The organism is Pseudoalteromonas rubra (genome assembly GCF_005886805.2).
Lineage (GTDB): Bacteria > Pseudomonadota > Gammaproteobacteria > Enterobacterales > Alteromonadaceae > Pseudoalteromonas > Pseudoalteromonas rubra_D.
The window spans coordinates 173014-337500 of sequence record NZ_CP045429.1; the positions used below are offsets into that span (position 1 = coordinate 173014).

150 protein-coding genes, 7 tRNA genes and 1 riboswitch (2 of these 158 cut by a window edge) are annotated in these 164487 nt (G+C 48.8%); of the genes, 107 read left to right on the forward strand and 50 right to left on the reverse strand.

All coding sequences use genetic code 11. The features are described from left to right. Positions 1-46, reverse strand: the 5' portion of a protein-coding gene (locus CWC22_RS00690) for a substrate-binding periplasmic protein (RefSeq protein WP_125562999.1). Its footprint begins 692 nt before the window's first position; only the first 46 of its 738 coding nucleotides appear in the window; its start codon is at positions 44-46; the stop codon falls past the left edge of the window. A gap of 111 nt (positions 47-157) precedes the next feature. Here CWC22_RS00690 and CWC22_RS00695 point away from each other — a divergent pair, with 111 nt between their 5' ends. The 10 genes from CWC22_RS00695 (at position 158) to CWC22_RS00740 (ending at position 17477) form a co-directional block, all read left to right on the forward strand. Then, complete coding sequence (locus tag CWC22_RS00695) at positions 158-850, forward strand: DNA-3-methyladenine glycosylase I (protein WP_125563001.1); 693 nt, start codon at positions 158-160, stop codon at positions 848-850. Beyond that, positions 847-2283, forward strand: coding sequence for a protein adenylyltransferase SelO (locus tag CWC22_RS00700; protein WP_138537852.1), 1437 nt, complete (start codon positions 847-849; stop codon positions 2281-2283). Before CWC22_RS00695 ends, CWC22_RS00700 begins: the two co-directional genes overlap by 4 nt. 3 nt (positions 2284-2286) lie before the next feature. Next, positions 2287-4074, forward strand: coding sequence for an ABC transporter ATP-binding protein (locus tag CWC22_RS00705; RefSeq protein ID WP_138537851.1), 1788 nt, complete (start codon positions 2287-2289; stop codon positions 4072-4074). A 111-nt stretch (positions 4075-4185) separates the two neighbouring features. Beyond that, positions 4186-5238, forward strand: coding sequence for an OmpA family protein (locus tag CWC22_RS00710; protein ID WP_138537850.1), 1053 nt, complete (start codon positions 4186-4188; stop codon positions 5236-5238). 264 nt (positions 5239-5502) lie between these two features. After that, entirely contained in the window at positions 5503-8100 is a 2598-nt protein-coding gene (gene acnB, locus CWC22_RS00715; RefSeq protein ID WP_138537849.1) for a bifunctional aconitate hydratase 2/2-methylisocitrate dehydratase, read from the forward strand. Positions 8101-8363: 263 nt separating this feature from the next. Then, a complete protein-coding gene (locus CWC22_RS00720; protein WP_125563009.1) occupies positions 8364-9344 on the forward strand; it encodes an autotransporter outer membrane beta-barrel domain-containing protein in 981 nt (326 codons plus the stop codon). Continuing rightward, on the forward strand, positions 9344-10324 hold the full coding sequence (locus tag CWC22_RS00725) for a hypothetical protein (RefSeq protein WP_138537848.1): 981 nt from the start codon (positions 9344-9346) through the stop codon (positions 10322-10324). The genes CWC22_RS00720 and CWC22_RS00725 overlap by 1 nt, the downstream gene beginning before the upstream one ends. A 644-nt stretch (positions 10325-10968) precedes the next feature. Then, positions 10969-15339: a leucine-rich repeat domain-containing protein gene (locus CWC22_RS00730; RefSeq protein ID WP_138537847.1), complete on the forward strand. Its 4371-nt coding sequence runs from the start codon at positions 10969-10971 to the stop codon at positions 15337-15339. 257 nt (positions 15340-15596) lie between these two features. Further along, a complete protein-coding gene (locus CWC22_RS00735; protein ID WP_138537846.1) occupies positions 15597-16229 on the forward strand; it encodes a 2OG-Fe dioxygenase family protein in 633 nt (210 codons plus the stop codon). A gap of 9 nt (positions 16230-16238) precedes the next feature. Next, positions 16239-17477 carry a cysteine desulfurase-like protein gene (locus CWC22_RS00740; RefSeq protein ID WP_125563013.1) on the forward strand — a complete coding sequence of 413 codons (1239 nt, stop codon included), beginning with the start codon at positions 16239-16241 and terminating at the stop codon, positions 17475-17477. 37 nt (positions 17478-17514) lie between these two features. On the opposite strand, the gene CWC22_RS00745 is transcribed toward CWC22_RS00740, so the two are convergent. The 6 genes from CWC22_RS00745 to glnA all read right to left on the reverse strand — a co-directional run bounded on the left by CWC22_RS00745 (position 17515) and on the right by glnA (position 23120). Beyond that, positions 17515-17973 (reverse strand): cyclic nucleotide-binding domain-containing protein, encoded by a 459-nt coding sequence (locus CWC22_RS00745; protein ID WP_010386139.1) that lies wholly within the window; start codon positions 17971-17973, stop codon positions 17515-17517. Between the two features lie 115 nt (positions 17974-18088). Next, the gene (locus CWC22_RS00750; RefSeq protein ID WP_164517604.1) at positions 18089-18265 is read right to left on the reverse strand and encodes a hypothetical protein; all 177 of its coding nucleotides are present in this window, start codon (positions 18263-18265) and stop codon (positions 18089-18091) included. A gap of 108 nt (positions 18266-18373) precedes the next feature. Further along, positions 18374-19774: a nitrogen regulation protein NR(I) gene (gene ntrC / locus CWC22_RS00755; RefSeq protein WP_138537845.1), complete on the reverse strand. Its 1401-nt coding sequence runs from the start codon at positions 19772-19774 to the stop codon at positions 18374-18376. Positions 19775-19826: 52 nt separating this feature from the next. Next, the gene (gene glnL, locus CWC22_RS00760) at positions 19827-20888 is read right to left on the reverse strand and encodes a nitrogen regulation protein NR(II) (RefSeq protein WP_125563015.1); all 1062 of its coding nucleotides are present in this window, start codon (positions 20886-20888) and stop codon (positions 19827-19829) included. Between the two features lie 57 nt (positions 20889-20945). Then, positions 20946-21482 (reverse strand): DUF4124 domain-containing protein, encoded by a 537-nt coding sequence (locus CWC22_RS00765; RefSeq protein WP_171045038.1) that lies wholly within the window; start codon positions 21480-21482, stop codon positions 20946-20948. Positions 21483-21713: 231 nt separating this feature from the next. Beyond that, entirely contained in the window at positions 21714-23120 is a 1407-nt protein-coding gene (glnA, locus tag CWC22_RS00770) for a glutamate--ammonia ligase (RefSeq protein ID WP_010386144.1), read from the reverse strand. A gap of 775 nt (positions 23121-23895) precedes the next feature. On the opposite strand from glnA, the gene typA reads away from it, so the two are divergent. Then, entirely contained in the window at positions 23896-25716 is a 1821-nt protein-coding gene (gene typA, locus CWC22_RS00775; protein ID WP_049863695.1) for a translational GTPase TypA, read from the forward strand. A 217-nt stretch (positions 25717-25933) separates the two neighbouring features. Here the strand turns inward: typA and CWC22_RS00780 are convergent, their stop codons facing one another. The 5 genes from CWC22_RS00780 to CWC22_RS00800 form a co-directional block, all read right to left on the reverse strand. After that, a complete protein-coding gene (locus tag CWC22_RS00780; protein WP_010386146.1) occupies positions 25934-26782 on the reverse strand; it encodes a chemotaxis protein CheW in 849 nt (282 codons plus the stop codon). A gap of 41 nt (positions 26783-26823) precedes the next feature. Continuing rightward, positions 26824-27915 carry an ABC transporter substrate-binding protein gene (locus CWC22_RS00785; RefSeq protein WP_138537844.1) on the reverse strand — a complete coding sequence of 364 codons (1092 nt, stop codon included), beginning with the start codon at positions 27913-27915 and terminating at the stop codon, positions 26824-26826. Continuing rightward, positions 27860-30040, reverse strand: coding sequence for a GNAT family N-acetyltransferase (locus tag CWC22_RS00790; RefSeq protein WP_138537843.1), 2181 nt, complete (start codon positions 30038-30040; stop codon positions 27860-27862). The genes CWC22_RS00785 and CWC22_RS00790 overlap by 56 nt, the downstream gene beginning before the upstream one ends. Continuing rightward, positions 29943-32108 (reverse strand): DNA helicase II, encoded by a 2166-nt coding sequence (gene uvrD / locus CWC22_RS00795; RefSeq protein ID WP_138537842.1) that lies wholly within the window; start codon positions 32106-32108, stop codon positions 29943-29945. Before uvrD ends, CWC22_RS00790 begins: the two co-directional genes overlap by 98 nt. A 147-nt stretch (positions 32109-32255) precedes the next feature. Beyond that, a complete protein-coding gene (locus CWC22_RS00800) occupies positions 32256-33200 on the reverse strand; it encodes a chemotaxis protein CheV (RefSeq protein ID WP_010386153.1) in 945 nt (314 codons plus the stop codon). 200 nt (positions 33201-33400) lie between these two features. On the opposite strand from CWC22_RS00800, the gene CWC22_RS00805 reads away from it, so the two are divergent. Further along, the gene (locus tag CWC22_RS00805; protein ID WP_125563023.1) at positions 33401-34462 is read left to right on the forward strand and encodes a potassium channel family protein; all 1062 of its coding nucleotides are present in this window, start codon (positions 33401-33403) and stop codon (positions 34460-34462) included. Next, complete coding sequence (locus tag CWC22_RS00810) at positions 34459-34653, forward strand: hypothetical protein (RefSeq protein WP_010386157.1); 195 nt, start codon at positions 34459-34461, stop codon at positions 34651-34653. Before CWC22_RS00805 ends, CWC22_RS00810 begins: the two co-directional genes overlap by 4 nt. A gap of 26 nt (positions 34654-34679) precedes the next feature. Here the strand turns inward: CWC22_RS00810 and CWC22_RS00815 are convergent, their stop codons facing one another. Then, positions 34680-35144 carry an EVE domain-containing protein gene (locus CWC22_RS00815; RefSeq protein ID WP_138537841.1) on the reverse strand — a complete coding sequence of 155 codons (465 nt, stop codon included), beginning with the start codon at positions 35142-35144 and terminating at the stop codon, positions 34680-34682. A gap of 161 nt (positions 35145-35305) precedes the next feature. On the opposite strand from CWC22_RS00815, the gene tesB reads away from it, so the two are divergent. Then, positions 35306-36172 carry an acyl-CoA thioesterase II gene (gene tesB / locus CWC22_RS00820; protein WP_125563027.1) on the forward strand — a complete coding sequence of 289 codons (867 nt, stop codon included), beginning with the start codon at positions 35306-35308 and terminating at the stop codon, positions 36170-36172. Between the two features lie 33 nt (positions 36173-36205). Here the strand turns inward: tesB and plsB are convergent, their stop codons facing one another. Then, positions 36206-38632: a glycerol-3-phosphate 1-O-acyltransferase PlsB gene (gene plsB, locus CWC22_RS00825; protein ID WP_138537840.1), complete on the reverse strand. Its 2427-nt coding sequence runs from the start codon at positions 38630-38632 to the stop codon at positions 36206-36208. Between the two features lie 387 nt (positions 38633-39019). Here plsB and rpsJ point away from each other — a divergent pair, with 387 nt between their 5' ends. From rpsJ to CWC22_RS00885, 12 genes are all read left to right on the forward strand, one after another. Continuing rightward, positions 39020-39331: a 30S ribosomal protein S10 gene (gene rpsJ / locus CWC22_RS00830; RefSeq protein ID WP_005495349.1), complete on the forward strand. Its 312-nt coding sequence runs from the start codon at positions 39020-39022 to the stop codon at positions 39329-39331. Positions 39332-39358: 27 nt separating this feature from the next. Further along, positions 39359-39994 (forward strand): 50S ribosomal protein L3, encoded by a 636-nt coding sequence (rplC, locus tag CWC22_RS00835; RefSeq protein ID WP_049863778.1) that lies wholly within the window; start codon positions 39359-39361, stop codon positions 39992-39994. A gap of 17 nt (positions 39995-40011) precedes the next feature. Beyond that, the gene (gene rplD / locus CWC22_RS00840) at positions 40012-40614 is read left to right on the forward strand and encodes a 50S ribosomal protein L4 (RefSeq protein WP_010386164.1); all 603 of its coding nucleotides are present in this window, start codon (positions 40012-40014) and stop codon (positions 40612-40614) included. Further along, on the forward strand, positions 40611-40913 hold the full coding sequence (gene rplW, locus CWC22_RS00845; RefSeq protein WP_049863779.1) for a 50S ribosomal protein L23: 303 nt from the start codon (positions 40611-40613) through the stop codon (positions 40911-40913). The genes rplD and rplW overlap by 4 nt, the downstream gene beginning before the upstream one ends. A gap of 17 nt (positions 40914-40930) precedes the next feature. Continuing rightward, entirely contained in the window at positions 40931-41755 is an 825-nt protein-coding gene (gene rplB / locus CWC22_RS00850) for a 50S ribosomal protein L2 (RefSeq protein ID WP_046004900.1), read from the forward strand. Positions 41756-41771: 16 nt separating this feature from the next. After that, a complete protein-coding gene (gene rpsS, locus CWC22_RS00855) occupies positions 41772-42050 on the forward strand; it encodes a 30S ribosomal protein S19 (RefSeq protein WP_010367084.1) in 279 nt (92 codons plus the stop codon). Positions 42051-42062: 12 nt separating this feature from the next. Continuing rightward, on the forward strand, positions 42063-42395 hold the full coding sequence (gene rplV, locus CWC22_RS00860; protein WP_010386167.1) for a 50S ribosomal protein L22: 333 nt from the start codon (positions 42063-42065) through the stop codon (positions 42393-42395). A gap of 12 nt (positions 42396-42407) precedes the next feature. Continuing rightward, positions 42408-43109: a 30S ribosomal protein S3 gene (gene rpsC, locus CWC22_RS00865; protein ID WP_010386168.1), complete on the forward strand. Its 702-nt coding sequence runs from the start codon at positions 42408-42410 to the stop codon at positions 43107-43109. A 13-nt stretch (positions 43110-43122) separates the two neighbouring features. Next, positions 43123-43536 (forward strand): 50S ribosomal protein L16, encoded by a 414-nt coding sequence (gene rplP, locus CWC22_RS00870; protein ID WP_049863781.1) that lies wholly within the window; start codon positions 43123-43125, stop codon positions 43534-43536. Then, the gene (gene rpmC / locus CWC22_RS00875) at positions 43537-43728 is read left to right on the forward strand and encodes a 50S ribosomal protein L29 (RefSeq protein WP_010376372.1); all 192 of its coding nucleotides are present in this window, start codon (positions 43537-43539) and stop codon (positions 43726-43728) included. Next, complete coding sequence (gene rpsQ / locus CWC22_RS00880; RefSeq protein WP_049863782.1) at positions 43728-43985, forward strand: 30S ribosomal protein S17; 258 nt, start codon at positions 43728-43730, stop codon at positions 43983-43985. Before rpmC ends, rpsQ begins: the two co-directional genes overlap by 1 nt. 788 nt (positions 43986-44773) lie before the next feature. Then, the gene (locus tag CWC22_RS00885; protein ID WP_138537839.1) at positions 44774-44968 is read left to right on the forward strand and encodes a hypothetical protein; all 195 of its coding nucleotides are present in this window, start codon (positions 44774-44776) and stop codon (positions 44966-44968) included. Between the two features lie 55 nt (positions 44969-45023). Here the strand turns inward: CWC22_RS00885 and hemN are convergent, their stop codons facing one another. The 3 genes from hemN to CWC22_RS00900 form a co-directional block, all read right to left on the reverse strand. Then, positions 45024-46394, reverse strand: coding sequence for an oxygen-independent coproporphyrinogen III oxidase (gene hemN / locus CWC22_RS00890; protein WP_138537838.1), 1371 nt, complete (start codon positions 46392-46394; stop codon positions 45024-45026). A gap of 117 nt (positions 46395-46511) precedes the next feature. Then, positions 46512-48461, reverse strand: coding sequence for a methyl-accepting chemotaxis protein (locus CWC22_RS00895; protein ID WP_138537837.1), 1950 nt, complete (start codon positions 48459-48461; stop codon positions 46512-46514). Between the two features lie 132 nt (positions 48462-48593). Next, entirely contained in the window at positions 48594-50624 is a 2031-nt protein-coding gene (locus CWC22_RS00900; RefSeq protein ID WP_138537836.1) for a methyl-accepting chemotaxis protein, read from the reverse strand. Between the two features lie 261 nt (positions 50625-50885). On the opposite strand from CWC22_RS00900, the gene CWC22_RS00905 reads away from it, so the two are divergent. Beyond that, positions 50886-51647 (forward strand): NADP-binding protein, encoded by a 762-nt coding sequence (locus CWC22_RS00905; protein WP_138537835.1) that lies wholly within the window; start codon positions 50886-50888, stop codon positions 51645-51647. Between the two features lie 6 nt (positions 51648-51653). On the opposite strand, the gene hutC is transcribed toward CWC22_RS00905, so the two are convergent. Continuing rightward, complete coding sequence (hutC, locus tag CWC22_RS00910; RefSeq protein WP_125563042.1) at positions 51654-52364, reverse strand: histidine utilization repressor; 711 nt, start codon at positions 52362-52364, stop codon at positions 51654-51656. 151 nt (positions 52365-52515) lie between these two features. On the opposite strand from hutC, the gene hutI reads away from it, so the two are divergent. Beyond that, positions 52516-53736, forward strand: a complete 1221-nt coding sequence (hutI, locus tag CWC22_RS00915; RefSeq protein WP_171045037.1) for an imidazolonepropionase — start codon at positions 52516-52518, stop codon at positions 53734-53736. A gap of 24 nt (positions 53737-53760) precedes the next feature. Further along, positions 53761-55626, forward strand: a complete 1866-nt coding sequence (locus CWC22_RS00920) for a GGDEF domain-containing phosphodiesterase (RefSeq protein ID WP_138537833.1) — start codon at positions 53761-53763, stop codon at positions 55624-55626. An 8-nt stretch (positions 55627-55634) separates the two neighbouring features. On the opposite strand, the gene CWC22_RS00925 is transcribed toward CWC22_RS00920, so the two are convergent. Continuing rightward, entirely contained in the window at positions 55635-56687 is a 1053-nt protein-coding gene (locus CWC22_RS00925; RefSeq protein WP_125563048.1) for a formimidoylglutamase, read from the reverse strand. Positions 56688-56762: 75 nt separating this feature from the next. Further along, on the reverse strand, positions 56763-57269 hold the full coding sequence (gene rraA, locus CWC22_RS00930) for a ribonuclease E activity regulator RraA (protein WP_138537832.1): 507 nt from the start codon (positions 57267-57269) through the stop codon (positions 56763-56765). A gap of 161 nt (positions 57270-57430) precedes the next feature. Between rraA and CWC22_RS00935 the strand changes: the two genes are divergently transcribed. The 3 genes from CWC22_RS00935 to CWC22_RS00945 all read left to right on the forward strand — a co-directional run bounded on the left by CWC22_RS00935 (position 57431) and on the right by CWC22_RS00945 (position 60991). Continuing rightward, entirely contained in the window at positions 57431-57952 is a 522-nt protein-coding gene (locus tag CWC22_RS00935; protein WP_125563051.1) for a phosphatase PAP2 family protein, read from the forward strand. Next, the gene (locus tag CWC22_RS00940; protein WP_138537831.1) at positions 57949-59001 is read left to right on the forward strand and encodes an MJ1255/VC2487 family glycosyltransferase; all 1053 of its coding nucleotides are present in this window, start codon (positions 57949-57951) and stop codon (positions 58999-59001) included. The genes CWC22_RS00935 and CWC22_RS00940 overlap by 4 nt, the downstream gene beginning before the upstream one ends. Positions 59002-59110: 109 nt before the next feature. Next, positions 59111-60991, forward strand: a complete 1881-nt coding sequence (locus CWC22_RS00945) for a methyl-accepting chemotaxis protein (protein ID WP_138537830.1) — start codon at positions 59111-59113, stop codon at positions 60989-60991. A gap of 74 nt (positions 60992-61065) precedes the next feature. Here CWC22_RS00945 and CWC22_RS00950 read toward each other — a convergent pair whose 3' ends face one another. From CWC22_RS00950 to priA, 5 genes are all read right to left on the reverse strand, one after another. Next, the gene (locus CWC22_RS00950; RefSeq protein WP_125563182.1) at positions 61066-61428 is read right to left on the reverse strand and encodes a gamma-butyrobetaine hydroxylase-like domain-containing protein; all 363 of its coding nucleotides are present in this window, start codon (positions 61426-61428) and stop codon (positions 61066-61068) included. Between the two features lie 40 nt (positions 61429-61468). Further along, on the reverse strand, positions 61469-62797 hold the full coding sequence (hslU, locus tag CWC22_RS00955; RefSeq protein WP_138537829.1) for an HslU--HslV peptidase ATPase subunit: 1329 nt from the start codon (positions 62795-62797) through the stop codon (positions 61469-61471). A gap of 11 nt (positions 62798-62808) precedes the next feature. Next, on the reverse strand, positions 62809-63327 hold the full coding sequence (gene hslV, locus CWC22_RS00960) for an ATP-dependent protease subunit HslV (RefSeq protein ID WP_010386191.1): 519 nt from the start codon (positions 63325-63327) through the stop codon (positions 62809-62811). A gap of 76 nt (positions 63328-63403) precedes the next feature. After that, complete coding sequence (locus CWC22_RS00965; RefSeq protein ID WP_125563059.1) at positions 63404-63937, reverse strand: SPOR domain-containing protein; 534 nt, start codon at positions 63935-63937, stop codon at positions 63404-63406. Between the two features lie 9 nt (positions 63938-63946). Continuing rightward, positions 63947-66118, reverse strand: coding sequence for a primosomal protein N' (gene priA, locus CWC22_RS00970; RefSeq protein ID WP_138537828.1), 2172 nt, complete (start codon positions 66116-66118; stop codon positions 63947-63949). A 309-nt stretch (positions 66119-66427) separates the two neighbouring features. On the opposite strand from priA, the gene rpmE reads away from it, so the two are divergent. Together rpmE and CWC22_RS00980 are read left to right on the forward strand one after the other, a co-directional pair. After that, the gene (gene rpmE, locus CWC22_RS00975; protein WP_010386197.1) at positions 66428-66643 is read left to right on the forward strand and encodes a 50S ribosomal protein L31; all 216 of its coding nucleotides are present in this window, start codon (positions 66428-66430) and stop codon (positions 66641-66643) included. A 628-nt stretch (positions 66644-67271) separates the two neighbouring features. Continuing rightward, a complete protein-coding gene (locus tag CWC22_RS00980) occupies positions 67272-68513 on the forward strand; it encodes a malic enzyme-like NAD(P)-binding protein (RefSeq protein WP_010386198.1) in 1242 nt (413 codons plus the stop codon). Between the two features lie 73 nt (positions 68514-68586). Here CWC22_RS00980 and metJ read toward each other — a convergent pair whose 3' ends face one another. After that, positions 68587-68907, reverse strand: coding sequence for a met regulon transcriptional regulator MetJ (gene metJ, locus CWC22_RS00985; protein WP_010386199.1), 321 nt, complete (start codon positions 68905-68907; stop codon positions 68587-68589). A gap of 300 nt (positions 68908-69207) precedes the next feature. Here metJ and metB point away from each other — a divergent pair, with 300 nt between their 5' ends. Both metB and metL read left to right on the forward strand, forming a co-directional pair. After that, a complete protein-coding gene (gene metB, locus CWC22_RS00990) occupies positions 69208-70431 on the forward strand; it encodes a cystathionine gamma-synthase (RefSeq protein WP_138537827.1) in 1224 nt (407 codons plus the stop codon). Positions 70432-70436: 5 nt separating this feature from the next. Then, a complete protein-coding gene (gene metL, locus CWC22_RS00995) occupies positions 70437-72785 on the forward strand; it encodes a bifunctional aspartate kinase/homoserine dehydrogenase II (RefSeq protein ID WP_138537826.1) in 2349 nt (782 codons plus the stop codon). 45 nt (positions 72786-72830) lie between these two features. Here the strand turns inward: metL and CWC22_RS01000 are convergent, their stop codons facing one another. Continuing rightward, positions 72831-75278 (reverse strand): penicillin-binding protein 1A, encoded by a 2448-nt coding sequence (locus tag CWC22_RS01000; protein WP_138537825.1) that lies wholly within the window; start codon positions 75276-75278, stop codon positions 72831-72833. A gap of 224 nt (positions 75279-75502) precedes the next feature. On the opposite strand from CWC22_RS01000, the gene CWC22_RS01005 reads away from it, so the two are divergent. The 9 genes from CWC22_RS01005 to CWC22_RS01045 all read left to right on the forward strand — a co-directional run bounded on the left by CWC22_RS01005 (position 75503) and on the right by CWC22_RS01045 (position 84481). Next, complete coding sequence (locus tag CWC22_RS01005; protein WP_058796913.1) at positions 75503-76582, forward strand: pilus assembly protein PilM; 1080 nt, start codon at positions 75503-75505, stop codon at positions 76580-76582. After that, positions 76570-77166 (forward strand): PilN domain-containing protein, encoded by a 597-nt coding sequence (locus CWC22_RS01010; RefSeq protein WP_125563071.1) that lies wholly within the window; start codon positions 76570-76572, stop codon positions 77164-77166. The genes CWC22_RS01005 and CWC22_RS01010 overlap by 13 nt, the downstream gene beginning before the upstream one ends. 3 nt (positions 77167-77169) lie before the next feature. Beyond that, on the forward strand, positions 77170-77775 hold the full coding sequence (locus CWC22_RS01015) for a type 4a pilus biogenesis protein PilO (RefSeq protein ID WP_049865187.1): 606 nt from the start codon (positions 77170-77172) through the stop codon (positions 77773-77775). After that, the gene (locus CWC22_RS01020) at positions 77772-78311 is read left to right on the forward strand and encodes a pilus assembly protein PilP (protein ID WP_125563073.1); all 540 of its coding nucleotides are present in this window, start codon (positions 77772-77774) and stop codon (positions 78309-78311) included. Before CWC22_RS01015 ends, CWC22_RS01020 begins: the two co-directional genes overlap by 4 nt. 55 nt (positions 78312-78366) lie before the next feature. After that, positions 78367-80370, forward strand: coding sequence for a type IV pilus secretin PilQ (gene pilQ / locus CWC22_RS01025; RefSeq protein ID WP_416365170.1), 2004 nt, complete (start codon positions 78367-78369; stop codon positions 80368-80370). A gap of 151 nt (positions 80371-80521) precedes the next feature. Continuing rightward, positions 80522-81040, forward strand: coding sequence for a shikimate kinase AroK (gene aroK / locus CWC22_RS01030; protein ID WP_010386209.1), 519 nt, complete (start codon positions 80522-80524; stop codon positions 81038-81040). Positions 81041-81070: 30 nt separating this feature from the next. Next, positions 81071-82141, forward strand: a complete 1071-nt coding sequence (aroB, locus tag CWC22_RS01035; protein WP_138537823.1) for a 3-dehydroquinate synthase — start codon at positions 81071-81073, stop codon at positions 82139-82141. Further along, on the forward strand, positions 82141-83613 hold the full coding sequence (locus tag CWC22_RS01040; protein WP_138537822.1) for an SPOR domain-containing protein: 1473 nt from the start codon (positions 82141-82143) through the stop codon (positions 83611-83613). Before aroB ends, CWC22_RS01040 begins: the two co-directional genes overlap by 1 nt. Before the next feature lie 37 nt (positions 83614-83650). Continuing rightward, positions 83651-84481, forward strand: coding sequence for a Dam family site-specific DNA-(adenine-N6)-methyltransferase (locus tag CWC22_RS01045; RefSeq protein WP_125563081.1), 831 nt, complete (start codon positions 83651-83653; stop codon positions 84479-84481). A gap of 20 nt (positions 84482-84501) precedes the next feature. Here the strand turns inward: CWC22_RS01045 and CWC22_RS01050 are convergent, their stop codons facing one another. Next, positions 84502-84687 carry a DUF2970 domain-containing protein gene (locus CWC22_RS01050; RefSeq protein ID WP_125563083.1) on the reverse strand — a complete coding sequence of 62 codons (186 nt, stop codon included), beginning with the start codon at positions 84685-84687 and terminating at the stop codon, positions 84502-84504. Between the two features lie 110 nt (positions 84688-84797). Further along, positions 84798-85097 carry a hypothetical protein gene (locus tag CWC22_RS01055; RefSeq protein WP_125563085.1) on the reverse strand — a complete coding sequence of 100 codons (300 nt, stop codon included), beginning with the start codon at positions 85095-85097 and terminating at the stop codon, positions 84798-84800. 176 nt (positions 85098-85273) lie between these two features. Between CWC22_RS01055 and rpe the strand changes: the two genes are divergently transcribed. The 3 genes from rpe to trpS are packed head-to-tail and all read left to right on the forward strand — an operon-like array spanning position 85274 to position 87658. Continuing rightward, positions 85274-85963, forward strand: a complete 690-nt coding sequence (gene rpe / locus CWC22_RS01060; RefSeq protein ID WP_058796921.1) for a ribulose-phosphate 3-epimerase — start codon at positions 85274-85276, stop codon at positions 85961-85963. Beyond that, positions 85963-86628: an HAD family hydrolase gene (locus CWC22_RS01065; RefSeq protein ID WP_010386217.1), complete on the forward strand. Its 666-nt coding sequence runs from the start codon at positions 85963-85965 to the stop codon at positions 86626-86628. The genes rpe and CWC22_RS01065 overlap by 1 nt, the downstream gene beginning before the upstream one ends. Positions 86629-86653: 25 nt before the next feature. Next, a complete protein-coding gene (trpS, locus tag CWC22_RS01070; RefSeq protein ID WP_138537821.1) occupies positions 86654-87658 on the forward strand; it encodes a tryptophan--tRNA ligase in 1005 nt (334 codons plus the stop codon). Between the two features lie 60 nt (positions 87659-87718). On the opposite strand, the gene CWC22_RS01075 is transcribed toward trpS, so the two are convergent. Then, positions 87719-88372 (reverse strand): XRE family transcriptional regulator, encoded by a 654-nt coding sequence (locus CWC22_RS01075; RefSeq protein ID WP_125563089.1) that lies wholly within the window; start codon positions 88370-88372, stop codon positions 87719-87721. A 237-nt stretch (positions 88373-88609) separates the two neighbouring features. Here CWC22_RS01075 and CWC22_RS01080 point away from each other — a divergent pair, with 237 nt between their 5' ends. Continuing rightward, positions 88610-89926 (forward strand): InlB B-repeat-containing protein, encoded by a 1317-nt coding sequence (locus CWC22_RS01080; protein WP_138537820.1) that lies wholly within the window; start codon positions 88610-88612, stop codon positions 89924-89926. Here CWC22_RS01080 and CWC22_RS01085 read toward each other — a convergent pair. Continuing rightward, entirely contained in the window at positions 89923-90729 is an 807-nt protein-coding gene (locus CWC22_RS01085) for an AraC family transcriptional regulator (protein WP_125563094.1), read from the reverse strand. The two genes, CWC22_RS01080 and CWC22_RS01085, sit on opposite strands and share 4 nt — an antisense overlap. Positions 90730-90809: 80 nt before the next feature. Here CWC22_RS01085 and CWC22_RS01090 point away from each other — a divergent pair, with 80 nt between their 5' ends. Beyond that, positions 90810-91973 carry an MFS transporter gene (locus CWC22_RS01090; protein WP_125563096.1) on the forward strand — a complete coding sequence of 388 codons (1164 nt, stop codon included), beginning with the start codon at positions 90810-90812 and terminating at the stop codon, positions 91971-91973. A gap of 40 nt (positions 91974-92013) precedes the next feature. Here the strand turns inward: CWC22_RS01090 and CWC22_RS01095 are convergent, their stop codons facing one another. Further along, entirely contained in the window at positions 92014-94071 is a 2058-nt protein-coding gene (locus CWC22_RS01095) for a glycoside hydrolase family 97 protein (protein WP_138537819.1), read from the reverse strand. A gap of 172 nt (positions 94072-94243) precedes the next feature. Here CWC22_RS01095 and CWC22_RS01100 point away from each other — a divergent pair, with 172 nt between their 5' ends. After that, the gene (locus CWC22_RS01100; RefSeq protein ID WP_230090609.1) at positions 94244-94909 is read left to right on the forward strand and encodes a methylamine utilization protein; all 666 of its coding nucleotides are present in this window, start codon (positions 94244-94246) and stop codon (positions 94907-94909) included. Next, the gene (locus tag CWC22_RS01105) at positions 94902-96152 is read left to right on the forward strand and encodes a hypothetical protein (RefSeq protein ID WP_230090610.1); all 1251 of its coding nucleotides are present in this window, start codon (positions 94902-94904) and stop codon (positions 96150-96152) included. The genes CWC22_RS01100 and CWC22_RS01105 overlap by 8 nt, the downstream gene beginning before the upstream one ends. Positions 96153-96177: 25 nt before the next feature. Here CWC22_RS01105 and sthA read toward each other — a convergent pair whose 3' ends face one another. Then, positions 96178-97515 carry a Si-specific NAD(P)(+) transhydrogenase gene (gene sthA / locus CWC22_RS01110; protein WP_230090642.1) on the reverse strand — a complete coding sequence of 446 codons (1338 nt, stop codon included), beginning with the start codon at positions 97513-97515 and terminating at the stop codon, positions 96178-96180. Positions 97516-97654: 139 nt separating this feature from the next. After that, positions 97655-98788: an acyl-CoA desaturase gene (locus CWC22_RS01115; RefSeq protein ID WP_125563104.1), complete on the reverse strand. Its 1134-nt coding sequence runs from the start codon at positions 98786-98788 to the stop codon at positions 97655-97657. Positions 98789-98902: 114 nt separating this feature from the next. On the opposite strand from CWC22_RS01115, the gene fabR reads away from it, so the two are divergent. From fabR to speD, 9 genes are all read left to right on the forward strand, one after another. After that, a complete protein-coding gene (gene fabR, locus CWC22_RS01120; RefSeq protein WP_138537817.1) occupies positions 98903-99547 on the forward strand; it encodes an HTH-type transcriptional repressor FabR in 645 nt (214 codons plus the stop codon). A gap of 73 nt (positions 99548-99620) precedes the next feature. Further along, positions 99621-100202, forward strand: coding sequence for an anthranilate synthase component II (locus CWC22_RS01125; protein ID WP_125563108.1), 582 nt, complete (start codon positions 99621-99623; stop codon positions 100200-100202). 45 nt (positions 100203-100247) lie between these two features. After that, positions 100248-101423 carry an HDOD domain-containing protein gene (locus CWC22_RS01130; RefSeq protein ID WP_010386238.1) on the forward strand — a complete coding sequence of 392 codons (1176 nt, stop codon included), beginning with the start codon at positions 100248-100250 and terminating at the stop codon, positions 101421-101423. 322 nt (positions 101424-101745) lie between these two features. Then, positions 101746-102957 carry an aspartate aminotransferase family protein gene (locus CWC22_RS01135; protein ID WP_138537816.1) on the forward strand — a complete coding sequence of 404 codons (1212 nt, stop codon included), beginning with the start codon at positions 101746-101748 and terminating at the stop codon, positions 102955-102957. Between the two features lie 76 nt (positions 102958-103033). Further along, positions 103034-104062, forward strand: coding sequence for an arginine N-succinyltransferase (gene astA, locus CWC22_RS01140; protein ID WP_125563112.1), 1029 nt, complete (start codon positions 103034-103036; stop codon positions 104060-104062). A 13-nt stretch (positions 104063-104075) separates the two neighbouring features. Next, entirely contained in the window at positions 104076-105548 is a 1473-nt protein-coding gene (gene astD, locus CWC22_RS01145) for a succinylglutamate-semialdehyde dehydrogenase (protein WP_138537815.1), read from the forward strand. A gap of 197 nt (positions 105549-105745) precedes the next feature. Then, positions 105746-106084: a DUF3802 family protein gene (locus CWC22_RS01150; RefSeq protein WP_010386242.1), complete on the forward strand. Its 339-nt coding sequence runs from the start codon at positions 105746-105748 to the stop codon at positions 106082-106084. 82 nt (positions 106085-106166) lie between these two features. After that, complete coding sequence (locus CWC22_RS01155) at positions 106167-106580, forward strand: OsmC family protein (RefSeq protein WP_125563116.1); 414 nt, start codon at positions 106167-106169, stop codon at positions 106578-106580. An 86-nt stretch (positions 106581-106666) separates the two neighbouring features. Next, positions 106667-107470, forward strand: a complete 804-nt coding sequence (gene speD, locus CWC22_RS01160; RefSeq protein ID WP_010386245.1) for an adenosylmethionine decarboxylase — start codon at positions 106667-106669, stop codon at positions 107468-107470. Between the two features lie 52 nt (positions 107471-107522). Here the strand turns inward: speD and CWC22_RS01165 are convergent, their stop codons facing one another. Beyond that, entirely contained in the window at positions 107523-109604 is a 2082-nt protein-coding gene (locus CWC22_RS01165; RefSeq protein WP_138537814.1) for a TonB-dependent receptor, read from the reverse strand. Between the two features lie 105 nt (positions 109605-109709). Between CWC22_RS01165 and CWC22_RS01170 the strand changes: the two genes are divergently transcribed. The 9 genes from CWC22_RS01170 to CWC22_RS01210 all read left to right on the forward strand — a co-directional run bounded on the left by CWC22_RS01170 (position 109710) and on the right by CWC22_RS01210 (position 117499). Further along, entirely contained in the window at positions 109710-110099 is a 390-nt protein-coding gene (locus tag CWC22_RS01170) for an acyl-CoA thioesterase (RefSeq protein WP_125563120.1), read from the forward strand. A 140-nt stretch (positions 110100-110239) separates the two neighbouring features. Beyond that, a complete protein-coding gene (locus tag CWC22_RS01175) occupies positions 110240-110617 on the forward strand; it encodes an META domain-containing protein (RefSeq protein ID WP_171045036.1) in 378 nt (125 codons plus the stop codon). Positions 110618-110645: 28 nt separating this feature from the next. Further along, positions 110646-110747: riboswitch (TPP riboswitch) on the forward strand. A gap of 166 nt (positions 110748-110913) precedes the next feature. Continuing rightward, positions 110914-112866, forward strand: coding sequence for a phosphomethylpyrimidine synthase ThiC (gene thiC / locus CWC22_RS01180; protein ID WP_049864897.1), 1953 nt, complete (start codon positions 110914-110916; stop codon positions 112864-112866). A 40-nt stretch (positions 112867-112906) separates the two neighbouring features. Beyond that, positions 112907-113926, forward strand: a complete 1020-nt coding sequence (locus CWC22_RS01185) for an FAD-dependent oxidoreductase (protein ID WP_138537812.1) — start codon at positions 112907-112909, stop codon at positions 113924-113926. Further along, positions 113923-114120 carry a sulfur carrier protein ThiS gene (gene thiS / locus CWC22_RS01190; RefSeq protein ID WP_138537811.1) on the forward strand — a complete coding sequence of 66 codons (198 nt, stop codon included), beginning with the start codon at positions 113923-113925 and terminating at the stop codon, positions 114118-114120. Before CWC22_RS01185 ends, thiS begins: the two co-directional genes overlap by 4 nt. Positions 114121-114122: 2 nt before the next feature. Further along, a complete protein-coding gene (locus CWC22_RS01195) occupies positions 114123-114914 on the forward strand; it encodes a thiazole synthase (protein ID WP_125563186.1) in 792 nt (263 codons plus the stop codon). Between the two features lie 84 nt (positions 114915-114998). Further along, entirely contained in the window at positions 114999-116519 is a 1521-nt protein-coding gene (gene thiE / locus CWC22_RS01200; RefSeq protein ID WP_138537810.1) for a thiamine phosphate synthase, read from the forward strand. Beyond that, entirely contained in the window at positions 116516-117268 is a 753-nt protein-coding gene (locus CWC22_RS01205) for a HesA/MoeB/ThiF family protein (protein WP_125563129.1), read from the forward strand. Before thiE ends, CWC22_RS01205 begins: the two co-directional genes overlap by 4 nt. A gap of 57 nt (positions 117269-117325) precedes the next feature. Next, a complete protein-coding gene (locus CWC22_RS01210) occupies positions 117326-117499 on the forward strand; it encodes a hypothetical protein (protein ID WP_164517606.1) in 174 nt (57 codons plus the stop codon). Positions 117500-117583: 84 nt separating this feature from the next. Here the strand turns inward: CWC22_RS01210 and asd are convergent, their stop codons facing one another. Both asd and rsgA read right to left on the reverse strand, forming a co-directional pair. Beyond that, positions 117584-118450, reverse strand: a complete 867-nt coding sequence (asd, locus tag CWC22_RS01215) for an archaetidylserine decarboxylase (protein WP_138537809.1) — start codon at positions 118448-118450, stop codon at positions 117584-117586. A gap of 34 nt (positions 118451-118484) precedes the next feature. Continuing rightward, on the reverse strand, positions 118485-119537 hold the full coding sequence (gene rsgA / locus CWC22_RS01220) for a small ribosomal subunit biogenesis GTPase RsgA (RefSeq protein ID WP_138537808.1): 1053 nt from the start codon (positions 119535-119537) through the stop codon (positions 118485-118487). 173 nt (positions 119538-119710) lie between these two features. On the opposite strand from rsgA, the gene orn reads away from it, so the two are divergent. From orn to alr, 20 genes are all read left to right on the forward strand, one after another. Beyond that, positions 119711-120256 (forward strand): oligoribonuclease, encoded by a 546-nt coding sequence (gene orn / locus CWC22_RS01225; protein ID WP_010386260.1) that lies wholly within the window; start codon positions 119711-119713, stop codon positions 120254-120256. Positions 120257-120514: 258 nt separating this feature from the next. Further along, positions 120515-120590: transfer RNA gene (locus tag CWC22_RS01230), tRNA-Gly, on the forward strand. Positions 120591-120639: 49 nt separating this feature from the next. Continuing rightward, a tRNA-Gly gene (locus tag CWC22_RS01235) sits at positions 120640-120715 on the forward strand. 108 nt (positions 120716-120823) lie between these two features. Continuing rightward, positions 120824-120899: transfer RNA gene (locus tag CWC22_RS01240), tRNA-Gly, on the forward strand. A 49-nt stretch (positions 120900-120948) separates the two neighbouring features. Next, a tRNA-Gly gene (locus CWC22_RS01245) sits at positions 120949-121024 on the forward strand. A gap of 198 nt (positions 121025-121222) precedes the next feature. After that, positions 121223-121298: transfer RNA gene (locus CWC22_RS01250), tRNA-Gly, on the forward strand. 222 nt (positions 121299-121520) lie between these two features. Further along, entirely contained in the window at positions 121521-121862 is a 342-nt protein-coding gene (rpsF, locus tag CWC22_RS01255) for a 30S ribosomal protein S6 (RefSeq protein WP_010386261.1), read from the forward strand. A gap of 30 nt (positions 121863-121892) precedes the next feature. After that, the gene (gene priB, locus CWC22_RS01260; RefSeq protein ID WP_125563136.1) at positions 121893-122222 is read left to right on the forward strand and encodes a primosomal replication protein N; all 330 of its coding nucleotides are present in this window, start codon (positions 121893-121895) and stop codon (positions 122220-122222) included. A 12-nt stretch (positions 122223-122234) separates the two neighbouring features. Further along, positions 122235-122462, forward strand: coding sequence for a 30S ribosomal protein S18 (gene rpsR / locus CWC22_RS01265; protein ID WP_010386263.1), 228 nt, complete (start codon positions 122235-122237; stop codon positions 122460-122462). 35 nt (positions 122463-122497) lie between these two features. Continuing rightward, complete coding sequence (gene rplI / locus CWC22_RS01270) at positions 122498-122950, forward strand: 50S ribosomal protein L9 (RefSeq protein WP_010386264.1); 453 nt, start codon at positions 122498-122500, stop codon at positions 122948-122950. A 411-nt stretch (positions 122951-123361) separates the two neighbouring features. Continuing rightward, the gene (locus CWC22_RS01275) at positions 123362-123781 is read left to right on the forward strand and encodes a type IV pilin protein (RefSeq protein WP_125563138.1); all 420 of its coding nucleotides are present in this window, start codon (positions 123362-123364) and stop codon (positions 123779-123781) included. Then, positions 123768-124229 carry a pilus assembly FimT family protein gene (locus CWC22_RS01280; RefSeq protein ID WP_049865203.1) on the forward strand — a complete coding sequence of 154 codons (462 nt, stop codon included), beginning with the start codon at positions 123768-123770 and terminating at the stop codon, positions 124227-124229. The genes CWC22_RS01275 and CWC22_RS01280 overlap by 14 nt, the downstream gene beginning before the upstream one ends. After that, on the forward strand, positions 124220-124615 hold the full coding sequence (locus CWC22_RS01285) for a type IV pilus modification PilV family protein (RefSeq protein WP_125563140.1): 396 nt from the start codon (positions 124220-124222) through the stop codon (positions 124613-124615). The genes CWC22_RS01280 and CWC22_RS01285 overlap by 10 nt, the downstream gene beginning before the upstream one ends. Further along, positions 124612-125136: a PilW family protein gene (locus tag CWC22_RS01290; protein WP_138539479.1), complete on the forward strand. Its 525-nt coding sequence runs from the start codon at positions 124612-124614 to the stop codon at positions 125134-125136. Before CWC22_RS01285 ends, CWC22_RS01290 begins: the two co-directional genes overlap by 4 nt. Positions 125137-125140: 4 nt before the next feature. Continuing rightward, positions 125141-126883 (forward strand): PulJ/GspJ family protein, encoded by a 1743-nt coding sequence (locus tag CWC22_RS01295; RefSeq protein ID WP_138539480.1) that lies wholly within the window; start codon positions 125141-125143, stop codon positions 126881-126883. A gap of 153 nt (positions 126884-127036) precedes the next feature. Then, positions 127037-127588: an RNA polymerase sigma factor gene (locus tag CWC22_RS01300; protein ID WP_125563146.1), complete on the forward strand. Its 552-nt coding sequence runs from the start codon at positions 127037-127039 to the stop codon at positions 127586-127588. Further along, positions 127581-128066 (forward strand): hypothetical protein, encoded by a 486-nt coding sequence (locus CWC22_RS01305; RefSeq protein WP_138539481.1) that lies wholly within the window; start codon positions 127581-127583, stop codon positions 128064-128066. Before CWC22_RS01300 ends, CWC22_RS01305 begins: the two co-directional genes overlap by 8 nt. Before the next feature lie 9 nt (positions 128067-128075). Next, a complete protein-coding gene (locus tag CWC22_RS01310; RefSeq protein ID WP_125563149.1) occupies positions 128076-129017 on the forward strand; it encodes a DUF4097 family beta strand repeat-containing protein in 942 nt (313 codons plus the stop codon). A gap of 118 nt (positions 129018-129135) precedes the next feature. Then, entirely contained in the window at positions 129136-130515 is a 1380-nt protein-coding gene (dnaB, locus tag CWC22_RS01315; RefSeq protein WP_046004973.1) for a replicative DNA helicase, read from the forward strand. Between the two features lie 48 nt (positions 130516-130563). Next, positions 130564-131661, forward strand: coding sequence for an alanine racemase (gene alr / locus CWC22_RS01320; protein ID WP_138539482.1), 1098 nt, complete (start codon positions 130564-130566; stop codon positions 131659-131661). On the opposite strand, the gene CWC22_RS01325 is transcribed toward alr, so the two are convergent. From CWC22_RS01325 to CWC22_RS01340, 4 genes are all read right to left on the reverse strand, one after another. Next, on the reverse strand, positions 131662-132093 hold the full coding sequence (locus CWC22_RS01325; RefSeq protein WP_138539483.1) for a secondary thiamine-phosphate synthase enzyme YjbQ: 432 nt from the start codon (positions 132091-132093) through the stop codon (positions 131662-131664). Then, positions 132090-132557 (reverse strand): chemotaxis protein CheX, encoded by a 468-nt coding sequence (locus CWC22_RS01330; RefSeq protein WP_010386278.1) that lies wholly within the window; start codon positions 132555-132557, stop codon positions 132090-132092. The genes CWC22_RS01325 and CWC22_RS01330 overlap by 4 nt, the downstream gene beginning before the upstream one ends. Positions 132558-132629: 72 nt before the next feature. Further along, on the reverse strand, positions 132630-133064 hold the full coding sequence (locus tag CWC22_RS01335; RefSeq protein WP_010386279.1) for a transcriptional repressor: 435 nt from the start codon (positions 133062-133064) through the stop codon (positions 132630-132632). A gap of 43 nt (positions 133065-133107) precedes the next feature. After that, positions 133108-135606 (reverse strand): putative bifunctional diguanylate cyclase/phosphodiesterase, encoded by a 2499-nt coding sequence (locus CWC22_RS01340; RefSeq protein WP_125563155.1) that lies wholly within the window; start codon positions 135604-135606, stop codon positions 133108-133110. Positions 135607-135887: 281 nt separating this feature from the next. Between CWC22_RS01340 and CWC22_RS01345 the strand changes: the two genes are divergently transcribed. Further along, positions 135888-136382, forward strand: coding sequence for a YbaK/EbsC family protein (locus CWC22_RS01345; RefSeq protein WP_125563157.1), 495 nt, complete (start codon positions 135888-135890; stop codon positions 136380-136382). A gap of 13 nt (positions 136383-136395) precedes the next feature. Here the strand turns inward: CWC22_RS01345 and CWC22_RS01350 are convergent, their stop codons facing one another. The 9 genes from CWC22_RS01350 to cysG form a co-directional block, all read right to left on the reverse strand. Beyond that, entirely contained in the window at positions 136396-136971 is a 576-nt protein-coding gene (locus tag CWC22_RS01350) for a hypothetical protein (protein WP_049865212.1), read from the reverse strand. 152 nt (positions 136972-137123) lie between these two features. Beyond that, positions 137124-137200: transfer RNA gene (locus tag CWC22_RS01355), tRNA-Ile, on the reverse strand. Between the two features lie 331 nt (positions 137201-137531). After that, positions 137532-137897 carry a cupin domain-containing protein gene (locus CWC22_RS01360; RefSeq protein ID WP_125563163.1) on the reverse strand — a complete coding sequence of 122 codons (366 nt, stop codon included), beginning with the start codon at positions 137895-137897 and terminating at the stop codon, positions 137532-137534. Between the two features lie 63 nt (positions 137898-137960). Beyond that, positions 137961-138728: a 3'(2'),5'-bisphosphate nucleotidase CysQ gene (gene cysQ, locus CWC22_RS01365; RefSeq protein ID WP_138539484.1), complete on the reverse strand. Its 768-nt coding sequence runs from the start codon at positions 138726-138728 to the stop codon at positions 137961-137963. A 15-nt stretch (positions 138729-138743) separates the two neighbouring features. After that, positions 138744-139343 carry an adenylyl-sulfate kinase gene (gene cysC / locus CWC22_RS01370; RefSeq protein ID WP_138539485.1) on the reverse strand — a complete coding sequence of 200 codons (600 nt, stop codon included), beginning with the start codon at positions 139341-139343 and terminating at the stop codon, positions 138744-138746. A 12-nt stretch (positions 139344-139355) separates the two neighbouring features. Beyond that, positions 139356-141080 carry an SLC13 family permease gene (locus CWC22_RS01375; protein ID WP_081694378.1) on the reverse strand — a complete coding sequence of 575 codons (1725 nt, stop codon included), beginning with the start codon at positions 141078-141080 and terminating at the stop codon, positions 139356-139358. Between the two features lie 33 nt (positions 141081-141113). Continuing rightward, positions 141114-142529: a sulfate adenylyltransferase subunit CysN gene (gene cysN, locus CWC22_RS01380; protein WP_125563169.1), complete on the reverse strand. Its 1416-nt coding sequence runs from the start codon at positions 142527-142529 to the stop codon at positions 141114-141116. Beyond that, a complete protein-coding gene (gene cysD / locus CWC22_RS01385; RefSeq protein WP_010387327.1) occupies positions 142529-143428 on the reverse strand; it encodes a sulfate adenylyltransferase subunit CysD in 900 nt (299 codons plus the stop codon). The genes cysN and cysD overlap by 1 nt, the downstream gene beginning before the upstream one ends. Positions 143429-143472: 44 nt before the next feature. Further along, on the reverse strand, positions 143473-144894 hold the full coding sequence (cysG, locus tag CWC22_RS01390) for a siroheme synthase CysG (RefSeq protein ID WP_138539486.1): 1422 nt from the start codon (positions 144892-144894) through the stop codon (positions 143473-143475). Between the two features lie 453 nt (positions 144895-145347). Here cysG and deoC point away from each other — a divergent pair, with 453 nt between their 5' ends. From deoC to CWC22_RS01470, 16 genes are all read left to right on the forward strand, one after another. Further along, positions 145348-146094: a deoxyribose-phosphate aldolase gene (deoC, locus tag CWC22_RS01395; RefSeq protein WP_138539487.1), complete on the forward strand. Its 747-nt coding sequence runs from the start codon at positions 145348-145350 to the stop codon at positions 146092-146094. Positions 146095-146183: 89 nt separating this feature from the next. Beyond that, positions 146184-146624 carry a hypothetical protein gene (locus CWC22_RS01400; RefSeq protein ID WP_125563188.1) on the forward strand — a complete coding sequence of 147 codons (441 nt, stop codon included), beginning with the start codon at positions 146184-146186 and terminating at the stop codon, positions 146622-146624. A 128-nt stretch (positions 146625-146752) separates the two neighbouring features. Further along, positions 146753-146829: transfer RNA gene (locus tag CWC22_RS01405), tRNA-Trp, on the forward strand. A 130-nt stretch (positions 146830-146959) separates the two neighbouring features. Next, positions 146960-147337 (forward strand): preprotein translocase subunit SecE, encoded by a 378-nt coding sequence (secE, locus tag CWC22_RS01410; protein WP_010387322.1) that lies wholly within the window; start codon positions 146960-146962, stop codon positions 147335-147337. Between the two features lie 37 nt (positions 147338-147374). Further along, on the forward strand, positions 147375-147932 hold the full coding sequence (nusG, locus tag CWC22_RS01415; RefSeq protein ID WP_010387321.1) for a transcription termination/antitermination protein NusG: 558 nt from the start codon (positions 147375-147377) through the stop codon (positions 147930-147932). Between the two features lie 176 nt (positions 147933-148108). Further along, a complete protein-coding gene (gene rplK / locus CWC22_RS01420) occupies positions 148109-148537 on the forward strand; it encodes a 50S ribosomal protein L11 (RefSeq protein ID WP_010387320.1) in 429 nt (142 codons plus the stop codon). Between the two features lie 6 nt (positions 148538-148543). Next, positions 148544-149248, forward strand: a complete 705-nt coding sequence (gene rplA, locus CWC22_RS01425) for a 50S ribosomal protein L1 (RefSeq protein WP_010387319.1) — start codon at positions 148544-148546, stop codon at positions 149246-149248. A gap of 332 nt (positions 149249-149580) precedes the next feature. After that, entirely contained in the window at positions 149581-150075 is a 495-nt protein-coding gene (rplJ, locus tag CWC22_RS01430) for a 50S ribosomal protein L10 (protein ID WP_010387318.1), read from the forward strand. Positions 150076-150145: 70 nt separating this feature from the next. Then, positions 150146-150508, forward strand: coding sequence for a 50S ribosomal protein L7/L12 (gene rplL, locus CWC22_RS01435; RefSeq protein WP_023400585.1), 363 nt, complete (start codon positions 150146-150148; stop codon positions 150506-150508). A gap of 264 nt (positions 150509-150772) precedes the next feature. Then, positions 150773-154798, forward strand: coding sequence for a DNA-directed RNA polymerase subunit beta (gene rpoB / locus CWC22_RS01440; RefSeq protein ID WP_125563174.1), 4026 nt, complete (start codon positions 150773-150775; stop codon positions 154796-154798). A 95-nt stretch (positions 154799-154893) separates the two neighbouring features. Then, complete coding sequence (gene rpoC, locus CWC22_RS01445; RefSeq protein WP_138539488.1) at positions 154894-159075, forward strand: DNA-directed RNA polymerase subunit beta'; 4182 nt, start codon at positions 154894-154896, stop codon at positions 159073-159075. Between the two features lie 191 nt (positions 159076-159266). After that, positions 159267-159641, forward strand: coding sequence for a 30S ribosomal protein S12 (rpsL, locus tag CWC22_RS01450; RefSeq protein ID WP_010387308.1), 375 nt, complete (start codon positions 159267-159269; stop codon positions 159639-159641). Between the two features lie 102 nt (positions 159642-159743). Further along, complete coding sequence (gene rpsG, locus CWC22_RS01455; protein WP_010387307.1) at positions 159744-160214, forward strand: 30S ribosomal protein S7; 471 nt, start codon at positions 159744-159746, stop codon at positions 160212-160214. Positions 160215-160241: 27 nt separating this feature from the next. Further along, entirely contained in the window at positions 160242-162356 is a 2115-nt protein-coding gene (fusA, locus tag CWC22_RS01460) for an elongation factor G (protein WP_138539489.1), read from the forward strand. Between the two features lie 57 nt (positions 162357-162413). Beyond that, on the forward strand, positions 162414-163598 hold the full coding sequence (gene tuf, locus CWC22_RS01465) for an elongation factor Tu (protein ID WP_010387468.1): 1185 nt from the start codon (positions 162414-162416) through the stop codon (positions 163596-163598). A gap of 476 nt (positions 163599-164074) precedes the next feature. Beyond that, positions 164075-164487: the 5' portion of a hypothetical protein gene (locus CWC22_RS01470; RefSeq protein WP_138539854.1), read on the forward strand. Its footprint extends 373 nt past the window's final position; 413 of the gene's 786 nt are visible here — the first part of the coding sequence; its start codon is at positions 164075-164077; its stop codon lies off the right edge, out of view.

The window sequence follows — 164487 nt, forward strand, 5'->3', positions numbered from 1 at the left end:
CACTTAACGTAAAACTATAAAATAAAGCAAAAATAAAGTATTTCACTGACAAGGCTCTGAAAATCGGGCTAAACAAAACTATAGCGCTTATTGTTGAATAAAACGAATCGGCTAACAAAAGCGTCTATCCCATTGATCAAAAATAAAAGGCTAAGCTGTGGAGAGTTTTTTAGATATTTATGAACGAGCATGCGAGCGTAAAGGTTCGAAAGACATATTGGAATCATTACTCAGCGAACCCGTATCAAATACGCAACTTGCAATGCTTCCTGATGATGTTTGGCTGGAAGAGTTCACTCGAAAAATATTTCAAAGTGGTTTTTATTGGTCGGTGATTAACGCCAAGTGGTCAGGTTTTCGTGACGTGTTCTGGGACTTTTCGATTGAGAAGTTGCTTTACATGTCGCCTGAAATGTTTGAACAGCGCGCTCAGGATGAACGTATTGTACGTAACTATAAAAAAGTACAGAGCATTGCACATAACTGCCTTATGCTCCATGAGTTGGCATTAGAGCACGGCACTTTTAGTAAGCTTGTTGCAAATTGGCCTGAGGATAACATTATTGAGCTATGGTTGTTACTTAAAAAGCAAGGGAGTCGATTAGGGGGCAATACAGGTCCTTATGCACTGAGGGCTGTCGGCAAAGATACGTTTATTCTAAGCCGGGATGTAGAAGCCTATTTGCGCGCGCATGAGGTGATCTCAGGCGGTTTGCATAGCCAGAAATCACTTCGCTCTGCGCAAGCCTTCTTCAATGAGTTACGTAGACAAAGTGGTTATTCATTGCAAAAATTAAGTCAGCTTGTCGCTTATAGTGTGGGTGACAATGAGGTAGGAGTAACATCATGAGCCAGTTTTTTACCCGCTACACCGAGTTGGGAGAGACTTACCTGGTCCCACAACAGCCTTATCAGTTTGAGCAGGCTCAATTACTACTTACTAATCAGGCATTGTTATCTGAATTAGGTATTGAGATCGATCAGCAAACGCTGCGTGACTACCTTGCGGGGGTGTCTCAGGTCGAGCACATTCAGCCGGTTGCAATGGCGTATTGCGGCCATCAGTTTGGTCATTTTAATCCGCAACTTGGTGATGGACGAGCACACCTCATTGCGTCAATCACCGCAGCGGATGGTCTCAGCTATGACATGCACCTCAAAGGCTCTGGTGCGACAGTCTTCTCGCGTGGGGGGGATGGCTTGTGTGCACTGGGTCCGGCTATCCGGGAATACATCATGAGCCATGCAATGCAAGCACTGGGTGTACCAACGACACACTGTCTGGCAGTCTTGACCACTGGTCAACAGGTGATGCGCCAGACGCCAGAGCCCGGCGCTGTTGTATGTCGCATTGCCCGAAGCCATATTCGGGTTGGCACCTTTCAGTTGATGGCAATGAACAAAGATGTGGCGGCGATGAGCAAGCTTGTCGAGTTATGTATCCGTGAATACTTCAGCGACATTACGTCCAGTGGTGAGGCACGTATCTTTGATTTCTTTACGCGGGTATGTCAGCGCCAGTGTGCACTTATTTTAAAGTGGATGCAGGTAGGCTTCATTCATGGGGTTATGAATACAGATAATACCCTGATAAATGGTGAGACGATTGACTATGGCCCTTGTGCGATGATGGAGTCTTTCTCGTTCGATACTGTGTTTAGCTCCATTGATCGTCAAGGACGCTATGCTTTTGGTCAGCAACCTAACATTGCCAGCTGGAATTGTGGCCGTCTGGCAGAGTCTTTGATGGTGTTGATTGAGGATAAAGACGCGGCGCTTGAGCGTTTTTCAGAGATTTTAAGTCAGTTTGCAGAGAGCTTTAATGAGGGCTACCAAGTAATGTGGTCTAAAAAGCTTGGGATAGGTACCTGGGAGGAATCAGATCAGGCATTATTGAGTGAACTGTTATCGCTGATGCAGCAAAATAAACTGGATTACACCAACACGTTTGCTGCTTTGACAAACGCACTCCACGCCAGTCCGCTACCAACCTACCCTTTACCTGAAGTGTTAGCTGACTGGGTCAGTAAGTGGCGAAAGCGGATTAGCGGACACAGTGCAGCTGAGGCTCTGGCGCTGATGCAATCTGTAAATCCGGCTATTATTCCGCGTAATGATCTGGTGGAGCGATTTATTGCCCAGTTTAATGAAGGCACTCAGAGTGATGAGTTTACTGACTGGCTAACTGCTTTGAAGAGCCCCTATACCTATCAAGCCTATCCTGCTCAATGGACGGAGACTATGGCACATGAACAGGCCTACCAGACGTTTTGTGGAACGTAAGCTATGAGTGAGCAGAGTAACCAGGCATTGACCTGGCAGGAAATCAAGCGACAGATCCTGACGCATAAAACTCCCTTGATTTACGCACATCTGATTGCTTTTTGTGCCGCTCTGGTGAGCGTGCCCATTCCACTCATGATGCCTTTATTAGTGGATGAAGTGTTATTGGCACGCCCAGGTACTGCAGTGGAAACCCTTAATCATGTATTACCTGCTCAGTGGCACGGAGCGACGGGCTACATTATCTCTATCCTGATAGCTGTGGTGTGTATGCGCTTGGGGGCATTGGTGTTGGGTGTTGCGCAGTCACGTCAGTTCACTATCATAGGCAAGGATATTTCTTATCGGATCCGGGAAAGACTGCTTGGCCATCTGGCAAAGGTGCAGCTCAAGGAGTACGAAACCCAGGGCGCTGCGGCGATCAGTTCACGGTGTATCACAGATATTGAGACGCTGGATGGTTTTATCAGCCAAACCTTGTCTCGTTTCTTGATAGGCATTTTGACGATTGTAGGGACGGCCGTAGTACTGCTCTGGATCGACTGGCTGTTGGGTTTGATTATTTTGACACTTAATCCTGCTGTGATTTATTTTTCCCGGCAATTCGGTAAGCGCGTGAAGGACTTAAAGAAGCGTCAGAATAACGCGTTCGAAGCATTTCAGAGTGCGCTGGTAGATACGTTAGATGCCATCGCTCAGCTCAAGGCAATGCGACGAGAGCAAAGTTATTTCGATACGGTTGTAGGGGCGGCTAAATCGCTTCGTCACCACTCTGTACAGTCACAGTGGAAAACAGATGCAGTCAATCGTCTTAGCTTCACCGTTTTCTTGTTGGGATTTGAAGTCTTTCGTGCCATCGCTATGCTGATGGTGGTTTTCTCTGACTTAACCGTAGGTCAGATATTCGCCGTATTTGGCTACTTGTGGTTTATGATGGGACCTGTGCAGGAGATACTGAGTATTCAGTATGCTTATTATGGCGCGACCGCTGCACTTCAGCGTCTGAATCAAGTGCTGGCATTCAGTACTGAGCCTCATCAGCCTGCTAACAGCGAGGTATTCAAACAACCCACGATCCGCATCGATTTTCGTCACGTTAGTTTTGCCTATCAAGATGGCATGCCGGTACTCAATGATGTGTCTTTGAGCTTGCCCAGCGGTAAGAAAACAGCGTTAGTTGCGGTATCGGGCGGTGGTAAGTCGACCCTTGTGCAATTACTGCTGGGGTTATATCAGAAGCAGTCAGGAGATATTTTAGTTAATGACATGCCTGCCGAAGAGGTTGGTTTCCATGCCATTCGGGAGCATGTCGTGACTGTGCTACAGCAACCCATTCTATTTAATGCCAGTATTCGGGAGAATCTGGCCATGGGTAAAACCTGTGATGATGAGCTGCTATGGCATGCGTTAAAGGTGGCTGAACTGGCTGACACTGTTACAGACATGCCCCAACAGCTCGATACTGTGGTGGGTCGCAATGGGGTGCGACTGTCGGGCGGGCAAAAGCAACGTCTGGCCATTGCCCGTATGGTTGCCGCGGATCCTAAAGTGGTGGTTCTGGATGAAGCAACGTCTGCGCTGGATGTGGAAACTGAGGCCAAAATACATCGCAATTTGAATACTTTTCTGTCAGGCAGGACGACCCTGATCATTGCCCATCGACTGAGTGCAATCCGTCAGGCAGACCAAATATATGTTCTGGATGATGGCGTCGTGAGTCAGGCTGGAGATCATCATAGTCTGGTTGCGGAGCAGGGATTGTACCGGGTGTTATTTGGTCATCAGAGCTGAATGTAAAATTAACAAAAAATTCCTAATTTGTGTTAAGTAAATATTAAGACATCATCTACTATTATTACTGCAAATATCAGATTGCATTATTATTTTAGAGAGGGAAGGATGATGAAACTACGAATGCTAAGCGTTGTTGTAACAGCTTTGATGGCAACCAGTGCGTATGCGGATGACCACCAAGAAGGCGTTTATTTGGGCGTCTTTGGTGACTACTATAATGCTGAGTGGGAAAATAGTCGGGATGCAGCTGGCGTCACCGTTGATGATTCAATGGGGTGGGGTGCCGAGCTGGGCTATCGCTTTAGCAAATACTGGAGTGCTCGTCTTGAGTATGCTGATATGGATTTTGATTTGTCAGGATTACGCAGTGACTCTGTAGACGGTGATAGAATTGGTATTGACGGCCTTTATCACTTTAATGGTGGCCCTTTCTATGCACTATTTGGTCTGAAATCAATCGATGTGTTTGACAATAACACCTTTGCCAATGTGGGCGCGGGTTATCGTCATCACTTCAGCGACAACTTTGCTGCTAACTTTGAAACGGCTATTTATCAGGGCATTGATCGGGGTTACACCGATGTGGGCGCAAAGCTCGGTATTAACTACTTCTTTGGCGGCGCGAGCAGCAGTAAACCTGTTGAACCTGCACCAGCTCCGCAGCCAGAGCCAGAGCCTGTTGTCGCAGCGCCTGTCGATACGGACAAAGATGGCATTTATGACATGGATGACCAGTGTGCCAATACACCAATGAGTGATGCAGTTGATGCGCAAGGGTGTACTTTGTATGAAGACAAAGAGGTAACTGTCAGCTTGCTGGTGCGTTTCCCGAACAATAACTCAAGCGTGTCACAACAGTATCTTAATGATATTCAAGCTGTTGTAAGCTTCCTGAATGAGCACCCAGAAACCACAGTGGTACTTGAAGGGCACACTTCCGCTGTGGGTAAAGCGGATTACAACAAATGGTTGTCTAAGAAGCGTGCTGATGCTGTTGCGAAGCAGCTAATAGAGAAAGGCATTGATGAAATGCGTATCACAACGGTGGGTTACGGTGAAGAACGTCTGAAAAATACCGATGATTCCGCACAAGCCCATGCTGAAAACCGCCGTGTTGAAGCAAAAGTGAAATCTGTAGAGCGTGTCAAAGTTAAGCGCTAACCCTTGTTTATTCTACTCTGGCCCGGCATTGTCCGGGCCTTTTTGTCTCTTTTTCTTACTTCAAGCCATTCATATAAACATTGTTTTTAACTCAGTGTATTCACAGGGTTTATAGTCAATATAAGATGGCAAAGTGGCCGTTTGATTTTCATCTATACTCTAAGACCTTATAATAAATCATCATATTTTACATATAAGCAAATTTATTAGGGTTTTTAACCCTAAAAATTAATTACCTGTTCACGTCACCAAGAGGGCATAACTGTGCTTCAAGAATATCGTAACCATGTTGAGGAGCGCGCAGCGCAAGGGATTGTTCCCAAACCGCTGGATGCGCAGCAAACCGCAGAACTGATCGAGTTATTGAAAACGCCACCAGCAGGTGAAGAAGAGTTTATCGTTGATCTGTTTATCAATCGTGTACCACCCGGTGTGGATGACGCAGCCTACGTCAAAGCGGGCTTTTTAGCGGCTGTAACAAAAGGCGAAGCGACTTCTCCCCTCATCTCTAAAGCTTATGCGGCAGAGTTACTGGGCACTATGTTGGGTGGGTACAACATTGCGCCGATGATCGAATTGTTGGATGACGCAGCATTAGCGCCGATAGCGGTGAAAGGCTTATCACACACCCTGCTCATGTTTGATGCCTTCTATGATGTTGAGGAAAAAGCCAAAGCAGGTAATGTATTTGCTAAACAAGTGATTGAATCCTGGGCAAATGCTGAGTGGTTCCTGGATAAGCCCGCAGTCGCAGATAAAATCTCAGTAACGGTCTTTAAGGTGACGGGCGAAACCAATACGGATGATCTGTCTCCGGCACCGGATGCCTGGTCACGACCCGATATTCCGCTGCATGCGCTGGCTATGTTAAAAAATGAGCGGGATGGCATTACGCCGGACAGAGCGGGCGAAATTGGTCCGGTTACCCAATTAGAAGCGCTGAAGCAAAAAGGGTTGCCCTTAGCGTATGTCGGTGATGTTGTAGGTACCGGCTCTTCACGTAAGTCAGCAACTAACTCTGTTCTATGGTTTATGGGTGACGATATTCCGTTTGTGCCAAATAAGCGAGTGGGTGGTGTGTGCCTCGGTGGCAAGATTGCGCCTATTTTCTTCAATACAATGGAAGATTCGGGTGCTTTACCCATTGAGCTACCGGTTGATGACCTGAATATGGGTGACCAGATTGATATCTACCCATACGAAGGGGTCGTTAAGCGCCATGGTAGCGATGAAGTGGTCACCACATTTAGTTTGAAGTCAGATGTTATCCTGGATGAAGTACGAGCCGGCGGTCGTATTCCTTTGATCATTGGCCGGGGGCTGACTGATAAAGCACGGCATGCGCTGGGGTTGGAGCAGGAAGATATTTTCTGCAAACCTAAACTGATAGAGGACTCAGGTAAAGGGTTCACATTGGCACAGAAAATGGTTGGTCGTGCCTGTAATATGCCAGGGGTTCGCCCGGGTCAGTACTGTGAGCCAACGATGACCACAGTGGGCTCGCAGGATACCACAGGCCCAATGACTCGGGATGAATTAAAAGATCTGGCATGTTTGGGCTTTTCAGCTGATCTAACGATGCAGTCATTCTGTCATACATCGGCTTACCCTAAGCCGATTGATGTAAATACCCACCACACTTTGCCGGATTTCATCATGAATCGCGGTGGCGTATCATTGCGTCCTGGCGATGGCGTGATCCACTCCTGGCTGAACCGCATGTTGCTGCCAGATACCGTGGGGACAGGTGGTGACTCTCATACCCGCTTCCCATTGGGGATTTCATTCCCGGCCGGGTCGGGTGCTGTGGCATTTGCAGCAGCAACCGGTGTGATGCCACTGGATATGCCAGAATCCGTACTGGTGCGGTTTAAAGGTGAGATGCAACCCGGGATCACGCTACGCGATCTGGTTCATGCGATCCCCTACTATGCGATTAAGCAAGGCTTACTCACGGTTGAAAAGAAAGGTAAGATCAATGAGTTCTCTGGCCGTATTCTTGAAATTGAAGGGGTTGAGCATCTGACTGTTGAGCAGGCATTTGAATTGTCCGACGCATCGGCTGAGCGCTCAGCTGCGGGCTGTACCGTTAAATTGTCCCAGGAATCGATTGAAGAGTACTTAAATTCAAATATCGTCATGCTGAAGTGGATGATTGCTGAGGGTTATGGCGATGTTCGCACTATCGAGCGTCGTATCACCAAGATGGAAGAGTGGTTGGCGACCCCTGAACTGATGACTGCGGATCCCGACGCAGAATATGCTCACACGATTGAAATTGATCTCGCTGAAATTAAGGAGCCTATTCTATGTGCGCCAAACGATCCGGATGATGCGCGTCTGTTGTCCGAGGTAACTGGTGAAACAATTGATGAGGTGTTTATTGGCTCTTGTATGACTAACATAGGTCATTTCAGGGCTGCGGGCAAACTGCTCGATAACTTTGGTGCTCGGCTACCAACACAGTTATGGGTTGCGCCGCCGACTAAGATGGACAGAGATCAATTAACAGATGAAGGGTATTACGGTATTTACGGCCGTGTTGGTGCGCGCATTGAAACGCCTGGCTGTTCGTTGTGTATGGGTAACCAGGCCCGGGTCGCGGACAAGGCAACTGTGGTGTCAACTTCTACACGTAATTTCCCCAACCGTCTGGGAACTGGTGCCAATGTCTACCTGGCCTCGGCAGAGCTTGCTGCTGTTGCAGCTATCCTGGGTAAGCTGCCAACGCCGGCGGAGTATCAACAATATGCAGAGCGGATCAATGCCACCGCTGCAGATACCTATCGTTATCTGAATTTCCACAAAATGCCTCAGTACACTAAAAAAGCGGATGATGTGATTATTCAGCAAGCTGTTTAAGTCACTAAGTTCGTATTCAGCCAGAGCCAGCTTCAAGCTGGCTCAGTCATACTTAATGTATATCAAAAGTCAGCTAAGTGTTTGTTTATATTTTATTTCAAATGCTGCCTCATTGGCTTTCGTGGTCCCTAAGGCGAGGTGAGTTTCTTGACTATCTGACGGCTTGACTTATTATTATTCAATAATGTAAGAATCTGTAACCAGGGAGTGGTGCGTTGGTCCTTGTGTTACTTTCCAGTCTACTCTGCGCAAGGTCTAACGTTATGAATAAATCGCTTATTATGGCGTGTTGTCTGGTCACAGGCACCGCTGCGGCTGCACCTAACCCTTCTTATAGTGAAATTCGCCTCGGTTTTGAATCCATTGAATACAGTGAAGCGCTTAATGATTTAAGCGGATTGGGCCGTTTGACTCAGGACGCAAAAGTGCGTAATCCCACAATCAGACAGCTGTCTTATTCTGGCATTAACGACGACTGGGGTGTGTATATTGGCACTGCGGCAACCATTTATCCGGGCCTGGATACAGAAACCTGGTATGTCAATGATTTTCAGGACCCTAACGACAGCTCTGTGACCCACCAGTTTGGCGCAGTGCAATATAACGATTTCAAAGCAAAGTCTAACGAAATAGCAATGAGTGCCGCCTATAACCTAACACGTGCATTGCAAGTCACTATGGGTGGGCGGATTTTTACAACCAGCTTTACCCGGTCGGACTTTCGATTCGCTCAGCCTGGGGCTGGCCAGTTTGATCAGGTCTTACAGTCCGCACCGCGTGGTGATGGCGATCCCGTAGCACGTTTTAATTTACCCGGGCAAAATAACACAGGTACAGGGGATCTGGAGGGCTTACCTGGTAATCTACAGCCCGTCGTTTCTACCACAGAAGATCAATTGAGCATTATTGCTGCGGCCGGGTTAAGATATGACAGCAAACTACAAGATACGTCTAATAAATTTAGCTGGTATGCAGATGCCGAAGTGACACTCCCTGTTTATACCCGAGTACAGAATACCCGGACCATTGAGAGAACACTCAGTGAAACCTTTAATGGTTGGGGCATACAGGGGCGTGCGGGTGTCCGTTATCAGGTTTTTGAGAGCATCGCTGTGATGGCGGGGCTGGATGTATCTTACAAAGAACGTGATGCAATCTCTGAGTCAGATGGCAATCGTCGTACTGTCCCAGACATAGAGTATACCAATATATCCCTGTCAGCCGGGATCCAATGGAGTTATTAATGTACAAACAAAGCAGTATCGCCTTATTACTGGCAGTAACATTATTAGGCGGGTGTAAAACGCTGGATTCAGTGAGCAATATTGTTAGCAGTGATAAGGCAACCCCAGAGCAGATCCAGGCTGCCTATCATAAAGCTGAGGCAGCCTATCAGGAGGCACAACAAGCGATTGGTTTGTCCGCAGAGGCAGAACTGAGTGAGTACGACAGCGAACGGACCTCAAAGGCCAGTAAACTTTGGCAATCATTGCAAGATGACTTCGCTGAGCTCAGTGCAAACCCGGCGGAATCACTCGAAAGCGCCTCTTTGTTTTCCTCGGACACCAAAGCCGATGAGGTGATGGCAGTTAGTCAGGAAATTGTCAGCTTGATTGCGGCAGCACAAAGCGCAAAGCAAGCTATTGTTAGTGTACTGGAACCGGTTCGCGCTCATTTTGTGGTACTCGATAAACTGGAAGCTGGGCAGCAGTTTGCGCGTCGTTATGCTCGGCTTGCGGCGCGCCACGATGACTTCAAAGAGATGCTGGTTGCTGGTAAACGCATTGAGGTTGAGGGAGCGTTGCCTGAACTACAGTCTCAGCTACATGTGCTGGAGCAGGACGCAGCGGAGCACTTTTTTCTGGGTAAAGTGCTGAGTGAGGTACGAACGCTGGCAACCTCAGATAAGGCTGACATTTTGCCGACCGTATATCAGGATGTCAAAGTCACGGCAGAGTCTGCGCAAAGCTATATTCGCCAAAATGTGCGCGCTTATGAAGACATCAAGCACAAGGTGAAACTGGCTGAGTTACAGATAAAAAGAATGGAGCAGCTTTTTTCTGAGCATATGCGCAGGCAGGCTGCCATTGACGATAAGCGCGCAGAAGCCCCGTTACTGGCGCTGGAAGCACAGCTCTTAGAAATGACAAACAAGGCTGGTTTGGGGGATCTGCGTCACCTGAGTTTCAGCGAACAGCTGGCGGCGATTAACAACAAGCTGTAGTGGTGCACTCAGCGACTGTGACACATGGGCAGTCATGTAAATGCTTACTATAAACAAGTTCTTGGATAGAAAAGTTTATGGGGGGCTGTGAATGTCTGGTGGTCGCTTATTGCAATCAACACTTGCTAGTTGGCCAGTTGCAGAGGTGGTTACGACAAATTAATCCCATTTCTGAATTTCCACTCAAAGTACCCATTAAAAGGCAGGGCTTTGTACGTAAAGCCTTGCTTTTTGCATCAACTCCTTTCCATCGCCACAGTATTATACCAATGTCACTTAATACCTAGCCTATTTGAAGGAGCAAATAGGGCGCTAACAGCGTTAAAAATTTCTCAGTTAGAACAACCAAAGAGTAAAACTTGTTCCTCGTCTATATGAATGTAGGTGTCTCAGCGATAGCAGGACGCGGGTGCGGTGTGATCGACCCCATTTTCTCGCCTCCAAATAGAATATTGAATTAAGCAAGCTAGTATTATCAATAAGTTACATTGTTAATGACCCGCAATAAAAAATAATTGTATTTTATGCACCTGTTGAAGAAATAGAAACAATGTTAGAATAGGCGTTTAAAACTGCGCTACAAAAGCGATTAGACACAACACAATACTACGAGGATGGATAACCTTGATGCAGGAAGTACAATAATGACTAAAATTAAGGGGTTAATTGTTTCAGGTCAGAGTAAGTGGCCACTTACCGCTGCCTTGGCGTTCGCATTGAGCGGATGTGGAGGGGGAAGTGACAGCACGGGAGCTGACTCTGGTCAGGGCGCTGTTACACCTAAACAGAATCAGGCGCCGGTGGTGAGCATAGCAGCCTTGCCTGAGCAACAGGAGCGCCTCGCATTTACACTGACAGCCAGTGCTAGCGATTCTGATGGCAAAGTGACCAGTTACGCCTGGTCTCACAGTTCGTCGCTTTCTTTGACGGAAGCAGATACGGATACGGCAATGCCGACCTATACGGTACCGGATATCCAAGAAGATACGACTATTACCTTTACGGTGATGGTAACCGACGATCAGGGAGCGATTCAGCAATCCAGCCAAAGTGTGCTGATCAAACGCAATACAGTTTCAGTTACCCTGAATGGACGCGTGACAGATGAGCCTATTGCCAATGCGGATGTTGTATTGTCTGCGGGCGGATCTGAGGTGCAGGTCAAGGCAAACGGAGAAGGCTTGTATTCTGCGACATTGGTTGTAGATGAAAGTGAGGCAGACTACCCGGTCATGATTTCAGCAACCGGCGTGGATGCACAGAGTCAGGTTGAATTTGTTTCTGTGCTGAATTCCATGGCACAGTTGGTACAACAAGCCGGTGAAGATGGTCAGCTCGATAAGACTGAAAACTTTGGCGTTAATGTTACGAACGTTTCGACTGCGGAATATGCGTTGATGACACGCGCAGGCGCTATGCTAACCAGTAATGCTGAATTAAACCAGGCGTTATTAAATGTTGATGCCGACGAAAAAATGTCGCTGGCTTCGTTGATTAAGATTGTTGTTGATAATAGTGATTATAGCCTCCCTGAAGGCGTGAAGACGACATTGGATTTAGTCGACGATGCGCACACTGCTCAACAATTTGAGAATGACATCAATGCTGCAGATCCCGCGTTGATTGAGTCGACGAAGGCTGCAATAAAGCAAGATGTTGACTTGATTGACGATACTACAGCCCCTGTTGAGGGCGAGTTCATTCTGCAAGCGGTGAAACACTTCAATGCTGCTGCATATCATGTCAGCTTGAGTGGTTCTGGAAAAGGTACTATTTCCGCAATCAATACTGTGGAGATCAAAAGCTGGAAACAAGACAACAACACAGTCCAGATCACCCTGGCGGAGCCGTTACACATCTCAACCCGGGAGAGTGATCCAGAGCGCTCTGTCTACATTGATTCATTGGAAATGACGATCCTGGCGGAAAATGCCGTGTTCAGAACAGTCGACATTGTTGAACAGGGCATTGCTGTGTTCGGCGGGAATGACCCCGAGACAGAACCATATGAAAAAGCTTATACCAGTAATTTGCTGGATAAAGGGATGACCCTGGCCCTGCCGGGTGACGAAGAGATGCAGGGGTTGTGGCATATTGAGGTGCGCGAAAGCGATGGTCAAACTGGTCGTGGTTTCCCGGATCAGTATCAGCTGGAGCAGAACGGAGAAATCTCTACCCCCATTGTGGATCCCAAGCGAGAGGTACTGGCCTGGCGGGTAAATGGCAATACGCTTGAAGTTGACTATCGAGCGGGCGAGCACACTGTGACTGAGGTGTTCTGGATAACCAAAAAACTCGGCGCTGCTTATCAATATGTGAGCCTAGCCAAAGGTGAGGCTGGTATGGCCGATACGCGCTATGGGATCCTGGTTAAACAGCAGCCGGAGGCGGTATTCACCGACAGCAACGTGGTTGGCCGTTGGCAGGGTTTCATTGGCATGAACCAAGCTGCTTTCGATATGGATCTATTTAGCAGTGGTGAGCTGTATATTGATACTTTTGATTGGCAATATGCCTGGCATGTCGACAAGGGTGAGTTAATACGAGAACGCTACAGATATGACGAAAATTACGGCATAAGCACCTCAGAGTGTAAGCCAAATATGCCAGACTGCACTTTGCAGGCTAAAGTTACACACCAGTTAGTAGCACAATCTGATGATTACTATTATGTAAGTCGTCAGTTTGAGCGGTTTGATAGTGAGGGTAACACAACCTCTTTGTATCATAGTCTGCTGATCTATCACTATACTCCTGAAATAGTACAAACAGAGTTTTTGCCAAGTAACCTCGATGATATTCACGATATGTGGGCAAAAGACGAGGATTTGGGTTGGTACAAAGTCATGTTTGGACCTATGTTTTGGAGCATAGAACATCCAGACAGTGTTAAAAACCAGTTGATTATCAATGGCGTTGTGCATCAGTACGAATTAGAAGATGGTAAGTTAGCGTTCATGCTCGACGAGCAACCGCATTATGTGGAGCTCCTGAATTATGATGTTAGGGGTATGCAGATCTGTCTTTATGCTGCCAGCCAGGGGTGTCAGGAGTCTGATAAGCAACAGTGGTATTACGATTTTGATGGTTACGAGATCACGACTCAGACAATAGGGCAGGGCAATTTTTATCCCGCCTATCAGGAAATCCCTAAAGGACACTCTGCGCATGTCTATGTTGAGTCCGAGGCAGGTTATATGCTGCAGAGCATCACTGGCTGTGGTGGTGAGCTATCCGAGCCGAATTATTACATTCCAGCACGTGATACGGATTGTGAAATTACCGCCACTTTTGTTGAAAAGGCCAATCTGGCAGAGCTGGCCGGTATCACGGATCCCCGCCTTGCTGAGTGCGTAAACCAGATGCCGGTGCAGTCTCCTCAGGCAATTACCTCACTTTCTTGCACACCGAGTGAATCAATCCAGTCACTGAACGGATTGAATAATTTGACTGGGTTACAAGAGCTGACACTTGGTCCTGTGGCCGTCAGCGAATTCGATTTGTCTGGTTTGAGTCAACTGACATCCCTCAGCATTGAGGGGAGCGAACACGGTATTTCTGCCTTGACTGTGTCTGATCCTGAACAGCTACTGGCGCTGAAATTGCAAGGTCTCGGACTCAATGATGAGACGCTGGCATCGTTAGGTTTGGCACGTTTCACCGCACTGCATCAACTGGATTTATCCGGCAATGCGCTAAGCACGTTCGACGCACAAAGCTGGCCCAATTTGACAACCCTGATATTGTCAGACAACCGGCTCGAAGGACTTAACCTTGAGCACAACCTTCAGTTACATTACCTGAATGTCAGCATGAATTCGCTGAGTGCGCTGAGTATTGAGAACAATCTGCAGCTGCGTTATTTGGACGCCAGTTGGAACGCATTAGCGCAGTTGGACATGACTGAGAATACCGCACTGTACGGTGTGGAGCTTTCTGGAAATCACTTAACACAAGTGTTGACAGGTGAGCACCCTATGCTGACCAGGTTCATTGCCGGACAGAATAGACTTACAGCAGTGCAGCTGGATGGAATGCCAGGATTAAATGAGCTAGAGCTACATTATAATAATCTGACACAGCTGGATGTTGCTCATAATCCTAACTTGGAGATGCTCTACATTAGCGCCACACAACTCGACCAGTTGGACCTGTCCGCTAACCGTAAGTTGCTATTACTTTACGTTGACAGCATGCCGTTTCTGGCCGAGTTGGATTTGAGTCAGAATTCGCAGCTGACAAACCTGGACATTAGCAACAATGGTCACTTACAGTCTCTTACACTGGCTGATGGATTGCAGCTTGAATATCTGAATGTGGGTTATAGCCCACTGCTGGTGAGTCAGTTGGGGCAGTTCAATGGCAGCCAGCTATCTAATTTGGATATCAGTGGAGTTGATGCTCGTTGGGTGGACCTGGCGCAGTATCCGAATCTGATATCATTAGTCTGGCAGCGGGCCGCACTGGAGCAGATTGATTTGTCCAGCCTGACCAGACTCCAAAATCTGGCCGTCGGTCATAATCCGCTAACGCAAATTGATTTGAGCCATAACATTGAATTGGATAGCCTGTCTTTTTCCTACACGTCCATTACCGAATTAGATTTGCAGTATAACCCGCGCCTGCAATATGTCTATACACAGGCCAACGCACTGCATTCAGTAACCGGGATTGAGGCGATAGAGAATAAAGATGTACAGCTGGATCTTGGCTTAAACCCGCTCAGTAATGATACCGTTTCTTACCTGTTACAGTTGGAAAACGATGGGTACTATAACCTGACTTACAGTCAATCTTCTCTGGCTGAGATTACTATCACAGGGCAGGGCAGTGTCAGTGAGTCTGCTGTAGAGCTTGAAAACAATCAGTCTCTGGAACTTATCTTACAGCCAGATGCCGGTCATCAGGTTGGTCGTGTCACAGGTTGTCCGGGCGAGTTACTGGGCACGGTATACCGACTCGGTCCACTGCAAGGCTACTGTGTGTTGCAGGTGGAGTTCGTGCCGCTACCATAACTCTGTACTCACCCAGCGTTTTGCAATGTAACCAAGATTGCCACAACGCTGACGCTAAAACAGGACTTTGCATGCAAAGTCCTGTTTTTGTATGCAGTAAACACTGAACTTGCAACTTGTGTATTTTTGATTTAAAAAATTGCAAAAAACAGGCTAATTATTCTTTTAAACCGACTAAATAAACAGATTCAAAATCACAATTCCCCTTTAAATGGATTAAGATCTCCGCCAAATTGTCATCCCTAGGCGAGAGCAAAATGACCGCAGTAAACAACCAGAATTTGCTACAACTTCGTTTTATTCAACAAACGCACATCGATGCGGTTAAACCTTCGTTTAACCGTCTGCCAGATAACCCTTATGCGGATGGTGCATTCCGTAAACGTCGTTATTCCGTATTGAAATTTGCCAATGGCGAAGTGGCTCTGCAGCCGACTAAAGCCTTTGTGCAGGACGACTCAATCAACACCTTTCAGGGCAACATTGAGCGTGTTTATGAAAATCTGGAAGCAGACCTGATCCACAGCGAAGGTTTCAAGCACCTGCTGAATGAATTTAAAGTAATGACAGGTATCAGCGATGAGCGTGACATCGAAGTCCATCAGTTCCGCATGCTGGCCATTGAGAGTGATACACCGCCAGCACCAGAAGGCGTGCATCAGGATGGTTTTGATCATGTGTGCGTATGTGGTGTGTCGCATGAGAACATCGCGGGTGGTGAGCTGCTGGTATACGAGCACAAAGACGCTGAGCCATGCTTTAAGATGGAGATCAAAGATGGTCTGTTTGCTCTGGTCAATGACCGTGAGGTTTGGCACAACGCGACGCCAATGAACAAGCTAGATGCCACGCAAACGGGGTATCTGGACTGTTTTGTATTTACCGCGTAAGAGGCCATTATGAATCTGAATCAAGTGCGTCGTCAGTTTCCTGCCCTGATGCAACAAGTGGCAGGCCGTTCCCCTATTTTCCTGGATGGCCCGGGTGGCTCGCAAGTGCCGCAGTCTGTGCTCAGTGCTATGTCTGCGTATCTGGGTTACTTTAACTCCAACCTGGGTGGAGCCTTTTTCTCCAGTGATAAAACCGTCGAGCTAATGGACAATGCGCGTCAGGCGGTGGCGGACTTGCTCAATGCGCCAGCCAAAGAGCAGATTGTTTTTGGTGCCAACATGACCAGCCTGACGTTCAGCTTTAGTCGCGCGATTTCACGCGACTGGCAGGCTGGTGATGAGATCATTGTAACCAATGCAGATCATTACTCCAATGTCTCGTCATGGCGTCAGGCTGCTGAGGATAAAGGGGCGAGTGTACATGCAGTGAAGGTGAATGAAGCCGATTGCACGCTGGATATGGACCATTTCCGTAGCCTGCTCAATAGTAAGACTAAGCTGGTGGCCGTGACTTATGCGTCTAATACCACCGGCTCTATCAATGACATCAAACAGATAGTCGAACTGGCGCACCAGGTTGGTGCACTGGTATACGTTGATGCCGTGCACTATGCACCCCATGAGCTGATCGATGTTCAGGCGCTGGACTGTGATTTCCTGGCCTGCTCTGTCTATAAGTTCTTTGGTCCACACGTTGGTGTGGTATACGGTAAAATGGCCCATCTGGCTGGCTTTACGCCGTATAAAGTCGAACCTGCAAAAGACGTGGTGCCGGGCCGTTGGGAAACGGGCACCCAAAGTTTTGAAGGGCTGGCTGGGGTTGTGGCAGCCATTGACTATATTGCCTCGCTGAGTGGATTACCTGAAGATACCCCGCGACGGGAACGTCTGGGTGTGGCTTTTGCCAATACCAAAGCTCATGAAATGGCGTTAAGTGAATACTTCTTGTCACGCCTGCAGGCATTTCCGCAAATCCGTTTGTATGGAATCAAAGACACGGCGCGCCTTGGCGAGCGCACCCCCACGTTTGCATTAACCTTTGATGGCATTGCTCCACGCACCGTGTCTGAATACCTGGGTAAACAGCATATTTGTGTGTGGGATGGTAACTTCTATGCACAGGGCCTATGTGAACAGCTGGGTGTAATGCAAAGCGGTGGAGTTGTGCGTATCGGTTGTATGCACTACAACACAATTGAAGAGCTGGACACCTTGTTCGGACACTTCGAAGCATTACTGGCACAGTAATACTAAAAAGGCGCCTGAGGGCGCCTTTTTTGAGTGTTCATAAATGGTCTTCAATATAATGGTTGAGTTGACTGATCCGTGCACTCATCCCTTCAATGATCTTATCTTTGATTTTCTCTCTGATCACATTAGGTAAACGTGTCAATGCATCGGGCGTAATAGCCAGCAGGATGGTGTCTTTGCATGCCAGTGCGCTGGTGCTGCGTTCCCGGTGAGAAATAAAAGCGCCTTCGCCGAGAAATTCACCTGGGCCGACCCGGCCAATGGCATGATGTTGATCCTGGTTGTAGATAGACAGCTCACCACTGAGCACAATGTACAGTCGATTGTCTTTATCAAAACGCCGAAATGCGTGCCTGTCTTTGCTGACCAGGTACAGATGGCTAAAGGACTCAAGCAGCACCTGACGTTCGGACAGCGTAAACTCTTTGAAAAAGGTGAGTCTGTTGAGAATTTCCAACTGTTTGATCAGTGGGATATGCTCCAGTAGTTTCATGATATAAAGCAAGTTCGGATCAATATGACAGCATAGTGCTTGCTTTTTACAATGGGGTCAAGGCAGAAGCCAGTTCGAAAACTGCCGGGCTTTCACTCGGCAGTCAGGTGTATATTTAGCAGCCTGGATCATACGGAGAGGTTGGGCAAGTTAGTCCTTGATAGGTCATACATCCCTTGTTATAGGGTGAGCTGGCATACATACCACCTGCAGCTTGTGGTGTTAGCTCCTGAGCTAATGGCGTTTTGTTGTTCAAGCGTTTGAGCGATTTTTTCTGTAAGCTGATTTTCATAGTCGTTCCTTAAATGTTGTAGTTTTAGTGTGCAAAGTGCACTTATTAAAAGTACGAGTTCAAGCTTTTAGGAACAAGTGATGTTTTTTCATACAGGCAACGCTTTTCTCAGGTAAAGTTTCGTTCCTTCAATTTGCGGGTCAGGGTATTACGGCCCCAGCCAATTTTCAGCGCCGCTTCCTGCTTGTGACCATGGCATACGGCCAGCGCAGTTTTGATCAGGCGGGTCTCCAGCTGGGCCTGTACCTGAGGCCAGATGTCTTCTTTGCCCTGATGGAGCTCTTGTTCCAGCCAGTTTTGAAAGGCATCCAGCCAGTCACCTTCAATGGCATCCACAGCGGTAGCTTTGATTGGCTGGTTCAGCTCTTCTGGCAGGTCAGCGACATTGATGACATCACCAGGTGCCATCACCGTTAACCAGCGACAGCTGTTTTCAAGCTGACGCACGTTACCTGGCCAGTGAAATGCCTGCATAACCTTGAGCGCTTCGGTTGTTAGTATCTTGCAAGGGACTTTTAACTCTTTGGCACTGCGTACGAGAAAGTTCTCACTTAGTTTGGCAATGTCTTCTCGGCGCTCACGCAGCGGCGGCAGCTTAAGCCGAACGACATTCAGGCGGTGGAATAAGTCTTCGCGAAACTCCCCCTGTTCTACCAGGCGCTCCAGGTCCTGATGGGTGGCCGCAATGATCCGCACGTCGACCTTAACGCTGTGATGGCCGCCTACCCGGTAAAACTCGCCATCTGCCAGCACTCTGAGCAGGCGGGTTTGCACGTCCAGTGGCATGTCGCCGATTTCATCCAGAAACAGCGTACCACCATTAGCCTGCTCAAATCGTCCCCGACGTATGCTGTCTGCACCGGTAAAGGCGCCTTTTTCGTGGCCAAAGAGTTCAGATTCAACGAGGTCTTTGGGAATGGCTGCCATATTCAGTGCGATAAACGGCTGTTCCCGGCGCGGACTGTGGTTGTGCAAAGCGCCAGCCACCAGTTCTTTACCTGTGCCTGACTCTCCGTTGATCAATACGCTCATGCTGGAGACCGAGAGTTTACCGATGGCCCGGAAAACCTCCTGCATGGCCGGCGCTTCACCAATGATATCGGGCTGTTTGGCATTGTTGCTGGGGCGCTTCGCTTTGTTATTTTGTGAGCTGGCCTGATAAGCGCGCTCCACCAGAGAGACGGCTTCGTCCAGATCAAACGGCTTGGCGAGATATTCAAACGCCCCCTTTTGAAAGGCATTGACCGCCGAATCCAGATCGGAATGGGCAGTCATGATGATGACTGGCAGGTTGGGGTGTTGCTCTGCGATTTCTTCCAGCAAGGCCATACCATCTATGCCGGGCATTCTGACATCTGAGATCAATACTGCGGGTTGATCATAGGTCAGCGCGGTGAGTACATCCTGGCCATTAGAGAAACTCTCAGTTTGAAAGCCTGCACGCGCCAGCGCTTTTTCCAGAACAAAGCGAATAGATGCATCATCATCGACAAGCCAAACATTTTTCATGGTGTGATCCCACTTCTCAAAATAGGTTATGAACGCACGTCACAAGACGCGTTTATGCTTCAAAGGGCAGGTAGATGGCAAACTCAGTATGGCCAGGCCAGCTGTCGCAATCGATGAAACCATGGTGTTGCTCGACCAGTGTTTGGGCAATAGACAAGCCTAATCCAGAACCACCTTCCTTGTTGGTTACCATAGGGTAAAACAAGGTGGCCTGCATTTCCTGGGCAATGCCGGGGCCGTTATCTGTGACCCTGATCTGCAACGCTTTTTTCATCAGTTGCTTACCGCGTCTGATACGATGACGGATCCGGGTTGACACTTTTATCTCGCCTTGCTCACCCAGCGCCTGTTGTGCGTTGCGGATAATGTTTAACACCACCTGCTGGATTTTGGCTTCATCCATAACCACATCCGGAATGCTCGGGTCATAGTCTTTGACCAGGCGGATCCCAGCGGCCCCATCGAGTTCACTGAGCCGGATCACCGACTCCAACATACGATGGACATTACAAGGCTCTTTGCGAGGCAATTCGTTAGGGCCCAGTAGCCGGTCTACCAACTCGGTCAGGCGATCCGCTTGCTCAATAATTAACTCTGCGCATTCGTCCCGCTCTTCCTGCTGCACTTCATACTGCAATAATTGCGCCGCTCCTCGGATCCCACCCAACGGATTTTTGATTTCGTGTGCCAGGCCGCGGATCAAGTTGCGGGCAGCCTGATATTGGTGGGCCTGATTAAAGGCCTGATCGAATCGTAGTTCTTCATCGATACGGCGACATTCTAGTTGGATAAATGCCCGGTTTTGGAACATAAAACGACGTGCAAACAGGTTTAGTGTGCTGGCGCGATTATCGATGAAGACCACGTCAACCTTGTGTTGCTGGCAATCGACACCGTCTTCCAGTACGTAACGCTGAAGCCGCTTCATGTCGATCATATGGTGATGAAAAATCGCTTCGAATGGCTGATTTAGTAAGCGTTTACTGCCCAGGCCAAGGAGTTCGCTGGCGCTGTTGTTGGCAAAATAGATGGTGAGGTCTTCGGTCAGTAAGATCACTGCAGTGGATAGATTTTGCCATAATTCATGTATTAATTCTGAGGAGGGTTGTGCCATATTGGATCGCCTTGCACCAAGTTGGTGCACAGCAGATTAGCACACCTATTATTATAATCAACGGTTGAGCACGCTGGCGCGGTGCAGAAAAAAGGTGGTTACTGCACTTTGGGCAACCAGCTTGCCTTTGTCATTAAATACTTTCATTTGCAATTTGTGTTCCCCTCTGGGCACATCGCGTAACGCAAAAGATGCTGTGGTTTGTTTGGGCCCGGTCGCTTTGCCATCAAGAAACAGCTGAACCTGAAAACCATTTGCAAAGCGCGGTGTCACTAGGCCATTCACATACACGCTACCGCTGTTTTCACGTAGCGTTTGCTGATCGCTTGGGGCTGTAATTTTTGCCTGATAAGAAACGGTGGGCGTGGACTGTGTGGGTGTTAAAATACTGGTGTCAGTCGCTGGCATGGTGAGCATATTGGTGCTCAATTTGACCTTCTCAGAGCCTTTTTTTGGCACATCCGAATAGACCCAGTTACCATTTTCGTCTTTCCAGCGGTAGACTTTTTGATCTGACACAGCACTTGCGCTGTACACCAAACAGAGAATCACCCAATAAAGCCGCAACACGATTTCACCTTGCTTAAAAGACACACATTACCAGCTATAACTTTAGTGCTTTTAGCGCAAGTTTACCATTGCACCGGCATGAAAAAAGCCCGCATTGCGGGCTTGAGAACACATATGATTTAAGAGCGCAGAGTCAGCCTGTTCTTTCACGACCAGCGGACTGATCAGTGAGTGAATGCAGCTGAAATAAGCATTCCGGATCGCGCAGTGTGTCAGCTGTAACAGCTCACACACACCAGAACACTGAAAACCAGCTTATACGCTGTAGTACATTTCGAACTCAACCGGGTGAGTTGTCATGTTCAGCTTTTCAACTTCCTGAGATTTCAATGCGATGTACGCGTCGATCAGGTCGTTAGTGAATACGCCACCTTGGATTAGGAATTCACGGTCTGCGTCCAGAGAGTCCAGTGCTTCTTGCAGTGAAGAGGCAACGGTAGGGATCTCTGCAGCTTCTTCAGCTGGCAGGTCGTATAGGTCTTTGTCCATTGCATCGCCAGGGTGGATCTTGTTTTTGATACCATCAAGGCCTGCCATCAGCATGGCAGAGAATGCCAGGTAAGGGTTGGCAGTTGGATCCGGGAAGCGGACTTCAATACGACGTGCTTTTTCAGAAGGGACAACCGGAATACGGATTGACGCAGAACGGTTACGTGCAGAGTACGCCAGCATAACAGGTGCTTCAAAGCCAGGTACCAAACGCTTGTAAGAGTTAGTTGAAGCATTGGCAAACGCGTTGATGGCTTTAGCGTGCTTGATGATACCACCGATGTAGTAAAGCGCGTCTTCAGACAGGCCGCCGTACTTGTCGCCAGCAAAGATGTTTTTACCATCTTTACCTAATGACTGGTGACAGTGCATACCTGAACCGTTGTCGCCAACCACAGGCTTAGGCATGAAGGTTGCCGTTTTGCCATACAGGTGTGCCATGTTGTGGATAACGTACTTCATTTCCTGAATTTCGTCAGCCTTGATAACCATTGTATTGAAGCGCGTTGCGATCTCGTTCTGACCTGCTGTTGCTACTTCATGGTGGTGTGCTTCTACAACCTGGCCCATTTCTTCCAGAACAAGACAGGTCGCACTACGCCAGTCACCTGATGAATCAACGGGTGCAACCGGGAAGTAACCGCCTTTTACGCCAGGACGGTGGCCCATGTTGCCTTCTTCGTAGCTTTTATCTGAGTTCCAGCTCGCTTCTTGCGCATCAATCTTGTACATAGAGCCAGACATATCTGTTTTGAACTTGACGTCGTCAAACAGGAAGAATTCAGGCTCAGGACCGAACAATACTGTGTCAGCAATGCCGGTAGAACGCATGTAGTCTTCAGCACGTTTTGCAACAGAACGCGGGTCACGCTCGTACCCTTGCATAGTTGAAGGCTCAAGCACGTCACAACGTACAATCAGAGTGGTCTCTTCTGAGAAAGGGTCTAGCTTAGCAGTCGTTGCATCTGGCATCAGTACCATGTCTGATTCGTTGATGCCTTTCCAACCTGCGATAGATGAGCCGTCGAACATTTTGCCATCTTCAAAGAAGTCTTCATCGGCCTGGTGATGAGGAATAGAAACGTGTTGCTCTTTACCTTTAGTATCCGTGAAACGTAAATCAACGAATTTAACGTCATGTTCTTTAATAAGATCTAAAACCGATTGTGACATGTGTCCTCCGACTCGTAGGGTTATATTTTGTTGCAGTGCTCTGCATTTGCGCACTACTAAGCGTTATTCGTGCCAATTTTTTAACTACATGTTTATAAAGGGTTTAGTTTATATCCAAACAAATAAAAAACAGTTTTGCACTAATTTGGTGCGTTAAGAATACTGTTGATGCACCATGTGGGTGCGTTATGCACGGTTTTAATCTAGCACAGTTGAAACCGTATCCGGCGGGTCAGAGCGTATTTTATTTCTCGTTGCGGTGGCAAGCTAGATGGACAGGATAAAGGTGCCTGCACGCAAGTGCACAGACCCGATGAGTCGTATCTTGTAAGTGCATAGTGCTGGAGCTTGCTGTGATATGTCAGAGTGCGACCAGTATGAGCAAAGGCGGTGAGCAAGGTTTCAGAGTAGCTTGGCCTGAGCGGCGTTGTCGTCTCAATAGTCACCTTATTTCAGGATGACGCGAGCCGTCATACTGACTTCACGCTTGTCTGTCAGGATTAAAAGTTGTGGCCGGATAAGGGGGCTGGTGCTCTGGTGCAAACTTGTTGCCTTAATGACAGTCCTTACTGTTTGTTCTCTTCTGAGTCGGTTCATTGGGCGCAGACAATTGCGTGTTTAGGCATACTGAGCAGAAAAAAACGCTGGATAAACTTTCATCTGTCACATTATTAGGGGATAATACGCGACCTTTAATTGTGGATCGGCATCTTAGGTGCGCATTTTTGCGCGATTCGACTAGGATCACTGAGGGCCAACTTCTCTGAGTAAAAATATGAGCATTGAAAAGTTAAGAAATATCGCGATCATCGCGCACGTTGACCATGGTAAAACTACCCTAGTCGATAAGCTGCTGGAACAATCTGGCACATTAGAGACACGCGGTGGCAACGAAGAGCGTGTCATGGACTCGAATGATATTGAAAAAGAGCGTGGCATCACCATCCTGGCGAAAAACACCGCCATCGAGTGGAATGACTACCACATCAATATCGTAGACACCCCGGGACACGCCGACTTTGGTGGTGAGGTAGAACGTGTACTTTCAATGGTTGACTCAGTATTGCTACTGGTTGATGCCCAAGAAGGTCCAATGCCACAAACGCGTTTCGTAACGCAAAAAGCATTCGCGCTGGGTCTGAAACCTATCGTTGTTATCAACAAGATCGACAAGCCAGGCGCACGTCCTGATTGGGTTATGGATCAGGTATTTGACCTGTTCGATAACTTAGGCGCGACTGACGAGCAGCTGGACTTCCAGGTTATCTACGCATCAGCGATTAACGGTTGGGCGACATTAGACCTGGACGAACCGTCTGACAACATGCAGCCTATGTTCGAAGCTATCGTAGAGCAAGTTGGCCAGCCGGATGCAGATCCAGAGGGTGACTTCCAGATGCAGATCTCTCAGCTGGACTATAACTCATACATCGGTGTAATCGGTGTGGGTCGTATCAAGCGTGGTACCGTTAAAGTCAACCAGCAGGTGACCATCGTTGGTGCTGATGGCACGACACGTAACGGTAAAGTCGGTCAGGTTCTGACTTATTTGGGTCTTGATCGCCACGAAGCACAAGAAGCACAGGCGGGTGACATCATCGCTATCACAGGTCTGGGTGAGCTGAAAATCTCTGACACTGTGTGTGATGTAAATGCAGTAGAAGCGCTACCTGCGCTATCTGTTGACGAGCCGACAGTAACCATGACCTTCTCTGTAAACACGTCACCGTTCTCGGGTCAGGAAGGTAAATTCGTTACTTCACGTAACATTCTTGAGCGTCTTCAGGCGGAACTGGTACACAACGTTGCATTACGCGTTGAAGAAACAGACAACCCGGATAGCTTCCGCGTATCTGGCCGTGGTGAATTGCACTTAGGTATCCTGATTGAAAACATGCGTCGTGAAGGTTACGAGCTGGCAGTATCTCGTCCAGAGGTAATCCTGCGTGAAGTAGACGGCCAACTGGAAGAACCGTATGAAACTGTAACTGTTGACGTTCAGGAAGAGCACCAGGGTTCAATTATGGAGCAACTGGGTCTGCGTAAAGCAGAAATGACGGACATGGCACCAGATGGTAAAGGCCGTATCCGTATGGACTTCGTGATGCCTTCTCGTGGCCTGATCGGTTTCCAGACTGACTTCATGACGCTGACTTCAGGTTCTGGTCTGATGTACCACACGTTTGATCACTATGGTCCACACAAAGGTGGCAACATCGGTCAACGTAAGAACGGTGTACTGATTGCAAACGCGGCTGGTAAAGCGCTGACTAACGCCCTGTTCAACCTGCAAGACCGTGGTAAGTTGTTCATTGGTCACGGTGTAGAAGTGTACGAAGGGATGATCATCGGTATTCACGCACGTGATAACGACCTGACTGTTAATGCCCTGAAAGGTAAGCAGCTAACCAACGTACGTGCATCCGGTACTGATGAAGCGCAGAACCTGGTTCCGCCAATCATCATGACGCTTGAGCAGGCACTTGAATTCATCGATGACGATGAGCTGGTAGAAGTAACACCAGAAAGCATCCGTATTCGTAAGAAGCTACTGACAGAGAGCGAGCGTAAGCGCGCGAGCCGTCAGGCCAAGTAAGCAATTACTTGTCGAATACTAGAAAACGCCGCATTCGCGGCGTTTTTTTGTTGCTGCTCTCGGTAAGAGGGCTTTTATTTCTTCCGGTTCATCGTCATTGCAAATGACCTAAGTAGAAAATAGCGCTGGGATGCAGCACCAGGCTCAGGTGTATTTCTTGTTTTATCTGCCCTTTATTCACCGTGCGGATTAATCTCTGTTGCTGCAGTTGGCAAGATCAGAATAACCCATAGGCTTCTGTTTCTTCCGGTTCATAGTCTTGTAAGTGATCCGGACGGAAGATGGCGCTGGGGTCCAGCACCAGGCTGTGATGCTCTCCTTGTTTAATCAGCCCTTTCATCATCTTGCGCGTTTGAGGGTCAATTTCAAATCCCATACTGGTCATTTCGTGCAGAGATTTGATGTCTGATTCATCGCAGTGAATATTGTCTTCTACCTGATCAACCAACAAACCAATATGTGGGCGCTGACCATCTTGCGTGGTGAAGACAATGATGGGCTTATGGTCGAGAATGATTTGGTCGCGAGCCGATTCAAACAGCCGGATCAGCTTCATAAAGGTGGTGGATTTTTCTTTTTCCAGTAATCTCAGAGCCTCGGTTTTATCGCCCTTGGCATTGATGGTGAGCAGTTTGTCAGCCAGTGCATGGAGCTTATTATGTGGCTCTTCAAAGCGCGCCAATAGCGTGCGTAGGTCATCGTTGTCGGTTTTAAAACTGTAGTACCACTTACCAAAAGCGGATTGCTTTGGGTCCTTGGCCTGGGTAAAAGGCTGATCGTTGTATATGCAGCGCTCCAGCTCTGCCAGCCAGGCTTTTTGATCTTGCTCTCGCTCCTGCAACATAGTGACCAGAGACTTGTTAATGTCGTAGGAAGACTGGTTATTTAAGATTAAACCTAAGTCAAAGATGGGAGTAGGTGTGCCCATGTAGTCTTTGACGCCCATAAAGCTGGGATTATCATTGGGCAGAGAGGTGAGGTTTCCTTCGTAGCGCTCGGTCAGCAGGATATCCAATATTTTTAATGAAATGGTTTTTTTTCCTACCCGAAAATTGATTAAGTCCATGTCTGCCTCTGTACGTTAACTTGATGTCCTAAGCATAGACATTATTGAAAGTAAGATCGATACACGCGGGGTTTATTCTCAGTGTCAGAGAGGCCAAAAATCGTGCGTATCGCCGGGTCTTTTTCCAATACCTGCTGCATTGCGTTGGCCAGGCACGCGCGCGTGACCGGCCTGGGGCAGTAGTCGAGCGCTGAAATAAAAATGGCGGCGTTGAGAAACCCTTCAAAAATCTGCGGACTGGTTGCTAAGTGTTGTTTGTGAATCAAAGAGCGAAATAACGCACATAATTGCGCCTGGCACTTGCTTGGGTCGGGTACCACTTCGCTGATCATCAGCGCTGGTTTGCTGGTCAGCTGGGCAAACAGCGCGGTGGAAGAAGTGAAAGAGACACCGGTAAAGGTGCCTTTAAACCCCCGGTGCATCGCTTTATCAATAAAAAGCGAGAGGGGCTGATAAGTGCCTATCATCGCCACGGCTGTGACTTCATTGCGCATGATCACCTTGAGGGCTTTGTTGATATCGGCACTGTTGCGCCGAAAGCGGGCCGTTACTTTGGGTTTGAGGCCCCTGGCGGTCAGTGCCTGACGAAAGCTTTTTTCCAGCGTCAGGCCAAACTCGTCGGCCTGGATCAACAGGGCAATGGCTTTATGTCCTTGTTCATCCACCAGGTAGCGAACCTGCTCATTGGCTTCATCCAGATAGCTGGCTCGCCAGTTAAACACCGGGTAGGGGGTGTTGAAGCGCAGAAAGTCTGCTCCGGTAAAGGGCACCAGGAAAGGGAGCTGATGATGCGTCAGGATTGCCTGAATAGCGTGTGCCGTAGGTGTGCCCATGTTGCCAAAGAGCGCCATGACTTTATGCTGATCAATCAGGTAACGGGTATTTACGACGGTGCGGGCGGGCTCATAGCCATCATCCAGTACCATCAGTGACACTTTGGGGTGGGACCTGTCTGGCAGGCCATTGGCATACTCAAAATACAGCTGGGCGCCTTGTTTGAGTTGCTGGCCAATGTCTTTGGCCGGTCCGCTCAGGGCAACCGACATGCCAAGCTTGAGCACCTCGTCAGCGATAAGCTTAGGGCTGCTCAGCAGAGCGATGCAACAACTCAGGATTGAGATTAATTTCAGCATGTACTTCCGTCACTATTGACCGCAAAGCGGCTTGTCGTTGTTTTTTTGTAGCCAGGTCCAAAGCATCATCTAATACTTTTGGTGGGTGACGTTGTAATAATAGCCGAATCGTTGTGACTTGGGAACTGGCTGATAATCGGTCCAAAAGCACAGGATGATTGCGACACAGTGTGCTGATCAGGGCCGCGATTTGTTGCTCTCCTGCTGTGGTGTGTGCAAAGTAGTTTAGCTGTTGCACCAGCACAGGGTCGGGCTCGTTTTGTGGCAGGGTTTTACATAGCTCGATAACCAAAGCACAGGAAAAGTCACGATATAACTCACTGAGTTGATTGAACAGCAGATGCTTAAACCACTGTTGTAGCGGCTCAAGCGCAACGTTCTCAGTACAGGGTTTGATCACCAGGACAGCAAACTCACCGCTGGCTTTATCTTGTTTAAAGCCCAGTTTGACGGGCCGGTACTGGTGGTGCTGCCAGAATCGGAGTAATTGCGTGTTACAGCCAAAACTGCTGCCGAAATAGTCAACCTGGCCACTCAGTTGCTGCTCGGCAAAGCGCAATAACTGGCTGCCAATCTGTTGTCCTTGTTGGTGTGGTGACACGGCGATCCGTACCACCCGCGCCCCGCGTTTTTGTGCCAGTTGTGCATTACCGGTTAGTTGCGCAAGTTGCTGTGCCATTAAATGCCCGGCAGGACGCCGCGTTGCTGCCGCAATATCCACACTGAGTGCGGCATCAAAGTCACCTTCCAGTTTTAGCAGACACACCGCCACCACTGTCCCTTGCTGCCGGGCAAGGTATAAACGGTTATGCGGGCTGTCGAGCAGCTGGCGCAGATCGTTCACAGATGTTTGATAATGTGCCAGGACCAATAAGGCAAACACCTGAGACAGAGTATCCTCATCCTCTGCTAACTGTGCGCCCGAACAAGCGCTGAATGCTAAGGGAGCTGTTGCTGTGTACGAACGTTGATAGTCACAATCCAATGCAAATAGCTGACGTAACAGGGCTTCGAGCGGATCCCGTTCGGCATAGCGGATCGGCTGACTGAGGGATAAGCTCAGGTGCTGTGGGTGGGTGTGTGTAAGCTGCCTGGCAAAGCGCAGCGTATAGCCCCGGCCATTGCCTTCATAGCCAATCAGAGTACTGGAAAACACCACTTTGGGGTAGGCTTTAAGTAATGCCATGAGTACCGGTACCGGGATTGCGGCGGCCTCGTCAACCAGCAGCACATCACAGCTAGGGCGTTGTGCAAGCAGTTGATCAGGAGGCATAAAACGCAGGTTAGCAAGCTGATTAAGTTTGTCGGTAACCGATTTATCCAGCGCGGCACCGAGATGGACAAAGCTGTTGTGAACGGCGCGGCGTTGCTGCGCGCATAACACAAAACTCAGCTCGGGCAAGCCAGCTGCCAGTCTGCCAAGCAGCGAGGACTTTCCACGGCCACGATCGGCACTCAGTAATACGGGCCCGGGAGTCGGTTGCTGTAAGTGAGTCGTCAGCTGCGTGAGGGCACGGTGTTGCTCACTGAAATCCAAAGTGGCGTGCGGTGCTTCATAGTGTGGTGGCAGTAAGTCACCCTGTGATTGACTGATCTGCCATACAGAAGTTCTGTTTAGCAGTGTTTGCCAACGTTGCAGGTAGGGGCTGGACTGCGCGGTTTCGTTATAGGACAGCCAGCGCTCAAGTGCCGGATCGCACCAGCTTTGCCACTTTGATAACTCCGGGGAGAGCACAATCAGCAAGCCACCGGCTTGTACTGTGCCTGCGGCGGCGGCGAGAGTATTCGGTACTAGCCCGCTGAACAGGTCATAGATGACAAAAGGGTATTCCTGGCCCAGTACCTGATGCAAATGCTCAGGCCAGCAAGCTCCGGGCAGCCTTGAGTGCTGGCTCAGCACTAATGCCGTATTTTGCATAGCAGGGAACAGGCGCTGTACTTCAGTGTAGCTCCAGTCTTGCTCGCCGCTGATCAGCATTAGTTGGCGATGTCGGGCCTGCTCAAGCTGTGAGAGCAGGCTCGTTAGTTTAGAGTGCTTGCAATCTGGCATAGGCAGTGACCAGCCACTTGCTGCCAACATCGTCAAAATTGACCTGAATTCGTGACTGTGCGCCGTTGCCTTCATAGTTGAGTACCGTGCCGGCACCAAATTTAGCATGTAATACGCGCTGACCGAGGCTGAAACCGCTGTCTTCAAATGCTGCATGGCTCACCGAGCCGCTGAAACGACCACTAGGCGCTGGGCGTGAAACTTGCGTCTTGATGCGAATTTCTTCCAGGCAGTCTTCGGGGATTTCACGCAAAAAACGTGACGGGCTGTGGTATTTTTCCTGACCATACAGGCGGCGGCTTTCCGCATGACTGATGTAAAGTTTTTCCATGGCCCGGGTCATGCCTACATAACACAAGCGGCGTTCCTCTTCGAGACGGCCAGATTCTTCGTGGCTTTGCTGCGAAGGGAACATGCCTTCTTCTACGCCCACCATAAAAACCAGCGGGAACTCGAGGCCCTTGGCCGAGTGCAGTGTCATCATTTGCACGGCATCTTCGTGTTCATCGGCCTGACCTTCGCCAGATTCCAGTGAGGTATAGGCTAAGAAACCTTGTAGTGGCGAGGTGAACTCTTCTTCCACGGGTAAATCAAACTGACCACAGGCGTTGATCAATTCCTCGAGGTTTTCTACCCGGGCACGGCCTTTTTCACCTTTCTCAGCCTGATACATGGCCAGAAGACCTGATTGCTCTATGGTGGTTTTGGCTTGATCGGCCAGTTCGAGCTCCATCAGTTTGTCGTCCAGCTGTTCAACCAGTTCAATGAAGCGACGAATGGCGGTGGCGGCGCGGCCAGCCAGGTGGCCTTGCTCCAGCACAGCTTTGGCCGCGTACCACAGGGGGAGCGACTCGGCCCGGGCACAGTCTCGAATATGGCTCAGGGTTTTATCGCCGATACCGCGTGCCGGGGTATTAATTACCCGTTCAAACGCAGCGTCGTCATTGCGATTGCTGATCAAACGCAAATAAGACAGGGCGTCTTTGATCTCCTGACGTTCGAAGAAGCGCATACCGCCGTAAATGCGATACTTCAGGCCTTCCTGTAGCAAGGCTTCTTCCAGCACCCGAGATTGGGCGTTACTACGGTAAAGCACGGCACAGTCGCTCAGCGCGTTACCACCCTGAAGCCAGGATTTGACTTTACCAACCATAAAACGGGCTTCGTCCAGCTCGTTAAATGCGGCATACACAGAGATAGGTTCGCCCTGATTGCCGTCGGTCCAGAGGCTTTTGCCCATACGCTCAGCATTATTCTGGATCAGCGCGTTAGACGCTTTCAATATGGTGCCGGTGGAGCGGTAGTTTTGCTCAAGGCGGATGGTTTGCGCGTCGAAGTCGGTTAAGAAGCGTTTGATGTTCTCAATCCGTGCGCCTCGCCAGCCGTAAATGCTTTGGTCGTCATCGCCCACTATCATGATGTTGCTGTCGCTGCCGGCGAGTAGTTTTAGCCATAAATACTGAATGCTGTTGGTATCCTGAAATTCGTCGACCAGCATATGGCGGAAGCGTTGCTGGTAATGGCGCAGCAGCGTCGGGTTTTGTTGCAGTACTTCGTAGCAGCGCAGCAAAATTTCGGCAAAGTCGACCAGACCGGCACGATCACAGGCATCCTGATAGGCAGTATACACCTGCAACATCAATTGCTCGTTGACGTCATGAGCGGTGATGTCTTTTGGACGCTGGCCTTCGTCTTTGCGCGCGCTGATATACCAACTAAGTTGCTTAGGTGGCCACTTTTTGTCGTCGATGTTCATCGACTTCAGCAGACGTTTGATCATTCTCAGTTGGTCGTCGGAATCCAGGATCTGAAACGATTCTGGCAGCCTGGCTTCGCGGTGATGGGCGCGCAAAATACGATGCGCTAGGCCATGGAATGTGCCGATCCACATGCCACCGACCGGGTTCTGCAAGGTCTCTTCGACCCGGATACGCATCTCTTTGGCGGCTTTGTTGGTAAAGGTCACGGCAAAAATGCTGTACGCGGAGGCCTGCTCAACCTGCATGAGCCAGGCGATGCGATGCACCAGCACCCGGGTTTTGCCCGAGCCTGCGCCCGCTAATACCAGCATATTTTGTAGCGGTGCGGCAACCGCCTCACGTTGTTTGTCGTTTAAGCCATCAAGTAATTCTGATACGTCCATCTTTGCGCCCATCGTCTTTATTCAGCGCAAAGTATACCTAGGGCAGGGCACAAAGCCCAGTTTGGTGCGGGTATTTTGCACATGGTTAAAATTAACCACATGAAAAATATAAGGTTTAATTTTTACTTAACCTGTTTTTATATACAGTTATTGATTCAGTACGTCTTTCAGTCGACGCTGCATTTCATCAACCAGTCGGTCCGGCTGAAATTTAGATAAGAAAACATCACACCCCACCTTCTCTACCATGGCTTTGTTAAAGCTGCCACTGAGCGAGGTATTGAGCACGATATAGAGGTCTTTTAGGCGGCTATCGTTACGTATTTCATAGGTTAGTCGGTAGCCATCCATAACAGGCATTTCAGCATCGGTGATCACTGCCATGAGTTCTTTGTTCACGTCTATGCCCTCATCTGCCCAGTGTTGGAGCAGCTTAAGGGCTTCGTGGCCATCGGTTGCGGGTAGCACTTCGATGCCCAGCTGAGCCAGCGTATCGGAGACCTGACGACGTGCCGTGGGAGAGTCATCCACATGCAAAATCTTGCGGCCCTGAAACTCGTTGATGATAGTTTTGTCGAGGATATTTTCGGGGATCACCACGTCGTACGCAATGATCTCGGCCAGCACCTTCTCGACGTCAATGATCTCTACCAGTAACTCCTGGTCGCCGCGCTTGAGCTTGGTCAGTGCGGTGAGGTAATGGTTACGACCCACTGAGCGCGGGGGCGGCATGATATCAGACCAAGTGGTGTTAACTATCTGGTCGACTTTACCCACCAGAAATGCCTGAATGGTTCGGTTATATTCGGTGATCACCAGATTGCTGTCACTGTCGTATTCACAATGCGGCATGCAGATCGCCTGGCGTAAATCGATCACTGGGATAGACTCACCCCGAATAGTGGTGACACCGGCTATTTTCGGATGGGCATTGGGCATTTTGTTAAGATGCGGCAACTTAACGACTTCTTTGACTTTAAATACATTGAGTGCAAACAGATGTCGGCTGTGCAAATGAAACAACAGTAGCTCGAGGCGGTTTTCTCCCACCAGTTGTGTGCGTTGATCAACGGATGCTAATACTCCGGCCATAAAGCTACCCTAATATATGTACCTTCCCTCAGTATATACTTATTAGTAAATAAATTAATACTTTCTGTGCGCACAAATTGAGCCCAATCAGGCTGAGTCAAACAATGGCGTTCGGCAAGTGCCACACAGAGGGTTATCTCAGTTGCATAATCCTGATTATTCAGTATGGTAAATCAGAGACTTGCAATATAGGAATGACAATGCCTTTGCTATTTAAGCGTTTGTTGTTGGTATTACAGACGCACATTGATCAGGCCAGTTGGCCACTGATTGGACTGGCGACTGTGTTGCATATGTGCGTGACCTGGGCATTGCTCTGGCTGGCACAGGAGCACGCATTATTGCCTGTCAGCACCTATATCTATTATTACGTCGTAACCACATCGACAGTGGGTTATGGTGATTTTAGTGCCACGACCGACCTGGGACGCTGGGTTGTGGCCTTATTTCAAATCCCGTTGGGTCTGGCGTTGTTTGGCATTTTGCTGGGCAAAGTTGGGCAACTAATTACAATTTGGGTAAAAAGAGCAATGAAGGGCGACAAAGACTATTCACATCTGAGCGATCATATCATCATTTTTGGCTGGCATGCGACACGCACTGAGCGCATGATTGAGTATATTCTGGCCGATAATAAACGCATTGAGCGGCGTATTGTGTTGGCTGTGTGTGACGAAATGGAACACCCGTTGCTGCGTTTTTCCGAGGTGGATTTTGTGCGTTTGTTGAGCTTTACCGATGATCAGCAGTTGGTGCGCACTGGGTTAGCCTATGCGGATAAAATCATTGTTGATGGTCAGGACGATGATCAAACCTTTACGACTGCGCTAAAACTCAGTCCGATGGTGAAAACGGCTGCGCACATCAGTGCTCATTTTAATGATGAAACCAAGGCCCAGTTATTACGCCAGCATTGTCGCAATGTGGAGTGTTCGACGGCGATGTCAGCAGAGATTCTGGTGCGTTCGATGCAGGACCCGGGATCAAGTCGTATTCAGGAAGAGCTGCTCTCCACCCTGCATGGCGACACGCAATTTAGTTTGCAGCTGCCGAAGTCATTAACAGCGTTGACGTTTGGTCAGCTCTTTATGTATTTCAAAACGCATCATAATGCGATTTTACTGGGGGTGGCACGTGACCTCAGTGGTCGTGATATGGATCTAAACCCACCGTTGGATTACGCACTGCAGGGGGGCGATGTGTTGCATTATATTGCACCACAACGCGTACTTCACAGTGAAGTGAACTGGGAGCGAGTATGACAGATCAATTGTTGCTATTGATGGGGGCCTTGTGCTTGTATTTGCTGCCGATAGGACTGGTTGCTGGCAGCAAACGCACTCGGGGTCATGAGAAAAATGGCTGGCTGATCGGCACTTTGCTGTTTTCCTGGCTGGCGCTGATCTTGTACTTTTCTATGATCCCCAAAGGAGGAAAGCAGAAAAAGCGTTAATATATCTGTTTCCTCGTCCGGCACTGTTACTCAGTGCCACCGAGCTGGCAGATGTGTGCCCACTCAGCGTCGGTCACAGGCATAATGGAGAGACGACCTGCCTTTTTTAGCGCCAGCTCTGTGATGGCATCATCCGCTTTAATGGCTTTGAGTGTCACTGGTCGCGGCAAATGCTGTTGGTAGCATAAGGTGACGCCTACCCAGCGTGGGTTGTCTGTACTGGACTTGGCATCATAATAGTCACTGCTCAGATCAAATTGATGGGGATCTGTCTCTGCCCCTTTGGTGATAGTGGCGATGCCGACTACAGCGGGGGTTTTGCAGCTTGAGTGGTAAATAAAGACTTGATCGCCCACTTGTACATCATCGCGCAGAAAGTTACGGGCCTGATAATTACGGATTCCTTCCCAAAACGTACTTTGCTGTGGTGCCTGATGTAAATCGTCGATGGAAAATGCGTCGGGTTCGGTTTTAAATAACCAGTATGCCATGTCAGTTACCTTGTCAGAAAAAGCCGATACACAGTGTATCGCACTCTTGTCCGGCCTGCTACGTGCCTGGGTTAAGCACCTGATTTAAAGAGCTATGCCTCTCTTTACTTGCACAATAGTGTATAATTACAGGATTAGCTATGCAGTGTAAGAGGTGTGCAATGAGTCAGGCATTACAGGGGTTGCTGGAGCTACTTCAGCTCGAAGAAATCGAACAAGGGATTTATCGGGGCCAGAGCCAGGATTTGGGCTTTCCGCAGGTGTTTGGCGGCCAGGTAATGGGCCAGGCACTCTCCGCTGCCAAATACACTTTGCCAGAAGGGCGCTACGTGCATTCGCTGCACTCGTACTTTTTACGCCCCGGCGACGCGGCTAAACCGATTGTGTACGATGTTGAGAATATCCGTGATGGCCGTAGTTTTAGTACCCGCAGGGTCAGTGCTATTCAGTACGGTAAACCCATTTTTTACATGACCGCGTCTTTTCAGGGGGATGAACCTGGTTTATCCCACCAGTCAGAGATGCCGGAAGTTCCGGGTCCGGAAGCATTGCGATCATCGCTGGAGTTTTATCAGGATAAAGCAGACTTAATTCCTGAGCCGCTACGCGCCAAATTTACTCAGCCTATGCCCATCGAAATGCGTCCGGTGGAGTTTCATAACCCGTTTCAGCCCGAGGTGATGGAACCCACACGCCATGTCTGGTTTAAGGCCAATGGGGCCATGCCTGACGATCGCCGCATTCACAACTACTTGCTGGCCTATGCGTCGGATTTTGAGTTCCTGCCCACGGCGTTGCAGCCGCATGGGGTGTCCTTTATGCAAAAAAACATGCAGGTCGCGACCATAGATCATGCGATGTGGTTCCATCGTCCATTTAGAATGGATGAGTGGTTGCTTTATAGCGTTGACAGCCCCAGTGCCAGCAACGGTCGTGGACTGGTCAGGGGCCAGTTCTTTAACCGTCAGGGCGAATTAGTGGCATCTACTATTCAGGAAGGAGTGATGCGTCAGCGCGAAGCGCGCTGACGCTATGATGGTACCTTTATAGTGTAACGTCTTCTATAAGGTATCGCGGATAGACTGCCAGATCCTCGCTGGCAGTAAATCATTGAGGTGATCAGACAAAGTACTGAGTGTTGGCATCGCAGTGATGGTCTGTTGTTCAGAAATACTGATAAAACCTTGTGTTTGTAACACGCTGATCAGGTTAGTCTGCACCTTCTTATCAAAGAACTCAGGGCTCTTAATGCCGTGTAAGGTACCAAGCCGCTTAGCCAATACGTCACTTTCATTCTCCAGTGTGGTGCGGGCAATGCCCTGATCACGTAATAACAAGCTGACACTGATGGCATAGCGTTCCAGCGTTAGGTGGATCACTTTACCCAGCATCTCTAACTGTGCCAGCGCCTTGTTGTCTTTTACGACGGTTGCCAGGTGACCATCAAAGTCAATTAGACCCTCCTGAGCGAAGCAGTTTAATACGTCCTCAATATAGTCTTCACGCAGTTCATGCATAAACCATTCTTTGGCAAACAACGGATATAAAGTACCCAGGTGGGCCTGACACTCCGTGACCGTGACGCTGTAGCGGTTAAATAGTATTTGTGCAATAACGCTCGGGACAGCGAACAAATGCAAAATATTGTTGCGGTAATAGTTAAACAGGGTACGCTCTTTTTCCTTAATCGTGATGATCTCACCCAGTTCATCTGCCAGCACATCGAACTTATCCAGCTTAAGCGCGTGATTTAACAGTGCCTCGGCATCTTCATCTGGCGCTGTGACATTGGCATCATAGCGCGCCTGATTTTGCAAGGTGAGATAAAAGCGCATTTGTGTCAGCAGTTTTTGTCGGCTCAGCGCAAACTGCTCATTACACAGCAGCACCATGGCCAGCAGGTTGATGGAGTTCAGTGCCGCACTGGCATTGATATTGGTCATGATCCGATCAGCCACCTGAGCCACCTGACCATTAAGCCACTGAGGTTTGGCGCCCTCACCTTGGCCGATGGCGTCGCGCCAGTCAGCCTGGTGTTCATTGAGGTATTGATTGAGGTGAATGGGGTCACCGAAGTTCAGATAGCCACGTCCATAGTTTTTGAGATTTTTAATGGCCTTAAAGACCCCAGCAACGGATTCATTCTTTTTACTGTTACCGGCCAGCTCTTTGAGGTAGGTGTTGATCTCCATGACATGCTCATAGCCAATGTAGACGGGGACGATGGAGATAGGTCTATCGATCCCGCGCAACATAGATTGCATGGTCATGGCCAACATCCCCGTTTTGGGCGGCAACAAGCGTCCTGTGCGACTGCGGCCACCTTCAGTGTAAAACTTGACTGAATAGCCTTTGATGAACAGCTGAGTCAGATACTCTTTAAAAATTGTCGAGTAGAGTTTGTTACCGGCAAAAGAGCGGCGAATAAAGAATGCGCCACAGCGCCGGAAAATGCCACCGGCCGGGAAGAAGTTCAGGTTCACCCCGGCTGCAATATGTGGTGGTACCAGACCCTGATGATAAATCACGTAGGTCAGTAACAGGTAATCCATGTGGCTGCGATGGCAGGGCACATAGATGATTTCGTGGCCTTTATCGGCCAGGTCATGTACGCGCTCGGCATTTTTTACTTCGATGCCGTTATAGAGTTTATTCCACAGCCAGGTCAGTACGCGATCGCCCACGCGAACCATAGCTTCAGAGTAGTTGGCAGCAACTTCTTCCAGTAACTCCAGCGCTTTCAGGCGTGCTTCGTCATGGCTCAGCCCTTTCGACTTGGCTTCATCGGCGATGGCGCGTTTGACTGTGGGGGCAGCCAGCAGGGAATTGAACAGAGCTTCACGCGACGGTAATCTGGGTCCGGTTGCAGCCAGCTTCTGGCGATGAAAGTGCACCCGAGCCACGCGCAGCAGTTTATGAGGTAACTCGTCTACATCGGCTTTGTCTGTCATAAGCTGATCCAGGGCGATGGGGGCAGAGAAACGCACCAGGTTATCGCGACCAGAAAACAGCACAACCATAGCCTTGCGTAACCAGCTGGGGGTCAGTGAGTGGCTGAATAAGGTGCCTATCCCTGGTTTTTCTTTACCAGGGTTACGGCCCCACAGTACAGTCACCGGGACCACTTGTGCTTTGATGTCCGGGTGAGCACGCAAGGCAGAGAAAATCGCTTTACCTTGATCAATTGCGGGGCTCGGTCCTGCTGTTTTGCTCAGCAGAGGAGTCGGGTTTTTGATGCCGATAAAGCGCGGCAGTGTTTTATTCCCTAAAACCTGATCCTGCATCGGGCTTGGCAATCCCAGTTTCTTACACACCGCGTTGAGTGCAGCCAGATCAGCCCGTGAATTGAGTCGGGCTACATAAAAGGTGGGCAGGCTCGGGTCCAGGTTGAACTGCGACACGGGGTCGGCCGGCAACAGTTTGCTTCTGACCAGTAAACAGTTGGTCCATTGGGCCACTCGGTTGAGCCCCTGAGAAAGTAAGCGCATAGCAGTACCAGATTCGTATTTTTGCTGTATAGAATATCAGGCTTTAACTGGACTGACCATTTGTGTCAGTACAATGACAAGGACGGTGTATGCAATCCTTTGTATAAAGTATAGACGCCTTGTGCCACTTACAGTGAGGACGAGCCATACGACAAATAATTTTGCAATAATTGTTGCATTTATCGCCAGTCTCATTATAATGCTCAAACTTTCTGTGATTCGTCACAAGAAAGTCATACATAGGCCTGGATTTCAGGCACGTAAACAGGAACTCCGATTTGGAGTTCAATGGTAGAAATAGAAGAACAACCGACCTCTTATATTTTGAGATGGCCTCGGGGGTTTTTTTATGCTCTTTTTAAATGCTCTTTTAATTGAGGTTTAAGAATGTCAAATCAACGCATTCGTATTCGCCTAAAAGCTTTTGACCACCGTTTGATTGACCAATCAACGGCGGAAATCGTGGAAACTGCGAAACGCACTGGCGCTCAGGTACGTGGTCCAATCCCACTTCCTACTCGCTTTGAACGTTTCACTGTATTGATCTCTCCGCACGTAAACAAAGACGCGCGTGATCAGTATGAAATCCGCACCCACAAACGTCTGATCGACATCGTAGAACCAACTGACAAGACTGTAGACGCTCTAATGCGCCTAGACCTTGCTGCTGGTGTTGATGTTCAAATCAGCCTGGGTTAATCGAAAGATTAGAGAGGTTTTAGGAAAATGGCATTAGGTCTAGTCGGTCGTAAAGTGGGTATGACACGCATCTTCACTGAAGATGGTGTATCTATCCCTGTGACAGTTATCGAAGCGACTCCTAACCGTGTTACTCAGATCAAATCTGATGCAACAGACGGTTACAACGCGCTTCAAGTTACTGCAGGCGAGAAAAAAGCAAGCCGTGTAAACAAACCAGAAGCGGGTCACTTCGCTAAAGCTGGTGTTGAAGCGGGTCGCGGCCTGTGGGAATTCCGTCTTAACGGCGGTGAAGGTGAGTTTGAAGTAGGTGCTGAGCTTACTGTTGAGCTATTCAACGAAGTAAACAAAGTAGACGTTACTGGTACTTCAAAAGGTAAAGGTTTCCAAGGTGGTGTTAAGCGCTGGAATTTCAGCACACAAGACGCTACTCACGGTAACTCTCTATCTCACCGTGCTCCTGGTTCAATCGGTCAAAACCAATCACCTGGTAAGGTGTTTAAAGGTAAGAAAATGGCTGGTCAAATGGGTAATGTGCAAACAACTACTCAGAACCTAGAGCTAGTACGTGTTGACGCTGAGCGTAATCTGCTTTTAGTTAAAGGTGCAGTACCTGGCGCTATCGGCGGCGACGTTATCGTTAAACCAGCTGTTAAAGCTTAAGTCCTGGAGATTTAGTGATGGAATTAGCAATTAAAGGCGCTGGTGCGCTTGAAGTTTCCGAAGCTACTTTTGGACGTGAGTTTAACGAAGCATTAGTACACCAAGTAGTTGTTGCTTTCGCAGCAGGTGCTCGTCAGGGTACTAAAGCTCAGAAGACACGTTCTGAAGTTGCTGGTGGTGGTAAAAAACCATTCCGCCAAAAAGGTACTGGCCGTGCACGTGCTGGTACAATCCGCAGCCCAATCTGGCGCAGCGGTGGTGTGAGCTTTGCAGCTAAGCCGCAAGATCACAGCCAAAAAGTTAACCGTAAGATGTATCGCGGTGCGATCAAGAGCATTCTTTCTGAGCTTGTTCGTCAAGATCGTCTAGTAGTTGTTGAAGAATTTGGTCTAGAAGCACCAAAGACTAAAGAACTAGTAGCTAAGCTGAAAGAGCTTGAGCTTAAAGACGTATTAATCGTGACTGAAGAAGTAGATGAGAATCTATTCCTTTCTGCACGTAACCTGTACAAGGTTGACACGCGTGATGTAGCTGGCATCGACCCAGTAAGCCTAATCGCTTTCGATAAGGTACTGATTACTGCTGCTGCTGTTAAGCAACTTGAGGAGGCGCTAGCATGATCCGTGAAGAACGTCTTTTAAAAGTAATCCTTGCTCCACACATCTCTGAGAAAAGCACCATCTCTGCTGAAGAGAACAACACGATTGTTTTCAAAGTAGTTAAAGATGCAAACAAAGCAGAAATCAAAGCTGCTGTTGAGAAGCTTTTCGAAGTAGAAGTAACTGGTGTTCGCACGCTAAATGTTAAGGGTAAAACTAAGCGTACAGGCATGCGTTTCGGCCGTCGTTCAGACTGGAAGAAAGCCTACGTTACTCTTAAAGAAGGCAGCGAGCTAGACTTTGTCGGCGGCGCCGAGTAATAAGGGGAGTTAGAATTATGGCACTTCAAAAGTGTAAACCAACTTCTGCGGGTCGTCGTCACGTCGTTAAAGTGGTTAACCCTGATCTGCACAAGGGTAAGCCTTACGCTCCGCTATTAGAGAAGAACTCTAAATCAGGTGGTCGTAACAACAACGGTCGTATCACGGTTCGTCACATCGGTGGTGGTCACAAGCAACACTACCGTTTAATCGACTTTAAACGCACCAAAGATGGCATCCCAGCTAAAGTTGAGCGTCTAGAGTACGATCCTAACCGTAGCGCAAACATCGCTCTTGTATTATATGCAGACGGTGAGCGTCGTTACATCATCGCACCTAAGGGTGTTAAAGCAGGTGATGCAATCCAGTCTGGTGTTGATGCACCAATCAAAGCTGGTAACGCAATGCCTATGCGTAACATCCCAGTAGGTACAACGGTACACAATGTTGAGCTTAAGCCTGGTAAAGGTGCTCAGATTGCCCGTTCTGCTGGTGCATATGTACAGATCCTAGCGCGTGAAGGCCAGTACGTGACTCTACGTCTACGTTCAGGCGAAATGCGTAAAGTTGAAGCGGATTGTCGCGCAACTATCGGTGAAGTAGGTAACGCTGAACACATGCTACGTTCACTAGGTAAAGCTGGTGCAACTCGCTGGCGTGGTGTTCGTCCTACAGTTCGTGGTGTTGCCATGAACCCGGTAGACCACCCACACGGTGGTGGTGAAGGTCGTACATCTGGTGGTCGTCACCCTGTGTCTCCATGGGGTAAGCCGACTAAAGGTGCTAAGACACGTAAGAACAAGCGTACTGATAAATTTATCGTACGTCGTCGTACTAAGTAATAGTTGAGGAATTGCCATGCCACGTTCTCTCAAGAAGGGTCCATTCATTGACCTACACTTGCTGAAGAAGGTAGAGAAGGCGTTGGAAAGCGGTGACAAGAAGCCTATCAAGACTTGGAGCCGTCGTTCAATGATCATCCCTAACATGATCGGATTGACCATCGCTGTCCATAATGGTCGTCAGCACGTACCTGTATTCGTTACAGACGAAATGATCGGTCACAAACTAGGTGAATTTGCACCTACACGTACTTACCGCGGTCACGCTGCGGATAAGAAAGCTAAAAAGCGTTAATCGGAGGGTATGATGGAAGCATTAGCTAAACACAAATTCGCCTCTGGTTCGGCGCAAAAAGCACGTCTAGTTGCAGATCAGATCCGCGGACTTCCGGTTGATCGCGCGCTAGAAATCCTAGCGTACAGCCCAAAGAAAGCGGCTGTATTAGTTAAGAAAGTACTTGAGTCTGCTATCGCTAACGCGGAGCACAACGAAGGTGCTGACATTGATGAGCTTAAAGTGGCTAAAGTATTTGTAGACGAAGGTCCTACAATGAAACGTATTATGCCACGTGCTAAAGGACGCGCAGACCGCATCCTTAAGCGTTCAAGCCACATCACTGTTGTGGTTTCAGATAGCTAGGAGATATAAGTAATGGGACAAAAAGTTCATCCTACTGGTATTCGCCTAGGTATCTCTAAACCTTGGGTTTCTACCTGGTACGCGAATTCAAAAGATTTCTCTGAGCAGCTTTTTGGTGATCACAAAGTGCGTCAATACCTTACTAAGGAATTGAAAAACGCTTCTGTGTCTAAAATCGTTATTGAGCGTCCAGCTAAATCTATCCGTGTAACAATTCACACAGCTCGTCCTGGTGTTGTTATCGGTAAAAAAGGTGAAGATGTTGAAAAGCTTCGCCACGCTGTAACTAAGCTTGCTGGTGTACCTGCGCAAATCAACATCGCAGAAGTACGTAAGCCAGAGCTTGATGCACAACTAGTTGCTGACGGTATCTCTTCACAGCTAGAGCGTCGTGTAATGTTCCGTCGTGCGATGAAGCGCGCGGTACAGAACGCAATGCGTCTGGGTGCAAAGGGTATCAAAGTTGAAGTTAGCGGCCGTCTAGGCGGTGCTGAAATCGCACGTTCTGAGTGGTATCGTGAAGGTCGTGTACCTCTACACACTCTACGTGCTGACATCGACTACGCAACTTCTGAAGCTTTGACCACTTACGGTATCATCGGTGTTAAAGTTTGGATCTTCAAAGGCGAAGTTATCGGTGGTCTTCCACTGAAACAAGAAGCTGAGAAGCCAGCCAAGCGCGCTCCGAAGAAAGCTAAAAAAAGTGCTAAGTAAGAGGTAGCGACTAATGTTACAGCCAAAACGTACAAAATTCCGTAAAGTGCACAAAGGCCGCAACCGTGGTCTTGCAACTAGCGGTAATAAAGTTAGCTTCGGTTCTTTCGGCTTGAAAGCGACTGGCCGTGGCCGTATGACTGCTCGTCAAATCGAAGCAGCTCGTCGTGCTATGACACGTCACATCAAGCGTCAAGGTAAAATCTGGATCCGTGTGTTCCCAGACAAGCCAATTACAGAAAAGCCGCTTGAAGTTCGTATGGGTAAAGGTAAAGGTTCTGTTGAATACTGGGTTGCTGAAATTCAGCCTGGTAAAGTACTTTACGAGATGGAAGGTGTTTCAGAAGAGCTTGCTCGCGAAGCATTCAACCTAGCTGCTCGTAAATTACCTTTCAAAACCACTTTTGTAACTCGGACGGTAATGTAAATGAAAGCTAGCGAACTTAAAGACAAAAGCGTAGAAGAGCTAAATGCTGAACTTCTAGAGCTTCTGCGTGAGCAGTTCAACCTGCGCATGCAAGCGAGCACTGGTCAGCTGGCTCAGACTCACGAGCTGAAAAAAGTACGTCGCAATATTGCGCGTGTTAAAACGGTTATCAACCAGAAGGCAGGTGCATAATGAGCGATAAGATCCGTACTCTTCAAGGTCGTGTAGTTAGCGACAAAATGGACAAGTCAATCGTTGTTGCTATCGAGCGTCAGGTTAAGCACCCGATCTACGGTAAATTCATCAAGCGTACAACTAAGTTGCACGCACACGATGAGAGCAACACTGCGCAAGCAGGTGATACTGTGACTATCCGTGAATGTGCACCGATCTCTAAGAAAAAATCTTGGACTTTGGTAGACGTTCTGGTTCGTCCTAAGAAAGCTTAATTTTTATTAATTAAGTTTGTCTTGAAAGCCCCGGCCTTTTGGTCGGGGCTTTTGCGTTTGGGGCGGTCAGGTTATTTTGGGGGTCGTCTGAATAGAATGACTATCCGTGAATGTGCGTCACCACCAAAACCTCCTAAGAAAACATCCTGGACTTTGGTAGACGTTCTGGTTCGTCCTAAGAAAGCTTAATTTTTATTAATTAAGTTTGTCTTGAAAGCCCCGGCCTTTTGGTCGGGGCTTTTGCGTTTGGGGCGGTCAGGTTATTTTGGGGGTCGTCTGAATAGAATGACTATCCGTGAATGTGCGTCACCACCAAAACCTCCTAAGAAAACATCCTGGACTTTGGTAGACGTTCTGGTTCGTCCTAAGAAAGCTTAATTTTTATTAATTAAGTTTGTCTTGAAAGCCCCGGCCTTTTGGTCGGGGCTTTTGCGTTTGGGGCGGTCAGGTTATTTTGGGGGTCGTCTGAATAGAATGACTATCCGTGAATGTGCGTCACCACCAAAACCTCTTAAGAAAAAATCCTGGACTTTGGTAGACGTTCTGGTTCGTCCTAAGAAAGCTTAATTTTAGCTTTTAACTAAATTGAACTTTTGCGTTTGGGAATGGCTAGTTAGGGTAATGTGCTAGTGCACAGTGACTATCCGTGAATGTGCGCCATTCCTGGGGGTATTCTTACAGAGGTACTGCAGCGATGCGTGTTACGTTGCTAAATCAAGGTATTGAGGTTGGTCGTTTTTTGAACTATGCTCGGTGGTGCAATTCACTTTGTTATTAAGGAAAATCCAATGAAATTGAAACTCAAGAAAAAGCCGATGAAGGCGTTATCGCCAAGCACAACCACAATGCCTGTTGATATGACCCCAAAAGTTGCGGGTGGCTCACTGCTCGCTTGTTTACCAGTTGGCACGCGCGGTTGTCGAACCAATAACTCCTGTGATCACTTCTGTTTTATTTCCGATCCTGAGGTTCATGGTTGTTAATTGAAGCACCACTAAACGGGCTGTACGTATGAGGTGCTTCCCTTTTTGTAAGTCCTTAAATCACCCGTGAAAAGCGGGTGTTTTTGATCTGTTGTTGCAGATAGGCATCAAAGCACATGCAGATGATGCGGATAAACAGGTTCCCCTTAGCTGTGACTTCAATACGTTGCTCGGTGAGCTCCACCAGGCCATCTTCAGCCAGAGGTTTAAGTGCCGTTAGCGCATCGGCAAAGTAGTCGTCAAAGTTGAGGCCATGCTCTGCGGCAAAGGTAGTTTTGTCGAGCTCGAAGTGGCAAATAAGCTGCTTGATCGCGGCGGCTCGAATTTCATCATCTCTGGTGAGCTTAACGCCTTTATGAATAGCGCTACGGCGCTCAGTGACGGCCTGGTAGTAGGGCTTCAGGTCTTTTTCATTTTGTAAAATGGCATTACCGATCTGTGAAATAGACGACACGCCGAGGCCGAGCAAGTCGCAGTTACCATGGGTGGTATAGCCCTGGAAGTTTCGGTGCAGATGATTATGTCGCTGTGCCACAGCCAGCTCGTCATCGGTTTTGGCAAAATGGTCCATACCGATAAACTGGTAACCGGCATCGCTCATCTGTGTCAGTGTTTGCTTAAAGATCGCGAGCTTTTCTTTGGCGTTGGGCATATCGGCCTCTTTCAGCTTGCGCTGGGCGGCGAATCTTTCCGGCAGATGGGCATAGTTAAACACCGAAACCCGATCAGGGCCCAACTCAATGAGCTGCGCTATGGTATCGCGATAGGACTCAACGCTCTGATGAGGCAGGCCGTAAATCATGTCCATATTAATGGATTTAAAGCCCAGCTCGCGGGCTTGTTTTAAGAGCGACAGCACTTCTGCAATCTGTTGCGGGCGATTTACTGCTGCCTGTACCTGATCATTAAAATCCTGCACCCCGAATGACACCCGATTAAAGCCGAGCGTTTTCAGTGCTGGCAGCATGTCTTCGGCCAGTGATCTGGGGTCGATTTCAATGCCGCGCTGGGCAGTTGGTGTGAAGGTGAAGTGCTGCTCCAGCATGGTGACCAGGCGGGTCATTTGCGCTGTGGTCAGAAAGGTGGGGGTGCCGCCTCCGAGGTGCAATTGCTCAACCTGATAAGCTTTAAACAGCGGTGCCTGAGCGGCTATCTCCAATTCCAGATGGTCGAGGTATACGTCGGCCTTGGACTGATGTCGGGTAATAATCTTATTACAGCCACAGTAATAGCAAAGCTGGTGACAGAATGGGATATGAATATACAGCGACAGTGCACGGGTGTCGGAGTGTGCGATGGCATCAACCAGATCGGCCTGAGTATAACCTGATTCAAGTGACAGGGCTGTTGGATAAGAGGTATATCTGGGGCCTGAGATATTGTATTTGTTGATGAGGGAGTCATCCCACTGAGGTAAATTAATCACGATCGCACTCTCTTTGCTATTGAGAAGGCTAGTGTAAGCAAAGTTGTGCTTTGAGGCGTTGATCTAAAGCAAAAGGAAGGGCAGGTGATGACGCTCACTGCCCCATCTTGTAGGGCCCTACAGCCTAAATTGGTCCACCAGGGTGTTCAGTTCACGGGCAATGTGGCTCAATGCTTTGGCGTCCTGGGATACTTGTTGTGCCCCTTGCGCTGTTTCCGCGGCACTCTCACTGACATGGGTGACACTTTCAGATATTTGCATTGAGACCGTATTCTGCTCTTCTGATGCGCTGGCAATTTGTAAATTCATTTCGCGAATGGTGCTGATTGAGCCGCAAATTGCTTGTAACGTTGCGCCGGCGTGTTCGGTTTGCTCCGCGGAGTTTTCCGCATGGTCAACATTGCGCTGCATATGCTCTACTGAGCGTTTGGCCTCGTTTTGTAAGCGCGAGATCATCGCCTGGATCTCTTCGGTACTTTGCTGCGTACGACTGGCCAGGCTGCGTACTTCATCGGCCACTACGGCAAAGCCCCGGCCTTGCTCGCCAGCCCGCGCGGCTTCGATCGCCGCGTTGAGTGCCAGCAGATTGGTTTGGTCTGCAATACTGCGGATCACATCCAAAATGGAGCCGACCGACTCCGTCTCGTTTTCTAACTGGGTAATGGCCTCACTGACTTGTTGAATACTGCCCACCAGTTCACTCATGGCTTCACGAGACGTTTGTACCACCTGGATCCCGGTCTGGGATTGCTGATCAGCTTCGGTAGCCGCGTCGGCAGCCAGTTGCGCGCTCTGCGTGATCTCATGTACGGTCGCACTCATTTGTTGCATCGCTGTGGCACTTTGGGTCAGTTGATCTTGCTGTTGATCGGTTTCACTTTTGGTTTTCTCAGTGATTGAAATCATTGCTCCGGTTGTGTCATTTAATGTGGTGGTAGCAGATTTGATTTTACTCACTATGTCTCGCAGTGTGGTTGTCATTTCGGACATCGCCCGATATATGCCTGTGGTATTCGTGGTCGCAAATTGGTAACTGAGATCGCCTTTGGCGATGGCTTTGGCCAGTGCTTCGATTTCTCTTGGCTCACCGCCAATGGGCTCGCGCAGTAAATTGCTGACATACCAGCTCAAGAACGCGCCCGCGAACACCACCAACACCGATACTGTGGTTACCAGCATCACCGCCTGCTCACTGGTGCTTTGCGCTTGAGGGCCAAGCTCGTCCTGGCGGTTTTTAATATCCAGTTTAATATCTTCCAGTGTGTTAGCTACCTGAGGGCCAATGACATTGAGTTTTTGTGAGATGAGCTGGTTACGCTGCAATATGGTCTGGTTCACGGCTTTGACGGCAGTAATGTAATCGAGTTTGTGCTGTAAGAATTCAACAAGCATGCCCTGAACCGGTTGCCATGCAAATGCTCCGGCCTGTTCGTCCAGCAGGGCAGCCAGTTGGCTAAACTCCTCAATGGCGCGTTGGTAATCCTTGTCTGTGTTTGTCACCAGGAATTTGACCACGTATAAACGGCCGAGCAACAACGTTTCCTGCAACCGGGCCGCTGCGAACAAGGCTTCATTATTGTTTTGTTGATGTGCATTGTTGATCACATCGCTGAGTATGGTGCGCATTTGTACGCCTTTGACATCCAGCTGGTTGGTTACGATGTCATTGCGTTTAGCGTATAACTGGACAATTTGCTCGAATGCCCGCCGATATTCTTCAATGTCGCTCGCACTATTATTGAGTTGGGTCTGGTAACTGGTATCCGAGATACTTGCCTGGGCCTGATCCATGAGTTCCTTGAGCAAATCAAAACGCTCATTAAATTCATTAATGTTGGTTGTGCTCTGCTCTTTCAGGTATTTGAGTGCATTGAGGCGCACCATCAGTAAATTCGCCTGCAGACGGCCGCTTAAATTGGCATTGCGTGCCAATGTACGATATTCGACGAAGTTGTTATAACCGGTATTCAGCCCAAGGTAGGCAGAGATAGAAATCACCGTCATCAGAGCGATGAGGGCGCCAAATGAGTACGCAAGCATCTGCGCCAGTTTGAGGTTTTTAAACATAATTAAGCACTGATCCGCAAAGAGTCACCTTATAAGTGATCGTCTGCAACTGTGCATTAGTCAAGTTTTGGCAAGACAGAAATAGTGAGGAATGTGTTTTCAGGAGGCCCGGGAGCCCGGGCCACTCAGACGTTACAGTTTAAACTGATTTACGGTGTTGTTAAGTGCTTTAGCCAGGCTGTTCAGATCACGGGCTTCATCGGCCAGCAAGTGTGCATGGTTCGCTGTGCTATTGACCAGGTCGTTAATGGCATTGAGGCTATTATTGATATCCTCAGCGACGACCGTTTGTTCTTCCGTTGAGGTCGCAATCTGGTGACTTTGATCTTGTACCGTACTGACCGACTCCGTGATATTACGCAGTGCATCCAGCACTTCCTGCGTTTGTCCCACAGACCCTTCTGCACGCTCCTGACCCTGCTGCATCATCACAGAAGCTTGCTGAGCGATCTGTTGCAGGCGAGAGATCATGTTACGGATATCATCTGTCGACTCCTGGGTACGACTGGCCAGGCTGCGTACTTCATCGGCTACCACGGCAAAACCGCGGCCCTGCTCACCCGCGCGGGCAGCTTCAATGGCAGCGTTGAGTGCCAGCAGGTTGGTTTGCTCTGCAATGCCATTGATTACGTCAATCACGGCACCAATGTTGCTGGTTTCCTGTTCCAGACCGGCAACCACTTTGGCCGCCTCTCCAATGTGACCAGCAAGCTGAGTCATGACTTCCTGTGCCTGACCCGAGCGCGCTGCACCGTCATTGGTCATGCTCTGAACCAGATCAGCTGCCCGATTTGTTTCATGGGCATTGCGGGAAATCTCAGTGACTGTGGCCGCCATCTCTGTGACTGCTGCGCTCACACTGTCAACTTGCTCTTTCTCCTGCTGGATCTCATTGTTGGTGTTAGTTGAGACATCCTGTAATTGTGCTGCAGCACCACTGAGTTGCTGCGCTTGTGCAGCGGTATCGAGCATCATACTGCGCAGCTTGTCGATAAAGGTGTTCATGTGATGAGCCAGCTGACCGACTTCATCCTGACTGTTGATATCGATGCGACGAGTCAGGTCGCCTTCACCTGAGGCAATATCTCGCATGGTATTGGTTAGCGTAGTGATGGGCGCAGCAATCATTTGTGTGGCCCACAGAATCATGGCAACAATAATGGCTAGAATAATGATCACAGCGGTCACTGTGCTCATAACGGCATCATTGACAGGTTCTTCAATCAGGCTGACGGGGATCAACAAACCCAGATGCCAATCCAGGATTGGTTTGTCGAGTTTGACGTTGTTGAATACCACATAGTAGTCAACGCCTTTGAGGGTAACCATCGCGGCACCCGCGCCTTCTGAACGCATTGCGCGATTGAGCTCAGCAAACCCTTCGGTATCTGCAAATTGTCTTTCCAGCGCTTCCAGGCCTTCTTTGCCGTTCGCGCCCTCATCAGTAATAGAGAGTTTATGCCCGGTTCGTTTGGACAGATGGACCACTTTATAATCGTGGTCGAGTAAGAAGCCATAACCCTGACCATCAAACTGGATCTGCTCAACCAGTTCACTGATCTTGTTAATTTGCAGGTCAACGCCACCTACCGCAACCAGTTCGCGTTGGGCATTGTAGACAGGTTGCTGAACAACGGCAGAGACGGCACCCGTGTTGATATCTACAGATACCGCACCGACATACAGACCTCCATGACTCAGCGCATCCTGCCACCATGGGCGCTTGTACGAGTAGTAAGGGCGACCATCAGAGTAGTTTGAGGTACGCTCATTTTCTTTGAAGTATTCACCTGTGCGTGCCGATGCCATAAAAGCGGAAAGAATATTCTCATCGCTGGCTGAGATGCGGATAAAGTCCTGATTGACTTCCTGATAGCCAAGGTCGGCGCTGAGCGGCTTTTCTCGCTGGGTGTAGTCGTCAAACCAATTCACATTATGCGGATTGGTGACGAAGGTTTCTACAATGGCACCATAACGCGTAAAGAAGGATTCCATGGAGAGCTTTTCGGCATATAAATGACTTTCTGCTTCTCTCTCTATGCCTTCTCGGGAAAGTTGGGCAATGTGGTTAACGAAATACCCTGATGCAGCAACCAATAAAATAGAAATGGTACCGCCAATCAAAAAGAGGATTTTTTTTCTAAGGGATAAATTTTCAAGCATGCGTTTTTCTTTTTCTTGGGACCAGGCAAGCCTCAATCAAACCATATCTCATGCAAGAAGGCTACAAATTAAGGCGGTTGATTGATAACACTTGGCGAATAATCTTTACATCCCTAATCGGCAATAGGGACAGATACTTTAACTTTTAGCAATAAATCAGTCGTTTTTATTACTTTCTATGTCATCGCAGATTTTTGCCAGCGCACCGTGCTCTGTTGCATGATGTGTAGCGCTGATCACATCACATTACAGGACAATGATATGCACGATAAACTCGTTGTTGCCGGCGCGGGCTGGTTGGGAATGCCTACAGCTGAGGCTGCGGCGGAGAAGGGGTGGCAGGTACAGGCAACCCGACGGCAGCCACACAGCAATGCACTGACGCGTCAACTCGCTCATGATGGGACAAGACTGGTGCATGACGTATCGTTACAGCACGCTTTTTGGCTCTGTGCTATGCCGCCGGGTGCGCGTCGTGAAGACAGTAACTATCTGGTGACGCTAGAAGCGACGCTGGCGTTGGCAACAGAGCTGCAAATGCAGGGCTTTTTATTGTGCTCAAGCACTGGGGTTTATGCGCAAGCTGATGGGGTTTATAGCGAGCAGGGAACATTGGCTGCAACCGATTCGCAGCGTCAACGCGTTTTACAACAGGCAGAGCAGCTGGTGCTGTCGCATGGTGGCAAGGTGCTGAGGCTGGCAGGCTTAGTAGGGCCTGAACGGGAACCAGGACAATTTATCGCTGGCAAGACCTTACGCAGTAGCAGCCAAGAGCGGGTTAATATGGTACACCGGGATGATGTGGTTGCGGCCATTATGTCAGTCCTGACTCACTGGCCGCAGGCGAGGTCAGTTTACAACGTGTGTTCTCCTGCACATCCGCTTAAGCAGGATTACTATCAGGCGCATTGTACGCAAGCAGGCACACAGGCCCCGAGCTTTGCCAGTGATGACAGCAAAGCACGTATCATTGACGGCGCGGCTATCTGTGAACTGGGGTTTAGTTATCAGCACGCCATCTGAGTGGGTTCACTTTTTAAAGGTCAGGTGACCGCCCAGGCGATATTTACTGCCCGGTGAGATTAACCGGGCAAAGCTGACAATGCCTCCTTCAGACCAGGTTCTGCGGATCAGTTGTAAGCAAGGCTCTTCATGAAACATATTTAGCCACTGGCAAATATCCGGGCCGGGCATGATGGCCTCAACGGTATGGCGTGCCTCTGTCAGGGGCGCAATCTGGACCAGGTACTCATGGGGGGTGATTTGTGTGAAGTCCTGTTGCAGATAGTCAGGTGCCAATTGGGGGTTAACGAAGCGCTCTTCCACTTGCAGAGGTTGTTCGTTGTCATGATGTACCAGCACACTGCGATACACCTGAGTATCCATTTCAACACCCAGTGCAATGGCGATTGGGGCAATGGCCGCCATGGATTCCAGGGACAGGACCACACAGGTGTAGTCACCACCGCGCTCTTTGACCTCATCGGCGATATTACGTATTTCCAGCAGAGAAGATTGGGATTTGAATCTGGCAACAAAGGTACCCAGACCCTGGCTACGAGTTAGGATCCCTGCGTCGGTGAGTTCACTGAGCGCGCGTCTGGCGGTCATGCGGCTTACTCTGAATTGCGCGGACAAGGCGTTTTCAGACGGAACTTGTTGATCTTCCTGCCAGACACCACTGCGGATCTGCGTGATGATATGTTGTTTTATTTGTGCAAATTTGGGTTGCGTTGTCACAATCTCATGCCATGGTTAGTAAAGTAAACCCAACTGTAGCGTCAGGCTGAGCGAACATAGCTCGCTGATAAACATGGCACACCTCTATTGTATATACAAGTAATCTTGCTACACTCAAACCAGCAAGTTAGAGATGAGGAATTGAGTGGTGATGGAAGTAGATTTAGTGGTTCTGGACGTTAATCTGGCGACAATGGACCCTGATATTGAGCGCCCTTATGGGGCCATTGAGCATGGGGCGATGATGGTCAAAGGTGGGGTAATCTGTTGGCTTGGTGCACAGGCTGATCTGCCGGAGTTTGATCCGGTGACGACACCGACTATCTCAGCAAAAGGGGCCTGGATGACGCCGGGTCTGATTGATTGTCATACTCACATTCTGTTCGCCGGTTCACGCGCTCAGGAATTTGAACAACGCCTTAATGGTGTGTCTTATCAGCAAATCGCGCAACAGGGCGGCGGCATTGCGACGACCATGAAGGCAACCCGTGCGGCGGATCATGAACACTTGTTTGTGGCTGGTAAAACGCGACTGAATGCCTTGCTCAGTGAGGGTGTCACCACAGTAGAAAGCAAATCGGGCTATGGTCTTGATTGTGAAAGCGAAATTAAGCTGCTAGAAGTCAACCGCATGCTGGATGAACATCACCCTATCAGTGTACAAAGTACGTTCCTGGGTGCCCATGCGCTTCCACCGGAATATCGGGATGACGCCGATGGTTATATCGATCTGGTGTGTGAGCAAATGTTACCTCAGGTAGCCGAACACTCCCTGGCCGATGCGGTCGACGCATTTTGTGAAAATGTCGGTTTTAGCAATGCGCAAACGCGCCGTGTGTTTGCCAAAGCCACAGAGCTAGGTTTAAAAGTAAAATGTCATGCTGAGCAGTTGTCTAATCAGCACGGCAGTGAGCTGGTGGCTGAGTTTAATGGTTTGTCCGCCGACCACATTGAGTACCTGGATGAAACCGGTGTTAAAGCGATGGCCGAAGCGGGCACTGTTGGGGTGCTGCTGCCGGGTGCGTTTTATTTTCTTCGTGAAACTCAATTACCCCCGATTGAGCTCCTGCGTCAGCATAATGTGCCGATTGCACTGGCCAGTGACTTTAATCCTGGAACTGCGCCATTGTGCTCATTACGTCTGATGTTGAATATGGCATGTACCTTGTTCCGTATGACACCTGAAGAAGCATTGCTGGGCGTAACACGCCATGGTGCCAAAGCGCTGGGTCTGTCGGATCGGGGGATGCTAAAAGTCGGCATGCGCGCCGATATGGTGCTGTGGCAGGTCGGTCATCCGGCTGAACTCAGTTATCAGTTTGGCGTAAATGACCTGTTAAATACCTGGATTTCGGGTAAACTTGTGCAATAGTAAGAATTTCACAATGGTCCGCCGATGACAAAAAAAGCGCTGCTAAAACATTGTAACAAAAGTATTATCTTACTTCTGGCTGTGTTTCCCTTTGCTGTGATAGCTGCTGCGGGGGACGTTTCGGCGGTCTCTTTCTGGCAAGGTGCAGGTCAACACTCCCCAATGCTGATGGCTTTTGTAGCCGGTGCGCTGCTCAGTGCCAGCCTTAGTGCGATTATGGTGAGTCAACAGCCATTGCATCGAATTGTATATGCATCCACAACAGCGGTGGCGTTGGCGTTCCTTGCTGACACCGCACATCTTTTTTCTTACTTACTGGCGCCGCTGTTGGTATTGCATATCTGGCTTGCCATTCGCTCTGAGCAGTTAAAGTACCAGGTCATTACTTGCTTCAGTGCCTGTGCTGCTGTGTTGGCACTGGCCGGCATATTGTTCTGGCAACTGTCCCCCGGCTTACTGGTGCTGGCGCTGCTACCGATGTTTTTGGCCGAGTTAACGTTATCCAGATCTTCCCTGGCACCTGCGCCCCCGGTGAGCAGTGATGAAAGCAAAGCGGCGGACATTCTGGAGTTACCGGACAGGGCTGGGTTTCGCAGTGCGTTTTACGATTTTCGTCAGCGTGACCCCAGTGAAGCCATGCTCGTCATGATCCGCCTTGAAGGCTTCCAGCAGGTGAACTTTCATCTTGGCCGGGAGTTTGGCGATCTCTTGCTGGCCCAGTCTGCCAATCGAATTAAACAGCATTTACAGCATCCGGATGTGATGCCAATTCCGCTTGGCAATGATGTATCCCGGCTGGCTCATCTAGGCGGTTTGCATTTTGTGTTTGTGTGTAGCCTGGTTAATCAGCATCACTTGCATGAGCAGATGATCGGTGAAATTATCGAAAGTACCCTGAAACCCTTTAATGTGGGCAACTGCACCATTGAAGTGAAAGCGCGTGCCAGTTATGTGAACTGTGATGAAGAGCAGGGGTTGTTCGAGAATTTATTAACCTGTGTTTTTTTGGCGCTGGATAGCCAGCCTGACAGTCCGATAGCTCCGTATCAGCAGCAGATGCAGATCAATCGGCTGGAGCAACAGGCCCGTCTGGCAGAGCTTGCACATATTGATTTTCGCCAGGAACTGGAGTTGTATTTTCAGCCTGTGGTACGCAATGAAGATGGTGATATTGAATTTCTGGAGTTGCTGTTGCGCTGGCAGCACCCCAAGCAGGGGATCCTGGCTGCTGGTAAGTTTATCGAAGATATCCGTATTGCGGGCCTGGCATTGCCCGTCGCGCAATACGTGATTGAGCGTGCCGCAGAGATCGCGCTGGCATTGCGTATGGAAGGCATTGCTATGCCACTGAGCCTGAACCTGTTTGGGCCGGAAATGCTGCACGAGGAATTTATCGAGTTTATCGACCACGTGTTGCTAGAGCATCAGCTGAAGCCGGGTGATTTGATCATAGAGTGCCCAGCCAGCTTGTTTACCAGCCTCGAGCCTCAGGGCATTGCCATGGTATCGCGGTTGCGCTCGATGGGGCTGCGTTTGTGTATCGACAGCTTCGGTGAAACCCCGGTCACTTTGTCTAAATTGCCTCAGCTAACCGTAGATTATGTCAAGCTGGGCCGCTCGCTGACCTCAGATCATGGTCATCAGGGCACCTTCAAGAGCGTGGTTCGTGGGATTGTGGAAATGCAGCAGATCCAGGAATGCAAAGTGATTTGTGAGGGGGTGGAGTCACCGGAGCAGCTCCAGTTCGTGAAAAGCCTCAACACGTTCGCGGCGCAGGGATATTATTTTGCCAGACCCCTGAGCAGTGTGGGCATGATCAGCTGGCTGAAACAATGGCGCTGGGAGCACCCGGAAGACACCCCAGAAACTTTTCAGCCAGACTCAAATTAAGTGCCGGTTTATTTAGGCGCGGCCTGTAGGTAGCTACAGACGAGTGAAGCGAGAACCTGGCCGGCATCGCTGATCCCCTGTTTCACACCTTGTGGGTGATGCTCGGGTGCCGCTTCGCACAAATGCAGATAACGCGCGCGTTCCTGACTTGCCGCTAAATGAACGAAGTGCTCGGCATCATTCACGGTAAAACCACAGTTGGTATAGGCGCTCACTGGCATTTGAGATATCGCATCGACATCGACTTCAACACCCAGAGGCGCTTGTCCGGCAAAGCGATTCAGCCCGATCTGGCAGGCCTCAGTCAGAGTCAGTGTACGACGTACCAGAATATCTTGGTAGCTGGCGTAGCTGAATCCCGCATTATCCAGTGCTGAGATAATGGTGTGGTTGTTTTTCTGTTCATGCATACCAACCACGTGATAATCGGACAGATGGCCCTGATCATGAGCATAGCTGAAGCCGTTACCAGAATGACGGCCTTCCAGCGCGCGAAAATCGGCATGTGGGTCGAAGTTAATGGCATGACAAGCCTGCTGAGTGCTTTGCGACAACGCTTGCAGCAGGCCGTAGCAGTTATTGTGGCCACCACCAATTACAATGGGCGCCAGACCGGCATCAAAGATGGCTTTCATAACATTGCTGACGCGTTCATCAAGTTGGCCGTTGAGCTCGCGCAACTGAGCCAGTTGCTGCGGGTCACGGTTATCCAGATCGGCACCCTGCTGTTGCAAATCATCACATCGGACTTCGCCTAACAGCAAGACATCATCCGGAGTTAAAAAGCGATTACAAGGCAGGTTTAAGAAGCGCTGTAAAAAAGCTTGCCAGCCCAGGTGGGCGCCACCCCGGCCACAATTAGCCCGAGGTCCCAGGTCCTCGTTAATGGCAACCAACACATACTTAATGCCAAACTGCGCAGCATCGCGCAGCGCCTGGGTTAAGTCATTTTTGGGTTGCAGGAAAGCCAGGGTTTGCCAGAAGCGTTGTTCATTCTCACGGCTGTGGCAATATGCGGTAATGTCCGCTTCGGTGTAAATATGAAGCCAGTGGTTACTCATAATTCAGGTCGATCTATGGGGTTGTGCCGGGCAAAGTCGGGCTTTACCCGGGGAGATTAGAATGCGCTAGCGGTGTTATTCGCTCTGTTCGTCGTCGACTTCTAACTGCAGTTCTTCAGCAGAAATAATGATGCCGGTGGCATCCGCATACAGGTAGTCATCGTCATAGAAAGATACGCCGGCAAAATTGACCGGGATACCTTGCTCACCGCTGCCTTGGCTGTCGGCAGCAACGGGTATTGAAGCGATTGCCTGGATACCGAGTTCACACTCTTCCAGTTCCTCAACATGGCGCACAGCACCATAGACCACAATACCCTGCCAGTTATTTTCCATTGCCAGTTCTGCAAGCTCAATATCGATGAGTGCCCGGCGTGTGGAACCTCCGCCATCGACCAATAAGATTTGGCCTGTACCATCTTGCTGTAAAACCTGGTTGATCAGTTCATTATTCTCAAAGCACTTGAGTGTTTTGATACGGCCACTGAAGGCGCTTTGACCGCCAAAGTTAATAAACATCGGCTCTAATACATCAACCGCATCGGCAAAATGGTCACATAAGTCGGAAGTGCTGTAATCCATACGGGCGTCCTCGAAAATAACTGAATTCACAATCCAGTATACTCCCATTATGTAGGGGCGCAATGCTTTGAATCAACATACATAATTGTGTCACAAAAATGTCGTGGCAGTGTTATTTAGCTCTTCTATGCTGAATTTGTGAACAAATGTAAGCATGAGCTATGAAAGCACAGATCATCAAACTCGATACGGCGCTTTATTTCGCCCTTTATAAACCCGAGTGTAAGCCCTGGTTCAAAATGGTGATGTTGGCCCTGTCAAAAAGCGGAAACGGTGGACTTTACGTGATTTTGGGAGTCCTGAGTGCACTGTTTATGGGCTCGGTTGGGCAGCAATTTGCCTTGTGTGCCGTGGTCGCTTTTGCCATTGAGCGGCCGCTTTATCTCTATCTGAAAAACCGCATTGCGCGGATCCGTCCCTGTGATTGCCTGGCCGTGAAAGCCATGCTTACGCCAAGTGATAAATTTAGCATGCCTTCTGGTCACAGTGCCGGTGCCTGGCTGTATGCCACGTGTCTGATGGAGCATTTTCCGGCACTGGCGCTGCCGCTGATGATGTGGGCATCGGGTGTCTCATTGTCGAGGATTGTTGTCGGGGTGCATTATCCGATTGATGTCATTCTGGGGGCGGTGATAGGTAGCGGATGTGCTGTGTTGGCGATAGGAGTTGTAGGGGAATTATGAAGATTTTATATGGCGTACAAGGGACTGGTAATGGTCATATTACCCGCGCCCGGGTGATGGCAGAGTGTTTTTCGCGTTTAGGCGTTGATGTTGACTACGTGTTTTCTGGTCGTCCGGACGAGCGCTATTTTGATATGTCGGTGTTTGGAGATTACCAAACTCGTCGCGGGATCAGCTTTGCGACTCGTCATGGTCGATTGCATTACCAGGGGACGCTTCAGCAATTGCGTGTCGGGCGCTTTGTTAAGGATGTGCAGCGCTTTGATATGCGTGGCTACGACATGGTCTTTAACGATTTTGAGCCGGTGACGGCCTGGGCTGCACGTCGTGCTAAGGTGCCAGTGGTTGCAATGAGCCATCAAAGTGCTTTTTTATCACCTAAAGTGCCCATCTTTGGTGGCAACTTTATGCTGCGTTCATTAATTCGTTGGTTTGCACCGGCAGACATTCACCTGGGTGTACACTGGCAACCTTTTGCTGAAAATATCGTACCGCCTTTTATTCCCTACCAGTTGGGAGATTTTGGCAATCAGTCTATCGCGAACAAAGTTTTGGTTTACCTGCCCTTTGAAGACTTATCGCATATTGTTGAGTTACTTAAAGACTTCCCTGACCGGGAGTTTTACTGTTATCACCCGGATGCACATAACACCTCACTGAATCATATTCATCTGCGTGAACCATCACGAGATGGGTTTATCGCTGATTTAGCCAATGCGTCCGGTGTGGTGGCCAATGCCGGGTTCGAATTGTCCAGTGAAGCCCTGAAGTTTGGTAAAAAGTTGTTGTTAAAGCCCTTGCAGGGGCAATTTGAACAGCAAAGTAATGCGATGACCTTACAGTCTCTGGGACTGGCTCAGGTAATGAACTACCTGAATTCAGAAGCGCTGGACGAATGGCTGGAATCACCTGGCGGACAGCAAATTAATTTCCCCAGTGATGCGACACCATTAGCCCTGTGGCTGACAAAGGGACAATGGCATAATGTCAATGAGTTACATGATACGCTCTGGCAAACGGTGCTCAATAAAGCACCAAAGGCCGCTTAATTAATGTGCATTTAGTAATAAAGTCGTGCAAAAATAGCAAATAGTGCGCGGCGTTGCTGACGGAATAATCTATACTCTATTGCAGGTCTTGTAATAATTGGGTAACCGTATGGCATTTCTGGAAAATCTGACCATCAAGCGGCGCTTGCAGTTAAATGCGCTGGTGGTGGGTGTGGCTTTAGTCGTTATGCTGGCAGTGATTATGATCGAAGCCAGTACGATGCGTAAACTGAATGAAACCATTCAGTATGCTGAAGAGCTTGATATTCATGAGCTTTCAATGCGCAAACATGAAAAGAACTTTTTGTTCTATAAAGATACTGAGGCACTAGATTTATATGCCAAGGACTACAGCGAACTGCAACGTAAAGCTGGGCTACTGGACGAGATATTTGCTGAGTTCGGTATCGATGACAGTAATTTACGTGAGTTCGAACGTCTTGCGCAAACCTATGTTGATGATTTTAATCACGTTGTTGAGTTACAACAAACCATAGGGCTGCATCCTAAGGATGGTCTCTATGGCGCGCTTCGTAGCGCGGTTCATGAAGTAGAGACAATGCTCAAACAGCAATCACGTGATGACCTGCTGGTCACCATGTTAATGCTCAGACGCGCAGAAAAAGACTTTATGTTGCGACTGGACCTGAAATACCTCAAGAAGTTTGACGATCAAATCAGCAAATTTGAGGAGAAGGTCAAAGCGGCTGGCTTTGATTCGCAGTATGAGCGTCAGATCCAGACCCTGATAAAGCAATATCAAACCCGCTTTAGAAATTTAGTTGATGCACAGACCAAGCTTGGCCTGGATCTTCAAAGTGGTGCTCTGGGCAGCATGAAGAAAAGTGTTGAGCAGAGTGATGCTGTTGTCGCGCGGATCGTCGAGCAGGCAAAAGAAGCCGTGACAGAGAATACGCAAATGGCGCAGATGGCTGCCCTGATCATTTTTGTTGTGGCCTCTGTGGTGGTGATGTTGCTGGTGCTGTCGACCAGCCAGTCAATTATTCGTCCGGTTGAACGGGTTTACCAGACCATAGAGCGGATCCGTCGTGAGAATAATTTACGTATTCCTATCGAACAGACGGGTAACGATGAAATTACCCTGATGACCAAAGACTTCAATAGTCTGATTGGCGACTTTAAAGAGTTGATTGGCGACGTAAACAGTGCGCTTGCGATCATCAATGATGCAACCCACCACTTATCGGATACCACAGCACAGACCAGTGCAGGCATGACTGAGCAGCTGCACGAGGCCGATATGGTGGCAACGGCGGCCACTGAGATGCAGGCCACGATCCAGGATATTTCACATAATACCGAAGCGGCGGCAGACAAAGCCGAGTCAACTAACAAGAATGCACAGCTAGGTCGCTCTGAGGTGACTGCAACGATTGAGCATATTATGCAGCTGTCTGAATCGCTCGGTGGTGCATCCGATGTAGTGGGCCAGCTAGAACGCGATGGCGAAACAATAGGCTCAGTACTGGATGTGATCCGCGGTATCGCCGAGCAAACCAACCTGCTGGCACTGAATGCGGCGATTGAGGCGGCCCGTGCCGGTGAGCAAGGTCGTGGTTTTGCTGTGGTCGCGGATGAAGTGCGCTCGCTGGCGCAGCGTACTCAGGATTCGACGCAGGAAATCGAAAGCATTATTTCAACCTTGCAACAGCGTACACGTGAAGTGGTTAATATCATGGAGCAATGTCGCGAGCAGGGCAATGAAAGTGTGGCACAGGCCGAACGCGCAGGCGATCTGCTCGGAATGATCACCGAAGATGTGCAAACAATAATGGAAATGAGCACCCATATCGCCACCGCGATAGATGAGCAAAAACAGGTGGCCTCTGAAGTAAACAAAAATGTTGTGAAGATCCGAGATATTGCCCAGGTGGCGTCAGATCATGCCAGCAGTAATGCGCAAAGCAGTGAGGAGCTGTCGGAGCAGGCGCGGAATTTATACGAGTCGGTGGAAAAATACCAGGTATAGTACCAGCCCGGTTCACCGGGTTTGTAAAAGAAAAGGCGACCACAGGTCGCCTTTTTTGTGTTTATCACAGCGGATCAGGGCGTAAACTTAATGGGCACATCGTGGCGTGCAGACACACGCTGCTGATAAAGTTGCCACAGTTCATCCTCTTGCTCACTGAGCTTTCGCAGGTACTGCCAGCTGAACAGTCCTGAATTATGACCGTCATCGAACACCAATCTGACTGCATAGTGTCCCACCGGCTCAATTTTGCTGATGGCTACATCTTGTTTATTGAGGACCAGTTGCTGCTGACCGGGGCCATGTCCCTGTACTTCAGCGGAGGGAGAATGGACCCGTAAAAACTCAGCGCTGAGTGTGTGCGTCAGACCATCATCAAAGTACACATCAAGCAGGCTTTGTTGGGTGTGGTAATGCAGTTTGGTAACTTGATACATAGGCATAAAAAAGCCCGATCAGTGACCGGGCGGGATTCCGTTAAAGAATAAAGCGGCTCAGGTCTTCGTCCTGTACCAGCATATCTAAATGCTTGTCGACATAGGCGGCATCTATCGTTAGTGACTCACCGGCTTTATCGGAAGCATCGAAAGAGATTTCTTCCATCAGCTTTTCCATCACAGTGTGCAGACGACGGGCACCAATGTTTTCCGTTTTCTCATTCACCTGCCAGGCAGCCTGGGCAATGCGCTCAATGGCATCCTCACTGAATGCGATGCTGACACTTTCTGTGTCCATCAGGGCTTGTTGTTGCTCTGTAAGTGACGCATGTGGCTCTGTCAGAATGCGTTTGAAGTCTTTTGCTGTAAGTGCTTCGAGCTCAACACGAATTGGTAAACGGCCTTGCAGCTCAGGAATAAGATCAGAAGGCTTGGCCATCTGGAATGCCCCTGAAGCGATAAACAGAATGTGGTCTGTTTTTACCATGCCATGTTTAGTACTGACCGTTGAGCCTTCAATGAGTGGCAGCAGGTCGCGCTGAACCCCTTCTCGGCTGACATCGGGCCCTGAGGCTTCGCCACGCTTACAGATTTTGTCGATCTCATCAACGAACACGATGCCATTTTGTTCAACGGCAAAAATCGCCTGCTCTTTTAGCTCTTCTGGGTTTACCAGCTTCGCAGCTTCTTCTTCAATCAACAGTTTGAAGGCTTCTTTGATTTTTAGCTTGCGGCTTTTCTTTTTGTCGCCTGACAGATTTTGGAACATGCCCTGTAATTGATTGGTCATTTCTTCCATGCCTGGCGGTGCCATGATCTCAACCTGAGGGGAGGTTTCTGCCACTTCAATGTCGATCTCTTTATCATCCAGCTGGCCTTCACGCAGCTTCTTGCGGAATACCTGACGCGTAGAGCTGTTGTCACTCTGTTGTGTTTCACCCCAGGCATCTTTGGCTGGTGGCAGCAGCGCATCTAAAATGCGTTCTTCAGCGGCTTCTTCTGCACGGTGTTTGTGCTTCTTGGTTTGCAGCTCGCGCGTCATTTTAAAAGATACTTCAACCAAATCACGGATGATGGTTTCGACTTCTTTACCCACATAACCGACTTCGGTGAATTTAGTCGCTTCAACTTTGATAAATGGCGCGTTCGCCAGCTTCGCCAGGCGACGGGCGATTTCGGTTTTACCCACACCGGTTGGGCCAATCATCAAAATATTTTTGGGGGTGACTTCAGTACGTAGCTCTTCAGGGAGCTGCATGCGACGCCAGCGGTTTCTGAGCGCAATGGCAACGGCTTTCTTTGCTTTGTCCTGACCAATAATATGCTGGTCCAGCTCATGGACGATTTCTCTTGGGGTCATTGCTGTCATGGCAATTCCTATTACAATTCTTCGATGGTTTGGAAATTGTTGGTAAAGACGCAGATATCGCCTGCGATTTTAAGGCTCTTTTCCACAATTTCTCGGGCACTCAGGTCGGTGTTCTCAATCAGCGCGGTGGCAGCTGCCTGAGCAAAGTTACCACCACTACCGATGGCGATTAGATCGTGCTCTGGCTGAACAACGTCACCATTACCTGTGATGATCAATGACGCGGTTTCATCGGCAACGGCCAGCAAGGCTTCGAGCTTGCGCAGTGCTCTGTCGGTTCGCCAATCTTTTGCCATTTCCACGGCTGCACGAGTTAGGTGGCCCTGGTGCATTTCCAGTTTGGTTTCAAAGCGCTCAAACAGGGTGAAGGCGTCGGCAGTGCCACCTGCAAAGCCTGCAAGCACCTTACCGTTGTATAGGCGACGCACTTTTTTAGCATTGCCTTTCATTACCGTATTGCCAAGCGAAACCTGGCCATCTCCACCTATTACGACTTTGTCGCCTCGGCGAACACTCACGATAGTTGTCATAGTATTCCTTAATCAGGAGGCACATGCCTCAAGTATAAAATCAATTAGGGTAGAGATAGGGACGATTTTACGAAGATCAAGTCCACTTCCAGATCCCACAGCTGACGATGTTTATTCGTTCCAGCTTATTTTTATCGCTCTCAGCGCCCCGTTTGGTGTCATAGGGACCCAAACGCACCCGGTACCAGACACCGTTGGAGCCTTCTGTGCGACGGATCTCGGCGATCAGGCCAGCGAACGCCATTTTGGCTTTCATTTGTTCGGCCTGCTCATAGGTTCTGAATGAGCCACACTGCATCTGATAGGGGCCCTGGCTCTCTATTTTCTTGACCTCAACTTTAACCTCATGATCTTTAATGTCTTTGATGAAGTCTGGTGGGCGTGGCAGGTCTTTTTCTGCTTTCGGTTGCTCCGTTTTCTTTGCTGGCATTGGGCTGATGGGCTGTGCCTCGGGTTCGCCATGCTGCTTGATGTACCACAGGCCATAACCAAAGGCACCAATCAACACCAGTGTCAGAGCAGCAAAAAATTTCGGGAAAGGTTTGGCAACCTTTCCTTTGGCGGCTTTTTTACCGCCCGGCTTCTTATTTATGTAGTCGTGTTGTGCCATAACGTTTTTTTAATAGGTATCCATAGGGTCAACGTCAATACTCCAGCGCACCCGGTTGGCGAGTTTATGCTGGCCGATATAATCAGCCAGTTGTGCCAGGTATTGATGCAGTACTTTGCGTTGCGCTGCCTGAATATGCAATTGATATCGGTATTTTCCGGCCAGGCGTTCCATCGGCGCGGGGATCGGTCCGAGTAATTGTATACCAGGGTAGGGGGTGGCTGGAACCAGATCCGATAAAAACGCCATGACCAGTTGTGCATTGGTGGCTTCTGCACGGATCAAAGCCAGATGGCTGTATGGGGGCATCTGGGTTTCCTCGCGTTCGCGCAATGCATAGCGGGCAAAATCCTGATAGCCGTTGTTCACCAGATCCTGTAACAAAGGATGTTCCGGGAAGTGGGTTTGCAACAGCACAGTACCGGCTTCGCCACTACGCCCGGCTCGCCCTGCGACCTGGGTTATGAGCTGCGCCATGTGCTCAGTGGCGCGAAAGTCGCACGAATACAAGCCACTGTCTACGTCGAGGATCACCACCAGGTTGACGTCTGCGAAATGATGTCCTTTGGCGAGCATCTGAGTGCCAATGAGCAGTCGCGCGCCCCCTTGGTTAATTTCATCCAGTACGGTTTCCAGGCTACCTTTGCGCCGGGTTGAATCCCGGTCTATCCGGTGCACCGGAAAATCAGCAAATTGCTGGGTTAAAAACTCTTCCAGTTGCTCGGTGCCATATCCCGTTGGCATGATCTGGGTGCTGCCACAGTCAGGGCATTGCACGGGCACAAACGCTTGTTCAGAACAGTGGTGGCAGATCAATCGGCTAAGGGATTTATGATAGGTGGCGCTGGTACTACAACGATTACAGTTGCTGAGCCAGCCGCACTCATGACAGATAAGTGTCGGGGCAAAGCCACGCCGGTTGAGAAATACCATGACCTGCTGTCCGCGTGCCAGTGTAGCAGCTATGGTATCCAGGCTGGCCTTGGCAAACCCCGATTGCTCAGCCTGACCTTTCATATCGACTAACATAAAGCGGTTATCTTGCTGTGTTTGTGCGCGTTTGGTGAGAGGCAGCAGTTGATAGCGGTTTTGCAGGGCTTTTTGCAGGGTTTCCAGTGCCGGGGTGGCGGTGCCGAGGATTAATGGAAACTGGCCTTGTGCAGCACGGTAGGCCGCGAGATCACGGGCATGGTAGCGCAACCCGTCTTGTTGTTTGAATGAGCCGTCGTGTTCTTCATCGACTACTATCATGCCCAAGGTCTGAAAGGGCAAAAAGATGGCTGAGCGGGTGCCAATCACCAGAGCTGACTCTCCCAGCTCGGCGCGACGCCAGGTGTGTAAGCGCTCATTATCGGTGAGATTCGAGTGCCAAAGATCGATGGGTAACCCCTCAAAACGGCGTTTGAAACGGTTAACCGTTTGTGGCGTCAGCCCTATTTCTGGCACCAGTACGAGTGCCTGTTTGCCACTGGCTAAAATGGCTTCGAGGCTTTGCAGATACACTTCGGTTTTACCACTGCCTGTCACACCTTCGAGTAAGAAGGTACGAAACCCGGTCTCACTGTTGATGGCACTGCAGGCGGTAGCCTGCTCTGGGTTGAGTCTGGGTTTACTACCGAGCTGCAACGGCCTGGATTGCCAGTGTGTATCTGTGCGCAGTTCTTCCTGGATCAGTGCTTTTTCTAACAAGGCTTTGATCTGTGCCTGTGAGAAGCCCAGTGTTTTGAGCTCACTGGCGGTGGCATCTCCGGCACTGCGCAGTTGCTCAAGCAATGATAATTGTTTCTTTGCTCTGAGCTGAGTGGTTTCACGCCCCGCTACTGTCAGCGTCAGTACCGGCACCTGGGTTTTATCAACTTGCTCGCCTTCGCGCAGTGCGCCGGGTAGGGCAGTAAACAAGGTTTCGCCCAGAGGGTGACAATAATACTGGGCACCGAAGCGCAAGAATCCGAGGTGCTCTGGCGACAGCACGGGGGCAGTATCCAGTACAGACTCAATGGCTTTTATTTTCTCGGCGGGCACATCGCTGTGAGACTTTAAGGCCACAACAATGGCAACGCAGGCCCGGCTGGCAAATTTTACTCTGACTCGGCCGCCCACACAGGGCTGCTGTTGTGGCTCGAGGCGGTAATCAAAGGTTCTATGTAAAGGCACTTTTAAAGCGACTTCGGCGAAGCGCATGGAGACTCCGGCATCTGAATATCAAAGTTAAGGACTGGCGCCTGATAGCCCTATCGGGTGCTAACAGAACACGGGCTCAGTATACCGTAACAATGTAAAAATGCATGCCAGTGGTGAGGGAGTTTAGTGTGTATGGCATATTTTGCGGTTACATTCCGAGATTGCGCAAAAAATAACAGCTAAATTGCATTTATTGCTTGTGGATCATCCCGATTGACCCTAAAATACGCGTCCACAATTTTTGTATAACTACGTATGGTGCCAGACTTCGGGTTTGGAGAGCGATACGGCCTTAACTAGAGGTGTCCTATGAAAGAAGGTATTCATCCTACGTACGAAACAATTACAGCAACTTGTTCGTGCGGTAACAAATTCGAGACTCGTTCAACACTGTGTAAAGACATTCACCTGGACGTATGTTCTGCATGTCACCCGTTCTACACTGGTAAGCAGAAGATCCTAGACACAGGTGGTCGTGTTGATCGCTTCAACAAGCGCTTTGGCGCGCTTAGCAGCAAGAAGTAAGCCTTACTTCTGTTGTAGAAAAAGCACCTTCGGGTGCTTTTTTCGTTTCTGTCCCCGGTAATGTGCGATTTTGCCAAATGCTGCACTTTACTATGCTAAGTGGACGGATCAGTGCCGTTCGGTCAGTAAAGTTTCCAGTAATGCAAGATTGTTGCCGACAAACCTGCATGCTATAGCGTTCGTTAAGTTGTGCTCATGTGACAACCATATCACAGCGCAAATTTCCCCTGAATGATCATATTCACCTGATTAATCTGCATAGCTACCCCGGCCAATGTCTCGATTTTTTTATTTAATATTAGTTAAAAGTCGGTATTTTCTCTCATTATGTTGCTAAATGTCGGGAACTTGTTTTTTACGTTTGTTTTATTCATTTGATTTATACTCCGCATAAAAATGACGCTATTTTGACCTGAAAATGACACTTATCGGATCATTTGTTGTGAGTTAAGTTTGCCGAAAAGTAGCAAAAAAGTCGCTAAATATTGCTAACTGCCAACTATCTTTGCTTTAACAGGATAGACCTGATATGGCTTGAATTAATTTTTAAAAAAGGTATGGTTTAACACAGTTAGCGAATTTTTATCTCACTCTCACTTTCAACTTCTTCGTAGGAAAAAATCGCGTCATGTCAGACTTTCGTGAACAAGCTTTACATTATCATGCCCACCCCGTTCCAGGAAAAATCAGCGTAGAGTTGACCAAGCCTGCAGAAACCGTCAAAGACTTAGCCCTGGCATACAGCCCGGGTGTTGCAGAGCCGGTTCGTGAAATTGCAGCCGATCCCAGCAATGCATACCGTTATACAGGCAAAGGTAACATGGTGGCTGTGATCAGTAATGGTACTGCTATCCTCGGGTTAGGCAACCTGGGCCCATTGGCGTCCAAGCCAGTGATGGAAGGTAAAGCCTTACTGTTTAAGCGCTTTGCTGGTCTTGATTCAATTGATATTGAAGTTAAGCATCGGACCACTGAAGACTTTATCAATACAGTTGCAAACATTGCCGATACCTTTGGCGGTATTAATCTGGAAGACATCAAAGCACCTGAGTGTTTTGAGATTGAGCGTGCGCTGATCGAGCGTTGTGATGTGCCGGTGTTCCATGATGATCAGCATGGCACCGCGATTGTAACCGCTGCGGGTATGTTGAATGCGCTGGAGATTCAGGGCAAAAATATTCATGACGCGATTATCGTTTGTTTGGGGGCTGGTGCAGCTGCCATCGCGTGTATGGAGCTTTTGATTAAGTGTGGTGCACAACGTGAACACATTTATATGCTTGACCGTAAGGGGGTTATTCACACTCGCCGTGATGATCTCAACGAATACAAAAAGTTGTTTGCCAATAACACGGATAAGCGCACGTTACAGGACGTGATCGAAGATGCAGACGTGTTTGTGGGTGTATCTGGTCCGGACCTGTTGTCACCGGAAGATCTGAAATTAATGGCTGATAAGCCTGTGGTGTTTGCCTGCTCTAACCCGGATCCTGAGATCAGCCCGGAAGTGGCACATGGCGCGCGTGATGATCTGATCATGGCAACGGGCCGCTCTGATTACCCTAATCAGGTGAACAATGTACTGTGTTTCCCGTTTATCTTCCGAGGTGCGCTGGACGTGCGTGCAACGGCCATTAATGATGAAATGAAGATAGCCGCGGTTGAAGCAATTCGCAGCATTGCCAAAGAGCCGGTGCCTGCTGAAGTACTCAAAGCGGCGGATGTGGACAGCCTGGAGTTTGGTGAACATTACATCATTCCTAAGCCGATGGACCCGCGCTTGCTACCACGTATCGCCAGAGCTGTTGCCGAGGCCGCGGTAGAATCGGGTGTCGCACAAATTGAGATGCCAGAAAACTACATGGCATAAGTCAGTTTGAGCAAAAAAAAGCCTCACAATGTGAGGCTTTTTTTATTGCTGTTTTTCACTGTCGCTGCACAGATTATTCTTCATTAATCTCTGGGATCTCCAGACCCATTTCCGTCATGATCTGACGGACTTCCGCCGGGATTTTTTCCGGATTGTCTTTGCGCAGATCTTCGTCACCAGGGAGTGGCTGGCCGGTAAAGGCATGCAGAAATGCCTCACACAGTAACTCACTGTTCGTCGCGTGGCGCAGGTTGTTGACCTGGCGACGGGTGCGCTCATCGGTTAGCACTTTCAGTACGTTGAGCGGGATAGAAACAGTAATCTTTTTTACCTGTTCTGATTTCTTACCGTGTTCTGCATAAGGGTGAATATATTCACCGTTCCATTTAGCCATAGTGATGTACTTGCCTCAGTGTTGTAGATGCAATGCGAATAAGACTGTGTACTGTGTATGGATCCAACCGTGACACGTAGGCTCTCTGTTGGCAATGTTGCACGTCATTTGCCATAGTTTAAGCTCAAATACTCAGTCTTATTAGCATAGAGTTCGCGTTGAGTGGCGAAATTTTATCGGTTTAAAAAAGATAGTCAAATACTAGTTATTTAGCCATTTAGCGGTATAAATGTTTTGACTTCTAACTTTTGTTCATCTAACCTTTTAGACGTCTAAACATCTAATTCATCCAGGTGACCTATGAGCCAAAGCAACAAGTCAACCATAGCGGTACGTACAGGCATAGATGCCGATAAGCATCATGGTGCGGTGGTGCCGCCGCTTTATCTGTCGACCACCTATTCTTTCGCGGATTTTGATAAGAAGCGTGATTACGATTACGGTCGCAGTGGTAACCCTAATCGCGATATTCTTGCGCAAACACTGGCGGAACTGGAAGGTGGCGCTAAGGGGATCATTACCGCAACGGGTATGGCCGCGGTTCACCTGGTGACTCAGTTACTGAATGCTGATGATACCTTAGTGATCCCACACGACTGTTATGGGGGCAGCTATCGCTTGTTTACCTCTCTGGAAAAGCGCGGTTTGCTCAAGGTTAAAGTACTGGATCTGACGCGCAGCGACAGCTTGCAGGAAATTCTGGCCATTAAACCTAAGCTGGTCTGGATTGAAACACCGAGCAACCCCATTTTGCGCTTGACGGATATTCAGGCTGTTGTGGATGTCGCCACGCAGTGTGGTGCGCTGGTCGCTGCTGACAATACTTTCTTGTCGCCGGCACTGCAAAACCCCATCGCATTTGGCGTCGACATTGTGGTCCATTCCACCACTAAGTATATCAATGGTCACTCGGATGTTGTGGGTGGGGCTGTTATCGCTAAAACCGAGGAGTTGGGTGATGAACTGGCCTGGTGGGCCAATAATATCGGTATCACGGGCGCGCCGTTTGACAGTTACCTGACTTTACGGGGTTTACGTACGCTCAATGTTCGCCTTAAACAGCATCAGGAAAATGCGCTGGCGATTGCACGTTACCTTGAGCAATCAGAATTTGTTAGTCAGGTTTATTACCCAGGGCTGGAAAGCCATCCTCAGCACGCACTGGCGAAACAGCAGCAACAAGGCTTCGGTGGCATGGTGAGCTTTGATATTAAAGGGGATCTCGCGGATGCCGCTAAATTCCTGACCAGTGTGAAGCAATTCTCTCTGGCGGAATCTCTGGGTGGTGTTGAAAGCTTGATTTGTCACCCGGCGACCATGACACATGCGGGTATGGACCCGGCCGCACGGCTTGAGGCGGGTGTGGGCGACACACTGATCCGCATTTCGGTGGGGATTGAGGAAATCGACGATTTACTAGCAGACTTTGAGCAGGCATTTGCCGCGGTGAAGGCCGCACAAGGCAACTCCAGTGACAATGCGAAAGCATTTAAGCTCTCGCCAGCACATACGGCATTGTGGTAGAAGAAATGACAAAAGCAGTACATAAATTCGGCGGGTCGAGCTTAAGCTCGGCTGCTCGCTATCAGGCGGTTGCCAATATCATCATTGGACAGTGCCAGAGTGGTGACTGTATCGTGGTATCGGCAGCAGGCAAAACCACCAATACCTTGGTTGCCTTGTGGCACAGTTATCAGCAGCAGGACGAACGAGCCTTTAGCGATATCTTGCTGCAAGTGGAAAACCATCAGTTGCAGCTGATTGATGAGCTATTTTCCGCAGCGCAGCAATCCTCGCTGGTCTCTGAATTACGTGATGAGCTGAGCAGTATCGGTCGCCAGGCGCAGTCGCGTCAGCTACTTGAAGCCCCGTTATTGGCGTTTGGCGAGATCTGGTCAGCACGTTTATTGGCTGCCTTGTTGAACACTTTGAATATTGCCGCTCAGGACATTGATGCACGCACTTTGTTTACTCAGCATCAGGGACAGCTGATGCACAGTCAAAATCGCAGTGCCTGTCATCAGGCACTCGATCAGGACAAAATTTATGTGGTGACAGGGTTTATTGCTGCTGATAGTGCTGGCAATACGGTGACATTAGGGCGCAATGGCAGTGATTATAGCGCTACATTATTGGCCAATTATTTAGATGCCGCGTCAGTGTCAATCTGGACTGACACGCCGGGTGTTTTTAGCACCGATCCGCGCAAAGTGGGTAATGCAATCAAGTACAGCAAAGTGTGCCGTGCTCAGGCTAATTTGCTGGCACGGCTTGGCAACCCGGTGTTGCACGCAAAAACACTGTCACCACTTAAAGAAACCGCCATTAAGCTACAGGTACGCAGCAGCTTTGAGCCAGACGTGCAGGGCACTGAAGTGGTTAAGCAAGGTTACAGCAAAGAAAAGCGCTTTGTGACCACTTTTGGTGACCTGGATTTATTGCGGGTTGATACCCTGGTTTCGGGAGAAGTCGGGGCGCTTAGTCAGCTTATTCAGCATGGCATTCATCACTTCAACCAAAACGGTGAAGATTACCTATTGGTGCCTAGCGAGTTTACACATCAGGTTGTTTTACGCCTGAGTGGCCGGGTCACCATCGTCGAGTCACACCTACGTGGCTTTGCTGTGGTTGCACCTTGTCCGGACATTGCTCCGTTGGTGCGTCAGGCACAGACGGTGCTGGATGAACAGGCAGTGGTGGTGCGCTTCACTCACAGTGCCACAGACTATGCTTTATTCCTTACCGATCAGGCCATTGACAGTGATGTATTGGCTATTTTGCATGATAAACTGGTGAATAAGGGACGTGAACTGGCGGTGATCATCGCTGGTCTGGGCAACGTTGGTGAGGTCTTCCTGAGCCAGTGTCAGCAACAAATTACGCGCCTGCAAAGCCAGTTTGATCTTAAAGTGGTAGCACTGTTACGCTCACAGAAAATGGTGTTTTGCCCGAGTGGTTTAACTGTGTCGCAATGGCAGCAGCAGTGGCAAAGTGAAGCGCTGGATTACTCGCATGAAGAGTTGCTGGATCGCATCAGTGAGCTTGATTACGAACATAAGGTGGTGATTGATATCACTGCCAGTGAGACATTTAGCCAGCTGTACCCGGATTTTGCGGCCCATGATTGCCATTTGATCAGTGCAAATAAGTATGCCGGAACTGCGCAGCATGACTGGTATCAGGCATTGCGTACTCAGTTACAGGAACGTAATTTGCTGTGGCGTTATAACACCAGTGTTGGTGCTGGACTGCCAGTTAATTTTGCGCTGGCGGATCTGCAAAATAGCGGTGACAGAGTTGTGCGCATTGAAGGGGTGTTTTCGGGCACTTTATCCTGGTTGTGTAGCAGTTTTGATGGCACTCGTCCTTTCTCTGAGCTGGTTTTGGCAGCACAAGAAATGGGGTATACCGAGCCGGATCCCAGAGAAGATTTATCCGGTCGCGATATGCAGCGCAAGCTGCTGATCCTGGCGCGTGAACTGGGGTTACAGCTGGAGCTGGACGACATTGCATTAGAGGCGTTGATGCCTGAGACACTGGCTGAAGGCAGCTGGGACACCTTTTTGGCACGCAAAGATGAGTTAGATGCGTTTTATCAGCAGCGTCAGGAAGCAGCCCAGGCCGCTGATAAAGTGCTGAGGTATACCGGTGCCCTAGAGATTGACGCATCAGGAACAGTCCATGCCAAAGTGGGGATTGCACAAGTTGCTCAGGGGAGCGCGATTGCCAATTTGACCCCGGGGGACAACATTTTTGTGATAACCACCCAGTGGTATGAACAAAATCCTTTAGTGATTCAAGGACCTGGTGCGGGTAAAGAAGTCACCGCTGCGGGGATCCATTCCGACCTATACTGGTTAACACAGCAGCTGAGATAACAAAAAAGGCCAGTGATTGACACTGGCCTTTTTGCGTTGTGGTTTTTAGAACAGCTCTTCTGTATCCGGGAGTTGCTCTTCAAATGGCGTACTTGAGCCTGTTTCTAGCACGTATTTTGTTGGGGTTGTGCCGCGTTCAAAGTACTCGAAACGGCTGGTGTGGTCGTTACGCTCACTCAATAACCCGGTTTTTAAATCGATGCGCACAGACACCAGGCCCGGAGGTGGATCAATCGGTGCAAGTGGTTCGTCTTGTAACGCTGTACGCATAAACTGTACCCAGCCAGGTAATGCAGACGTGGCACCTGCTTCGGCACCGACCACTTGTTGTTTACCCAGGTTAGCGTTGTACGCGGCGCGGCCCAGTGATTTACCCGGATCGTCAAACCCGACCCAGACGGTGGTTAATACGTTGCGATTAAACCCCGTGAACCAGGTATCGACCGAGCTGTTGGTGGTGCCCGTTTTGCCAGCCAGATCTTTGCGTTTAAGCGCCTGTGCACGCCAACCCGTGCCGGTCCAGCCGGTTTTGTGTTTCCAGCTGCCGCCGCCCCAGATCGCGCTTTTCATCGCATCAGCGATTAAAAATGCATTTTGTTCCGAGATGATCCGCGGTGCACAAGTGTATTGATCGATTTCCCACTCTTCTTCACTACAGATGGTCAGTGGCTGGGCGGCTCCCAGAACGTTGCCGTAGCTGTCAGTGAGTTTTTCAATAAAATAGGTCTCGACCAAGTGGCCGCCATTGGCAAAGGCACTCATACCGCGGGCCATTTCCAGCGGCGTCAATGACGCACTTCCCAGAGCCAGCGATTCACTGCGCACAATGTCCTCGTTATTGAAACCAAACTTGAGAATATGATCGGCGGCTTCGTTGAGCCCCATACCCCGCAGCAAGCGTACTGATACAACGTTTTTCGATTGAGCCAGGGCACGGCGAATACGGATAGGGCCACTGTACACATCTGGGCTGTTTTTCGGACGCCAGGCGACGCCCATGCTTTTATCCCAATGATTGATCGGAGCATCATTGATGATGGTCGACAACGTATAGCCAGCCTCCAGTGCACCCGAGTAGATAAATGGCTTGATGTTTGAACCAACCTGGCGTTTGGCCTGAACAGCCCGATTGTACTGGCTTTGACGGAAGCTATAGCCGCCAACCAGGGCTTTAATGCGGCCACTTTGAGGATCCAATGACACCAGGGCACTTGCAGGCTGGGGCTGTTGGCTAAGTTGCCAATTCTGGTCTTTGTAACGTACCCAGATTTGCATACCTGTCGCGAGAATATCACTCGCTTGTTTCGGGGGTAATCCCTGGCGGCGTTCTGTGATGTAAGCACGCGCCCATTTTAATCCGGACCAAGGCACAGTGACTGAGGAGCCGTCTTTGAGCAACACAGTTGCACTTTGCTCCTCCAGTGCTGTTACAACACCAGCTTGAAGCGGGTCTATCTCTTTGACATTGCGCAGCCTTTCCAGGATCTGAGTAGTCGTCCAGGGGGCCTCCTCCGGCTGCCAGTATTGCGCCTGCGGGCCACGGAAGCCGTGTCGCATATCATAAGCGTGCAGGTTGTCGATCAGGGCTTGCTGTGCGGCGGCCTGAACATTGGATTCGACTGTGGTATAGACTTTAAACCCTGAGTTGTAGGCTTGGTCCTCACCATAGGTTTTCACCATGTAAGCACGGACCATTTCCGATATGTAGGGGGCATAGAGTTCTATTTCAGCGCCGTGGCGTTTAGCTGTGATAGGTGCCTGAGTGGCTTCGTTGTACTGAGCTTGAGAAATATAGCCTTCAGTCAGCATCCTGCCCAACACGACATTTCGGCGCAATTTAGCTCGTTGTGGGTTACGGATTGGGTTGAGCGCTGAAGGGGCTTTGGGCAGGCCAGCCAGCATTGCCATTTGCGCCAGGCTCAGCTCGTTTAGCTCCTTGCCATAGTACACTTGGGCGGCGGCCCCAATCCCAAAGGCACGATGGCCCAGTTCTATTTTATTGAGGTAAAGTTCAAGAATTTCGTCTTTATTGAGTAAGCGTTCGATATGTAACGCGATAAAGATCTCTTTCACTTTACGAATATAGGCCTTTTCCCGGGTCAGGAAGAAGTTTCGTGCCAGCTGCATGGTGATGGTACTGGCGCCTTGCTTTTTCTCCCCGGTACTGACCAGGACAATAAATGAACGCACAATACCGATCGGATCAATACCAAAATGATCATAAAAACGGTTGTCTTCGGTGGCCAGAAAAGCCTGGAGTAAAGGCTCTGGAATTTCGTTAATTTTAACCGGAATACGGCGTTTCTCGCCAAACTGGTTGATCAGTTTGCCGTCGCGGGTAAAGACCTGCATTGGGGTTTGCAGCTGTACATCTTTTAAAACCTTTACACTGGGAATGTCAGATTTGACATAGTAATAAAGGCCGAACAAGGTAAGCAGGCCCAGTGTCGTGCAAAGCAGTATAAGTTGTAGTAATCTTTTTAATAAATTCACGAATTTATCCCTAGCGAGACTCCCAATTACAATCGGACGCTGTTAGTATATCCTGATTAAAAAACGATTAATAATTTTTGCGTAAATTACTTTGTGCCTAAAGAAGGTGCATGGGAGTGTGGCCGAAAGTTGGCAAGTAGTATAACGCTTTTCGCCAAACTGTACCTAAATGACTAAACTCTTAATTAACACTGTACAGAATTCTGGATACTTGGGCTAACGGCATGTTGCGTCAATTCTTAAAAAAACAAGCTCCAATGATGGTCGGGGTAGACATAGGCTCACACTGTGTAAAGGCTGTTTTATTGGCTGAATCAAGCGCAGGGTACCGGGTTGAGGCCGTCGCCATTGAACCTTTACCCAAGGGGGCAATGAAAGAGCGCGCCATCCAGGATATTGAAGCGGTTGGTAAAGTCATCAGTAAAATACGTAAGCGTTTGCCAAAAACCAGTCACTTTGCCGCTGTTGCTGTCTCCGGGCAAACGGTTATCACTAAAATGATTTTTATGGATGTGTCGTTAAGCGATGCCGAATTAGAATCACAAATCGCGATTGAGGCCGACAGCCTGATCCCTTACCCACTTGATGAAGTCAGTCTGGATTTCGAAAAACTAACAGTGAATGAAGCGGATCCCTCCAAAGTCAATGTGTTGTTGTCCGCGGCCAGAACAGAAAGCGTGCAGGCCCGCGTTAGTGCACTGGAAGAAGCAGGCTTGAAAGCGAAAGTCGTAGATGTTGAAAGCTATGCCCTCGCGCGCTCCGCGGAAGTTTTATATGGTCAGCTTCCCTCTGATGCTTACGATAAGGTCGTAGGGATCATCGATATTGGCGCCGTGGTGACTTTAGTGAGTGTCGTACAGTCCGGTAAAACGTTATATACCCGGGACCAGGTTTTTGGTGGAGAGCAGTACACCAATAGCATTGTTGCGTATTACAACAAGAGCTTTGATCAGGCCGAGTTGGCAAAAACCACCGGTGATTTGCCGCCGAATTATACCTTTGAAGTGCTCGCGCCATTCCAGACCTCGCTGTTACAGCAGGTGCGTCGCGCGTTACAAATGTTTATGACGACCAGTGGTCAGGAGCAGGTCGACTACATTGTTTTAACCGGTGGTACTGCACAAGTGGAAGGGCTCGACCGTTTGCTTGTGGATGAACTGGGTGTGCATGCGATTGTGGCGGATCCGTTTGCGAATATGGAAATAGCGCCTAAAGTGGATCGAGGTGTATTGAATAATCACAGAGCGCAGTTTGCCATCGCAACCGGGTTGGCATTGAGGAGCTTTTCATCATGCCACATATAAATTTACTGCCCTGGCGTGAGCAGCAACGGCAGGCTTCTCAGCAAAAATTCCTGACCATTTTGGGGATCATCGTCGCAGCCAGTTTAGCGCTGATGTACGGTATTGGTGCATTTTATGACACCCTTAAAGAAGGGCAGGAAATCAAAAATCTTTATCTGTCCAGTGAGATTAAAAAGCTGGATAAGCGGATCGGGGAAATTCGTGGGTTGAACCAACAAAAAGAAAATCTGCAGCGCCGGATCCGATTGATTGAAGAGTTGCAGAGCAACCGTAATTTGGGCACCCAGATCATTGATGAAGTGACACGCGTTGTGCCTGCGGGCGTTTATTTGACGAGCCTGGAACGGCAAAAGAATATGATCAAAGTGATAGGTCGAAGCGAATCGAACAACCGCTTGTCGCAAATGTTGCGGGCTGTCGAGTCGTCCTATTTATTACGTGATCCGTTACTCCAGGGGATTGTCGCCGGTGAACGCGAAGAGCGATTACTGAGTAATTTCACAATGAATTTTTACGTTAAAACGTTCGCTCAAATGGAGAAAGAACGCGCCGAGTTAGCTCAGACAACGCAGGCGGAGAACTAGGCCATGAAACTAGACTTGAAGTCGCTGCAGGAGATCGACTGGAACGAAATTGAACTGGATAACATTGGCGAATGGCCAATGCCAGTGAAGGCTATTTGTTGCGCTGTGGTGGTGGTGATCATGCTGGTCGTAGGATACAGCATGTTAGTGTCTGCGTCGGTGGCAAGCTTTGAGCGTGCGGTTAAAAAAGAAGAAGAGTTGCGTACCAGCTATCGCGTCAAATATGGTCGGGCAAATAATCTGGAATTATATCGACAGCAGATGCAGGACATGGAAGCGCAGTTTTCTCAACTATTAAGAAAACTACCAACCTCGAATGAAACCCCGGGTTTGCTCGATGACTTAACGTATGTTGGTACGTCCAGTGGCCTGACGTTTCTAAAAATTGGCTGGCTACCTGAGATCAAAAAAGAATTTTATACGGAACTGCCAATTAATCTCGAAGTGGTGGGGACGTATCACGAGTTTGGTGAGTTTGTCAGTAAAGTGGCGCAGTTGCCGCGTATTGTGAGTTTGCACGATTTTCGGATTGAGGGGGCAGGCAATAATCAGTTGGTGTTTAGCGTGGTAGCAAAAACCTACCGCTACGAGCAGGAGACTGAAGAATGAGGCGTCTGCTGGTTTTGTTTGCGGTGATTGCACTGACAGGGTGTAACGATAACACCGCAGAACAGAAAGAGTTTATTGATCGGGTGCAGGCGAATGCAACCCCGAGCATAGATCCTATGCCCGAGATGGCCCGGTTTGAGCACTTCCCTTACAGTGCGGCTCAGCTACGCAGCCCTTTTGTTGCCCCGCAACCGGAAGTTATTGAAAGCCGCCTGGTACAGGTTAAAAATTGTCTTCACCCAGATCCGAATCGTCCCAGAGACCCGCTAGAAAAATACGCGCTGGACAACTTGATGATGAAAGGGACGATCACACGTGGTGAGACGGTATGGGCGTTGATTAGAGCTGGCGAGCAAGGTTTGTTCAGAATAAAGAAAAATGAATACATGGGTTTGTACCACGGTAAAGTGGTGAGCGTACAAGCCGACCATCTGGAGCTGATGGAACTGATCCCGGACGGAACGGGATGTTGGAAAGAGCGCCTGAGCAAAGTCGAAATGGTGGAAGCCGAGGACGTCGGTGCCAGTGAAGAATAAAAAAGGTGAAAATATGATTGCGCGCGACGGGATCAAACACGTTGTGAAAACTCTGATGGGTGGCGTTTTAATGGGCACAGCGTTATTCGCCCAGGCAATGCCAATGCTGTACGATGTGCGTTATAACCCGGTGCCGACCGGAGAGACTGAGTTACAGCTTGTGTTTGACGAAAAGCTGGCGATTGAACCCAAAGTCCAGGTGTTGAATGAACCTGCACGTATTGAGTTGTTTTTCCCGGATGCTGAATATGAGGAAAGCCTGGAACTGCTCAAAGTAAACCAAGCCGGTATCGAGCAGATCAAGAGCAGGATGGAGCAAGGTGGATTTGTCCTGAGTGTTGAAATGGCTGCGCTCAAACTCTACCGCACTGAGGTTAAGAATAATCTGGTGTATATTAAAGTTTCAGACCAGCCTATTCCGGTTTCTAGCGAGGATGCACAACCAGATACGTTGCACAGTGCAATGAATCGGATCCAGAATATAGACTTCCGGCGCACAGATAAGGGTGCCGCTCAGATCCTGGCCTTTCTGGACTCCAGTCAGGCGGCGATAGATGTGCAGGAGCGAGGCGGGCAGATTTACGCAGACTTTCATCATATTGCCATCCCGGATGAGCTATTATACGAGCTGGACGTTGTTGACTTTGGCACCATTGTGAGTACGGTTGAAACTTTCCGTGAAGAGGGAAAAAGCCGTTTGGTGATCAAACCTAATGGGGCTTTTAAGTTCAATTATCAGCAATTAGACAACATCTTTACTCTGACAGTAGAAAAAGATGAGCAGGAATTTTCGTATGCGGATACGAAAAATTATCAGGGACAGCCGATCACACTGAACTTTCAGGATATCCCGATCCGTTCTGTGTTGCAGATAATCGCTGATACTAATAACTTTAATTTGGTCACCAGTGATTCGGTTACAGGCAACATTACCTTGCGCCTGGATGGTGTACCTTGGGATCAGGCCTTGGACGTAGTGTTGCGGGTGAAAGGGCTTGATAAACGCATGGAAGGGGCGATTTTGATGGTGGCGCCGTCTGAAGAGCTGGCAGCCAGAGAAGCGAAAGAGTTGCAGGCGAAGCGTCAGGTTGAAGAGCTGGAACCTTTATATAGTGAGTACATTCAGCTTAACTACGCCAAAGCAGAAGAGTTCGCTGATTTACTAAAAACAGATGAAAATTCCATCATTAGCCTGCGTGGCAGTGTTTCAGTGGACAAACGAACCAATACCTTGTTGATCAAGGATACTTCGCGCAGCATTGAAAACGTCAGACGCATGGTCGAGACGCTGGATGTGCCGGTTAAGCAGGTACGCATCGAATCGCGTATGGTTACGGTGTCAGATAACATTCAGGAAGACTTGGGGATCCGTTGGGGATTTAGTGACCAGCAAGGGACAGACGCCATTTCTGGTTCGCTGGAAGCAACCAATAAGTTGTCTGGTGGCACGATCCCTGATTTGACTGAACGGTTAAATGTGAATTTGCCAGTACAAAACCCGGCGGGTAGTTTGGGCATGCATATTGCCAAGTTGTCAGACGGTACTTTGATAGATCTGGAATTGTCTGCGTTAGAGCAAGAGAACAAAGGTGAGATCATCGCCACACCCAGTATTACGACTGCAAACCAGAAAACGGCGCGCATCGAGCAGGGTACGGAGATCCCGTATGTGGAGTCGGCTTCCAGTGGCGCATCGACCGTTCAGTTTAAAAAAGCGGTACTGAGTTTAGAGGTGACACCGCAAATTACGCCGGATAATAAAATTATTTTAGATCTGGTCATAACCCAGGACACACGGGGTGATACAGTACAGACAGCCAATGGCCCGGCTGTGGCGATAAATACACAAAGGATCCAGACTCAGGTCTTGGTAGAGAATGGTCAGACGGTTGTGTTAGGGGGCATTTATCAGCAGGAAATGACCAATGCGGTGAGCAAGGTGCCTGTGCTGGGAGATGTACCCTACTTAGGTGTCCTATTTAGGAACACACGAGAAATCAATGAAAAGAGAGAGTTATTGATTTTTGTGACACCCAAGATCATGCATGATTCACTCTAGTCAGACTAAAATAACAATAATGGGCGTGAAAGTTACCTTTTGACTTGAAATCACGCATTGATTGCTGAGATAATCCCCTCCTTAATTTTGGGGCCAGGTCGTTAGGCGGGGTTTTATTTCAAATTTTAGAGTTCGTTTGTACTAAAAAGATATGGCTGAGAAACGTAATATATTTCTGGTAGGCCCAATGGGGGCTGGTAAGAGCACGATTGGTCGTCACATTGCGGACCAATTACATCTGGAGTTCTTCGATTCAGATCAAGAAATCGAGCGCCGCACTGGTGCTGATATCTCCTGGGTGTTCGACATTGAAGGGGAAGAAGGGTTTCGTCGTCGCGAAGAGACCGTGATTTCCGATCTTACCGAAAAGCAAGGCATCGTATTGGCTACTGGCGGCGGCTCGGTCATCAGTAAAGAGGTACGTAACAAACTATCTGCTCGTGGTATTGTGGTTTATCTTGAGACCCCAATTGAGAAGCAAGTAGCTCGTACCCAGCGCGATAAGCGTCGTCCTTTGCTACAAACAGAAGAAGATTCACGCGACGTATTAGTGCGTCTGGCAGATGAACGTGAACCACTTTATAAAGAAGTGGCGGATCATGTTGTACGCACAGATGAACAAAGCGCCAAAGTGGTTGCTAATCAAATCATTGAGAAGTTAGATTTCTAAACATGTAGGCTAGATAGGAGGTGACGGCACATGCTTGAATTAACAGTAGATTTAAACGAGCGTAGCTATCCTATCTATATTGGCCAAGATCTTCTTACCGATCAGGGGCGGTTATTGCAGCATATTGGCAATGCTCGCCCCGTTATCATCAGCAACGAGACCGTTGCGCCTCTGTATCTGGATACATTACTCACGCAGTTAGAAGGCAAAGCACCGCTTCATTTTTGCATCCCTGACGGGGAGCAATATAAATCTCTGGAGTGGTTTGAGCGCATTAACGCTTTTTTGCTTGAGCACAATTGCGGGCGAGATACCTGCCTGATCGCCTTAGGTGGCGGCGTTGTTGGTGATCTGACCGGGTTTGTCGCAGCTTGCTATCAGCGTGGAGTGCCATTTATCCAGATCCCGACAACCTTATTGTCTCAGGTTGATTCGTCAGTGGGTGGCAAAACAGCCGTCAATCATCCTTTAGGTAAAAATATGATAGGTGCTTTCTATCAGCCTAAAGCGGTGTTTATTGATACCAATACACTGAAGAGTTTGCCACCACGTGAGTTTGCGGCAGGCATGGCTGAAGTGATCAAGTACGGTCTGATCTACGATAAAGACTTTCTGACGCTACTTGAGCACAATGGTAATGCGCTGCGCGAGTTGGACACTGACCTGCTGATGCAAGTGATCCATCGCTGCTGTGCTATCAAGGCTGAAATTGTCGCACAAGATGAGAAAGAAGCTGGGTTGCGTGCGTTGCTGAATCTGGGGCATACGTTTGGCCATGCCATTGAAGCGCAGATGGGCTACGGTGTATGGCTGCACGGTGAAGCGGTCGCTGCAGGAATGATGCTAGCGGCTCGTCTGGCACAACTTAGAAGTGCATTGACAGAGCATGAAGTTGCGCGTATCGCGGCATTGCTAGAAATGTATCAACTGCCAGTTGCCCCACCCGCATCGATGACAACATTGCAGTTTATTTCCCATATGCGTAAAGATAAGAAAAACAAACAAGGTAAGATCCGCTTTATCGTACCCACCAGTCTGGGCAAGTGCCAGCTGGTCGATGACGTATCTGATGACACCTTAGGCCAGCTAATAGGGCACTGATGCAGTCGCAAATCTTACCGAGTCGTGCCGCTCTGGTCGACCGGATTGCAATGCAGTTTGAATATGGACAAAACCTGATCTGCCTGGTTGGTAACTCAGGGCTAGGTAAAAGTTATCTGGCTGAGTCTTTCATCACAGATAAGTACCCTGATTTTAGCAAAGCCTTTGTTAAATTGGGTGCGCATACCAAAGACACAGAGCTGGTTCAGCAACTGCTAGAAAATAGCTTTCGCGCACCGCTGGTCGATCACAAGTTGTCATTAAGTGAAAATTTCTTTGTTCTGTATAATGAGCAGCCTTGTGGCCCTTGCCTCTGGGTCATTGATGGTGCACGTCATCTGAGTGATGAGCTCATCCAGGAGCTTCAACTGCTGGCTAAAAAGGCCCCGGATACTCTGTATATTCTGGTAACTGGACAAGCCCCTAAGTTACTGCCTGAGGCGCTGGATATTCATCTGGAGCCCTTATCATTAATAGAAAGTCGCCGCCTGATGGCGATGTTTTTTCCAGAGCTTCCGCCTTCAGAAGACCCAATATTTAGCACCTTTTTGAGCGAAGCAGGTGGCAACCCCAGTATTTTGCTCGAATGGCAGCAAAATCAGCATCAATTGACATTGAAATCTAAACAAACAATGAGTAGTCGGCAATGGAAAGGGTTTTTGGGTGCTTTTGTTGTGATTACGGCCTTGTTTCTGGTCGCGCTGCTTTACCAAAAAGATTTGGCCGATTTATTGCGTCTGCAACAGGATGTTGGCGCAACCTCGGTTGAGGCATTGCCTGAGCCGACTGTGTTGACGGCGCAAGAGGCGCTCTCGGATGAAACCGCGCAGCCCGTTTCTGAGACATTGGCAGAACAATCAGAGAGTAGTGACACTCAGGCTCCTTTGCAGCATGATGTGCAATCTATACTCGGCGCGTTAACCTTGGATCACACTGCTGTGGACGCGCGTCAAATCGAAGCCAGTGAAGAAGGCGCTGAACACACTACCGAGTCTGACAGAGATGCACACAGTACACCCAATGCGTCGGCAGCAGTCGCACAAGTGCTGACGCAACCAGATATTCTGAGCGGCGATGCTGAGCACACAGACATCAATGATCAGATTGAAACGCCACAACCCGACATTATCGCAGAACCTCAGGTGCAGCCGGATCCGGTTTCAAGCTTATCGGACAATGCCTGGTTTATGGCGCAAGACAGTAATGCCTGGACAATTCAGCTGCTGGCAGTGACTGATGAGTCCGTGGCACGGCGATATATCGAGCAACATAAGTTGTCGCAGATCCGAACCGCTCAGGTTATGCGCGCAGGCAAGGCGTGGTGGTTTGTTACCCTGGCGCCATTTGCAACCTTAGATGACGCGAAACAGGCCCGGACTGAATTACCTGAAGCTGTGTTAGCAGGGCAGCCGTTTTTTAAACGTATCGTGCAAATTAAGCAACAAATCCAACAGTCACAAACGCAAAAATAGTGTAGAATCGCGCTACTTTGGGGTAACTAGTCAGATCATGCAAAAAAAGACCAGAGCTTTCTTAAAATGGGCAGGTGGAAAATATGCCTTGGTGGAAGAAATTACCAAGCGCTTGCAAGCCGCAAATGAAGAGGCCGAAACTCTGGTGGAGCCCTTTGTAGGGGCTGGTTCTGTCTTTCTAAATAGTCACTTCAAGCACTATATACTCAATGACATTAATGCGGACCTGATTAACCTGTACAAAGAGTTGCAACGCACTCCAGACGAGTTCATTAGTGATGCCAGAAAGCTGTTTGTTGATTTGAACAATCATCCCGATGCCTATTATGCGTACCGTCAGCAGTTCAATGAAAGCATTGATGTTTATGAGCGGGCTATTCTGTTTCTGTACATGAACCGGCATGGCTACAATGGGCTTTGTCGCTATAACCTGAAGGGCATTTTTAACGTGCCCTTTGGTAAATACAAGCGCCCCTATTTTCCGGAAAATGAGCTGTACTTTTTCTCAGAAAAAGCACAACAGGCAACCTTCACCTGTTTGAGTTATGAGCAGGTCTTCAAGCGTATTCCGAATAAGGCCGTAGTGTATTGTGATCCGCCCTATGTGCCGCTGAGTAAAACCGCCTCATTCACAGCCTATGCCAAAGGGGGGTTTAACTTTGACGATCAGGCACAACTCGCTAACCTGGCAGAAAAGGCCGCTTTTGAACAGCAAACACCCGTACTGATATCCAACCATGACACGGTGCTCACGCGCAAGATCTACAGCCAGGCTCACCTGGATGTGATCCAGGTAAAAAGAACCATTAGCCCTAAAGGCTCAGGTCGTAACCGGGTTGATGAGCTGATGGCCTTATATCACGAATGAGCGCATTGATGGCTGGCATGTCATAATACAACTGCATTAACAAACCAGGCCAAGGCGATAACCAGTGCGATAACAAAACACACGGCTAGCAAGGCAAAAGGCCAAAAGTGTTTTTGGCTGAAATCGACACGATATTTAGCCTGGCTTTGCACACCAAACATCGCAGCAAGTACACTTTGAATAAGTATAAAGAATCGTTCTGTCACGGCATCCTGGCTCCTATATGCAACGAGATACCTAACAGTATAGTGTATGAATACCAACTCGCCTTAATGACTTGCCCGATTGAAGGCGTACTTAAGCGTGTTGGTATCAATTAGAATTGTGAAAATTGACTCGACGTTTGCTCGTCACCAGATCCCAGTAGTAGCTCAAGCAGATCAAGGTAGTGGAACTGCGCATTACTACTGCCGCCAGTTAACCAGGCATACCAACTAGTGTGTGACTCCAGCTTACATAAATTTGATGATGCGTGCTGACTGACCTGAGTGGTAGAGCACTGGCACATCTCATTTTTTGCGACTAAGTCATCGTCACCGCTGAACGAAACCACGCCAGCAGACAAGACTAAAGCAGCTGTAAGTAAAAGCGTCCGTGTTTTAAGCCGACTTAACATAACCATATCCCCAGTGAATAGTTATCTATAAATAGTACACTATGTATGTTTATTAAACAATCGCTTTGTCCTGCAAAAATGGCAGCTGCTCGCAAATTAACAGTGCCTAACAATCAGGTGTTTTTAGCGTTAAGATGAGTTACAGTAGCCGCTGACATTTTGTTTCAGGGGGTAGTATGTCGCAGAACAATAATAATTCTGAGTTCTTAATTGCACCATCTATTTTGTCTGCCGACTTTGCAAGGTTGGGTGAAGACGTTGCCAGGGTGTTAGATGCTGGCGCGGATGTCGTGCACTTTGATGTGATGGATAATCATTATGTCCCGAATCTGACGTTTGGCCCGATGATCTGTGAGGCACTGCGCAATTATGGCATAACCGCCCCAATTGATGTGCACCTGATGATCAAACCCGTGGATAGCCTGATCCCGGAGTTTGCAAAAGCGGGTGCAGATATCATTACTTTCCATCCTGAAGCCAGTGAACATATAGATCGCAGTCTGGGTTTGATTAAGGAACACGGCTGTGAGGCTGGATTGGTACTTAATCCGGCAACGCCATTACATTATCTGGATTATGTAATGGATAAAGTGGATCAAATCTTACTTATGTCTGTCAATCCCGGCTTTGGCGGTCAGAGCTTTATCCCACAGACGCTGGATAAGTTGCGCCAGGTACGCGAGCGCATAGATGCCAGTGGTCGTAAAATCCGCCTGGAGGTGGACGGTGGCATTAAAGTCGACAATATAGCTGAGGTAGCGGCCGCGGGGGCTGATATGTTTGTTGCTGGCTCAGCGATTTTCAATCAACCAGACTACCGGACGGTCATTGATGCGATGCGTTCAGAGCTCGCTAAGGTGGGCTAATGCGCTACCAGGGTATTTTATTTGATCTCGACGGCACGCTGGTCGACAGTGCGCATGACTTGTATATGGCACTTAATTTGACGTTAACTGAAGTGGCTTTTCCTGTGGTGAGCCGCGCTCAGGTGCTGACCTGGGTCGGCAACGGCATCGATGTATTGGTGCAGCGTGGTTTAAGCGGCAGTCATGATGTTAACGCTGAGCTACCGCCGCGTGTGGTTGCTGAGGCACAAACTCGTTTTGCAGGCCATTATCGGGCCCTGGTTGGGCAATACTCTTTGCTCTATGCCAATGTTGAAACGGTACTGGCTGCATTCAGTCATGTGCCCAAGGCCGTCGTAACCAACAAGAGTCGTGAGTTTACAGTACAGCTACTCGATAACCTTAACCTCAGCCAGCATTTTGATGTTGTGGTGTGTGGTGATGACGGTCAGAAAAAGCCGGCTGCGGAGCCACTCTTGTCAGCCTGTCAGCAACTTAACATCGAACCACACACAGCCATCATGGTCGGCGATTCAAAAAGCGATATTTTGGCCGCTCAGGCTGCTGAAATACCTGTGATTGCACTCAAATATGGGTACAATCAAGGACTGGATCTGGCCCAGTTTAATCCACAGTACCTCTGTGAGGGCTTCTTGGATATAATCCCCATTTTAAATCAACCTTAAATCAAACTAGGAGTAAGGGAACACAATGACTAAACCAGTAGTGTTAAGTGGCATTCAGCCAACCGGTGGTATGACAATAGGCAATTATGTGGGTGCCATTAACCAGTGGCTTAAGCTACAGGAAGATCATGATTGTTTCTTTATGCTGGTTGATTTGCACGCCATCACCATTCGTCAGGAGCCAAATGTCCTGCGTGATCGCGTTTTGGATGGTGTTGCTTTGTATGCCGCGTGTGGCATTGACCCAGAAAAGTCAGCGTTATTTGTGCAATCACAGGTACCAGAGCATGCGCAGTTAAGCTGGGTACTGAACTGCTATGCACAAATGGGCGAACTCAATCGCATGACTCAGTTTAAAGACAAGTCAGCGAAAAACACTAACAATGTCAACGTGGGTTTGTTTGCTTATCCGGTATTGCAAGCGGCTGATATTCTGCTTTATCAGGCTGATCAGGTTCCGGTGGGTGAAGATCAGAAACAGCACCTTGAACTGACTCGTGATATCGCGACACGTTTCAACAACCTGTATGGTGATGTATTCAAAGTGCCTGAGCCGTATATCCCAGAGCTGGGTGCCCGGGTGATGAGCTTGCAAGATCCATTGAAGAAAATGTCGAAATCGGACGATAATCCAAATGCCTATATTATGCTGCTGGATGAGCCGAAAAAGATTGAGAAGAAACTGAAAAAAGCGGTGACGGACTCAGACGAACAAGCGCGTATTTACTTTGACCGAGAAGAAAAGCCTGGCGTATCTAACCTGCTGACACTGTTGTCAGTGGCGACCAAGCGTGATGTAGCCGATCTGGTGCCAGAGTATGAAGATAAAATGTATGGTCATCTGAAAAAAGACACGGCCGATGCCGTGGTGGCTATGCTGGAGCCTATGCAGGCGCGTTTCAAAGAGATCCGCGAAGATCAAGCGTTGCTGGATCAGATCATGCGTTCTGGTGCAGAAAAAGCAGGTGCTCGTGCAGAGAAAACACTAAAAGCGGCATACGACGCGCTGGGCTTTATTCCGCGCCCGTAATCAGCCAGGTCACAACCACAAAAAAGCCAGCTTATATGCTGGCTTTTTGCTGTTTGAAGATCACATACTGCGGCCGCACCAGACAATTCTACCTGCAATACCATGCTGTTGGGCATTTTCGGCATGGATTTGCCAGGCAGGGTAGTCAGGGTTATCACTCACTACGCTAATATGATCTCGTTGTTGCTGCAGGCGCTTAGCCATCAGACCATCTTCGGTTTGCAGTACATAAACGCCACGCTTATTCGCGTCACGCTGGCTTAAATCAACCAACACCATGTCGCCATGCTGCAAGGTTGGCAGCATACTGTCACCCCGGATAGTGACAAACGCCAGCTGATCGCTATGCACGCCCAGTTGCGTACTGAGCCAGCGCTTATTCAGGGCAAATTGCTCTGTAACATCTTCACTGCCATTGATGCTACCAAAACCGGCACTGGCCTCAACATCCAGTTTAGGCACCATCAGCATTTCCTGACTGCCCGTCATCGGCGCGTGCTCTGTGGGCTGCTCACCGGTAAGCAGCCAATTTAGATCAATACTGAACAAGCTGTATAAATGTTCCAAATAGGCAACGGATGGTCGGCTCAGGCCACGACAAATACGATAAATGTGTGACGGCGACTTGCCAGTGAGGAGCGCAAACTGACGTTTGTTGCCGGCGCTAAACTGGTCGATCAAAGTAATAAATCGGCGTGAAAATGCTGTGCTCATGACACCCCATACAGGTTACAACAAAGGAAGGGCCTCAGAGTACTTGCCTATTGCGATGCTGTACAGCTACTGACACCTGATTGCTCAATGTCTGCCCAGCTTGGGGGGAGGGAATTACAAATTGCGACATTTTTAACCAGCTACATAACAGTTTGCGAGCTGCTTGTTCCTATAATAACTTACTGAAGTCGACTTGATTGCGACGGCATATAACTCAGGAAAAGAGGAGAAGGAGCGATGAATTATGTGATTAAAAGGACCTTAGTGCTGGTGATGGCACTGAGTCAATTAACCGCTTGCTCGGGTGGCAGCGGTGATAGTTCAGCACCCAAGGATACACCAGACTTGTTGACCATTTCAGCACATAGCGAAGGGGGTGGAGTGTTGGAGCCGGCAAGCCTTCAGGTTGGCAAGGGTAAAGCCGCTGAGTTTGTCGCGAAACCTCGGGCGGGTTATGAGCTGGTAGCGCTGAGTGGTTGCGGGGGTAAACGCACGGGGGTTGCTTATCGGGTAGAGCGGGTCGAGCAAAGTTGTCAAATACAGGCACGTTTTTCACCTATCCAGTATCGTCTGGATGCGACCGTTAGTCAGGGTGGTAATGTCGACATCAGCACCCAGCAAATTGCGCATGGCAGCGCTGCTGAGTTTGTCTTTACACCTAACAGCGATCATATTCTGGAGCGCGTTGGGGGATGTAATGGCACACTAACCCAGTACACTTATCACCTACGCGAAGTGACTGGGCCTTGTACTGTGAGTGCGTTATTTTTACCTTACCTTCCTGAGCCTGAGGCGCTCACGCGGATCCGGTTACCGGTCGTCGTACATGTACTGAATAATGGCCATTTTGAACTCAGTGATGCGCAAATCTTATCTCAGTTGCGGGCCACTAATTTACATTTCCGTGGTAAAAATAGCGCTGAAATTGAGACTATCCCCGATACCTATTCCCCTTTTGTTGCAGACACTGGGATCCAGTTTTATCTGGCTGACAAAGATCCGGATGGCCAGCCTCATTCGGGGATCGTGCGGGTCGATGCCACAACGAGTGTCTTTGCGCTGGAGGGATACCCCTTTGCCCGCAGCGATGCGGGTGGATCGGATGCCTGGCCGACAGACCGTTATATTAATATCTGGGTGGGCATGTCACGTACCCGGTTCAATGAACCGGTGTTGGGTGGCAGGGCACATGTCCCGGGCATGGCGCCTGAGCTATATATTGGTGTGTCGGTAGAGCAGGGACTATTTGGCACCATCGCACCTCGAGAGCCAAATTATGATCAGGGCAAAACGCTGACGCATGAGTTAGGGCACTTTCTGGGGTTAATTGGCCATACTAATCCGCCGTGGAATGACCAAAACACTCATCGTCACCTGACCTGTGATGGGTTGGCGCAGACTGAATGCGTGAATGCAGATCTGACGATGAACTTTATGAATACCAATGTCTATGATAACAGGCAGAAGATGTTTTCGTTGAGTCAGCGCCAGTTGATGCGTGCGTGGTTAGAAACTGGACCATTGCAGGCTTTGTATCTGAATAACCCGCCTTAACGCTTTAGATATTGCCCGGGTGTGGTGCCGAAAAACTTTTTAAATGCACTGTTGAATGCTGAGCTGGACTCAAACCCCAGTTGCAAAGCGGTGGCTTGCTGGGTTTCACCTGCGGTGAGCATTTCAACGGCACGCAGCGCTCTGAGCTTCTGCTTCCATTGACTAAAGCTCATTGCAAAGCTCTTGTGAAACAGGCGATTAAGGGTTCTGGCTGATGCGCCCACCTGCTCACCCCACTGTTCAAGAGTAAGTGCGCAGCCCGGGTTAGAATACAGTTCACTGACAATTGGCAGCAGGCGATGATCATCGGCTTTGGGAATGAAAAACGCACTGGTAGGTGCCAGCTCTAATCTGTCAATGAACACCTGGATAAAGCGTTCGGTCTTATCGTCGAGCAGATAATCTTCAGGCCAGGTGCAGATAGTGAGGATCATTTCTTTCAGCAGCGCATCGACCACCAGGGTTTTCGCCTGATCGCCCAGGATGGCTGCATACTTTTCATCAATATAGACACTACGAAAATGCCCGCCATAACGACAGAAAGTCTCATGCTCCACGTTGGGCGGGATCCACAAGGCCTGTTGCGGCGGAATAACAAAGGTGCCCTGAGGTGTGAAAATGGTCATCACTGAGTCGCTGATATAGGTGATTTGCCCCCAGTGATGGCTATGGGGCCGCACATGCTCATTGGCAGGCATCGTGGTGGGTCGGGGGAAGATGGGTCTGCCCAGTACTTTGCGTTTGAATCGGCTGGACACACTGCGCCAGGATGCATCTGTCCGATTTGATAAACTTTGTGTCATGATTTCCCATATTAGCCAGTGTGAACAGCTCATATACTAACCGGGCCGATAACGGCAATCAATGTGCTTAAGGACTGTGAATGAAAAACCCGACCCGACTTTTTGTGCCTTCCCCGATGAGCTTTATGGTGCTGGCAACCATCGTCATGGCTATGACATTTTCTGCCTGGAATGCCTTGCTTAATAACTTTGCGATTGAACAGGCTGCGTTTACAGGTGCGCATATTGGCATGTTGCAATCACTGCGAGAAATCCCAGGTTTCCTGGCTTTTACAGCTGTGTTTGTGTTGCTGGTGCTGAAGGAACAAACCTTTGCCTTGATCAGTTTATGTTTGTTGTCGATAGGTGTGGCACTGACAGGGTTTTTCCCGAGTGTGTATGGCCTGTATGCCACGACGGTGCTGATGTCTATTGGATTCCACTATTTTGAAACACTGAATCAATCGCTGAGCTTGCAGTGGTTCACTAAGGAAGAGGCACCCGAGCAATTGGGCCGTTTACTGTCGATAAAATCGATGGCCTCTTTAGTGACCTTCGGGCTCATCTGGGTGGCATTTACCTGGATGGCGACCGATTATGTGTGGGTGTACTTGTTATTTGGCGGGGCCGGACTGGTACTGACCTTGTTTATGGCGCTAACGCACCCGCACTTCGTTCAACAAGCCACGCAACATAAAAAACTCATTCTAAGAAAACAGTACAGTCTGTATTACGTCCTGACCTTTTTCTCCGGCGCCCGTCGTCAAATCTTTATGGTGTTTGCCGGTTTTTTGATGGTGGAAAAGTTCGGCTTTGATGTGGCCGAGATCACTGCCTTGTATATGCTCAACCACCTTGTGAATATTTTCGTGGCCCCAAAAATTGGTCAGATGATTAGCAAGATTGGTGAGCAAAAGGCCCTGACGCTGGAGTATTCAGGTTTGGTTTTGGTCTTTATTGGCTATGCGCTGGTCGAGTCTGCGCAATTAGCGGCGGTATTATATTTAGTGGATCATATCTTCTTTGCGATGGCCATTGCGCTTAAAACCTATTTCCAAAAAATTGCCCAGCCAGAAGATATTGCCGCCACGGCCGGAGTGAGTTTTACCATTAATCACATCGCGGCAGTGGTGATCCCGGCGAGCTTTGGCATGGTGTGGTTGTATGACCAATCGTTGGTATTTTATTTTGGTGCGGCCCTGGCGGGGTGCTCTTTGATTCTTAGCCAGTTCATTACGCCGCATCTGAAAAAAGTGGCTGCCTGATAAAAAAGCCGCCCGGTGTGGGCGGCTTTTAATGTGTGTTTTAAAGGGCCTTAAAGCGGATCGCGGTGCCGCCACTGGTGGCGAGCTTCAGCGTTAAGGTATCTTGTGTCGTGACAATCTGTTTTTGAATGCTCAGATCATAGGGGTTGTATTTCCATTCTGCCTTAGGGCCATCCTGATAGATCTGGGCTTCGAAACGCTGGCCTGGCTCAAGGAAGTCGAGCTTTATGTTAATGCTTCTTGCCTGTTCATCGGTGATGGCACCTAAATACCAGTCATTTCCCGAATACTTACCGCGTTTGCGCTCTTTACGGGCAAAGACCACATAGTCGCCCACTTCACCTGCCAATGCGATACTGTGCTCCCAGTCCGCCGGGACGTCTTTAATAAACTGGAAGGCCTGTGGTTTTGCCAAATAGTTTTCTGGCAGGTCCGCGGCCATTTGCACTGGGCTATACAGTACAACATATAGCGCCAGTTGTTTGGCAAGGGTCGTTTGTGGGCGGTTGGTTTTGTCGCCCAGGCCGTTAAAACTCATGTCGAAAATACCTGGTGTAAAATCCATCGGGCCAGACAACATACGGGTATAGGCCAGCATGGTGGTATGCTCAGGTGGGTTGGGTGGTGTACCCCAGGCATTAAACTCCTGGCCGCGTGCGCCTTCTCGGGTCAGCCAGTTAGGGTAAGTGCGGCGTAATCCCGTATCCTTAATTGGTTCATGGGTATTGATGCTGATCTTATGTTTGGCCGCCAGTTTCACATTGTCCAGGTATTCATTAACCATAAACTGACCGTCGTGCCATTCGAACCGGGCGTGACCACGCTCATCAATGCGCTTGATATTGCCACCATCGGCAACATAGCCGGTTTTAACCTGACGGACACCGGCTTTTTCGTACAGGGCAAAGGCATCTGCCATCTGGTCGCGATAATTGCTGACATTACCTGAGGTTTCGTGGTGACCGATCAGGCGGGCACCTACTTGTTCGCCATGTTTAGCAATGGCATCCAAGTCGAAATCCGGGTAGGTTTCTGTAAAGCTGAATACATCACCATTGAAGAACCAGTCGCCATCCCAGCCGGTATTCCAGCCTTCTACCAGCACACCATCGAAGCCATGCTCGGCTGCGAAACTCAGGTATTCTTTAGTGCGTTCTGTAGTCGCGCCATGTTTTTCACCACTGCCCCAGGTGTTCTTTCCGATGTGCATGCCCCACCAAATGCCGAGGTATTTACCTGGCTCTACCCAGGATACATCGCCTAATTTATTGGGCTCATTCAGGTTGAGAATAAGGCGCGAGTTCAGCAAATCAGTTGCCTGGGCGCCGATCTGAATGGTGCGCCAGGGGGTTTTGAAGTGGCCATTGGTCTTTACGGCAATGCCATCAGACCAGGGGGTCAGATCGCTGATAAAGGTACCGGGGCGACGCTGGTTCAGGGTCATAGCGGCATAGTCAACCAGTGCGGCTTCGTGAATGCTGACATGCACACCATCTTTGTTTTTCAATGTAAATGGGGTGTGGACATGGGCTGCATCATGGAGTGCTGTGGTGTTATAGGTATATTCATAGCGGTTCCAGCCGCGAGCTGGGATCCACCAGGCTTGTGCCTTGTCACTGTCAGCGACAGCAAATTCAGTCAGTTCTCTGGTGATATAGCGGGCAGAGTCCTGAGCTACTTCGTAGCGGAAGCCGACACCGTCATCAAATGCCCGTATTCTCAGGGTATATTGCGCCTGCTTTGACTGACTGTCAGCCAGGGTAACAACCAGTTCATTGTGATGGTTGTGTACTTCTCGTGCCTCACCCCAGGGTTGCTGCCAGCGCTCATCTACGCTGTTGCGCTGGGTTTTGCTGATGATCAGTCCGTCGCGCAGCGAGGGGGCGCGGGCAAAATCGAACCCTAACTTTGAGGGGGCAATCACGGCTTGGTTATTAAACATGATCTGGTAGCTGGGCTGGGTATTGTCATCGCTGACTTGAAAGGTGAGTTTACCGTCTGGCGAGCTGACACTGTATGTCGCAGCCTGTGTTGCAGTGGTAAGTAAACCGGCTAAGAGTGTGACAGCAACGCCTGTTGCACTGAAGACTAATCGCATAAACTATCTCGGTTGCAAATGTGAGTGAATGTTTAGCTTACTGTTATCTTCGTCCGGGCATGAACTGTCTGCATACGTATTCACTTTGAAAATGCGATGAATGGAAACTAACGGTCGTCCGGTCTACATCTGTGGCCTATACTAAATCGAGACCGCAAGGAGCTTTTAGGCAATGACTCAATTAAAACATATTCTTAGTATCACTTTAGCTGCCGTTACTCTGATCTCTGCCTGTGCCACTGCCGCTGAGCAGCTCACTGTTCAGGTGCGGGACAAAGAGGGAAAGGTATTGCCCGGCGCGGCCGTATGGCTCAGTGGTAAAGGACTTGCTGCCGATCAGGCTGTCCTCACACGCAGTTATAAAATGGGCCAGAAAAACCGCGCATTTACGCCGCATTTACTGATTGTGCCAAAACAGGCCGAAGTGTCATTTCCTAACTATGACTCTATTTTGCACCATGTGTACTCCTTCTCTCCCGCCAAGCGCTTTGAGTTTAAATTGTATCGGGATCAACCACAGGCCCTGACGTTTTCTGCGACCGGGGCTGTGGAGCTGGGCTGTAACATCCATGACTGGATGCTGGGTTACATTCTGGTTGTTGACTCTACGCATTTTGCCGTAACAGATACTCAGGGCATCGCACGCATTTCAATACCTGCGGCGCAGCACAATGACGTGACGTTAAAAGTCTGGCACGAGGGATTTATGGACTTAGACAGTCCGGAAAGTCATGTATTATCCGCCGTCAAGTCGGGTGAACAACTGAATATTCAGTTGCAGCAGTCCCTTGGTATGCTCCAGGAAGATTTCAGTGATGAGTTTGATGATTATGAATAAACAACTTCAAAAGCTGGGGCTGATTGGGCTGAGTGTTGTGGGCATCAGCACGGCACAGGCACAGGACTTTCAGTATAAAGGTGCAATTCAGGCAAGTTGGCAAAATAGCAGTGAATATGCAGCCTGGTATAACCGGGGCGTGGCAGTAAATCGCTTTGGTGCCGACTCTGAGCGACTCAACTTGAGTCGTGCCGTGCTGGATATACGCACTGAGCTGGGCAGCAAATGGTCTTTGCTAGCCAGTGCCCAATATGTTCCCGATCCGGATAGTAAATTCGGGTTTACTGAATTATTTGCACAGTATCATACCCTGAACAAAGGGCCCCGCCAGTGGCAAGCGCGGCTTGGGGGGTTTTACCCACGCTTGTCTCTGGAAAACCCTGATATTGGCTGGTCGTCTCCTTATAATTATAGCTACAGCGCGATAAATACCTGGTTGGGTGAAGAGATCCGTACTTTTGGTACGGAAGTGAGTTATAAGCACAGTGACAGCCGATTACCACGCCGCCAACGAACAGGTCACAATTGGGAGTTGCTGGGAGCTTTGTATAAAGGGAATGATCCGGCAGGTACTTTACTGGCCTGGCGTGGCTGGGCAATACACGACAGACAAAGTGTGTTTAATGAAGCCATCCCTTTTGCGCCGATCAACGCACTACAGGCGCCGCCTTTGGCTAAGCAATCCTGGCGAACTGAGCCTTTTACTGAAGTCGATGGTCGGTTTGGGTATTACCTCGGCGCACACTGGGATTATCGGAAGCGTCACACGCTGAGGCTGTATTGGTATGATAATAACGGTGACCCAAGTGTATTGAACTATCAGACCGGGCAATATGCCTGGGATACCAAGTTTTACAGTGCGGCTTATCGTTTTAAGATCACCCGGGCCACGCATCTGGTCATGCAGGCGATGGCTGGCAATACGGCGATGGGGATCAGGCGTGGCGTTGATAACGACTTCAGCAGCCAGTTTATTCTGTTAACCCATAAATGGCAGGATTATCGAGTGAGTGGTCGGGTGGAGCAATTCGACGTGAAAGATCGCGACTTTTGGGATTTCGATCCAAACACCAGTGAAGGGGGGGCGATAACCGTAACAGGTCGCTGGCAGATCTCTGAGCGCTGGCATGTTGGTATGGAGTTTCAGTATCTGGAATCTAAGGTCGCAAATCGAGCCGATTTTAATTTACCGACGCGTCAGATAGAGCAGTTGTGGCGTGTAAGTGGAGCGCTGCGTTTTTAAGGCGCAGCACTCACACCCTGACGGGTTAGTCACATAAACGGTTCAATCCGTTGAGTGCTGCGACCCGGTATGCTTCGGCCATGGTCGGGTAGTTAAAGGTGGTATTGACGAAGTACTCAACATTATTGCCTTTGCCTTTTTGTTCCATAATGGCCTGACCAATGTGAATGATCTCGGAGGCCCGCTCACCAAAACAGTGTATTCCGAGTATCTCTTTGCTTTCAGCATGAAAAAGCAGCTTCAGTGAGCCGACTTCAGTCCCCGTGATCTGCGAGCGTGCCAGGTGTTTGAATTGTGCCCGGCCCACTTCGTATGGGATTTTGGCGGCCGTCAGCTGTTGCTCGGTTTTGCCTACTGAACTCATTTCCGGAATGGTGTAAATACCCGTTGGAATGTCAGTGATCAGACGATCATCGCACTTACCGTGTACAATCGCATGTGCCGCAATACGGCCCTGATCAAAGGCAGCACTGGCTAGACTGGGATACCCAATTACGTCACCTACGGCGTATACATTGTCTATTTCTGTCTGGTAATGCTCATTGACTTTGAGCTGGCCGCGGCTGTCTGCTTTGAGGCCAATGGCATCCAGATTGAGTGAATCGGTATTACCAGTTCTTCCGTTGGCCCACAAAATGCAGTCGGCTTTAACCTTTTTACCCGATTGAAGATGCAGCACAACGCCCGTGTCCTGGGTTTCAACCTTGGCAAACTCTTCATTGTGTCGGATCACGATACCACTGTTCCAGAAGTGGTAGCTCAGTGCATCGGAGATTTCATCGTCCATAAACGACAGCAGTCGATCACGGGTATTGATAAGGTCAACTTTGGCACCTAAGCCCTTAAATATAGATGCGTACTCACAACCAATGACCCCGGCACCGTAAACCAGTACGCGCTGTGGGTTGTGTGTTAAATCTAAAATCGTATCACTGTCATAGACGCGCGGATGAGCGAAATCGACGCCAGGTGGACGATACGGACGAGAGCCCGTGGCAATGACAATGGTCTGCGCAGTCAGTAGTTCCTGCGAACCGTCATGATGTTGGACCCGGATTGTGTGTGCATCGACAAAAGTTGCATCGCCCTGATAGAGGTGGATGCGGTTGCGGTCGTAGAAGCTTGAGCGCAGGCTTGACTGTTTGCTGATCACATTACTGGCATGATGCAGAATGTCCTGAAACGTCAGGCGTTGCGGGCGTTCGCTGAACCGAAACAGTGGGTTCGATTTGTACTCAATCAAACGGCTGACAGAGTGACGCAGTGCTTTGGAAGGGATAGTTCCCCAATGTACGCAGCCACCCCCGACATCTTTTTGTCGCTCAATCACGGCGACTTTACGATTGCTTTTGGAGAGATTCATGGCAGCCCCTTCGCCGCCGGGGCCTGTGCCAATGATGATCGCATCATACTGGTATGATGCGCTTTGATTGGGGGTTTTTGTGGCGGTTTTTTTACTCACGGCCTCACCTTACATAATGACTTGTGAGGCCGTTATTGGGTTAGCTGGTGGCGCCCTTTAACAACCTCGAGTTTAATGCCAGCCATGCCTGTTTTTGCGCTTCCCAGGCCTGTTCTAGTTCTTGATACTGTTTTAACAGGGCCGATTGCTCGCATTGCTCACGCATGGCATGCTTTTTCGTTTCCAGTACCTGCTTTTGCACGGCACAGAAGTGCTGAAGTTTTTTCAGCAATAAATCATACTCTTGTTGTAACAATGTAAGCTTATCCTGCGCCAAAGGCAATTTCGCTAGGGTAACTTTAGTCTTATTTAATAAGGTTTCTGCCTTGGCTTTTTCTATCCGTTCAATAGGCGTTCGCTTCAGCTTGCTGGCCAGACCAAGATAAGAAAGACCCCGGATCATCCACTTGGTTGGATCATAATGATACCAGCGAATGCCATTGCGATAATCGCTGGCAAAGATATGGTGGAAATTGTGATAGCCTTCACCATAGGTGAGCAGGGCCAGAAAACCATTGTCTCGTGCGGTGTTTTTCTCGGTATAAGGGCGTTTTCCCCAGATGTGTGCCAGCGAATTGATAAAGAAAGTAAAGTGCTGGCTGAGCACGAGCCTTAGCACACCGGCTAATAATAGCATCCCGATGATGTCGCCCAGCATCAAGCCCAGCAGCAGTGGAATGCCGATATTGGTAAGTAACACCAGCTTCAGGTAGTGCTTGTGTTGCCACATCACGATTTTGTTGCGTTGTAAGTCGCGGGCATTGCTGTAGTCACCGTAGCTGTCTCCCTGATAGTCTCTGAGCATCCAGCCGATATGGCTGTACCAGAAGCCTCGTGTTGCGGCATAGGGGTCTTTGATTGGATCGTCGACCTGACCGTGGTGAATGCGGTGGTCACTGCTCCAGTGCAGTGCGCTATTTTGCAACGCAAAGGCACCGCCCAGTGCAAAGAATACCTGCATAACAGGGTGAACGTCATAGGCCTTGTGGGCCCACAGGCGATGATAACCTGCGGTGATCGACATGCCGGCGTAAAACATACACCCGACAAACGCAATCCAGTGCGTTGCACTGTACCCATATTCGAACCCATACCAGGGGACTAAAGTAATGGCAGCAAGAAAGGACAGACTAAAGAATAAGACATTAGTCCACAATAACGGGGGTTTTTTCATTTTTTAAATCTCAGCGTACACTTGTACGCTAAAATAGTATTTCAAACTTGCGTCGTCAAGTATTAGACTCCCACTATTGTCGATCTGAGCTAATAAATTATAGGAATAGCGTCCATGTCAGGTGTTCGTGCCCAGCAAAAACAAAAAACGCGCCAGGCGTTGATTGAGGCAGCGTTTAATCAGCTCAGTGCTGAGCATAGCTTTACCAATCTTAGTTTGCGTGAAGTTGCCCGAGAGGCGGGGATTGCGCCGACCTCCTTTTATCGTCACTTTAAAGACATGAATGAGCTGGGGCTGACAATGGTGGATGAAGCTGGCCTGACCCTGCGCCAGCTGATGCGTCAGGCTCGGCGCAGAATCGCTAAGGGTGGCGGGAGCGTGATCCACACTTCGGTACTTACCTTTATGGAATTCATAGAAACTTCCAGTAACCAGTTTCGATTGCTGTTGCGCGAACGCTCTGGCACGTCTCCGGCGTTCAGGGCTGCTGTCGCCAGAGAGATCAAACATTTCATCATGGAGTTGTCTCATTATCTGGAGACCGAAACGCCGTGTGATGCCAGCCATGCTTATATGCAGGCAGAAGCCATGGTGACTTTGGTCTTCAGTTCAGGCGCGGAGGCGTTAGATCAGGATGCGCAGCAACGAGCCGAGTTGACCGAGCGGTTGATCTGGCAACTCAGATATATCGTTAAAGGGGCGTCAGGTTATCAAAAAGAGAGTCAGATACAGGTAACGACCAAAGCACCGGGTCAGTAACCTGATCCGGCTTACTGGCATGATATAATCAGATTTAAACCGCTTTAATACGACATCACAAGGATAGCGCAGTATGCTACTTATGATAGACAATTATGATTCTTTTACGTTCAATTTGGTGCAATATTTTCAACGCCTTGACCAGGAGGTTGTGGTGCATCGCAATGATGCGCTGTCGATCTCTGACATTCGCGCACTAAACCCGGATCATATTGTAATTTCTCCTGGCCCTTGTTCGCCTAACGAAGCGGGTGTGTCTCTGTCGGTCGTTGATGCGTTTCAAGGGCAGATCCCCATTCTGGGTATCTGCCTGGGGCATCAAACGATTGCTCAGGCTCTGGGGGCACGCGTCGTGCGTGCCAGGCAAGTTATGCATGGTAAAACCTCAACGCTGGTGCATAATCAGCGGGGTTCATTCAACGGGTTACCTGCACGCTTTGAGGTTTGTCGGTACCACTCTTTGGTTGTGCAACAAGCAAGTCTGCCAGACGCTCTTGAGGTGACAGCCTGGACGCAAAATAGTTCGGGTGAACTAGATGAAATCATGGGCTTATGCCATACTGAGCGGGCGTTGGAAGGTGTCCAATTTCACCCTGAGGCCATTCTGACCGAGCATGGTCTGCGGCTACTTGATAACTTTATAAGTCGCTTCTAACCTTAGAAAAGTAACCCCCGACAATACCGGAAAAGAACATAATTGATGACAGATGACATTAGGCAACTTAGGATCGCACAAGCGCTGGCAGAGCGTGCCCATGATGTACTAATTAGCCATAACTTTGCGCAGCAGCAGATCGGCTACATTCATACCTTTGATATGAATTTTGGCGAGCGGATACCACAACGCACAATGCTTGAGGTCGAGCTTGCTGCGGCCGCCAAACGCCAGGAGCGCAGTACCAGTCATCATAAGTATATTGCCAAAGCCAGCACTCATCTGCATCAGGTCATCGAAACCGCCATTAATACCCAGCTGGAAGATTTAGATACGATTTATCATGAAGTGGTGGGTATTCAAGAGGCGGTGCCAACGGTATTAGACATTCTGGCTGTGAAGTCGGCATCTGTCGGACGCTTGGAGCCATTGGTGAATGACTTATCCTGGATGGGCCGAGATCTGGTGTCTTTGGTGAATCTCCCTCAATACCGTAAAAAGAGTGCGAAAGGCACAGCCGTGAAGGTTGATACACCGGCATTGGCGTTAAGATATCTGGGACTGGAAAACTTGCAAATGGTGATCCCCACATTTGCAGTACGCCATTGGATGCCTCATTCAACCGAACCTTTTCCATTACTAAAGCGCAAGTTGCGTGATATGAGTATGGCAACCTCCATTGCGGCTAAAACCCTAGCCCCGTTGTATGGCGTAAAAGAGCAACATGCGTTTACGCTGGGTATGTTGTTGGATGTCGGCAAAATTGCCCTGACGCGGCTATATTTGCGTACCTTTGAGCGGGTCTGGCAGGGTAAAGTAAAGATTGCCCGTGATAAAAAACAAAAAGACTTGCATACTGCTCTGGTTGGTTTGGAGCCTGATCCTCTGTTCCTGCGTAACTTACTGCTGGAGCACTCCGCCACGGTGTCACAGTATCTGATTGAGCGCATGGAGTTTCGTTATCTGCCGTTCAATGCCGCGATTGAAGAGTTCGCGCAAAGCTATCTGCCAAAGGCGAATAATCATGCTGCCGACCAATTACCTCTCACTCAGGTAGTGCGTAAAGCCTATTGCTATGCGCAGTATCAGGTCCTAAAAGATACCCATTTATTAGAAGCGGATGAAGCCAAAGATTGGCTTGCCTTCAACCAACTCACCCGCGAAGAGCAAGATCTGCTGTCAAAAACAGCACTGCAAAGCCTACAATTGACTATCCTGTAAAAAAAGCCACACTTTTTTCCCGCTTATTCATTCATCCCGGGTAAGCGGAGGATCTCAGTAAACACCTTGAAGTTATAGGGGCGTTAATTTTAAGCGCCTTAATAGTTATTCACTGAGAATGCAATTATATACTAATCCCTTGAATATAAAGGGCTAGCACGGTGTTTAATATGAGACAAATGCGCTTTTTTTTGAAATAATGAGCGTATGAATTTTGCACCAATTGGGAAAAATTCAGGTCTTTTACATCGCTGTCGCTGAGATTTCATGTATCACTGCCTGCCCCGGTTGAGTGCTGTACTCACCAAAATGAGGAATCAAAATGACTATCAATCGTGAACTTTTCGATCAGGTAATGGTGCCTAACTATTCACCTTCAGCAGTAATCCCAGTAAAGGGTGAAGGTGCGCGCGTATGGGACCAAAATGACAAAGAATACATCGATTTCGCGGGCGGTATCGCAGTAAATTGTCTGGGTCACTGTCACCCGGCACTGGTTGCAGCGCTGAAAGAGCAGGGCGAGAAAATCTGGCACCTGTCTAACGTAATGACCAATGAGCCGGCACTTCGTCTGGCGAAAAAACTGACTGATGCGACCTTCGCAGACAAAGTTTATTTTGCAAACTCTGGTGCAGAAGCAAACGAAGCCGCTTTAAAACTGGCGCGTCGTTGGGCTTTGGACAAATTCGGTGAGCAAAAATCACAAATTATCGCCTTCAACAAAGGCTTCCATGGCCGTACTTTCTTCACTGTTACTGTGGGTGGTCAGGCTGCATATTCTGATGGTTTCGGTCCTAAGCCGGGCGATGTTGTACACAGTGACTACAATGATCTGGCAGCTCTGGAAGCGCTGATTTCAGACAACACTTGTGCCGTTATGATGGAGCCTCTACAGGGTGAAGGCGGTATCATTTCTCCGGAAGCGGACTTTGTGAAGGGTGTACGTGCACTGTGTGACAAGCACAATGCATTGCTGATCTTTGATGAAGTACAAACGGGTGTTGGCCGTACTGGTGATTTATATGCTTATCAGGGACTGGGTGTAACGCCTGACATCCTGACGACAGCAAAGGCGCTGGGCGGTGGTTTCCCTATTGGTGCAATGATCACAACCGCTGAGATTGCAGAGCATCTTAAAATTGGTACACACGGTTCTACCTATGGCGGTAACCCGCTGGCATGTGCGGTTGCAGAAGCTGCGCTGGACACGGTAAATACACCGGAAGTACTGAATGGTGTGAAAGAAAAAGAAGCCTTGTTCCGTGAGCTATTAAACGACATCAACGAGAAGCATCAGGTATTCAGCGAGATCCGTGGTAAAGGTTTGCTACTGGGTGGCGTACTGAACGACAAGTATCAGGGTAAAGCAAAAGAGTTCCTGGTTGAAGGTATTAATCAAGGCGTCATGTCTTTGGTTGCCGGTGCCAATGTTGTGCGTTTCACGCCGTCTTTGGTTATTCCTGACGCGGATATCCGTGAAGGTATGGCACGCTTTGAAGCGGCTGTAGCGCGTGTGGTTGCAAACAACGCCTAATTTTAGTCGGTGACATGTGGGTCGCACTTATATGTGCGACTCAGCTATCTACATTTTTTGAGGAGTAAGCGGGCTCATGATGATCCTTCGCCCAATCCAGAAAAGCGATTATTCAGCGCTTTTGAACATTGCCCAGGAGTCGGGGCATGGCTTTACTTCATTGCCGGTCAATGAAGAATTGCTGCAAAACAAGATCGAACGTTCAGTTGCTTCATTTGCTAAAGAAACAGATGTGCCTTTTGATGAAGGCTACTTATTTGTACTTGAAGACAGTGAAACAGGCGAAGTCGTTGGCACCAGTGCCATCGAAGCCGCAGTGGGTCTTGATGATGCCTTCTATCACTACCACTTAAGTAAAGTGATCCACTCATCGCGGACTTTGAATGTTTACAAAGCAGTGGATATTCTAACCCTGTGTAATGATTACACCGGTGCCACTGAGTTGTGTACATTATTCCTGCGCGATAAATATCGTCGCGGATTAAATGGCAAATTATTGTCAAAGTCACGCTTTATGTTTATCAATCAGCATCGTGATCGCTTTGCAGAAACGGTGATTGCTGAGATGCGTGGTGTCTCTGATGAAAATGGCGACAGCCCATTCTGGCAGTGGCTGGAAGAGCACTTCTTCTCAATGGACTTCCCAACGGCGGACTACCTGACTGGCATTGGACAGAAAGTATTCATTGCCGAGTTGATGCCTAAGTACCCAATCTATGTCAATCTGCTGAGCAAAGAAGCCCAGTCAGTTGTAGGTGAAGTACACGACAATACTCGTCCGGCAATTGAACTGCTCAAGAGCGAAGGGTTTACCTTTAATGGTTATGTCGATATTTTCGATGCCGGTCCAACCGTAGAGGCCAAAGTCGACAATATCCGTACCGTGCGTGAAGTTCGTAAGTACAGTGTACGCATTGATGATCAGGTTAAGATCGACGCAGAAGGTTCCCCCGTGATGATAGCTAATGATAAACTAGCGGGATATCGTGCGACGGCGCTGACGTTAGCGCTACCAGAAAAAGCAACGGAAGTTGCCATCCCTGGTACGGTAGCTAAGGCCCTTCAGATCGCTGACGGTGATACCGTTAGTATTGCAACTCTTTAATTGGGAAAGAATTATGACAACACACGCAGCACAGTTTATCAATGGTGAGTGGCGCTTAGGTGAAGGCGCAGCGTTTGCTTCGGTAAACCCGGCAAACAACGAAGAGATCTGGCGTGCAAACGCGGCAACCGCAGCGCAAGTTGATAGCGCCGTTAAAGCCGCACGTGAAGCTTTCTATACCTGGAGCGAACTGGCGTTTGAAGAGCGTCTGGCCGTGGTTAAGCGTTTTGCTGAACTACTGAAAGAAAACAGTGAAGCCCTGGCTGTCGCCATTGCTCAGGAAACAGGTAAGCCATTGTGGGAAACGCGTACTGAAGCGGGTGCCATGGTTGGTAAAATTGCCATTTCTGAAAAAGCCTACCATGAGCGTACGGGTGTGGTTGAAAACCCAATGCCAGTGGGCCGCGCTGTGATTCGTCACAAAGCCCATGGTGTGGTTGCTGTTTTTGGTCCTTATAACTTCCCGGGCCATCTGCCTAATGGCCATATCGTTCCAGCATTGCTTGCAGGTAACACCGTGATCTTCAAGCCATCAGAACTGACGCCTTATGTTGCAGAGCTGACATTGAAGCTATGGGAACAGGCGGGTCTGCCAAAGGGTGTCGTTAACCTGGTACAGGGTGAAGTTGAAACGGGTAAAGCATTGGCGTCGCACAAAGGCATCGATGGCTTGTTCTTCACCGGCTCTTCTCGCACCGGTCACCTGCTGCACGAGCAGTACGCAGGTCAGCCAGGCAAAATCCTGGCACTGGAAATGGGTGGTAACAACCCACTGATCGTGAAAGATGTGGCTGATACCAAAGCAGCTGTACATGACATCATCCAGTCGGCATTTATCTCAAGTGGTCAACGTTGTACTTGTGCGCGCAAACTGTTCCTGCCTGAAGGTGAACAGGGTGATGTGATCCTGGCGCAACTGCTTAAAGCGACCAAAGCGATTAAGATTGGTAACTATGATGCTGAAGATCAGCCGTTCATGGGCTCTATGATCTCTAACAACGCCGCTGCTGGTATGGTTGCAGCACAACAACAGTTGGTTGAGCTTGGTGGTGAGGTTCTGCTTGAGCTGACACATACTGAAGGTACAGGTTTTGTAACACCTGGTATCATTGAATGTAGCAAAGTAACAGACTTCCCGGATGATGAGCACTTTGGTCCGTTGTTGAAGGTTTTCCGTTACAGCGACTTTGATGCGGCGATTGAAAAGGCCAACGACACCAGTTTTGGTCTGTCTGCTGGTCTACTGGGTGACAATCAGGCGGATTATGAGCACTTCCTGCGTCGCAGTCGTGCTGGTATTGTTAACTGGAACCGTCCTATCACGGGTGCTTCAAGCGCAGCCCCGTTTGGTGGTATCGGCGCATCTGGTAACCACAGAGCAAGTGCTTATTATGCAGCAGATTACTGTGCATACCCTGTGGCTTCGGTAGAACTAGACAAAGTAACTTTGCCAGGTACCTTGAGTCCGGGCCTGACAATCGAGTAAAATCCTAAATGGTGAGAGCCCCCTTAATTGCTAAGGTGGATTATCGTTAGATTCTCACTCTTTAGTATTGGAAAAAGCAGCCTAGCGTAAAACTTGGCTGCTTTTTTGTTGGTCAGCAAATATCAAAAGTAGCAATCAAAACTAGTTTCTGCTTAAATCAATAGGAGATGTCATTGATACATTCAGGTGGGCAATATATGGTTTTAGATAAACAAGGATACGATGAGTTAGTCATGTACCTAACGCAACACTTAGCCTTGTTTGAGAAGCCGGGTGTGGTGAAAGCCAATGCACCTAAGGTGTTGGAGTTAATAGAAGATGTGATTGCTGAACACGTGATCCGCCTCTGTGAGCAACAGACCGGATTGACGACCGAACAACGTAGCCTGATTGTCAGAGAAGTTGACGGCATCGTATATGATTTGCAGGAAGTACTCTCCAGCGTCACTGAGCAGCGCGTAACCGAAGAACAAAGAGAATTTATTGAAGAATTCGCCGGGTTGGTGAAAAATCTGTTCGATAATGCAATTAACTGACACCGTTTTGGCTGTCAGGTAGTAAAGATAACACCGCCTCATGGCGGTGTTATTAGTTTTAGGAACTAGAGGAATAATAAACATGCAAGCAAGTGTGAAGTGGGTTGATGGCGATACCTTTATTGGGCGTTCTCATTCTGGTCATAACGTGGTTTTTGATGCCGGTGCTGAAAGTGCTGCACCCAGCCCGATGGAAATGGTGTTGATGTCGGCAGGTTGTTGCTCATCGGTGGACGTGGTGAGTATCCTGAAAAAAGCCAAGCAGGATGTCAGTGATGTCACTGTGGAGCTGACGGCTGAGCGCGCTGAGAGCGCACCTAGAGTATTTACAAAGATCAATCTACACTTTGTAGTGACTGGCAATAATGTGTCTGAAAAGCACCTAGCACGCGCCGTGCAATTGTCTGCTGAGAAGTACTGTTCTGTGGCCTTAATGCTTGAAAAAGCAGTAGAAATTACCCATAGCCATGAGGTGGTTGAAAACAGCGCAAAATAGTGCTTTTTCGAGACGCTATTTTCGTATAAAATCCGCGAACTTTTATTTCTGCAGCGCAGATTTTCACGTTTTAAGGTGGGTCTATCGTGAACAAGCCCTTTGATAAAATTAAACTCCATGGCTTTAACAACTTAACTAAGAGTTTAAGCTTTAGTATCTATGATATTTGCTATGCAAAGACCGAGCAGCAGCGAAAAGAATATCTGGAATACATCGATGAACAGTATAGTGCCGATCGTCTGACCGACATTCTGCGCGATGTTGTCGATATCATTGGTGCCAATGTACTAAATATTGCACGTCAGGATTATGATCCTCAGGGGGCGAGTGTCACCATTTTGGTATCGGAAGAGCCAGTGGAACAGCAAACATTCGACAGCAATGAAGCGCCTGGTCCGTTACCGGATTCGGTTGTTGCGCACTTGGATAAAAGCCATATCTGTGTGCACACCTATCCTGAAGCACACCCGCACGATGGCATTTGTACGTTCCGTGCTGATATCGAAGTATCGACCTGTGGCATTATTTCTCCGCTGAAGGCGCTAAACTTCCTGATCCACAAGTTGGAGTCAGATGTGGTGACTATCGACTATCGTGTACGTGGTTTTACCCGCGATGTGAATGGCGTAAAACACTACATAGACCATGCGATCCACTCTATCCAGAATTACATGACGGAAGACACCAAAGAGGCGTATCACATGGTGGATGTGAATGTGTATCAGGAAAACCTGTTCCACACTAAGATGATGTTAAAGGAAACCGACCTGAATACTTATTTATTCGGCATCACGACGGATGACCTGAATACTGAAGAAGAAGAGCAGATCCGTGAACGTCTGAATCGCGAAATACAGGAAGTATTCTACGGCCGCAACCTGCCAGAGTAATGAATAGATACTAATAAAAAAGGCGCTCATCGAGCGCCTTTTTTCATTAGGCTTACAGATCGTATGTGAATGTCAGGCCAAATACCCGAGGCTCACCATACTGAACATAGTTTCGTGCTGTGTAGCCATCACGTGGATCATTACCAAAGTAAAATCCTCTGACGGGCACGTCGCGATCGGCCAGATTACGTCCCCAGGCAGTTAATGACCATTGTTCACCATAATAACTCACACTGGCATTGATCAGGTTTTGGCTCGGTGCTTGCTCATTGTGGCTGTCCGAGAAGAAATAATCATCTTTCCCTTCCAGGCCCAGCGTGACCACCAGGTTTTCCAGGATGCTGTAGTCTGCTGCGAACGCATATTGATATTTGGGTGCCTGTGCTTGCTCACGGCCGTCAAAGTTATCACCTGCTGTGGTGATAAAGTCTTCAATTTTAGTATCCAGATAACCCAAACTGTAGTTCAGCGTCAGCTGATCAGTGATCAGGCGTTGGCCTTCGATTTCCAGACCATAGTTCTCACCTTTACCTGCATTACTGATGAAACCGGCAAACTGTACACCATCGATTTGCCATTGCTTAAGCTGCATGTCTTCGCGTTCCATGTAGAAGGCGGTGACTGCCAGCGTGTGTTTTTTATCTTCAGACTGGCCTTTCACACCAAACTCTGCATTCCACAGATATTCTGGTTCAAAAGAAAATGCTGAGGCAGGAATGCTAAAACCATCATCTTTGGCTTTTGCCAGTGCTTCGCCATTGGCACCACCGACTTTATAACCGCGACTCAGGCTTGTGTAGATCATAGTACGTGGGACAACCTGATACTCCAGTGCCAGCTTGCCGCCCACCATGGTTTCATCTTGTTCGATATTAAAGCCGTTGGAATCGAGGTATTCACTGTCGTAGCGCTCAACCCGTAATCCTGTAATTAAGCGGGTTTGCTCATTCAGATGTGTGACTTTCTGGCCAAATAATGCCTGGCTGGAGACATCATAGCTAGACTTAAACGATGCGTTATTGCGATCTAAGTCAACGTCACGACGCTGTGCGTAGGCACCAAGAACCCAGTCGCCTTGTTTGTCTTTGAGTTTAACTTCAAGGCTGCCGCGTTCATGATCGCGCAGATAACTGTCGAAGCTGACATAGTGATCAGGGTGTAACCCTGCAGCGCAGAGTTGAGCCTGGGTTGCGTCATGGCACGTCCAATCTTCGTCGTAGCTATACTCGGTATCTGCTTGTAATCCAGTCCCCTGAACTTCTATATCAAAGGCGCTCAGGCCCGTATAAAGTGCACTGAGTGCAAAGGCGTCACTGTTTTGTGTGTCTTTACCTGGTTGGTTGGCCACGCTATTACGTGTATTGTCTAACGTGAATCCGTCGTAGCCATTATCAATATCAATGTGATGCACAGCCAGGTTCACAGCCAGAGCCTCTGTTAGCTGGCTATTTAGTTTAAGACGTGCCAGTCGTTCCTGTTGATCCTGAGTCGGTTTGTTCAAATAGAGGTTATCGACATACCCGTCAGAGCCTCGTTGGTACAGGCTGACACGGGCGGCCGTGTTGTCTGTTAATCCAGTACCTGCGGCCAGGCCCGCTTCATAGCTGTTATAATTTCCTGCGCCGACACGTAGTTTAAGTGCAGTATCTTCTGTTGGGGCATGAGATTGAAGATCAATGATCCCGCCCATTGCATCGGCACCAAAGCGTGTGCCCTGAGGGCCGCGGTACAGAGTGACCTGATCAATATCGAATAGCAGAGCACTGCCACCCAGACCAGAGTAATTAATGCCATCGACCAGCATGCCAACACTGGGGGTGATTGGATCGACAAACTGAGAGCGCAGGCCAACCCCCCGGATCTGCACAAAGCGGCCGCGCGATGCACCGGCGGTAAAGTTAACGTTTGCTGTGCTGTTCAGTAGCTCATCGAGATAACTGGCGCCGCGATGGGTCACTTCAACTTCACCCATCACACTGGCACTGGCACTCAGTGTTTGTAGAGATTCTGTTTGAAAGTCGCCGGTGACTTCAATGGTTTCAAGGGGCGCGGTTGTGCGTGATTCGTCAGCCACGGCTTGGTATGACAGGGCAGCCAACAGGCTAGTGCTAAGCAGAGAAAGTTTAAGCTTCATGTCTTATCTTGTTCCATTTTTAATTGCGCACAGTGTAGCAAAAGCCCGACCAGTTAACAGTTAATATGTGTTATAAATTCGGCAACTTAGTGAAGAGGAAAAGCCATGACATTTAAGCTTGATTTCAAAGTCAGGGATTACGAATGTGATTTGCAGGGCATTGTGAATAACAGTGTTTATTTTAATTATCTGGAGCACGCCAGACATGAATTTTTGATTGCCAATGGTATTGATTTCGCGGCGCTGGCAGAGCAAAAAATCAATCTGGTGGTGATCCGATCTGAAATGAATTATAAGGACTCGTTGAAACCGGGCGATGCTTTTTACGTTGAAGTTGAAACACTGCGCGTGAGCAAACTGAAGTTTGCATTTGTTCAGCGTATTGTCCGTGCCGAGGACGATAAACTCATGCTGGATGCCATTGTCACTGGTACATCGGTGAATGAACGAGGGCGTCCGTTCCTACCTCAGGAAATTGATCAGCTTTTTGGCTGATTTTTTTACTAAAAAGGCAGAAAATTACAGATTTTTACTGCCTTTTCCATACCGCCTGACGTTATAATATTAATCATATTTTAAGCGGTTGGTTTACCATGAAAATTTCCATTTTTTTATGCCTAATGTGCGTAATATTGATGGCATGTTCCAGTACAGGGAAGGTAACCAGGGAACAGCTTAAGCACTCTCACTGGCAGTTAACTCAGGTTGATGGAAACAGTGTTGCAGATGCTGCTGCCATCGAAATCGAATTTCTCGATGCTTTACAGGTAGTTGGTTTTGCGGGTTGCAATCGGTTTTTTGCTGAGGGCAACATTGAGTCGGATGTACTCAAATTGGCTCAGTTAGGTATGACCCGTAAGTCATGTGGCGATGTGCTGGATGCGCAGGAAACGCAGTTTCTGGAGATGTTACAGCAGGGCGTGACCGTCACCATCCAGAATAGCAAGCTACACCTGCAAGGCCAGAAGATCTGGCAATTTAAAGCGCTGGACGCAGAGCCTTTGACTAACTAGGCGCGATTCAGTACACTTTTTCACAGTTCGTTACTTGTCGGAGTGCCCATCTGGGCTGAGATCGCAGTATTGCGGGATCCGTGGACCTGATCAGGTTAATGCCTGCGTAGGGAACAAGCTACCTAAGTTGGTATATCGTAAGATATCTAGGTTGCCAGCCATGTTGTGCCTGTGCCAACATGCTCCACTGAATGAAACCAGCACACAGTGTTTACTGCTGTGAGTTTGGTTTGGACCCTTCTCGCTCCCTTTGTGGAGTTCTGACAAGACACCTTAACTTAATAATGAGGCATGTCATGTCAAACAACAGTAGCAAGTTATCACGTCGTGAGTCACGCGAGGCCGCGTCGGATTTTATTTACAACCTTACCGGACAACCCTTTCCCAATTCCGAGAAAGTCTATGTTGATGGCGAGCAGGCGGGTGTACGCGTCGGAATGCGCGAAATTACCCTGAGCGATTCTTTTATTGGTGGCACCGAAGAAGATCCGATCTATGAGCAGAATGAGCCGGTTCGTGTTTACGATACATCGGGCCCTTATACCGATCCTGAATTTAAGCTGGATGTGCGCACGGGGTTGCCGAAATTCCGCGAACAGTGGATTTTGGACCGGGATGATACAGAGGTGCTGGAGTCGGTCACTTCGCAATTTTCTCAGCAGCGTATGGCAGATGAAGGGTTAGACCATATTCGTTTTGAAAATTTGCCTAAAATACGCCGCGCTAAACCCGGGCAAAACGTTACGCAAATGCACTATGCGCGTCGTGGCATTGTGACTCCGGAAATGGAATATGTTGCGATCCGTGAAAATATGGGGCGTGCCAAGATCCGTGAAGAGTTATTGGCGCAGCAGCACAAAGGTCAGTCTTTTGGTGCGGAGATCCCGGATTTCATTACCCCGGAGTTTGTCCGCTCTGAGATCGCTCGTGGTCGCGCCATCTTGCCAAACAATATCAATCACCCTGAAACAGAGCCGATGATTGTGGGTCGTAACTTCCTGGTGAAGGTGAATGCCAACATAGGTAACTCGTCGGTGACTTCTTCTATTGAAGAAGAAGTAGAAAAGCTGGTGTGGTCAACACGCTGGGGTGCAGATACGGTGATGGACCTGTCTACTGGACGTTATATTCATGAAACCCGTGAGTGGGTAGTGCGTAACTCACCTGTGCCTATCGGCACAGTACCGATTTACCAGGCGCTTGAAAAAGTGAATGGGGTGGCTGAAGATCTGACCTGGGAGATTTTCCGCGATACTCTGATTGAGCAGGCAGAGCAGGGCGTGGATTACTTCACAATCCACGCGGGTGTATTGCTACGGTATGTGCCCATGACGGCTAAGCGTGTCACAGGTATTGTGTCACGTGGCGGTTCTATCATGGCGAAATGGTGTTTGGCGCACCATAAAGAAAACTTCCTGTACACGCACTTTGAAGACATTTGTGAAATCATGAAACAGTACGATGTCTGTTTCTCTCTGGGAGATGGTTTACGCCCGGGATCAATCGCCGACGCCAATGACGAAGCGCAACTGTCTGAGTTACGCACCTTAGGTGAGCTGACAACGATCGCCTGGAAACACGACGTACAAGTGTTCATTGAAGGCCCGGGCCATGTCCCTATGCACCTGATCAAAGAAAACATGGATGAGCAATTAAAGCATTGTCATGAAGCGCCTTTTTACACCCTTGGCCCACTGACCACAGATATTGCACCAGGTTATGATCATTTCACTTCGGGTATCGGTGCGGCGCAAATTGCCTGGTACGGTACGGCGATGCTGTGTTATGTGACGCCGAAGGAGCATTTGGGTCTGCCAAATAAAGAAGATGTGAAAGAGGGTCTGATCACTTACAAGATTGCGGCGCATGCAGCGGATCTGGCGAAAGGTCACCCTGGCGCTCAAATTCGTGACAACGCCTTGTCTAAAGCGCGTTTTGAGTTCCGCTGGCACGATCAGTTCAATTTGAGTCTGGACCCGGAACGCGCGCTGTCTTATCACGATGAAACACTACCGCAGGAATCGGGTAAAGTCGCGCATTTCTGCTCTATGTGTGGTCCTAAATTCTGCTCAATGAAGATCACTCAGGATGTACGTGACTATGCTAAGCAGCTGGAAGCTGAGGGCATAGATCCAAACAATGCGGGCGAAGCCATCGCGATAAAAATGATCGATGTGGAAGCCGAAATGAAAAATAAATCACGTGAGTTCAAAGAGACGGGCTCAGAGCTTTACCACAAAGCACTGTGATTGAAGACGGCGGGCCCATTTGGGCCCGCATGGAGGCAAGATGTCCCAGACAAATAAACCGCGTGTTGCCATCGTCGGTTTTGGCCTGATCGGTCGGGTTGCTGCCTTGATGTTGGCAGAGCACTTTCACCTGAGTATCTTTGAACGTGATCCGGTCTCGGCGCCTTCCAGCGTCGGAACTTTAGCTGCGGCCATGCTCGCCCCCATGGCTGAATCTGTGATTTGTGAGCAAGATCTGGCGGAGCTGGGTTTAGAAGCGATGGCCTTATGGCCTGAGTTGCTGGCCAAACTTGATACGCCGGTATTTTTTCAGCAGCAGGGGACAGTGATTGTTGCACATCAGCAAGACCGGGGTGATTTACTGAGTTTTCAGCGTCGTCTTAAGCCTCTGGCTGGTCATCAGGCACAAAGCCTGGATGGCTGTGGTATTGGTGCGTTAGAGCCTGAGTTAGCTGGTCGATTTCATCAGGGTTTGTATTTACCCTGTGAAGGTCAACTCGATAATCTGGCATTCTTTGCGGCGAGCCTCGGCACATTACAGAACATGGGCATGTGCTTTCATGAGGGGGCTGATGCACAGATTGAACAGGGCCGTGTGAATGGTGAGGCGTTTGACTGGATCATCGATTGCCGCGGGTTAGACGCAAAAGCGCAGAGCCCAGGGTTGCGTGGCGTGCGGGGGGAAGTTGCACGCATTTATGCGCCTGAGGTGAACTTACAACGCCCAGTACGTCTTATGCATCCGCGTTATCCACTCTATATTGCGCCTAAGCCAAACCATGAATTTGTGATAGGTGCCACCGAAATTGAGTCTCAGGATCGGGGCGATATCACAGTACGTTCGACGTTGGAGTTGTTATCGGCGGCTTATACGGTGCACAGTGGTTTTGCTGAGGGGCGTGTGATGTCATTACGTGCAGGGTTACGCCCAGCATATAAAGACAATCGCCCACAAATCAGTGTGACAGACAATGTGATCCGAATAAATGGTCTGTATCGACATGGCTTTTTGCTGGCACCTGCTGTGGTGCAACAAGCGTTACAACAAGGGGTATTATGAATATTAGTTACAATGGTCAGGCACTCACGTTGTCGCAGCCACACTCTCTGTTAGAGGTAATTGAAGCACAGGGGGCGCAAGCACCCTACGCGGTTGCGCTCAATGGCCAGTTTGTACCGCGCAGCGGGTTGGCAGAGCAGCAATTGCAAGAAGGTGACAGCATTGAGTTGTTATCGCCTATTCAGGGAGGCTGATGATGCAGACTGATAAGCCTTTCACGGTTTATGGAGAGCAGTTTGACAGTCGATTGTTGATAGGCTCTGCACTTTATCCCTCGCCGGAGGTGATGCAGCAAAGTTTGCTGGCTTCCCGGGCGCAAATCGTGACGGTTTCTTTACGGCGACAAAATTCTGTGTCAGCGGGGGATGATTTCTGGCAATTGATCAAGGATACTGGTTTGCGGGTATTGCCGAACACTGCCGGGTGTCACAGTGTTAAAGAAGTGGTGACACTGGCGCAAATGTGCCGCGAAGTGTTTGCCACTGACTGGATAAAATTGGAACTCATCGGGGATGAATACAATTTACAACCAGATCCGATTGCGTTGCTCGAAGCAACCGAGATTTTAATAAAGCAAGGGTTTAAAGTGCTGCCCTACTGCACCGATGATTTAGTGGTGTGTCAGCGTCTGGCGGATCTGGGGTGTGAAGTTCTGATGCCCTGGGGTGCTCCCATAGGTACCGGTAAAGGCTTACTTAATCCCTATAATTTGCAAACCATTCGTGAGCGTCTGCCTGACCATACCCTGATTGTCGATGCGGGACTGGGCTTGCCATCTCATGCCGTTCAGGCGTTGGAGCTGGGCTATGACGCCGTGTTGCTAAATTCGGCCATTGCAGGTGCCGGGTGTCCTGTGACTATGGCCAGCGCCTTTCATCATGCTGTGGTTGCCGGGCGTGCTGCCTATGTGGCGCAGGCGATGCCTGAGAAAGAGGTGGCGGCGCCTTCTACCCCGACAATGGGTATGCCTTTTTGGCATCAGAATTAAACACACGTTTACGTGTCATGAAGACTGTGTGGCGTATTGCACTTAATCATGCGCCCATGTTCAACAGAATAAGTAGGAGTAATTGTGGCTGAACTGGTATGGACCATTGCAGGGTCGGACTCGGGTGGGGGAGCAGGCATACAGGCTGATGTGAAAGCTATGCACAGCTTTGGTGTGCAAACCTGCACGGCCGTAACCGCACTGACGGCGCAAAATAGTCTCGCGGTAGAGGAAATTAACGCGGTGTCCAGTGAAGTACTGGAATCTCAGTTGCTGGCGCTCGAAGCTGACTTAAAAGCGACTGTGATTAAGATTGGCATGCTCGCTAATAGTACGCAGATCCAGTTGGTTGCAGAGCACTTGGCACAGTACAAAAGCCGCTGGGAAAGACCGCCTGTGGTGGTTTTTGATCCTGTTGCCATTGCATCCAGTGGCGATGCGCTGACCGAAGAAGATACCCTGGACGCGCTGAAAAAGTACCTCTTGCCACAGGTTGACGTGATCACGCCCAATACGCAGGAAACACAAGTACTGACTGGAGTATATCTGATTGGCCCAGACGCAGTCAGGGACGCTGCCCGTAAACTGAGGGAGCTTGGGGTGAAATCGGTGATTATTAAAGGGGGTCACTGGGATTACCCTAACGGTTACTGTATAGATTATTGCTGGAGCGAGGGCGAGGAGTATTGGCTTGGGAATGAGGCGATACAAACACCACATAGTCATGGCACTGGTTGTAGCTTTGCATCCTCTGTCGCTGCATGTCTGGCGAAAGGTTACCCTATCAAAGATGCCTTTATTCTGGCCAAAGCTTACATCAATCAGGGGTTGAAAGTAGCACAACGATTTGGTGAGGGCAGGGGGCCACTGGCCCACGCCGGGTTCCCAGAGCAGATCAGCGATTTTCCCCAGGTCATAGAGGCGGGCAGCTGGCTGGGCGATGAGCTGGAGTTTGCGGTTAGCGAAGAGTTTAACTTTGCCGCAGGCTTTGCACCGGTGGGAGAAGAGTTGGGGCTCTATGCTGTTGTTGATTCTGTAGACTGGGTGGAAAAATGTCTGGCTGAGGGCGTGAAAACCGTGCAACTCAGAATTAAACAGGCTGACGAAACTACGCTGGAAGAAGACATACAGTGTGCGATCACCTTGGGGGAAAAGTATCAGGGTCGGGTTTTTATCAATGACCATTGGGAACTGGCCATTCGCCACGGAGCTTATGGTGTCCATCTTGGTCAGGAAGATTTGGATTCGGCTAACCTGGTTGCCATTCAACAGGCGGGTTTACGTCTTGGGGTATCAACACATGGTTTTTACGAAATGCTACGCGCTCATAACTACCGACCCAGCTATCTGGCGTTTGGGGCAATATACCCTACGACGACGAAAGACATGACAGGTCAGATCCAGGGGCTGGAGAAGCTTAGACATTTTGTGCCCCTGATGCGTGAGACGTATCCTACAGTGGCTATTGGGGGGATCGACCTGACTCGTGCTCCTCAGGTCGCTGCGACGGGGGTCGGGAGCGTCGCGGTGGTGCGTGCCATTACAGAGGCCAGTGACCACAGGCAAGCGATTATTGACCTGAAACGGGCCACGGGCGAATCATGAGTACAGAGCTCAATGACAAAGAGCGGCTTAGGTACAGTCGTCATTTGCTCCTCAATGCAGTATCTGAAGCTGGCCAGATGCGGCTCAAAGCGGCCCGAGTGGCCGTAATTGGGTGTGGTGGCCTGGGAAGCCCTGCGCTATTTTACTTAGCGGCAAGCGGTGTTGGTCAGTTGACCTTTTGTGATGATGATGCGGTTGAATTGTCGAATTTGCAAAGGCAGATTTTGTATAAGATTAATCACATTGGCCAGTCAAAAGCAAAAGCAGCAGGAAAAGTCTTAGCGAGTCTGAATAATCAAATTTCACTTATCCCACTGTCATTGAAGCTCGACACGAGCAATATAGACTCGGTTTTGCAAGACAGTGACTGGATCCTCGATTGCAGCGATAATTTCGCCACGCGCTACTTACTGAATCAGTATTGCCTGCGTGAACGTAAAGTACTTATCTCTGGCGCAGCGCTGGGCACTCAGGGACAGTTTATGACGTTTGACTTCAGAGCATCGTCTCCTTGCTATCATTGCGTCTTCCCTGAGTCGCCAGAATCTACCGAATTAAATTGTCAGAATGCCGGCGTAGTCAGCCCATTGCTTGGCATGATTGGCTCTATGCAGGCTATGAAAGCGGTCAGTTTGATTGTCTCTGGTGTACCAGACAAGGCGAGTGAGATGATAGTGGTTGATGCGTTAAGTTTGCAGCAGAGGCAATTTGCACTGGAAAAAGATCCCGCATGTACGGTGTGCTGCTAATCCTGTCATGCTAATGTGTTTTCGTATTGTCGATTTATTCATCAATAAGGAAACATTATGAAAATCACACTCTCTAAAAAGAACCTCAAACAATTAAGCTCGCAAAGACGTGAGATAAACCCGCAGGAAACCCCTAAAGTTGCTGGTGGGGTGTCGGTACTTGCGCCTTGCTATACAGGCCCGGCTGGTTCGTGCGTCTGGTCTGTGTGTACGCTGATTGGATGTCCTTAACGTTCAGTTTAGCACCCATATCTTGGTACTCTGACACTAAAAAGCCCGCATGCGCGGGCTTTTTAGTGTCTTATTTGGGTGGGGTTATTCACGAATGGTCGCGAATGGCGTGCCCATGCGGGTGACTGTCTCTGGCAACTGGTTTGCGAGGAAGTCGGCTTTATCTTCTCCCCAGGCCAGGATCACCGTTGAGCCCAGCTTAAAGCGGCCCATCTCGTCGCCTTTTTTCAATTTAACGGCGTTGTCGCCCTCTGCGGGATAATCCCAGCTAAAGACGTCTTTGCCGGCTGGTGGCGTGACTGTGCCCGCCCAGATGGTTTCGATGCTGGCCACTATGGTGGCGCCCACCAGTACCATAGCCAGTGGACCTATCTCAGTGTCAAAGATAGCGACAACCCGCTCGTTACGAGCAAACAGATTAGGGACGTTTTGCGCAGTTAGCGGGTTTACCGAGAACAGATCGCCAGGTACGTAGATCATCTTTTTCAGCGTACCATCAAGGGGCATATGAATGCGGTGATAGTCTTTGGGCGCCAGATAAATGGTGGCAAACTTACCACCAAGATACGGTGCTACGTCGGATTCTTTGCCCCCCAGCAGGGTTTGCAGGCTGTAGTCATGGCCTTTGGCCTGAATGATCTGACCATCGACTACATCACCTAACTGGCTGATGGCACCGTCGACCGGGTGAGCCACAATGCTGGCTTCTTCGGCAAGTGGGCGGATCCCCGGCTTCAGCGGACGGGTAAAGAATTCATTAAAGGTTTTATAGTGAGCTGGATCTTCATGCAGGGCTTCACTCATGTCTATCTTGTACTGTTTGATAAACAATTTAATTAAGGTGGTTGTCAGTGCACCCGCTTCGGCTGCGGCCAGTTTTCCCACCAAACGTGATACGGCATGTTTGGGTAAAGCATATTGCAGGGCAATCTTTAGTTTATCCAAGTTCACTTTTATTATTCCTGAAAAAATTTTGAAGATAGTATCAAACTCTTGGCGCGCGCGCACCTGCGCGACCATCCGCCATTGACTCCAGAATACGATGATAGCTGTCAAAGCGCAGCTCGCTGATCTTGCCCTCATCAACCGCTTCCAGGATCAGACAACCCGGATCGTTAAGGTGTTTGCAGTCACGAAAACGACAGCCGCCGATAAACTCACGAAACTCTTTAAAACACCAGGTTACCCGCTCAACCTCCAGGTGCCACAGACCGAACTCACGGATCCCCGGACTGTCTATCAGATTACCGCCACTGGGCAGGTGATGCAGTTTAGAAACCGTGGTGGTGTGCTGACCCAGGCCACTGTTTTCAGACACTTCCTGGGTCAGGATGGCTGCATCAGGCAGTACCGTATTGACCAGTGTTGACTTCCCGACTCCAGACTGACCAACGAAGATATTATTCTTTTCTGTTAGCAGGGCTTTGAGCTCATCGATCCCTTCGCCAGTCTTGTTACTGACCAGTAAGACGCGGTAGCCTAAGTCGCGATAGATATCCAAGACTTCATCGACATAGTCGAGGCCTTCGTCATCGAGCAGATCGACCTTGTTGAGCAACAGAATTGGTTCAATACCCATGTCTTCACAGGCGACCAGGTAACGGTCAATGATCTGTGGGGTAAATTCAGGCACCACGGCGGACACCATTAAAATCTGATCTATGTTGGCTGCCACCACCTTAACGCCATCATAAAAATCCGGACGAGTAAGCTGAGAGCGTCGAGGCTCGACGGCTTCTATGACGCCGGCCAAATCGCCTTCGCTCACTTTGGCGCGACGGAAAATCACTTCGTCACCACACACTAAGCTGGTGACGGTACGGCGGATATTGCAGCGTAGCACGTCGCCATTTTCGCACTCGATATCGGCATGTTGCCCAAAGCGACTGATCACCACGGCGGGTTCTGTGGGGCCCAGATTGTCTGTTTGCCAGCTTACCTGAGTGTCGGATTGTTGTTTCGCTTTATGCAAGCGTTTTTGATGATTGGCACTGATCCGTCTGGATTGGCCCTTACTGAGTTTTTTGCGTTTTGCCATATCTAATAAACTCGCGACACGATTTATTGCTATCGAGTGGTATACAGGCCAATCATGGACTATAACTCAATAAATTGCCCCGCTTTGTAAAAAAAAGCTTTTGGTCGAGTGATGAAGCTAATATGATATATCTAATTGCATTGGATCTAAAGGAAAGTACCGTTAGGTAGTGTATGTCTTTTCATGAATCAAACCTGATCTGGCTCGACTTAGAAATGACGGGTCTGGAACCTAAAACAGATAGGATCCTCGAAATTGCCACTGTGATCACAGACTGTGATCTTAACGTACTGGCTGAGGGACCTGTAATTGCTATCCATCAAAGTGATGAATTACTTGATAATATGGATGAATGGTGCACAAACCAGCATGGCCGCTCAGGCTTAACTGCGCGTTGTAAGGCCAGTTCTCATTCTGAATCTGATGCAATCAAACAAACCTTGGACTTCCTGAAGCAATGGGTGCCGCCGGGCAAATCGCCTATGTGTGGTAATTCGATTGGTCAGGACCGTCGTTTCCTCAATAAATACATGCCTGAGCTGGAAGAATACTTCCACTACCGCAACCTGGACGTTAGCACGATTAAAGAGCTGGCACGTCGCTGGAAGCCTGAGCTGTTAAACGGGATCCACAAAAAGAGCTCTCACCTGGCTCTGGACGACATTAAAGACTCCATTATGGAGTTGAAGGTCTATCAGCAAAAATTCTTCAATCTTTAAAAAATTTAGAAAAAGTACTTGCAATGCTTTTTCTATCTTGTAGAATCCTGCCCCGCTCAAGACGGCAAAGCTTATTTGTCTCTGGGGTATTGTATTTTAAAGCGGCACTAGCTCAGCTGCTAAAACGTTAGACGCGACCAGTCGTGCTCCAGTGTTTAAAACAATCGAGCAATTGTGGAATGCGGCACTGGCTCAGCTGCTAAAACGTTAAACGCGACCCGTCGCGCACCAGCGTTTTAATATTCCATAACTTATGAAGCGGCACTAGCTCAGCTGGTAGAGCGCGACCTTGCCAAGGTCGAGGTCACGAGTTCGAACCTCGTGTGCCGCTCCAATCTACAATCAGTTTACTCAACTGACTAAAAAAGAGTACTTATGGTGATGCGGCACTAGCTCAGCTGGTAGAGCGCGACCTTGCCAAGGTCGAGGTCACGAGTTCGAACCTCGTGTGCCGCTCCAATCTATAAGCAGCCTTGCCAAGGTCGAGGTCACGAGTTCGAACCTCGTGTGCCGCTCCAATCTACAATCAGTTTACTCAACTGACTAAAAAAGAGTACTTATGGTGATGCGGCACTAGCTCAGCTGGTAGAGCGCGACCTTGCCAAGGTCGAGGTCACGAGTTCGAACCTCGTGTGCCGCTCCAATCTATAAGCAGTTTACTCAACTGATTAAAAACGAGTATTTATTGTGATGCGGCACTAGCTCAGCTGGTAGAGCGCGACCTTGCCAAGGTCGAGGTCACGAGTTCGAACCTCGTGTGCCGCTCCAACACTTCTTCAGGTGTATAAACTAGATACTTTATTATGAAGCGGCACTAGCTCAGCTGCTAAACGTTAGACGCGACCTCAAGGTTGCGCCCAGCGGGAAACTAAGAGCTACATTGTGATGCGGCACTGGCTCAGCTGCTAAACGTTAGACGCGACCTCAAGGTTGCACCCAGCGGGAAACTAAGAGCTACATTGTGATGCGGCACTAGCTCAGCTGGTAGAGCGCGACCTTGCCAAGGTCGAGGTCACGAGTTCGAACCTCGTGTGCCGCTCCAACTTTCCTCTCGTTTTCGACCTTCATTTTACCCTTTTTTTTTCATTCTGACTTACTCACTCAACTTTAAATCTTATTCCACCAATTTTCAGAGATAAACTGATTGCTTATTTTTAGCGCGGCACGTAAAATACGCGCTCTTTCGGCCTAACTAACTTTAGTTCCTTGCCTTACCCCGACTGGCCGAAACGGGACAAGGCTATATTAACCGTAAGGAATATCCATGCGTCATTACGAAATCGTATTCATGGTTCACCCAGACCAAAGTGAGCAAGTACCTGGTATGATCGAGCGTTATACTGGTGCCATCACAGAAGCTGGCGGTAAAATCCACCGTCTAGAAGACTGGGGCCGTCGTCAACTGGCTTACCCAATCGAAAAGCTTCACAAAGCACACTATGTTCTGTTGAACGTTGAAGCACCTACTGAAGTAATCAGCGAGCTTGAAACTTCTTTCCGCTACAACGATGCAGTGCTTCGTAACCTGGTTATGCGTACTAAGAACGCTGTAACTGAAGCGTCTCCTCTTGCTAAAGAAGAGAAAAAAGAAGCAGCAACTGCTTAATCGTTATTGATTCGGAATTGACCTGGTAGTTTGGTGAGCACTCAGTCTGAACTGTATACAAACCAGCTGGTATTATCTGGCACGGTCTGTAAGCCACCTAAGTACAGTCAAAGCCCCGCCGGCATCGCGCATTGTATTTTTGTTTTAGAACATAAATCGATGCAGGTAGAAGCCGACCTAAATCGTAACAGTTATGTACGTATTCAGGTGGTTGCCAGCGGACAGCAGTTCCGGACTCAACTAGAGCATTTATACGTTGGGCAGACCTTACAGGTACGCGGTTTTTTAAACCGACACGAAAGTCGCAGTGGCTTGAGTCAACTTGTATTACATGCACAACATATTGAAAGAATTAATTGAGGAAATTTACTCATGGCACGTTATTTCAGACGTCGTAAGTTCTGCCGTTTCAAAGCGGAAGGCGTACAACAAATCGATTACAAAGATCTGGCTACTCTTAAAAACTATGTAACTGAAAGTGGCAAAATCGTACCTAGCCGTATCACAGGTACTAGCGCTAAATACCAGCGTCAGCTAGCAACTGCTATCAAGCGTGCTCGCTACCTAGCCCTTCTTCCGTACACTGACTTACACAAGTAAGCAGCTGATTAACAGTTTTTAAAAGGTGTAGAGACATGCAAGTTATTCTACTAGACAAGATCGCAAACCTAGGTGGCCTAGGTGACCAGGTTTCAGTTAAATCTGGTTTCGCACGTAACTTCCTTTTCCCTAAGGGCAAGGCAGTTCCTGCAACTAAAGCTAACATCGAAACTTTCGAAGCACGTCGTGCTGAGCTTGAAGCGAAAATCGCTGAAGAGCTAACTGCTGCACAAGCGCGCGCTGAAAAACTAGAAGCACTTGCTGAAGTGACTCTGGTTTCTAAAGCGGGTGACGAAGGTAAGCTATTCGGTTCTATCGGTACTCGCGATATCGCCGATGCTATCACTGCAGTAGGTCTTGAAGTTGCTAAGTCAGAAGTTCGTCTGCCTACCGGTACTATCCGTGAGACAGGTGAGTTCGACGTAACTATCCAGCTTCACACTGACGTGACAACAGCTATCAAAGTAATCGTGATCGCTGAAGCTTAATTTTATTAAGCACCAACCGCGCGCATCTGTGCGCGGTTGTATTCCCAATCTCTGAAAGACAATAACAACTCCAATTTTCAGTGTGTGGATCTGATGATTATCGGGATCATCATGGAAGGTTTACAACACAAGTCGGAAAATTAATCCAAATCAAAACAACGGCGCTCGTAAACGGCTTATAGTCATTACGGGAACAATTGAAGCTAAAATCTAATGGTCTGACCTCACGGTTGTTCTAGGGTAAAAAGCCCGGCTGTTATAGACTGTAAGCGCGTTCCTGTTTTAGCTAATTCTGTTTTGTGATATTTTAGTTAACTGTTTTTATTACAGGCACTTTTTTTTATTGGTTAAATGTCATACAGTCTACTCAATGATTTATGACAGCGTTATCATTTAGGTGGGAAACCCAATATGCTTAAGACCTCCAGAATGCGTGGATTTACTTTGATAGAGCTGCTGATCGCCATTGCGATCGTCGCCATCCTGGCCAGTGTGGCATTGCCAAACTACAGCGAGTATGTGCGTGAAAGCAGACGACTGGATGCACAACACTTGTTGTTGCAAACCAGTGCCACGTTGGAGCGTATCTATTCCCGCAATGGGGGTTACCCCAATACAGCAACATTTCAGGGTCTGCCTGCTGCTGAGTTCTACACGTTCAGCTACGAGGCGCGTAATAAGCCACAAGGTGCGAACGGTGATTTTCGCAATATGGGCTATATTTTAAGAGCGACACCAGTGGCTGATGAGGGCCAGAACAGAGACGTGTGTGGCGTGCTGACTTTAGACCATTTGGGCAATCAGGGAGGCAACCTGAATGACTGTTGGTAAACACACCCAGCGCGGCGTAACGCTCATTGAATTGTTGGTGGTGTTGGCGATTATTGCCATTCTGGCCATGGTTGCAGCACCTTCTTTGATTGGTCAGATTAAACAAGACCGGGTTAATACCACGGCAAATGAGTTAAGTAGTTTTTATCGCTTTGCGCGCAGTGAAGCGGTAAAGCGTGAAGTGCCGGTAAAGCTAGAGTTGGAAAACAGCGACTGGGTCATGAAGGTGGTTGAGCAAGGTCAGGAAGTGACCTTAAAGCGTTTTACGATTGATCATAACCAAGTAGCGGTGAACCTGGTCGACAGAACATTACGTTCAAGTGGTGAGTTGAGTGCATTTAGTAACATACTGATTTCAGATAACGATGCGGCAACGGATGATGTACGTTTGTGCATTCTACATAGTGGGCAAAGTTGGTTGGGTAAGGCGACAGATAATTGCGCGTAGTAAAAGGTTTTTCATTGCTGGAAGTCATGGTGTCTATGGTCATCGCGGCCATTGCCTTGCTGGGGCTTGCTGCGGCGCAGATAAAAGCCATACAGTTTGCACAGAATAGCTTTAACTACACCATTGCCCTGATCCATGGACAGAATGCAATTGAACGTATCTGGCCGGATATTTGTCACTACCAAAGTGTCAATACCAGTCTGAATCCTGGTACGAATCCTACCGCGGCGGGATTGTACCCAAATGATCCGCGTTTCAAGCTGACGCTACCCGACACGTTTAACCTTGATATGAGTGTGTCAGTCAGCTGGCATGACGAACGTATGACTGATACGGGGGTGGATCAAATTTCCCTGCATGCCAGCTTTGTTAATGTTTGCTTATGAGACGTCTGATGAACAGCCGCGGATTTACCCTGTTGGAGCTTTTGATAGCATTATCGATAGGGCTGTTTATGCTCGGTGGTATAGCAGTGGCCTATTCGACCATTCGCAGCACCATTGCTGTTAATCAGGAGTTGGCACAAGCGCAGGAAGTTATCCGCTACACCAGTCAGCTTATGACCCGAAGTATCAAACAAACAGCTTCTACGCCCCAGGTCAGACTCAATGGTAGCGCGTTAGAAGTTACGCAGGTAGCCAACACGCCGGCCTGTGATGGCAGTGTACCTGCAGTCACTTATACAGAAACTTTTTCTTTGCTTGATGGTTATTTGTTGTGTGATATCAGCTCGGATAACTTGCCTGCACAACGCTTATTGCGCGGTGTGAATGCTTTGAGCTTTTCAATCAACGGCTTGATCACGTCGATCACTGTAACGCCGGTGGGGATTCCTGTGCAGTATGCTGCGGGGATCCAAATAGACGTAGCTGCGAGCCAGCAAGTGCTCGCGACGGCTAATTGGTGACACTATGAAGATGCAGAGTTTACGACAACGTGGATTTACCCTGATTAAAGTCATGCTACTGAGTTCAGTGGCCAGCGTGGTTGTGTTTGCTGCATTTAAAGATACCCTGGTGCAGGAGCGCCTGAGTGGTAACTATCAAAAAGACCTCAACGCGCGTCTCCTGGCTGAAAAAGGGGTTATAGAGCGGGGCCAAGCACTTAAAGCCGCCATCACCAATAACGCCAATCTGACACTTGAGCAAGCCGTGCAGCAGATAGGCGCCGGGCTGGGTACTGGCGAGCTGGATGGGACAAGCTATAACGCACAGTTGTCAGTCAATGGAGACGAAGTGTCGATTGCCAGCCTCGGTCAGCGTTATGATGATCAGGCGCATGCGCGAATGGTCTCTTATTTTAAATACACGCCCGCCGAACGCAGTTCAGTGTTTCAAAATGCGGTAACTGGATGTAAAGGCGTTAATCTGGCAGGTAGCGGTCTGGTTGACAGCTATGACTCTACTGTTGGTAGTTATGAAGACACGCGCACCAGCAATGGTGACGTGAATACTGTGATTGGTGATGCAGATGTGGTATTGAATGGTCACTCACCGATTATGGGAGATGTAAAAGCATCTGGCGTTTTGTATCTCAAAGGGTCTTCACCTGTCGTGGGCACCGTGCAATCGAATACCGGGATCGACATTTCGGCGGGAAGTGGGGTGCGGGTTGATGGAGATGTACTCACTCAGGGGTATGTAAAACACAATGGCGGCCAGATCACAGGTGTGCTGCGCGCAAACGGTGACGTAAGCATGAAGTGGGGTGCTGAGATCCTCAATCAAAATCAGGCTGAGCTAGATATCATGTATGGGGGAACGGGGAGTTTTCAAAGTAGTCATGTACAGGACGGGCTCCATTACTCAGCGGATCGTTTCAATGTGAACCCTGAAGTTGAAGCGGTTCGTGTCTATGATCCAAGTTCGCCAGATTATGACCCTAATGACCCTGACAAAGAATGTGACCCACTGGCTTTACCGCTCAATATGCCTTCCGTGATCGACAGCAATAACACTTACACGGATTTTACGGTGGGTGCACAGACCGACTATGTATTCACGCCAAGTGAGGGGCGTTATATACGGGGTGGTAGCGATACCTGGTCTTCGAGCCCTGCTGACATCTATTTGTTCCAGCATTTGACGCAAAATCATGGCCAGAGTAATACCAGCAGCGAATATGTCTTTGGTATGAAAAACATGAAGCTTACCAGTGATGGCACCATTACCATAGAAGGCGGTGATGTGATCTGGCTGGTTGATGGAGACTTCAAAATGACGGGCCATACCAGCATCACCATCAAAGCAGGCAGCAGCCTGGCCATTTTTGTCACCGGTAAAGTGGATTTTGGCGCCAGTGGGGTAGTCATCACAGAGCAGGAAGGATTGACTAACAGTGGTTTTCCAAGCTTGAGCATTTTCTCATCCTATTCAGGCCAGAATGGCATCACAATGCGCGGCGCCAGTTCAATGTATGCTGTTATATATGCGCCGGTGACCAGCATTGCTATGCGCGGGAGTGGCCAGTTTTATGGCACCATTCGCGGCGCAACTATAGATGCGACTGGCGGCAGTGGTGTGCACTTTGATGAAGCGCTGAAAAACTTCAATCTTGGCAATGGTGGCGTGATTACGCCGGCGAAACTGGAGTTTATGGGGTGGCGTTTTGAGTCTGGTGAAGATTACCAGGCACCGGATGAAGACGAAGAGTAACCTGCCTGTCAGTTATTTAGAAAATTTTTCTTTCCTGTTTAAACCTTTTGTTGTTCCACGCTCGTCTTATCCTCTAAACATCGCACCATTGGGTTACTTTCTTTATGGCACCTGATATGTCACGATGATGACACGCAAGCGAAGGAATACTCTATGATAATCAATGCCAAAGAGGCATTTAATCCAGACACGATTGAGTTGTTAGTGCAGCGTGCTCAGCAAGGCGAGCAAGCGGCATTTGAACAGCTCTATCAGCAGTGTTATCGCAGGGTGTATGGACTGTGTTTGCGTTTGCTCGCTGATCAGGCCCATGCGGAAGATGCGACACAGGAGGTGTTTGTACAACTTTGGCACAAAATTGCCCAGTTTCAGGGGCAGTCAAAATTCACTACCTGGTTGCACAGTGTCACATCGAATGTCGCGATCAGTTATTTACGTAAACAAAAAAACTGGCTGCAAAAAGTGGTAAGTCTCGAAGACAGTGGGATGGAATACGCCGAGATAATGCAATGCCAATCGCTCAATGGGCTCGACAAACTGATCTTACGTTTACCAGAGCGAGCACGTCTGGTGTTTGTTTTGCACGCGGTGGAAGGGTACCGCCACGAAGAAGTTGCCAGCATGTTGAATATGGCGGTGGGATCAAGTAAATCGCAGTTTCACCGGGCCAGGAAATTGTTACAGGAGTGGTATGACAATGAGTAAACCAACATTTGAGCAGTTTCTGAAACAACAGCTGCCGCGCCAGCAAGATCAGGACCAGCTGCCTGAACCACAAAAAGACTTGTGGCAGGGCATTGAAAAAGCCATCAATGTATCCAGTACAGTGGCTCCGCCACCTAGCCCCTGGATAAAGTTAGCGGGAGTGGCAGCCTGTGTATCAGCAGGTTTACTGAGCTGGCAGGTCATTATGACGCAGCCCAGAGAAGATACCATGACCCATATGAGTGCTTTTTTTGAACAGAAGAAACAGACATTATTGGTTCAGTATGAGGCACAGCCGGCCTTGACTAAAGACTGGCAAGTGCCATTGCAGGAACTAGAGGAAGCAGAGCAGGCGATTAAGCTTGCACTGATGAAAGACCCTGACAACGCTGCCCTGCTTAAGATGCTGGCACAGGTTTACCAGCAGCAGTTAGATTTAATCACTAAGGTACATCAGCCCCAGTGGCAACAGATTTAGGAGAGAAGCATGAAAGCAATCATTTTTGGACTGGCTACGCTGCCGCTGTTTGCCCTGGCGGGTGACAAGATTGACGAACAGATAGAGATACCGCTGGATGGCAAAGTCGTTATCGAAAGCCAGCGAGGCAAAGTGACAATTAAATCATGGGATAAGCCAAGCTTTCAGGTCATTGGTGAACTGGATGAACTGGCCGAAGGCTATACGCTGGAAACTCAGGGCAGTGTGACCGAGTTTATCGTTAAAATGCCACGCCGCAGTAAAAGCTGGAATAACCAGCGAGACGGCTCTCGGCTGACGATTTATATGCCACGGCAAAGCGAGCTTAACTTTGAAGGGGTGAGTGTTGACGTGGATGTTAGTCACTTTGATGCTGGTGTGGCCGTAACCACAGTCAACGGGGACATTGAGGCCAATGAACTCAGCGGCAAGGTTGAACTGGAGACCGTGAATGGCGATATTGAAGGCAAAAAGTTATCTGGCAATATTCGTTATGAAACGGTCAATGGTGACATTGAAGATATGGCATCAAATGGCAAGTTGCGTTTCAATGCGGTCAATGGCGGCATTGAGAGTGTGACTCAGGCTACTGATATTCGCGTTGAAAACGTCAATGGAGAAGTAGATTTTGACATTGCCAGCCTGAAAGACTTACGTATGAGTACGGTGAATGGTGAGATCAACGTGCGTCTAAGAGCACTCGAAAAAAGCGCGAATATTCGTTTTGAGTCGGTCAGCGGAGATGTCGACTTTTACTTCCCGGCAGAACTGTCCGCACGCTTCGATATTGATGCCCATGCAGGTGGACGGATCATCAATGAGCTTTCGACAGACAAAGAGAAGAAAGCCAAATATGGTCCATCCCGGGAATTGGAATTTGTGGTCAAAGATGGAGACGTGGATGTGGAAATCGATACTGTCAGCGGGCGCATTGCATTGAAGAAACTGTAAAGCAAACGATGGGGGCGCAGTGCGCCTCCTGTGGTCATCATCAGACAGATAATCAAGATTCATTTCCACCCCATTTGCGTATACAATAACAGGTCTTTCCCTTAGTGTTTGTAGTGATATGGCGAAACCTGATCAACAAGTCGATACCCTGAAAGTTCCCCCCCATTCCATCGAGGCTGAGCAGTCTGTGCTTGGCGGACTCATGCTTGATAACCAGGCGTTTGACAGAGTGGCAGAGCTGGTCGTCGCGCAGGATTTTTATACCCGCACTCATAAGCTGATATTTGAGGCAATGACCAAATTGGTCGAGGCCAGCCAGCCGATTGACCTTATCACTATTTCGGAAAATCTTGAGAAGAATAACCAGCTGGACACTGTAGGTGGCTTTGCTTACCTGGCTGAGATTGCGAAAAATACCCCCAGTGCGGCGAACATTGATGCTTATGCCAGTATTGTCCGCGAGCGTGCAGTGGTCCGTGAGATGATCACGGTTGCCAATGAAATTGCCGAAGCGGGTTTCAACCCGGAAGGACGCGATAGCCACGAATTACTGGACCTGGCGGAAAGTAAGGTATTCAAAATCGCTGAGCAACGCACTAAGAGTACCGAAGGTCCGCAGAGTATTCACAGCATTCTGGAAAAAACCGTGGATAAGATCGAAGAGCTTTACCAGTCGCCGCAGGATGGTGTAACCGGGGTGAGCACGGGCTACTCTGACCTTGACCAGATGACCGCAGGCCTACAACCGTCAGACCTGATCATCGTCGCGGCACGTCCGTCGATGGGTAAAACCACTTTTGCGATGAACCTGGCCGAGCATGCGGCGATGACGCAAGACAAGCCTGTACTTATTTACTCGCTGGAGATGCCTTCAGAACAGATCATGATGAGGATGCTGGCCTCACTGGGACGAATTAACCAGACTAAGGTCAGGACCGGTCAACTGGATGATGACGATTGGGCACGCCTGTCCTCAACTATGGGCTTGCTAATGGAAAAGGGCCAGATGTACATCGATGATGCCTCTGGCCTGACACCGACCGATGTGCGCTCTCGGGCGCGGCGGATAGCGCGGGATCATGGCGGGATCAGCATGATTATGGTGGACTACTTGCAATTAATGCGAGTCCCCAGTTTGTCGGATAACCGGACCTTAGAAATCGCCGAGATATCTCGTTCACTTAAGGCATTGGCAAAAGAGCTTCAGTGTCCGGTGATAGCCCTGTCGCAGCTTAACCGTACACTGGAACAACGGGCGGATAAGCGCCCGGTTAACTCAGACTTACGTGAATCGGGGTCTATCGAGCAGGATGCCGACTTAATCATGTTTATCTACCGGGATGAAGTGTATAACGACGACAGCCCGGATAAAGGCGTTGCAGAGATTATTATCGGTAAACAGCGTAATGGCCCGATTGGTAAGGTTAGGTTAACCTTCCAGGGGCAATTCTCTCGGTTCGACAATTATGCTGGCCCTGCAGTGGATGACGAATACTAAGATATTTGTCAGTTGTGACTGACTCGGCAGCCTGAATTAGGAGTAAGCATGCGCCTGGCAACCGCCGAAATTAACCTCGCGGCATTAAGTTATAATTTAAAACAGATCAAGGCACTGGCTCCAGGTGCCCGGGTGATGGCCGTGCTTAAGGCCAATGCCTATGGCCATGGTTTGGTCAAGATTGCGCAGCATCTTAATGATGCTGATGCCTTTGCGGTTGCGCGCATTGATGAAGCGCTGGCGTTGCGTGCCGGTGGCCTGACTAAACCAATTGTGTTACTTGAGGGCTTCTTCAACCGTGCTGATTTGCCTATTCTGATCGCCAATAACTTTGAAACCATTATTCATGATGAAAACCAGTTGCGGGCCATTGAATCCAGTCAGCTGGACGCGCGTTTGCCGGTTTGGCTCAAGGTAGATACAGGCATGCACCGACTAGGTGTGGAGCCTGAGCAGTTTGAAGCGTTTTATCAGCGCCTTAAAGCCTGTGAGAATGTCGACCCCAAGATTAAGCTGATGACGCATTTCTCCTGTGCGGATGATGTCAATAATACACAAACACCAAGCCAGATTGCCGCATTTGAGCGGTTGGTTCAGAGTAAACCGGAAGCCAAGTGTCTGGCTAACTCTGCCGGGGTGATCGGCTGGCCTCAGTCTCATGGCGACTGGATCCGACCTGGTTTGATGATGTATGGCGTCTCACCGATGCTGAACCGGGTCGGCACAGAGCATGGCCTTAAACCTGTGATGCGCTTGATAACACGTGTGATCGCTATCAAAACAGTGGCTGCAGGAGAGAAAGTCGGGTATGGCGGTCGTTGGCAAAGCAATAAACAAACTCAACTTGCTGTCGTGGCCATGGGGTATGGTGATGGTTATCCGCGTAACGCGCAAGATGGTACACCTGTAGTTATAAGGGATAAACGCTATGGCATTGTTGGCGCAGTATCTATGGATATGATCACGGTGGACATAGGGAGAAACCCGGATGATATTCGCGTTGGCGACGAGGTTGAAATGTGGGGCCCTACACTGCCAGTTGAAGAAGTGGCATCGTGTGCAGGTACTATCCCCTATGAATTGCTATGCAATATCACACCTCGGGTGAGCTATGACTACCTTGCTCAGACAGACCAAGTAGACTGACTATTCCAGCAGCTGACCATGCAAGGTTGCGACGATAGCGCGACTGCCCGCCTGGTCTCTGTGTTCCCCGAGATAGATCCCCTGCCATGTGCCTAATTGCAGGCGTCCCTGACTTACCGGGATCGTGACCTCGCAGCCCAGCGTACTCGACTTAATGTGCGCAGGCATGTCATCGTCCCCTTCGTAATCATGGCGATAGTAACTCTGCCGTTCAGGTACAAAGTGGTTGAAGTGACTTTCCATATCTATACGTACGGTGGGGTCGGCATTTTCATTGATGGTGAGACTGGCAGATGTATGCTGGATAAACAAATGCAGTAAGCCTACTTTGTAGTAACCCAGCTGTGGTAGTTGGGTCAGGACTTCGTCATCAATCAAATGAAAGCCGCGTTGACGCGGCCTGAGTGTGATGTGTGTTTGATGCCAGCTCATAGCTTATCGAAGCTCACCTCTATGTTGGCGTTGCCGTCATCTGACGTAAACGGCATGATGATCTTAGGGCCTTCACACTTGTGCGTGATGGTGTGGCCAGGCCCGGACACCACGATTGGGGTGGCCATATCAAACTCATAGCCTTTTTCGCCCAGTAAATTTTTTGCGCCACCGGTGACCATATTGGTGATTTCACCCACCATATCAGTGACTTCTTCGTTAATTTTCTCCGGACGCTCGCCCAGCATTCTTTCCATAATGGTCAGAGCCAGACCTTCATCAAAGCTGATAGAAAAGGAGCCTTTGGTCTGTGGGCCCACCATGCCAATCAACCCGGACACGTCGCCACGTGCCACTTCATCTTTTTTAATCTTAGGCTTGCCAGGCGTTAGTTCTGTTTGTGCCATGGTGGCCAGTACATTCATCAGAGACGATAAAAAAGGGTTGATGAATTCTACATTCATATGCTTCTTCCCTAGGTTCCTACATTGTAACGGACGCTGAATTAAGTGTAGTGGGCTTTTTACTATGCTGCACTACTCATTACATTTTCCACAACGCCCGTGTGCTTCAATCGTTTGTGCTTTAACAAGAAAGCCATGCTCGGCAGCCAGGTTATTCAGTTCATGTGAAATGGAATTGGAATGCAGCTCTTGTACGTGACCACAGGAATCGCAGATCAATAATTGCACAGGGTGAATACAATCGAAGTGATGGCACAACATAAATGCATTTGTGCTTTCAATCTTGTGAATAAACCCGAGCTCTGAGAGAAAATCCAATGCGCGATACACAGTTGCTGGCTTAGCCCCGGATTCGGTCAGCTTGAGCTCTTCCAACAGGTCATAGGCGCCTACGCCGCCTTGTTTGGCAGCGAGTAAGCGAAAAACTTTCTCTCGGATAGGGGTAAAACGTGCACCCCGGTTGTCACAAACTTGCTTAGCTTTACTTACCAGTTGTTCTATATTCATGTTCTAAATCCTTACACTGCCATGCAATACTAACATATTCTTTTTAATAGTCTTGTATCGACAGGGATTTATTCATTATATTCTCAGGACGGGAAAAGTTGTGTTCAAGCCAATCCTGAAATGCCGCTTCAGGCATTGGCTGACCGATCAGGTAGCCCTGTCCAATGTTACACTTGAATTCTACCAGGCGGTTTAGCTGCTCGTGATCTTCTATGCCTTCTGCAATCACTTTGAGCCCCAGGCCATGCGCCATGGTAATGATATTTTTGACCAGATATGCTGATTCGTTGCCTGCATGCATGTCGGCGATGAAGCTCTGGTCAATTTTTAATACGTCAAATGGGTATTGGCGCAGATAGTTCAACGAAGAGTAGCCGGTACCAAAGTCATCCATTGAGATTAAGACCCCCATTTTTTGCAGGGTGTTAAGGGTGGCCTTAATAGTACTGTCACCGCTTAATAGCAAGCCTTCTGTGATCTCCAGTTCAAGAGTACCGGGTTGTAAAGCACAATGTGCTATCAGGTGTTTCACATGGCTGAGCAGTTCCGGATCGTTAAACTGGCGGGGTGATAAGTTGACCGCCAAACGCAATGACGTATTAAACTGCGTATGGATCTGTTGCAACGTACTGGCTGCTGAGTTTAAAACAAACTTACCCAATTCAATAATAAAGCCTGTTTGCTCAGCCAATGGAATAAACTCAGCGGGTGAGATTGGTCCCATGGTTTCACTGTGCCAGCGTAACAATGCCTCTGCGCCGACGACTTTACGTGCCTGGAGGTCAAGTTGAGGCTGATAGTAGACTTCAAACTCCCCTCGCTCTAGCGCACCTTGCATGCTTTCTTCAAGCATCAATCGCCGCTGTAGCGTATTACTCATGCTTTCAGTGAACAAGCAATAGGTATTGCGACCTTGTTGCTTTGCGTTATACATGGCTGAGTCGGCTTTACGCAGCAGATCATTAGGGGTGTCGGCATCTTGAGGGAAAATCGCGATCCCCAGACTCAGCGAAATATTAAAAGCGCGACCGTCAATGTCGAATGGGGCATGAAAGAGTTTAACCAGCTTGGTTGCAATAGGATGGATATCAGCACTGGTTTTCAGATCCCCCAGCAAAATGATGAACTCATCGCCCCCTAAGCGAGCCACAGTGTCTTTTTCTCGCAGTGCCGATTTGAGTCGCTGCGCTGAGTGGATCAGGACTTTATCACCGACTTCATGCCCCATCGAGTCATTGACTTTTTTAAAGTCGTCCAGGTCAATAAAGCCAACACCAACCAGTGACTTGTCTCGTCTGGCATCATGGATCAGTTGCTGGAGACGATCGAGCACCAAAAAGCGATTGGGCAAGTCTGTCAATGTGTCGTAAAAGGCATGGTGAAGAATGATCTCTTCCTGGCGCTTTTTATCTGTGATATTGCGTACGGCAATGACCAGTGAATCCGAACCGGGCAGGGCACTGAGACGTGCTTCAAAGTGACGGTTGCCATCGTCAAAGGGCAAGGTGTACTCGAGCTGTGTTAGTTGTCCTGGCTGTTCTATGCTTTGGATCGCACGCGCAAAGTGGCGGGAGGTCCGTGCGGGTAAAAACTCTTCAATTTTATGCCCCAGAAATTGGGCTTCTGGTACGTACAGGTCGTCGGTTTGCCCACTATGGTACTCTAAAATAGTGCCTTGCTTATCGATGATAAAAAACAAGTCAGGAAGAGCCGAGAAAATACCTTCCAGTATTGCTGTTTTGCGCCTGGCTTCAGCCTCAGCCTGAAGTGTTTGCTGCCATCCGGTTTGCAGGCTGTGTGCCATTCGATTGAGGTTGTCAGCAAGGTGTTTAAATTCTCCAGCGCCTCGTGTTTCGAGTGCTTCACTGAAATCGAAGCTACTCAGTCGCTCACTGAGCGCAACCAGTTGAGAGACCGGGCGATGGATAAACAGCCGGGTGAAATACAGCACAAGTGCGGTTAACAGTGATGCGATAGCGAGGATAGACAGCGTTTTCATCCGCGTGTATTCCAGTAGTTGTTGTGCCTGAGTGGCAATGGAATATTCAGCATAGATGAGGGCAGGCAGTGGCGTGCTCGCCGTCACGGCGCTTTGTTGCTCATAGGTGCTGTAGGCCTGAAACAGATGTTTGTGTTTAGTGTATTCCACCATTAAATAAGGCGGACTGAGGCGTTGGCTGAGCGCTTCTGGCTTGATCTGTAAGGGGGTATCGCTGAAATGCTGACCCTCATAATTCTCTGTACTGCTATATAGTACAATGCCTTGCGCATCGACCAGGGCAAGTTGCGCGTAGTGCTGACCTTGTTTATAAGCAATCAGGGTGTTACGGATTTCATTTAGTTCATTGTGGGAGAGGTGCTGCTGGATGGTCAGGTTGAGTGATGAAAGGTCCCGTTTTAATGTCGCGTCGGTAATCGCCAGTAAGCTTTCTTGCTGGGTGTCGTGATGCACTTGTACCAAAGCGACTGCCAGTAGGGCGGCAAATAAAAAAGCACTGAGTGTAAGCCATAGCTTGAGGTCAATGGAGTACAGTTTGGTCACTCGGCTATCTCTCTTCTGTGTTATCACATGGCCCTGTGACTGAGTAGTCGATTTTGGGCTGTCCTTTGTTCAATCTGGACCTCGCGTAAAAAGCCATCTAAATATAAGTGTAGTTGAAAAGTACTGATTACTCGGTGTTATTTCAGATTAAAGAGAAAAAAGAGAGTCGCTCGGCCAGATGAAAGAAAATCATCACCAAATCATGCAATGTGTTTGGCCCGATTGATGTTTTTTAGCTAGGGTGAGAAAGACACTAATAGAGGTTAATACAAGGAGCGGCTATGACCAGCCAAGATACAAAGACATTGAGTAAAAGTGCTCAGCGGGTTCAGGATGCGATAACGTCTGCGGGGTGTGAATTTACCGTACTGGAATTGCCCGGCAGTACGCGCACGGCGGAGGAGTCGGCACACACCATAGGGTGTGAACTGGGGCAAATCGTAAAATCACTGATTTTTAAAGGCAAAGAAAGCGGTAAGCCAGTGTTGTTGTTGGTTAGTGGCAGCAACCGGGTAAAAGAAAAGGTTGTGGCAAAACATCTGGGAGAAAAGCTGGTAAAAGCCGATGCTGAATTTACCCGTGAGGTAACCGGGTTTGCCATTGGCGGTATTCCGCCCATCGGGCACCTTACCCTCCCTGTTACTTATATTGACCAGGACCTGCTGCAATACGAGACGATATGGGCTGCGGCTGGCACGCCACACGCTGTGTTTTCGTTGCCAGCGGCTAAACTGGAACCACTGACTCAGGGCACGGTGATTGCTGTAAAAGCCTGATAATGATGGGGCGTTATCCGGTAAAGAGTTGTAGTGTGATCTGCACTTCGTCTGACTCAAACTCGGCGACGCCCTCATAGCCTTCGATATTGTAATTAAAGCTGAAAAAGCGCCTTAGCCACAGGTCATCCTGGTTCTCTTTTAATACATCAATAGAAATATCCATCAGGCTTTCCGCGACATTCATCCCAACAGCAAACAAAGGGTTTGCTGCCGCAGCTGCTACAGTGCGAGTGAGCTCGCCAAATGCCGTAGTTTTTCTGACTTTTGCCATGAGCTTAGCTGTACTGCGGATGTCACTGTCATCTTCCAATACGGCAATATGCGCATCCAGAAAACGGGGGATCTGACCGGCCCGGTTACGATAAATTGTGTAACCAGCAGGGCCAAAGCTGATGGTGCCGCCTTCACTGACTGGCATCACATTGAGTTCCATATTAAATGCATGATCCGCGACCCCGTCGCTTACTGCACTGAACACTTTGATCTCAAACTTGCGCTCACTGAGTAACTTGTCCACCAGGCCCAGCGATTTAACGTGAATAGACATGATACGCAGTTCGACATCGGTAAACATTTGATTAGGCATGATTAAAGTCCTTTGATATGCAATGGTATTAGCATACTTGGAACCAGATTGGGGCGCTATGGTTTTTGCTTGTAAGGTAAATTATTTGAGAATAATAAAAATCACATTGAGAGGTGGAAGTTTACTACAGAAGTATAATTGCGGAGGAAAAATGGTGGCCCCACCTGGACTTGAACCAGGGACCTACCGATTATGAGTCGGGTGCTCTAACCAACTGAGCTATAGGGCCATTTTCAAATTGTAGTGCTCAATAAATTCATCCATGAAGCAAGATCCTGTCGGCGTCCTGCCTCCACCTCAACAAGCTGCGAAGCGGTGCTTCGGTCTTGTTTCGCCCAACTGAGCTATAGGGCCATTTTTTTAGATTGTAGTGCTCACTAAATTGAGCATACTCTTTAGCAGAGACCTAAAAAGCGCTGGCAGTATAAAAATTTTTAACAGGCTTGTCACTAGCAAAAGAGGAAAAAGTCGCACATATCTGATTCAATTGCTTAATAAAAAGCCAAACCAATGCGCTAAGCCTGTTTCTTTATTCGGTTCGTGCGCTTTACATCTGTGAGTTAGATCCAGACATCGTTTTGTGCGGTGAGTGAGCTGTCGGCATCTCCGGTGTTGACGACTCCTTTGGGTTCGACAATCAATACCTGACACTCTTGCTCGGCATAGGGTTTGTGCTCTACGCCCTTGGGCACAACCAGCATGTTACCTTCTTTCAGATGCTCTGTGCGCTCCCGAAAGGCTATGTGCATCTCACCGGATAGCACAATGAACACTTCGTCGGTATCGGGATGATCGTGCCAGACAAATTCGCCCTGAAGTTTCACCAGTTTGAACTGATAGTCGTTCATTTCAGCAATGACTTTAGGGCTCCAGTGCTCTGAAAATAGCGCCAGCTTTTCGGCAAAATTGATCGTAGCGTGTGACATAGTATTTCCTTATGGTGACGGGCGTGAGAAGCAAGCCTTATCCGGGTGGATAAGGCTCAGAGATTAGTTGAGTCGTGAAACCACAAAGTAGGGGTTCAGATAAGACTCTTTTTGATTGTATAGCAGTGGGCTGCCGTCCAGCTGGGTAACGGTTGCACCGGCGATTTTCGCGACTGCGTGTCCTGCACCGGTATCCCACTCACTGGTTGGGCCTAAACGGGGGTAGACATCAGCAGCACTTTCAGCGACCAGACACAGTTTTAATGAACTGCCTTTTGGCACCATGTTCACATCGTCAAACTGTGTGAGATACTCAGCTAAATCAGGTGATGGGTGAGAGCGTGAGCCAACCACCTGGATGGTGCCCTGGTTGGCTATACGGGTGACTTTCAGCTCAATGCGTGCTTCGTCACACTCTTTAAAAGCACCGATGCTGTTGGCAGCGAAGTAACTCACGTTCAGTGCCGGTGCATGGACCACGCCCATGACGGGTTCGCCATTTTCAATTAAGGCGATGTTGACCGTGAACTCACCGTTTTTCTTAATAAACTCCTTAGTGCCGTCGATGGGGTCGACCAGCCAGTAACGTTGCCAGGTCTGGCGTTCCTGCCAGCTGATCTCTGCGCTTTCCTCACTGAGGATCGGTAAATCCGGGGTAAGGGCTTTCAGACCCGCTGTGATCACGTCATTAGCGGCTAAGTCGGCGTCGGTCACCGGGCTTTTGTCGTCTTTGTACTCTACGTTAAAGTCTTTGGCATAGATGGTGAGGATCTTGTCTCCGGCGCGTCGTGCCAGATTCACTATCTCCTCGAGTAAGTCGGTGTCGTTCATGGTTTTTCCTTGGTACTACAGATGGATTATCTCGCGCTGTTGTAGATACGCTACCAGCTGTTGCACCGATTGGTCCAGACTATTTTCACCGGTATTAATGCGGATCTCCGGGTTTTTTGGTGGCTCATAGTCAGAGTCTATGCCAGTAAAGTGTTTGATCTCACCGGCACGGGCTTTTTTATATAACCCTTTTGGATCGCGTTGTTCACACACCTCCAGCGGTGTATCCAGATACACTTCAATAAACTCGGCCTCTTCAACCAGCTCTCGAACCATGTCACGCTCAGCCTGGAAGGGCGAGATAAAGGCGGTGAGTACGATCAGGCCGGCATCGACCATGAGTTTACTCAATTCACCCACACGACGAATGTTTTCGACTCTATCCTCGTCGCTGAATCCGAGGTCTTTACACAGACCATGACGCACATTGTCACCATCGAGTAAATAAGTGTGTGCGCCAAGTTGCTGCAGGGCACTCTCTAGTGCATTGGCGACGGTGCTTTTGCCCGACCCAGAATAGCCAGTAAACCATAAAATAACAGGACGGTGGCCTTTTTGTTCGCTGCGATGTGTTTTATTTACGGCATAGTTATGCCAGACAATATTCGTATCCATAATTCCTATCCACTAAAACGGGAAAACCAAGGGGATCAGCGTCAGCACAGTGATCGAGTAAATAATTGAGAGCGGCAGGCCGACGGTCACATAGTCTTTGATCCGGTAATTACCTGCACTGTATACCATCAGATTAGTCTGATAGCCAAAAGGGGAAATAAAACTGGCCGATGCGCCAAAGGCGACTGCCATCACAAATGGCAGTGGGTTCACACCAAAACCAATCGCCAGTGCGTATGCCACAGGAAATGACAGCGCGGCGGCCGCATTGTTGGTGATCAATTCGGTGAACACCACCGTCATCACAAAAATGGCGATAAAGGCACCATACGGACCAAAGTCGCCCAGTACATAAAACAGCGCATCGGAAATTTGCCCGGCTAACCCTGTGTCTATCATCAGCTTAGCTAAGCCAATGGCACTGCCGACAATGGCAAGCAATTCAATGGGAAAGCGGCGCTTCATCTCGCTGACTTTGATGGAGCCAAACAGCACCAGTCCGAGTAATAAAACCATCAGGCCTTTGACTAAAGGCACAACATCGAAGATACCCAGACCGAGCACGGCAACAAAGGCAGCCATCACTTTATTCGATTGTGGCTGCGTTAAATGGGTTTGCAGGTCCAGGCCAGAGATATAAACAAATTCGCGTTTTAGGTCGGGTAGCTGATAAAAATCTCCGCCAGGGGCTAGGATCAAAGAATCTCCTGCCTGCAGTTTGACCTGACCCAGGCCACCAGGCAGGCGGTCGTGACCACGGCGAATGGCAATCACCGCGGCATGAAACTGTTCGCGAAAGCGGATCTCTTTGAGTGTTTTGCCTAAAAACTTAGACGACTGACTGATCACGACTTCCACCAAGTGTTCGGCGTCTTTTTCGTGTTTGTCATGTACCACCTGCAAGCCGTCGAAGCGGCGCAATAAAGGCACAGATTTGATGTCGCCGACAAACAGCAGAACATCGCCCTGCTGTATTTCCTGTTGTGGTGTGACCGCACAAATACGACGCTCGCCGCGGATGATCTCAGCGAGGAACAAGTCACGCAGGTCACGCAGGCCGTTTTCTTCGACTGTCCGGCCAATCAGTTTCGAGCCTGCGGTTACTTTCCCTTCCAGATAAAAAGGCACAACCTCTTCTTCTTTGCGGCCGTGATCGGGCAAAAACTTCAGTAATAGAATAATGGTAACCAGGCCCACACCCAGCGCGCCAATACCGACCAGCGTAAAGTCAAAAAAGCCCAACGGCGCCATACCGGCCTCAATGGCGAAACCATTAACGATTAAATTGGTTGACGTGCCGATCAGGGTCAGCGTCCCCCCCAGGATAGCGGTATAGGACAATGGCAATAATAGCTTAGACGGTGAATGGGTTTTACTGTCTTTGATAGTACTGATCAAAGACGCCACCACGGCGGTGTTATTGGTAAAAGACGATAAAAAAGCCGTGGATAATCCCAGTTTCATTACCGAGCGTGCCAGCGAGCCGTTGGCCAGTGAGCGCGCCAGGTATTGTACCAGGGTGGTTTTTTCGATGGCGATAGATACCAAAACCAGTAAAACCAGGGTGATCAGCGATGGATTCGCATAATTGACCAGCATGGTTTCCAGATCGATGAGCCCAGCCAGGTAAGCGCTGCTGATGGCGCCAACAAATAACCAGGCCGGGTTGAGCCGCGTGCCAAAAAGACACGCGACCAGCACGAGCATGATGCCTGTTAAGATGATCTGCTCTAGCAGCATAGATAACTCCCGTTAACAGGCATACAGCCGTTACTTCAGCTTGCTTAAATCAAGCGCTTGCCAGTGTGGGAAGTGCTTGCGAACCAAGGCATTCAGCTCCAGCTCAAATTCGCTGAATTGCTGATTTTCACTAACTTGCTCATCCAGAATGGCATCGATCATGCCTGCGCCTACGGTCAGGTTGCTCAGACGGTCAATCAGGATAAAGGCACCTGTTTCGTGGTTATCACGATACACATCGGCAGCGATGGTTTCCGTCAGCTCAAGTGTAACGATTGCAATTTCGTTCAGTTGTAGACTGTCAGCCTTGCCATGCTCCAGAGTATTGACGTCAATGGTGTGATCAATCTGCTTCACGATGGCAGCCGTACTCTTCGCGCCCAGCTTGAAGTTGTACGTTTTGCCTAGCACCAGAGGCGCCTCGTGCATCCATACCAGCTTGGCCTGGATCAGGTTGGTTGCCTTAGTCGATGAGTCTGCCGGGACAATTACATCACCACGACTGACATCCACTTCGTCATTCAAAGTGATGGTCAGTGCCTGGCCGGTTTCAGCTTGCTCGAGGTTACCGTCGAACGTCACCAATTCTTTGATGGTGCTGGTTTTACCCGAAGGTAAAATCTTAATCGCCTGACCAACAGTTAGCGCGCCAGAGGTCAACGTGCCCTGAAAACCACGGAAGTCCAGATTAGGGCGTACTACATACTGCACCGGGAAGCGGGCTTCAAATGCACTGTTTGGTTCAGCAGCCGGAGAGTCTTCCAGTAGCGCCATCAGTGGCTGATCTGTGTAGTAAGGCGTGTGCTCAGAGCGAGTCACAACATTGTCACCTTTAAGAGCCGAAATAGGCACAAACTTGATGTCATTGACGTCCAATTGCTCAGCAAACTTCAGGTAATCGGCTTTGATTTTCTCGAACACGGCTTCATCAAAGTCAACGATGTCCATTTTGTTGATGGCCACAACAAATTGCTTGATACCCAGTGAGTCACAGATAAAGCTGTGGCGTTTGGTCTGGATCTGTACACCATAGCGGGCATCCACCAGAATAATCGCCAGATCACTGGTTGAAGCACCCGTCACCATGTTACGGGTATACTGTTCGTGTCCCGGTGTATCGGCGATGATGAACTTGCGCTTCGCAGTGGAGAAATAGCGATACGCCACATCAATGGTGATCCCTTGTTCTCGTTCTGCCTGCAAACCATCAACCAGCAACGCCAGATCCAGCTCTTCACCAGCGTTACCTACTTTTTCGTTGTCTTTGTGCAGCGCCGCCAACTGATCTTCATAGATTTGGTGGCTGTCGTGCAGCAAGCGACCGATCAGGGTGGATTTACCATCGTCTACACTGCCGCAGGTCATCATGCGTAACAGGCTTTTGTCCTGTTGGCGTGATAAGTAGGTTTCAATCCCCAGTTCTTTTACTTCATTTGCGGTAGACATTAGAAATACCCCTCACGTTTTTTCTTCTCCATTGACCCGGATGAGTCATGGTCAATAACCCGGCCTTCACGCTCGGAAGAGGTCGATAACAACATTTCTTCGATGATCCCGGTCAGGGTGTTTGCTTCTGACTCAACTGCACCGGTCAGCGGGTAGCAGCCCAGTGTACGGAAGCGTACCGACTTCATTTCAGGCACTTCACCTTCCGCCAGCGGCATACGCTCGTCGTCGACCATGATTAACGTGCCATCACGCTCAACCACGGGGCGTTTCTCTGCCAGATACAACGGCACGATCTCAATGTTTTCCTGGTAGATGTATTGCCAGATATCCAGCTCAGTCCAGTTTGACAGCGGGAATACACGGATACTTTCGCCCGGGTTCACCTGACCGTTGTAGGTATTCCATAGCTCAGGGCGCTGATTTTTAGGGTCCCAGCGATGGTGTTTATCGCGGAAAGAATAGACACGCTCTTTCGCGCGCGATTTTTCCTCATCACGACGCGCACCACCAAATGCGGCATCGAAGCCGTACTTGTTTAATGCCTGTTTAAGGCCCTGGGTTTTCATGATGTCGGTGTGCTTGGCTGAGCCGTGCGTGAATGGACCAACGCCCATCTCTAACCCTTCCGGGTTTTTATGCACAATCAGGTCAAAGTTGTATTCTTTGGCCAGACGATCTCGAAACTCAATCATCTCGCGGAATTTCCAGTCCGTATCTACATGCAGCAGAGGGAAAGGGATCTTTGCCGGGAAAAACGCTTTACGTGCTAAGTGAAGGAGTACCGATGAGTCTTTACCGATGGAGTAAAGCATCACTGGGTTTTCAAACTCAGCAGCGACTTCGCGAATAATCTTTATACTTTCAGCCTCAAGTTGCTGAAGGTGAGTTAAAGCCATTGTCGTCGTCCTACTTAAATACTAAAAATAAAGTGGTTCATGCGTCAGGCGATCTTAGCGAGCGGCTGAGCGTAACTTGCAATTTGTTCTGTTTTACCAAACCAGGCCAGTTCCTGATGCAATGCAGCGACCTCGCCAATGATCAGCAATGCCGGTGACTGGATATTATTGGCTTCGATTTGTGCTGCCAGCTGGCCAAGCTCAGTGGTCACAACACGCTGCGACTTGCGGGTGCCATTTTCGACGATGGCTACCGGCGTGTGTTCGCTGCGGCCATGGGCCAGTAGTTGGGCCTGAATATGCGGAGACTTAATGACCCCCATATAAATGGCCAGAGTTTGATTCGGTTTGGCCAGCGACTGCCAGTCCAGCTCCTGGCCTTCTTTTTTACAGTGTCCAGTGACAAACTGAATCGCCTGAGCGTGGTCACGGTGTGTAAGCGGAATACCCGCATAGGCACTGCATCCAGCAGCAGCTGTGATGCCCGGGACGATTTGATAGCGGATGTTAGCCGCAGCCAGTACCTGAACTTCTTCGCCACCCCGGCCATAAATGAACGGGTCACCGCCTTTGATACGGCATACCTTTTTACCTTGCTGGGCCAGCTTAACCAACATCTGATTGGTGTCTTCTTGTTTAACACTGTGGTGTCCGGCACGTTTACCGACACAGATGAGGTCGGCATCGCGTCTGACCAGTTCCATAATTTCATCGGACACTAGGTAGTCATACACCACAACATCAGCTTGTTGCATCAATTGCAGTGCTTTGAGCGTCAATAGCTCCGGATCGCCCGGGCCTGCGCCTACGACATAGACTTCGCCTTGTGGCTCTGCGGTGTCGTTCAGCATATCATGCAGCTGTTGTTGTGCACCTTGTGTGTCTCCGCTTTGTACTTTACTGACAACATGTGAGTCGAATACTCGCTCCCAGAATTGACGGCGATCAGCAAAATGCTTAAAACGGCCTTTGACCTTGTCTCTGAATCCGCCAACCAGTTCAGCCAGTGGGCCGATATGCTGAGGGATTAGGGTTTCGAGTTTTTCCCTTAAACGGCGCGCCAAGACAGGTGCTGTGCCGGCACTGGAAATCGCAATTGTAATTGGGTTGCGGTCGACGATAGACGGGAAAATAAAGCTGCACTTGGGCTGGTCATCCACCACATTGACGAAAATATTGCGCGCATCCGCTGCATCGCGCACCTGCGCGTTGACGTCATCGTTGTCGGTGGCAGCAATAACCAGCGCCATGCTGTCAACGGCGTCGGCGCTAAAGTAGGCTGTTTTCAGTTGCAGTTCGCCTTCTTCAGACAACTGCATGAGTTCGTCACAGAATTCAGGGGCCAATACGGTTACATCGGCGCGAGCTTTGAGCAGTGCGCGGATCTTTCTCAGAGCAACTTCACCGCCGCCGACGACCAGCACGGGTTTGTTGTCCAATTTGGTAAAGATAGGTAAGTACTGCACGCTGTTGCCCCTTAAACATCGTAAAACTTGATATAAGCCAACTCTGGCTTTTTCTAGAGTGGCAGAATATCCCGCGTACTGGCAGGGAAAAAATAACTTAAACCCAGTTTTTATAACTAAAAGTTATATAAAACGGAGGGAAAAGGCTTACCTCATATATATCAAGGGGTTTAGCGTGATAGCACACACCTATTCACAGTTATAGCTATTGGTTATGAGTTATAATTTCCACAATTTAGCGTGTGCCGGGCGTATTGACACCCCTGTGAAGCGCTATGTTTGCTGTTTTCTGACCAGGTGACAGGGGCTGCTTAGTAACATTTGACCGATGTACCGTCATAAAGGGTGCGGACAAATGTCCTGTGGTCCGATAGGGCAAGCAGCTAACGTTGAGGTCCGACTCATATGATGCAGCTTGTCCACAGAGCAGGGTGCAGTTAAAAGGAAACCAATATGAAAATGCAAGCCGTCGCACGCGAGGTGCTTGGATTAATGGATCTGACGTCGTTAAATGAGCAAGATAACGAGGCCAGCATCATTGCGTTGTTAGACAGCATTCGTCCTGAATTAGGGCTACCCGCAGCCGTATGTGTGTATCCCCAGTTTGTCGCGCTGTGTAAACAGGAACTAAACCGCCGAGGCTGGACTGAGGTAAAGGTCGCGACTGTGACCAACTTTCCCTGTGGTAAGCATTCATTGCAACAGGTGCTGACACAAACGAGAGAGGCGTTGCAGGCCGGAGCCGATGAGATTGATCTGGTGATGCCTTATCAGCAGTTACAGGCGGGCGATCCGGATACGCCATGGCAATATGTGCGCTCCAGCAAACAGTTGTGTGGTACTCAGGCTAAGTTGAAAGTGATCATTGAATCTGGTGCACTCGAAAATACGCAACAAATCGCGCAGGCCAGCGATGTCGCGATTCTGGCTGGTGCCGACTTTATTAAAACCAGTACTGGTAAGGTGCCGGTGAACGCCACACTGGAAGCAACTAGAGTCATGCTGGAGCGGATCCATGTATCGGGTAAGACGGTGGGCTTCAAAGCCGCCGGAGGAGTTAAAAGCGTCGAGCAAGCAAGTGATTACTTACAGCTTGCAAAAGAGATAATGGGTGATGACTGGCTGACCACCGAGCATTTTCGCTTTGGTGCGTCGAGCTTGTTGCAAGATGTCCATCGGGAGCTGGACAGTGCAGACTAGCGGAAAGTAGTGTGAAGCATGATCAGGCAGTAATACGTGATAGTGAGCGGGAAAAACTGCAGCTGGAACATGGCGCTGCCAAATTGTTCATGCGCAGTTATGAGCGACTGACTCACACGCCGATGCGTCACATCTGGCATAACCAACCGGCCAAACCTGATGTCAGCTGTTACCTGGCGCAGTCGCGCTTAGATATTGAAGTAGCGCATCTCTATGCTAGTGAAACAGAGGCCATGGCCGTGCTTGGCCGCCCTTTGTCGCTGACCATGCAGCGCGAACTGGCGTTGATGGCACAGGCTCCGAGTACACAGCGGTTGCATACGGGTCTTGCTCGCTTACTCAAGCAAAAGGCGGGCAAGCGTTACCACTCTCAGCGCGTCTGGCTGTTGATCCGCAATGCCAGTCCGATGTGGCACCGGGCTGATTTTGAAAATGAGCTAGCGCATCTGGTGGTACCAGATTGTCATCCTTTTGAACAGATATGGCTGTTGTGCGACTTCTTTTATGGTGATCCTCTGCGCTTGTATTAACTAAGAAACTTCCACTGAGTGAGGTTCAGTATGAGTTTCACCTAGCTGAAATTGGCACAAATACCGCTTTGCGCATCTTTTACTCTTGTTTTCAGTTTGTTCGTCAGTATAATGGGCATCCACTTTGCAGGGGCGTAGTTCCAATTGGTAGAACAGCGGTCTCCAAAACCGATGGTTGCGGGTTCGAGTCCTGCCGCCCCTGCCACTCTTATAATCAGTCCAAATCTAAAATAATGGGTCTTATCACCACCGCTTATTTGTAAATTTGGATTGAAATGGATTAACCCTGCTCTCATGTAGGGTTGTTGTGTCTGTATTTAAGGTAAAAATAAATTATGAGCACTAATGTTGAAAACCCGTCTAGCTCGATGGACACGGTAAAGTGGATGTTGGCAGTCGTTTTACTGGCTGGCGCAGTTGTTGGTAATTATATGTATGCTGATATCTCAGTATTGACTCGCGCAATTGGCGTTGTGGTCGCTGTCGGTGCAGCATTGGGTATTGCAGCAACAACCGAAAAAGGGCGTACCTTTATCGCTTTTGCCAAAGAGTCTAGAATTGAGGTTCGCAAGGTAGTTTGGCCAACGCGTCAGGAAACAACACACACGACCTTTATCGTAATGGCTGCAACAGTAGTAATGGCACTGATCCTGTGGGGATTGGATGGCATTCTGTTTCGTGCAGTTGGCTATTTAACCGGTTTGGCCTCGTAACAGGTTAGCGTTTTAACTGGATTGGAGATCTGATCCCATGTCGGATGAGAACAAAGAAAAGAAATTACGTTGGTACGTAATTCAGGCGTTTTCAGGTTTTGAAAAGCGCGTCGCTCAAACTATTCTTGAGCACATTAAAATCGAAGGTCTGGAAGACTACTTTGGTGAAGTACTGGTCCCAACTGAAGAAGTTGTGGAAATGCGTGCCGGACAAAAACGTAAGTCTGAGCGTAAATTCTTCCCGGGCTATGTGTTAGTTGAAATGGTGATGGATGATGCATCTTGGCACCTGGTTAACAGCACACCACGCGTGATGGGCTTTGTTGGTGGAACGTCAGATCGTCCAGCACCAATCAGCAAAAAAGAAGCGGATCGCATTCTTAACCGTCTGCAGGAAAATGCAGAAGCACCTAAGCCAGCAACTCTGTTTGAGCCAGGTGAAGTGGTTCGTGTTATCGATGGTCCATTTGCTGACTTTAACGGTGTTGTGGAAGAAGTTGATTACGAGAAGAGCCGTCTGAAAGTGTCAGTACTTATTTTCGGTCGTTCTACGCCAGTTGACCTGGAATTTGGACAGGTTGAACAAGATAAATAATTTTGCTGTTTAAAACAGCAAAAGTTATTGCCAAAGGCCGCTGGTTAATCTATAATCAGCGGCCTTTTTGTATGTCATTACTATGACGCACAAAAAGACAGTTTTTTAATTGGGAAGCCGTCTGAGTACGCGTCCTCGCGCGCACAAGGCTAAGACCCACATAACGAGGTATTATCATGGCTAAAAAAGTTGAAGCTTTAATCAAGCTACAAGTTGCTGCTGGTATGGCTAATCCTAGTCCTCCAGTAGGTCCTGCACTAGGTCAACACGGTGTAAACATCATGGAATTCTGTAAAGCGTTCAACGCACGTACAGAGTCTATCGAGAAAGGCGCACCGGTTCCTGTAATCATTTCTGTTTACAACGACCGTTCTTTCACTTTCGACATGAAAACTCCACCTGCTTCTTACCTTCTTAAGAAAGCAGCTGGTATCAAGTCTGGTTCTGGCCGTCCTAACACTGAGAAAGTGGGTACTGTTACTCGCGCTCAGCTTGAAGAGATCGTTGAGACTAAACGTCCGGATCTTACTGCTGCTGATATGGACGCAGCTGTACGCACGATCGCAGGTTCTGCACGTGCAATGGGCTTGAACGTAGAGGGGTAATTGAGAATGGCTAAATTAACTAAGCGTATGCGTACTATCCGCGAAAAAGTGGATGTTACTAAAGAATACGAAATCAACGAAGCTGTTGCTCTTCTTAAAGAACTAGCTACTGCTAAGTTCGTTGAAAGTGTAGACGTTGCTGTAAACCTGGGTATCGATGCTCGTAAATCTGACCAAAACGTACGTGGTGCAACTGTACTACCTCACGGTACTGGTCGTGAAGTACGCGTAGCGGTATTCACTCAAGGTGCAAACGCTGACGCAGCAAAAGAAGCTGGCGCTGATCTGGTAGGCATGGAAGACCTTGCTGAACAGGTTAAGAAAGGCGAAATGAACTTCGACGTAGTTGTTGCTTCTCCGGATGCAATGCGTGTTGTTGGTCAACTAGGTCAAATCCTAGGTCCACGTGGCCTTATGCCTAACCCTAAAACTGGTACTGTAACACCTAACGTTGCAGAAGCAGTTAAAAACGCGAAAGCGGGTCAGGTTCGCTACCGTAACGACAAAAACGGCATCATCCACACTACTATCGGTAAGGTTGATTTCGACGCGAACCAGCTTCAGGAAAACCTGGAAGCACTTATCGTTGCGCTTAAGAAGGCTAAGCCTTCACAAGCAAAAGGTACTTACGTGAAGAAAGTAAGCATCTCAACGACTATGGGCGCGGGTGTTGCTGTAGACCAAGCTACTCTAAACACGCAAGTGGCTTAATTTAGAAATAAGCGTTTACATGGCGTAAAAATTAGACTATAATTTTGCGCCATTTCGTTGAGAGCTGAGCTCAAAACGAAGCAAAGAATTCGGGTTGAAGCGCATAATTTCGGCACTTTGCAGACTTTATAGTCTACAATGATCCGATAAATTGCGTTTCCGTCCAAGACCGTAGGTGTAACCTAGTTACTTAATTCCCTACGTAGACGGTGTGAATCCCAGCTAGATTTTCCTAATCTTCTGGTTCTCGCCGTAAAAAGCAGCTCACAGTCGTAAGACGATGAGTAAAGTAGAACTGGGACATGTTCCCATCATAACCAGGAGTAACACCCATGGCTTTAAATCTTCAAGACAAAAAAGCAATTGTTGCTGAAGTCAACGAAGCTGCCAAAGGTGCTCTGTCTGCAGTTGTTGCAGATTCTCGTGGTGTAACAGTAGATGCGATCACTGCACTTCGTAAAGAAGCTCGTGAAGCAGGCGTATGGATGAAAGTTGTCCGTAATACCCTAGCTAAGCGCGCTGTAGAAGGTACTGACTATGAGTGCCTTAACGAATCGCTAGTGGGCCCAAGCCTAATCGCTTTCTCTTCAGAGCATCCAGGTGCTGCAGCTCGTATCTTCGCTGATTTCGCGAAGAAGAACGAGTTGTTCGAACTGAAAGCGGCTGCATTTGAAGGCAATGTTGTAGACGTAGACATGCTAGCTAAGCTGCCTACTTACGACGAAGCTGTTGCACGCCTAATGAGCGCTATGAAAGAAGCGTCAGCTGGTAAATTGTGTAAAACAATTGAAGCTGTACGTGTTCAGAAAGCTGAAGCAGCTGCTTAATAGCACGCTTCTTACTTTCACAAATAAATTTTTAGAACCCCATGGTTCGTGATTAATTAGGAAACTTAAAATGTCTGTAACTAAAGACCAAATCCTTGACGCGATTGCTGAAATGTCAGTAATGGAAGTTGTTGAACTAGTTGAAGCAATGGAAGAAAAATTCGGTGTAACTGCAGCTGCTGCTGTTGTTGCTGCTGGTCCTGCTGAAGCTGCTGAAGAGAAGACTGAGTTCGACGTAATCCTAGCTGGCGCTGGCGGTAACAAAGTTGCTGCTATCAAAGCTGTACGTGGTGCAACTGGTCTTGGCCTTAAAGAAGCAAAAGCTCTTGTTGAGTCTGCTCCTGCGCCAATCAAAGAAGCTGTTTCTAAAGAAGAAGCTGAAGCACTTAAGAAAGATCTTGAAGAAGCTGGTGCTGAAGTTGAGATCAAGTAATCTGGCATTTGCTAGGTTCGCTGCCTGAGCAATCAGGCAAGGGCTGGTGATTATTTAATCACCGGCCCTTTTGCGCTATAGAGCGACGCTTTCCTGTTGCGCAATAAATTCCTATGTTTTTCTTATTTTTCAATCTGTTAGAAGTATTTTGAAAGTGAGTGACTCATAGGACGACAATTAGATGTTGTTATCATGGCTTAGATGCCAATGAAGTCTGTTCTCCATGAACAGGTTGGGTCAAAGATCAGCAAGCTGAGGAACCCCATGGCTTACTCTTATTCTGAAAAGAAACGTATCCGTAAGGATTTTGGTAAACGTCCACAAGTTTTGGACATACCTTTCCTTTTGCAAACGCAGTTGGAATCGTTCAAAAAGTTCATTACACCGGACGCGGATGGTGATACCGGACTGGAAGCGGCATTCCGTTCTGTGTTCCCGATCAAAAGCTACTCGGGCAATTCTGAGCTTCAATACGTTAGCTACCGTATTGGAGAGCCAGTATTCGATGTAAAAGAATGTCAAATTCGCGGTGTGACTTTTTCTGCTCCACTTCGCGTAAAACTTCGTCTTGTGCTAATGGACAAAGAAGCACCAGGCACAGTCAAAGACATTAAAGAGCAAGAAGTTTACATGGGCGAAATCCCGCTCATGACTGACACAGGTACTTTTGTTATCAATGGTACTGAACGTGTTATCGTTTCTCAGCTACACCGTTCACCTGGTGTATTCTTTGATAACGACCGTGGTAAATCACACTCGTCGGGTAAAGTACTATATAACGCACGCGTGATCCCTTACCGTGGTTCGTGGTTAGACTTTGAATTCGATGTAAAAGATAACCTGTTTGTACGTATCGACCGTCGTCGTAAATTGCCTGCGTCAATCATTCTGCGTGCCCTTGAATTCTCAACAGAAGAAATTCTTGGCATGTTCTTCGAAACGACTGCGTTCGAAGTGACTAACGGCAAAGTGATGATGGAATTGGTACCATCTCGACTACGTGGTGAAACCGCTGCTTTTGATATCAAAGATGCAGACGGTGAAGTCCTGGTTGAGCAGGGTCGCCGTATCACAGCCCGTCATATAAAAACAATCGAGAAAAAGGGCATTGACCAGTTAGAAGTACCGCATGAGTACATCATTGGTCGTGTGGTTGCGAGAAACTACATCGATGAATCAACTGGCGAGATCATTGCTGAAGCAAATGCTGAGCTATCTCTGGAGTTGATGGCCGAGCTGGTTAAAGCTGGTCACACAAAAATCGACACCCTGTACATCAATGATGTAGACAGCGGTGCTTACATGTCAGAAACCGTTCGTATCGATAGCACGGCAAACCGTCTGGAAGCACTGGTAGAAATCTACCGCATGATGCGCCCGGGTGAGCCACCAACAAAAGAAGCAGCAGAAGCCTTATTCGACAATCTGTTCTTCTCTGACGAGCGTTATGACTTGTCAACGGTTGGTCGTATGAAGTTCAACAGCCGTGTTGGTTATGATACTGACACAGGTCCTGGCACGCTGAGCAAAGAAGACATTGTTAGCGTAATGAAGGTGTTGATCGACATCCGTAACGGTAAAGGTGATGTGGACGATATCGACCACTTAGGTAACCGTCGTATCCGTTCTGTAGGTGAAATGGCAGAAAACCAGTTCCGCGTTGGTTTAGTGCGTGTTGAGCGTGCTGTACGTGAGCGTCTGAGCTTGGGTGATCTGGATAATGTAATGCCTCAGGATCTGATCAACGCTAAGCCAATTTCTGCTGCCGTTAAAGAATTCTTTGGTTCTTCACAGCTATCTCAGTTCATGGACCAGAACAACCCGCTGTCAGAAGTAACGCACAAGCGTCGTATTTCTGCACTTGGTCCGGGTGGTCTGACACGTGAACGTGCTGGCTTCGAGGTGCGAGACGTACACGTAACGCACTATGGTCGTGTTTGTCCAATCGAAACGCCTGAAGGTCCAAACATCGGTCTGATCAACTCATTGTCTACGTACGCACGTACCAACGATTATGGTTTCCTTGAAACCCCATATCGTAAAGTGGTTGACGGTGTCGTAACGGATGACGTTGATTACCTGTCTGCAATTGAAGAAGGTCAGTTCGTTATCGCACAGGCGAACACTAACCTGACTGAAGAAAACCAGTTTGCAGAAGAACTGATCCCATGTCGTTATAAAGGTGAATCAACCTTTATGCCAAGCGACAGCATCCAGTATATGGATGTATCACCACAGCAGGTTATCTCTGTGGCTGCGGCACTTATCCCATTCCTTGAACACGATGATGCGAACCGTGCATTGATGGGATCGAACATGCAACGTCAGGCTGTACCAACACTGCGCGCAGACAAGCCGCTGGTAGGTACTGGTATTGAACGTACGCTGGCAAAAGACTCTGGTGTAACCATTGTTGCTAAGCGTGGCGGTGTGGTGAAGTATGCAGATGCAAGCCGTATCGTTGTTAACGTGAACGAAGAAGAGCGCGTACCTGGTGAAGCGGGTATCGACATCTACAACCTGACAAAATACACCCGTTCTAACCAGAACACCTGTATCAACCAAAAACCAACTTGTATGGTTGGTGAGCCAGTTGTACGTGGTGACGTTCTAGCGGATGGTCCTTCGACAGACCTGGGCGACCTGGCTCTTGGTCAAAACCTGCGCGTGGCATTCATGCCGTGGAATGGTTACAACTTCGAGGATTCAATCCTACTTTCAGAGCGTGTAGTTCAGGAAGATCGCCTAACTACGATCCACATCCAGGAACTCCAGTGTATTGCTCGTGATACTAAGCTTGGTCCAGAAGAGATCACAGCGGATATCCCGAACGTGGGTGAGTCTGCGTTAGGCAAGCTGGACGAATCAGGTGTTGTATACATCGGTGCTGAAGTAAAAGGCGGCGATATCCTGGTTGGTAAAGTAACGCCGAAAGGTGAAACGCAGCTGACGCCTGAAGAAAAGCTACTACGTGCTATCTTCGGTGAAAAAGCGTCTGATGTGAAAGACAGCTCGCTACGTGTACCTAACTCTGTATCTGGTACGGTTATCGACGTTCAGGTCTTTACCCGTGACGGTGTAGAGAAAGACAAGCGTGCACTGGAAGTTGAAGACATGCAGCTTCGCGAAGCGAAGAAAGACTTCAACGAAGAATTCCGTATCCTTGAAGGTGGTATTCTGACTCGTGCGCGTGACCTGCTGGTACGTGCTGGTCTGAGCGAAGATAAGATCGCAGACCTGAACGCTGAAAAGCTACTGACGCAAAGCCTGGCTGACGAAGAGCAGCAAGCTGAACTAGAGCAACTGGCTGCGCAGTATGACGAGCTGAAAGCGGAATACGATAAGAAGTTTGAAAACAAACGTCGCAAGATCACCCAAGGTGATGATCTGGCGCCGGGCGTGCTTAAGATCGTTAAGGTTTACCTGGCAGTTAAGCGTCGCATCCAACCGGGTGATAAGATGGCGGGTCGTCACGGTAACAAGGGTGTTATCTCTACTATCGTGCCTGTTGAAGACATGCCTTACGATGAAAAAGGTCGTACGGTAGACATCGTTCTGAACCCACTGGGTGTACCATCGCGGATGAACATCGGTCAGATCCTTGAAACTCACATGGGTCTTGCTGCACGCGGTATTGGTGAGCGCATTGAAGACATGATGAAAGAGCAGCGTGAACTCCACGAAATGCGCGATTTCATCAAGAAAGCCTACGAAATCGGTGATTGCCGTCAGAAAGTTGATATTGCTAACTTCTCTGATGATGAGATCCGTCGTCTGGCACATAACCTGAAAGGTGGTCTGCCAATCGCAACGCCAGCATTTGACGGTGCACGCGAAGCTGAAATCAAAGACATGCTAGAGCTGGGTGGTTATCCAAGAAGTGGTCAGGTAACGCTATATGATGGTCGTACTGGTGATGCATTTGAGCGTCAGGTAACAGTTGGCTACATGTACATGCTGAAACTGAACCACCTTGTTGATGACAAGATGCACGCACGTTCTACCGGTTCTTACAGCCTGGTTACTCAGCAGCCGCTGGGTGGTAAGGCACAGTTCGGTGGTCAGCGTTTCGGTGAGATGGAGGTATGGGCACTTGAAGCATACGGTGCTGCCTACACGCTACAGGAAATGTTGACAGTTAAGTCGGATGACGTAAACGGTCGTACTAAGATGTATAAGAACATCGTAGACGGCAACCATAAGATGGAACCGGGCATGCCGGAATCGTTCAACGTATTGTTGAAAGAGATCCGCTCGCTGGGTATCAACATCGAATTGGAAGAAAGTTGATCCGCCGGGCCGCCAAGCGGCCCAGACCGGACTGAAAAGAATGAAGGGGCGAGCCCAGGCTTGCCCTCAAGATTAACTCCGACAGGAGAGCTAAGGTGAAAGACTTACTTAAGTTTCTGAAGCAACAAAATAAGACCGAAGAATTCGATGCAATTCGTATTGGTCTTGCTTCGCCGGACATGGTGCGTTCATGGTCTTACGGTGAGGTAAAGAAACCTGAGACAATTAACTACCGTACTTTCAAGCCTGAGCGTGACGGCTTATTCTGTGCCCGTATCTTCGGCCCAGTAAAAGATTATGAGTGTTTGTGTGGTAAGTACAAGCGCTTAAAGCACCGTGGTGTGATCTGTGAGAAGTGTGGCGTTGAAGTTACACTGACTAAAGTACGCCGTGACCGCATGGGTCACATTGAGCTGGCTAGCCCAGTTGCACACATTTGGTTCCTTAAATCATTGCCGTCTCGTATCGGCCTGATGCTGGACATGACGCTTCGTGATATCGAGCGTGTACTTTACTTCGAATCATTCGTAGTAACTGAACCTGGCATGACAACGCTTGAGCGTGGTCAGCTATTAGGTGAAGAAGAGTACCTGGATGCACTGGAAGAGCACGGTGATGAATTCGAAGCGAAGATGGGTGCCGAAGCGGTACTTGATTTGCTACGTGATTTGGACCTGGGTCAGCTAATCGCTGAAATGCGTGAAGAGCTGCCAACCATCAACTCTGAAACTAAGCGTAAGAAAATTACTAAGCGTCTTAAGTTGATGGAAGCATTCCACCAGTCAGGTAATAACCCTGAGTGGATGGTAATGAGCGTATTACCAGTTCTGCCACCTGATCTACGTCCACTTGTACCACTGGATGGTGGTCGTTTTGCGACGTCTGATCTAAACGACTTATACCGTCGTGTTATCAACCGTAACAACCGTCTTAAGCGTCTACTTGATCTCGCTGCTCCGGATATCATCGTACGTAACGAAAAGCGTATGTTGCAAGAAGCGGTGGATGCACTACTGGATAACGGTCGTCGTGGTCGTGCGATCACAGGTTCTAACAAGCGTCCTCTGAAGTCGCTTGCAGACATGATCAAAGGTAAGCAAGGTCGTTTCCGTCAAAACCTATTAGGTAAGCGTGTAGACTACTCTGGCCGTTCTGTAATCACAGTTGGTCCTACACTGAAACTACATCAGTGTGGTCTGCCTAAGAAGATGGCACTTGAGCTATTCAAGCCATTCATCTACGGCAAACTGGAGCGCCGCGGCATGGCGACTACCATTAAAGCTGCGAAGAAGATGGTAGAGCGCGAAGTACCAGAGGTTTGGGACGTACTTGACGAAGTGATCCGTGAACACCCGGTTCTACTGAACCGTGCACCAACACTTCACAGACTTGGTATCCAGGCGTTTGAACCAGTACTAATCGAAGGTAAAGCAATCCACCTGCACCCACTAGTGTGTGCGGCGTATAACGCTGACTTCGATGGTGACCAAATGGCGGTACACGTACCGTTGACGCTGGAAGCACAGCTTGAAGCGCGTGCGTTAATGATGTCGACCAATAACATTCTGTCTCCTGCGAATGGTGAGCCAATCATCGTACCTTCACAGGACGTTGTATTGGGTCTGTACTACATGACGCGTGATCGTATCAATGCAAAAGGTGAAGGTATTGCCTTTAAAGATGCGAAAGAAGCTGAAAAAGCATACCGTACTGGCGCTGCAGAACTACACGCACGCGTAAAAGTACGTATCGCAGAAGTACATATTGATGGCGAAACAGGTGAACGTAAAGACGTGACTGAAGTGGTTGAAACCACGGTAGGTCGTGCGATCCTGTCTTTGATTATGCCGACTGGCCTGCCGTTTGAACTAATCAACCGTGCGCTAGGTAAAAAGCAAATCTCTGGTCTGTTGAACGAGTGTTATCGTCGTCTGGGTCTGAAAGATACCGTTATCTTCGCGGACCAAGTGATGTACACCGGTTTCCACTATGCGATGAAGTCGGGTGTTTCTATCGGTATCAACGATATGGAAATCCCACCAACTAAAACAGGCATCATCGAAGCGGCAGAAGCTGAAGTTACAGAAATCAACCAGCAATTCCAGTCTGGTCTTGTAACTGCGGGTGAGAAATACAACAAAGTTATCGATATCTGGTCACGTGTTAATGAAAACTTATCACGCGAGATGATGGCGAACTTGTCGAAAGACACGGTTGTGAATGCGCAGGGTGAAGAAGAAGAGCAAGACTCTTTCAACTCAGTGTTTATGATGGCCGACTCGGGCGCACGTGGTAGTGCTGCTCAGATCCGTCAGCTAGCCGGTATGCGTGGTCTGATGGCTCGTCCGGATGGTTCAATCATCGAAACACCTATTACAGCAAACTTCCGTGAAGGTCTGAACGTACTACAGTACTTCATCTCGACGCACGGTGCGCGTAAAGGTCTTGCGGATACCGCACTTAAGACAGCGAACTCGGGTTACCTGACTCGTCGTCTGGTAGACGTTGCACAAGATTTGGTCATCAACGAATCAGATTGTGGTACCCTTGAAGGTACAGTGATGAAGCCGCTGATTGAAGGTGGTGACGTTGTAGAGCCATTGCGTGAGCGTGTATTGGGTCGTGTTGTTGCAGAAGACGTGGTTATCCCAGGCACTGACGAAGTGCTGGTTGAACGTAACGTGATGCTTGATGAGAAGCTGTGTGACCTGTTAGAAGAGCACTCAGTGGACGAAGTAAAAGTACGTTCAGTTATCACCTGTGAAAACGACTTTGGTGTATGTGCTAAGTGTTACGGTCGTGACCTTGCTCGTGGCCACATCATCAACGCGGGTGAGTCTGTTGGTGTTATCGCGGCACAGTCAATCGGTGAGCCGGGCACACAGCTTACGATGCGTACCTTCCACATCGGTGGTGCGGCATCTCGAGCGTCTGCAGAAAACAGCGTTCAGGTTAAGAACAACGGTAGCATGAAGCTGCACAATGCGAAGTTCGTAATCAATACCGACGGCAAGATCGTGATCACCTCACGTTCAACCGAAATTACGGTTATTGACGAGCAAGGCCGTGAGAAAGAGCGCTATAAAGTGCCTTACGGTGCCGTATTGTCAGTGAGTGACGGTGCAGAAGTTAAAGGTAACGACATTGTCGCGACCTGGGACCCGCATAGTCACCCAATCATCATCGAGCACGAGTCTAAAGTATCGTTCAGCGACATCGACGATTCTAACACTGAAGCACAAACAGACGAGCTAACTGGTCTGACGCGTGTGGTTGTTAAAGACCTTGCTAAGGTGAATGCAAAAGAGCCTAAGCTGATCATTGAAAATGAAGAGCGTGGTCTGCAGGAAATTCGTCTGCCTTCGTTCACTACCATCGAAATCACAGATGGTGCAACGGCACAGCCGGGTGACGTTCTGGCACGTATTCCGCAGGAAGGTTCGAAGACTCGTGATATCACGGGTGGTCTACCTCGAGTTGCTGACTTGTTTGAAGCGCGTAAGCCGAAAGATCCAGCAATCCTGGCAGAAATCACAGGTACCGTTAGCTTTGGTAAAGAAACCAAAGGTAAGAAGCGCCTGGTGATTACACCGGAAGAGGGTGATGCATACGAAGAAATGATCCCGAAATGGCGTCAGCTGAACGTGTTCGAGGGTGAGCAGGTATCTAAAGGTGAAGTTATCGCCGATGGTCCTGAATCTCCGCACGACATCTTACGTCTGCGTGGTGTGACTGACGTATCTAATTACATCGTAAACGAAGTACAAGAAGTATATCGTCTACAGGGTGTAAAGATTAACGACAAGCACATCGAAACCATTATCCGTCAGATGCTGCGTAAATGTATCATCCTTGATGGTGGTGACAGTGAGTTCCTGGCAGGCGAACAAGCCGAAGTGGCGCGCGTTAACATCGCAAACCGTGAGCTAGAGAAACAAGGTAAGATCCCAGCGAAGTTCGAAATTCAGCTGATGGGTATTACTAAAGCCTCACTGGCAACAGAGTCTTTCATCTCTGCAGCCTCGTTCCAGGAGACGACACGTGTCCTGACTGAAGCCGCAGTAAATGGTAAGAGTGATGAGCTTCGTGGTCTGAAAGAAAACGTTATCGTGGGTCGTCTGATCCCAGCGGGTACCGGTTTCTCTTACCACTTAGATCGCATCAACCGTCGTAAGCAAAATGAAGCTGCAGTTGAAGAGCAAACTGTAAGTGCTGAAGAAGCATCTCAGGCACTGACAGACGCACTAAATGCAGACTTGCTTGGTGGCCAAGACTAAAATTGACGAAAAACACGTCAATTGCAATAAAAAGGCAGCTTTAACGCTGCCTTTTTAGTTGTTTTGGTTGACAGGTTAAACTTTGCTCATTAAAATTCCGCCACCCATTTATTCGTTCGAATAACAGAACGCTTAAATTGGCGAAATTTGATTTTTTCAGTAGTAATTTTTATTAATTCAGGAGCTATTTAATGGCAACTATTAACCAGCTAGTACGTAAGCCACGTCGCAGCAAGGTTACTAAGAGCAACTCAGCTGCTCTTAAAGCTTGTCCTCAAAAGCGTGGTGTATGTACTCGTGTATATACAACTACACCTAAGAAGCCAAACTCTGCACTACGTAAAGTAGCGCGTGTTCGTCTAACGAACGGCTTCGAAGTAACATCTTACATTGGTGGTGAAGGCCACAACTTGCAAGAGCACAGTGTTATCCTAATCCGTGGTGGTCGTGTTAAAGACTTACCAGGTGTGCGTTTCCACACAGTACGTGGCGCGCTGGACTGTGCTGGTGTAAATGACCGTAAACAAGGTCGTTCTAAGTACGGTGCAAAACGTCCTAAGGGCTAATGGTTCTCCGTTAGTAAGGCCAAGCACTTAAGTTTTAATTTATATATTTTGTTTTGGGAATTCGTCGTAGTAAGACGAACCTGAAGATACCGGAGAAAGAAAATGCCTAGAAGACGCGTAATAGGTCAACGTAAAATTCTTCCAGATCCGAAGTTCGGATCAGAGCTTCTTGCTAAATTCGTTAACGTAGTAATGCTTGACGGTAAGAAGTCTACTGCTGAAAAAATCGTATATGGTGCGCTAGACGTGGCTGCTGAAAAATCAGGCAAGTCGCACCTAGAAATCTTCGAGTCTGCACTTGAGAACGTACGTCCACAGGTTGAGGTTAAATCTCGCCGTGTTGGTGGTTCTACGTACCAGGTACCAGTTGAAGTACGTCCAGTTCGTCGCAACGCACTAGGTATGCGTTGGTTGGTTGAAGCTGCACGTAAGCGTGGCGAGAAGTCAATGGGCCTTCGTCTGGCTCAAGAGATGATCGACGCTGCTGACAACAAAGGCACTGCGGTTAAGAAACGTGAAGACGTTCACCGTATGGCTGAAGCGAACAAAGCATTCGCTCACTACCGTTGGTAATCTGCCCAAGACCTTTAAGAGGATAATATGGCACGTACAACTCCTATTGAGCGTTACCGTAATATCGGTATTTGTGCTCACGTAGATGCGGGGAAAACCACCACCACGGAACGTGTACTTTATTACACGGGCCTGTCTCACAAAATTGGTGAGGTGCATGATGGTGCCGCAACTATGGACTGGATGGAGCAGGAGCAGGAGCGTGGTATTACCATCACTTCTGCTGCGACCACGTGTTTCTGGAAAGGGATGGATGCTCAGTTTGATGAGCATCGTATAAACATCATCGATACTCCCGGACACGTAGACTTCACCATCGAAGTAGAACGTTCATTACGTGTACTAGATGGCGCTGTAGTCGTATTATGTGCTTCATCAGGTGTACAACCACAAACGGAAACCGTTTGGCGTCAGGCGAACAAGTACGAAGTACCTCGCATGATTTTCGTCAACAAAATGGACCGTACCGGTGCAGACTTTCTGGCCGTTGTGGATCAGGTGAAAAAGCGTCTTGGCGCTGCACCTGTGCCAATTCAGTTACCAATCGGTGCTGAAGATGAATTTAAAGGTGTTATCGATCTCATCAAGATGAAAGCCATCAACTGGAATGCTGAAGACCAGGGGATGACTTTCAACTATGAAGAGATCCCGGCAGAGCTTCAGGAGCTGGCAGAAGAGTGGCGCGCAGAGCTACTCGAATCTGCCGCAGAAGCATCTGAAGAGCTAATGGACAAATATCTTGAAGAAGGTGAACTGAGCGAGGCCGAAATTAAGGCCGCGATCCGTCAGCGTACATTGAACAATGAAATTGTGCCAATGAGCTGTGGTAGTGCATTCAAGAACAAAGGTGTTCAGGCTGTGCTTGATGCCGTGATTGAATACATGCCGTCTCCAACAGAGGTTAAAGAGATCCAGGGTATCCTGGACGATGAAAGCGAAGCAACGCGTCCTGCGGACGATGATGCGCCGTTTTCTGCTCTGGCGTTTAAAATCGCCACCGACCCATTTGTTGGTACGCTTACCTTCTTCCGAGTTTATTCCGGCACAGTAGGTCAGGGTGACTCGGTTTATAACCCAGTTAAAGGCAAAAAAGAGCGCTTTGGACGTATCGTTCAGATGCACTCTAACTCGCGTGAAGAGATCAAAGAAGTTCGCGCCGGGGACATTGCCGCTGCAATTGGTATGAAGGACGTCACCACAGGTGACACGCTTTGTGCTCATGATGCTGTTATCACGTTAGAGCGTATGGAATTTCCAGAGCCTGTGATTTCGGTTGCAGTAGAGCCTAAGACCGTTGCTGACCAAGAAAAAATGGGTATCGCGCTAGGTAAGCTGGCTGCGGAAGACCCGTCTTTCAGAGTTGAAACCGACGAAGAATCAGGCCAAACCATTATTTCAGGTATGGGTGAACTCCACCTGGATATCATCGTAGATCGTATGAAGCGTGAATTCAGTGTTGAATGTAACGTAGGTAAGCCTCAAGTTGCTTATCGTGAAACGATCCGCGGTTCGGTTGAAGCCGAAGGTAAATTCGTACGTCAATCAGGCGGACGCGGCCAATATGGTCACGTTTGGTTGAAGCTCGAACCTATGGAAGTTGCTGATGAAGACGCACCGATTTACGAATTCGTTAATGAAATCGTAGGTGGTGCAGTACCTAAGGAATACATTCCTGCGGTTGACAAAGGCATCCAGGAACAGATGAAGCAAGGTGTTCTTGCTGGTTATCCTATGCTGGGTGTGAAAGCTACCTTGTTTGATGGCTCATTCCATGATGTTGACTCAAACGAGATGGCGTTTAAGATTGCCGGCGCAATGGGCTTTAAGAAGGGCGCGCTTGATGCGCAGCCAGTGATTCTTGAACCCGTTATGAAGGTAGAAGTCACCACCCCTGAAGCAAACATGGGTGATGTCGTTGGCGACCTGAACCGTCGTCGAGGCATAATCGAAGGTATGGACGACTCATTTGGTGGTCTGAAGCAAGTTAATGCTCAGGTCCCGCTGTCTGAAATGTTTGGTTATGCAACTGATCTTCGTTCTGCAACACAAGGTCGAGCTTCGTACTCAATGGAATTTTCCAAGTACGCAGAAGCGGCGAAAAACGTTGCTGACGCAATTATTGCAGCTCGCGCTGTTAAGTAATTTTAGTTCGGTCCGGTCTTAGGGCTGGACTTTAATTTCTTTATAGGAATTTTTAAAATGGCAAAAGAAAAGTTTGAACGTTCGAAACCGCACGTTAACGTTGGTACTATCGGCCACGTTGACCACGGTAAAACTACCCTAACTGCAGCAATCACTAACGTACTTGCAAAAGTATACGGTGGTGAAGCGAAAGACTTCGCATCAATCGATAACGCTCCAGAAGAGCGTGAGCGTGGTATCACAATCTCAACTTCACACGTTGAGTATGACACTCCAACTCGCCACTACGCGCACGTTGACTGTCCTGGACACGCTGACTACGTTAAAAACATGATCACTGGTGCTGCTCAGATGGACGGCGCGATCCTGGTAGTTGCTGCAACTGACGGTCCTATGCCTCAAACTCGTGAGCACATCCTACTTTCTCGTCAGGTTGGTGTACCTTACATCATCGTATTCATGAACAAATGTGACATGGTTGACGACGAAGAGCTTCTAGAGCTAGTAGAGATGGAAGTTCGTGAACTTCTTTCTGAGTACGACTTCCCAGGTGATGACCTGCCTCTAATCCAGGGTTCAGCTCTTAAAGCGCTAGAAGGCGAGAAAGAGTGGGAAGACAAGATCGTTGAGCTTGCAGAAGCACTAGATTCTTACATCCCAGAGCCAGAGCGTGACATCGATAAGCCGTTCATCATGCCTATCGAAGACGTATTCTCAATCCAGGGTCGTGGTACTGTTGTAACTGGCCGTGTTGAAGCTGGTATCATCAACGTGAACGACGAAGTTGAAATCGTAGGTATCAAAGAAACTACGAAGACAACTTGTACAGGTGTTGAAATGTTCCGTAAGCTGCTTGACGAAGGTCGTGCAGGTGAGAACATCGGTGCCCTTCTACGTGGTACTAAGCGTGATGAAGTTGAGCGTGGTCAGGTTCTTTGTAAGCCTGGTTCAATCAACCCACACACTAAGTTCACTTCAGAAGTATACGTACTGTCTAAAGATGAAGGTGGCCGTCATACTCCATTCTTCAAAGGCTACCGTCCACAGTTCTACTTCCGTACAACTGACGTAACTGGTAACGTTGAGCTTCCAGAAGGCGTAGAAATGGTAATGCCTGGTGACAACATCAAGATGACTGTTGAGCTAATCGTTCCAATCGCGATGGACGAAGGTCTACGTTTCGCGATCCGTGAAGGTGGCCGTACAGTTGGTGCTGGTGTTGTAGCTACAATCGTAGAATAATCTACAGATTGCAGTAACACTTTGAAAAAGGTCGCTTAGGCGGCCTTTTTTAATGCCTGAAATATGAGAAAAGTGGGGCGTTCAGTTAAACTGGCTCATTTCACCTTGCGCAAAGGAAATGCCAGTGCAAGCACTGTGTCATTAGCCCTTTGCACGATAGGTGACGCTCTCTACAGGGGGATGTAGGTGCTAGTTGCAACTATCGTTGAGTAATATCGACTTTAGTTAATGCAAATAAGCATTGTAAAAAAGGTCACTTCGGTGGTCTTTTTTAATGTCTGAGTGAAAGTTGTCATTTGAAGGCACGTCTTCCACAAGGCAATGCAGGTGAGCAGGGTGTTCCGTTAAACTGGCCTATTTCCTTTACGTGAGAGACGTCACTACCTATCAGGTAACATCTGTGCTAGCTGCATCTACCCCACTAGAATTTCAATAATAAATTTAATGAAATAGATTTAACCCATAAGAAGTAAAATATGAAGTCTGTAATAAAGCTCTTATTCTCCCCTATCGTAATTTTGTTCTTAAGCGGCTGTGTAAGCACTTTTATTCCTCCCGTAGAGAACTTTCAACCGGTGAATAACCCTAAGGTTGCTGTACTTGTCCAGGTTCAGGATCAGTTTACTCATACTCATTACGGCACTACGATATTCAATAACTTTGTCAAAAAGTATGACACTAATCCCTCGATAAAAGCAGAGATCTTTGCAACGATTAAAAGCAAGCTTGAAGCCGAAGTAAATGCTGAGGTTGTTCCGCTTGAGGAAATTATCGACGCTCAAGAGGAAGAGCTTAACTTAGTTGCTATTGTAGATAAGAAATGGAAATACACTTATGAGGGGGAACGTGTACGTGAAGCGCTTCTGTCTGAGGGAGTTACTGCAACCAT

What these genes read in the sequence shown, in the direction of transcription:
- CWC22_RS00700 (WP_138537852.1), top strand. Translation starts at nt 847, where the DNA reads ATGAGCCAGTTTTTTACCCGCTACACCGAGTTGGGAGAGACTTACCTG.
- CWC22_RS00705 (WP_138537851.1), top strand. Translation starts at nt 2,287, where the DNA reads ATGAGTGAGCAGAGTAACCAGGCATTGACCTGGCAGGAAATCAAGCGA.
- CWC22_RS00710 (WP_138537850.1), top strand. Translation starts at nt 4,186, where the DNA reads ATGAAACTACGAATGCTAAGCGTTGTTGTAACAGCTTTGATGGCAACC.
- CWC22_RS00720 (WP_125563009.1), top strand. Translation starts at nt 8,364, where the DNA reads ATGAATAAATCGCTTATTATGGCGTGTTGTCTGGTCACAGGCACCGCT.
- CWC22_RS00725 (WP_138537848.1), top strand. Translation starts at nt 9,344, where the DNA reads ATGTACAAACAAAGCAGTATCGCCTTATTACTGGCAGTAACATTATTA.
- CWC22_RS00730 (WP_138537847.1), top strand. Translation starts at nt 10,969, where the DNA reads ATGACTAAAATTAAGGGGTTAATTGTTTCAGGTCAGAGTAAGTGGCCA.
- CWC22_RS00735 (WP_138537846.1), top strand. Translation starts at nt 15,597, where the DNA reads ATGACCGCAGTAAACAACCAGAATTTGCTACAACTTCGTTTTATTCAA.
- CWC22_RS00740 (WP_125563013.1), top strand. Translation starts at nt 16,239, where the DNA reads ATGAATCTGAATCAAGTGCGTCGTCAGTTTCCTGCCCTGATGCAACAA.
- CWC22_RS00745 (WP_010386139.1), bottom strand. Translation starts at nt 17,973, where the DNA reads ATGAAACTACTGGAGCATATCCCACTGATCAAACAGTTGGAAATTCTC.
- CWC22_RS00750 (WP_164517604.1), bottom strand. Translation starts at nt 18,265, where the DNA reads ATGAAAATCAGCTTACAGAAAAAATCGCTCAAACGCTTGAACAACAAA.
- ntrC (WP_138537845.1), bottom strand. Translation starts at nt 19,774, where the DNA reads ATGAAAAATGTTTGGCTTGTCGATGATGATGCATCTATTCGCTTTGTT.
- glnL (WP_125563015.1), bottom strand. Translation starts at nt 20,888, where the DNA reads ATGGCACAACCCTCCTCAGAATTAATACATGAATTATGGCAAAATCTA.
- glnA (WP_010386144.1), bottom strand. Translation starts at nt 23,120, where the DNA reads ATGTCACAATCGGTTTTAGATCTTATTAAAGAACATGACGTTAAATTC.
- typA (WP_049863695.1), top strand. Translation starts at nt 23,896, where the DNA reads ATGAGCATTGAAAAGTTAAGAAATATCGCGATCATCGCGCACGTTGAC.
- CWC22_RS00780 (WP_010386146.1), bottom strand. Translation starts at nt 26,782, where the DNA reads ATGGACTTAATCAATTTTCGGGTAGGAAAAAAAACCATTTCATTAAAA.
- CWC22_RS00785 (WP_138537844.1), bottom strand. Translation starts at nt 27,915, where the DNA reads ATGCTGAAATTAATCTCAATCCTGAGTTGTTGCATCGCTCTGCTGAGC.
- CWC22_RS00790 (WP_138537843.1), bottom strand. Translation starts at nt 30,040, where the DNA reads ATGAAGGCAACGGCGCACAGTCACGAATTCAGGTCAATTTTGACGATG.
- uvrD (WP_138537842.1), bottom strand. Translation starts at nt 32,108, where the DNA reads ATGGACGTATCAGAATTACTTGATGGCTTAAACGACAAACAACGTGAG.
- CWC22_RS00800 (WP_010386153.1), bottom strand. Translation starts at nt 33,200, where the DNA reads ATGGCCGGAGTATTAGCATCCGTTGATCAACGCACACAACTGGTGGGA.
- CWC22_RS00805 (WP_125563023.1), top strand. Translation starts at nt 33,401, where the DNA reads ATGCCTTTGCTATTTAAGCGTTTGTTGTTGGTATTACAGACGCACATT.
- CWC22_RS00810 (WP_010386157.1), top strand. Translation starts at nt 34,459, where the DNA reads ATGACAGATCAATTGTTGCTATTGATGGGGGCCTTGTGCTTGTATTTG.
- CWC22_RS00815 (WP_138537841.1), bottom strand. Translation starts at nt 35,144, where the DNA reads ATGGCATACTGGTTATTTAAAACCGAACCCGACGCATTTTCCATCGAC.
- tesB (WP_125563027.1), top strand. Translation starts at nt 35,306, where the DNA reads ATGAGTCAGGCATTACAGGGGTTGCTGGAGCTACTTCAGCTCGAAGAA.
- plsB (WP_138537840.1), bottom strand. Translation starts at nt 38,632, where the DNA reads ATGCGCTTACTTTCTCAGGGGCTCAACCGAGTGGCCCAATGGACCAAC.
- rpsJ (WP_005495349.1), top strand. Translation starts at nt 39,020, where the DNA reads ATGTCAAATCAACGCATTCGTATTCGCCTAAAAGCTTTTGACCACCGT.
- rplC (WP_049863778.1), top strand. Translation starts at nt 39,359, where the DNA reads ATGGCATTAGGTCTAGTCGGTCGTAAAGTGGGTATGACACGCATCTTC.
- rplD (WP_010386164.1), top strand. Translation starts at nt 40,012, where the DNA reads ATGGAATTAGCAATTAAAGGCGCTGGTGCGCTTGAAGTTTCCGAAGCT.
- rplW (WP_049863779.1), top strand. Translation starts at nt 40,611, where the DNA reads ATGATCCGTGAAGAACGTCTTTTAAAAGTAATCCTTGCTCCACACATC.
- rplB (WP_046004900.1), top strand. Translation starts at nt 40,931, where the DNA reads ATGGCACTTCAAAAGTGTAAACCAACTTCTGCGGGTCGTCGTCACGTC.
- rpsS (WP_010367084.1), top strand. Translation starts at nt 41,772, where the DNA reads ATGCCACGTTCTCTCAAGAAGGGTCCATTCATTGACCTACACTTGCTG.
- rplV (WP_010386167.1), top strand. Translation starts at nt 42,063, where the DNA reads ATGGAAGCATTAGCTAAACACAAATTCGCCTCTGGTTCGGCGCAAAAA.
- rpsC (WP_010386168.1), top strand. Translation starts at nt 42,408, where the DNA reads ATGGGACAAAAAGTTCATCCTACTGGTATTCGCCTAGGTATCTCTAAA.
- rplP (WP_049863781.1), top strand. Translation starts at nt 43,123, where the DNA reads ATGTTACAGCCAAAACGTACAAAATTCCGTAAAGTGCACAAAGGCCGC.
- rpmC (WP_010376372.1), top strand. Translation starts at nt 43,537, where the DNA reads ATGAAAGCTAGCGAACTTAAAGACAAAAGCGTAGAAGAGCTAAATGCT.
- rpsQ (WP_049863782.1), top strand. Translation starts at nt 43,728, where the DNA reads ATGAGCGATAAGATCCGTACTCTTCAAGGTCGTGTAGTTAGCGACAAA.
- CWC22_RS00885 (WP_138537839.1), top strand. Translation starts at nt 44,774, where the DNA reads ATGAAATTGAAACTCAAGAAAAAGCCGATGAAGGCGTTATCGCCAAGC.
- CWC22_RS00895 (WP_138537837.1), bottom strand. Translation starts at nt 48,461, where the DNA reads ATGTTTAAAAACCTCAAACTGGCGCAGATGCTTGCGTACTCATTTGGC.
- CWC22_RS00900 (WP_138537836.1), bottom strand. Translation starts at nt 50,624, where the DNA reads ATGCTTGAAAATTTATCCCTTAGAAAAAAAATCCTCTTTTTGATTGGC.
- CWC22_RS00905 (WP_138537835.1), top strand. Translation starts at nt 50,886, where the DNA reads ATGCACGATAAACTCGTTGTTGCCGGCGCGGGCTGGTTGGGAATGCCT.
- hutI (WP_171045037.1), top strand. Translation starts at nt 52,516, where the DNA reads ATGGAAGTAGATTTAGTGGTTCTGGACGTTAATCTGGCGACAATGGAC.
- CWC22_RS00920 (WP_138537833.1), top strand. Translation starts at nt 53,761, where the DNA reads ATGACAAAAAAAGCGCTGCTAAAACATTGTAACAAAAGTATTATCTTA.
- CWC22_RS00925 (WP_125563048.1), bottom strand. Translation starts at nt 56,687, where the DNA reads ATGAGTAACCACTGGCTTCATATTTACACCGAAGCGGACATTACCGCA.
- rraA (WP_138537832.1), bottom strand. Translation starts at nt 57,269, where the DNA reads ATGGATTACAGCACTTCCGACTTATGTGACCATTTTGCCGATGCGGTT.
- CWC22_RS00935 (WP_125563051.1), top strand. Translation starts at nt 57,431, where the DNA reads ATGAAAGCACAGATCATCAAACTCGATACGGCGCTTTATTTCGCCCTT.
- CWC22_RS00940 (WP_138537831.1), top strand. Translation starts at nt 57,949, where the DNA reads ATGAAGATTTTATATGGCGTACAAGGGACTGGTAATGGTCATATTACC.
- CWC22_RS00945 (WP_138537830.1), top strand. Translation starts at nt 59,111, where the DNA reads ATGGCATTTCTGGAAAATCTGACCATCAAGCGGCGCTTGCAGTTAAAT.
- CWC22_RS00950 (WP_125563182.1), bottom strand. Translation starts at nt 61,428, where the DNA reads ATGTATCAAGTTACCAAACTGCATTACCACACCCAACAAAGCCTGCTT.
- hslU (WP_138537829.1), bottom strand. Translation starts at nt 62,797, where the DNA reads ATGACAGCAATGACCCCAAGAGAAATCGTCCATGAGCTGGACCAGCAT.
- hslV (WP_010386191.1), bottom strand. Translation starts at nt 63,327, where the DNA reads ATGACAACTATCGTGAGTGTTCGCCGAGGCGACAAAGTCGTAATAGGT.
- CWC22_RS00965 (WP_125563059.1), bottom strand. Translation starts at nt 63,937, where the DNA reads ATGGCACAACACGACTACATAAATAAGAAGCCGGGCGGTAAAAAAGCC.
- priA (WP_138537828.1), bottom strand. Translation starts at nt 66,118, where the DNA reads ATGCGCTTCGCCGAAGTCGCTTTAAAAGTGCCTTTACATAGAACCTTT.
- rpmE (WP_010386197.1), top strand. Translation starts at nt 66,428, where the DNA reads ATGAAAGAAGGTATTCATCCTACGTACGAAACAATTACAGCAACTTGT.
- CWC22_RS00980 (WP_010386198.1), top strand. Translation starts at nt 67,272, where the DNA reads ATGTCAGACTTTCGTGAACAAGCTTTACATTATCATGCCCACCCCGTT.
- metJ (WP_010386199.1), bottom strand. Translation starts at nt 68,907, where the DNA reads ATGGCTAAATGGAACGGTGAATATATTCACCCTTATGCAGAACACGGT.
- metB (WP_138537827.1), top strand. Translation starts at nt 69,208, where the DNA reads ATGAGCCAAAGCAACAAGTCAACCATAGCGGTACGTACAGGCATAGAT.
- metL (WP_138537826.1), top strand. Translation starts at nt 70,437, where the DNA reads ATGACAAAAGCAGTACATAAATTCGGCGGGTCGAGCTTAAGCTCGGCT.
- CWC22_RS01005 (WP_058796913.1), top strand. Translation starts at nt 75,503, where the DNA reads ATGTTGCGTCAATTCTTAAAAAAACAAGCTCCAATGATGGTCGGGGTA.
- CWC22_RS01010 (WP_125563071.1), top strand. Translation starts at nt 76,570, where the DNA reads ATGCCACATATAAATTTACTGCCCTGGCGTGAGCAGCAACGGCAGGCT.
- CWC22_RS01015 (WP_049865187.1), top strand. Translation starts at nt 77,170, where the DNA reads ATGAAACTAGACTTGAAGTCGCTGCAGGAGATCGACTGGAACGAAATT.
- CWC22_RS01020 (WP_125563073.1), top strand. Translation starts at nt 77,772, where the DNA reads ATGAGGCGTCTGCTGGTTTTGTTTGCGGTGATTGCACTGACAGGGTGT.
- pilQ (WP_416365170.1), top strand. Translation starts at nt 78,367, where the DNA reads ATGGGTGGCGTTTTAATGGGCACAGCGTTATTCGCCCAGGCAATGCCA.
- aroK (WP_010386209.1), top strand. Translation starts at nt 80,522, where the DNA reads ATGGCTGAGAAACGTAATATATTTCTGGTAGGCCCAATGGGGGCTGGT.
- aroB (WP_138537823.1), top strand. Translation starts at nt 81,071, where the DNA reads ATGCTTGAATTAACAGTAGATTTAAACGAGCGTAGCTATCCTATCTAT.
- CWC22_RS01040 (WP_138537822.1), top strand. Translation starts at nt 82,141, where the DNA reads ATGCAGTCGCAAATCTTACCGAGTCGTGCCGCTCTGGTCGACCGGATT.
- CWC22_RS01045 (WP_125563081.1), top strand. Translation starts at nt 83,651, where the DNA reads ATGCAAAAAAAGACCAGAGCTTTCTTAAAATGGGCAGGTGGAAAATAT.
- CWC22_RS01055 (WP_125563085.1), bottom strand. Translation starts at nt 85,097, where the DNA reads ATGTTAAGTCGGCTTAAAACACGGACGCTTTTACTTACAGCTGCTTTA.
- rpe (WP_058796921.1), top strand. Translation starts at nt 85,274, where the DNA reads ATGTCGCAGAACAATAATAATTCTGAGTTCTTAATTGCACCATCTATT.
- CWC22_RS01065 (WP_010386217.1), top strand. Translation starts at nt 85,963, where the DNA reads ATGCGCTACCAGGGTATTTTATTTGATCTCGACGGCACGCTGGTCGAC.
- trpS (WP_138537821.1), top strand. Translation starts at nt 86,654, where the DNA reads ATGACTAAACCAGTAGTGTTAAGTGGCATTCAGCCAACCGGTGGTATG.
- CWC22_RS01075 (WP_125563089.1), bottom strand. Translation starts at nt 88,372, where the DNA reads ATGAGCACAGCATTTTCACGCCGATTTATTACTTTGATCGACCAGTTT.
- CWC22_RS01080 (WP_138537820.1), top strand. Translation starts at nt 88,610, where the DNA reads ATGAATTATGTGATTAAAAGGACCTTAGTGCTGGTGATGGCACTGAGT.
- CWC22_RS01085 (WP_125563094.1), bottom strand. Translation starts at nt 90,729, where the DNA reads ATGACACAAAGTTTATCAAATCGGACAGATGCATCCTGGCGCAGTGTG.
- CWC22_RS01090 (WP_125563096.1), top strand. Translation starts at nt 90,810, where the DNA reads ATGAAAAACCCGACCCGACTTTTTGTGCCTTCCCCGATGAGCTTTATG.
- CWC22_RS01095 (WP_138537819.1), bottom strand. Translation starts at nt 94,071, where the DNA reads ATGCGATTAGTCTTCAGTGCAACAGGCGTTGCTGTCACACTCTTAGCC.
- CWC22_RS01100 (WP_230090609.1), top strand. Translation starts at nt 94,244, where the DNA reads ATGACTCAATTAAAACATATTCTTAGTATCACTTTAGCTGCCGTTACT.
- CWC22_RS01105 (WP_230090610.1), top strand. Translation starts at nt 94,902, where the DNA reads ATGAATAAACAACTTCAAAAGCTGGGGCTGATTGGGCTGAGTGTTGTG.
- sthA (WP_230090642.1), bottom strand. Translation starts at nt 97,515, where the DNA reads ATGAATCTCTCCAAAAGCAATCGTAAAGTCGCCGTGATTGAGCGACAA.
- CWC22_RS01115 (WP_125563104.1), bottom strand. Translation starts at nt 98,788, where the DNA reads ATGAAAAAACCCCCGTTATTGTGGACTAATGTCTTATTCTTTAGTCTG.
- fabR (WP_138537817.1), top strand. Translation starts at nt 98,903, where the DNA reads ATGTCAGGTGTTCGTGCCCAGCAAAAACAAAAAACGCGCCAGGCGTTG.
- CWC22_RS01125 (WP_125563108.1), top strand. Translation starts at nt 99,621, where the DNA reads ATGCTACTTATGATAGACAATTATGATTCTTTTACGTTCAATTTGGTG.
- CWC22_RS01130 (WP_010386238.1), top strand. Translation starts at nt 100,248, where the DNA reads ATGACAGATGACATTAGGCAACTTAGGATCGCACAAGCGCTGGCAGAG.
- CWC22_RS01135 (WP_138537816.1), top strand. Translation starts at nt 101,746, where the DNA reads ATGACTATCAATCGTGAACTTTTCGATCAGGTAATGGTGCCTAACTAT.
- astA (WP_125563112.1), top strand. Translation starts at nt 103,034, where the DNA reads ATGATGATCCTTCGCCCAATCCAGAAAAGCGATTATTCAGCGCTTTTG.
- astD (WP_138537815.1), top strand. Translation starts at nt 104,076, where the DNA reads ATGACAACACACGCAGCACAGTTTATCAATGGTGAGTGGCGCTTAGGT.
- CWC22_RS01150 (WP_010386242.1), top strand. Translation starts at nt 105,746, where the DNA reads ATGGTTTTAGATAAACAAGGATACGATGAGTTAGTCATGTACCTAACG.
- CWC22_RS01155 (WP_125563116.1), top strand. Translation starts at nt 106,167, where the DNA reads ATGCAAGCAAGTGTGAAGTGGGTTGATGGCGATACCTTTATTGGGCGT.
- CWC22_RS01165 (WP_138537814.1), bottom strand. Translation starts at nt 109,604, where the DNA reads ATGAAGCTTAAACTTTCTCTGCTTAGCACTAGCCTGTTGGCTGCCCTG.
- CWC22_RS01170 (WP_125563120.1), top strand. Translation starts at nt 109,710, where the DNA reads ATGACATTTAAGCTTGATTTCAAAGTCAGGGATTACGAATGTGATTTG.
- CWC22_RS01175 (WP_171045036.1), top strand. Translation starts at nt 110,240, where the DNA reads ATGGCATGTTCCAGTACAGGGAAGGTAACCAGGGAACAGCTTAAGCAC.
- thiC (WP_049864897.1), top strand. Translation starts at nt 110,914, where the DNA reads ATGTCAAACAACAGTAGCAAGTTATCACGTCGTGAGTCACGCGAGGCC.
- CWC22_RS01185 (WP_138537812.1), top strand. Translation starts at nt 112,907, where the DNA reads ATGTCCCAGACAAATAAACCGCGTGTTGCCATCGTCGGTTTTGGCCTG.
- thiS (WP_138537811.1), top strand. Translation starts at nt 113,923, where the DNA reads ATGAATATTAGTTACAATGGTCAGGCACTCACGTTGTCGCAGCCACAC.
- CWC22_RS01195 (WP_125563186.1), top strand. Translation starts at nt 114,123, where the DNA reads ATGCAGACTGATAAGCCTTTCACGGTTTATGGAGAGCAGTTTGACAGT.
- CWC22_RS01205 (WP_125563129.1), top strand. Translation starts at nt 116,516, where the DNA reads ATGAGTACAGAGCTCAATGACAAAGAGCGGCTTAGGTACAGTCGTCAT.
- CWC22_RS01210 (WP_164517606.1), top strand. Translation starts at nt 117,326, where the DNA reads ATGAAAATCACACTCTCTAAAAAGAACCTCAAACAATTAAGCTCGCAA.
- rsgA (WP_138537808.1), bottom strand. Translation starts at nt 119,537, where the DNA reads ATGGCAAAACGCAAAAAACTCAGTAAGGGCCAATCCAGACGGATCAGT.
- orn (WP_010386260.1), top strand. Translation starts at nt 119,711, where the DNA reads ATGTCTTTTCATGAATCAAACCTGATCTGGCTCGACTTAGAAATGACG.
- rpsF (WP_010386261.1), top strand. Translation starts at nt 121,521, where the DNA reads ATGCGTCATTACGAAATCGTATTCATGGTTCACCCAGACCAAAGTGAG.
- rpsR (WP_010386263.1), top strand. Translation starts at nt 122,235, where the DNA reads ATGGCACGTTATTTCAGACGTCGTAAGTTCTGCCGTTTCAAAGCGGAA.
- rplI (WP_010386264.1), top strand. Translation starts at nt 122,498, where the DNA reads ATGCAAGTTATTCTACTAGACAAGATCGCAAACCTAGGTGGCCTAGGT.
- CWC22_RS01275 (WP_125563138.1), top strand. Translation starts at nt 123,362, where the DNA reads ATGCTTAAGACCTCCAGAATGCGTGGATTTACTTTGATAGAGCTGCTG.
- CWC22_RS01280 (WP_049865203.1), top strand. Translation starts at nt 123,768, where the DNA reads ATGACTGTTGGTAAACACACCCAGCGCGGCGTAACGCTCATTGAATTG.
- CWC22_RS01290 (WP_138539479.1), top strand. Translation starts at nt 124,612, where the DNA reads ATGAGACGTCTGATGAACAGCCGCGGATTTACCCTGTTGGAGCTTTTG.
- CWC22_RS01295 (WP_138539480.1), top strand. Translation starts at nt 125,141, where the DNA reads ATGAAGATGCAGAGTTTACGACAACGTGGATTTACCCTGATTAAAGTC.
- CWC22_RS01300 (WP_125563146.1), top strand. Translation starts at nt 127,037, where the DNA reads ATGATAATCAATGCCAAAGAGGCATTTAATCCAGACACGATTGAGTTG.
- CWC22_RS01305 (WP_138539481.1), top strand. Translation starts at nt 127,581, where the DNA reads ATGAGTAAACCAACATTTGAGCAGTTTCTGAAACAACAGCTGCCGCGC.
- CWC22_RS01310 (WP_125563149.1), top strand. Translation starts at nt 128,076, where the DNA reads ATGAAAGCAATCATTTTTGGACTGGCTACGCTGCCGCTGTTTGCCCTG.
- dnaB (WP_046004973.1), top strand. Translation starts at nt 129,136, where the DNA reads ATGGCGAAACCTGATCAACAAGTCGATACCCTGAAAGTTCCCCCCCAT.
- alr (WP_138539482.1), top strand. Translation starts at nt 130,564, where the DNA reads ATGCGCCTGGCAACCGCCGAAATTAACCTCGCGGCATTAAGTTATAAT.
- CWC22_RS01325 (WP_138539483.1), bottom strand. Translation starts at nt 132,093, where the DNA reads ATGAGCTGGCATCAAACACACATCACACTCAGGCCGCGTCAACGCGGC.
- CWC22_RS01330 (WP_010386278.1), bottom strand. Translation starts at nt 132,557, where the DNA reads ATGAATGTAGAATTCATCAACCCTTTTTTATCGTCTCTGATGAATGTA.
- CWC22_RS01335 (WP_010386279.1), bottom strand. Translation starts at nt 133,064, where the DNA reads ATGAATATAGAACAACTGGTAAGTAAAGCTAAGCAAGTTTGTGACAAC.
- CWC22_RS01345 (WP_125563157.1), top strand. Translation starts at nt 135,888, where the DNA reads ATGACCAGCCAAGATACAAAGACATTGAGTAAAAGTGCTCAGCGGGTT.
- CWC22_RS01350 (WP_049865212.1), bottom strand. Translation starts at nt 136,971, where the DNA reads ATGCCTAATCAAATGTTTACCGATGTCGAACTGCGTATCATGTCTATT.
- CWC22_RS01360 (WP_125563163.1), bottom strand. Translation starts at nt 137,897, where the DNA reads ATGTCACACGCTACGATCAATTTTGCCGAAAAGCTGGCGCTATTTTCA.
- cysQ (WP_138539484.1), bottom strand. Translation starts at nt 138,728, where the DNA reads ATGAACGACACCGACTTACTCGAGGAGATAGTGAATCTGGCACGACGC.
- cysC (WP_138539485.1), bottom strand. Translation starts at nt 139,343, where the DNA reads ATGGATACGAATATTGTCTGGCATAACTATGCCGTAAATAAAACACAT.
- cysN (WP_125563169.1), bottom strand. Translation starts at nt 142,529, where the DNA reads ATGTCTACCGCAAATGAAGTAAAAGAACTGGGGATTGAAACCTACTTA.
- cysD (WP_010387327.1), bottom strand. Translation starts at nt 143,428, where the DNA reads ATGGCTTTAACTCACCTTCAGCAACTTGAGGCTGAAAGTATAAAGATT.
- deoC (WP_138539487.1), top strand. Translation starts at nt 145,348, where the DNA reads ATGAAAATGCAAGCCGTCGCACGCGAGGTGCTTGGATTAATGGATCTG.
- CWC22_RS01400 (WP_125563188.1), top strand. Translation starts at nt 146,184, where the DNA reads ATGCGCAGTTATGAGCGACTGACTCACACGCCGATGCGTCACATCTGG.
- secE (WP_010387322.1), top strand. Translation starts at nt 146,960, where the DNA reads ATGAGCACTAATGTTGAAAACCCGTCTAGCTCGATGGACACGGTAAAG.
- nusG (WP_010387321.1), top strand. Translation starts at nt 147,375, where the DNA reads ATGTCGGATGAGAACAAAGAAAAGAAATTACGTTGGTACGTAATTCAG.
- rplK (WP_010387320.1), top strand. Translation starts at nt 148,109, where the DNA reads ATGGCTAAAAAAGTTGAAGCTTTAATCAAGCTACAAGTTGCTGCTGGT.
- rplA (WP_010387319.1), top strand. Translation starts at nt 148,544, where the DNA reads ATGGCTAAATTAACTAAGCGTATGCGTACTATCCGCGAAAAAGTGGAT.
- rplJ (WP_010387318.1), top strand. Translation starts at nt 149,581, where the DNA reads ATGGCTTTAAATCTTCAAGACAAAAAAGCAATTGTTGCTGAAGTCAAC.
- rplL (WP_023400585.1), top strand. Translation starts at nt 150,146, where the DNA reads ATGTCTGTAACTAAAGACCAAATCCTTGACGCGATTGCTGAAATGTCA.
- rpoB (WP_125563174.1), top strand. Translation starts at nt 150,773, where the DNA reads ATGGCTTACTCTTATTCTGAAAAGAAACGTATCCGTAAGGATTTTGGT.
- rpsL (WP_010387308.1), top strand. Translation starts at nt 159,267, where the DNA reads ATGGCAACTATTAACCAGCTAGTACGTAAGCCACGTCGCAGCAAGGTT.
- rpsG (WP_010387307.1), top strand. Translation starts at nt 159,744, where the DNA reads ATGCCTAGAAGACGCGTAATAGGTCAACGTAAAATTCTTCCAGATCCG.
- fusA (WP_138539489.1), top strand. Translation starts at nt 160,242, where the DNA reads ATGGCACGTACAACTCCTATTGAGCGTTACCGTAATATCGGTATTTGT.
- tuf (WP_010387468.1), top strand. Translation starts at nt 162,414, where the DNA reads ATGGCAAAAGAAAAGTTTGAACGTTCGAAACCGCACGTTAACGTTGGT.